The following is a 179,290-nucleotide window of genomic DNA, read 5'->3' on the forward strand; positions in this document are numbered from 1 at the left end:
GCGCCTCGAACGCCGTGTCGCCGGAGTTCGTCGCCCACCTGATGGTGCAGGTCGCCTCCGGCGCGAAGGGCCTCGGGACGCTCGCGAACGCCCTGCCGGTGTCCGGGCAGTCCGGCACGCTCGCGAGCCGGTTCACCGGCGCGAACGCGGTCGCCCGTGGCAAGGTGCACGCGAAGACGGGCTGGATCGACAGCGCGAACACCCTCGGCGGCTACATCGACGCCGCCGACGGGTCTCGGTTGACCTTCGCCTTCTACGCCATCGGTTCGCCGCGTGCGGCGGCACTCCCGGCACTCGACGCGGTGACCGCCGCGACCTACTCGTGCGGGAGCAAGCTCACCGGCTCCTGAGCCGACGGGTGTTGGATGGACCCATGGCAAGAGCACTCCTCGTCGTGGACGTCCAGAACGACTTCACCGAGGGCGGTGCGCTCGCGGTCACCGGGGGAGCGGCGCTCGCGAAGCGCATCACCGCGTTCCTCGGTCGGCACGGGGACGAGTACGACCTCATCGTGGCGTCCCGCGACTGGCACCACGGGGACGACGACAACGGCGGACACTTCGCCGGACCCGAAGGACCCGACTTCGTCGACACGTGGCCGGTGCACTGCGTCGCCGGGACGCCCGGCGCCGACTACCACCCTGATCTCGACACCGCACTGATCGACGTCGACGTCCTCAAGGGCCAGGGTACGCCGGACTACTCGGCGTTCCAGGCCGTGACCGAAGCGGGCGTCCCGCTGGCCGACCTGCTCGCCGAGCGCCGCGTGCACACGATCGACGTCGTCGGCATCGCGACCGATCACTGCGTCCGAGCCTCGGCACTCGACGCCCGTGCCGCTGGACTCGACGTCGCCGTGTACGAGGACCTGGTGGCCGGCGTCGACGCCGAGCGCAGCGCCCGGGCGCTCGACGAGATCCGGGCGGCCGGCGGACACGTCGACCGCAGCGACATGGACGAGGGCCTCGCGAACCCAGGAGGAGCACGACTGTGACCGACACCACCACGAACGAGACCACCACCGTCGCCGACGAGCACGTCCGCGTCGAGGGCGTCCCCACCGGACTCTTCATCGGGGGCACCTGGCGTGCCTCGTCGAGCGGGTCCACGTTCGCCGTGCACGACCCGTCGACCGGTGCCGTCCTGGCCGAGGTCGCCGACGCCACACCCGAGGACGGCATCGCCGCCCTCGACGCCGCGGCCGCCGCACAGGAGTCCTGGGCAGCCACGGCCCCGCGCACACGGTCGGACATCCTGCGCCGGGCGTTCGACCTGGTGCACGAGCACGCCGACGACCTCGCGGCCCTGATGTCGCTCGAGATGGGCAAACCCCTGGCCGAGGCCCGCGGCGAAGTCGTCTACGGCGGCGAGTTCCTGCGCTGGTTCTCGGAAGAAGCGGTCCGCATCACCGGTGACTACCGCACGAACCCCGAGGGCACCGGGCGCGCGATCGTGCTGAAGCGTCCGGTCGGCCCCGTCTACGCGATCACGCCGTGGAACTTCCCGCTCGCGATGGCGACCCGGAAGATCGGCCCGGCCCTGGCTGCCGGCTGCACGGTGGTCGCGAAGCCGGCCGACCTCACCCCGCTGACGACCCTGTTCCTGGTCGAGCTGTTCCGCCGTGCCGGGCTGCCGGACGGTGTGCTCAACGTGATCCCGTCGAGTGACGCCAAGGGGCTGTCCGAGCCGATCATCGCCGACCCGCGCCTGCGCAAGCTGACGTTCACCGGTTCGACCCCGGTCGGTTCGGCGCTCCTCAAGCAGGCGGCGGACAACGTGCTCAAGACGAGCATGGAGCTCGGCGGCAACGCCCCGTTGCTCGTGTTCGACGACGCCGACCTCGACGAGGCGGTGGACGCGGCGATGCTCGCGAAGTTCCGCAACACGGGCGAAGCGTGCACCGCGGCGAACCGGTTCTTCGTGCAGGACGGCATCGCCGACGCGTTCGTCGCGGCCCTCACCGCGAAGGTGGACGCCCTGCGCGTCGGCCGGGGAACCGAGGACGGCACGACGCTCGGACCGCTCATCGACGACCGCGCCGTGGACAAGGCCGCCTCGCTCGTCGACGACGCCCTCGGTCGCGGTGCCCGGCTCGTCACCGGTGGCCACCGGATCGACCGCCCGGGCACGTTCTACGAGGCGACGGTGATCGACGACGTGCAGCCCGGCTCGGAGATCATGACGACGGAGATCTTCGGACCGGTCGCCTCGGTCACGCGCTTCAGCACCGAGGACGAGGGGATCCGGCTCGCGAACGACACCGAGTACGGACTCATCGCCTACGCCTTCACAACCGACTTCCGGCGCGGCCAGCGGCTCGCCGAGCGCCTGGAGACGGGCATGCTCGGGCTGAACACGGGCGTCGTGTCCAATGCGGCGTTCCCGTTCGGCGGCGTGAAGTCCTCGGGCCTGGGCCGCGAGGGATCGCACGAGGGCATCGAGGAGTACCTCGAGACCGTCTACGTGCTGACGCCGGACCCGTTCGCCGCCTGAGCCCGAGTCGGCGGTACGGCCGCGGTGCACGCGGCCGTACCCGGTCTCACACGAGCAGCTGGTGCTTCGCCAGGTCGCGGTAGAGCGGCGTCGACTCCACGAGCTCGGAGTGCGTGCCGCTGCCGACGACGCGGCCGTGCTCGAGCACGACGATCACGTCGGAGTCGACCACCGTCGACAACCGGTGGGCGATGACGAGCAGGGTGCGGTCCTCGGCGACGGCGTCGATCGCGAGCCGCATCTTCTGCTCGTTGACCCCGTCGAGTGACGACGTCGACTCGTCGAGCAGCAGGATCGGGGGAGCGGCGAGCAGCGCGCGGGCGATGGCCAGGCGCTGCCGTTCCCCACCGGAGAGCATGACGCCGTCCTCACCGACCTGCGCGTCGAGACCGCGGGGATCGCGGTGCAGGACCTCGCCGAGGTTGACCGCTTCGAGCACCCGGACGCAGTCGTCCTCGGTGGCGTTCGGCGACCCGAGCAGCAGGTTGGCGCGGATCGTGCCGGCGAGCACGGGCGCGTCCTGCTCGACGTAGCCGATCTGGGCACGGAGCTCGTCGCGGTCCATGCCGCGCACGTCGATGCCACCCAGGCGGATGACGCCGTCGGAGGGGTCGTAGAACCGCTCGATCAGCGCCAGGGTCGTCGACTTGCCGGCGCCGGACGGGCCCACGAGTGCGACGCGTGAGCCGCGGGGCACCCGGAACGACACGTCGTGGAGCACCACGTCGTCGGCCGGGCGCTCGTCGTCGACGTGATCCGGGCCTCCTGGGCGGTCCGCGGGGTCGGACGCGACCGCGCCGTCGGCACCCGATGCGTCCGCCTGGGCGCGGTACCGGAACGACACGTGCTCGAACGCGATGGCGTCGTCGGTGGCGACGGCTGCGGCCGGCCGGGCCGACTCGTCGTCCTGGGACTCGGTCGGCAGGTGCAGGATCTCCTCGATCCGGCCGAGCGCGCCGAGCGCCTGGGCGACGGCGACGGCCGCGCCCATCGCCTGGCCGAGCGGCATGATCATCATGAAGAGCAGCAGGATGAACGTGATGAGCGTCGCGATGGTGATGGTGCCGGCTGCGACCTGTGCCCCGCCGACGCCCAGGACGGCGATGAACGCGACCTGCATGACGATGCTGGCGACGGGGACGACGAAGGCGGACATCTTCGCGATGTCGAGGCCCCGCTTGTAGGCCTCGGTCGCGTGGCCGTCGACCTCGCGCACCTCGCGCTCGGTGGCGCCGGCCGCTCGGATGGTCCGGACCGCGCCGATCCCGCGTTCGACGGCGGCAGTGAGGTCGCCGACCTTCTCCTGCGCACGCTTCGAGGCGACCCGGATGCGACGGCTCAGTCCGCCGACGACGACGATGGCGATCAGGACGATGACGATCACGATGCCGAGCAGCAGTGGATCGATGATCGCCATCGCGACGATGGCGCCGATGAACGTGAGCGCGCCGCCGATCGACTCGATCAGTCCCTGGGTCAGGACGGCCCGGAGGAGCGTGGTGTCGCTGCCGACGCGGGACACCAGGTCGCCGGTTCGGCGGGTGTCGAACTCCGAGATCGGCAGGTTGAGGATGCGGGCGATGAGCTTGCGGCGGGTGGAGAGCACGACGCCCTCGCCCGCGCGCTGCAGCAGGAAGTGCTGCACGCCGTTCAGCACTCCCGCGACGATGACGAGCCCGACCAGCAGCCACACGAGCGTGCTGAGGGTGTTGCCCTGCTGCACCGCGGTGATGACCTGATTGACCAGGAGTGGCTGCGCGAGCGATGCCCCCGCACCGAGGACGCTCAGCACGATGATCACGACCATCGCGGGCTTGTTCTCGAACAGGTAGGACAGCAGGCGGCCGAACGTGGCGCGGGGGCCGTCGGAGGTCTTCGGGCGTGCGAAGGGGAAGCTCATCGTGTTCCTAGTTTCTGCCGTACTTCTTGTGCACTGCCTGTCGGCTGACACCGAGCAGCGTCGCGATCTCCTGCCACGAGGCGCCGGCGGTGCGGGCACGTCGCGCGGCGAGCTCTTCGGTCCGGTCGAGCTCACGGCGCAGTTCCCGCACGTTGGCGAGGGCGGAGAACGGGTCGTCCCCCGATGCTCCGGCCGCGAGGCTCGTGATGGTCGGTCGGTCCATGCCTGTCAACCTACATTGACGCACCGGCCTTCGTCAACCTGCGTTGACGGCGTCTCGTGCCCGGGAGGCCGCGGTGCATCGGGTGCGCAGACGCCGGCGTCTTCGTTCGACGCCGCCACGTGCGCGAGACGCCGCCGGATTCGGCGGCGTCTCGGCGGGCATGCGGCGTCTTGCTGACACGACGGCGTGTTGCGGGGCACACACGACGGCGTGTTCCGGGGCACACACGACGGACGGACGGGAGGCCCGGTGCCAGCTGGCACCCATACCTCGCAGGCTCGGTCGGCGCACCCCGCGCAACGCTTCGCGTCGCTGCTGAGCGGGGTGCGCCCGTCCGTCAGGGGTCGCCGATCAGGCGTCGGCGATGTCCTTCGACTTCGTCTCGCGCACGAAGAGCAGCGCGACCAGCGTCACGACCGCGGCGATCGTCAGGTACAGGCCGACCAGGAAGATGTTGCCGTCCGGCTTCCAGAGCGCCAACGCGATGGTCGGGGCGAGTGACGCACCGAGGATCGACGCGACGTTGTACGCGATGGCCGAGCCGGTGTACCGGACGTTCGTCGGGAACAGCTCGGGCAGCAGCGCACCCATCGGACCGAAGGTCAGCCCCATCAGCGAGAGCCCGACGATGAGGAACGTCACCACGGTGATCGGCCCACTCGACGCCGCGAACCAGAACTGGAACGTCAGGCCGAACAGCGCGATGCCGATCGTGGTCGGGATGAGGGTCTTCCGGCGGCCGAACCTGTCGGCGAGCAGCCCCGCGATCGGGGTGAAGATGCCGAAGAAGACGACGCCGATCATGAGCAGCGTCAGGAACTCGCCACGGGTGTACCCGAGGCCGACCTTCGGGACGAGTGCGCTCGCCTCGGCGCCGGTCGTGCCGTACGACAGGGTGAACGTCGTCATGAAGTAGAAGAGCACGTACGTGGCGACCATGCCGAAGGTGCCGACGATGACGGCCCGCCACGAGGTGCGGAACACCCGGCCGAGCGGGACCTTCGCGACCGTGCCGGACTCCTGCACACCGCGGAACACCGGCGACTCGACGAGCTTGAAGCGCACGTAGAGGCCGATGATGACGAGCACGGCGGACAGCAGGAACGGGATGCGCCAGCCCCATGCCTGGAAGTCGGCGTTCGGGGTGCCGTCGGCGCCGGCGGGCATCGCCGCGTTGATCGCGATGAACAGGCCGTTGGCGAGCAGGAAGCCGATCGGGGCACCGAGCTGCGGCATCGAGCCGAACACGCCGCGCTTGCCCTTCGGCGCGTTCTCGGTCGCGAGCAGGGCCGCGCCGGACCACTCGCCGCCGAGCCCGACGCCCTGGGCGAAGCGCATCACGGCGAGCAGGATCGGGGCCCAGACCCCGATGGTGTCGAACGTCGGCAGGCAGCCGATCAGGAACGTGGCGGTGCCCATCACGAGCAGCGACGCGACGAGGGTGGTCTTGCGGCCGATCCGGTCGCCGAAGTGCCCGAAGATGATCGACCCGACCGGCCGGGCGAAGAACGCCAGGGCGAACGTGACGAAGGACGACAGCTGCGAGGCCGTCGGGTCCTCGTTCGGGAAGAACAGCGTCGGGAAGACGAGCACCGCGGCGGTCGCGTAGACGTAGAAGTCGTAGAACTCGATCGACGTGCCGACGAGGCTCGCGATGACGACGCGGGAGCGCGGGTTGCCGGCGGGCGCCGGAGCGGAGGTGGGGGTTGCGGGTGCCGGGGCGGCGGTCATGACAGGGCGGGGTCTTCCGTGCTGCGTGCTCCCGACGGGGAGCACGAGGATCCGAAACGGCGGACACCGATCGGTTCGCGCGGGGTGGCGCGGGCACCGATCGGGTGCGTTCGGCTGAGGGGGGACCGCTTGTGACGGAAGCCCGATCATACGACAGATGTCGTCTGCCTGCGAATCAGCCCAGAGTCGGCTGGCTGCAGCTCCGTCGCCTGCGCGCGCTCAGGCGCCCGCGCCGGCTCCCGCTTCGAGGTGCTCGGGCAGCTGGTGGCCCATCCGGTCGCGCTTGGTGTCGAGGTACCCGGCGTTCTGCGCCGAGACGCCGACGACCAGCGGCACGAGGGAGTCGACGGTGATGCCGTGCTCCTCGAGCTGGCGGCGCTTCTCCGGGTTGTTCGACAGCAGCCGGACGCGGGTGATGCCGAGGTCGGCGAGGATGCCCGCGGCGCCGCCGTAGGCGCGGGAGTCGGCGGGCAGGCCGAGCGCGAGGTTGGCGTCGAGGGTGTCGAGACCGTCCTCTTGCAGGCGGTAGGCCTTGAGCTTGTTGATGAGGCCGATGCCGCGGCCCTCTTGCCCGCGCAGGTAGACGACCACGCCGCCCTCGGCTGCGATCGTGTCGAGCGCGGCGTCGAGCTGGGGGCCGCACTCGCACTTCAGCGACCCGAAGGCCTCACCGGTCAGGCACTCGGAGTGCACCCGGACGAGTGCCCCGTCGGTGGGCATCGAGCCGTCCGGCAGGGTGCCGATGATCGCGACGTGCTCGGCGCTCGTCACGAGGTCGCGGTAGGCGCGCATCTGGAAGGTGCCGTGGGTGGTCGGCACGTTCGTGGACACCTCGAACTTGACCGGGCTCCCCGGCGTGGGGGAGGTCAGCGCATCGGTCATGGGGTGCTCCGGTCGTTCGTGGGCCCGTCGTTCCCGAGCCCGGGTGTCGCGTCGTGCTGCTGCTGGTGCTGGTGCTGCGGACGGTGCGGTCGGGCTCGGACCAGCAGGTCGGGGCCGAGGCTGGTGGTCGATAGTACGTCCAACCGCCGACGATCTGAGATGCTTCCCACCCCCAGGTCGTCGAGGGCGACCCGGGGTCCGCCGAGCAGCACCGGGGCGAGGTACACCAGGTACTCGTCGACGAGTCCGGCGGCGATGAGCGCCGAGGCGACCGTGGGACCACCCTCGACGAACACCGAGTGCACGCCGTGCCCGCGCAGGGCACCGAGTGAGGCGGCCAGGTCGTGTCCGGGCAGGGTGACGAGCCCGCGCGGGTGCCGACGGACCGCGGCGTCGGCCGGCACCGGGCGGTCACCGAGCACCACGGCGAGCGGCTGGTCGGCGAGCAGTTCGCCGGCGTCCCCGCGCGCGGTCAGGCTCGGGTCGTCGGCCAGGACGGTGCCGGTGCCGACGAGGATCGCGTCATGGGCGGCGCGCTGTTCGTGGACGTGCTGCCGGGCGGCGGCGCCGGTGATCCACTTGCTCGTGCCGTCGGCAGCGGCAGCGCGCCCGTCGAGGCTGGACGCCCACTTCACGGTGACCCACGGTCGGCCGAATCGGACCGAGAGCAGCCACCGTTCGAGGAACGCCTCGGCCTGGTCGGCCAGGACCCCGGAGACGACCTGGACCCCGGCGGCATGGAGTCGGTCGGCGCCGCCGTGCACGTCGGCTCCGGGGTCGTCGATCGCGTACACGACCCGGGCGATCCCGGCGTCGAGCAGTGCCACGGCGCACGGCCCGGTCCGACCGACGTGGTTGCAGGGTTCGAGGGTCACGACCGCGGTCGCGCCGCGCAGCAGTGCCGGGTCGACCTTGGCCATCGCGTCGACCTCGGCGTGCGGGGTGCCGGCGCCCTTGTGCCACCCCTCGGCGAGGACCTCGCCGGTGGGGGAGAGGATCACGGCGCCGACGCGGGCGTGGTCGCCGACGACGGGCCCGAGGGCCGCGAGTTCGAGCCCGCGGCGCATCGCCCGGACCTCGTTGGGTCGTGCCGTGTCGCTCACGGGCCGAGCCTACCGGCGGTGGTTGGGTGACACGTCACCACGGTTGTGAGCGCGCTCAGGCGCTGGGCCAGGGGAGCTCTGAGGCGGGAGTGCCGTCTGCGCGTCGCAGTGCGGTCCACGCCGTGGTCGGGCCGCCGTCCCGGTCCGGCACCCGGGCTGCGCCGAGGCCGGTGTACGAGAACCCGGCCGCACGGGCGACCGCCGCCGAGGCCGTGTTGCCCTGGTAGCACTCCCAGTAGACGTCCGGCGCGCCCTGCTCGAACGCCCGGTCGACGACGAGCCGGACGGCGTCGTGCATGAGTCCGGCACCGCGCGCGGACGGTGCGAGCCAGAACCCGAGGTCACGACCGGCGGTGCGGTAGCTGATGATGCCCGCGAGCCACGTCGAGCCGGCCGGTCGGATCGCCCACGTGTACTCGCGGTCCGAGGCCCACCCCGGTCCGACCAGGGCGTCGACGAAGGTCCGGGCATCCTGCTCGCGGTACGGCGTCGGCACCGTCGTCCACCGGACGATCTCCGGGTCCTGGCAGGCCTCGGTGATCGCCGCGGTGTCGGCACGGGTGGGCAGGTCGAGCCGGACCCGCGCCGACTCGAGCGTGACGGGCTGCACGGTCAGCCGCGTGACCGCGGGACGAACCCGATGCGGTCGTAGACGCGGGCCAGGGTCTCCTGCGCGATCGACTCGGCGCGGTCGGCGCCGACGGCGAGCAGCCGGTCGAGCTCCGCCGGGTCGTCGAGCAGTTCGAGCGTCCGGGCGCGGACCGGTTCGAGCTCGGCCACGACGGCGTCGGCGACCTCGCCCTTCAGGTCGCCGTAGCCCTTGCCGACGAACGATTCCTCGAGCGCGGCGATCGAGGTGCCGGTGAACGCCGACAGGATCGACAGCAGGTTCGTCACACCGGGCTTGGCCTGGCGGTCGGCCCGGATCTCGCGCTCGGCGTCGGTGACCGCCGACTTGATCTTCTTCGCGGTGCGCTTCGGGTCGTCGAGCAGTCGGATGAGGCCGTTGTCCGACGCTGCGGACTTGCTCATCTTGCTGGTCGGGTCCTGCAGGTCGTAGATGCGCGCGGTCTCGGTCAGGATCCGTGCCTCGGGCGTGACGAACGTGTCACCGAACCGCGAGTTGAAGCGTCCGGCCAGGTCGCGCGTCAGCTCGACGTGCTGTCGCTGGTCGTCGCCCACCGGCACGACCCTGGTGTCGTAGAGCAGGATGTCGGCGGCCATCAGGATCGGGTAGGTGAAGAGCCCGACCGACGCGGCCTCGGCGCCCTGGCGTGCCGACTTGTCCTTGAACTGGGTCATCCGGCTCGCCTCGCCGAAGCCCGTCAGCGTGTTCAGCACCCAGGCGAGCTCGGCGTGCGCGGGCACGTGCGACTGCACGAACAGCGTCGCCCTGGACGGGTCGATGCCCGACGCGATGTACTGCGCAGCGGTGGCCCGGGTGTTCGCGCGGAGCTCGGCCGGGTCCTGGGGTGAGGTGATCGCGTGCATGTCGACGACGCAGTAGATCGCGTCGTGGTCGTCGAGCAGGGTCCTCCACTGCATGAGCGCCCCGACGTAGTTGCCGAGGTGCAGCGATCCGGCGGACGGCTGGATGCCCGAGAAGATGCGGGTCTTGGTCATGGTGGTGCTCCGGTGCGTCAGGTGAAGCGAGAGAAGAGGGGTCAGAGTTCGTAGTCGACGACCACGGGGGCGTGGTCGGACCATCGCTGGTCGTACGCCGCGGCGCGGTCGACCGTGTACTCCGTGACCTTGGCGGCCAGGTCGGGCGTCGCCATCTGGTAGTCGATGCGCCAGCCGGTGTCGTTGTCGAACGCCTGACCGCGCCACGACCACCACGTGTACGGGCCGTCGACGTCGCCGGCCTGGGCGCGGCCCACGTCGACCCAACCGAGCCCGGGGCCCGTGGAGCCGTCGGCACCCTCGACCGGTTCGCCGTCGGCGCCGAAGAACCGCGAGAAGTAGGCGCGCTCGCGCGGCAGGAAGCCGGCTCGCTTGACGTTGCCCTTCCAGTTCTTGATGTCGCGCTCGTCGTGCCCGACGTTGAGGTCACCGACGACGACCGCGAGCGGGTTGTGCTCGCGGAGCTTCGGCAGCCGCTCGGTCATCGCGTCGAGGAACTTCCACTTCTCGTCCTGCTTGGGGGTGTCGACCTCGCCCGAGTGCACGTACGTGGAGACCACCGTGACGGTCGTCCCGCCGATCTCGTAGTCGGCCTCGAGCCAGCGGCCGGCGGAGTCGAAGTCGTCGGCGCCCAGGGCGACGCGGTGGATCTGAGCGGAGTGTCGAGATGCGATCGCGACGCCGGCCCGGCCCTTCGCGGTCGCCGGGTCGTGCACGATGTCCCACTCGTCGCCGAGCAGCGCCGCCAGGTCGTCGCTCGACGCGCGCACCTCCTGCATGGCCAGCACGTCGACGTCACGGGTGGCGAGCCAGTCGCCCATGCCCTTGCGGAAGGCGGCGCGGACGCCGTTCACGTTGACGGATGCGAGGCGCAGGCGTGTCATGCAGAACACCTTATCGGCGGGCGCCGACAGCCCTGGACGCCCCCACGGACGCAGGGGAGGCACGGTGCCAGCTGGCACCGTGCCTCCCGTCCGCTCTGTCGTCGCGTGCAGGACGCGACCTGCGCGATCAGGCCGCGTCGTGGTCCGTCTTCAGGAACTCGACCAGGCTGTCCGCCGTGGTCTCGGCGTCGTCGCCCGACACGGTGAGGGTGACCTCGTCGCCGTTCTCGATGCCGAGCCCGAGCAGGGCGAGGATGCTGCCGGCGTTCCCGGACTTGTCGCCCTTGGCGATCGTGACCTGGTGCCCCGACGCCGTCACGGTCTGGACGAAGAGGGATGCGGGGCGAGCGTGCAGGCCGGATGCGCTGGCGACGGTCACGGTGCGGGTGGCTTCGGACATCGATGTACTCCTGTCGATGGGTGGTTGGCTCATGCTAGCGAGCGCTGGGTGGGCGGGAACGGGGCGCGGTCAGGGTCGGCCGGGCCAGAAGACCTCGGTACCGGCGGCCTCGACCTCGCGGACCAGGTCGAGGTTGACGGCGGGGTCGGTGATGATCGTGTCGATCGCGGCGAGCGGGGCGACGCGACCGAACTCCTCGCGGCCGAACTTGGTGTGGTCGGCGAGCAGGATGCTCCGTCGTGCGGACTTGATCATCGCGCTCTTCACGGCGGCCTCGGCCATGTTGTGGGTCGTCAGGCCGCGCTCCGGTGTGATGCCGTTGATGCTGATGAAGGCGACGTCGACGCTGACCATGCCGATGAGCTGGTGCGTCCAGGTGCCGACGCCGGCCAGGGAGTCGCTGCGGATGTTGCCGCCGAGCAGGTGCAGGTCGATGCCCGGGCGGTTCGCGACGGCGGTGGCGACGGGGAGCGAGTGCGTGACCACGGTCAGCCCGCGGTCGGTCGGCAGCAGCTCGGCCAGGCAGATGGTCGAGGTGCCGGCGTCGATCATGATCGAGCCGTTCTCGGGCAGTTCCGCCAGGGCGGCCTCGGCGATGACCATCTTCTCGGTCTGGTTGATGCCGCCGCGGTCGCCGACACCGGGGTGCAGGGTGATCCGCTCGACGGGGATCGCGCCGCCGTGCGCGCGACGGACGAGGCCGCGGCGCTCGAGGCTCGTCAGGTCGCGGCGGATGGTCTCGGGCGTGACGGCGAGCAACTCGGCCAGGTCCTTGACGTCCACCCGGCCCTGCGCGCGCGCCTGCTCGACGATGCGCTGGTGGCGTTCTGGTGCGTACATCGGACCTCGTCGTCTCGGGTCGGAACGGAACGGACACGCTCGGGCACGGCATCCGCGATGTCGTCCCCTGCGTTCGATCCGCCAGACGCAAACGGGCATCTGTTTCTGCATTTTTATCCCCGGATGTGTTTGTTTGTCAACGCGATGCGGGGTAGTGTGCTGCTCAGCCGCACGGGCGTGGTCTGTTCCCGTGTCGTGTGCACCGAACGATCCACCCCACCGCAAGCGCGTGTGAGATGAAGGAGTCTCGAATGTCCGAACTGCTCGGCACCGGCGTCGGCCGTGGCGTTGCCCACGGCCCCGTGCTCCGGATGGCCGACCCGCTCGGCGAACCGTCGAAGGACGCCCTGGTGGGTTCGGCCGACGACGCGAAGCAGGCGGTGCACGACGCACTGGCCGCCGTGGCGGACGACCTCAACAAGCGCGGACAGCTCGCCGGTGGCGACGCCCAGGCCGTGCTCGAGGCCCAGGCGCTCATGGCGCAGGACCCGACGCTCCTCGACGACGTGCACACCCGCATCGACGGCGGCACCAACGCCGAGCGCGCCGTGTACGAGGCGTTCGCCCAGTTCCGCGACCTGCTCGTCGGGATGGGCGGCTACATGGGGGAGCGCGCGGCCGACCTCGACGACGTCGCGCAGCGCATCATCGCCAAGCTCCGCGGCGTGCACGCCCCCGGTGTCCCCGAGTCGGACACCCCCTTCGTCCTCGTCGCCCGTGACCTCGCCCCGGCGGACACCGCGCTGCTCGACCTCGAGAAGGTCCTGGCGCTCGTCACCCGTGACGGCGGCCCGACCTCGCACACCGCGATCCTCGCCCGTGCCAAGGGCATCACCGCCATCGTCGGTGTGACCGGTGCCGATGACCTGGCCGACGGCCAGTCCGTCGTCGTGGACGCCATCGCAGGCACGGTCGTGACCGACCCCGACGCCGCACTGGTCGCGGACGTCGAGCGCCGCATCGCCGAGCGTCTCGCCGCCGCAGCGGCGCCGCTCACCGCCGGTGCCCTCGCCGACGGCCACGTCGTGCCCCTGCTCGCGAACCTCGGCAGCCCCGCCGACGCCGCCGGCGCCGTTGCTCTCGGTGCGGAGGGCGTGGGGCTCTTCCGCACCGAGTTCCTCTTCCTCGACTCGCCGAAGGCCCCCACGGTCGACGAGCAGACCGAGTCGTACCGCCAGCTCCTCGCGGCGTTCCCCGGCAAGAAGGTGGTCGTGCGCGCGCTCGACGCCGGCGCCGACAAGCCCCTGCCGTTCCTCACCGACAAGGACGAGGAGAACCCGGCCCTCGGACGCCGCGGCCTGCGTGCCCTGCGGAACCACCCCGAGGTCCTGCGCGACCAGCTCACCGCGCTCGCGCAGGCCGACGCCGCGACCGAGGCCGACCTGTGGGTCATGGCCCCGATGGTCGCCGACGCCGAGGAGACCGAGTACTTCGTCACCCTGGCCCGCGAACTCGGCATCCGCACCGCCGGTGTCATGGCCGAGGTGCCGTCGCTCGCGCTGATGGCCGAGCAGGTGTTCCAGAACGCCGACTTCGTGTCGATCGGCACGAACGACCTGACCCAGTACACGATGGCTGCCGACCGCATGCTCGGCACCGTCGCGTCCTACCAGGACCCGTGGCACCCCGCCGTCCTGCGCCTCGTCGCGCAGCTCGGCACCGCGGGGGCGACCGCCGGCAAGGCCGTCGGGATCTGCGGTGAGGCAGCAGCCGACCCGCTGCTCGCCGTCGTCCTGGTCGGTCTCGGCGCCACCACCCTCTCCATGACCCCCGCGGCCCTGGCCGACGTGCGCGCCGAACTCGGTCGCTACACGCTCGAACAGGCCCGCGAGATGGCGACGGCGGCACTCGCCGCGAGCACGGCGGCGGCCGCGAAGTCCGCTGCCGCGGCCGCGACGCACGCCGCCTGAGCCGCCACCCCAGCACCACCCCTCCCATCACCACGCAGCAGCTCCACCACACAGAAAGTCACCGCACATGACAACGTCGTCCGTTGCAGCGCCCGACGCACCCGCGAAGTCGCGGGGCGGCGCACGCGTCGCCGTTCAGAAGTTCGGCACGTTCCTCTCCGGCATGGTCATGCCCAACATCGCGATCTTCATCGCGTGGGGCATCATCACGGCCTTCTTCATCGAGACCGGGTGGACGCCCGTCGGCGTCCTCGGCGGGTTCGGTGAGACGGCCGGTGTCGCCAACCCCGGCCTCGTCGGCCCGATCCTGACCTACCTGATCCCGCTCGCGATCGCCATCCAGGGCGGCCGGATGATCTACGACACCCGCGGTGCCGTCGTCGGGTCGATCATGACCATGGGTGTCATCATCGGGGCCTCCGGCACCACGATGATCCTCGGCGCGATGATCTGTGGCCCGCTCGGTGCCTACCTGATCAAGCAGATCGACCGGATCTGGGACGGCAAGATCAAGCCCGGCTTCGAGATGCTCGTGAACAACTACGCGGCCGGCATCCTGGGCTTCGTCCTCGCGATGATCGGGTTCTTCTGGCTCGCGCCGCTGTTCAAGCTCATCGCCGAGGGCCTCGGCTCCGCGGTGGACTTCCTCGTGCAGCACTCGCTCCTGCCGCTCGCCAGCGTCATCATCGAGCCGGCGAAGGTCTTCTTCCTGAACAACGCCATCAACCACGGTGTGCTCGACCAGCTCGGCGCGGCGCAGGTCGCCGAGTCCGGCAAGTCGATCCTGTTCCTGCTCGAGGCGAACCCCGGCCCCGGCCTCGGTCTGCTGCTGGCCTTCACCTTCTTCGGTGTCGGCATCGCCCGCTCGACCGCTCCCGGCGCGATCATCATCCAGTTCTTCGGTGGCATCCACGAGATCTACTTCCCGTACGTGCTGCAGAAGCCGATCCTGTTCATCGCCGTCATCCTCGGTGGTGCCACGGGTGTCGCCACGAACGTCGCGTTCCAGTCCGGCCTCGTCGCCCCGGCGTCGCCCGGATCGATCTTCGCGGTGCTCGGCGCCACGGAGCGCAACAGCTTCCTCGGCGTGATCCTGTCGGTCATCCTCTCCGCCGCGGTGTCGTTCGCGGTCTCGTCCTTCTTCCTCCTCGCCAGCCGCAAGCGCGACCTGGCGAACGGCGGCGGTGACATGAGCGCCGCCATGGCGAAGCTCCAGGCCAACAAGGGCCGCGACGTGAACTCGGCGACCGCCGGCCTGCTCGGCAACAACTCCCCGGCCAACGAGGAAGAGGCCGAGGCCTCCCTCGGCGGCGTCGGCTCGGCGAGCACGGCGACGGCGACGAAGGTCCAGAACCTGGTCTTCGCCTGCGACGCCGGCATGGGCTCGAGCGCCATGGGCGCCAGCGTCCTGCGCAACAAGATCAAGAAGGCGGGCATCGAAGGGGTCACGGTCTCCAACAAGGCGATCGCGAACCTGTCCGGTGACGAGGACCTGATCATCACGCAGGAGGAGCTGACGGACCGCGCGAAGCAGAAGAACCCGAACGCGCAGCACGTGTCGGTCGGCAACTTCATGAACGCGCCGCAGTACGACCAGGTCGTCGAGCAGCTGAAGAACCAGTAACGCCACAACCAGTAACGAAGTGCAGTATCGGAGGGGACGGGGCTGACCCGTCCCCTCCATCTCGTCCTCAACACAAGGAGAACCCCCGATGCCCGTCCTGCAGGAGAGCCAGATCCGCATCCACACCGAGGACACCGCGCCGACCAAGTCGGAAGCGATGAAGGAGGCGGCCGAGATCCTCGAGGCTGCGGGCGCGGTCACGGCCGACTACTACCCGGCGATGCTCGAGCGCGAGAAGAGCGTGTCCACCTACATGGGCAACTTCCTCGCCATCCCGCACGGCACCAACGACGCGAAGGACGCCATCAAGTCGTCCGCCCTGTCGTTCATCCGCTACGCCAGCCCGATCGACTGGGACGGCAACCCCGTGCGCTTCGTCGTCGGCATCGCCGGCGTGAACAACGAGCACCTCGACATCCTGTCGAAGATCGCGATCGTGTTCTCCGACGAGGACGAGGTCCAGAAGCTCACGGACGCGGCCGACACCGCGGCGATCCTGTCGATCCTCGGCGAGGTCAACGAGTGAGCGCCGGCACCGCCGTCCACTTCGGCGCCGGCAACATCGGCCGCGGCTTCGTCGGGCTCCTGCTCCACGAGGCCGGGTACGAGGTCGTCTTCGCCGACGTCGCCGCCCCGCTCATCGACGCCCTGGCCGCAGCCGACTCGTACACCGTGCACGAGGTCGGGGCCGGCGCCCAGGACCACGAGGTCACGAACTTCCGCGCACTGAACAGCGCGCAGGACGAGGACGGCGTGGTCGCCGAGATCGCGACCGCAGCGGTCGTCACGTGCGCCGTCGGCCCGAACGTCCTGAAGTTCATCGCCCCGGTCATCGCCCGCGCGCTCGTCGCCCGTGACGCGGACGCCGCACCGATCGCCGTCATGGCGTGCGAGAACGCCCTGAACGCCACGGACCGGCTGCGCGAGTTCATCGTCGCCGCCCTGCCCGAGGACGGCCGCGACGCCGCCCTGGCCAAGGCCGTCTTCGCGAACACCGCCGTCGACCGCATCGTGCCCGCGCAACCCGAGGGCGGCGGACTCGACGTGACCGTGGAGACCTACTACGAGTGGGCCATCGACCGCACGCCGTTCGGTGGCAACGAGCCGGAGATCCCCGGCGCGCACTACGTCGACGGCCTCGCGGCGTCGATCGAGCGCAAGCTCTTCACGGTGAACACCGGCCACGCCACCGTCGCCTACCACGGCTTCGTCGCCGGGGCCGACAAGATCTCGGACGCCATCGCGATCCCCGCCGTGCGCTCCGAGCTCGAGTCCGTGCTCGCCGAGACGAGCGACCTGCTCATCCGCCGGCACGAGCTCGACCCCGAGGTGCACCGCGCGTACGTGCAGGCGATCATCGGCCGGTTCGAGAACCCGCACCTGCCCGACACGGTGACCCGCGTCGGCCGCCAGCCGCTCCGCAAGCTGTCGCGCGACGAGCGGTTCGTCTCGCCAGCCGCCGCGCTGGCCGAGGACGGCACGGAGCCGACGGCGCTGCTGGACGCGATGGGTGCGGCGCTCCGCTTCGACGTCGCGGACGACGAGCAGAGCGTCGAACTGCAGGCTCTGCTGGCGTCGGACGCGTCCGACGCGGACGTGGCCACGCAGATCACCGGTCTCGCTGCGGAGCACCCGCTGCACGCCGCGTTCGCCGAGCGGATCCGGTCCGCGCGCGCCTGACGACGTCAGCACCGACGAACGGGAGGCCCGTCACCAGCTGGTGACGGGCCTCCCGTTCGTCCACCGGTCGCGGCTACCAGCCCAGGGCCGTGAGCAGACCGGACACCGTCGTGATCGTGGTGTCGCTGATCGCTCCCAGCTGGACCCGACCGGGACGGCCGAGAGCGCGGTCGGCGCGCAGCACGAGGACCGCCGAGACCCCTGTGTCGCTCAGCCGACGGGTGTCCACCGGATCGTGCGCCGCGCCGCGGTCCACGAGCACCACGACCGATCGCCCGATGAGGGTCGGGTCCGGAGCATCGGCGATGGACGCGAGCGCTGCCCGGACGTCCGCCGCGCCGTCGGCGGTGGCCCGCCCGACCACGACGAGGGAGTTCTCCGGCGTCGCCGCGAGCACGGCGGCAGGGCCGACGTGCGCCCCCATGTCGTGCACCGTCACGCGTGAGGTGGCCGGTTGCAGGGTGGGGAGTCGTGCGGCGAGCTCGCCACCGGAGTGGTCCGTCGCCTGGGCCACCACGCCGAGACGTCCACCGACCGCATCGGCGAGGAGTGCCGCGACCGTCGTCGTCCCGGTGCCGCCGGCGACCCCGGCGACGAGCACGGTCCGGGCGCGCTGCGCGGCTGCCCGCCGCGAGCCGGGCATGGGCGGCAGCGGAGCCGAGGTCGGGGGTGTGATGCTCACGCGCCGTCCTCCACGAGGAGCTGGGCGTCGATCGACGCTGCGAAGGCCCGGACGATCGCCACACCGACCTCACCCGTCGGCCCCCACGGGACCCAGGCCTCGGTCCACCAGACGGGCGCGGCGAGCGTCGCCCACGGGGCGAGTCGTGCGATCTCGGCGGCGTTCTCGACACGCTCGGGCATCTGGACGCTCAGGACGGCCCGCCCGCGGTCGTCGACGATCTCGGTGACCACGCGGTCGAGCGTTCGCACCCGCAGATCCGGCGCGATCTGCGCTCCGGCCTCGACCAGCGCGAGCGACGACGGAGCCGCAGCGGACAGGATGGTCACCTCACGGGGCATCGACGGCTCCCTTCGGGTCGAGCACGGTCGTCTGACCGGCGGGGTCGGCCTGCGCCGGGGCGACGGTCGTCGCCGTGGGGAAGTGGGCGACCTGCACGATGCGCGGGGGCGTCCCGCGTCGGACGAGACGCCCGCGGCCGGGCGGGAACTGCTCCGCGTAGACCTTCGGGAACACCTGCCCCTCCGACCGTTCGCCGCTCAGCACGAGCCCGGTCGCACCCGAGTCGCGGATCGACTGGATCACGGTGTCGTACATCGCGCGTGCGGCGCCGGCGACGGGCCGCGTGAGCACGACGTGGAGCCCGAGGTCACGCGCCGACGGCAGGTACGGCATGAGGGGCGCGAGCGGGTCGGTGCCGGCCGAAGCGACGATGTCGTAGTCGTCGACGAGCACCACGATGCGGGGCCGTGGTCCGGTGGACGTGCCGGCTGCGCGCTGCTCGAGCTCCGCGGCGATGGCCGCGGCGAGCCCCCGGGCGTCCCGGCCGTTCGCCGCGTGCCCGCCGAGGAAGTCGTCCGGCGTCCCGGCCGCAGCGCTGCCGCGGACGTCCATGAAGGCGAGGACGAGTTCGTCCGGCGTCGAACGGTCCATGAACCCGGTCGCCAGGCCCCGAAGGAGCGCGGTCTTGCCGCTGGCCGTGTCGCCGAACACCAGCAGGTGCTGGTCGACGGCGGGGTCGAAGGCCACGAAGTCCATCGTGTCCTGGCGGAGCGCGAACGGCACCGTCGTCGGGGTGTCGAGCGGGTCCGGGAGCTCGGCCGGGTCGAACGACTCCGGGAGCAGGCGGATCGGCGCGGCAGCCGGACCACCCCAGCTGTCGGCGACCCGCTGGGCGAGGGCGCCGAGCTCGTCGCCGACCACACCGTCCTCCACGTCGTCGAGCACCGGCAGGGCCACCTGGCCGAACAACTCGCCGTCGGTGAGGACACGACCGGGCTCGCCGGACTTCAGGGTCGCCGCGGCGGCGCGGGCGATCGTGGAGTCTGCCGGGTCGTTGAGGCGCAGTTCGAACCGCTGCCCGATCAGTGGCTGGCTCGCGAGCCGGAGTTCGTTCCACCGGGTGAGCCCGAGGACGACGTGGATACCGAAGCTGCCGCCGCGTTGGAGCAGGTCGGCGAAGGCGTCCTCGAGCTCCTCGAACTCGGTGCGCATCACGCCGAACCCGTCGACGAGGAGCACCACGTCCGCCGATCCCAGTTCGGGGACACGGCCGGCGGCGTGCCGGGTGCGGAGCATCGCGAGTGAGTCGATGCCGTGGTCGCGGAACACCCGTTCGCGCAGACGGATCATCGCCTGCAGCTCCTCGACCAACCGGAGCAGGCGGTTCCGGTCGGCACGCGTGGCGACACCGCCGACGTGCGGGAAGCCCTCGATGCGACCGAGGCCGCCGCCGGCGAGGTCCATCCCGTAGACGCTGACCTGCCGGGGCGTGGTGGTCAGCGCGATCGATGCGGCCAGCGTGCGGAGGAACGTGGTCCGGCCGGAGCCGGGTGCTCCGATGACAGCGACGTGTCCGCCGCCCCGCGTGAGGTCGAGCATCCACGGTCGCTGTCGCTGCCGCGCGGGGTCGTCGAGCAGGCCGATCGGCACCGTGACCCCGGTCGGGTCGGAGACGGTGTTCGGATCGAGGACGGCGCCGAGTGCCAGACGCGTCGGCAGCGGCGGCAACCACACCGGCGTGGTGTCGCGGTCGCCGCGGTCGAGGCGTTCGACGGCCTCGTCGACGACGCTCCGCCCGACGTCGGGTGCCTCGAGCGTGACCTCACCGGGTTCGTCGTCCTCGGCGGCCAGCGTGTTGTAGACGGGCAGCTCGAAAGGCTCGGGAGCGGCGTCCGCGGACGACGTGGTGACGGCCGACACGGGAGCGGCGTCCTCGACCGGGCCGGACACGTAGCCGGATCGGAACCGGGTGTACACGCTCGTGTCGACCTTGAGGTAGCCGTAGCCGGGCACCGCGGGCAGGTGGAACGCGTCGCCCGTGTCGAGCACGACCTGGCTCTCGGCTTCGGAGAACGTGCGCAGGCCGAGCCGGTAGGACAGGTACGTGTCGAGGCCGCGGAGCTTGCCGGCTTCGATGCGCTGGCTCGACAGCAGCAGGTGCACGCCGATCGATCGCCCGATGCGCCCGATCATGAGGAGCAGGTCGACGAACTCGGGTTCCGCGGTGAGCAGCTCGCCGAACTCGTCGATGACGAGCACGAGGTGCGGCATCGGCGGCAGGTCCGGTCGCTGGGTCCGGAGCTCCCGGTAGTGCGTGATGGAGGGCGCCGATCCGGCGTCGCGCAGCATCTCCTGACGCCGTCGGACCTCGCCGGCGATCGACGCGCGAGCACGCCGGGTGAGCTGCGGGTCGTCGGCGAGGTTGTCGATGAGACCCGCGACGTGCGGGAGGCGGGCGAACGGGGCGAACGCGGCACCGCCCTTGTAGTCGACGAGGATCATCGCGAGGTCCTCCGGCGGGTGCGACACCGCGAGGCCGAGCACGAGGGTGCGGAGCATCTCGCTCTTGCCGGACCCGGTCGCACCGATGCAGATGCCGTGCGGGCCCATGCCGAGCTGCGCCGACTCCTTGAGGTCGAGCAGCAGCGGGGCGCCGAAGTCGTCGACACCGATCGGCACGCGCAGGAAGTCCCGCGGGGCTCGGGGCCGCCAGGTGCGGTCCGGGTCGATCGTGGCGACGTCGTCGACCCCGAGCAGGTCCGAGACGCCGATGGCGGCCGACGACTCGGCACGCTGCTCGGTGTCGGCGGACAGGCGGAGGGGCGCGAGGGCTCGTGCGACGGCGGTGACGAGGGGCGGGGCGACGGGGTCGCAGACGGCGAGCTGGACCGGTGCGGGCTCACCCTCCTCGACGTCGCGGGCGTCGACGATCTCGAGGAGCGTCGTGCGTGCACCGGATCCGGCACCCGCGCCACGGCCGGCACCCGGGGCGTCGGACTTCGCAGTCACCCGCACCCGGACGTCCGACGGTTCGTGCAGCCGGTCGGCGACGAGGTGCACGACCGTGATCCGGAGGTCCTCCGGCCGGGTCTCGCCCTCGGGGAGCGCGAGCGGAACGGCGACGACGCCGTGCTCGTCCGCGAACACGACCAGGCGCGGCAGGTCGCTGCGCTTGGCCGAGTCACCGGACCGCCGGTACATCGCGGCGGTCCGGGCGCGTTCGCCCAACTCGCCGGCGAGCGTGCGGGCGAGCGCCGGGACGTCCTCGGCGACCCGGCGCGCACGCAACGGCCCGTCGAAGGTGCGGTCCATCCGTGCGTGCGGGAGCAGGTCGAACCAGTCCCAGTCGTCGGCGTGCGCCGCCGGGAACGCCGCGGCGAGGTGCAGGTCGTCCGGGGCGTGCAGCGCTGCGAGCTGCACGACGAGTGCCCGCGCGACCTCGAGCACGGCGTCGCGGTCACCGACGACCGAGACGTCCCCGGCGCCGTCGAGTCGGACCGCGATGGGCATGGCGTGCACGGTGCCGTAGTGTTCGGCGACCTGCTCGAGCTCGGCGAGCATGAGCGGGTCGAGCGGTTGCACCGGGTTCTGGTCCGGCGGCACGGCGAGGTCGAGCCACCCCACGTCACCTGATCCGATGCGGACCCGCAGGAAGTCGCCGTGGGTGCGCCGCCGTTCCCAGAGGCGTGCCGGGTCGCCGACGAGACGGGGGAGGGTGTCGGGCGAGGGGTCGACGTGCTCGGCCCGTTCGCGGACGGCGGTCGTGCGCGTCCGCAGGTCGCCACGGAGTTCCTCGAGGTAGTCGAGGTACCGCTCGCGCTGCGTCCGCCGGTTCCGGACGGCGTTGCCCCGCTGGGTGAACGCCATGCTGAGGCCGCCGACGAGGGCGACCACGAAGACCAGGGCGGCGACGACCATGAGCACCGGGTTGTTGCCGCGGAGCACGACCATCATCACCACCGATGAGATCGCACCGACGACCGGCAGCAGCGACTGCAGCGGGAGGCCGCCACTCGGCCCCTCCGGGAGCTGCGGTGGCGGGGCGAGCTGCTCGGCCTCGGGACGGACGAGCGGGGTGGAGACCCGGGCGGGCCGGTGCACGACGCGGTTCACCGGGTGACCTCCGGGGTCGTGCGGCTGGTGCGACGGTCGACCGCGGCGTCGACCAGGGCTGCCGTCAGGTGGATGAGCGCGATCCGGGAGGCCGTGGGGCGTTCGCCGCCCCCGGTGACGCTCGGGTCGCCCGGGATCGGGTGGACGGCGTGCCCGGGCCACCGGACGGCGGTGCGCGCGGCCCGGAGGCCAGCCCCCGTGGCGTCGACCGGGACGACCAGGACGCGCGTGTCCGGCGCGTGCCGCCGGACGGCGTCGGCGTGCGCGACGCCCTCCTCGATGGCGGGGCGGTCGGGGCCGGTGACGAGGGCGACGACGTGGGCATCGGCAGCCACGGCGCCGAGGTCGACGAACGGGCTCCGGGACCCCCAGTCCCCGACGACGACGTCGAAGAACCGCGCGATCGGTTCGACGGCGTCGGTCCACTCGGCGGGTGCGGCCTGTCGGCTCGGGAGGCGCGGGTCGCCGATCCGGAGCACGTGCAGTCCCGACGGGGTCACCGCCAGACCGTCGGTCGCATCCCAGGACGTCCGGGCGGCGGCACGGCGCTCGGACCGCGGCGTCGGGTCCGTCCGGTCGGCGCCGGCGTGGGTGGCGAACGAGCGCAGCCCGGCGGCACCGTCCACGCCGAGCACCCGACCGGAGCGACGACGGGCGAGCACGGTCGCCACGGCTGCCGCGGTCACGGAGCAGCCGGTGCCGCCGCGGAGCGAGGCGAACGCGATGCGCCGACTGGTGGGAACGGCCTGCCGGATGGCACGGTGCGCATCGTCGAGCTCGCGCGCACCGCCGGCCACGCTGCCGAAGAACGCCCGCCCGAGCGCGGGGACGACGTCGTCGAGGAGCCGCATGGTCAGAACGTCTCCAGGAGCGCGGCGAAGAGGCCGAAGGTGCCGAGCAGCAGCGGCAGTGCCACGACGACCGAGATCGTCTCGAGGACGTTGCCGAGCGACCGCAGGCGGGCTCGCTGGTGTGCGGCCGGCCGGACCCCGGCGAGCAGGGCTCCGAGCACCCCGAGGCCGGCGAGCGAGCCGAGCACCTGGAACGGCGCGGTGGTGGCGTGACCGAGGAGCCCGAGCACCGCGGCGACCACGACGGCGCTCCAGAGCAGCACGCCCTGCAGCGTCAGCGGGAAGGCGCGCGTGCGGAGTGCGGCGACGACGACCACCGCGGCGCCGAGCCCGACGGCCCAGGGGTCGCGGTCGGAGACGAGTGCGGCGCCGGCGAGGGCGATGGGGGCGGCCACCGCGGCGGTCGTCCAGTCCAGTGCCCGGTACGCGTCCTCGAGCGCCGTGACGACGCGGGCGCGGGCGACGGGCTCGCCGCCGCTCACCCGGTCGTCGAGGCCGGTCAGTCCGGCGGAGGACATCGCGACCGAGGGCAGGAGCCCGCAGACGGCGATGGCTGCGATCCCGACCACGCCCCAGCCGGCGGCCTGCGGTGCCGGAGTGAGCCAGGTGACCATGCCGAGCAGCGGGAGCACGACGCCGACGACGGCCGCGACGCCGATCGTCCGCGTGCGCTGCCCGACGCCGAGTCCGAGGCCGAGCGCGATCCACGCCCAGACGAGCACCAGGGCGGCGACCATCGCGGGTTGGTCGCCGTCCCGTCCGACGACCGGTCCGACGGCCAACCCGATCGGCAGCGCGAGCCCGGTGGCCGCGGCGGTGAGGGCGATGCCGGTCCAGCGGGCCCCTGCACGACCCGCGACGAGCGCCGCGATCGCCAGGACCACACCGCTGCCGACGAGCACGGACGGCAACAGTGCGGGGGAGACGGTCCCGCCGTCGAACGCGGCTCGGACCGAGGCGACGGTGAACGCGGCGACCACGAGGGTGCCCGCGACCGAGGCGGTGGCCCCGAGGGCTGCGGCGGCGACGGACTGGCGTGCGGCGGTGCCCCAGCCGTCGCGACGACGGCCGAGCGAGTCCGCGACGGCGTCGGTGACGTCGGAGACCTCGGGCGGGGGCGGTGCATCGGCGCGACGGACCAGGTGCAGGACCTCGCCGTCGGCGATCTCCTGCGTCGCGGCGTCCGCGGCCAGGGACACCTCTTCACCGGTGACGCGCACGAGGGCGACGGGTTGCGCGCTGTCCGCGATCGGTTCGTCGAGGATGTCGACCAGGCGCGGCAGCAGTCCGGCGAACGGCTCGTCGGAGGCGACGACGACGTCGGCACGGCGGCCGACACCGACGACGGTCACGCGGGTGAAGTCGCTCAACTGGTCTCCTGCTGGGGTTGCGTGGTCGGCACCGGTCGCGGTGTCTGCTGCGCCTGTTGCTGGGCGGCCTGCTGCGCCAGCGCGTTCGTGACGAAGGAGTACCCGAGGCACCCGACCCCCACGACCGCGGCGAGCACCACGCTGCCGATGAACCGCTTGACGTTGTCGTTCACCAACCGGCGGTCGGCGAGGCGCCCGAGCACGAACGCCTGCCGGAGTCGTCGGCGGTGCGTCGAGACGCTCTCCAGCAGGATCGAGTCACTGTTCCGCGGCACGCTGCACCTGCTCCCTCGTCCGGTCGTCCATCCCGACGGCGTCGGCGACGCGGTCGGGCCCGATGTGGTCGATGACGTCGGCCAGCTCGTCGACCGGGGTGCGGTCCTGCTGCCGCCCGAAGGGCAGCACGAGCGCCGGGATCCGAGGGCGCCCGGCGATGACGGCGCCGAAGCGGTCGCGCATCGCCTCGACGTCGAGGTCGAGCTGCCGGACCGCCGGCGCACCGAGGAGCATCGCGACCGGCAGCGGGGGCGGAGACAGGCGCGGCGCCTGCGCGAGGTCCGCGCGGCCCGGGCGCCGGAGCACCAGGGCGAAGAGCGGCAGCTGCGTCGTGGCGAGCCGCCCGAGCACCTGCGGGACGGCGGCGACCCGCATCTCGGAGACGGTGTCCCCGGGTGCACCGACCGCGAGCAGCCCGGTGGTGAGCTCCTCGACGCCGTGCTCGGTGCGCTGCGCGACGATCGTCACCGCGAGGGGCGCGTCGGGCGAACCGACGGCGAGGAACCGCGTGGGGTCGGGCATCCGCGAGCGAGCGGCCTCGGTGAGCGTGCGTCGGTCCCACGCGCGACCCGCGGGCTCGTGCGTCGCCCAGCCGGTCGGTGCCGCCCCGGCGAGCTCCGTCGCGAGCAGCTCGGTGGTGCCCCCGAGGACGGTCTCGTCCGCGGCCCGGTGCCGGACGGACACCGAGACGACGAGCTGCTCCGCCGTCGGCGTCCAGGGGCGCAGGTACCCGACGGCGACGTCCTGCACCGAGGTCGGCGGGCCGGTCCGGAGCGCGTCCGTGAAGTCGTCGAGTCGTCCGCCGTCGAGTCCGTTCCGCAGGCCGTCGTCACCGCGGACGACCCACGCCCCGCCGCAGTCGAGCAACGCCTGGCGGAAGGCCTCGGTCACGACGGACAGGCCGTCGGTCACCAGGATCGGGCGGGCGCCCTCGCCTGCCGCGGTGGCGAGCAGGTCGGCCTGGGCACGTCCGAGCCGCACGATCCCCGCGCGGGTCTCGTAGCGGATGCTGCCGTCGCCCGCCGAGTCGATGAGCGGGTGCTTCGCGACCGGGCGGTCGTCCCCGGCGGTGTCGCGTCGGAGCGGGTTCACGTCGCGGCTCCGACGCGGTCGACCACGAACGCGTGGTCCCCGATCCGGACCGTCGAGCCGGCGGGCACGGGCAGGTCCACTCCGGGGACGAGGTCCTCGAACGAGGCGTCCGGACGGACCACCGAGGTGCCGTTGGTCGAACCGAGGTCGCGGAGCACGACGACTCCGCCGGCCTGCACGAGGGCGACGTGCGTCTTCGAGAGCGTGCGCGACAGGTCCGGCACCGCGACCGTCGCGATGCCGGGCTCCGCCTCGGGGTTCCGGCCGATCACGCAGGTTCCGCCGAACCAGTGCACGGCGCCGGAGTCGAACCGCAGGACGACCGCGTCGGGCGGTACCGAGTCATCGGCCACCGGTGCGGTCGGCGCGGGCACCGCCGCGAACCCGGCCGCGGGGGTGGGACCGAACCCCGCACGACGGGTGGCGTCGAGACCAGCCTGCACCGCGCCTCCGGGCAGCGGCGTCGACCCCGGACGGACACCCGCCGACGCGGCGGCACCGAAGGCCGTGCCGAGCGCGGGCACCGCTGGGTCGAGCGGCTCTCGTCCACGGTGCAGCGACGCGGTCAGCGTGCCCGTCGCCGCGGCCCACGGGCCGGCTCCGGGCGCACGCCCGTGCCGACGGCCACCGAGCCGGGCGAGCTGTCGGACGGGCCCGGCGGGCAGCGCGTCGTCGACGTCGACGACGCGCGTACCGAGGAGCAGCCCGCCCGGCCCGCGGCCCGTCCTGGAGGCACGCATCACCACGATCGCGGTCGTCACGACGAGCCCGGCGACCGCGCCGGCGACGGCGGTGCCCACGGGGGCGGAGGAGGGGACCGCGGTGTGGGCGAGGAAGAGGAGGGCGGCGCCGGCGGCACCACCGAGCAGGCAGACGACGACGTCCACCAGCCGGGCGAGGAGGACAGCACCGGCCGGCGCCGTGGCGACGCCCTGCAGGGCGTCGTACTCGGCGGAGCCGACCGTGCGCCCGAGGAGGGCGCCGCAGTCGGTGCAGAAGCGCTGGCCCTGGCTCGTCGCGAGCCCGCAGCGACCACAGGTCAGCACGGGCACCACGGACTCGACCACGATCGACGACATGCCCCACCTCCCCTCGGCAGGAACGATCATGTCAGAACCCGGGGGTGACGCGCGCGGCGGACGTGGTCTACGCTGCGGGTATTCGCTGTCACCCGTTCGGGGTGGGGGAACGACGGAGAGGATGCGCGATGAAGTTCGCGATGGGGGCTCAGGTCCTGACCAACCTGACCAAGCAGACGTCCGGTGCTTCCGGTGACCTGGGGACGCTCGTCCGCAAGCTGGCCGACTCGGCCGAGCCGCTGCAGGGTCGGTTCAACGGTGCCGGTCGAGCGGCCTTCGACCGTTTCAAGGCCGAGACCGACACCATCGCCAACGAGCTGAACGGTGCGCTCGCGAGCGTGCTGCAGGGCATCTCGGGCATGGACCGTTCGTTCCAGGAAGGCGACCAGGACATGGCGCAGTCCACGAGCTCGCTCGAGGGCAGCTCGAACTTCGACGCGGCCCGCTTCAGCGGCCGCGCCTGACGGATCTTCGGGGAGAGGGAGAGAACACCATGAGCGGTGGCAACCAGGCAGATCGTCGCGACTACGACGTCGCGGCCTCGCAGAACGCACAGGACAACTTCAACGCCGTGGCGGCGCAGCTCGAGTCGCTCATCGCGCAGCGTGACTCGGACGTGAAGGCAGCCATGGCCGACTACCAGGCCGACGGCGTCTCGGACGAGTACCACGCCAAGGAACAGCGGTGGAACACCGTCGCCGGCGAGGTCAAGCAGATCATCGCCACGCTGCGTGCATCGCTGCAGTCGAACGACGAGTCGGCGCAGTCGGCCATCAGCAAGGCGAAGTCGGCCGTCGGCAACATCGGCTGACGTGGTCGACGGATGGCGGGTCGACCCCGCCGGGGTCGAAGCTGTGCTGACGGACGTGTCGACCAAGACCACGACGATGAACAACGCTCTGGGCGGATCCGCGGACGGATCGATCCAGGGCGTCGGAGCAGTCGTGCAGGACGCAGCGACGGCAGCACAGTCCCAGGTGATCGGTGAGGCGCTCGCCGGGTTCTTCGAACACCGGCAGGCCACACTGACGGGGATCCAGAACCGGATCCAGGCGTCGCTGTACGGCGCTGCCGGCGCGACACGTGCCATCGTCCACGGCGACGACGAGATGGGTGCTGCCACGGCACAGGCGAACGCCGTCACGGCGTCCACCAACGGCGACTTCCGCGCGTTCGACGGGATGTTCGACCGGTGACCGGCGTCGTCAAGACGGGAGCCATCCCGTACACGGACGTCCAGCTCGAGGCGATCACGAGCGGCGCCGCTTCGCTGCGAACCGTCGCGTCCGCCGTCCGCGACGGCACGGCCGACATCGTCACCGCCTGGAGCGGCATCTCCGGTTCCTACGAGGGCCCGAGCGACCAGGAACTCTTCGCGGTCATGACGCCCATCGGGCCCCAGGGCACGACGTTCGGCGACGACCTGGACACCGCTGCGAAGGCGCTCGACACGTTCGTCACCGAGGTCACGCCGATCGTCGCCGCGCTCAAGGCGTACGTCACGCGGGCCGAGCAGCTGCACCGCGACGTCGATGCGTTCACCCCGAAGACCGCGACGACCGAGTACGGCAACAACGCCACTGTCGAGTCCTGGGACCAGGACGAGACCCTGACCGACGAGAACAACGCGATCATCAACGGCGTCGCCGCCCAGGTGGTGGCCTACCAGGCTGCCGAGCGCACCTGCGCGAACACCATCCGCGGGCTGTCCGGCCTGCAACCGCTGCACGCCATGAGCGGCAGTGGCTCGGACGACGCTCTGGCATACGGGTACGACGAACTGCCCGCCGGCACGAAGCTGCCGTGGGGGACCGCGTCGGAGCGCAAGGAATCGTGCTCCGAGAAGACCGTCGATTTCCTGCCGAACATGCTCAAGGCCGTCGTCGTCGACGGCATCTGGGGCACCGTGAAGGGGCTCGGCACCCTCGTCGGTCTGGACGGCACGGGTTTCCACCTGGAGACCGCGGCGACGTCGTGGAGCGGAGTCCTCGCCCTCACCGGCGTCAACACGCAGACCATGCAGAAGGACCCCGACCTCCAGCGTGAGGCGTGGACCCAGGTGATCAAGGCCACCGTCGGTTGGGACGAATGGGGCAGGGACCCCGGTCGTGCCGCCGGGCAGGCGCTGTGGGGGATCGGCTCGATCGCAGTCCCGATCGTCGGGCAGGCGGGCAAGCTCGGCGCCGTCGGCAAGGTCGGCGAAGTCGCGGGGGCCGTCGGCAAGGCCGGCAAGTACCTCGACCTCGTCGACGCCGGCGCGTGGGTCTCGAAGGGCCTGACCAAGGTGCTGCCGAGGCTCGATGAGCTCAAGACGATCATGACCAAGGGTGTCGGTGACGACGCCGTCGGGTCGACCGGGCGCCTCGCCGACTTCAAGACCGGGCTCGGTGACTACCTGCACGGACGGCACGGCGACACCGACGTCGAGGTGCCGCCTGCTCGGACCGAGGCGGACACGGACGTGCGGGCGGGGAGCGACGCGAATGCGCGGGCCGACGGCGGCGACGCGACGGTGCACGCGCCGGAGCGGGAGCCGGCGCTCGTGGGGGCCGGTGGGCGCGGGGAGCACGGTGAGACGACGACAGGCGACGGCGGTTCAACGTCGGGGTCGCACGGCGGGGCAGGGCACGGGGGCGATTCGGCCGGGCACGGTGGGTCGGGCCACGGCACGGATGCCGATCACGGCGCCGGTGGTGGTCGGCCGGACGGCGACGGGCACGACGGGTCCGGGACTCCGCCCCCGCACCACTACGACCGTTCGACGGACCCGGTGTTCTCCGACGATCCCAGTGGTCCCGGCTGGGAGCGTGACGAGTCGGCCCGGGGCGATGCCGAGCGGCCCGGCTACGGCCAGCCGCACCTCCACTTCGACGAGCTCGGTGAGAACTACCGAGCTCCTGACGACCCGACGTACAAGGGCGCGGGGATGAGCGACGAAGTGCGCGCTCTCGTCGACGACTGGGGCAATCCGAACGGCCTGTACGGCAAGGACGCCGACGGCAACTACCTCACGCGGGACGGCTGGGAAGACCGGTACATCGACTGGAACGAGGACTGGCAGTCGTACCTGCCCGAGTACCCCGGCAACGCCGGCGCCGTCGCCGGGCACCGCATCGACTGGGTGGATCCGCACAGGTTCGTCGAGCAGTACGGCCCGCAACTCGACCGGCTCGGGAAGGAGTCCGGCAATTTCTTCTCCTTCCCGGGGACCTCATTCGAACAGCGCGCCCTTCCACCGTCCAACCTCAGCGATGCCTATCGGAAGTACGACTTCGACGCCGCTGCTTTCGAGGGGCAGGGGCTGAAGATCGAGGTGAGCGAGATCGCTCCGGCCTTCGGCCATCCTGGCGGGGGACTGCAGGTGCGTTTCTTCCGGCCCGGAGATCCTCCCCAGTTCGTTTCCGTAACTGACCTCAAGAGGTTCGGGGTCCTGTCATGATCAAGGACCCTCCGGGGGTGTTTCGTCACCTGGAACTCCTCGAGAGTGCCCTCCGGCGGGCCGGGAACGACCGCGTCGTCGTCGAGCCGCACAGGGTCCAGTACGGCGATTTCGAGACGATGCGGCGGTTCGCGGTGTCGGACACCTCGGTGGTCGAGTGGCGCGGAGACCGAGGGACGGGCGCGCTGACAGGCACAGAGTTCGAGTCGGCGGCTGATGCGGAACGGTGGATCGTCGCGGACGCCAGCGGATACCTGCGCGAGGCCCGTGGTTTGCCGATCGCACATTGGCTCCTCGACCGCGAAGAGGAGCTCCCTGAAGGGTTTGCGTTGCACCCTGACGGCGACGGTATCGTCCTCCGGTGGGTCGCTTCGGGAACGGAACACCGAGCCCGGTTCGGCGGCGCGCTCCCGAAGGGATCGGCGCTGCAATTCTCCACCGTGGCGCGCGTGCCCATCGCGCTGATCGAATCGTGCGCGCTTGCGGCTGATTCCCGCGCAGCGTTCGCCGCAGCTGCGTCTTCGGCCGCACGGTAGGCAGTCCTTGGCTCCCTGCCGGACTGCTGACCTGCAGCGCATTGTGCGGTACTCGACTCCGTGTTCCACATCGACACCGTCGCGCTCAGGGGTAACGGGTACTCGATCGAGGTCAGTCGGATCGACCCCGCATTTGCCAAGCCCAGCGGCGGTCTTCAGGTGCAGATCATCGCTCCCGACGGTGCGGCGGTCGACGCTGCGCAGTTCCTCGAAGGAGACCCGCGAGCCGGGCTGGCCCCATGATCACAATAAAGGCGTTCGTCAGGTGACTGATCCAGCTCGGGGCCACTCTGCTGTCACCGGTCTCAGCGCACGGGTGCCCGAACCGATTGTCGCTACCCAGTCTGCGCTTCGATCGGCACGGAGATACGACGAATACGGTAAGGACGCCGACGGCAATTACCTCACGCGGGACAGCTGGGAAGACCGTTACATCGACTGGAACGAGGAACGGCAGTCGTACCTGCCCGAGGACCCCGGCAACGCTGACGCCGTCGCCGGGCACCTCATCAACTGGTTAAATCCGCACGGGTTCGTCAAGCGATACGGCTCAAAACTCGACCGGCTGGGCAAGGAGTCCGGCAACTTCTTCTCGTTCGCGGGGACCTCGTTCGAACAGCGCGCCCTTCCACCGTCCAACCTCAGCGAGGCCTACCGGACGTACGACTTTGACGCCGCTGCTTTCGAGGGGCAGGGGCTGAAGATCGAGGTGAGCGAGATCGCTCCAGCATTCGGGCATCAGGAAGGGGGCCAAGTCAGGTTCATCGACCCCGGTCCTCCCGTGAGTTTCCGCTCGTCTGCGGACCTCCGCGAGCTCGGCATCCCGTCGTGAGGGACGAACGCATCGCTATCCCGCACCTCGAACTCCTCGAAGACCTCCTGCGCCGCGCTGGACACGATCTGGTCGTGACGGAGCCGGGGCTCGTCGAGTTCGGTGATCGGGAGACGCTGGAGCGCTACGTCGTTCGAGGCGGAGCAGTTCACGCGTGGAAAGGCGACAGGGGATCCGGTGACTGGACCGGGGTGGCGTTCGAAGCAGGCGAGGACGCTGCGCGGCGGATTGCCGCTTCAGCGTCTGGTGCCCTTCGCTATCGGGCCGGCCTTGAGCTGGGGCACTGGCTCCTCGACCGTCCCGAGGAACTCCCCGATGGGATGTCGCTGAGTGTGGAGAACGAGAGGAACCTTCTGGAATGGACGGTCCGCGGATCTCCTCACCGAGCGTGGTTCGGAGGCGGGCGGTTCATCGCCCCGGCGGTGCAGTTCGCAACGGTCGCGCGGGTACCCGTAGCTGACATCGAACGGGGTGCGCTCGAGGTCGACTCTCGGCGAGCATTCTCGGGGGCGGCCCTCCCCGAGTGAGAAGTGGCTTCGGAGGCAACCCGAACGCTTGCGGCTGATGGCCGCGCAGGGTTCGCCGATCCCACTGTCGGAGCAGTCGCTGCCGGTGATCTTCCGGAGCTCTGCCGGGCTGCCCGAATCACGGAAGTGTGGTCTGCGCATGCACGAGCACGGCATTCGGTTAGCCGGGTGGCGGTCTGCAGGTGCAGGCCGTGACCTCAGGTGGAAATCCGGTCGATGCGATGACGATGCTGCGGGGCAGACCTAAGGAAGGAATTCTGCGGTCGATGACCAGAAGGGCTTCCGTCATCGAGTCCGGTAGACCGGAAACCGATCCCCGAGTCGCGCTCGATCGCTTCGGCTTGGCTAAGGAGTCTGCGCTTTGACAGGCACGGAGATCCGTCGAAGAGAACCTTCGACGAGGAGGTCGCGGATGGTCACAGACTCGTCGGCGATCGTGTAGCGGATGGCACCGCCGGGCTGTCCGAACCAGGCAGGCACGATCGATGCTCGCACGAGCACGGTCGCCTCGGTCACGAACTGGTGCACTCCGGAAGGCTCCCGAAGCGCCGTCGGCGGCAGGGAGCGAGACTCGAACGAAGCGTTGAGCTGGGTCAAGAGCCAGCCGTCGAACGCGCCGATGCGGTCCACGAGGATCCCAGGCGGGAGTTGGATCAAGCTCGCACCACCACTCGCCGTGATCTGCTCGCGGAGCTGCGGATAGTACGGAGCGAGTCTGTCCTCGATCGCGGAGACCTCCGACGGGGCCATCGTCAGCACCGGCGGGATCGGCCGGTCGAGGAACCCCAGAAGTGCTCGCCCGATCGCGTCCTCGTCAGGGGCCTTGACGACGACCCGAGGCTGCCCGTAGTCGATGCACTGCACTTCGAAGGCCTGCCCGACCTGCACCACCCGGAGTGCACCCTCGGGAGGGGGCCCGGCTGGCGGATCGCCAGGGAGGATTACCAGCTCCAGGCCGAAGCCCCGGCCATCGAGGTCAGCGCGAAGCTGTTCGAACGTCATGCCACGAGCGTAACAACGGATATTGGGTACGGGCGGCGGTGGAGGAACGATTGGGAGCGGATCCCGCCTCTGAAGAACAACCCGGCGATCACAAAGAGCGTGAAGGTGGATCCGGCATTCAGCCCCGCCCGGGCGACCTGGCCTGAACGGAAGGACCGCACTTGGTCGTGGATGTCGCTCTCAGCCAAGCAGTAGTGCAACTGATCGGGAAGGGGCGCAGTGCGACACCCGGTGAGTCCTGGATCGAAGCGGAGTCGCTTCCCGACACGGTTCACCGTGATCTCGAGGAGGTCATGCGCGACTATGAGACGCTGTCACAGATCGACTGGGCCTCCGTCGACAACGACTTGATCTGCGGGATGGATCTGGTCAAGGGGAACTTCTCGCGACTTCACTCAGACCTGGATCCCTCGGCGCTCGACGCGCTCGACGCGCTCGAGTGAAAGTTCTCCTGGGATTGGCGCTGAACCGATGAGATGCCGCTGCCGCTCGGGATCCTCCAGGCGCTCGGCGTGCTCCGCGAACTCCTTCGGCACTGAGAACAGGACGAACTCATGGATGACATCGACGCCACGCGCGAACTCGCCCTTGCCGAAGCCGCAGGTGTTCCCTTCTGCTGGATGCGGCGGCCCTCCAACGACGTGGACACCTCTTGCATCTACAAGACTGCAGACGGATGGCGGGTCTCAACGACGAACGAACGAAGCACGGAGGAGTCCGTCAACGACTATTCGGACCGCTCCGCAGCCGTCGACGATTTTGTGAACCGTGTGCAAGGATTCGTCCGGCACAAGGAGCTCCGCAAGAAGTTCCTCGGGCACTAACTCAGTTCGGGTCTCTGTGGTGATTGGGCGCGTTCCGGAACCTTCCACGACCTGGGCTCCTCGAGGGCGCGAGATTGTGGAGCGATTCGCGGTGTCGGACTTTTCGGTGATCGAGGAGCGGTGGACCGTAGTGCCGGACCGCTGACGGGCACGCGGTACGGAAGACGGCGCTACCGTCGACTTCGACGGCATGACTGAACGCGGACACCCCCTACAGCAGGTGTTCTTCGATGCGAAGGCATTGGACCGAGGAATTGCGTTCGCGGACCCGTCTGGTCCGTACTGGAGCAAGCGGATTCCCAAGATGATCGAGCAGGCCGAGGACCAGATCGCCGCCTTGCCTGAAGGGGCTCGATTAGAATGGCATGTGTGGGATCCGTACGCAGCGGACGCCGTTCGACGGCTTCTTCGAGGCGTGGGGAACGACGGCGATGATCTGACGGTCATCTTGACGCCGATGAGAACGGAGTATTTGTCGGATGCCTTTTCCTTCTTGGCTCCGGACTGCGCAGGTGAACGCTCGTGCCGTGTGGGACGCACGAGAAGAGCTGCCCGGACACTTGGCTGGACGAATCGCAGACCAGCTCGCCGCGTACGACGAATTCCTTGGCCCTGGCGACGGGTGGACGCTCACCGACGATGACCGCAGTATCCTACCGGATCCTGCAACTCTCGCCTTGGTGCTCTCCGCACACGTCTACCGTGACGCCGAGGGGGTCGCATTCCCGGCACGCGGGTACATCCTGAACGTGTACCGCGAGGGCAGCGCTGGTCATCTTGCGCTGAGATTCCGGGTCGGATCCGCGAGGGCAGTGAAGCGCATGCCTTCCAACACGGTGCAGATCACTATCGCGGGTCCACTGCGCGACGGAGAGCGTCTCTCGATCGACTCCGACCTCGTCGAGGGCGTACTGCGGGGCCTCGTGTCAGCTTGGGATCCGGATTCGGCAGCGGTCTATGACGATGACGCTGCCGTGGCAGCCGAAGGACGAGGCAAGTTCGCGCCGGTAATCGGGCAGCGCACGTGGGTTTCTGATCGTCTTGGAATCGTGCAGACGTCGACCTCTCGTGTTCGTGTCCAGCCGGGCAACGGCGGCCGTTATCTCATTGCTGACGAAACGCTGGATTCCGCTTCCGCTGTGGATGAAGTGTGGGCCTCCCTGCAGGCGAACGACGTCACCGAGATTCACCGAGCTGTCTCCGTGAGATGACTGAGGACGATGAGCTATCCGAAGTGGGTCCGTGCGGATCGAGTGTTCTTTCGTGCCGAATCGGACGGTCGGCAGAAGTGCTTCGGAGGCAAGCCCGAGCACTTGTGGGATGGCCGTGCAGCGTTCGCCGATGCCACCGTCTGATCAGTCGCTGCCGGGCATCCTCCGGAGCTGACCGCAGACGAGCAGGTCCCGGATCGTCACGGTGTCCTCGGCGATGGAGAACCGGATCGCTCCGCCGGGCTGCCAAACCACGGAAGTGTGATCTGCGCATGCACGAGCACGATGCCGTCGGTGACGTGAGGGTGCACGCTCGACGGGAGCGACAAGGCGTTGGGCGGGAGTGGCCTCGACTCGAACGACGCGCCGAACGGGTTGAGGAGCCAACCATCCGGCCCACCGACGCGGTCGACCGGGATCGCGGGCGGGAGCTCAAGGTGAGTCGTATCGACGCGGCATTCGGTCAGCCGGGCGGCGGTCCGCACGTACAGGTCGTGACCTCACGCGGAACTCCGGTCGATGCGATGACGATGCTGCGGAGCAGACCTGACGAAGGAATGCTGCCGTCGATGACGAGAAGGGCTTTCACGCTTGATTGATCGGACTGGCCTTCGGCGACTTGACGCCGATCTGCTCGGAGCGTTCGTGGGCAATGAACCGCCGGACCTCTCTTCGATACCCGGCATCAAGCGCGATGAGCGGATCGTTTTCGAGTACGGCACACCGGAGACCGCTTTCCGGATTGCTTCCGACGGCTCTGGGTACAAGTTCGAGATTCGTGACAAGGGGAGCAGCTGGCCTCTCGCGTGGTTCAGCTGTTTGGCCGACGCCGAGCGCTACGTCTTGGTGCGAGAAGGTGAAGCCCGAAATGATGCGCCGTGGTTCGACGGGAAGGCGATGACGCCTGCAGGAGTCGACCTGATTGAGGACAATTCAGACAGAGAGCTTCGGTGGCACATCGACGGTGAGGAACACATCGTGCGAACGCTCTCCGACATCGAGTGGTCACTGGTCTACCGGCTTGCTTGGGTCCGGGAGCGTTCGCTCGCCGAGGTGATCGAGATCGTGAGTGGGTCTTCTCCGGGTACACAAGTGGGAAGCATCTAGTCCCGAATCACTCGATTCGTCCTTCCGCGGCCCCGGGTGTGCGCCGAGCCTGGCTGTCCGAAGACGGCGATGCCGGCGAGCGTGACTCGCACCACTGCGCCTGGCCCGGCACGGAGATTCGACCTCGGTTGGCGTCCGACGCTTGTCCGAAAGGCGGTGGTCATTCCATGAGTCAGTCGCGTGCGGAGCTGAACGGTACGGATGGCGAGTGTCCACGACCAGCGATCGCGGCACGGATGAATCGACTCGCGAGAGCGGCGACCGCGAGGCGGCCGTCGAAGACTTCGTCCGCCGTGTCGAGGGCTCCGCCTGGTACCAGGAGCTACGGAAGCGACCACGCCCTGACCGGCGCGAGCACTCGTGACCATCCGGCGTCGTGCCGGAAGGGCAGCGCGAGGCCGGTCAGTCGATCGTGGCTCGTCACGCCAGCAGGCCATCGGCGTACCGTCGCACGCATGACGAAGCACTGGGTGGCCCCACGGTTCGGCGGCAGCGAAGTCCTGGAGTACGTCGACACCGAGGTGCCGGCGCCCGCCTCCGGCGAGGTCACCATCGCCGTCCGCGCCGCCGGCATGAACCCGGCGGACACCAAGCACACCCGCCAGGGCGATCCCGCGGACCTGCCCATCGCCGTCGGGTACGAGGTCGCCGGCGTCCTGTCCGCCGTCGGCCCCGACACGCAGATCGCGTCCGGCGGGGGAGCGGTCGGCGACGAGGTCCTGGCGTTCCGCATCAGCGGCGGCTGGGCGGAGTCGGTCACGGTGCCCGCGGCCGACGTCTTCGCGAAGCCCGCGTCGCTCGGCTTCCCGGAGGCCGCCAACCTGCTCCTCGCCGGCTCGACCGCCGCCGACATGCTCCGCGTCACCCGTGCCGAGGGGCGCGACACCGTCCTGGTGCACGGCGCCTCGGGCGCGGTCGGCGTCAGCCTGCTCCAGCAGCTGCGGCTGCTCGGCACCCGCGTCATCGGCACCGCGTCGGAACGTGGTGCGGACGTCGTGCGACGCTTCGGTGGCGAGTGGGTCCAGTACGGCGATGGCCTGGAGGCCCGTGTCCGTGACCTCGCACCCTCCGGCATCGACGTGGCACTGGACTGCGTCGGCACCGACGAGGCCGTCGACGTCTCGCTCGCGTTGGTCGCGGACCGGTCACGCATCGTCACGATCGCCGCGCAGGCGCGGGCTGCATCGGACGGCATCGCCGCGGTGGGCGGCGCGCAGCCGGCCAGCAAGGCGTTCCGTGACTCGGTGCGGCAGCGCCTCATCGACCTCGCCGGTGCGGGGCAGCTCGAGGTCCCGGTGGGACGGACGTTCCCGCTGTCCGAGGCGAAGGCGGCGGCGGAACTGCTGGAGTCAGGGCACCCCGGGGGCAAGCTCGCGCTCCTGCCCTGACCGCACGGTCGGGTCACGTGCACGGTCGGGGCCAGAGTCGTTCGCACGGATGACGCTCGCCGGCTCGGGGGAGTGCCACACTCTGTGTGGACCGACAGCCCCGCCGGAAGGAACCCCACGATGAGTGACCAGTACCCGCCCCGGGACCCGTACGGCCAGTCCGCGCAGCCCGGTCCGGGGCGGCCGAGTGGCGGCAGGTCCGAGCCGCCGCTCTGGGCGCCCTGGTACGGCATCCCGTTCCCCCAGGCGTTCCTGCGCTTCTGGAAGAAGTACGTGCGGTTCGACGGCCGGGCCAGCCAGTCGGAGTACTGGTTCTGGGCGCTCTGGTACCTGATCGGTTCGGCGGCCGCGGGCATCATCGGCAACGGGTTCAACTTGCTGCCGTTCATCGACGACGGTTCGGACGGTCTCGGCAGCCTCTGGGGCCTGGCCTGCGCGCTCGGCTTCATCGCATTGACCGTGCGGCGCCTGCACGACGTGAACCTCAGCGGCCTGCTCGCGCTGTTGTTCGTGATCCCGCCGATCGGCATCCTGTTCTCCTTGATCGTCGGCCTGATGTCGTCGAACCCGCAGGGCCAGCAGTACGACCGCCCACAGCAGGGGTACCGCCCGCGTCGGTTCTGACGGCCCCTCAGGAGTTCTGGTTGACTCGACCGTGAACATCAGCCAACACTCGAGGGGGACCACGTGAGCGACCAGTACCCGCAGGATCCGAACGGCCAGCCGAACTCCCAGTTCGGCGGCGCACCGCAGTACGGTCAGCAGCCGCCGACCGGACCGAACGGCGAACCGCCGCTCTGGGCGCCGTGGTACGGGATCTCGTTCGGCAAGGCCGTCGGCCGCTTCTTCAAGAAGTACGCGACGTTCAGTGGTCGGGCCAGCCGGAGCGAGTTCTGGTGGTGGTACCTCGCGAACGCGATCGTCGGCATCGTCCTCGGCATCCTGTACGGCATCGGCTTCGCGACCTCCGAGCGCTCGACCGTGTCGATGTCGTCCTCGACGTCCACCAGCGTCCAGTCGACCGTCACCGAGCCGTCGGCGTTGTTCGTCATCTCGGGCATCCTGTTCCTGCTCTGGGGCCTCGCGATCATCGTCCCGACGCTCGCCCTCGGCTGGCGCCGCCTGCACGACGCGAACCTGACGGGCGCGCTGTGGATCATCGCGATCTTCGTCGGCATCGTCGGCATCGTCTTCGGCCTGCTGCCCTCGAACCCGCAGGGTGCGCGCTTCGACCGTCCGCAGGGCGCCCGATGACCGAGAGCACGCAGCAGTGGGCGGCCCCGCAGCAGACCGGTCAGCAGACCGACGCCGCGGGGACGCCGCCGCGATGGGCCCCGTGGTACGGGATCTCGTTCCCGAAGGCAGTCGCGCGCTTCTTCGCGAAGTACGCCACGTTCACCGGTCGTGCGAGCCGGAGTGAGTACTGGTGGTGGTTCCTGGCGAACGCGATCGTCACGGGGGCACTCGTGGTCATCGGGACGGTCATCCGCCTCACCACGCTCAACTCCCGGACCGTCGACTACTACGGCAACGAGATCACCGTGGTCGACCCGGTTCCGCCGGTCTTCTGGGTCGTGCTCGTCCTGCTGGCGCTCTGGGGCCTCGCGACCCTGGTGCCGTCGCTCGCCCTCGGCTGGCGACGTCTGCACGATGCGAACCTCTCCGGGGCGCTCTGGATCATCGCGCTGTTCATCGGCGTCGCCGGCATCGTCTTCGGCCTCCTGCCGTCGAACCCGCAGGGCGCGCGCTACGACCGGCCCGAGACGAACCGATGAGCAACGACGGGACGCCCCAGTGGGGCCAGCCGAACGGCGATCAGCCGCAGGGGCAGCCGAGCCACGGGCAGCAGCCCGGTTCCGGCGAGCAGCCTGGGTACGGGCAGCAGCCGGGCTACGGGCAGCAGCCGGGTTACGGGCAGCAGCCGGGTTACGGGCAGCAGCAGGGTTACGGGCAGCAGCCGTACGCGCAGCCGTACGTCGGTGCGTACCCGCAGTTCGCGCAGCCGATCCCGCTCGGTCCCGACGGGGTCCCGCCGCTCTGGGCACCGTGGTACGGCATCGGGTTCCTCGACGCGTTCACCCGGTTCTTCAAGAAGTACGCCCGGTTCGACGGCCGCGCCAGCCGGGGTGAGTTCTGGTACGCGGTGCTCGCCAACGCCATCGTGACCATCGTGCTGTTCGGCGGGTTCTACGCCGTCCTCTTCGCGACGGTCGGGGCGAGTGGCGCCGTCGACGAGTACGGCAACCCCACGGGGAGCAGCGCGCCGTCTCCGTTCGCCTTCGTGCTGCTCGGGCTCTACTTCCTCTGGTGGCTCGCCACGATCGTGCCGGGCATCGCCCTGGGCTGGCGTCGCGTGCACGATGCGAACCTGGCAGGCCCGTTCTGGCTCATCGCGCTCTTCGTCAGCGCCGCCGCGATCGTGTTCGGCTGCCTGCCGTCGAACCCGGCCGGCGCGCAGTACGACCGCCCCGACCTGCGGTAGCTCCACGAACGAGAACAGCCCGCCCCACGCGTCGAGCGTGGGGCGGGCTGTTCGTGTGTCGGAGGGCTCAGACCACCCGGAGACGGACGAGCGCGCCGTCGACGACCAGGTCACGCACGGTGGCTGACGGGTCGGCGATCTGGAAGCGCAGGGCCCCGCCCGGCTGCTCGAACCACGGCTGGACGAAACGGACGTTCACCAGGAACGGCCGGTCGACGACGTAGCGGTGGGTCTCCGGCGACGAGGCCACGTGCGGGGGGAGCGACCGATTGGGCAGCGGGGTGTCGAGCGGGTGCAGCAGGTAGCCGTCCGGGCCACCGATGCGGTCGACGGGGACGCCGGCCGGGATCTGGATGGTCAGCCCCTGCTCGCCGGCCTGCGCGACCTGCTGCGCGAGCTGCGGGTAGGTCGACGCCGCACGGTCACGGAGCCCCTCGAGTTCGTCCCGGGGGATGTCGCGCGGCTCCGGGAACGGACGGTTCAGGAACCGGCGCAGCATCTCCACCGCGTCGTCCTCGCCCGTGGCCTGCGCGAGACGTCGAGCCGTGCCGTAGTCGACGACCTCGAGCGCGTAGCCGGACGCGTCGGTCTGGACGATGCGGAGCGCCCCCTCGACCGGCGGTTCGTGCAGGGTCTCGCCGGGGAGCTGCACGTACCGGGTCGTGTAGCCGAGCTGGTCGAGGATGGGGCGGGTGTCCGCGAACGTCATGGTCGGGAGCCTATCGGTCGGCGTGGTGCTGGGCCTTGGACGGAGCCGGGACTACGCCCGGCCGCGCATGATCGCCTGCTTGACCTCGGAGATCGCCTTCGTCACCTGGATGCCACGGGGGCACGCGTCGGTGCAGTTGAAGGTCGTGCGGCAGCGCCAGACGCCTTCCTTGTCGTTGAGGATGTCGAGACGGACGTTCGCGGCGTCGTCGCGGGAGTCGAAGATGAACCGGTGTGCGTTCACGATCGCTGCGGGGCCGAAGTACTGCCCGTCGGTCCAGAACACCGGGCAGGACGACGTGCACGCGGCGCACAGGATGCACTTCGTGGTGTCGTCGAAGCGGGCGCGGTCGGCGACGGACTGCACGCGCTCCTTGCCGGGCGTCGGGGCCGACGAGGACTGCAGGAACGGCTGCACCTCGCGGTAGCTCTGGAAGAAGGGCTCCATGTCGACGACGAGGTCCTTCTCGAGCGGCAGGCCCTTGATCGCCTCGACGTAGATCGGCTTCGAGACGTCGAGGTCCTTGATCAGGGTCTTGCACGCCAGGCGGTTGCGACCGTTGATGCGCATGGCGTCGGACCCGCAGACGCCGTGTGCGCACGAGCGGCGGAAGGTCAGGGACCCGTCCTGCTCCCACTTGATCTTGTGCAGGGCGTCGAGGATGCGGTCGGTCGGCAGCATCATGACGTCGAAGTCCTGCCAGCGCGGCTCGTCGTCGACGTCGGGATCGAAGCGACGGACGATGACCGTGACGGAGAAGGATCCGGGAGGAGCGTCCTGCACGGTGCCGGTGCGGGGTGCGTCGGAGACCAGGGTGTCGGTCATCTCAGTACTTCCTCTCCATCGGCTGGTACCGCGTGATGACGACGGGCTTCCAGTCGAGCGTGATGTGGTCGTCGGCGAGTGACGAGTGCGGGTCGCCCGTCAGGTAGGCCATGGTGTGCTGCATGTAGTTCTCGTCGTCGCGCTTCGGGTAGTCGTCGCGCATGTGGCCTCCGCGGCTCTCCTTGCGGTTGCGCGCGGAGTAGACGACGACCTCGGCCAGGTCGAGCAGGAACCCGAGCTCGACGGCCTCGAGCAGGTCGGTGTTGAACCGCTTGCCCTTGTCCTGCACGGAGACCTGCATGAAGCGGTTGCGGAGCGTGTGCAGGGTCTCGGTGACGCGGGCGAGTGACTCGTCCGTGCGGAACACCTGCGCGTTCTTGTCCATCTCCTCCTGCAGTTCCTTGCGGAGGGCGGAGACGCGCTCGGTGCCGGTCGAGGCGCGGAGCTGGTCGAGCATGCCGCGGACGCCGGCCGCCGGGTCTTCCGGCAGGGGGAGGAACTCGGCGGTCTGGACCCACTCGGCGGCGTTGTTGCCCGAGCGCTTGCCGAAGACGTTGATGTCGAGCAGCGAGTTGGTGCCGAGGCGGTTGGAGCCGTGCACGGAGACGCAGGCGCACTCGCCGGCGGCGTACAGGCCGGGGACGACGGTGGTGTTGTCGTACAGGACCTCGGCCTTGACGTTCGTCGGGATCCCGCCCATCGCGTAGTGCGCGGTCGGCATCACGGGCACCGGTTCGACGACGGGGTCGACGCCGAGGTAGGTGCGTGCGAACTCGGTGATGTCCGGCAGCTTCGTCTCGAGGACCTCGGCGCCCAGGTGCGTGCAGTCGAGCAGCACGTAGTCCTTGTTCGGTCCGGCACCCCGACCCTCGGCGACTTCCTGCACCATGCAGCGAGCGACGATGTCACGGGGTGCGAGGTCCTTGATGGTGGGGGCGTACCGCTCCATGAAGCGCTCGCCCGAGGCGTTCCGGAGGATGGCGCCCTCGCCGCGGGCGCCCTCGGTCAGCAGGATGCCGAGCCCGGCGAGCCCGGTCGGGTGGAACTGGAAGAACTCCATGTCCTCGAGCGGCAGGCCCTTGCGCCAGATGATGCCGACGCCGTCGCCGGTCAGGGTGTGCGCGTTCGAGGTGGTCTTGTACATCTTCCCGAAGCCGCCGGTCGCGAAGATCATCGCCTTGGCGTGGAAGACGTGCAGCTCACCGGTCGCGAGCTCGAACGCGACGACGCCGGCCGGCTGCTGGCGGGTGACACCGTCGTCACCGACGACGTCGACCATGATGAGGTCGAGCGCGTAGAACTCGTTGTAGAACTCGACGCCGAGCTTCACGCAGTTCTGGAACAGCGTCTGCAGGATCATGTGCCCGGTGCGGTCTGCTGCGTAGCAGGCCCGGCGGACCGGGGACTTGCCGTGGTCGCGGGTGTGGCCACCGAAACGGCGCTGGTCGATCTTGCCCTCGGGCGTGCGGTTGAACGGCAGGCCCATGTTCTCGAGGTCGATGACGGCGTCGATGGCCTCTTTCGCGAGGATCTCGGCGGCGTCCTGGTCGACCAGGTAGTCGCCGCCCTTGATCGTGTCGAAGGTGTGCCACTCCCACGAGTCCTCTTCGACGTTCGCGAGGGCCGCGGCCATCCCGCCCTGCGCGGCGCCGGTGTGCGACCGGGTGGGGTAGAGCTTCGAGATGACGGCCGTCTTCGCCTTCGGGCCGGCTTCGATCGCGGCTCGCATACCCGCGCCTCCGGCGCCGATGATGACGATGTCGAACTGGTGGTGGTGGACGGTGGTCTCGGTCACAGGGGTCTTTCCGTAGACGGTGGGAACGCGGGCAGCAGCGGTGGTGGTGCTACTGCGCCGGGCAGAAGGACGGCAGGTCAGCGGCAGCGGCGCCGGCGGGGCACGGGTCGAAGGTCCAGCAGACGAGGAGCCCGAGGACGATCAGCACGACGCAGGCGGCCAGGATCGCGACGAGGAGGGTCTTGCGGATGCCGGGCTTCGACACGTAGTCGTTGACGATCGTGCGCATGCCGTTCGAGCCGTGGATGAGCGCGAGGACCAGCATGAGCGAGTCCCAGACCTGCCAGAAGGGGTTGGCCCACTTGCCGGCGACGAAGGCGAAGTCGATCTGCTTGACGCCTTCGCCCGCCACCATGTTGACGAAGAGGTGGCCGAAGATCAGCACGACGAGCAGCACGCCCGAGGCGCGCATGTAGATCCAGCCCCACTTCTCCCAGTTGGTGGTGCTGCGGGCGGCTGCGGCCGAGCGGGGAGGTTCGACGATCTGCGTGGTCATCTTCGTGCCCCTCAGTTGAAGTCCGCGACGAGGTTCATGAGCTGGCGGGGCAGGAAGCCCGCGATCGCCACCGCCCACAGGACCATGACGATCCAGAACATGGCCCGCTGGTACTTCGGGCCCTTCGACCAGAAGTCGATCAGGATGATCCGTAGCCCGTTGAAGGCGTGGAACACGATGGCCATCACCAGGGCGATCTCGCCGAGGTTCATGAGCGGGGTCTTGTACGTGCCGATGACCGCGTTGTAAGCCTCGGGTGAGAGCCGCACGAGCGCCGTGTCGAGGATGTGCACGAGCAGGAAGAAGTAGATCGCCACGCCGGTGATGCGGTGGAGGACCCACGACCACATCCCGATCGAACCGCGGTAGAGCGTGCCCTGTGGCGTCCGAGAAGCCCGTGGAGCATCGATACGCTCCCCATCGATACGTGCGTCGGGCACCGCGGTCGCCGTACCCCCGCCGGTGTGCTCAGCCATGAGCTCGTCCTTCCATAGGACGGGCTCGCCCGATCGGCGAGCCCTTGCCGTTCGTGTTCGTGTGGAACACGACCCATCCTATGCGCGGGCGCTGACCTTCTCGTCCCGACCGGCCCGGAGGCCCCGTCCGACGGGCGGCGCGCCGATGGTGCGGGCCGTGTCGTGGTGGTCGAGGAGCTGGTCGCCGACGGCTTCCCAGGTGGTTCCCTCGACGCGGAGTCGACCGACGGAACCCATCCGCTCCGCCAGCGCGCGGTCGTGGTGCAGCCGCAGGACCGCGTGCCGCAGGGCCTGCGGGGCATCGGCGTCGTAGAGCTCGCCGTCGAGCCCCGGGGCCACCAGGTCGAGCGGGCCGCCGGACGCCGGCGCGATCACGGGCAGGCCGGAGGCGTGGGCCTCCTGCAGGGTCTGCCCGAAGGTCTCGGCCGGACCGGTGTGCACGAACAGGTCGAGCGCCGCGTACGCGTCGGCGAGGGCGTCGCCGCGCAGGGGGCCGGTGAAGGTGACGTCGAGGTGCCGGAGCCGACGTTCGAGCATCGCGCGTGAGGGACCCCCTCCGGCCACGACGACCCGGATGCCGGGGACACCGCCGAGCTCGGCGAGCCGCTCGACCTCCTTCTCCGGGGCGAGGCGTCCGACGTAGCCGACGATGGTCTCGCCGTTCGGGGCCAGGCGGCGACGGAGTGCCCGCACGTGCCCGGTCGACCGGCGCGCGGGGTGGAACAGCTCGGTGTCGACGCCGCGACCCCAGCGGGCGACGCGGGGCACGCCCTCCTCGGCGAGCATCGCGGCCGTCGCGCTCGACGGGGCGAGCGTCAGCGAGGCGCCGGCGTGGATGCGTCCGAGGATCTTCCGCACCAACGGGACGGTCGCGGTCAGGCCGTTGCGGCGGGCGAACCCGGCCACGTCGGTCTGGAAGACGGCGACGGAGGGGATGCCGAGCCTCCCGGCTGCCGTGATCGCGCGCCCACCCAACAGGAACGGACTGGCGGCGTGGAGCACGTCGGCGCCGGAGGCGGCGAGGATCGTGTCGAGCACCGGGTGGGGGAGTGCCACCGGGAACTGGCGGTAGGCGACGGCGGGGATGCGGTGGACGTCGAAGGAGCGGTAGCGCTCGACGGCGCTGCGCGACCGGAACTGCGCGAGGCCGGGGGTGTCCGGGGCGATCACGACCGCGCGGTGACCCCGTCGTTCCAGGTGGTCGAGGACCGCCAGGACACTGGTGGTCACGCCGTTGAGGGTGGGCAGGAAGCTCTCGGTCACGACGGCGACGGTCCGGGGGGACGTGCCGCGCTCCACGCTGCGTGCGCTCATGGTGCTGCCCATGCTCCGGGCGTGACGTGACCCGGTGGGGCCGACGACGTGAACGGGACGCGCGCGCCGGGTGAACAACGCGGCGGCCGACGCTGCGGGAGCCCGCATGCGGGAATCGTGCGGAGACCACCCAGGATCCGCCCGGTGGGACCGGTACGGTGAGCGCGTGGCTGACGCTCTCGAAGACTTCTACGCGATCATCCCCGCAGGGGGCATCGGATCGCGCCTGTGGCCGTTGTCGCGCGCGGACGCACCCAAGTTCCTGCACGACCTGACGGGTTCCGGCACCTCGCTGCTGCGGCAGACCTGGGACCGCCTGGCGCCGCTCGCCGGCGACCAGCGGATCATGGTCGTCACCGGCCGTGCGCACCGGGTCGCGGTGGAGTCGCAGCTGCCCGGCGTCGAGGACCACAACGTGGTGCTCGAGAGTGAGCCGAAGGACTCCACGGCCGCCATCGGCCTGGCCGCGGCGATCCTGGTGCGCCGCGAGCCCGACGTCGTCATCGGCTCGTTCGCCGCCGACCACGTCATCGGGGACGCCCGCGGCTTCCGTCGTTCGGTGCGTGAGGCCGTCGCCGTCGCCCGCGCCGGCTACGTCACGACCATCGGCATCACCCCGACGGAACCCGCGATCGGCTTCGGGTACATCAATGCGGACACCGTCGCGCTCGACATCGAGGGTGCCCCGACCGCACACGCGGTGAAGTCGTTCGTCGAGAAGCCCGACCTGGACACCGCCCGCTCGTACGTCGAGCAGGGCAACTACCTCTGGAACGCCGGCATGTTCATCGCGCGCGCCGACGTGCTGCTCGCCGAGATCGGTCGGACGAAGCCCGAACTGCTGGCGGGCATCAACGAACTCGCCGACGCCTGGGACACCTCGGCCCGCGGCGCCGTCGTCGACGCCGTCTGGCCGATGCTCGAGAAGATCGCGATCGACTACACGGTCGCCGAACCGGCCGCCGCGGCCGGACGCATGGCGGTCGTCCCCGGTGACTTCGACTGGGACGACGTGGGGGACTTCGCCTCCCTCGCCAAGCTGCAGTCCGGTGGTCGACCGAACAACCTCGCCGTGCTCGGGGACGGTGCCCGCATCCTGGCGGACTCGTCGAGCGGCATCGTGATCTCGCACAGCCAGCGGCTCATCTCGCTCATCGGCGTCGAGGACATCGTCGTCGTGGACACCCCGGACGCCCTGCTCGTCACCACCAGTGCGAACGCGCAGCGGGTGAAGAGTGTGGTGGATGCGCTGAAGATCAGCGGCCGGGGCGACGTCCTGTAGCGCTCCACCGACAAACCCCTCGAACTGGGGGTCTGTGTGCGACGTCGCGTTACGGGCGCGTTTCGGCGGGGTCGCGATCCCGTAACCGATCCGCAGGACCCCCGCAACGGGTCCTGTACCGGCCCGACGGTCGTGTACTGTCGCCACGATCGCCCGGAACGCACGTGGTCCGGGCACGCTCCCCGGAGGAACCAACCCGTGACATCTCGTACCCGACAGGTCGTCCTCAGCGGCCTCGCGCTCGCCGGCACCGTCGCCGTCCTGGCCGGCTGCGCCTCGGCGCCGTCCACCACCGACTCGGCGAAGAAGACCGACTTCCGCCCCTGCATGGTCTCCGACGCCGGTGGGTTCGACGACAAGTCGTTCAACCAGCTCGGCTACGAGGGCATGAAGGACGCCGCCAAGGACCTCGGTGCCACCTACAAGGAGGCCGAGTCGAAGGACGCCACCGTCTACGACTCGAACATCGAGCAGCTCATCGGCCAGAACTGCAACCTCGTCGTGACCGTCGGCTTCAACCTGGCCGACGCCACGAAGAAGCAGGCCGCTGCGAACCCCGACACCGACTTCGCCATCATCGACGACAACTCGATCGACGCGAAGAACGTCAAGCCGATCACGTTCGACACCTCGCAGGCGGCGTTCCTCGCCGGCTACGCGGCGGCGTCCTACTCGAAGACCGGCGTCGTCGGCACCTTCGGCGGCATGCAGATCCCGACCGTCACCATCTTCATGGACGGCTTCGCGGACGGCGTGAAGTACTACAACGAGCAGAAGGACAAGGACGTCAAGGTCGTCGGCTGGAACGTCGACACCGGCAAGGGCTCCTTCACCGGTGGCTTCGAGGCCGGCACGCAGGCCAAGTCGGTCGCGCAGACGCTCCTCGACCAGGACGCCGACGTGATCCTGCCCGTCGGTGGCCCGATCTACCAGTCCGCTGCCGAGGCCATCAAGGACGCCGACAACGGTTCCGTCCTGATCGGTGCGGACAGCGACCTCTACGAGGCCGACCCCCGCTACAAGGACATCGCCTTCACCTCGGTCGAGAAGGGCATGCGCCCGGCCGTGAAGGACGTCGTCGAGCAGGCGGCTGACGACAAGTTCTCGAAGGACCCGTACGTGGGCACCCTCGAGAACGACGGCGTCGGCATCGCGCCGTTCCACGACTTCGAGTCCAAGGTCGACAAGGGCCTGCAGGGCGAGCTCGACGACGTGAAGGCCGGCATCATCGACGGCTCGATCAAGGTCAAGACCCAGTCCTGACCCGGTGAACGCGGGCGGGGGAGCATCCCTCGCCCGCGTTCTCGTGCGCCCGGGTGGCGCACACCACATCGTGCATCCGCGGGGTGCACGCGACACCGTGCGCCCGCGTGGCGCGCGCGAGACAGAAATAGACTCCCGAACATGAAGCTCGAACTCCGCGGCATCACCAAGCGGTTCGGCGCCCTGGTCGCCAACGACCACATCTCGCTCACCGTCGAGCCGGGTGAGGTCCACTGCCTCCTGGGTGAGAACGGCGCCGGCAAGTCCACCCTGATGAACGTCCTGTACGGCCTGTACGACGCCGACGAGGGCGAGATCCTGCTCGACGATGTGGTGCAGGACTTCGACGGCCCCGGTGACGCCATGCGCGCCGGCATCGGCATGGTGCACCAGCACTTCATGCTCGTGCCCGTGTTCACCGTCGCCGAGAACGTCATGCTGGGGCAGGAGCAGACCACCTTCGGCGGGCGGCTCGACCTGGCCGGTGCCCGCAAGCGCGTGCAGGAGATCTCCGACCGCTTCGGGTTCGACGTCGATCCCGACGCCAAGGTCGAGGACCTGCCCGTCGGCGTGCAGCAGCGCGTCGAGATCATCAAGGCGCTGTCCCGCGACGCCTCAGTGCTGGTGTTCGACGAGCCGACGGCCGTCCTCACCCCGCAGGAGACCGACGAGCTGATGGGCATCATGCGCCAGCTCCGCGAAGCCGGCACCGCGATCGTCTTCATCACCCACAAGCTCCGCGAGGTGCGCGAGGTCGCCGACCGCATCACGGTCATCCGTCTCGGCAAGGTCGTCGGCGAGGCTTCGCCGACCGCCACGAACAACGAGCTGGCCGCCCTGATGGTCGGCCGTGCCGTCTCGCTCGTGGTCGACAAGGAACCCTCGACCGGCGGCGACGACGCCCTGCTCGTCGAGCACCTCACCGTCACCGACCCGTCCGGCATCGTGCTCGTCGACGACGTCTCCTTCACGGTGCGTCGCGGCGAGGTCCTGGCGATCGCCGGGGTGCAGGGCAACGGGCAGACCGAGCTCACCGAGGCGATCATGGGCCTCGAGCCCGCCCACGCCGGCCGGATCACCCTGGACGGCAAGGAACTCACCGGCCGGAGCGTCAAGCAGGTGCTCGACGCGGGCGTCGGCTTCGTCCCCGAGGACCGCAAGGAGGACGGCCTGGTCGGCGAGTTCACCATCGCCGAGAACCTGATGCTCGACCGGGCCGACCACGCCGAGTTCGTCCGCGCCGGTACGATCCGGTCGGCGGAACGCGACGCCTTCGCCGACGAGAAGATCGCCGAGTTCGACATCCGCACGCCCGGTCGCACCACCGCGGCCGGTCGGCTGTCCGGCGGGAACCAGCAGAAGATCGTCCTGGCGCGCGAACTGAGCCGTGAACTCCGGCTGTTCGTCGCCGCGCAGCCCACCCGCGGCATCGACGTCGGCTCGATCGAGTTCGTCCACAAGCGCATCGTCGCCACCCGCGACACCGGTGTGCCGGTCATCGTCGTCTCCACCGAGCTCGACGAGGTCGTCGCCCTGGCCGACCGCATCGCCGTGATGTACCGCGGCGGCATCGTCGGCATCGTCCCCGCGACCACCCCCCGCGACGTCCTCGGCCTCATGATGGCCGGGGAGATCCCCGAAGGAACGGAGCTGGCAGCGTGACCACCCCACCGCCAGACAACACGCAGCAGCCGGTGCCGGCTGCGCACGGCACCGCGGACGCCCCGCTCACCGACGACCGTCTGCAGGAGGTCGAGTCGACCCCGCACCTGATGACGGACTCGGCAGAGGACACCGAACGCCGCAACGGAGCCGGTGGTGACCGCTGGCAGGCCGCCCTGCAGGGGATCCTGAACGGGTCCGTGCTCGTCACGGTGCTCGCCGTCGTCCTCGCGCTGGTCGCCTGCGGCATCCTCATCGCGGTGACGGACGAGAACGTCCGTGCCACCGCCGGGTACTTCTTCGCCCGCCCGACGGACATGCTCCAGGCGGTCGGCACCGCGGTCGGCGGCGCGTACGCCTCGCTGTTCCAGGGCTCGGTGTTCAACTTCGGCGCGGAGTCCTTCCAGCAGGCGATCGGGCCGCTCACGCGCTCCGTCGACTACTCGGTGCCGCTCATCGCCGCCGGGCTCGGGATCGCGCTGTCGTTCCGCGCCGGGCTGTTCAACATCGGCGGCCAGGGCCAGATCCTGATGGGCGCCGCTGCCGCCGGGTGGGTCGGGTTCTCGTTCGACGGGCCGGCCGCGATCCACATCCCGCTCACGATCATCGCCGGCATCGTCGGCGGCGCGGTCTGGGGTGGCATCGTCGGGGTGCTCAAGGCCCGGACGGGTGCGAACGAGGTGGTCGTCACGATCATGCTCAACTACGTCGCGCTCTACCTGGTGAGCTACCTGCTCCGCACCCCGGGCCTGCTGCAGGCCCCCGGCAGCAGCAACCCGATCTCGCCCGCCACGAAGGAGAGCGCGCTCCTGCCGCAGCTCTTCGGCGTGCGGTACGGCGTGGACCTCGGGTTCGTCGTCGCGATCATCGCGGTCGTCGTCGTCTGGTGGCTCGTCAACAAGTCATCGCTCGGCTTCCGGTTCCGCACGATCGGTGAGAACCCCCGTGCCGCCCGCGTGGCCGGCATGAGCGTCCCGTCGCTGACCATCTGGGTGATGCTGATCTCCGGTGCCCTGGTCGGCATCGCCGGCGCCTACCAGGTGCAGGGCGCCGTCACGTCGGGCTTCACCTCGGGCATCGACGCCGGCATCGGCTTCGACGCCATCACCGTGGCCCTGCTCGGCCGCTCCAAGCCGTGGGGCGTCTTCTGGGCGGCCATCCTGTTCGGCGTGCTGAAGAACGGTGGCTACGCCATGCAGGCCGCCAACGGCATCCCGATCGACATCGTCGGGGTCATCCAGGCCCTCATCGTCCTCTTCATCGCGGCGCCGCCGCTCGTCCGCGCGATCTTCCGGATCCCGCAGCCGGGTGCACGCAAGCGCACGAAGACGAGCAAGACCAGCAAGAAGGCGGTCGCCGCATGAGCACCATCAGCCCCACCGCGGCCCCCGCGTCGCCGCTCGCGGACCGTCCGGTCGAGTCCACCAGGAGCTGGAAGCTCCCGATCGGGTACGGCGTGTTCACGCTCATCGCGATCGTGCTGTTCGGCCTGCTGCCGCGTTCCGGCACCACCACGTTCCGCCTCGCGAACGCCGGTGACTTCTTCGCGCTGCCGAACGTCCCGCTGCCCGCGCTCGGGACGGGCATCGTCGTCATCGTCCTGCTCGCGATCCTGACCGTGTACGCGTTCATCGAGACGCGGGCGCTCCGCCGGGTCCCGCTGTGGGTCACGTCGGTGTTCGCGGTCGTCTTCGTCATCGGGTTCCTGACCTGGGCCGCTGCCGGTTCGTCCCTGCCGATCCCCGGCCTGCTGCTCGGCGCGCTGAGCCTGAGCGTCCCGCTCGTGTTCGGTGCCCTCGGCGGCGTCATCTCCGAGCGGGTCGGCGTGGTGAACATCGCGATCGAGGGGCAGTTCCTCGCCGGTGCGTTCAGCTCCGCGATGGTCGCGTCGATCACCGGGTCGCCCTGGGTCGGCCTCGTCGCCGCGCTCGTCGCCGGCATGCTCGTGTCGTTCGTCCTCGCGGCGTTCAGCATCAAGTACCTGGTCGACCAGGTCATCGTCGGTGTCGTGATCAACGCGTTCATCTCCGGCCTGACCGGCTTCCTGTACTCGCAGGTGCTCTCCCCGAACGAGGAGACCCTGAACATCGGCATCCGGTTCCCGAAGGTCGAGATCCCGCTGCTGCACCAGATCCCGGTCATCGGTCCGGTGTTCTTCGAGCAGACGGTCGTCGTCTACCTGGCCTACATCGCCGTGGCCGTCGTCACCTTCGGTCTGTTCAAGACCCGCTGGGGCCTGCGGCTCCGCGCGGTCGGCGAGCACCCGCAGGCCGCCGACACGGTGGGCATCAACGTCACGAGCACCCGGTTCTGGAACGTCTCCCTCGCCGGTGCGATCGCCGGTCTCGGTGGGGCGTACTTCACCCTCGACGCGGTCGGGCCGTTCACGAAGGACATGACCGCGGGCGCCGGCTACATCGCCCTGGCCGCCGTCATCTTCGGCCGGTGGGACCCGATCAAGGCGACGCTCGCGGCGCTGCTGTTCGGCTTCGCGTCGAACCTGCAGAACACGCTCGGAGCGATCGACTCACCCGTGCCCAGCGAGTTCCTGCTGATGCTGCCGTACGTGGTGACGATCTTCGCCGTGGCCGGCCTGGTCGGGCAGTCGCGCGGCCCCGCCGCGTCCGGCAAGCCCTACATCAAGAGCTGACGGCCTGGAGGCACGACACATGACCGACACGCAGCAACCAGGTGACCAGGCGGTCACCGCCACCGACCCGACGGACGCCGCCACGGGCCTCCCGGCCGACGACGTGGACTGGGGCGCCCTGCGGGACGCCGCCACGGCCGCGATGCGGCGCGCCTACGCGCCGTACTCGTCGTTCCCGGTGGGCGCCGCGGCGCTCACCGACGACGGCCGGATCGTCTCCGGCTGCAACATCGAGAACGCGAGCTACGGAGTGACGCTCTGCGCGGAGTGCTCCCTCGTGTCGCAGCTGCACATGACCGGTGGCGGCAAGCTCGTCGCGTTCACGTGCGTTGACGGCGACGGGGCGACCCTGATGCCGTGCGGCCGCTGCCGTCAGCTGCTGTTCGAGCACTCGACCGAGGGCATGCTCCTCGAGACGCTCTCCGGTGTCCGCACCATCGACGAGGTCCTGCCGGACGCCTTCGGGCCCCGGACCCTCGCCACCTACCAGCAGGAGCACTGACATGGCCGTCGAGCCGTTCGACACCGTCGACCTCATCCGCACGAAGCGCTCCGGCGGGGCCCTGAGCACCGCCGAGGTCGACTGGCTCGTCGACGCGTACACCCGCGGGTACGTCGAGGACCCGCAGATGGCCGCGATGGCGATGGCGATCTTCCTGAACGGGATGGAGCGGCGCGAGATCAAGGACCTCACGCTCGCGATGATCGCGTCGGGGGAGCGGATGTCGTTCTCGTCGCTCGGCAAGACGACGGTCGACAAGCACTCCACCGGCGGGGTCGGCGACAAGATCACCCTGCCGCTGGCACCCCTGGTGGCGTCGTTCGGCGTGGCGGTGCCGCAGCTGTCCGGCCGCGGACTCGGCCACACCGGCGGCACGCTCGACAAGCTCGAGTCGATCCCCGGGTGGCAGGCGTCCATCACGAACGACCGCATGATGCAGGTGCTGCAGGACGTCGGCGCGGTCATCTGCGCCGCTGGGTCCGGCCTGGCCCCCGCGGACAAGAAGCTCTACGCGCTCCGCGACATCACCGGCACGGTCGAGTGCATCCCGCTCATCGCGTCGAGCATCATGTCGAAGAAGATCGCCGAGGGCACCGGTGCGCTCGTGCTCGACGTCAAGTTCGGGTCCGGCGCGTTCATGCCGACGTACGAGGCGTCCCGTGAGCTCGCACAGACCATGGTCGACCTCGGCAACGACGCCGGGGTCGCGACCTCGGCCCTGCTGACCGACATGGAGGTCCCGCTCGGGCTGACGATCGGCAACGCCCTCGAGGTGCGGGAGTCGGTCGAGGTGCTCGCCGGCGGAGGCCCCGCCGACGTCGTCGAGCTGACCGTGGCGCTCGCGACCGAGATGCTCACGCTGGCCGGACTGCCCGACGCCGACCCCGCAGCGGCGCTCGCGGACGGCCGCGCCATGGACACCTGGCGTCGGATGATCGAGGCGCAGGGTGGGGACCCGTCCGCCGCGTTGCCCGTGGCCCGCGAACAGCACGTCGTCACCGCTCCGACGTCGGGGGTCCTCACGCAGCAGGACGCGCTGCCGTTCGGCGTCTCGGCCTGGCGGCTCGGGGCCGGTCGTGCCCGCGCGCAGGACCCGGTGCAGGCAGGTGCGGGCATCGAGCTCCACGCCAAGCCGGGGGACACCGTGACCGAGGGGCAGCCGCTCTGGACGCTGCACTCCGACGACGCGTCGCGGATCCCGCGCGCGCTGGAGTCGCTCGAGGGTGCGTGGACCATCGGCCCGGCGGACTCTGCCACTGCGGCACGTGGGCCGATCGTGCGCGAGCGCATCGGGTCCTGAACCCGGCCGCGCGACCGACCGGAGGCTCCCTGCACACCTGTGGGGAGCCTCCAGTGTCTTCCGCTGTGGGTTGTGCACAGGTGCCTGCGCGGCGGCGGTGACCACCGATAGCCTGGGGGCATGAGCGCCGACGCCCCGACCTACCGCCTGCCCGACGCCGGGGCGGTCATCAACGACCTGCCGAAGGTCTCGCTGCACGACCACCTCGACGGCGGTCTGCGTCCCGCGACCATCATCGAGCTCGCAGCCTCGGCGGGTGTGTCGCTCCCCACCACCGACCCGGCCGAGCTCGGGCAGTGGTTCGCCGACCAGTCGAACTCCGGCTCCCTGGTCGAGTACCTGAAGACGTTCGACGTCACCACGTCGGTGATGCAGACCGCACCGCAGCTCACCCGGATCGCCCGCGAGTTCGTCGAGGACCTGGTCGCCGACTGCGTCGTCTACGGCGAGGTCCGCTGGGCGCCGGAGCAGCACCTGCAGGGTGGGCTGACCCTCGACCAGACGGTGGAGGCCGTGCAGGCCGGCATCGAGGAAGCCGTCGACGCCGCCGGTGGGCGCATCCGCGTCGGCCAGCTCGTCACCGCGATGCGGCACGCCGACCGGTCGCTCGAGATCGCCGAGCTCGCCGTCCGCCACCGTGACGCCGGGGTCGTCGGCTTCGACATCGCCGGTGCCGAGGCCGGGTTCCCCGCCTCGAACCACCGCGCCGCCTTCGACTACCTGGCGTCCGAACTGTTCCCCGTCACCGTGCACGCGGGGGAGGCCGACGGGCTCGCCTCCATCAGGTCCGCCCTCGTCGACGGTCGGGCGCTCCGCCTCGGGCACGGCGTCCGCATCTTCGAGGACGTCGCCCTGTCCGACGCCGGGGACGGCTCGACGCTGGCCTCGCTGGGCGAGGTCGCCTCGTGGGTCCGTGACCGCGAGATCCCGCTCGAGGTCTCGCCGTCGTCCAACCTGCAGACCGGGGCGATCGCCGCGTGGGGCGACGACCTCGCCGACCACCCGTTCGACGTGCTCTACCAGCTCGGCTTCCGCGTCACGGTGAACACCGACAACCGCCTGATGAGCGGGACCTCGCTGTCGAAGGAACTCGCGTTGCTCGCGGGCACGTTCGGGTACGACCTCGACGACCTGGCCGCGTTCCAGATCAACGCCGCGCTCGGGTCGTTCCTGCCGCTCGAGGACCGCGAGGAGATCATCGCCACCATCACGGCCGGGTACCAGGAGGCCTGACGCATGGGACTGCCACCGCTGCCGGACACCGCCGTCCTCCTCGGTGTGGACGCGCCCGCGTGGCGTGACGCGATGCGCCTGGTCGGCGGTGCGCTCGTCGCCTCGGGCGCCACGACCGACGAGTACACCGACGCCATGATCGGCATGGTCGAGGAGCACGGGCCGTACATCGTCATCTCGCCGGGGCTCGCGTTCGCGCACGCCCGGCCGGGTGGTGCCGTCGTGCGGGACGGACTCGCGATCGTGACGCTCGCGTCGCCGGTGGCGTTCGGACACCCGCACAACGACCCCGTCCGTGTGGTGCTCGGGCTCGCGGTGGCCGAGGTCGGCACCCACCTGGAGTCGATCGGCGAGATCGCGAACCTGTTCAACGACGCCACCGTGACCGGGCGGATCGCGGCGGCGACCACGGCGGACGAGGTCCGCTCGATCATGGGGGTCTCCGCGTGAAGATCGTGACCATCTGCGGCGCCGGCATCGGGTCGAGCGGCATCCTGAAGGTGAACGCCGAGAAGGCGCTCGACGCCCTCGGGCTCTCGGCGTCCGTCGTCGCGGCGGACGTCGCCTCCGTGCGGGACGTCTCGGACGACGCCAACGTGATCCTGACGAGTCAGGAGTTCGTCGAGGCGATCGGCGACACCTACGCCGAGGTCATCGTCATCGCGAACCACTTCGACCAGGGCGAGATCACGGCGGCGGTGGACCGGGCGCTCGGCGAGCACTGAGCGCTCAGTCCGCCCTTTAGAGTTGGGGCATGAGCACCGAGAACCCGCTGAACGACCCCGCTGCCGACCCGTTCGAGGTCGCGCGGGACGCCGCAGCCGCCATCGCCGAACAGTCCGGCATCGAGCGGCACGACATCGCCCTGACCCTCGGCTCGGGCTGGGGCAAGGCCGCCGACATCATCGGTGAGACCGTGTCCGAGATACCGGCCGAGCAGGTCCCCGGGTTCAGCGCCTCGGCCGTCCCCGGACACTCCGGCACGATCCGGTCGATCCGCCTCGCCGACGGCCGCCACGCGCTCGTCATCGGTGCCCGCACCCACTACTACGAGGGCCACGGGGTCCGTCGGGTCGTGCACAGCGTCCGCACGGCGGCGGCGACCGGTGCCTCGATCATGGTGCTGACCAACGGTGCCGGCGGCATCAAGGAGCACTGGACCCCGGGCACCCCGGTGCTCATCAGCGACCACATCAACCTGACCGCGGACAGCCCGCTCGAGGGCGCGACGTTCATCGACCTCACCGACCTGTACTCGGCGCGGCTGCGCTCGGTCGCGAAGTCCGTCGACCCGTCCCTCGACGAGGGCGTCTACACGCAGTTCCGCGGCCCGCACTACGAGACCCCGGCCGAGGTCCAGATGGCGAAGACCATCGGCGGGCACATCGTCGGCATGTCCACCGCGCTCGAAGCCATCGCCGCCCGTCAGGCCGGCATGGAGGTCCTCGGGTTCTCGCTCATCACGAACCTCGCCGCGGGCATCCAGAAGACCCCGTTGTCGCACACCGAGGTGCTCGAGGCCGGCAAGCAGGCCGAGCCGGTGATCGCCGACCTGCTCGCACGCGTGGTCGCCGCACTCGGGCAGCCGGCATCGTGAAGCTCGACCTCGACCAGGTGCTCGGCACCGCGCGGGCGTGGCTGGCGCAGGACCCCGACCCGGAGACCCGCGACGAGCTGGCCGCGGCGATCGACGCGGCGGCCGACGGTGACGGTCCCGCTGTCCGGGCGCTCGCCGAGCGGTTCGACGGCCGGCTGCAGTTCGGCACCGCCGGACTCCGCGCGGAGCTCGGCTGGGGCCCGCTGCGCATGAACCGGGTCGTCGTGACCCAGGCTGCTGCGGGGCTCGCACGGTTCCTCATCGACACCGGTCGCTCGCGCAGCGTCGTGATCGGGTACGACGGGCGGGTGAACTCGGACGTCTTCGCACGCGATTCGGCCGAGGTCATGCGCGGCCTCGGGCTCGAGGTCACCCTGCTGCCCTCGGCCCTGCCGACACCGGTGCTCGCGTTCGCCGTCCGGCACCTCGACGTCGGTGCCGGCGTCATGGTCACCGCGAGCCACAACCCGCCGCGGGACAACGGGTACAAGGTCTACCTCGGTCAGGACGACGACGGCTCGCAGATCGTGCCGCCCGTCGACGGCGAGATCGCGGACGCCATCGACGCCGTCGCCGCCGGGTCGGTGACGGAGCTGCCGCGCGACACGGACTACACCGTGGCGTCGGCGGGCCTGCTCGATGCCTACGTGGCCGCCACGGCCGCGATCGTGCCCGCTCCGGCACTTGGTCTCGATGAGCAGCCGAAGGTCGTCTACACGGCGATGCACGGCGTCGGGTGGGAGACCGCTCGCGCGGTGTTCGCCGCCGCCGGGTTCGCCGAGCCGGCCGTCGTGCCGGAGCAGATCGAGCCGGACGGTGCGTTCCCGACGGTGTCGTTCCCGAACCCCGAGGAGCCGGGTGCGATGGACCTGGCGATCGCCCGCGGTCTCGCCGTGAGCGCCGACCTGGTGATCGCGAACGACCCCGACGCCGACCGGCTCGCCCTCGCGATCCCGGACGGATCCGGTTCCTTCCGTCGGCTGTCGGGCAACGAGGTCGGCTGGCTGCTCGGGTGGCGGGCCGCCGCACGGGCGTCGGAGTCCGGCGCGACCGGCACCCTCGCCGCCTCGATCGTCTCGTCGCCGGCGTTGGCTCGGGTGGCTGCACGCCACGGGCTGGGGTACCGCGACACCCTGACCGGCTTCAAGTGGGTGTCGCGGGTGCCCGAGCTGCTGTTCGGGTACGAAGAGGCCCTGGGCTACCTGGTCGACCCGTCGGTCGTCCGCGACAAGGACGGCATCTCGGCTGCGCTGGAGCTGCTGTCCCTCGCCGACGAGCTCGCCGCGTCGGGCTCGACCATCGCCGACCACCTCGAGGCCTTCGCCGCCGAGTTCGGGGCGTTCGCCTCGGGGCAGGTCGCGACCCGCGTCGACGACCTGGCGCGCATCGGCGAGATCATGGCGTCGCTCCGGTCCACGCCGCCGACGACGCTGGGTGGGCTCGACGTGCACACGGTGACGGACTACTCCGACGGGGTGGCGGGCTTCCCGCCCTCGGACATCCTGCGCTACGACCTGTCCGGCGACGCCCGGGTGATCGTCCGCCCGAGCGGGACCGAGCCCAAGGTGAAGGTCTACATCGACACCGTCGCGGACACCCCCGCCGAGGCTCAGCGCCTGGTCGACGCCCTCGCCGACTCGGTGCGCCCCCTGGTGTCGTAGGGCGTCGGTCCGCAAAACACCGGTGTTCGCGCTCTGAACACCCGCACAACGCGGTGCAGAGCGCGAACACCGGTGTTTTGCTGTTCCTCCACAGGGGGGTGGGGGAGCGAGGGCCGCCAACAAGGAGGGGACCGCCGTCGTGTGGGCCGTGCGGGAGCCGTGACGGTGGGGCCATGGCTCACATCACGGTGTTCGGCGCGGCTCCGGGCGATCCCGATCCGAGAGCGCACCGACGGCTCGCGGATGCCGCTCGCCGCGGGACCCTCATCCGCCTGACGGCCGGCCGGTACGTCGACCGAGACGCGTTCGAAGCAGCGAGTGCAGCGGAGCGCCATCGTGCACGGGTCGAAGCGGTCGCGCCGAACATCCACCCCGCCCTCGTGATCTCCCACGAGTCGGCTGTGGCGATGCTCGGACTCCCGTGGCTCGGGGAGTTCCCGGAGCACGTCGTCGCCACCGATCCGCGTCGAGCCACCGGTCAACGTCGCGCCCATCTCCAGAAGGTCGGAGGGGCGGGTCGCCCCATCGCTTGTGCGAGCGTCGGCGGACTGCCCGTCACGACTCTCGTGGTCACCGGGGTCGACGTCGCGCTCCGAGCGTCGTTCCGCACTGCGGTGGTCGTGTTGGACGCGGTGCTGGCCCGAGGAGTGGCGCAGGTAGCGCTGCTCGCCGAACTGCGCAGTCGGGAGCCTCGTCCGCGGGCGTCCACCCGCGCGCGACGCGCGATCGAGTTCGCAGACGCGGCTGCTGACTCACCGGGTGAGTCAGTGGCGCGGCTGTGTTGGGCGGAAGCGGGGTTCCCGGCGCCGGTGCTGCAGCAGGAGTTCCGCGATGCGGCCGGCCTGATCGGCCGGGTGGACTTCTGGTTCGAGGACGCCGGCGTCGTCGTGGAGTTCGACGGGCTGGTCAAGTACCGTGACCGAACGATGCGCGCTGGTCGATCCCCTGAGCGCGTCGTCATCGACGAGAAGCTCCGAGAGGACCGGCTCCGTGCGCACCGCCACGTCCGCAGGGTCGTCCGCGTGACGTGGCCGGACGTGGAGCCGGGCGGCAACGGCCCCGTGGCACTCGAGGCAGCCGGAGTGCATCGTGTTCGATGAAGCAAAACACCGGTGTTCACGAGTCGAACCGCGGTGTGCGCGTGTTCAACCGGCGAACACCGGTGTTTTGCGAGAAGGAGCGCCCGCGCTACGCGAGCTCGAGCAGCACGTGACCGGAGGAGACCGTCTGGCCGACCGGGGCGTTCAAGCCGGTGACGACGCCGTCCTTGTGGGCCTGCACGGGCTGCTCCATCTTCATGGCCTCGAGCACGACGAGCAGGTCGCCCTTCACCACGGTGTCACCCTCGGCGACCGCGAGCTTCACCACGGTGGCCTGCATCGGCGACGCCACCGACGACCCGGACTTCGCCAGGCCCCCGCGGACCGCCGACGAACGGCGCTTCGGGGGAGCGGAGGGGCCGGTGGGACGACGACCGGCGACACCGCCGACAGCACCGCCACCGACGATCGACGGCATGGTGACCTCGATGCGCTTGCCCTGCACCTCGACCACGACCGAGTCGCGCGCAGCCGGCGCCGGCAGCTCCTCGGGGGAGCCGCTCCACGCCGGGATCTCGTTGACGAAGTCGGTCTCGATCCACTGCGTGTAGACGCTGAACGGCTCGTCGTCGGCCGTCGCGAACGCCGGGTCCGACACCACGGCACGGTGGAAGGGGAGCACGGTCGGCAGGCCGGTGACCTCGAACTCGGCGAGTGCACGACGCGAACGCTCCAGCGCCTCGGCACGGGTGGCGCCGGTGACGATCAGCTTCGCGAGCATCGAGTCGAACGAGCCGGACACCACGTCACCGGAGACGACGCCCGAGTCGACACGCACGCCGGGGCCGGACGGCGCGTTGAACGCGTGCACCGGGCCGGGCGCGGGGAAGAAGTTGCGACCCGGGTCCTCGCCGTTGATGCGGAACTCGAACGAGTGTCCCCGCGGTGCGGGGTCCGAGTAGTCGAGCACGCCGCCCTCGGCGATGCGGAACTGCTCGCGCACCAGGTCGATGCCGGTGACCTCTTCGGAGACGCAGTGCTCGACCTGCAGGCGGGTGTTCACCTCGAGGAACGACACGGTGCCGTCGGCGCCGATGAGGAACTCGCAGGTGCCGGCACCGACGTAGCCGACCTCGCGCAGGATCGCCTTCGACGACTCGTACAGTGCGGTCTGCTGCTCGGGCGTCAGGTAGGGCGCCGGAGCTTCCTCGACGAGCTTCTGGTGGCGTCGCTGCAGCGAGCAGTCGCGGGTGGAGACCACGACGACGTTACCGTGCTCGTCAGCCAGGCACTGGGTCTCGACGTGGCGCGGCTTGTCCAGGTACTTCTCGACGAAGCACTCGCCGCGACCGAACGCGGCGATCGCCTCACGCGTGGCGGACTCGAAGAGCTCCTCGACCGAGGCACGGTCGCGGACGACCTTCAGACCACGACCGCCGCCACCGAACGCCGCCTTGATCGCGACGGGCAAACCGACCTGGTCGACGAAGTCGAAGACCTCGGAGACGTCCTGCACGGGCTCGATGGTGCCGGGGGCGAGCGGTGCGCCCACCTTCTCGGCGACGTGGCGCGCGGAGACCTTGTCGCCGAGGCGCTCGATCGACGCAGGCGACGGGCCGATCCAGATGAGCCCGGCATCGATGACGGCGCGGGCGAAGTCGGCGTTCTCGGCGAGGAACCCGTAGCCCGGGTGCACGGCGTCCGCGCCGGAGCGGCGGGCGACCGAGATGATCTTGTCGATGACGAGGTACGTGTCGGCGCTCGTGGTGCCGTTCAGCGCGTAGGCCTCGTCGGCGAGGCGGGCGTGCAGGGCGTCACGGTCCTGGTCGGCGTAGACCGCGACCGATGCCTTGCCCGCGTCGCGGGCCGCGCGGATGATGCGGACGGCGATCTCGCCGCGGTTCGCGATGAGGACCTTGCTGATACGGGGCATGACACATCAGCGTATTCGTGCGGCGGGAGTGCGTTTTGACTGGCACCCACAAAGAACCACCCGGAACAGGTGCGGATGTCTACAGTGCCCACAGGTCGTGCCAGGCGATGCCGAAGCCCCGGAGGAGCATCGATCGCAGCACCGGCAGCGACATCCCGATCACGGCGGACGGTGCTCCGTCGATCCGCGTGATGTACGCCGCGGCCCGACCGTCGATGGTGAAGGCGCCGGCCACCTCGAGCGGCTCGCCCGTCGCGACGTACGCGTCGATCTCGTCGACGGACACGTCGTCGGCGAAGGTCAGCACCGCGCTGTCGACCGCGATCACGCGGTCGCCAGCGGCGGCCAGCGCCGATCCGCCGGGCGCGACGTCACCCAGCAGCGGGACGCCGGCGGCGGACGTGACCAGGGACCGGACGGGAGGCACGGTGCGGGCCGGTGCCGCGCCTCCAGGCCGTCCCGTGCCCGGGTCCGGAGCCCGGCGCCGGTCGTCGCGTCGTCGATCGATCACGCAGTGTCCGCTCCACAGCGTCCCGCCGCCGGCGGCGAGCATCTGCCGCCAGCGCTCCCGGGCGACCGCGGGGTCGTGCGGCTTGCCGTACAGCTGCCCGTCGACCTCGAAGGCCGAGTCCCCGCCGAACACCACCCCGTCGACCGGCGACCCGGTGACCGCGGAGTCGGCGACTGCGGACGCCTTCGCGACGGCGAGGAGCGAGACGAGCTCCGGCCCGGTCAGGGCACGGCCGAGCGATGCCGCGGCGGCGGCGCCGACGGCGTCCTCGTCGACCCCGGGGGACACGAGCACGGGTTCGATCCCGGACTGGGCGAGGAGTGCTCGGCGGGCGGGGGATGTACTCGCGAGGTACAGACGCATGGGACCATCTCACCATGGGTGAATCCGTCGGCACGCTGCTCGAACTCGACGTCACCGGGATCGCCCACGGCGGCATCTCGGTGGCACGGCACGAAGGACGGGTGGTCTTCGTCTCGGACGCGATCCCCGGGGAGCGCGTCGTCGCCCGGGTGACCGAGGACCGCAAGAAGTCGTTCTGGCGCGCCGACACGGTCAGCGTCATCACGCCGAGCGAGCACCGCGTCGACCACGTCTGGCCCGAGGCCGCGCTCGAGCGTGACCCCGAGACGCGCCCGGGTGGTGCCGAGTTCGGTCACATCGCCCTGGCGCACCAGCGCACGCTCAAGCACGACGTCCTCGTCGACTCGTTCGCGCGGTTCGCACGGATGGACCTCGCCGAGGTGCTCGGCCACGACGTCGTCGTCGAGGCCGCGCCCGGCGACGACGCGGCGAACGGCCTCGGCTGGCGCACCCGCGTCCGGCTGCACGTCGACGAGCAGGGCACCGCCGGCCCGTTCGCGGCCCGCTCCCACTCCGTCATCCCGGTGACCGGCCTGCCGCTCGCGACCGCCGTCGTGCAGCAGAGCGCCCCGCTCGGCCGTGGGGCGCTGCCGGGCTCGTCGGTCATCGACGTCCTCGCACCGAGTGGCTCCGAGGGAGCGCGGCTCGTCATCGACGACCAGAAGCCCACCGTGGTGACCGAGGTCGTGGGGGAGCGCACGTTCCAGGTCGACGACAACGGGTTCTGGCAGGTGCACCGCGCCGCGGCGACCGTGCTCACCGAGGCCGTGCAGGACCTGGTCGACCGCGACCGCCTCGACCCCGAGGGCACCCACCTGGACCTGTACGGCGGTGTCGGCCTGCTCGCCGCCGCGCTCGGCGACCTGGTCGGCCCGAAGGCGCGCATCACGAGTGTCGAGAGCGCCGCCCGTGCCACCGAGCACGCGCAGGAGAACCTGTCCGAGTGGCTCGGCGCCCGCGCCGAGACCGGCCGCGTGGACCGCTGGCTGGCGAACACGGTGGCGAACGCCTCGCGTGCCGAGAAGGACCGCTTCCGTGCCGGGACGATCGTGCTCGACCCGCCCCGCGCCGGTGCCGGTCGTGACGTCGTCGTGCAGATCGCCGCGCTCCAGCCGGAGCAGGTCGTCTACGTGGCGTGCGACCCGGTGGCGCTGGCCCGCGACGTCGCGACGTTCGCCGACCTCGGCTACCGGCTCGAAGCACTGCGGGCCTTCGACCTGTTCCCGCACACCCACCACCTGGAAGCCGTCGCACGCCTGGTCCCCGCGCGCTGAGGTCCGGTGGTCGCGCGACCAAGGGTCCCCGCGTGTCGGGGTGTCCACCAATCGGCGGACCGGCCAGCGTGGCGCAGCCCAGAAGCCCCGCACCTGAGTCCGGGCTGGGTATCCTGGGTCGTTGATGGCACTCCGGTTTCAGGGGCCGGCGTCGCGCATCGGAACGAGAGGCCACTGTGGCAGCAGGAACGACACCCACCAGCACCGAGACGTCAGGGGCGGCCACCAGGCCGGTCCGGGTCGCGATCGTCGACGACCACGAGTCCGTCCGACTCGGGATCCAGGCAGCGTGCCAGAACGAGGGGTTCGAGGTGGTGCTCACCGCCGCCAGCGTCCCCGAGTACGTCCAGAACCTCGACGGGCGAGAGGTCGACGTCGTCGTCCTCGACCTGTCCCTCGGTGACGGCTCGACCGTGACCGAGAACGTCAAGGGCGTGCAGGGGACGGGATCGGCGGTGCTCGTGCACTCCATCGCGGACCGTGTCGCCAACGTGCGTGAGGCGCTCGCAGCAGGGGCTGCCGGCGTCATCCCGAAGTCCTCGGCCACCAAGACCGTGATGGCCGCGGTCGCCACCGTCGCACGCGGTGACGTGCTCAACAACCTCGAGTGGGCGAGCGCCATCGACGCCGACCGCGACTTCGCGAAGGCGCAGCTCGGCCGCCGCGAGCGCGAGATCCTGCACCTCTACGCCTCGGGCCTCCCGCTCAAGCTCGCCGCCCAGCAGCTCGGCATCGGCTACTCGACGGCCCGTGAGTACCTCGACCGGATCCGTGTGAAGTACGTCGAGGTCGGTCGCCCGGCCCCGACGAAGGTCGACCTGCTGCGTCGAGCCGTCGAGGACGGGATCCTCCCCGGGCTCGACTCGGGCATCGACCCCGACGGCGACGGTCGCTGACACGGATGGCGACCGCGGCTGAGTCGGCGCGGACGGTCGTCGAACCGGCGCCGTTCGGCGCCGATCCGGCGCGCAGCGTCCGCGCCTCGATCACGCAGGCGTCGGTCGAGCGTGCGTTCGCGATCCTCCTCGCGATGGCGGCGATCGGCCTCGGCATCGTCGACGCGCCCGCGGTCCTGGAGCAGCTGCCGTACCTCGACCCGTTCTGGGGTCCGACGCTGATGCTCGCCCTCGCGGCGTCGTTCGTGTTCATCGGGGTCTCGGCCTTCGTGCAGCGGGTGGCGCAGCCGGCGCAGATCGTCTGCGCGCTGCTGTTCCTCGTCGTGCTCGTGACGTGGACGGCGACCGTGCAGGAGCCCATCCCCTCGTCGCAGCAGCCGTGGCCGTGGTGGTTCTGCACGGTCGGCTGCACCGCGGCGGCGATGGGCTTCGCCACGTGGCGCGCGACGGTCTACACCGCGCTCGTGCCGGCGGTGTACGTCGTCATCCGGCTCAGCCCGCTCGGCGGCGACGTCGGGGTCCTCGCCGTCCTGCTCGACGGCGTGTACACGGCGCTCCTCAGCGGCGCGGTGCTCGTCATCGCGGTGGTGCTGCGGCGTGCGGCCACGGCGGTCGACACGGCGCAGTCCACGGCGGTGCGGCGGTACTCGCTCGCCATCCGGGAACACGCGACCGAGGTCGAGCGGGTCCAGGTGGACGCCATCGTGCACGACAGCGTGCTCACGACGCTGCTCTCCGCCGCCCGCGCCGACACGCTCGAGGCCAAGACCCTCGCCGCGCGGATGGCCCGGAACGCGATCGACCACCTCGAGGCCGCGGCCACCGACGGTCCCGGTGACGTCGCGCCGGTCGCCCTCGGGGAACTCCGGGCACGCATCCGCGAGGGGGTGGGTGCGTTGCCCGCCCCGGTCCGCCTCGTCCCGACGCCGACCGGGTCGGTCCGCCTGCCCGCGTCGGTCGCCGATGCGCTGGCCTCGGCAGCGCTGCAGGCCGCGGTGAACAGCGTGCAGCACGCCGGCGACGGCGACGTCACGCGCTGGGTCCGCATCGAGCAGCAGGGCCAGGGAGTGCTCGTCGAGGTCGGTGACGACGGCCGCGGGTTCGACGTCGCGGCCATCCCCGCCGAACGGCTCGGTGTCCGTCGCTCCATCGTGGAGCGGGTCGCGACCGTCGACGGACGCGCCGAGGTGCACACCGCACCGGGCGAGGGCACCCGCATCGTGCTGACGTGGTCGCCGGCTGACAGGACGACCGCATGAAGGTCTCCCTGCCGGCGAGCATCGCCCTCGGCCTGGCGTCGCTGTTCTCCGTCTACCACCTGGTCCTCGCCGCGGCCACGCTCCCGCGCGTCGACCAGGTCGCCCCGATCATCGCCTGCATGGTCCTGTACGCCGCGGCCACCGGCCTCGCGCTGTTCGTCCCCGGCAGGGTCCTGCCGGTCTGGACCGCCTGCTTCTCGCTCGCCACCGCGATCGTGATGCCGGTGATCGCCGCCCCCGTCCTCGTCGAGGGACGCGGTCCGGGCTCCGCCACGTGGTGGATCGCGGCCATCGGCACGCTCATGGTGGTGCTCGTCGTGCGGGGCCGCGGACCCTTCGCATGGGCTGGCGTGCTGTTCCTGACCGTGTACACCGTCGCCTGGGCCGGTCTCGGCTCGCTCGGTGGGCTCGGCGTGGTCGGCAGCGTCGCCTGGGTCGCGATCGCCACGGTCTTCGCCGCCGCGATGAGCCGCGCCACCCGGAACACCCGTGAGCTCGTCGTCGCCGAGCAGGAGACCGCCGACTGGCAGGCCGCGCAGGACGCCCACGTGTTCGAGCGGCAGTTCCGGCTGAGCCAGACCACCCGGATGGCCCTGCCGATGCTGCAGCGCATCATCGACTCCTGCGGCGACCTCGACGACGCCGACCGTGCCGAGTGCCTGCACCTCGAGCAGGCCATCCGCGACGAGATCCGCGGCCGCTCCCTGTTGTCCGACGACGTCCGCGACGAGGTGATGCGCCTGCGTCGCCGCGGCGCGACCGTCCAGCTGCACGACGACGGCGGGCTCGACGACCTGGACGCCCCGGACATCCGCCGCATCCACGCCCGCGTCGCCGAGGCGCTCCGGCAGGCCCGTGACGCCGACAACGTCATCGTCCGGACGGTCGGCGAGGGATCCGACTCCGCGGTGACCGTCGTCGGACTCCGCCTCGACGGCGCGGCCAGTGAGTCCGCGGCGCTCGGAGCGGGGCTGGACGACGACGACGGTGACGAGGACGACTCCGTCGCCCTCTGGCTGGAGATCCCGCGGCACGAGCCGGCGTAGCGCGCGGCACGCGCGCGGCACGCGGCGGCGCGCGGCGGCGCGCGCGCGCGTGTCGCGACGATGCACCACGTGATCGACAGGTGGATCGTCGCGAACGTGGTGCGGACCGCGCTGCGGACGAACGTGGTGCGCCGGGCGTGCGGGCGGCGGGGGACGCGATCGGGGGACAGCCGGGAGGCCCGTGGCGGCCCCGCCACGGGCCTCCCGGCCGTCACGTGGTCGCGCCGGGCCGGCGCGGGCACGGACACGACCATGTCGTTGTCGTCCGACGTCGACGGTGTCGTTCCGCGTCGGCCCCGGCAGCCGCTCCGACACCCGCCCACAGCCGCAACACGCCCCGGAAACGGGGAACGGGCCGGTCGGATACCGACCGGCCCGTTCACGACCCGAGGCTGAGCGACAACCCGAATGTCGCCCTGCCTCGCAGCGGGCGGTGGCTTCGTACCCTAGTCGGCCACCGTCCTGCGATGTCTTTCGTTGAAGGACACCGAACACCAACTACTATGCCCACGCACGAGCTGCATGTCAGTCGTCATTATGGGGGACAATTCCGGCAGTTCCGGTCCGTATCCGCTGATCGTGTCCCCCGAGTGAGGGGATACCGACCGGGAAGTGCGCCCTGCAACCGTTCCGGTCGCGTGCGCGCCAGGGGTACATCAGCGGAGCGATCGGCCCCAGGCGCCCGGTCCGTGGTCGAGCGGGCGGCGCAGTCCGCGGGCGGCGGCGTCCCACCCCGTGCGGGGCTCGACGACCACGGCTGCGCGTCCGGCGGCAGCGGCCTCGTCGGCCTGGCGCTGCAGGACGGCCACGACGGCGGCGAGCTCCTCGGGTGTGGGGTCGCCGGAGACCACCCGGACGTCCGCCACCGAGGCGGGCTCGTCCGAGGGCACGGCTGCTGCGTGGCGCCCCATCAGAGGGGGATGTTCCCGTGCTTCTTCGGCGGCAGCGTGGCGCGCTTGCCCCGCAGCGACCGGAGGGCCTTGATGACCGAGACCCGGGTGGCGTGCGGCTGGATGATGCCGTCGAGCTCACCGCGCTCTGCTGCCAGGTAGGGCGACGCGACGTTGTACGTGTACTCGTTCGCGAGCTTCGTGCGGACCGCGGCGACGTCCTCGCCGGACTCCTCGGCGCGCTTGATCTCGGCGCGGTACAGGATGTTGACGGCGCCCTGACCACCCATGACGGCGATCTCGGCGGTCGGCCACGCCAGGTTGATGTCGGCACCGAGCTGCTTGGAGCCCATCACGATGTACGCGCCGCCGTAGGCCTTGCGGGTGATGACGGTGACGAGCGGGACGGTGGCCTCGGCGTAGGCGTACAGCAGCTTCGCGCCGCGGCGGATGACGCCGGTCCACTCCTGGTCGGTGCCGGGCAGGTAACCGGGCACGTCCACCAGGGTCAGGATCGGGATGCCGAACGCGTCGCAGAACCGCACGAAGCGGGCGGCCTTCTCGCCGGCGTCGATGTTCAGCGTGCCGGCCATCGCCTGCGGCTGGTTCGCGATGATGCCGACCGTGCGGCCCTCGACCCGGCCGAAGCCGATCAGGATGTTCGGGGCGAAGAGCGGCTGCACCTCGAGGAACTCACCGTCGTCGACGATGTGCTCGATGATCGTGGTGACGTCGTACGGCTGGTTCGTCGAGTCCGGGATCACGAGGTCGAGCTCGTGGTCGGCGTCGGTGGTCTCGAGCTCCGGGGCGACGTCGTAGGCCGGCGGGTCGGACAGGTTGTTGTCCGGCAGGAACCCGATGAGCGAGCGCGCGTAGTCGAGCGCGTCGGTCTCGTCCTCGGCCAGGTAGTGGGCCACGCCGGAGACCGCGTTGTGCGTCTGGGCGCCGCCGAGCTCCTCGAAGCCGACGTCCTCGCCCGTGACGGTCTTGATGACGTCCGGACCGGTGACGAACATGTGGCTGGTCTTGTCGACCATGATGACGAAGTCGGTGAGGGCGGGGGAGTACACCGCGCCGCCCGCCGCCGGGCCCATCACGATGGAGAGCTGCGGGATGACGCCGGAGGCCTGGGTGTTCAGGCGGAAGATCTCGCCGTACTTGCCGAGCGCGACCACGCCTTCCTGGATGCGGGCGCCGCCGGAGTCGAGGATGCCGATGATCGGCACGCCCGTCTTCAGCCCGTGCTGCATGACCTTGATGATCTTCTCGCCGGCGACCTCGCCGAGGGACCCGCCGAAGACCGTGAAGTCCTGCGCGTAGACCGCGACGTTGCGGCCGTGGATCGTGCCGACGCCGGTGACGACCGCGTCACCGTAGGGGCGCTTGGCGTCCATGCCGAACGAGGTGGTGCGGTGGCGCACGAACTCGTCGAGCTCCACGAAGGAGTTCTCGTCGAGCAGCTGCTCGATGCGTTCGCGCGCGGTGCCCTTGCCCTTCGCGTGCTGCTTGGCGATGGCGGATTCGCCCGCGGCGGTCACGGCCTCGTGGTACCGGTCGCGGAGGTCGGCCAGCCGGCCGGCCGTCGTCGACAGATCGGGGGTGTCTCCTGAAGTCACCCGCTCACCCTACCGGCGGGTGGGACGCTGCCGGTTGGAGGACCCCCACGGTTCCTGCCCGTACATTTGCGTGCATGTCCACATCCCCGTCGCCGTCGTTCCCCGCCACCAGCGAGGCTGTCCGGTCGGCGGGTGCGACGATGACCACCCCCGCGGAGACCGGGTCCACGAACGCGGACCTGCTCGCCGGCGCCCCGGAGCAGCGGCACGGGAGCGTCGTCGCGACCCTGCACCAGACCGCGGGGCGGGGTCGGCTCGACCGCACCTGGGCCGCTCCGGCCGGTGAGACGCTCGCCGCGAGCGTGCTCGTCCGTGCGGACCTGGACGACCACGACCGCGGCTGGCTGCCGCTGGTCGCCGGCGCGGCGATGCGCGACGCGATCGCGTCGGTGCTCCCCGCCGGCGCGGACGTCGTCGTCAAGTGGCCGAACGACGTGCAGGTCGCCGGGGACAAGGTGTGCGGGATCCTCTGCCAGGTCGCCGCCGACGGCAGCGTCGTGGTCGGGGCCGGCGTGAACCTGACGATCCCGGCGGATCGGCTGCCCACCCCGACGTCCACCTCGCTCCTGCTCGCCGGCGCGGTCGACGACGCACCCGCCCTGGCCGACGCGGTCCTGTCCGCCTTCCTGCGGTCCGTCCTGGAGGCGGTGGCCGGCCTGGTCACGGGTGGTCCCGCCGCCGAGACGGTCCGGTCCCACGTCCGTGCGGCGTGCGGCACGATCGGTCGCCGCATCCGCCTCGAGCTGCCGGACGGGACGGTCGAGGAGGCCGACGCGACCGGCATCGACGACGCCGGTCGCATCACGATCCGGGACCAGGCGGGCGTCACCAGGGGCGTCGCGGTGGGAGACGTCACCCACCTGCGGTATGCATGACGGCATGACCGCCGAGCCCCCGCCCGAACGTGTCGTCGCGCGCCTGCGACCGCACGCTCGTCGGCTGGTGCGCCCGGCGGTGTTCGTCGTGCTCGTCACCGCGGCCGGGGGGTTCGGCTTCGGCGTGTTCCAGGCGCAGTTGGCGTGGCTGAACGCCGTCGTCGCGCTCGTCGTCGTGGTGCTCGTCGTGTTCGGCGGTGCCGTCCCGCTGTTCCGCTGGATGTCGGAGCGGTACGTCGTCACCACCCGTCGCCTGGTCGTGGTCAACGGACTCGGCACCCGGACCCGACGGGAGCTCCTGCACTCCCGCGGCTACGACGTCACCGTGCGGCGCCGCGGGCTGCAGGGGCTGTTCCGCTCCGGCGACGTGCTCGTGTTCCCCGGGGACGACCCGGCGGTGGTCCTCGCCGACGTGCCGCACGCCGACCTCGTCGTCGCTGTCCTGCACGACCTGGTGGAGGCGTACGAGGCCAGGCGACGGCACCGTGAGCCGGACTGGGACGAGATCGTCGGCGGTCCGGAACGTCCGCCGTGGGGTGACGTGCGGGCCTGACCCCGGCCGCCGCGAGCGTCGCCGTGGGCGTCGCAGCGGGCGCCGTGATGAGAGTTCGGCGAGAAACCGGTACCGTCTTCGACGTGCGTATCTCTGTGATCGGCTGCGGCTACCTCGGTGCCGTGCACGCCGCCTCCATGGCCAAACTCGGACACGAGGTCGTCGCCGTGGACGTCGACCCCACCAAGATCCAGCGGCTCGCCGCGGGCGAGGCCCCCTTCTTCGAGCCGGGCCTGCCCGAGATCCTGACCGAGGCCCTCGAGTCCGGTCGGATCCGCTTCACCACCGACATGGCCGAGGTCGCCGGCGCCCGCGTGCACTTCCTCGCCGTCGGCACCCCGCAGGGTCCGACCGGTGCCGCAGACCTGACCTACGTGGACGCCGCCGTCGCCGCGCTCACCCCGCACCTGTCCGCCGGCGAGTTCGTCGTCGGCAAGTCGACCGTGCCCGTCGGCACCGCCGCACGCCTGGCCGCCGAGGTCAGCGAGGCCGTCCCCGGTGCCACCCTCGTCTGGAACCCCGAGTTCCTGCGTGAGGGCTTCGCCGTGCAGGACACCATCGCGCCGGACCGCTTCGTCTACGGCGTGCCCGACGGCGAGGCCGGCGAACAGGCCGTCGCCGCCCTCGACGAGGTCTACGCCGAGGCACTGTCCACCGGCACGCCCCGACTCGTCGTCAACCTGCCCACCGCCGAGCTCGTGAAGATCAGCGCCAACGCCTTCCTCGCCACGAAGATCTCGTTCATCAACTCGATGGCCGAGATCGCCGAGGTCGCCGGTGCCGACGTCACGGCGCTCGCCGACGCGATCGGCCACGACGCCCGCATCGGCCGGAAGTTCCTGAACGCCGGCCTCGGCTTCGGTGGCGGCTGCCTGCCCAAGGACATCCGTGCGTTCCAGGCGCGGGCGAACGAACTGGGCGTCGGGGAGTCCCTGGCGTTCCTGGCCGACGTCGACGCCACGAACCTGCGCCGTCGCGCCCACGTCGTCGAGCTGGCGCAGGAGCTGCTCGGCGGGGTCGTCAGCGGCAAGCGCGTCGCGGTGCTCGGCCTGGCCTTCAAGCCGAACTCCGACGACGTCCGCGACTCGCCGGCCCTCGACATCGCGGCCCGCCTGCACGAACTCGGCGCCGTCGTCTCGGCGTACGACCCCGAGGCCGTCGTCACCGCGCGCCGCGTGCGACCCGAGCTCGACTACGTCGAGAGCGCTGCCGAGGCGCTGGGGGGAGCGGAGCTGGTGCTCGTGCTCACCGAGTGGACCGAGTTCCGCGAGCTCGACGCGACCGCCGCTGCCGCGCTCGTGGCGTCGCCCGTCGTCATCGACGGCCGCAACTGCCTCGATCGCGACGCCTGGACCGCGGCGGGCTTCACGTACCGCGGCATGGGGCGCTGAGCATCATCCCGGGGGGCGGCAGCACGGGCATCGCGGACACAGACACGGGGACGACCGTGCCGCCACGTGCTGTCGCGCACGCGGCCGGGCCACGGACGCGGGAGCGGGAGCGTCACCGTCGTCGGTTCGGCGCGTTCCACGAGGGGCGGCACCCGTCGCGTTCCTCGATCCTGGCCAACGCTGCGCTGCTGCTCGTCGCCGCGGTCCTGGTCGGCGTCGTGGCGTACCGCACGCGGCTCGAGGTGACCAACATCGACGGCATCTCGTACATGTCGATCGCCGAGCAGTACGCCGGCGGGCACTGGGCCGAGGCGGTCAACGGCTACTGGTCCCCGATGGTCTCCTGGCTGATGGCACCGTTCCTGGTCATGGGGTCCGGACCGAGCACGGCGTTCGCGATCGTGAACCTGGCGGCGAGCACCGCCGTGATGGGCATCGGCGCGTGGCTGTTGCTGCGGACGACCGGCAACGGCTGGACCGCCGCGTGGTCGATCGTGGCGACCGCCCCGCTGATGCTGGCGAACGTCGCCCTGCAGACGCCGGACACCCTCGTGCTGCTGTGGGGCCTGCTCTTCGTGTGGTCGTTGCTCGCGGCGGACCGCGCCTGGCACGGCTCGGTCCGGCGCATCGTCGTGGCCGCGGCGGTCGTCGGACTGGTGTGCGCCATCGGGTACTGCACGAAGGCGTTCCTGGTCCCCGTGTTCCTCGTGGTGGTGCCGTCGTGGGCGCTCGTCCGGTGGTTCCAGGACCGGCGGGACGCACGAGAACCGCGGTCGCTGCTGCTGCCGGTGGTCGCGCTCCTGACGGCGGTGTTGTTCTCCGCGCCCTGGGTGGGGGCGCTGTCGGCGAAGTTCGGTGGCATCGAGCTCGGATCGTCACTGACGGTCAACGTCTCGAAGAAGTTCTCCGACACGTCCGGCAAGGACTACCAGGAGGTCCGCATCCCCTCGCCGCCGAACGGGCTGGCGGTGTCGCCGAACGAGGACCGCACCCCGTCGCTGTACGAGGCCGGCGTGTACACCGCCGAGCGCGAGCTGCCGGTCCGGCTGCCTGCGGGCACACCGGTCGCGGCCGAGCCCGACGAGAGCAACACGACGACGCTCGTCGGCAAGGTCCGGTACTACGTCGAGCAGCGCCTCGAAGCGCTGCCCTTCTACTTCACCCGCATCGGCTCGTTCGCGCCCTTCACCCTGGCCATCGGGGTGGTGTTCGTCGGTGCGGCCGTCGCCGGGGTGGTGCACTACCGGCGGTTCGTCTTCGCGAGCATCGTCGGGCTGTTCTCCGGCGTGTACCTGCTCGGGTACGCGGGCATCGCGACGGTGGACACGGCGGGCGGCAACGCGCGGTACTACCTGCCGCTCTTCACGGGTTCGGTGCTCGTCGCCGGCGCCCTGCTGCCCACGTTCTGGCGCGCGGTGCGGCGCGGCCGACGCATCCGGAAGGTCGTCGCCGTCCTCGGCTGCGTGCTGGTCGTGGTCGCTTCGTACAGTCAGAACGTGAACGGAGTCCGCGCCCCGTTCTCGACGTACGACGTCCGCCCGTCGGGCATCCCGGCCGGACAGGTCCTCGGCGAGGTCATCGACCCCGACGAGCCGCTGGTCGACGCGCTCCTGGCGTCCGACGTCATCCCCGCCGGCAGCAGGATCCTCGGCACGAACACCCGCAACACGGTGCTCGTGGCGTTCCGGCTCGGTGCGCAGATGTACGGCGAGGACGGGCAGGCGTACGACTACCAGGACCCGGCCTTCGTCGGCCTGCTCAGCGAAGCGGGCGTGCAGTACTTCCTGAACTACACGAACCCGCGCGACCCGCAGGTCCGCGACTACTCCGCCATCGGAGCGGTGGTCGGCTCGTTCCCGGTGTACCAGGTCTGCTCGGACGCCAAGGGCGCCCCGCAGCAGTCCTGCTCCGTGGACGTCATCCGGGTCGCCGAGCGCTGACGCCGACGGGCCACGGCCGCCACACCCCGGCCACGCCGACCGTGATCCCGGCTGCGACGAGGACCGCGACCAGGAGCACCACGGCGAACGGCACCGGACCGGTGGCCGCGTACCGCCCGACGCTCGTCGCCGACAGGGGGCCGTCGGCGGCGTTCCAGAACCAGGCGCTGACGACGGCGAGCCCCCAGAGCCCCACCGCCGGCAGCGCGACGGCGAGCGACCGGGTGAGCACGGTCCGTCCGGCGCCCGGCCCCGTGAGCCGCCGCCACGCGAGGGCACTGAGCGCGACGAGGCACACGAGTGCGGGGAACAGGTAGCGGCCCTGGGTGCCGGCCACCTCGGTGGTGTCCAGGTACGCCCGGGCGCTGCTCGCCGTCTGCAGCAGCAGCAGGAGTCCGGGGAACACCGCGAGACACACCGCCGGCACCAGGGTGGGTCCGCGCCGGAACGCCCAGCCGACGAGCACGACGAGGGCGACGGCGGTCAGGACGGCGGTCAGGGTGTCACCGATGCTCACCTGCGCCCGCTGACCGGGGGACCCCCAGAACGTCCGCGCGAGCGTTCCCCAGCTGACGTCGAGGAAGTGCCCGGGTGACGGTTGCTCACCCGCTGGGAACGGACGGTCCGGCCGGATCGCGGCGTAGCCGTCGGGTTGCAGCGTGTGGAACACGAGGAGGTTGCGCACCCACCACCACGCGCCGATCGCCCCCGCCACGACGAGTGCGGCACCCGTCCGGAAGGAGCGTGCACCACGGGTCAGCGTGCCCGCGCCCGCGAGGAGCACCACGAGCGCCACGAAGGGGATCGCTGGCAGTCCCGTGCCCTTCGTCGCGACGAGGAGTCCGAGCGCCACGGCGAGGGCGAGCAGGGTCCGGCGGCGGAGGTCGCCCGTGAGCAGCCGGGTTGCGAGCCACACCACCGTGCCGCCGAGCAGGAGCACCGGGGCGTCGTTCGTCACCGACGCGCCGACGGACGCCAGCTGCGGCACGGCGAACAGGGCGAGCGCGCCGAACAGTGCCGCGCGCGGCGAGCGGGTCACACGGCGGACCGCTGCCCACGTCAGCAGCGCGAGCGGGGACACGAGGGCGGCGTCGAAGAGCCGGAGGGCGACGAGCGCGTGGTCCCAGCGCAACGAGCCGTGGTGCAGGACCCGGAGCACGGCGGCGTCCGCCAGGTACGCCGTCGGTGGGTGCTGGGTCATCTGGTTCACCGTCGGGGAGTCGCCGGGGTGCTCCTGCAGCAACGCGCTGACGGTCGACCAGGACGATGCATCGGCGGAGGCCTGCTCCTGCTGCGCGGCCGCGACGGCGTTCGACACGTGCAGGGTGCCCGGGTCGGGCCAGCCGGAGCCGGTCGCGACGTGCAGGGCGGCGTCGAAGTGGGCCGGTTCGTCCGGTGCTTGGAACACCGGCACGACGAGCGCCCAGAGGACGAGCCAGAGACCGAACGCGGCGGTCAGCGCCGCGGTCCGCAGGGCCTCCGCCCGGGTGACGATGGGGTGCGGTGCCTGTTGCATCGCTTCGAGACTAGTGGCCCGACGCCTCGGACCGGGCCGTCGTGGCGACGGTCGCGTCCTCGACGGTGTCGGCTCCGGTGCGCTCGTCCGGTCCGGTGCGTCCGGCGCGCTCCGGGTGGTAGACCCACACCTTGTAGAGCCAGAAGCGGAACACGGTGCCCAGCAGCAGCCCGATGACGTTGCCGGAGATGTTGTCGGCCAGCGCCGACGTGAAGCCGAGGACGTAGTGGGAGACGGCGAGGCAGCCGAGCGAGATGACCATGCCGCCGAGGGACACGACGACGAACTCGACCCCCTCGCGGGTGGCCACGGCCCGTCGCTGCTCGCGGAACGTCCAGTACCGGTTGCCCATCCAGTTCACGAAGATGGCGACCGTCGTCGAGACCACCTTCGCCCAGAACGGTCCCGAGTGCACGTCGTCCGGGTTCAGCAGGGTCGACCGCAGCACGTTGAACACCGTGGTGTCCACGACGAAGCCGACGGCACCGACGACGCCGAAGCGTGCCAGTTGGGCGATGAGACGCCGCACGAGCCCTCCAGGATCCGTAGAGTTGTGACCGGTCGGGCAGAGCGCGACCCGAACAGCGATTGTAGACAACGCGTTCACACCGCACGGTGGGAGCGCCGGAAGGATCACACAGCATGGCGTTGCGCGTCGGGGTCATCGGTGGGGGACAGCTGGCACGGATGATGGTGCCGGCCGCGGTCGAACTGGGGATCGACATCCGGGTGCTCGCCGAGGGGCCGGGCATGTCCGCAGGCATCGCCGCCACCGCCGAGGGCGACTACCACGAGGCCGCCACGGTGCTCGAGTTCGCCCGACAGGTCGACGTCGTGACCTTCGACCACGAGCACGTGCCGCAGGACGTCCTGCGCAGCCTGGTCGCCGCGGGCGTGGCGGTCCACCCCGGTCCGGACGCGCTGGCCGTCGCCCAGGACAAGATCACCATGCGCCGCCGGCTGAGCGAACTCGGGCTGCCGGTGCCCGACTGGGCCGCCGTGCACGGTCCCGACGAACTCCGTGCCTTCCTCGCCGAGCACGGTGGCCGAGCCGTCGTCAAGACCCCGCGGGGCGGCTACGACGGCAAGGGCGTCCGGGTCGTCTCCGACGCCTCCGACGTCGACGACTGGTTCATCGCCGTGGCTGAGGCCGGCGGCGACCAGGCCCTCCTGGTCGAGGAGCTCGTCCCCTTCACCCGCGAGCTCGCGCAGTCCGTGGCGCGCCGACCCTCCGGACAGGTCGTCGCCTGGCCGCTCGTCGAGACCGTGCAGCGCGATGGGGTCTGCGCCGAGGTCATCGCACCGGCCCCTGACAGCGCCGGCCGGATCGCCGACCTGACCGAGTCGATCGCCGTCCGCATCGCCGAAGAACTCGGGGTGACCGGCGTGCTGGCCGTCGAGCTGTTCCAGACCGACGACGAACGCATCCTGATCAACGAGCTCGCGATGCGTCCGCACAACACCGGGCACTGGACCATCGACGGCGCCACCACGAGCCAGTTCGAGCAGCACCTGCGAGCGGTCCTCGACCTGCCGCTCGGAGCCACCGGCTCGTTCGCCCCGGCGTCCGTCATGGTGAACGTGCTCGGCGGACCCGCGGACGGCGACCTCGCCGCCCGGTACCCCGCAGCGCTCGAGGCCTTCCCCGAGGCGAAGTACCACTTCTACGGCAAGGCGCCCCGGCCCGGCCGGAAGATCGGGCACGTCACGGTGCTCGGCGACGACGTCGACGAGGTCGTCTACCGCGCCCGTGCGGCCGCGGCGCACTTCGACGACTGAGGTCGCGTCCTCGACGTGACCGGATGACGGACGGGAGGCCCGTGGCGACGCCGCCACGGGCCTCCCGTCCGTCACGGGTGCGGGACACACTTGTCGGTCGCTCTGCGGACACCCCCTCGGGTGCCACCCGCTCGGGAGGCTGGCGGGGGTCGGGAGCGCGTGTTCCCCTGGAAGGGTCCGCGCCCACCGTCCAGGGAGTCTCCATGCGCCGCCGCCCGCGCCGTGCCGCCGTCTGCGGCGCCGCCGTCGCCCTCGTCGCAGCCGTCGCCGGACTGCTGCCGACCGCGACCGCGTCCGCAGCGACCTCGGCCGCCACCATCCGCTCGGCCACGTCCGCGTCGCTCTACGGCGCCGGGCCGTACCGGTCGCCCACGAGCGAGGCGGCGAAGGCGCAGGCCGCCCTCGCCGCCACCGACCCGGCCGGAGCCGCTGCGGCGGGGACCATCGCCGGCTACCCCGTCGCCACCTGGCTCGGTGACTGGAGCCAGGGCACGCAGCTGACGAAGACCATCAGCACCGCCCTCACCGGGGCTGAGCAGTCCGGCACCACCCCGGTGTTCGTGCTCTACGCGATCCCGGACCGCGACTGCGGCGGGTACTCCGCCGGCGGCTTCGACGAGCGCTCCTACGACGCCTGGGTCGACCAGGTCACCGCGGCGCTCGCCGGGCACCGCGCAGCCGTCATCGTCGAACCGGACTCGCTCGCGATGCTCAGCAATGCCAAGTGCAGCACCGCGCTCGACGAGCAGCGCTACCGGATCCTCTCCCGCACGGTCGCCGGGCTGACCGCCGCCGGGGTCCCCGCCTACCTGGACGCCGGCAACTCGAACTGGGTGCAGCCTGCGCTGATGGCGTCGCGGCTGAACAGCGCGGGCGTGCAGCAGGCCCGGGGGTTCTTCACGAACGTCGCGAACTACTACCCGACCGCCCAGGAGCAGGCGTACGCGCAGAAGGTGTCGGCCGCGACCGGGGGCTCGCACTACGTGATCGACACCTCGCGCAACGGGCAGGGCTGGCGCGGCACCTGGTGCAACGGGCCGGGCGCCGGGCTCGGCACCTCGCCCCGGGTGGTGTCCGACGGCACGGCGCTCGACGCCCTGCTGTGGGTGAAGACCCCCGGCGCGAGTGACGGCACCTGCAACGGTGCCCCGGCCGCCGGCAAGTGGTTCTCGGCCTACGCGCAGGCGCTGGTCGCGAACGCCCGGCTCGGGGTGCCGACCGCCGACCTGGCCCCGCGCGGCGCGCTCGAGGCCGTCGTCGGTGCCGGAGGCGGTGTCCGCGTGCGCGGCTGGGCCTTCGACGAGGACGACCCGACGCAACCGGTCCGGGTCCGGGCGACGGTGGACGGTGTCTCCGCCGGCGTGCTGAGCGCGGACCGCACCCGCCCGGACGTCGACGCGGCGTACGGCGTCGGGGAGACCCACGGGTTCGACACCGCGGTGCCGGCCGCCGAGGGCTTCCGCCGGGTCTGCGTCACCGCGGTGAACATCGGCGCGGGGTCCGACGCCGACCTCGGGTGCGCGAGGGTGCGTGCCCACCGGCACGACCCGTACGTCGGCCTCGAGTCGGTGAGCGTCGCGGTCGGTGGCGTTGCCGTGACGGGCTGGGCGTTCGACGGGGACGCTCCGGACACGGCCAGCACGGTCGCGTTCACGGTCGACGGTCGGGTCGTCGCGTCCCGGTCCGCTGGTCGGGCCCGGGCCGACGTCGACCGGACCTGGGGCGCCGGTCCTGCGCACGGGTTCGCCGAGATCGTGGCCGCGGGGGCGGGGAAGCACACCGTGTGCGCGATCGCCCGGAACATCGACATCGGCGCGGACCGGACGGCGAGCCCGTGCCGGAGCATCACGGTGCCCGTCGCAGCCCCGGTCGGCCGACGCGACGCGGCGTCGTCGGGATCCGCCGGCCGGGTCAGCGTCCGGGGGTGGGCGTTCGACCGTGACGCCGTGCAGCGTCCGGTCACGGTGCGGGTCAGCGTCGGCGGCCGGGTCGTCGGCAGTCTCGTCGCCGACCGGCAGCGCAGTGACGTCGACCGTGTCCACGGCGGCGGCGAGCACCACGGGTTCACCGGGTCGGTGCCGGTCGCGTCCGGGAAGCGGTCGGTGTGCCTCACCGCGGTCGGGATCGGGAAGGGCGGCGACACGTCGCTGGGGTGCGCGACGGTGCAGGTGCGCTGACCGCGACCGCGACCGCGACCGGAGCGGTTGCCTGGGCGACCGCGACCGTCCGGCGGGTGCGGGAGAATGGCACCCATGCCGCGTGATCTCCTCCGCCGGGCCGCCCGTCGACTCCGCCGCGCCGTCGTCGGTGCCCCGCGTCCCGATGCCGAGCACGAGCGTCAGCCCGAGCAGCAGCAGGCGCCGGCCACTCCGGCCGCGCCGCTGCCGGTCCTCGGGTACGTCGTCGCGGGCGGGGGCGGTGCACACCCCGCGTCCGCCCACGTGCGCGTCGTGCGCCGTGTGGAGCACCTGTCGTCCGCCGGTGCCGCCGAGGTCCGACAGGTCGATCCCGTGGCCTTCGTCGCGGGCACGGACACCACTGCGTACACCGCGGTCCTCGTGCAGCGCGACGTCCTGCCGCGCACCGTCGTGCAGCCCTTCCTCGAGACCGCGGCGCGGCGGGGGATCCGGGTGGTGGCCGAGGTCGACGACGACTTCTTCACGGCGTCCGGCCGGGCACGGCTTGCCCGTGCCGAGTACGACCCGGACCGCCTGGCCTCCATCGACGCCCTGGTGCGCGGCGCCGACACCGTGATCGTGAGCACGCCGGAGCTCGCCGAGGTGGTGCGTCCCGTCGCCCGGCACGTCGTGGTCGTGCCGAACGCCCTCGACCCGGGGTTGTGGACGTCCGGCGCGACCGAGGACGACGACGAACGGCCGACCGGCGAGCACCGCGTGCTGTACATGGGAACGCTCACCCACGCCGCCGACCTCGAACTGCTCAGGGACGTCTTCGCCGACCTGACCACCGCCGACGGCACCCCGATCCGGCTCGAGGTCATCGGCGTCACCGAGGACGGTGACGCCGACTGGTTCCGCCGGATCGAGGTGCCCGACGGGCACTACCCGGCGTTCTCCCGTTGGCTCGTCGCCCACCGCGCGCGCTGGCGCGCGGGGGTCGCGCCGCTGCGCGACGAGGAGTTCAACCGCGCGAAGAGCGACCTGAAGTTCCTGGAGTACACGGCACTCGGGCTGCCGGCCGTGGTCTCCGACCGGCCGTCGTACGCCGTGGCCGGGCGGTACGGAGCGGTCGGGGTCCCCGACGACGTCGACGCCTGGCGGGCAGCCGTCCGCGGCGCGGTCGAGCGTGGGGCGCCCGACGAACGGGCCGAGCGGTGGGTCCGCGATGCGCGGACGATCGGCCGTGACGGTGACACCTGGCGGCGGGTGCTGCTCGGCTAGGCTCGGCGTGTGACCGACTCCGCAGCCCCAGCACAGCCGCTCGTCTCGATCATCATGGGATCGGACTCCGACTGGCCGACCATGCGGGCTGCGGCCGACATCCTCGCCGAGCTCGGCATCCCGTTCGAGGCGGACGTGGTGTCCGCGCACCGCACCCCCGACAAGATGACCCGCTTCGCCAGGGGTGCCGCCCAGCGGGGCATCCGTGTCGTGATCGCCGGTGCCGGTGGGGCTGCCCACCTGCCCGGCATGGTGGCCTCGATGACGACGCTGCCCGTGATCGGCGTGCCCGTCCAGCTCGCACGGCTCGACGGACTCGACTCGCTCCTGTCGATCGTCCAGATGCCCGCCGGCATCCCGGTCGCGACGATGGCGATCAACGGCGCGGCGAACGCCGGACTGCTCGCCGCACGGATCATCGGGTCCTCCGAGCCCGGTGTCGCGGCGCGGCTCACCGAGTACGCCGAAGGACTCGAGCGCCTGGTCGAGGAGAAGGCCGCGCGCCTCCGCGACTCCCTCTGACGTCCGCTGCGCTCCCCGCACCATCCGGCACCCCTCGTACTGGGGACGCCCTGGCGAAGTCAACCCCCCGCGCAGGATGGACAACGCAACTACCGTGGACCGCGGACGGCCGAGGGTCGGCCGTCCGGCACCCACGGGAACGGGTGCGAATCGTCATGTCAGGGAGTGACAGCTCATGCAGAAACGCGCGATCACGAGAGCCGCACTCTCAGTCGTGCTCCTGGGAGTCGTGCTGGTCGCCGGGCCGTTCGGTCAGGGGAGCGCCGCCTCAGCAGCGAACACGTCCGCGCCGGTCGGGAACATCGGCAAGTTCAAGCAGACCTTCCGCGAGGACTTCCGCACGACCGCGGCGGCCAAGGGGAAGTTCGCCGCGTCCTACGCGAAGTCGTGGCAGCCCTACCCCGACGGGACCGGCGGGATGTACTACTCGGGGACGCAGATCAGTGCGATCAACGGGAACATGGACGTCCGTCTCGACGGCAAGCGCGGGGCCGCCGGCACGTTCGGCTCGCCTACGGGAGCGTGGGGACACAAGGGCGGGAAGTTCACGGTGCGCGCCATGGCCGCCGGTGGCAACGGGAACGGCGCCGCCTTCATGCTGTGGCCGACGTCGGACAAGTGGTCGGACGGGGAGATCGACTACCCGGAGTCCAACTTCGAGTCCGCACCGATGCTGCACCAGCACTCGATGACGCCCGGACGTGAAGCGACGGCGACCAGCCTGAGCACCGGGACGTCGTGGCGTTCGTGGCACACCTACTCGATCGAGTGGATCCCCGGGAAGTCCGTGTCCTACTCGCTCGACGGGAAGGTCATCAAGACGATCACCAAGGACGTCCCGACCACCGCGCACCGCTACATGTTCCAGGTGGGCAACTGGGGCGGGCTCGGCCACCTGTACATCGACTGGGTCACGACCTACTCGTACACGGGCTGACCGCCGGACGGGCAGCTGCACGCCGTCAGAGGTCGGCGTGCAGCTGCCAGGTCTCGGCGGCGGAATCGCTCCAGTCGTACATGCGTGCGCGATCGGGGCCGGCGACGGCCAGCTGCCCGGCGAGCAGGGGGTCGTTGACCACCTGGTAGACGGCCTGCGCGAGCCGCTCCGGGTAGGACTCCTTCGGACCACGGGCGACCGTGACGCCGGCGTCCGACGCGACCTCGGACACGGCGGGGTCGTCCGAGTGCACGACCGGGGTGCCGAAGCTCATCGCCTCGATGACGGGCAGGCCGAACCCCTCGGCCAGGCTCGGGAACACGAACACGGTGGCCCGGTCGTAGACCACGGCGAGGTCGGCGTCGTCGATCCGCCCGAGGACCTTCACCCGGTCACGCGAGAGACCGGCTCGTTCCGCCGTGCCGTACACGTCGACGTCGCCCCAACCGTCCGGGCCGGAGATGACGAGGGGGATGTCGGCGGGCGCGTCGGGGTGCGCCATCGCCTCGATCAGGGATCCGAGCGCCTTCCGTGGCTCGAGCGTGCCGACGGCCAGCACGTACCGCTCCGGCAGCCCGAGCCGCTCGGCGCGGAGAACGGCGTCGACGGGCAGCCGGAGCCGCCCGCTCGGCGCTCCGCCGATGACCCGGAGCCGGTCGTCGAACCGGTGGATCTCGTTGAGCGCACTCGCGACCGCGTGGGTCGGCACCACCACGGCGTCGGCGTGCTTCCACGCACGCTTGACCATCGCCTTGTGGAAGTGGACGCCGCGCGGCGTCAGGGTCTCGGGGTTGGTCCACGGGACCGTGTCGTGCACGGTGACGACGGTCTGCCGGCCCGGGTCCTGGAAACGGTCGTGCCGGACCAACGGGGCGAGCACGCTCGGAGCGTGCACCATGCCCTTCGCCAGGCCGCCGACGATCCCGCCCTGCCAGGCGAGGGAGAGTTCGCGGCGGGGGAGCGGCAGCCGGTCGAGGTCGGCGAGCCCGGGCAGCAGGGTCCGGATGTGGGCGAGTTCGTCGCGGCCCACCGCCGAGACGACCCCGGACACCTCGCAGCCGACGGGGGCGTGCTCGATGAGGTGGCGGGTGAGCTCTTCGGCGTACCGACCGATGCCTCCGGGGACCGGGGCGACGACCTGGTCCACGATGACGTGGAGCGTTGTCATGTGGTGCGCCTCCTCGTGGTGCTGCCGTGCGCGCGGCGCGGCCGAACGCCGACCCTATCAGTCGGCACGGGGCGCTCCCGGGGCGCCACCGCCCAGCGCGGCGGCGGCCGACTTCCGGCGGTGGCGCGCTGCGAGCAGTGCGCCGACCCCGGCCAGCACGACGTCTCCGATGGTCATGAAGACCCGGCTGATGACGGCGAGGGCGAGCGGCGCCGATCCACCGGCCACGCTGCCGAGGAGCAGGACGAGGATGCCCTCGCGCGGCCCGATGCCCGCCGGGGCGATGACGACCACGAACCCCACGAGCCAGGCGACGGCGTACGCGCCGACGGCCACCGGGAAGAGCGCGGGCGAGTCGGCCCCGAAGACCCGAAGCACGAGGGTGGCCTGGACGCCGTACGCCAGCCACATGACGAGCGACCAGACGAGCGACATGACGGTGCCCGTCCACGTGAGGGTGGTGTCCTGGGCGGGGCGACGCAGGACCCGGAACGCGACGGCGATGAGGCGACCGAGCACCGGCGGGGTCAGGCAGACCAGCCCCACCACGATGACCGGGATGAGCCACCAGAACGTCGCGAACCCGGTGGAGGAGGCCAGCAGGACCGCGACGATCCCGACGACGGCCGCGGTGACCATGCTCACGAGCATCGACGCCAGCGCCGCGACGGCGCTGCCGGTGCGCTGCAGGCCGTGTGCGCGCCCGAGTTCGGCCTGAGCGGCGATCGACCACACGCCGCCGGGGATGTACTTGCCGAGCTGGCCGACGAAGAAGATCGAGGACGCCGCGGCGAGGCGCACCCGGAACCCGCTCGCCGACATCATGGCCCGCCAGGAGAGCATGTTCGCCACGAGGGCGACGATCGTCGCGGCGACGCCGAGGACGATCGTGAGGGCGTCGAGCCGCACGAAGTCGCGAGCGATGTCGTCCCACTGCCGCGCGATGCTCCAGACCAGGAACGCGAGGGCCACGACGGCCGCCACCCACTTGACGACGGTGAGCACACGGGCCCGCCGTCCGGTCGTCGGGACGGCGCCGATCGCGGCGTCGGCGGAGGTGTCGAGCGGGTCCGGGGACCCCGCGGCCGACCCCGTAGGCTGTTGTGCGTCCATCGACCGACAACTCTAAGGGAGCGCGCTGGATGCGACCCGATCCGGAACTCCGCCCGACCCTGCTCGTCGCTGCGTCGACCTTCCCCGCCGAGGCCGGCGACGGCACGCCCGGCTTCGTGCTCGACCTGGCGACGGCACTGTCGGACGAGTACCGCGTGGTGGTGGTCGCCCCGATGACGAAGGGCGCCCGCGCCCACCAGCGGATCGGGGACGTCGAGGTCCGTCGGTTCGGCTACTTCCCGTCGCGCTGGCGTGACCTGGCGGACGGCGCGATCGTCGACAACCTGCGGGCGAAGAAGTCCCGCTGGCTGCAGGTCCCGTTCTTCTTCGTGTGCATGGCCGCCGCGCTCCGGCGCGAGCGTCGCCGCTCGCAGCCCGACGTCGCGCTGCTGCACTGGATCATCCCGCAGGGAGCCGTCGGCCGTGTCGTGCTCGGCGACCTGCCCCGCGTCGTGACCACGCTGGGCGGCGACCTGTACGCGCTGCGCCACCCGGTCCTCCAGGCCGTCAAGCGGTCCGTCATCCGCAGCGCCGCGTCGGTCACCTGCATGAGCACCGACATGGCGCGCGAACTCCGGAAGCTCGGCGCCCGTGACGACCAGGTGCACGTCGTCCCGATGGGTGTCGACCTCGACCCGATCACGCGCGCCGTCGAGCGCGAGGCCCGGGTGCCCGGCCGGGTGCTCTTCGTCGGCCGCCTCGTCGAGAAGAAGGGCGCGACCGTCCTCCTCGACGCCCTCGACCGCATGGCCGAGCAGCCGACCGAGGTGGCCGTGGTCGGGGACGGTCCGCTGCGCGCCCAGCTGGAGGCCCGTGCCGGTTCGGCCGTGACGTTCCTCGGAGCGCAGGGGAAGGAAGCGCTCGCGTCCGAGTACGCGAAGGCGGCGATCGCGCTCTACCCGTCGGTGCCGGCCGCCAACGGTGACCGCGACGGCCTGCCGGTGGCGCTCCTCGAAGCCATGTCGGCCGGCTGCGCCATCGTCGCCTCGGCGGTCCCCGGCATCGTCGATGTCGTCGAGGACGGCGTGAACGGACTGCTCGTCGAACCCGGCGACGCCGGTGCGCTCGCGGCGGCGATCGACCGCCTGCTCGCCGATCCCGCGCTGGCCGAACGGCTCGGCCGCGCAGCGGCCGACACTGCCGCGGCACACACCGTCGGCGCCGTCGGCGACCGGTACCGCACCCTGCTCACCGCCGCGCGCGCCCGGTAGTCAGGAGCGTCCCCTCGACCAGGTGACGCGACCACGGGCGGTCTGGAGGCGCGTGGCGGCGCCGTCACGCGCCTCCGGGCCCGCAGGGTCGTTCCGTCCCGTTCCCGCGACCTGACGTCCGTCAGGCTGCGCGGCGGTCGTCGTCCGGGAGCCGTGCGTCGTCGGCGCGGGCGGGCGGGCCGCCGACGCGTCCGCGTCGCGCCGTGATGGTCCGCGCGACCCGTTTGGCCAGCCGGTGCGCCGGCAGCTCGACGAGCCGGGCGAAGAGCCCGGCGACCACGACGGCGACCGGGATCGCCACGAGCATCGTGAGCCACGGCACCGAGGTGGGCAGCAGGTAGGCGACCGACACCGTGATCGGCTCGTGCACCAGGTACAGGCTGAACGAGAGCCGTCCGAGCGCCCGGGGGACCGGTCCGAGCATCACGCGTTCCGCCGGCAGCCACTTCCCGCACAGCAGGACGATGAGCCCGGCCGAGGCGACGACCACCATCGGGACGTGGATGCCGACCAGCGAGCGGGGGAGCCACCACTCGAACGTGATGCCGAGCACCGCCAGCACGGCGAGGGCCCAGCCCGGGCCACGCCGGATCTCGGGGATCCGCTCCCACCCGGCTGCCAGGGCGGACCCGAGCAGGAACATCGGCAGGTACATCAGCCAGTCCTCGCGGTACTGCCGACCGAGTGCCGAGAGCAGGAGCGCGGCGATCGCGGTGAGCCACCACACCCGGTTCGTGGCCTTCGCGATGAGCACGAAGAGCGGCAGCAGGAGGGAGAACGCGACCTCCCACGTCAACGACCAGAGCGGACTGTTGAGTCGGGTCGGCGCGACCAGGGTGAGGTCGCCCAGCAGGCCGCCGGCGGTGAGCGGTTCGACGTGCCGGAGCAGCCAGCCCGAGGCCCCGGCTTCGGGGGTCCGGGGGACGAGCAGGAACAGTGCCAGTGCCAGACCGACCGAGGCGATCACGGGGATGTAGAGCCGGAGCAGGCGGCTCGGGTAGTAGGCGATCCAGTCCTGTGCGCGACGGAGTGCGGGGAGCGTCAGCACGAAACCGCTCAGGACGAAGAAGACGAAGACCGCTTCGCCGCCGGCCCAGAACAGGTGCAGGGGCGTGTCGACCAGCCAGGCGCGGTTCGCCGGGATCGGCTGGCCGTTGTTGCCGTCGGAGAGCGTCGGCACCACGAGGAGTCCGTGGTGGATTAGGACGACGGCGGCGGCGACGCCACGGAGTCCGTCCAACGACCCGATGCGGCCCGCGGGGCGATCACGCATGCGGCGATCCTACTGCTCGGCGGGTTCGGCCCCGACCGGTGCGCGACGGGCACGGATGGCTTCGACGGTCGTCGCGACCCCCTGCGGGAACGGGACGAAGGTGCGGTCGCCGACCTGCGGCAGCACCTCGGACCGCATGCGGAGGTCGAGTCCCTGGAACGTGGCCGAGGGGTCGGCGCCCTCGCGGATGTCCAGGCGGCTGCCGATCGCCTGCTCGACCGCGTCGATGACGTCGGCGATCGTCGCCGGCTGTCCGGAGGCCAGGATCTTCGTGACCGCGGCCGCAGGGGGGGCCTGCTCGACGAGGTCGATGGTCCGGAGCACCATGTCGACGGCGTCGTCGATGTACAGGTAGTCGCGGGTGGTCGACATCGGCACGTAGATCGACGACGGCCGGCCCTCGAGGTGGGCGAGGGTGAGCTGCGAGACGAGCCCCTGCGGCTTGCCGAGGTTCGCGCCCGGTCCGTAGAGGTTCGAGATCCGTCCCACCACGAGGCGCGTGCCGGTCTCCGCGGCCCAGGACCGGAACTGGGCCTCGGCAGCGAGCTTCGCATGGCCGTAGGGAGCCAGCGGGAGCGGTTCCGTGCCCTCGTCGAAGGGCGGTTCGGCGCTGCCGGCGTAGACCGCTCCGGCCGACGACGCGAAGAAGAGCGTGCCGTCTCCGGACGGGTCGTCCCGGGTCGCGTCGAGGACCCGGGCGATCAGGCGCTGCTCCTCGTCGAAGACGTCGGCTCCGGTGGCGACGACCCCCGTGCCCGCGCACCACAGCACGCGCCAGCGGCCGGGCTGCGACCGCACCGAGCGGAAGGCGTCGACGAGTGCCTCGACGGCGGCGTCCTGGTCGTCCCACGGCACGCGGGCGGCGATGGTCGCTGCGCCCGAACCGACGAGTGACCGGTGCACGGCGCCGCCGAGGAACCCGCCGGCGCCGACCACCAGGGTGGACGGCTGGATCATGCGCGGAAGATCCCGGCCTCGGTCGCCGCGTGCAACGCCTCGCGCCAGTCGCGCATCGGGGCGAGGCCCGCGCGCGACCAGGCGTCGTGGCCGAGCACGCTGTACGCCGGGCGGGGCGCCGGACGGACGAAGGCGCCGCTGTCGGTCGGCAGGACGCGCTCCGGGTCGAGACCGTTCTCGGAGAAGATCGCCCGGGTGAAGTCGTACCACGAGCCCTGACCGCTGTTCGTGCCGTGGTAGATGCCGGCGGGTGCGTCGGCGTCGACGAGCTCGACGATGCGTGCGGCCAGGTCACCGGTCCAGGTGGGCTGTCCGACCTGGTCGGTGACCACGCTCACGGTGTCGTGGGACGCCGCGAGCCGGAGCATGGTCGCGGCGAAGTTGGGTCCGTGTGCGCCGTAGATCCACGCCGTCCGGACGACGTACGAGGAGTCCGGCGCGATCGCGCGGACGCGGGCTTCGCCGACGGCCTTGGACCGGCCGTAGGCGTTCAGGGGGTCCGTGGGGGCGTCCTCCGCGTAGGGAGCGGTGCCGTTGCCGTCGAACACGTAGTCCGTCGAGATCGTCACGAGCTTGGCCCCGTGCCGCACCGCGGCCTCGGCGAGCAACGCCGGCCCGTCCGCGTTCACCGCGGTCGCGGTGTCCTCGTGGGTCTCCGCGTCGTCCACCTTCGTGTAGGCGGCCGAGTTGATCACGACGTCGTGCCCGGCGACCGCGGCGTCGACGGCCTCGGGGTCGGTGATGTCCAGCTCGGCACGGGAACGGGCGGTGACGTCGCGGCCGGCCAGGGCGTGCTGCAGGTCGTGGCCGAGCATGCCGGCGGCGCCGGTGATGAGGTACCGGGTCATGGTGTCGCTTCCGTGTCGGGGGTGGCGGTCGAGCAGGGGTCGGCCCAGGAGCACGCCGGTGTGCTCCTGGGCCGACGGCGGCTCAGGAGAGGGCGGCGCGTTCCTTAAGCGGCTCCCACCAGCTGCGGTTGTCGCGGTACCACTGGACGACGTCGGCGAGGCCCTGCTCGAACGGCACCTGCGGCTCGTAGCCGAGCTCACTGCTGATCTTCGAGATGTCGACCGAGTAGCGCAGGTCGTGGCCGAGGCGGTCGGCGACGCGGTCGACGTACGACCAGTCCTTGCCGGTCGCGTCCAGGAGCAGCTGTGTGAGCTCCTTGTTGGTCAGCTCGGTGCCGCCGCCGATGTTGTAGATCTCGCCGGCGCGACCGCGGGTCAGGACCATCGCGATGCCGCGGGTGTGGTCGTCGACGTGCAGCCAGTCACGGATGTTGTTGCCCTCGCCGTAGAGCGGGACGTGCAGGTCGTCGATGAGGTTCGTGACGAAGAGCGGGATGACCTTCTCGGGGAAGTGGTACGGCCCGTAGTTGTTCGAGCAGCGGGTGATCGAGAGGTTCAGCCCGTGCGTGCGGTGGTAGCTGCGGGCGAGCAGGTCGCTGCCGGCCTTCGACGCCGAGTACGGCGAGTTCGGCTCGAGCGGGCGCTCTTCGTCCCACGACCCCTCGCTGATGGAGCCGTAGACCTCGTCGGTGGACACGTGGACGAAGCGCTCGGTGCCGTGGCGGAGCGCCGCGTCGAGCAGACGCTGGGTGCCGACGACGTTCGTCTCGACGAAGATGCCGGAGTCGCGGACCGACCGGTCGACGTGGGACTCGGCGGCGAAGTGCACGATCGCGTCGATGCCGGGGATCACCTCGTCGAGCTTCGCGGCGTCGCGGATGTCGCCCTGCACGAACGTGTACCGGGGGGAGTCCGAGACCGGGGCGAGGTTCTCGAGGTTGCCCGAGTAGGTCAGTGCGTCGTAGACGACGACCTCGGCGCCTTCGAGTCCGGGGTACGCGTCCTGCAGGGTGCGTCGGACGAAGTTCGAGCCGATGAAGCCGGCTCCGCCGGTGACGAGGATCTTCACGAGGTCTGGTTCCTTTTCGGAGTCGGTGTGGTTCTGGGATCGGTGTTCTCCGGTCGACGGTGGCCGTCCGGTGGTGCGTCGGTCGTCGGCGTGTCGTTCAGGACCGCCGGTCGACCGTGGATCGGTTGACGATACCAGCCGGTCACAGCCGTGCCGCGTCGTCGCCCGGCCTGCGGCGGCGCCGGACGAGCAGGGTGACGACGGTGCAGGTGAGGACGGCGAGGACGACGCTGCCGCCGGTCAGCAGGTACCCGGTCCGGGCGCCCGGCACCGTGTACCGCAGCTCCACCGTGTGCTCGCCGGCGGGGACCCACACGGCGGCGCCGGCGTCGTCGGCCGCGACGAGGTCGGTCGGTTCGCCGTCGACGGTCGCCGTCCAGCCGGCGCGCTGGAGCGAGTCGGCGACGACCACCCAGCCGCTCCCGGTGGCGTCGACCTCGGCGACCGTGCTGTTCACGTCGCTGCCCCGCAGGGTGATCTCGGCGCTCGAGTCCGGGTCGGCCGTGTGCTCGGACGGAGCGCTCAGGACGACGGTCGAGTCCGGCAGCGACTGGTCGGCGAGTGCCCGGACGCGCGCCGGTCCGGTGCGCTCCACCACCTGGTCGGACGCCCAGCGCACGCGGTCCAGGGCGTCGCCGCGCTCGTAGATCGTCGCATCGCCGGTGTGCACCACCCGGACGCCGTCACCGGAGACCGGACGGATGATGCTCATCACGGCGTCGCCGGCGTCGTCGGTGCCGATCGGCACGAGCTTGTCCTGCCCGGTCACGGTGATGCGGACGTGCCACGAGGTCGACCTCGGGATGGTGGAGCCCTGGAGCGCCACGTTCCGCGGGCCGCCGAGGCCCGGCACGCGGGTCGACGTCGACGTGATCGTCTTGCCGGAGTCGTCCGCGACGATCGCCACGTCGAGGGTCATGCCCCCGAGCGTCAGGGTGGGGGCCGGTGGACCGGTGAAGGTGATGCCGTTCACCGGGCCGGTGTTGCTGGCCGAGTCCACCGAGGGGTTGTCCGCGGTCAGGTCCGACCACTTCGTCTGCGCCGCACCCGCCTCGGCGGTGCCGGCGAGCGGCGCCGACGGATCGGCGACGAGGTACTTCGTGCTGAGCCGGTCGAGGATCCCCGACCGGGCGAGCGACGGCATGAGATTGGGTTCGAACGTCAGGTACGTGGCCGTCGGGTACGTGTCCGGGTCGACCGCCCGCATGAGGTCCTTCCACTCGCCCGTCTGGAACGCGTGTCCCGTGGTCTCGCGGATCCGGTAGTAGGAGGACGACCCCGGGAGCATGGCGCTGCCGGTGGCGGCGTAGCGGTCCTGCGCGGAGACGTGTTCCTGCAGGTAGTCGATGGCGGGGGTGGTCGGGTAGAACGTCGAGTTGGGCGCGATCGGCCACCAGGGCTTCGTGGCCGTCACGGCGGGGACGACGACGAGCGCGACGACCCCGACCGCCGCGACGGTCGCCAGCACCCGCGACCGGAACACCCAGACGAGCACGACGAGCACGACGGTGACCGCGCCGAGGATGCCGACCGTGAGGATCTCGAGCTTGGTGCGGTGCACGTACTGTTCGGCGATCGGCGGGATCGCGAGCAGGGTCTGCATCCCCACGCCGACGGCGGTGAACAACACGACGGCGACGGCGGCGATCCGACCGGTGCGCCGGAGGGGCCCGGCGGCGCGGAAGCGTGCCAGCTCGTCACGGAGGTTCTCCGGCTGCACGAGGCGGCCGAAGCCCACCCCGGCCATCGCGGCGGCGAGGAACATCACGACGACGCGGGCGCGACCGATCGGGTTCGTGTCGAACACCGGCAGCTCGCGGACGGCGGACAGGACGGGGCCGCCGAGGTAGACGATGACCACCGCGAGCGCCAGCATCGAGGCGACGATCGCGACGACGCCGCGGGTGCGACGTCGGACCAGGTCGTGCCGTGCGCGGACGGCCGGTGTGGCGTCGTCGGGCAGGGACGCGACGGTGTGCGTCGCCGGGCGGATGAGGACCGCCGCGGCGACGAGCACCACGGCCGCGATCCCCAGGTAGGAGTACTCCTCCACCGGGTTGCGGATGCCCCAGGCCGGGCCGGTGCTCTGCACGAACGAGATGTCCGGCACCCACGCGCTGACGAGCGGCGGGGTGCCGAGACCGTTCGGGCCGCTCTGCCCACGGCCGCTGAAGTCGACCAGGCTCGTGGCGTTGATGGCGAAGGGGACGAGCTGCCACGCGGAGAGCAGCAGGCCGAACAGGATGCCGCCCACCGCGATCGCCCCGCTCACGAGCACGGGGACCCACCGTCGGTGCGCGACGATCGTGCGGACGAGGAAGTACAGCCCACCGATGAAGAGGGCGTAGCCGACGATGGCCGGGAACCCGCCGAGCAGCATCGACGCGAGCGGCACGCCCACGGCGATGACGTCACGCGCGCGGAGCTCCACCGCGGCGCGGTCGATCGCCCAGAAGAGCAGGGGGATGCAGGCCGCGACCCGTGTCTGCGGCCAGTTCGACCACGCGACCATGAACCCTGACGACGAGTAGACGAGGGCGGCGATCGCCCAGCCCGCGCGGGGGACACCCCAGCGGCGCAGCAGCAGGGACATGCCGACCGTGACGACGACGATCTCGAGGAGCTTCACCCAGCCCGGGGCGGCGGCCAGGGGGAGGATCCACCAGGGCAGGGCGAGCGGGGACCACGCGCCCGAGTCGGGCACGCCGCCGAGTTCCGCGCCACCGGCGACGTAGGGGTTCCACGCGCCGAAGACGCCCTCGTGGGCGAGGCGGGTCAGGAGCGAGTTCTGCGGCGCGACGGTGTCGATCGTGTCGCTGTTCAGGATGTTGGTCGACGCCGTCGTCGACTGGAACGTCTCACCCCACGGGGTGTACCGCCCGAGCAGGCCGGTGTTCAGGAAGGTGCCGTGTCCGATCAGTGCCGGTCCGATGGTCCAGACCACGAACGCCGCGAGCGCAGCCCAGGCCGCGATCTCCACCCAGCTGCCGGGTCGACGGACCCAGAGCGCGAAGCGTGTCCGCCGGTCGAGCAAGGACGTTCCGCGCTCAGTCCCCATACCGCTGCAGCTTCTGCAGGTCGAGCTGTTCCTCGGCCAGGGTCCGGTTCAGGCGGGTCAGGTCCGCCACGACGCCGATCACGATGCTCAGCACCGCCGTGATCAACAGGACGACGCCGAGGATGATCGACTGCAGGTGGTTGCCGCCGGTGTGCATCGCGAGCAGCACCAGGTACCGGACGAGCGGCCAGGCCCCGAGCGCCCCGAGGATCGCCGCCACCCAGAGGAACAGCGCCATCGGCCGGTACATCAGGTAGACGCGGGCGATCGCCGAACCCGACTGGAACATGTGCTGCCAGATGTTCTTGAACAGCCGCGACTCGCGGGTCTTCGGGTTCGTGGTGATCGGCACCGAGGCGATGGCCAGACGCTTGTAGCCGGCCTGCACGATGGTCTCCATGCAGTAGCTGAAGCGCGTGACGATGTTCAGGCGGATGAGCGAGTACTTCGAGTACGCGCGGAACCCGCTCGCGGCGTCGGGCAGGTCGAGCCCGGCGGCGCGGCTGGCGACCCACGAGCCGAAGCGCTGCATGAGCTTCTTGAAGCCGGAGAAGTGCTCGATGGTGCGCGTCTGCCGGTCGCCGATGACGATCTCGGCCTCTTTCCGGAGGATCGGCTGCACCAGTTCGGCGATCTGCGCCTGCGGGTACTGGTTGTCACCGTCGGTGTTGACGACGATGTCCGCGCCGTGGAGCAGCGCGTAGTCGACGCCGTCCCGGAAGGAGCGGGCGAGCCCCATGTTCGTGGTGTGGTGCACGAAGTGCTTGACACCGTGCTCCTTGGCGACCTCGACGGTGCGGTCGGTGCTGCCGTCGTTGATCACCAGGATCTCGATCTCATCGATGCCGTCGATCTCCCGCGGGATGGAGTCGATGACGCTGGCGAGGGTGTTCTCCTCGTTGAGGCAGGGGATCTGGATGAAGAGCTTCACGGGTTCGCAGTGTCTCGTTTCATGGGGTCCGGCAGGTGCGCGAGGCCATGACAGCCTATGCGAACCCGCGGACCGCCGCAGGAACGGCCTGCCGACGGGTCCAGGGGCGGGCGGCTTGGTAGGGTGCAGCCGTGCAGATCCGCGAACTGAAGATCCCCGGCGCGTGGGAGTTCACGCCCGTCCAGCACGGCGACGCACGAGGAGCATTCCTCGAGGCGTACCGCGCCGACGTCCTCGAAGAGACGGTCGGTCACCCGCTGGACCTCCGACAGGTGAACATGTCGGTCTCCGCGGCCGGTGTGGCCCGAGGCATCCACTACGCCCTCGTCGCGCCGAGCCAGGCCAAGTACGTGACCGCGGTGCGCGGCGCCTTCATCGACTACATCGTCGACATCCGGGTCGGCTCGCCGACGTTCGGGCAGTGGGACTCCGTGCGCATCGACGACGTCGACCGTCGGGCCGTCTACCTGTCCGAGGGCCTCGGGCACGCCATCGTCGCGCTCGAGGACCAGTCCACGGTGAACTACCTCGTCAGCGCCCACTACGCCCCGGAGCGCGAGAAGGGGATCACCATCCTCGACCCGACGGTCGGCCTCGAGCTGCCCGACGGACTCGGCGAGCCGGTCCTGTCCGAGAAGGACACCAGCGCGCCGACGCTCGAGGAAGCCGCCGCCGCGGGTCTGCTGCCCACCTACGAGGAGTGCGTGGCGTACACCGAGTCGCTCCGCACGACCAAGTAACGAACGAAGGAAGCACACCGCGATGAAGGGCATCATCCTGGCCGGGGGTTCCGGCACCCGTCTCTGGCCGATCACCAAGGGCATCAGCAAGCAGCTCATGCCGATCTACGACAAGCCGATGGTCTACTACCCGCTGTCGACCCTCATGATGGCCGGCATCCGCGAGGTCCTCGTCATCACGACGCCGGAGTACAACGACCAGTTCCGTGCCCTGCTCGGCGACGGTTCGTCCCTCGGCATGGACATCCAGTACGCGGTCCAGCCGAGCCCGGACGGCCTCGCGCAGGCGTTCGTCATCGGCGAGGAGTTCATCGGCGACGACAGCGTCGCGCTGGTCCTCGGCGACAACATCTTCCACGGCACGGGCCTCGGCACGAACCTGCGGAAGAACACCGAGGTCGACGGCGCCACCATCTTCGCCTACCACGTGGCCGACCCGAAGGCGTACGGCGTCGTGGAGTTCGACGACGACTTCACCGCCGTCTCCATCGAGGAGAAGCCGGCCGAGCCGAAGTCGAACTACGCCGTCCCCGGCCTGTACTTCTACGACAACAAGGTCATCGAGATCGCGAAGACGATCGAGCCGAGCGCCCGCGGGGAGCTCGAGATCTCGACCGTCAACGAGCGCTACCTCGAGGCGGGCGAGCTCGGCGTCCAGGTCCTCGACCGCGGGACGGCCTGGCTCGACACCGGCACATTCGAGTCGATGATGCAGGCGTCCGAGTACGTCAAGGTCATCGAGGACCGTCAGGGCTTCAAGATCGGCTGCATCGAGGAGATCGCCTGGCGCAACGGCTGGATCGACGACGCGCAGCTCGCCGACCTGGCCGCACCGCTCGTCAAGGGCGGCTACGGCGTCTACCTGCAGCGACTGCTCGCCGTCTGACGTCGCCCCCGGCCGGTCCTCGCATGGCACTCTTCCGTCGCCGCCGACCGGATGCGGCGGTCTCCCGTTCGGAGGCCCGTCCCCCGTCGGTGACGCCGGACCACCCCGAACGGGTGGTCGGCTGGGACGGTGCCCTGCCGGCACTCGACCGGTCGGTGACGGTGCTGCTGGTGAGCCGGTCCGACCGGTACGACGCGCTGCCGTCGATGGTCACCGCGGCCCGGATGGCGTTCGGCCCCTCGGCGGACACCCGCGCGGTCGGCTACGTCGCCGATGCGTCGCCGGTCGGCAAGCAGGCGCGGGGGATCCCCTGGGTCCGCTCGGACCCGGTCGACGGCATCGGCTCGGCGATCAACGCCGGGGTCGCCGACGGGGTCGGGCGGGTGCTCCTGGTGGTCGACTCTACGGTCTGGGTGACCGACCAGGACCTGCAGGTCCTGGCGGAGGCCGGCGGCGGCGGCGTGGCCCAGGCCCGCATCCGGATGCCCGACGGTTCGCAGCGGGACGGCGTGCGGCTGGTGCGCCCGGGAGCGCTTCCCTGGTCCGACGACGGGTCGACGAGCCCGGTCCGCAGCCAGGCGGACGACCGCGAGGGCTTCCCGCTCGCTGTGGTGCCGGTCTTCGCAGCGGACCAGCCGGCCGTCTCGATGCCGGGCGCTTCCCTGGTGCCGGCACCGTGCCTCCCGGACGAGCGGATGATCCTGACCAGCTGGACCCGCGCGGTCGCGGACCGCGACGGCGGACCCGTGCGCGCGGTGTGGTCGCTGAACCGCTCGGCGGAGGCCGGACGGACGGTCGACGCGTCGACGGTGGATGCGTTCTCGGTCTGGCGCGACCGGGCCCCGGACGGCGACGGAGCGGTCGCAGCCGGACCCCCGCTGCCCCCGTGGGGTGCGCGACCCGTCACACCGGCGCCCCGATCGCGATCCGACGACGACCGGTTGTCCTGGTCCGTCAAGATCGCCGCCCCGGCCGGCCCCGAGGGCGACGGGTGGGGCGACGTGCACTTCGCCACCGAGCTCGCGAGCGCTCTCGAGGGCCTCGGCCAGCAGGTCCGCGTCGACCGGCGCGACGCGCACGTCCGGGACGACGACGCCGCAGACGACGTCACGCTCGTCATCCGCGGGCTGGACCGTGTGCCGCCGAACCCCGCGTCGGTGAACCTGCTCTGGGTGATCAGCCACCCCGACGACGTCTCGGACACCGAGCTCCGGTCGTTCGACGCGGCGTTCGCGGCGGGTCCGGTGTGGGCTGCGGAAGCCGCCGCACGTGCCGGCGTGCCGGTCCGGACACTGCTGCAGGCGACCGACCCGGCGGTGTTCCACCCGGCCGCCCGGTCGGAGTCCGGCGCGGACGCGGGGCACGTCGTCTTCGTCGGGTCGACCCGTGGCGCGGCCCGGCCGGTGGTCGCCGACGCGGTCGCACTCGGCACCGACCTGCGTGTGCACGGCCCGGGGTGGGACGGCGTCGTGCCCTCTGCGATGCTCGGGGCCGTCGCACTCTCACGGGCCGAGGTCGCGACGGCGTACGCGTCCGCCCGCGTGGTCCTCAACGACCACTGGCCGGACATGGCGGCGGGCGGTTTCGTGTCGAACCGGGTGTTCGACGTGCTGGCGTCGGGTGGGGTCGTCGTCACGGACGAGGTCGCCGGCCTCGGGGACGTGCTCGACGTCCCGACGCTCGCCGTCTCCCGTTCGCGGGACGACGTGGCCGCCCTGCTCGACCCGGCGCACGCGTGGCCGGCGGCCGCCGAACGTGCTGCGGTCGCCGATCGGATGGCGGCGGAGCACTCCTTCGACGCCCGGGCCACGGTGCTGCTCGCAGCCGCACGCGCCGCACGCAGGCGTCTGCGCCCCGGCTCCTGACGCCCGCCGCCGGCTCGCGCTACTTGCGCGTGACCCAGCGGGCTCGGAGCGACAGACCGGCGTGCAGCACCACACGGAGGGGCAACAGCCACCACGCCCGGTACTTCCGCGACAGGAACCGGTACGCGCTGCGGTGGTGCTCGATCTCCATCCGGCGACGGTTCGACGACGTCGAGTGCGCCCCGGTGTGGGTGACCACGGCGGTCGGCACGTACACGTTCGCGCGACCGGAGCGACCCACGCGCTGGCCCAGATCGACGTCCTCGAAGTACATGAAGTACGACTCGTCGAACCCGTCGAGCTGCCGGAACAGGTCGGTGCGGATGAGGAAGCACGCGCCGGAGAGCCACCCGGCCTCACGCTCGACGACCTGCGTCGTGGACCAGTACCGCTGGCTCCAGGGGTTGGCGGGCCAGAACCGCGAGAACGCCGCGTGGCCGAGTCCGGTCCGGAGCGACGGCAGTTGGCGCGCGGACGGGTACGTCTCGCCCTGCTCGTCGAGGATCCGTGGCCCGAACGACCCGCCCGTCGGCAGCCGGTCGGCGGCGCGCACGAGTTCGTCGATCGATCCCGGTGCGAGGACGACGTCGGGGTTCGTGACGAGCAGGAACTCGGGGCGGACGTCGGGCAGGACGTCGTCGAGGGCGCTCAGCGCGGCGTCGATGCCCCCGCCGTAGCCGCGGTTGCCCCCGGAGGACACCACGACGGCACCGTAGGACTCGCCGATCGCCCGCAGTGCGTCGAGGTCGGCCGACCCGTTGTCCGCGATCACGACGGCGACCGGCTCGGACGACGCAGCGGCGACGCTCGCCAGGAACGGCCGGATGGTCTCACCGGTGTTGTAGGTGACCGTCAGCACCGCGACCCGGATCACCGTGCACCCCCGGCGACGGCGGAGTACGCGTCGACGTGCACGGCCGCGGTGGCCTGCCAGGTGAACACGTCGGCACGCGCCAGCGCCGCCGCCCGGTGCGACGCCACGAGCGCGGGATCGTCGAGCAGCGCGGCCATCGCCTCGGCCAGTGCGGGAGCGGACGGCTCGGTGTACACGGCTGCGTCCCCGCCGACCTCGGGCAGCGACAACCGCCGGGTGGTCAGGACGCAGGCGCCTGAGGCCATCGCCTCGACGACCGGCAGGCCGAAGCCCTCGCCGAGCGACGGGTAGACGACGAACTCCGCGCCGCCGAGGTAGCCGGACAGGTCCTCGAGGGGCAGGTAGCCGGCCTCGATGACGCGGTCGTCCGGCTGCAGGGCGTCGAGCCGTGCGATCGCGGACTCGTCCCACCCGCGTGCCCCGGAGAGCACGAGCCACGGGGTGTCCGAACCGGCGGCCGCTCGCGACGCCCGCACGGTGGCGTAGGCGTCCAACAACGTCGTGACGTTCTTGCGGGGCTCGATGGTGCCGAGGAACGCGATCCAGGGTGCACCCTCGGGCAGCGTCGCCGCGATCCGCGCGTCCTCGACCTCGGCGATCGACGGCTCGTGGAACACGGCACGGTCGACGCCGAGCGGTGCGACCCGGACGTCCGCGCGGATCCCGCGGACGACCCGCGCGGCCTCGGTCGCGGTGGCCGCACTCGGCACGATGACGACCGGGCGGGTGCGCAGCGAGCGACGGCTCCACCAGGTGAAGAACGTGCGCTTCAGGCGGGAGTGCCACTCCGGGTTCGAGAAGAACGTGGCGTCGTGCAGGGTGACGACGGATCCGCCGCGCCACCCGAACGGGAACGTGTAGTGCGGGGAGTGCAGCACCCGCGCGCCGACCCTGCGGCCGAGTGCCGGCAGGCCGGTCTGCTCCCAGAGGAACCGCAGCGGCACGGAGTCGGTCCACGCCGGCGCGGTGTGCACGGTGGCGTGCGGCGCCACGGCGCGGAAGTGCTCGGCGTGCACGGGTCGGACGACCAGGTGGACGTCGAGCGCCGGGTCGGTCAGGTGTGACACGACGCCGTCGACGTACCGGCCCACACCGCCGAGTTCGCGCGGTACCGCGGTCCCGTCGACGAGGACGGTGAGCTGCGGCACGCGTGGGTCCTTCCGAACGGGGGCGCCACGGTCGGGTCCGTCGGCGGGGGAGTGACCAGGATATCCCTCCGCGCTCATGCGCCCGGGTCCACGCTGCGACGAGGGACGGATGCGCGCCGCGACTCGCGGAGCCGGCGCGCGAGGTGCGACGGGAGCGCCCCGACGACGTCCGCGAACGCTGCCAGGACGAGCCGGGCCTCCCGGCGGGTGGACGCGGTGAGCAGTCCGCGCAGACCGCGGAAGAGGGTCCGGGCGCTCGCCCGCAGGACGGTCGGCCACGGTGCGTGCCAGAGCGCGACGACCATCCGGTTCCGGGCGTTGCGGAAGAGGAACAGGTCGCTCTGCACCCCGGACGACGCCGAGTGGTCGTGTTCCACGACCGCGCCGGCGGCGTGCTCGACGCGCCATCCACGTCGGCGGAGCCGCCAGGCGAGCTCGGTGTCCTCGTAGTACATGAACAGGGACTCGTCGAGCAGGCCGACGTCGTCCAGCGCGCTCCGCCGCAGGGCCGACGCGCCGCCGGAGAAGCCGAAGACGTCGACGTCGGCGACGCGGTCGACGGGCGCGAACCAGTCCCGGTCCATGCCGTTGCCGTCGCGGTCGACGCGGACGCCGGTGGAGTTCAGGCGGACCTCGCCGTCCGCCGACGGCGTCCAGGGACGGCCGTCGTGGTCGCGCAGCACGCGCGCGTCGGGGGCGGGTTCCGCACCGGCCGGGAGGCCCGTCCAGCGTCCGGCGAGCACGATGCGGCCCGTCACCGCCGCGACCTCCGGCCCCGCTTGCTCCAGGTGGTCGCGGAGCGCCGCGACGAAGCCGGGCGCGGGGACCGCGTCGTTGTTCAGGAGCACGACGACGTCGGCGTCGGTGTGCCGGATCCCGGTGTTCGCGCCGGCGGCGAAACCGCCGTTGTCGTCCCGCGCGATCACGACGGCGTCCGGCAGGTCGCGGCGGAGCACGGCGACGGAGTCGTCGGATGATCCGTTGTCGACGACGATCACGTCGTCGGCGGTGCCCTCGGCGAGCACGGCGCGGACGGCTGCGGTGGTCAGGTCGGCGCGGTTCCAGTTGACGACGACGACCGCGGTGCTGGTCACGCCGTCGGGGATCGTCAGGCCAGCTCCTCGATGGAGGGCTTCGCGTACACGCTGCCGACGGCGTCGCCGAACGACGGCACCTCGAACGAGTCGCACTCGGGCAGGTCGTGCAGGTGCCGACCCGCGGAGTCCATCATCGACACGTTGATGAAGTACTTGCCGGTGCCGAAGTTCGTGTCCGCGATCCGGAGGCGGAGCTTCTTGCGGCCGTGCAGCGGGTCGAGGTGGATGCCCATGATGCCGGTGGTGGTGCCGTACACCACCTGTCCGGCCGTGTTGTTGATCTGGACCGCGGCCTCCCAGTCCTCGACGCCGTCCAGGTGCTCGAACTCCATGTCGACCAGCAGGTCGTCGCCCGGCGTGACGCCGTCGCGCTGGCCCTTGCCGTCGGCGTGCACCGAGGCCGCGATGACCGTGCCGCGGCCGACCGCCACGTCGGCGCTGAGCTCACCGGCCCGGCGCTCCTCGAGGACGTCGCGGAACAGGCTGACCGCACCGATCGGGTCCCCGTCGTGCAGGACCTTGCCCTTGTTCAGGAGCACGACCCGGTCGCACATCTCCTGCACCTGGCTGAGGGAGTGCGTGACGATGATGATCGTCTTGCCCTGCTCCTGGAACGAGCGGATGCGGTCGAGGCACTTGCGCTGGAACGCCTCGTCACCGACGGCCAGTACCTCGTCGACCAGCAGGACGTCGGGGTCGGTGTGCACGGCGACCGCGAAGGCGAGCCGCACGTACATGCCGGATGAGTAGAACTTCACCTGGGTGTCGATGAAGTCGCCGATCCCCGAGAACGCGAGGATGTCGTCGAAGCGTTCCTCGGTCTCCTTCCGGGTCAGGCCGAGCAGGCTCGCGTTGAGGAACACGTTCTCGCGGCCGGACAGGTCCGGGTGGAACCCGGCGCCCAGCTCGAGCAGCGCTGCCAGACGACCGCGGCGCGCGACCGTGCCGGACGTCGGCTGGATGATCCCGCCGATGGCCTTCAGCAGGGTCGACTTGCCGGAACCGTTCTGCCCGATGAGCCCGACGGTGGTGCCGGCCTGGATCGAGACGGTGACGTCGTCGAGCGCCCAGAAGTCCTGCCGGTGCTTCCGGCCGGCACGGCCCAGGGTGACGATCCGCTCGCGGATGGTGTTGTCCTTGCGGACGACGAACCGCTTGCGGACGTGGTCGATGACGATGACGTCCGGGCGGTCGGTGTCGGCGCCGGAGGTCGCCGGGGCGACGGGGGTGCTGATGGCCATGGTCTAGAGCTCCTGCGCGAAGTTGCCCTGCAGCCGGGAGAACACCCGCTGCGCCCCGAGCAGGCAGAAGAGCCCGATCACGAGGGCGATGCCGAGGCGCATCATGAGGTGCGGGGGGTAGTCGACCGGCGTCGGGTGCAGCCAGATCGCGTTCTGGAGTCCGAGCACCGACAGGGTGAGCGGGTTGTTCGTGTAGACCGCCAACAGCCACTGCACCTTCAGCTCGGCGACGACCATCGAGTACGAGTAGACGATCGGCGATGCCCAGAGCAGCACCATCAGGCCGACGTCGATCACGAACTGCACGTCGCGCAGGTACACGTTGAGCGCGGACAGCACGAGCCCGATGGCCGCGCCGTAGACCAGGATCACCAGGAGCGACGGGATGAGGTAGATCAACCCCTCGTGCCAGGGGAAGACCCCGAGCGCGACGGTCGCGGCGATGAGGATCGCGAACTGGATCAGGAAGTTGACCAGGGCGGCCCCCACGCTGGCGAGGGGGAAGACCTCGCGCGGCACGTAGACCTTCTTGATCAGTCCACTGTTGCCGACGATCGACCCGGTGGAGCCGGCGACGATCTCGCTGAAGAGCGTGTAGGCGGTCAGGCCGGTGAACACGTAGATCGCGAAGTTGTCGATCGCTCGTGACGAGCCGAGGATCTTGCCCATCACGAAGTAGTAGATCATCAGCTGGGTCAGCGGACGCACCAGCGTCCACACGAACCCGAGGGCCGAGTCCTTGTACCGCGCCTTCAGGTCGCGGCGGATGAGCATCCCGAGCATCTCGCGCTGACGGAAGACGTCGCGCAGTTCTCTCCAGGTGCCTTTGAAGGCGCTCGTCGGAGCGCCGATCACGACGAGGGGCTCCTTGGCGAGCGCCGTCATGCGGGCTTGGTCGACCATACGTCTCTTCGTTCGTGGGGGCAGGACCGGAACAGCATACTCATTGCACAGCGGGGGAACGCCGCGCGTCCCGTGCGCGGAACCCCTCGCGACTCCGCCCCCGTGCGGGGGCCAAAGTGCGCGAGAACAACTCTCAACCTTCACTTTGGGGTTACCGTTGACGCAACCCGGACCCTTGTCAACAACCACAGGACGGCCCGTCAGCATGCAGCTTGCTCCACGGTCGATCGCTGCGCTCGCGGTGGTCGGTGCTCTCAGTCTCTTCGCGGCGGGGTGTTCCTCCGGCGACGACCCCCGACCCGCGCCCAGCGCGTCGCGGACGCCCAGCGCGACCCCGACGACGTCGCCGAGTGCGACCCCCTCGACGCCCGTGTCGACCCAGCCGACCGCGGAGCCGTCCGACGACGACGTCCCGACGGCGTTCCCCGGCAGCGGCGAGACCCCGCAGCCCGACGTCGACCCCGGTGACTTCCCGGCGACGGCGGTCGTCACGTTCTCCGGTTGGGATGCCGGCAGCAAGACGCTCCAGGCGGGCGGCCTGGTGTCCGGCACGACCGACGCCTCGGGGACCTGCACCTTCCAGGCGAAGAAGGGCGGCGTCACCCGCAGCGCGACGAGCACGGCCCAGGCCAGCGCCTCGTCCGTGAACTGCGCGCAGGCGTCGTTCCCCGCGAGCCAGGTGTCGACCGGCACGTGGTCCATCACCCTGCAGTACTCGGTCGGGTCGAAGTCGACCACGTCCGAGCCGATGACGGCGGAGGTGCCGTGATGCGTTCCATCCTCGACCGTGGCGGTCGCCGTCGACCCCTGCGCGCGGTGCTCGGCATGACCGCTGCCCTGGCGATCGCGGTGAGCGGCCTGACCATCGGCACGATCGTGTCCGAGCAGACGACGACCGAACCGGCCTCGGCCGCGGTCGCCGCCAACTTCGACCCGGGCAACATCATCAGCGACGCCAACTTCTACGACGGCGGCGCGATGAGCGGATCGGCCGTCCAGTCGTTCCTCAACAGCGTCGCCCCGAACTGCAAGCGCGCCTCCGGCGGCCCGGCCTGCCTGAAGGACTTCACGCAGAACATGAGCGCCATCGGGGTCGTCCCGAACCGGTGCTCGGCGATCCCCGGCGGCAACAAGTCCGCCGCCACGGTCATCGCCCAGGTGGGTGCCGCGTGCGGGATCAGCCAGAAGGTGCTGCTGGTCCTGCTGCAGAAGGAGCAGGGCATCGTCGCGACGAACTCGCCGACGAGCTACATGTACCTGCACGCCACCGGCTTCGCCTGCCCGGACACCGCACCGTGCGACCCGGCGTACTACGGCTTCGGCCAGCAGGTCTACGCCGCGGCACTGCAGTTCAAGCGCTACCAGGCGTCGCCGACGTCGTGGGCGTACCAGGCGGGCCGGAACAACTCGATCCTCTACAACCCGAACGCGGCGTGCGGGCGCAAGACGGTCTACATCAAGAACCAGGCGACGGCGGGCCTGTACATCTACACCCCGTACACGCCGAACACGGCGGCGATGTCGAACCTCTACGGCACCGGCGACTCCTGCTCGGCCTACGGCAACCGCAACTTCTGGCGGATGTACACCGACTGGTTCGGATCGCCCACCGGTGGGTCCTCGCCGATCGGGCACGTCGACTCGCAGTCCGGCGGCGTGGGCGGCACCATCACCGTGCGCGGCTGGACGGCCGACCCGGACACCACCGCCGCGATCAGGGCGCAGTTCTACGTCGACGGCGTCGGCAAGGCCTCGGTGATGGCGAACGCGAACCGCACCGACCTGGCCTCGCGCCTCGGCTCGGGCAACACCGCACACGGCTTCCAGACGACGCTCACGGGCATCACGCCGGGCAAGCACACCGTGTGCGTCTTCGGCATCAACGTCGGCGCGGGCGCGAACACGCTGCTCAACTGCGGTGACGTCACCGTCCCGGCCGCGGCCCCGGTGGGCAGCCTCGAGACCGTCACCGGCGGCACCGGCACGATCGCGGTGAGCGGGTGGGCGCTCGACCGGGACTCGTCCGCCGCGACCGCCTACAAGGTGCAGGTCGACGGTGTCGGCGCGATCTCGGCGACCGCCGACGTCCAGCGGACCGACATCGCCGCGAAGTACCCGGGTGCCAGCAGCACGGTCGGTTTCTCCAGGACGATCCAGAACGTCGCGGCGGGATCGCGGACGGTGTCGCTCTGGACACAGGACAAGCCGGGTGCGACCTGGGTGCGCGTGGCGCAGAAGGCCGTCACCGTCACGGCGTCGACCGGGACCTCCGGCGCCGTGAAGGGCTCGTTCGAGTCGGCCACCGGCGGCATCGGTTCGGTCGCGCTGAAGGGCTGGGCGATCGACCCGGACACGTACGCGTCGGTGCGGTACAAGGTCCACGTCGACGGTGTCGGAGCGGCGGCCGGCAGTGCGAGCGCTGCGCGCAGCGACGTCGCGAAGTCCTACCCCAAGTGGGGATCGTCGCACGGCCTGGCGACCACGCTCACCGGCCTCACGCCCGGCAAGCACACGGTCACCCTCTGGTGGCAGGACCTGCCGAGCGGCACCTACGTCAGCGCCGGGACGAAGACCGTCACGGTCGCGGCCCCGCCGTCGACCGGCACCACCGGCAAGACCGGTGCCGTCACCGGCTCGTTCGAGCAGGCCACCGCCGGTCCGAACACCGTGGCCCTGAAGGGCTGGGCGATCGACCCGGACCGCTACGACCCGGTCAGGTACAAGATCCACCTCGACGGCGTCGGTGCCGCCGCGGGCAGCGCGAACGCGGTCCGCGCGGACATCGCCGCCGCCAAGCCCGGGTGGGGTGACGACGTCGGGCTCGCGGTCACCCTCACGGGCGTCAAGGCGGGCACCCACACGGTGACGGTCTGGTACCAGGACCTGCCCGGTGGGAACTACGTCAGCTTCGGCACGAAGTCGGTGACCGTGAAGGACGCCGTCCCCGCACCCACCGGCAAGACCGGAGCCGTGTACGGCGCCTACGACGCCGCGACCGGCGGCCGGGGGACCGTCGCCGTCAGGGGCTGGGCGATCGACCCGGACACGTTCGCCCCGGTGAAGTACAAGATCCACCTCGACGGTGTCGGCGCGGCCTCCGGCAGTGCGAACGCGGTCCGGACCGACGTGGAGCGGGCACACCCGGGATGGGGTTCCGACGTCGGTCTGGCGACGACGCTCAGCGGCGTCAAGCCGGGCAAGCACACCGTGCGCATCTGGTACCAGGAGCTGCCGGGCGGGGCCTACAAGGACTTCGGCACCAAGACGGTGACGGTCTCGTAGCGGGTCCGGGACGACGGAACGGGAGGCGCGGTGCCAGCTGGCACCGCGCCTCCCGTTCCGTCGTCGTCCCGTCCGGGGCGCACGCAGCCGCGGGAGCGGTGTCAGCCGCGGCGCCGGAGGGCTCGTGCCACGCCGCCGAGCCGGTCGAGGGCACGGAACTCGGCGGAGTGGGTGAGGGCGTCGTACCGGGTCGCGATCGCGTCACGCTCGGCCTCGGCGCGCCGTCGCGCCGCCTCGGCGTCCTGTCGGGCCCGGTCCAGGACCGCGACCGCCTCCTCGGACACGATGAGCCGGCGGTTGATGTCGTCGACCCCGGCGCGGTGCACGTCGCGCTCCTGCTCGGTCGCGCGCAGCACCTCGCGCTGCAGCGTCGCCCACCGCAGCAGCGGGTGCCGCGTGCCCGAGCGGGTCGCTGCACGCTCGAGCGCGGCGTCGAGCGACGGGGCGACCTGTTCGGCTCGTCGGGCGTACGAATGGCGTTCCACGACCACGTTCCGGAGCCGTTCGGCGCGGTCGTCGCGCTCGTGGGCCGGCATGGCGATCGCGCGCTCGAGCGAGGCGGCGTCGGTGAAGACCGGGACGTCGGCCAGGCCGAGCTCGTCGAGACCGAGCGCGCAGTTCGTCACCGGCAGCGCGCCGCACGCGAGCGACTCGTACAGGCGTGAGTTGAGGGTGCCGAACTCGGCGGCCGGCGCGATGACGTCGTCGACGACGAACGCGGCAGCCCGGTAGACCTCGGGCAGGGCGAAGTACGACACCGCCGGACGGAGCTCCACGCCCGGGGCGGCGTCGACGTGCTCCACGTTGGCGGCGAACCAGACGACGGGCTCGGCCGGTGCCACCTGCTGCAGCACGTCCTGCACGCCGCGCCTGGCACCCCAGAAGTTGACGGTGGTGACGGTGCGTCCGGTCCGCGGGCCGGGCGTCCCGTCCACGTCGGGCCGGAACAGGTCGAGGTCGACGCCGATCGGGACCACCTCGACGGGGACGTCGACCACCTCGGACAGGGCGTCGCGGGCGATCGAGGACGACGCCCACACGGCGTCGAACTCGGCGAGGGAGGGCGACGATGCCCACTGCGCCGTCCAGTTGCGCACCCACGCCACCGTGGCGGTCCGGGACGGTACGAGCCCGGGGACGAACGACTCGATCATGCTGACGAGCACGGTGGTGTCGTCCGGGACGTCCTCCGCCCAGCGGCGGATCGGCCACAGGTCCACGCCCCAGCCGTGCGCACGCAGCGCACGGGCGAGCCCGAGCGCGACGAACAGGTCGCCCTTGCCCTCGGTGGTGTCGTCCGTCGACACCGCGAAGCGGATCGTCCCCCTGCTGCCCGTCGCTTGGTCGCCACGAGCGATCGCGTCGTACTCGGCGGCGAGCGGGGACGGAGCGGGGGCCGTGGGGATCGAGTGGTGCGTCACGGTGCCCATTGTGCCCGACCCGGGCGCGACCTCCGCCGAGCGCCGTGCTGCGCCTTGTAGGGTGTTGTCGGCCGTCGGGCATCCTCGACGGCCGGATCACCGACCCGTGCCGCGCCCGCGGCTGCAGCTGGAGGAACTCGCCGTGACAGAGCGCAAGCCAGGAGTCGTGTCCGTCGTTCTCGTGAACTACAAGGGCACGGACGACACACTGACGAGCATCGCCGAGCTCCGGAAGCAGGACTGGCCGCAGGACCGGCTCGAAGTCATCGTCGTCGACAACGGCTCCGGCCCCGAGCACGTCGGACGGCTCAAGGCCTCCGACCTCGACTTCACGTTCGTCGACTCCGGTGCCAACCTCGGGTTCACGGGCGGCTGCAACCTCGGCGTCGAGCACTCCTCCGGCGAGATCGTGGCGTTCCTGAACAACGACGCCCGTCCGGACACCGGCTGGGTGCGCGAGGCGATGGCGACCTTCGCCGCCGGCGCGGACATCGGTGCCGTGGCGTCGAAGGTCCTCGACTGGGAAGGCGTCAACGTCGACTTCACCGAGGCCGCGATGACCTGGTACGGGATGGGCTACAAGCCCTTCGCCGGGTCGCCGGACACCGGCCGCTGGGAATCCGAGACCGACGTGCTGTTCGGCACGGGTGCGGCGATGTTCATCCGCGCAGAGCTGTTCGAGCAGCTCGGCGGGTTCGACGACCGCTACTTCATGTTCTACGAGGACGTCGACCTGGGATGGCGGCTCAACCTGCTCGGGTGGCGCTTCCGCTACCAGCCGAAGTCGGTCGCGTTCCACAAGCACCACGCGTCGATGAACAAGTTCGGCGACTTCCGCGAGACGTACCTGCTCGAGCGCAACGCGCTCTTCACCCTGTACAAGAACCTCGGTGACGAGCAGCTCGCGGCGGCGCTGCCGGGATCGCTCGCGCTGGCCGTCCGCCGTGCCGTCGGCCGCGGTGAACTCGACTCCACCGAGCTCGACCTCCGCAACCCGGGCGACGACAGCGTCCCGACCATCCCGGTGCCGAAGACGAGCATGGCGGGCATCTACGGCGTCGACCAGTTCGTCGAGCAGCTGCCCTCGATGACCGAGTCGCGCCGCGCGATCCAGGCGAGCCGTGTCCGCAGTGACCGCGAGCTCCTCCGCCTGTTCGGCAACCGCGACGAGCCCGCGTACCCGATCGAGAACTACCTGGCCGGCTACGACAAGATCGTGCACTCGCTCGGCGTGCTCGAGGTCGGGACCCGTCGTCGCGTCCTCATCATCACCGGCGACTCGATCGGCGAGAAGATGGCCGGACCGGCGATCCGCGCCACCCAGATGGCGAAGCAGCTCGCGAACGAGCACGACGTGCGCGTGATCAGCCTCACGCGCTCGTCGCAGATCGACCCGTCGTACGAGGTCGTCACCGTGCCGCACCGTCACCCGCGGCAGATGGTCGAGCACGAGGCGTGGGCGGACGTCATCATCGTCCAGGGCCACGCGCTCCGGCTGTTCCCGGTGCTCGAGTCGACGCGCAAGATCCTCGTCGTCGACGTCTACGACCCGCTGCACCTCGAGCAGCTCGAGCAGGGGCGCAGCGACGACGTCGACCAGTGGAACCGTCAGATCCTCGACGCCTCGGACACGCTGAACCACCAGCTCGAGCTCGGCGACTACTTCATCTGCGCCTCGGAACGGCAGCGGATGTTCTGGCTCGGCCAGCTCGCCGGGTCCGGGCGGGTGAACGCCCGGACGTACTCGCGCGACCCCGACCTGCGCTCGCTCATCGGCGTCGTGCCGTTCGGCCTCTCTTCGACGCCGCCGGTGCACGACCAGCAGCGGGTCAAGGGCGTGGTGCCGGGCATCGGGAAGACCGACAAGCTCGTCGTGTGGGGTGGCGGGATCTACGACTGGTTCGACCCGATCACGCTCGTGCGCTCGATCGGCCGGCTCGCCGAGCGGAAGCCGAACGTCAAGCTCTTCTTCATGGGCGTGCAGCACCCGAACCCGGACGTCCCCGAGATGGACATCGTCGCCAAGGTGCGTGCCGAGGCCGACGCCCTCGGACTCACGGGCACGAACGTCTTCTTCAACGACGCCTGGATCCCGTACGAGGAGCGCGGTGCCTACCTGCTCGAGGCCGACGCCGGTGTCTCGACACACTACGAGCACCTCGAGACGACGTTCTCGTTCCGCACCCGGATCCTCGACTACCTGTGGGCCCGTCTGCCGATCGTGACGACCGCCGGTGACTCCTTCGGTGACCTGGTCGCTGCCGAGAAGCTCGGGATCGCCGTGCACGAGCAGGACGTCGACGGCCTCGCCGACGCGCTGGAGACCGCGCTCTTCGACAAGAAGGCCCGCGCCGAGTTCATCGGCAACGTCGACCGCATCCGCGAGCAGTTCACGTGGGAGAACGTCCTCGCGCCGCTCGTCGAGTTCTGCCGGAACCCCGTCCGCGCGGCCGACAAGTCGGTGCGCGACACCGTCTCGGCCGTCGAACCGCACCAGATGCGCGTGCGCGTGCCCGAGCGCAAGCCGCTGTCGGGCGTCCGCTACGACGTCGGCCGTGCTGTGCACTACTTCCGCACCGAGGGTCCGCGCAGCGTCGCGGGCAAGATCAAGCGGCGCCTGACGAACCGCTGACGCCGGTACCGGCACCGGCACCGGCCTCGGCCCTCGTCGACGTCCCGACGTACGACGAGGCCGAGAACGTCCGTGCCGCCGCGGCGGCCGTGCTCCGGGCGGTGCCGACGGCGCACGTCCTGGTGGTCGACGACGGCAGCCCCGACGGCACGGCCGGGGGGGTCCGCGACACCGCGTCGACGGACCCGCGGTGGCACCTGTTCGAGCGCAGCGGCAATCGAGACCTGGGCACGTGTCGCTGACGCACCGGTGCGACGGACGGGAGGCGCGGTGCCAGCTGGCACCGCGCCTCCCGTCCGTCGCCGGCCGCGTCTCAGACGCAGCTGACGTTGAAGTCCTGGCTCCCGACGACGTACTGGGCCATCCGCACCTGGCTGCCCGCGGTGAGGCCGCCGGCCGAGCACGCCTTCTGGGCGGCCGCGACGCCGTCTGTACCGACGGCGATCCAGCTCGGCAACCCACGGAGCGTCGAGGTCGTCGGGACGGTCCCCACGATCTGCCCGAACTGGTAGGCGGTCGAGTAGATGCCGATGGTCGAGACGCCGGCGGACCGGAGCGCGGCGACCATGCCCTCGACGTCGGCACGGTTCTGCGTCTGGTGGTCCTTCGCGTCTGCGGCACCGAGCCACGACAGCCCGGTCTCGACGTCGATCCACCAGCGGTACGACGCGGGGTTCGGGACACCACGGGTGTTCGCAGCCTCGTACGCACGGGTGTAGCCGTACATGTACGAGCAGGCGCTGTTGTAGGCGCCCTTCGTGCAGGTGCCGTAGGGGTTCGTGACGGTACGGCCCGCCGGGTCGGTGTTCGACGAGGGCCACACCGAGGCGTCCCTGCCGGGGTTCGCGGCGAGTGCGTAGAGCTGCGTCTTCGGCTGTGCGGTCCCGCCGGTCGACGCCGCGGCCCACGCGAGCTGCTGCGAGAGGGAGGGGTTCGTCTGGTTCGGCAGCGAACCGTTCACACCGACGATCCCGAACGCCTGGCCGACGGGGTAGTCCGACGGCGAACCGCCCTGCGGCCACGAGACGTCGGCGCCGAAGCCGGTCCCGCTCGAGCCGTCCAGGAAGTACCCGGCGACGTCGAGGTGGAGCTGTGCCGAGCCGCGCGAGACCTTGGCCTGCACCCGGCGGTCGACGCTCGACCCGGTGACCTTGGCCATCACGAGGTTCGCGACGGGCCGTCCGGCGCCGAACAGCTGCGTCGCCACCTGGGGGTCCTGTCCGGCCGGCGTGACGCGCAGGTACCCGGCCGTCGTGGGCTTCGTGACCTCGGCGTTGGCGACGACGGCGGTCGCGGTGCCCGGGACCCCGGCCACGCCGGAGAGCCGGAGGGTGCCCGCGGTCGTCGACACGGCTCCGGCGAAGGCGCGCGTGGTGTCGATCGGCACGAACACCGAACCGGTCGACGCGTTCGAGTAGTACCCGGCGACGTCCATGAAGACGGTCCCCGAGCCCTTCGAGAGCTTCACCTGCGCCGCACCACCGACGAGCTTCACGATCGCGAGGTTCGACAGCGACTGCCCGGCCGAGTACAGCTGCGTGACGACCTGTGGGTCCTGCCCGGCGGGCGTCACCCGGACGTACCCCGCCGTCGTCGGCCCGCTGACCTCGACATTGACGGCGACGGCCGTGGCGTCGGCGGGGATCCCGCCGCGGCCGGCGAGCGGCACGGGGACCGGGGTGGTGCCGACCGGGCCGCTGAACACGCGGGCGGCGTCCAGCGGTGTGTACGTCGCGCCGGCGCCGTCGGCGTAGTAGCCGGCGACGTCGAAGTACCCGTTCGCGGTGCCCGCTGAGAGCTTCGCCTGGATCGACCCGTTCACCAGGCGGACGGTCACGAGGTTCGCGATCGTCTGACCGGCCGCGAAGTCCTGGGTGGCGACGGTGGCGTCCTTGCCGGCCGGCGTCACCCGCACGTAGCCGGCGGCGGTCGGCTTCGCGACCTCGACGTTGACGACGACGGCGGTCGCGTTCGTCGGCACCCCGGCCGAACCGGCGATCTTCACGGCCTTCGGCGTGGTGCTGAGCCCGCCGGACCACACGCGCGTCGTGTCGATCGGCGTGTAGCGGCCGGTCGCCGGAGCTGCGGCGTCGGCCGCGGTCGCAGGTGCGACGACGGCGATGCCGGTGGCGGCGAGCGCGGTGGTCAGGACGAGAGCGAGGCGGCGGTGCAGACGCATGTGGTGCTTCCTTGACGACGAGGACCGTCCCCCTGACGGTCCCGGGCAGTCTAGGGGCACCCGGTGACGGGAGCGCGTTCGACGGTGCAGTGGTGTGTCCATCGGCACACGCCCCGCCGATCAGGTGCGGGGCAGGTGCCGACGCCACGACCGACGTCGTGCCGCGATGACGAGGACGGCCACGAAGACCATCAGGCCCGCGCCGTGCAGCAGGTAGCTCTCCGCCGTGCTGGTGACCGCGAGGAGTACCAGGACGGCGGCCGGCCACACGTAGGCGACGCCGGGGAACGTCGTCGCCGTCACCCAGGCGCGTGCGAACGCGAGCACGGCCGTCAGCCCGAGGATGATCGTGCCGGCGAGACCGATCTGCAGCCACGCGTCGATGAACGCGTTCAACCCGGACGTGAACCGGTGCCCGGCGGGGTCGATGAAGGTGACGTACGGGACGACCGCCTCCCGGGGCCAGGTCCCCACCCAGCCCCAGCCCTGGATCGGGTACTGGCCGATGAAGACCCGGATCTGCGACCACAGGTCGAGCCGCGTCGCGGTGCCGCCCGCTGCGCCGATCTCGGCGAGGACCCGGTGCCGGGCGAGCACGGCGACGGCGATCATGAGCAGCACCGTCCCGCCCAGGACGCCGTTGACCACGGGCCGTGTCGTCGGGCGGGCGTGCCGCAGCGACCACAGTGCGAGGGCGGTGACCGCGAGGGCGATCATCGCCAGACCGGTGATGGGTGACTGCACCAGCATCAGCGCGATCACGGCGAGGGCGACGGACCCGATCGCCCGCCAGGTGGTCACCGAGCGGGTGAGGAACTCGACGACGAAGGTGACGAGCGCCATCGCCGCGATGAACCCCATGAAGTTGCGGGTGCCGCCGATGCCCTGGATCGGGCCGCCGTAGGCGATGGTGCCCTGGATCCCGAACGCGGGGATCGGCAGGTCGAGGACGAGCCCGGACAGGACCTCGAGGCCGAGCGCGGCGACGAGCAGGATGCGGAAGGCGTCGCCGGACGCCCGGATGAGCTGCACCAGGTCGCGGCCGAGCGCCAGGTACAGGCCGAGGCCGATGAAGCAGACGGTGCTGACGAGCCCCCGCAGGGCGACCCACGAGTACTCGCTCCAGAGCACGCTCAGGGCGCAGTAGCCGACGAGGGCCAGGAGCGACAGCGGGAGGACCCCGTGCCACTCGATGCGGTAGCGCTGGCCGAGCAGGCTGAGCCCGGCGAGGACGACGAGGGCGACGAGCACGGCCCAGACCCCGGCACGGCCGACGAGCGCCTCGACCGTCGGCTGGCCGAAGGCGAACAGGACGATGACCGTCGCGAGCGCCTGGCTGAACCGTCCACCGGCGGAGAACCCGACCCACGCGGAGAGGTAGCGGCGCGCGAGCACACGCTTCGTCAACCGTCCGTCCGTCACCCGACCATCTTGGCGCACGCACCTCGGAGCCGGGCATCGCGGAGCGTCGATATCGCTGATCCGCGATGAACCGGCTAGCGTCGTCCGACGATGCAGCGCCCCGCGAGCACGACCTCCCGCCCGTTCCACGCCCTCGGCGTGGTCGGCGCCGCACTCCTGGTCGGCGTCGCCGTGGCCGCGCTCACGTGGTGGCGACTCGGTCCGGCGACCCGGGGGACCGTGTGGGCGGAGGACGGCGGCGTGTTCCTCCGGGAACGCCTCGCCCTCGGCCCGGTCGACTCCCTCCTGCACCCGTACGCCGGGTACCTGCACCTCGTGCCGCGGGTGCTCGTCGACGTCGCCTGGTCGCTGCCCGTCGAGGAGTACGCCCGGGCGCTGTCGGTCGGCGCCTGCCTGGTCGTCGGGGCTGTGGCGGCGACCGTGTTCGTGCTGTCCCGCGGTGTCGTGCCGCAGTGGCCGCTCCGTGCGCTGCTCGCCGCGGTGCCCGCCCTGCTGCCGCTCGCCCCGTTCGAGATCGCCGGGAACGCCGCGAACCTCCACTGGTTCCTGCTGTTCGCGGTGCCGTGGCTGCTCGCGTACCGGGCACGGACCTGGTGGGGCTCCGCCGTCGTCGCCGTCCTGACCGGCCTCGTCGTCCTCTCCGAGCTGCAGGCGGTGCTGTTCCTCCCGCTCCTCGGGCTCGCGTGGTGGCCGCCGCGTGATCCGTCCGGAGCCCGGGCGTGGCCCCGCGCCGTCCCGGTCACGGTGGTCGCCCTGACAGGCGGCGTCGCACAGCTCGTGACGGCGTCCACCGACCACCGGCCGCGCACCGCGGGCACGCCGGCGATCGCCGACGTGATCGCCGGCTGGGCGCTGCAGCCGGTCGCCGGCATCTGGAACCCCGACGTCGGAGCCGCCGTCCGCTCCGTGGTGACGCACGGCTGGGGCGTCGTGGTCGTCCCCGTCCTGCTCGTGACCGCCGTGCTCGTCGCCGCCGTCGTGGTCGCGCACTGGAGAGCCCGGTGGATGATCATCGCGCTCGCCGTGGCGTCCGGCGGTCTGTGGTGGGCGGCGCTGCTCGCCAACGGCGGCGAGGCGCAGCCCTGGGCGGCGCCGACCGTGACCCTCGCGGCCGTCCCGCCGCTGCGCTACGCCGCGGCGTCCGGTCTGCTGCTGCTCGCCGGCGCAGTCGTCGCGGCGAGCGTCCTGCTGGGGGACCAGCCGAGGCGGAAGGCCCCGGGCTCGGCACCGACCCGGTTCGTCCGCCTCCTGACCGGCTGGTGCGTCGTCGCGGTGGTGGTCGTCGCCACGCTGGGCAACGTCGGGCCGGGCCCGACCCGCCGGAGCGATGGTCCGGTCTGGGCGACACAGATCCCGGCGGCGGTCGCGGCGTGCGACGGGGACCCGACGGGCGCGGTCGCCGTCCGGAAGGCGCCGTGGTCGTCGCGAGTACCGTGCGGGCGACTGCTCGGGCGCTGACGGCCCCGGTGCACTCGATCAGCGTCCGACGGCGCGGTCAGCGCCCGCTCGGCAGCCGGAACTCGCGTCGTGCGGCCGGGGTGCGTGGGCCGTCGCCCGTGGAGTGGGGTTCCTCGCCGACCAGGACGATGCGCGTCTTGATCGCGATGAGGGCGAACAGCACCCAGTTGCCCTGGTAGAGCAACCGGGACTCGGCGACGGACTGCACGAGCAGTGCGACGACGACGAGCAGCGGAAGCAGGGACACCGGGTCGAACGGCCGTGGGACCTGCGTCGCCTCGTACCCGATGCGGGTCGCCGACGACCACGAGCGGTTCAGGGTGGTCAGGACGTACACGGCGAACAGGACCAGCCCGATCAACCCCGTCTGCATCCACACGTCCAGGTACGCGTCGTGGGCCTGCAGGTACGTCACACCCTTCCGGTGCGCCAGGTCGGCCAGCGTCGGGATGCTCGGCCACCAGTACCCGATCCAGCCCCACCCGAGCACCGGGTGCTGATCGACCAGACCGAGGACGCGGTCCCAGATCAGCCCGCGGCCCGTCGCGTCGGCACCCTTGCCGAGCATCTCCGAGACGGCTCCGCTCGCCGCCGACGAGACCACGGCGACCACCGCGGCGCCGAGCAGGACGACCAGGTACCGCGGGGTCCGCCGCTCGGTCGGGACACTCCGGATCCACAGCGCGACGACGAAGACGACCACGACGACGAGCGCCGCGACGAGCACGGTGGACGACCGCGTGAGCGCGAGCACCAGGGCGGCCAGGACCAGCCAGCCGACGGCACGGTTCCGCCGGATGCGCCCCTCGGCGAACTGCACGGCGACGGCGATGGCGACGAGCAGGGCCACCATGGCGAGCAGGTTCGCGTTGCCGGGCAGACCCTGGATCCGTCCGCCGGTCAGGAGCTCGGCCCGCGAGAAGTAGAACGCGTCCGGGATGTCCCGGTCGCCGTAGTCGGTCCAGACCGGCACGATCGGATGGCGCACGACCACGGCGACGAACGCCTCGAACAGCAGCGAGACCAGCAGCACCCAGCGCAGGGCGAGGCTCAGCGCGTCCAGGATCCGGCGCCAGGTGAGGGTGGACGCGACGGCGAAGGCCACCGCGACGCAGATCACCTGCGCGGTGATGCTGGCGAGCGTCGCGAGGCGCCAGTGCGACCACGCCACCGAGACCAGGCACCAGCCCAGGAAGAACCAGAGCGCCCAGGGCGTCCGGACGATCGGCGGACGCGCCCGGACCAGGATCGAGACACCCCACGCGGCGACGAGCGCCCAGAGGACCGCCCCTCCCACCCACGTGAGCGTGTTGGGGACGGCGTCCCCGGCGAAGAGCACGAACAGCAGGGTTGCCCCGAAGGAGAACGCCTCGCGCTCGGGGACGGTCCCGCGGGACAGCGGCCAGGTGTTCGTCACGACGTCAGGGTACGTGCTCATCGACGGCCGTCGCCGCCGAACGTGTCGAGTGCGCCGGCGATCTCGTCGCCGAGGTACGGGGCCAGGGTCACCGCGAAGGTGTTCGTCAGGTGGGTCCTGTCGCGGTGCACGAGCACTCCGCCGATGACCGCCGGGCAGATCGTGTCGGTGCAGTAGTAGCGCGACAGGTCGATCAGGCGCGCCTTGTCCGGCATCCGGGCGACCGCCTGCTCGGAGCCGTCGAACAGGGTGAAGCCGACCGATCGGCTGGAGTCGCACTCGTCGGTGGTCGGTCCGGACATCTGCCCCACGCAGGCCACGACGTCCGGTCGCGCGCCCGGGTTGTCGCGCAGCGCCACGATCGGGATCCCGACGTCGGCCGCGGCCTGCCACGCCTGCACCAGACCCCCGACGACGGCGTCCTCGTCGGACTCGCCGGCCGCCGGCACGACCGGCCCGTTGCCGGTCGAGTGCGTCACGATCACACCGTCGAGGTCCTGGTGGGAGCGGAGGTACGCCATCGCGTTCTGCTTCCAGGCGTTGCAGTCGTCGACCTGCTTCTGCGAGCTGGCACCCTGCACCGCCGTGGTGAGGTAGCAGCTCTGGTGCCCGGCGACGTCGATGCGCCAGTTGCGCGCCTCGGCGATCTTCTCGTAGGTGTCCACGAAGACGTTGTTGTGCGAGTCGCCGATCGCGATGAGGTGCTTCGTGTAGCCGGACTTCGGGCCGAGCGCGCAGACGTTGAACGCGCTCGAGTCGTTCGACCAGCACGCCGGCCGGTTCGAGTCGTCCTCCAGGGCGTTCGCGGGAGCGGGGACGCGGACCTCCGCGAGCGCCGGGTTGACGCAGGGATCGGACGACGAGATCAGTGCGGCAGCGCCGAAGCACCGGACGTCACCGGTGCTCAGGCGCTCCTGGAACTCGGCCGCCTGGACCTGCTGCACGTGCAGGGCGGTGAGCGACGCGGCGCCGAGCGCCACGACGAGGGCGGTGCTGACGACGCCGTAGAGCGCGACCCGACGCGGGCGGAGCGACCGCACCCGTGCGGAGAACCGCAGGGGTTCCTCGATGCCGAGCGTCGTCACGGCGGCGATCACGACCGAGCCGACCAGGATCGCGACCCGGTCCTTCGTCGTGAGGTCGTGGCGGAGCACGATCGGCAGCAGGACGACCGCGGGCCAGTGCCAGAGGTAGACCGCGTACGAGATCCGGCCGAGGAACGCGACCGGGGCGGACCGGCCGACGCGCTGCAGGCCGGAGTGCCCGCCGAACAGCACGACGAGCGTGGCCGACACGACGGGCAGGGCCGCGGCGATGCCCGGGAACGGCGTCGACGCGGTGATGGCGAACAACGACACCACCAGCCCCGCGGCGCCGAGCCACGCGCCGACGATGCGCACCGACCGCGCCGGCGTCGTCCGTGGTGCCGTCAGGGGGAGGGTCGCGGCGAGGCCACCGAGCGCGAACTCCCACGCCCTGGTCGCCGTCGAGAAGTACGCGACACCCGGGGCCGTCTGCGTCTGGATGATGCTCCACGCCAGCGACAGCACGACCACGGCCCCCAGGAGCACCCGCGTGACGGTGACCGGGTCGGCACCCGATCGGCGCATGCGGCGAGCAGCCCACAGTGCGGCGAGCAGGAGGAGCGGGAGGGCGATGTAGAACTGCTCCTCGACCGACAGCGACCAGAAGTGCTGGAACGGCGACGGTCGGTTGCCCTGCGCCAGGTAGTCGACCGAGTCGGCCGCCAGCTGCCAGTTCTGCACGTACACCGTCGACGCGATGAGCTCGCGTCCGTACTGCCCCCAGAGCGCGCTCGGCACCCACAGCAGGACGGCGGAGCCGGTCGCGACGATGGTGATGAACGCCCCGGGCAGCAGCCGTTTCGCCCGGCGCGCCCAGAACCCGGCGAGCCCGATCCGGCCGGTGGCGGTGAGCTCGCGGAGCAGGTGTCCGGTGATGAGGAAACCCGAGATGACGAAGAACACGTCGACGCCGACGAACCCGCCGGGCAGACGTGCCGGCCAGAGGTGGTACAGCACGACCGCCAGGACCGCGAACGCACGGAGCCCCTGGATGTCCCACCGAGTCGGGTCGGTCGATCGGGGCGACGAGGTGCGGAGGGATCCTCGGGTCGGCGGCTCCACCGTGCTTGCAGACATCGCGGAGATTCTAGTGTCGCGCGCCGCGCCGGTAGGCTCTGGCCCATGTTCCTCGGCATCACGAACACCCCCCGCGACTACGCCTGGGGCTCGGTCACCGCGATCCCGGAGCTCCTCGGCCGCACCGTCACGGGTGCCCCGCAGGCGGAGCTCTGGCTCGGCGCCCACGCCGGCAGCCCCAGTGTCGTCGTCAACCCGGCCATGGTCGGTGGAGCTGACACGCTCCGCGACTGGATCGCCGACGAGCCGGAGACCGCACTCGGTCCGGACCGCACCGGCCTGCCCTTCCTGCTCAAGGTGCTCGCGGCGGCGGCACCGCTCTCGCTGCAGGCGCACCCGACCCCGGAGCAGGCGGAGGAGGGGTTCGCCCGCGAGGAGCGCGAGGGGATCCCGCTCGACGACCCGGCCCGCAACTACAAGGACCCGTTCCCGAAGCCCGAGCTCGTCGTCGCGCTGAGCGAGCGCTTCGAGGCGCTGAGCGGCTTCCGCCCCGTCGAGGAGACCCTGGCCGAGGTGCGCGTGCTCGACGCCGGCACCGGACGGCTCGGTCCGCTCGAGGTGCACCTGCTGCACGGGCTCGAGGACACCGTCCGCTGGCTCGAGACCGCCGACGAGTCCGCGCTCGCCGTGGTGCAGGCCGCGAGCGACCTGGCCGTCTCGCTCGACGACGACCTGCTCACCCCGAACACCGCGACCGTCCGCGACCTGGCGACCAGCTGGCCCGGCGACCCCGGCATCGTCGTGTCCCTGCTCATGCACCGGGTGACGCTCGCCGCGGGGCAGGCCATGTACCTGCCCGCCGGCAACGTCCACGCCTACCTCGACGGGCTCGGCATCGAGCTGATGGCACCGTCGGACAACGTGCTGCGCGGCGGGCTCACGCCGAAGCACGTCGACGTGCCGGAACTCCTGCGGGTGCTCGACTTCACCGCGTACCCGGCCCCGGTCCTCGAGCCCGAGCGCATCGCCCCGGGCGTCGACCGGTTCGCGCCGGCCGGCGTCGGGTTCGCGCTGCTGCGGGTGGACGGCGACGGCCGCCCGGCGGGACTGAGCACCGGCGGCGTCGCCCCGCTGGTCGGCCCGTCGATCGCCGTGTGCACCGAGGGTGTCGTCACGCTGGTCGGCGCGCAGTCCGCCACCCTGCTCCGCAAGGGCGAGTCGTGCTTCATCACGCCGGACGAGGGCGACGTGACGGTCGAGGCGGACTCGTCGGACGGCATCACGTCGACCGTGTTCATCGCCACCGGCGCCTAGGGGCCGGACCGGCACCGCCACCGGGGCGTCGCCGACGTCCGCTAGCGTGGCGAGCATGAGTTGGCTGGTCACCGGCGGTGCCGGGTACATCGGGTCCCACGTCGTCCGAGCACTGCGCTCGGCCGGCATCGACACGGTCGCGTTCGACGACCTCTCGAGCGGTTTCCGCGCGTTCGTCCCGGACGACGTGCCGTTCGTCGAGGGCACGATCCTCGACGGCGAGCTCGTCGCACGCACTCTGCGCGAGCACGAGGTCACCGGCGTGGTCCACGTCGCGGGGTTCAAGTACGCCGGTGTCTCGGTCGAGCGTCCGCTGCACACCTACGAGCAGAACGTCACCGGCATGGCGACCCTGCTGCGCGCGATGGCGGAGACCGGCGTCACCAAGGCGGTCTTCTCGTCGAGCGCTGCGGTCTACGGCACGCCGGACGTCGAGACCGTGGTCGAGTCCACCCCGAAGAACCCGGAGTCGCCCTACGGCGAGTCGAAGCTCATCGGCGAGTGGCTGCTGCGCGACATGGAGGTCGCCGCGGGCTTCACGACCACGTCGCTCCGGTACTTCAACGTCGTCGGTTCGGGGGAGCCCGACCTGTACGACGCCAGTCCGCACAACCTGTTCCCGCTGGTCTTCGACGCGCTGCTCGCTGGCCGCACCCCGCGCATCAACGGCGACGACTACGCCACCCCCGACGGCACCTGCGTGCGCGACTACGTGCACGTCGCCGACCTGGCGCACTCGCACGCGGTGGCCGCGCGGAAGCTCGAGGCGGGGGAGCCGCTCGAGCGCGCCTACAACCTCGGCAGCGGCGACGGCGTGAGCGTCCGCCAGATCATGGACGCCATGGCGGCGGGCACCGGGATCGCCTTCGACCCCGAGATCGCACCGCGGCGCCCCGGCGACCCGGCACGCATCGTCGCGACCGGTGAGGCCGCCGCCCGTGACCTCGAGTGGGCGATGCGGCACTCCCTGGACGAGATGGTGTCGAGCGCGTGGGAGGCCCGTCGCAGCGCCTCCTGATCGCCTGAGGACGCGTCGGTTGTCCCCCGGAAGGCCCACCCGTGCGGCGCGACACGCCCAAACGGGGGACATGACACGCTGGAGCGGTCAGTGCCTTCTATGATCCGCGACTTGACTCAGGCGAATGACACCGCTGTAATTACAGGCAACGGCCGCAAGAGTTGGGGTTCGTTGTCGAGGCGGCAGGGGTGATCAGGGTGAACGGTTCCGAGTTCCACGCCGGAGTTCCGGAGGACTGGCACGTCGATCCCGTGGCGCTCGGCGTCCCGGGTGTCCGACGTCCGGAGTCCGACGACGAGGAGAACCCGCTCGCCTGGCAGGTCGACTCGCTCTGCGCGCAGACCGACCCCGAGGCGTTCTTCCCCGAGAAGGGCGGCTCCACGCGCGAGGCGAAGAAGATCTGCACCTCGTGCGAGGTCCGGGCGCAGTGCCTCGAGTACGCGCTCGAGAACGACGAACGCTTCGGCATCTGGGGCGGCCTCTCCGAGCGCGAACGCCGCAAGCTGCGGAAGCGCGCCTGAGCGGTCACGGCGTGCCAGCGCCGTGCGAAGGTGCGCCGAGGAGCCTGCGACGAGGACGCCGGGACCAGCCGTTTTCCGCCAGTCCCGCACCGTCCCGCACCGTGCGGTGAGCGCGCCCACAGGTTCACGGCGCGCCGCCGTCCGCAGCCGACACCGCGCCTCCAGACCGTAGAGTGACGCCCGTCATGCAGCCCAGAGTCACCGCGATCCTCGTCGCCGCCAACGGGGCGGCCCACCTCGACCGGACCCTGGACGCGCTCGCCGCCCAGACCCGCCACCCCGAGAACCTGGTGGTCGTCGACGTCGGCACGACCGACGGATCGACTGCCGAACTGTCGTTCGGTGGGTCCGCGCAGCTCGTCCGGCTCCCCGCGGGCAGGGCGTTCGGCGACGCCGTCCGACAGGGCGAGCGCAGCGCGCCGCCCGCAGCGACCGACGAGCCGGTCGACGAGTGGCTGTGGATCCTCGGCCACGACAACGCGCCGGCACCGACCGCGCTCGCCGACCTGCTGTCCGCCGTCGAGATCGCGCCGTCGGTCGTCGTCGCCGGTCCGAAGCTCGTCGCCGACGACGACCCCTCGCTCATCCGTGCCTTCGGCGAGAGCATGACCCGCTTCGGCCGGTCGATCGTGCTGGTGCAGGACGAGCTCGACCAGGGCCAGCACGACCGCAACACCGACGTGCTCGCCGTCGCCGCCGGCGGCATGCTGGTGCGCCGCTCGGTCTGGAACGAACTCGGCGGCTTCGACCCGGCGCTGCCGGACGTCGACGCGGCCCTCGACTTCTCGGTGCGGGTCCGTCTCGCCGGACACCGCGTCGCCCTCGTGCCGGAGGCCAAGGTCACCAGCGCCGGGCCGATCGAGGAGTTCGGACGCAAGCGCGTGTCCGAGGGGCGGCGCGTCCGGATGCACCGGCAGGCGCAGCTGCACCGCAGGATGACCTACGCGCCGGCCGCGCTGGTCTGGCTGCACTGGCTCACGCTCGTGCCGTTCGCGATCGGCCGCGCGCTCGGACACCTCGTCGCGAAGCACCCCGCCGCCGTGGTCCCCGAGCTCTCCGCCGCGTTCGCCGTCGCGTTCGGCGGTGGCACGGGGCGCGCGCGCAAGAACCTGGCCCGCACGAAGAAGCTCGGCTGGGCGGCCGTCGAACCGCTCCGCGTGAGCTGGCGGCGGGTGCACGAACACCGCACCACCTCGCGCGACGTCGAACTCGCACGGGTCGAGGACGCCCCGATCGCACGGGCGTCGTTCCTGAGCGACGGCGGCATCTGGGTGGTCCTGGCCGCAGCGGTGCTCAGCGTCTTGACGCTCTACCCGCTGCTCGGGTCGCCGGCCCTGACCGGCGGGGGACTCCTGCCGCTCTCCGCGACCCCGGGGCAGCTCTGGCAGAACGTCGGCTACGGCTTCCACTCGCTCGGCACGGGCTTCACCGGCCCGTCCGACCCCTTCGCCGCCGTGCTCGCCGTGCTCGGGTCGATCGTGTTCTGGTCGCCGTCCACCGCGGTCGTGCTCGTCATGCTCGTCGCGTTCCCGCTGTCCGCCCTGGGTGCCTGGTTCGCGGTACGCAAGGTCACGACCCGCACGTGGGTGCCGGTCATCGGTGCGTCGCTCTACGCGATCGCCCCGTCGCTCGTCGGCGCGGTGACCACCGGGCACCTCGGCGCCGTGATCGCGCACCTGGTCCTGCCGTGGCTGTTCGTCGCCGTGCTCGAGGCACACCGCTCGTGGGCGTGGGCCTCCGGCGCCTCGCTCCTGTTCGCCGTCGTCGCCGCCTCGGCGCCGTCGCTGCTGCCGGTCCTGCTGGTCGGCTGGCTCGTGGCGCTCCTGGTCGGCTGGCGCCGGGCACACCGTCGGGTGTTCATCCCGGTGCCGACCGCGGTGCTGTTCCTGCCGCTGATCCTGGCGCAGGCGGCACGTGGCAACCTGCTCGCCGTGTTCGCCGACCCCGGTGTGCCGTCCGCGACCCGGGCACCGTCCGCGCTCCAGCTGGCCATCGGGCAGCCCCTGCCGGACTGGAGCGGCTGGCTCCCGGCCACCTCCGGGCTCGGACTGGTCGCCGCTGCCCTGCCGATCGTGATGGCCGTCCTCGCGCTCCCCGTGGCCGTCTCCGCGATCGGGGCGATGCTCGGACACCGCTGGGCGGTCGCTGGCTCGGCGCTCGTCGTCGCACTCCTCGGCTTCGCGACGGCCTTCGCCGCCACCCACGTCACCGTCACCGGTGTCGGCTCGACCACCACCATCGTCTGGCCCGGCAGCGGTCTGTCCGTGTACTGGCTCGCCCTCGTGGTCGCGGCCTGCATCGGCATCGACGTGCTGCCGAAGGCCGCCCCGGTCACCGGGCTCGTCGCGACCGTGCTCGCCGGGGTCGCCGTGGCGCCGGCCTTCGCGGCGTTCTACCTCGGCGCGGCCACGATCGAGCCGACCACCGGCAGGGTGCTCAGTGCCTACGTGAACGCCGAGGCCCAGGCGAACCCCGACGTCGGCACGCTCGTGGTCGTCCCGCAGGACGACGGTTCGCTCGCCGTCACGCTGGAGCGCGGGCAGGGTTCCACCCTCGACGACCAGTCGACCCTCGACGCCACCGCACTCCGGCTGAGCGAGTCCGGCGCACGGCTGACCACGCTCGCCGGCAACCTGGCGAGCCGCAGCGGGTACGACCCGCGGCCGGCGCTCCGCGAGCTCGGCGTGAGCTTCGTGCTCATCGACGACGCCGGCGACGACCCCGAGGCGCAGACGGTGCACGACCGGGCCGCCGGCGCCATCGGGCAGAACGCGCTCTTCACGAGCATCGGCGAGACCACCAACGGGCAGCTGTTCCACTACGAGGGCGAGGTCGACCGCACCCGCTCCGGCTCCGCCGCGACCCAGGCCACCCACGTGCTGTACCTCGTCGTGCTCGGCGTGGTCTTCGGCGCCGCAGCCCTGCTCGCGGTCCCGACGGCACCGCGCCGCCGCCGCGCCACCTCGAACGTCATCGAGGCCGAGGAACCCGCCACCACCTTCGACGAGGAGCGAGACGAATGAGCCGCACCCCCGCCTCCGTCCGCCGGTGGGTCGTCCGCGGCACCGCCACGGCGGTCGCCGTCGTCGTCGCCGCCGGCGCCGTCACCGCGGCGCACGCCTACGGCACCGACTCCGAGCCGGGTCGCCCGGCCGGGCGCACGGTCACACCGGTCCCCGCCGCCGCCGAGCGCGTGTGCGCCGGCAGCGCCCTGCGCCTGTCCGACGACGCCGGCAACGACGCGACCCAGGCGAGCACGGTCGGCACCGCGACCGTCGCCACCGCGACCACGGGCTCGACGGTCGAACGGTCCGAGCTCGATGCCTCGACCACCGGCGGCAGCGACCCCCGGCTGCTGACGGCCCCGGCGGGGGAGACCACGCCGCAGGTCGCGGGCAGCAGCTTCCAGAGCGTCTCGAACGGTGACCTCGTCGGCGCCGGTGCCGCCTCGTGCGACGACCCGAGCCAGTCCACCTGGCTCGTCGGCGGTTCGACGGAGACCGGGCGCACCAGCCTCGTCACGCTGTCGAACCCGACCGACGTGAACGCCACCGTCGACCTGGCGATCTTCGACAGCAACGGCACCGTCAGCGCGCCGGGCACCACCGGAATCGTGGTGGCGCCGAACACGCAGAAGGTCGTCCCGCTCTCGGGCTTCGTCTCCGACGCGGCCTCGACCGTCGTGCACGTCACATCATCCGGCGGCCAGATCGTGGCACACATGCAGGAGACCGTCGTCCGGACGCTCACGCCGGGCGGCTACGACATCGTCTCCGGCGGTGCCGCGCCCACGCGCTCGCAGGTGATCCCCGCGGTCGCCCTCGCGAACGCCAAGGCGGCCCAGCGCGGCAGCGACACCGCCGACGCCGCGCCGATCGTCCGGCTGTTCGTCCCCGGCGAGCGGTCCGCACGCGTCACCCTGGGCATCACGACGGCGGACGGTGGCGGCACGACCGTCAACGCCACCGCCGAACCGGGCGTCGTCACCGACGTCCCGCTCGACGACTTCCCGGACGGCCGGTACTCGTTCACCATCACCTCGACCCTCCCGATCGTCGCCGGGGCCCGCACGACGACCCCGACGGACGGCGACGGCACCGACCTCGGCTGGTTCGCGTCGGCGGAGCCGCTCGGCGACCGGGCGATCACCTCGATCGCCCCGGGGGACGGCGCACGGCTGAACCTCGTCAACCCGACCCGGTCGGACCGCACCGTGACGATCCGCTCGGGCGACGAGCAGCGTCGGGTCGAGGTGCCGTCGGGAGCGACCGAGACCCTGTCGGTGCAGACCGCGAAGCAGCTCACGATCACCGGTGCCGACGGCGTCGTCGCCGGCGTCAGCTACCTCGGGGACGACGGGATCGCCGGGTTCCCGATCCGGCCGGCCACCGCGGTGTCGACCCCGGTCCGCGTCTACCCCTGACGCCCGGCGGACGCGCGGCGACGGACGTCGTCGGCGACCCGCCGTGGCTCACCAGTGCCGGTAGCGGTCCGGTGCCAGGTCCCAGGGGTCCTTGCCGATCAGTTCGCCGACCGCGCGGAACACCGCGGTCTCGATGATGATGCGGCGGTCCGAGTCGTCCTTCTCGGGGCTCCGGTTCACCCGTTCGACGGGGATCCGGAAGACGGTCACGCGGCGGGTGTCGCGGTCGATGCGCCAGCGCGGCATCTCGTCCGGCAGGGTCGTGTCGCTCGGCATGTCCGCCACCTGGAACACCACGCCGGCCAGTTCGTCGGGCCACAGACCGAGCAGGTAGTGCGCGCTGTCACCGACGATCCGGTCGAACGCCTCGGCGCGGGTGATGATCGGGGCGAGCTCCGGCCCGGTGACGCTCGAACGGCCGCCACGGCCGTGCCGGGAGCGCCCCCGACCGCGGTCGACCGGGGTGACGAGGCGAGGCTTCCGACGCATCCCCACATCGTACGCGGGGACCGGTGCGCGCCGGACGCTCCGCTAGGCTCCCTGACGAGATGGACGTGCGGATCTGCAGCAAGGTGGCGTGTGCCAACAGCGCTTCGTCGACCCTGACGTACGACTACGGCGACTCCATGGTGGTCGTCGGTCCGCTGTCGACCCGGGTCGAACCGCACGGCTACGACCTCTGCGCCCGCCACGCGGCCGCCCTGCGCGTCCCGCGCGGCTGGCAGGTGGTGCGGCGCGAGCCGCTCCCGCGCGACACCGACTGACGGCTCGCGTCCGCGACGTGCCGCGGTGGTCGGACCGGAGGCCCGTGGGACGTGACCGGGATCGGCTGGTGATCGGCGCCTCCCGGCATGGAAGACTGGTGGGCATGCCCACCGAAACCCGCACCGCTGCTGCGTTCCGCGTCGCCGACCTGTCCCTCGCCGAGGCGGGCCGGCACCAGATCCGCCTCGCCGAGAACGAGATGCCGGGCCTGATGTCCCTGCGTGACGAGTTCGCGGCGTCGCAGCCGCTCGCCGGCGCGCGCATCGCCGGGTCCCTGCACATGACGGTGCAGACCGCGGTGCTCATCGAGACGCTCGTCGCGCTCGGCGCGCAGGTGCGGTGGGCCAGCTGCAACATCTTCTCCACCCAGGACGAGGCCGCGGCCGCCGTCGCCGTCGGACCCACCGGCACCCCGGACGCCCCCGACGGTGTCCCGGTCTTCGCGTGGAAGGGCGAGACGCTCGAGGAGTACTGGTGGTGCACCAGCCGCATCTTCGACTGGAGCGACGAGGCCACCGCGGCCGGTGCCGACTGGACCGGGCCGAACCTGATCCTGGACGACGGCGGCGACGCCACGATGCTCGTGCACACCGGCGCTGACGCCGAGGCGGCCGGTGCCGCTCCGGTCGCCGAGCCGGACGCGAGCACCGAGTGGAAGATCGTGCTCGACACCGTCGCGCGGTCGCTCGAGACGTCGTCGGACCGCTGGACCCGCATCGCCGCCGACATCCAGGGCGTCACCGAGGAGACCACCACGGGCGTGCACCGCCTGTACGAGCTGTTCCGGAACGGCGAGCTGAAGTTCCCGGCGATCAACGTCAACGACTCCGTGACGAAGTCGAAGTTCGACAACAAGTACGGCATCCGGCACTCGCTGCCCGACGGCCTGAACCGTGCCACCGACGTGCTCATCGGCGGCAAGGTCGCCTTCGTCGTCGGCTACGGCGACGTCGGCAAGGGTGCGGCCGAGGCGCTCCGCGGGCAGGGCGCCCGTGTCATCGTCAGCGAGGTCGACCCGATCTGCGCGCTGCAGGCGGCGATGGACGGTTACCAGGTCGCGCGCCTGGCGGACGTCGTCGACACCGTCGACATGGTCATCACGTGCACCGGCAACCTGGGCGTGGTCGGGGTCGACGAGATGCTCGGGCTGAAGCACCTGGCGATCGTGGCGAACGTGGGGCACTTCGACAACGAGATCGACATGGCCGGGCTCGAGGCGCTGCCCGGCGTCTCGAAGGTCGAGATCAAGCCGCAGGTGCACGAGTGGCGGCTGCCGACCGGGCGGTCGATCCTGGTGCTGTCCGAGGGGCGGCTCATGAACCTCGGCAACGCGACCGGGCACCCGTCGTTCGTGATGAGCAACTCGTTCACGAACCAGGTGCTCGCGCAGATCGAGCTGCACACCCGGCGCGAGGACTACCCGACGGGCGTGTACGTGCTGCCGAAGCACCTGGACGAGAAGGTCGCGCGCCTGCACCTCGACGCCCTCGGGGTGCAGCTGACGTCGCTGCGTCCGGAGCAGGCGGCGTACATCGGTGTCCCCGTCGAGGGTCCCTTCAAGCCGGACCACTACCGCTACTGAGCGCTGGTTCTTGCGCTCCCGCAAGACACCGGTGTTCGCACGTTGAACCCCTGCACGCGGGTGTTCGGCGCGCGAACACCGGTGTCTTGCGGGCAGCCCGGCGCCGCGGGCAGCCCGGCGCCGCGGGCAGCCCGGCGCCGCGGGCAGCCCGGCGCCGCGTCAGCGCGGGAAGCCCGGCGGTGGTGCCGCCGCCGTCGCCCCCGCGGCGGTGAGCAGTTCGGCGCGGGCACCCAGCGCCCGGACGTCCCGTCGACGCCGCAGCACGACGACCCCGGCCAGGAAGACCTCGGGCGGCACGGGCGGCACGGGGTGCGCGAACGCGGACACCTCGGCCGCCAGGGCCTGCGCCGCCGTCTCGCGCAGTTCGGGGCGCATCAGTGCAGCCCCGCGGAAGAACGCACCCAGTCGGTTCTCCAACCGCTGCGGCAGCGCCGAGACGTCCGCGACGCCTGCCCACGCCGTCAGCTCCGGAGGCAGCAGCACCTCGGGTTCCCGCTGCTTCGGCAGCCGCTCGTGCTGCACGATCGTGCCCGCGAGCAGGTCCCCGAGTCGTCGCGGCCGACTGCCGAACAGCGCGACGAGCAGGGCGACCGAGCCGAACGTCATCCAGAGCTCGAACAGGCCGACGAGCGCCCGGGTGAAGGCGTGCCGGAACCCGATCGCGCCGCCGTCGAGCCGGACGACCCGGGTGCCGGTGGCGAACCGTCCGACGCTCCGCCCCTTCGTCACGGTCTCGACCGCGGCGGGGACCAGCACGAGCACGACGACGAGCAGCACGATGCCGAGCGCTGCGCCCCAGGCTGGTTCGAGTCCCCTCGGCCAGAGCCGCGAGACGCCGAACAGCGCGAGGACGAACAGGACGAGGACGCACAGGCCGTCCAGCAGCGCGGCCGCGAGCCGCAGCACGAGTCCGGCCGGCTGGACGTCGAGCGCGACGCCCTCGCCCACCACCAGCTCGTCGGCGGTCTCGTCGAGGTCGCGCGAGAACCGGGCGTCGGCGAGGTCACGCGGCGTGCGGGGCTTCGGCATGGGATCATTCTGTCGGAGATCGCGCGACCTGAGGGGGAACACGTGGACCTGGATGCCTACACCGAGGTGCACCGTGACCGGTGGCAGGAGCTCGACCGTCTGGCGCGTGCCCGGCACCGGTCCGGAGCGGACGTCGACCGGCTCGTCGCCGGCTACCAAGAGGCGGCGACCGACCTCGCCCGCATCCGGGGCGCCGCACCGCGCACCGTGACCGGCGACCGGCTCTCGTTGACGCTGTTCCGCGCCCGCCTGCGGTTCACGGGCACCCCCGTCGACCCGCTGACCGCGGTCACCCTGTTCTTCACGCGGCAGCTGCCCGCGGCGCTCTACCGGATCCGCTGGGTGAGCATCTGGGTCGCGCTCGCGACGGTGGCGATCGCGGCGATCGTCGCCGTCTGGATCACCACCACCCCCGGTGCGACGGCGACGTTCGGCAGCGACGAGGCCCTGCGTCGGTACGCCACGCAGGACTTCGTCGACTACTACTCCGACCGTGGCCTCGGGGCCTTCACCGCGCAGGTCTGGACGAACAACGCCTACATCGCCGCGACGATGGTGGCGTTCGGCATCACCGGCGTCTTCGTGCCGTTCTCGATCATGCAGAACGCCGTCAGCCTCGGGGTCTCCGCCGCGATCATGCACTCCCAGGGACGCCTGGCCGACTTCTTCCTCTACATCTCCCCGCACGGGCAGCTCGAGCTCTACTCGGTGTTCCTCGCGGGCGGTGCGGGGCTGATGATCTTCTGGTCGTGGGTGGCACCGGGGCCCGGACGCACGCGCGCCCAGGCCCTCGCCGAGGACGGCCGCGCACTCATCACCATCGCGATCGGCCTGACCCTGACCCTGCTGCTGTCCGGCATCGTCGAGGGCGTGGTGACGCGGCAGGACTGGCCGTGGCCGATCAAGATCGGCATCGGCACCCTCGCCCTGGTCGCGGTGCTCGCCTACCAGTGGGTGCTCGGCGGCCGCGCGTACCGAGCGGGAGAGCGCGGCGACCTCGAGGAGTTCGAGCGTGGCTCCACCGCCCTGGTGGCCGGCTAGCGTCCGTCCCGGTTCAGAGCCGGCCGCTGGCCTTCGCCCGGATGTAGGCGTCGGCGACGAGCGGCGGGACGTCCGCCGGTGCGCCGCGCACGACCTCGGCACCGGAACGCCGTGCGACGTCGGCCGCACCGTCCGCGTCGAGCAGGGTGCGTTCGGCGGCGGCGCGTCGGTAGACGTCGCGCTCCGCGCCGGTCGGGAGGCCCGGCACCCGTCCACCCCGCGCGGTTCGGAGCGCCGTGGTCGGGTCCACCCCGCCGCGCGCCATCCGCTGGACGGCCGGGTCCTCGATGCTCGTCACGACGACGGCGTGCCGTCGGGACAGCCGCGGGAGCACGGCGAGCAGGTCGCCCGAGGCGCCGACGGAGTCGAGGCTCGAGGCGAGCACGACCATGGCGCGCGAGGTCGTGATCGAGTCGACGAGCGCGGGGACGGATGCCCAGTCGGTCGCGGCGAGCCCCGGTTCGGCCATCGCGAGTGCCTCGCCGAAGCGCTGCACGACGTCGGTGCGGGTGGCGCCGTGCACACGGTCGTGCGCCGTGTCGTCGAGGACCACCAGGTCGACGCGGTCACCGGCGGCTGCCGCGAGGGCACCGAGGAGCAACGCCGACTCGATGAACGTGTCGAGTCGGGGTTCGTCGGCGACACGGCCGGCACCCGCCCGGCCCGCGTCGACCACGACGACGACGCGCCGGTCGCGTTCCGGGCGCCAGGTCCGGACGACGAGGTCCTGCCGCCGCGCGGTCGCGCGCCAGTCGATGGACCGCACGTCGTCGCCGCGCACGTAGTCGCGCAGCGAGTCGAACTCGGTGCCGTGCCCGCGGAGCTGCAGCGTGGTCTCGCCGTCGAGTTCGCGGAGCCGTGCCAACCGTGACGGCAGGTGCCGCCGGGAGCGGAACGGCGGCGTCACGACGAGTTCGCCCGGTGCCGCGACGACCCGCTGCCGTGCGGCGAGGCCCAGGGGACCGAAGGACCGCAGGGCGACCCCGGTGGTGCGGCGTCGACCACGACGGAACGGTGTGAAGCGCATCCGGGCCGTCCGCCGCTCCCCGGCGGGGACCGCCATCCGGACCCGACGGGGACGGTGGCCGGCCGACGGCTCCCACATGTCGCGGACCACACCGCGGACCGTGCGGGAGCCGTCGTTGGCGAGCACGAGGGTGCCGTCCGCGGTGCTGTCGCGTCGAGCGAGCCGGGGCATCCGCCGCTCCACGCGGACCCGTCGCAGGTCGGCGGCGAGCACGACGTCGAGCGCCGCGGCGAGCAGCACCACCCCGACCCACGCCAGACCGGCCCACCCGCTGCCGAGCAGCACGGTGGGCACGAGGGCGACGGCGAGGAGCGCGACGAACCGGCCGGAGACCGCCACTAGATCGGCACCCGCACCTGCTCGAGCACCTGCTGGAGCACGCCGTCGGCGCCGACGCCCTCGAGCTCGGCGTCGGCGGCGACCCGCAGGCGGTGCCGCCAGACCGGCAGGGCCATGGCCTGCACGTGGTCCGGGGTGATCGCGTCGTAGCCGGTGAGCCAGGCCCACGCCTTGGCGGCGGCGAGCAGTGCCGTCGCACCGCGGGGGCTGACACCGACGCGGACGGACGGTGCCTGCCGGGTGGCCCGGGCGAGGTCGACGATGTACGCGAGCACGTCGTCGCGGGCGCCGACGGCGCGGACGGCACGCTGCGCACGGACCACCTCTTCGACGCCGACCACCGGGGTGATGCCGGCCGACCGGACGTCGCGCGGCACGAACCCGTCGGCGTGGCGCCGGAGCACCTGCCACTCGACGTCGCGCGGCGGGATGTCGAGGGTCAGCTTCATCAGGAACCGGTCGAGCTGCGCCTCGGGCAGCGTGTACGTGCCCTCGAACTCGATGGGGTTCATCGTCGCGGCGACGAAGAAGGGGTCGGGCAGCGCCCGGGCGTCGCCGTCGACGCTCACCTGGCGTTCCTCCATCGCCTCGAGCAGGGCCGACTGGGTCTTCGGCGGCGTGCGGTTGACCTCGTCGGCGAGCAGGACGTTCGTGAAGACGGGGCCCTCGCGGAACGGGAACGTGCCGGTCGAGGCGTCGTAGACGAGCGACCCGGTGACGTCGCCGGGCATCAGGTCCGGTGTGAACTGGATGCGCTTCGTGTCGAGCGTCATCGCGGCGGCGAGGCTGCGGACGAGCAGGGTCTTCGCGACACCGGGGACGCCCTCGAGCAGCACGTGCCCCTGCGCGAGGAGTCCGACGATCATTCCGGACACCGCACCCTCCTGGCCGACGACGGCCTTCGCGACCTCGGCGCGGACCCGGCCGAACGCGTCGCGCAGGTCGGAGCCGGCCGCGGTCGTGGGGTCGTGCTCCGGCGCGGTGTGCTCGGTGGTGGCAGGGGGCAGGTCGGTCACGGTCGTGCTCCTGGTCGGTCGGGGTCAGAGGTCGGTCGGTCGCCGGAGGTCGCCCGGCGCACGGCGCGTTCGAGGTCGTCGAGCGCCGCGGTGCCGTCGACGAGCGCACGGTCGTCGTCGGTGGTCCCGCCGACGAGCACGGCACCGACACGGGTGTGCGGAATGCCGGTGGCCTGGGCCGCGGCCCGGACGACCTCGTCGACGTGGGCCGATCGGGGCAGTCCGAGCATCCGGCCGATGCGGCGGACGGCGGCGACGCGCAGGGTGTCGAGGGCGTGGGTGCTGTCACGGGTGCGGGCGTACATCCGGGCGCGCCCCTCGGTGGTCTCGGCAGCACGGACGACGACGGGCAACCGCTCGACGACGAGCGGGCCGAGCCGTCGGCCCCGCCAGACGCCGGCCGCGACGGCGACGAGGGTGAGCAGTGCGAGGGCGCTCGGGACCCACGGCGGGGCGAGCTCTCCGAGGGTAGGAGCGGCGTCGGGGGTGCCGACGGCCGGGGTGTACCAGACGAGTCGCTCGTCGGCGCCGAGCAGCCCGAGGGCGAGCGCGGCGTTCCCGGCGGTGGTGATCGTGTCGTTCCGGAACGCCGAGGTCGTGCCGAGCAGGGTGACGTCGCCGCCCGGCGTCGCGGTGCGCACGAGACCCCAGACGCGCGAGCCGCGGTCGCCCGTCGGCGCGCACCGCGCGGCGGCCTCGTCGTGCACGGTGTACCCGGAGCCGGCGGTGGTGACCCGGGCAGCCGAGGCCGCCGCCGGGATCCCGCACGAGGCCGTCGAGACGGTGGCGTCGCCGTCGACCTGGACGGCCGGGTCGACCCGGAGTCCGAGCGCCTCGAGTCCGGCGCCGCTCGTGCCGACGACCACGACGTGCCGCGCCGTGCGGGCGATGCGTTCCGCGACGGCGGGGTCGAGCGCCCCGTCGGCGTCGTCGATGAACACCGTGCCGCCGTCGATCCCGCCGACGCCGTCGACCGTGTCGGTGACGGAGACCGCGGTGCCCCGCTGCTCGAGCACCCGGACCAGGGCGGCCGAACCACTGGCCGTCGTCGAGGTCGGGTCGAGTGCGCGCGGTGCGTCCGGGTCGGTGCCCTGCACGAGGGCGGTCAGGGCGGCGAGCAGGACGCCGACCAGGACGATGGCGACCCAGAACCCGACGCGGAACCGGCGTCCCTCGGCCGGAGCCGGAGCAGGAGTCGCTTCGGCGCTCGTCCGCGTGGCGGTGTCGGTCGTCATGCCGGCACCACCGGTCCCTCGGCCCGGGCGGGGCGGGCCCGCCGGACGGAGCGCTCGGTGTCGAGCACGCGGAGGGCCGCGGCCTCGTCGGCCTCGCCACCGAGGTACCGGACCGCGTCGAAGGCGGTCGCTGCCGCGTCGAGTGCACCGGCCGACGCGGGGAACGGCACGGCACCCCGCGCGGCGATCGTCCGCGCGGTGGCTCCGGGCACGTCGGGCACCAGGTCGCGCTCGCCGAGGCCCCTGGCGATCGCGCGGAACCCGTCGAGCACCGCTGCCGACCAGTCGGCGCGACGGACGGCGGCCTGGGCCGCTTCGAGGAGTTCCCGGGCGGAGCGCAGGTCGTCCGCGTCGAACACCCCGCCGGTGTCACCGTCTCCGGCCCGTGCGCGCCGGCGGGGGAGCCCGCGGGCGACGACGACGAGCACGACGACCGCGACGAGGACCACGATCGCGATCACCAGTGCGGTGCGGGCCGCAGCGGGGGAGTCGATGCCGTCGGCGCGGAGCGACCCGAGCCAGTCGAGGAAGGAGCGCGAGGCACGGTCCCACCACGTCGCCTGGGCGCCGTCGTAGGCGGACCGGTCGAGTTCGCGCTCGAGCAGGCGACGCGCCTCGTCCGGGTCGACCGCCGTCACGCGCTGCCGTTCGGCGGTGCCTGGCCCGGACCCTGCTGCCACGGCGGCTGCTGTTGCTGGTGACCGGGCTGCCACGGCTGCTGCTGCGCGGGCTGCCAGGGCTGCTGCTGCGCCTGCCATTGCTGCGCCTGCCACTGCTGGCCAGCCCACTGCTGCTGCGGCGGCCACGGCGGGCGTGCGACGGGCTCGGACGGCGCGAACGGGTCGGTCGGCTGCCCCGAGTCGAGGTGCGACGCGATCCGCTGGTCGAGGGCCTCGGTGCGGATCCGCCGGTCGATGGCGAGGAACGTGGTGATCGACGCGCTCAGCACGTCGGTGATGCACTGCACCGCGATCGCGAGCAGGCTCCCGACGACGATGGCGATGACCGCACCGGTACCGGCACCCGACGTGCCGCCCGTCTGCCCGAGGGGGTCGAAGGTGCCTGCGATGAGCACGGCGCCGATGGTGAGCGGGATCGACGCGATGGACGCGGCGAACCCGAACATGAGCTGCACGAGCAGCAGGATGCCGAAGGTCCGCCAGAAGGCCCCGCGGGTCAGGCGCCACGACTGGGCGGCAGCGGCGAAGACCGGCCGGCCCTCGAGCGCGATGGTCGGGACGGTGAGCACGAAGCGCGTGGCGAGCCACACGACGACGACACCGATCCCGAGCACGAACAGCACGAGCGCCAGCACGAACCACCCGGTGCCGGAGTCGGCGGCACCCATGGCCGCGAACACCCCGAAGAACACGAGTCCGGCCAGGATCGCGAGGACCACGCCGGCCCCGATCTGCACGAGCATCCACGCGACGACGGACCACCGACGGCCGGCGAGCAGCGCCCACAGCCCCCGGAACGTGGCTCGACGGCCGAGCACCCGCTGCCCGGTGTCCGCGGCGACCGGCGCCACCAGGAACCCGCGACCGAGGTAGGCGAGGAACGGCAGCACGACCGAGAGCAGTGCCGTGAGCGTCAGCGTGCCCGCGACCACCGAGTCGGCACCGCTGCCGCCGTCGAGGGCCGAGAACATCCGCGACTGCAGCGCCTGCTGCCCGAAGGTGCTGGCCAGCGTCGAGAGCAGGCCGAGTACACCGCTCAGCAGCACGCTCCAGAGGAGCAGCACGCGGGCGTTCCGGCGGAACACCGTGAACGCGCCGGCCAGGACGTCACCGAGGCCGAGCGGGCGCAGCGGGATCACCGGACGCGCGCCGCCGGACGGGCCGCCCGGTCGCCCCGGACCCGGCCCCGGGGCGGGCTGCGGCGGCACGGAGAAGCGGGGCGGGCCTCCAGGCCGGGGTCCTGGTCCCTGCGCCGGTCCGGACGACGGCGGCGTCGGCGCACCCTGCTGCCCACCGCCCGGTGTGTGCCAATCGGACATGACTCCAGCCCCCTCGTCGTGTCGGACCGAGCCAGCGATGCGCGGTCCACCCCCATCCTGGCGGAAAACCCCGCGTGGCGGGGCCTCGGCTATCGTGTGGGGACACGTGCCGACCACGGCACTCCCGCACGCCACCCGGAGTCCAGATCACATGACACCGCGCATCCTCGTCGTCGACGACGACCAGGCCCTCTCCGAGATGATCGGCATCGTGCTCCGCTCCGAGGGGTACGAACCCGAGTTCAGCGCCGACGGCAACGACGCCGTCGACGCGTTCCACGCCACCAAGCCGGACCTCGTCCTGCTCGACGTCATGCTGCCCGGCATCGACGGCATCGAGGTGTGCAAGCGCATCCGTGCCGAGAGCGGCACGCCGATCATCATGCTCACGGCGAAGAGCGACACCGCCGACGTCGTCCTCGGGCTCGAGAACGGCGCCGACGACTACGTCGTGAAGCCCTTCAACCCGAAGGAACTCGTCGCCCGCATCCGGACCCGCCTGCGGCCGAGCGCGTCCGACGCCACCGTGCTGCACGTCGGCGACGTCACGGTCGACGTCGCCGGACACGAGGTACGCCGCGGGGACACCGTGATCGCGCTCACGCCGCTCGAGTTCGACCTGCTCCGGGCGCTCGCCGAGAAGCCGAACCAGGTGTTCACCCGCGAGATGCTGCTCGAGCAGGTCTGGGGCTACCACTACAAGGCGGACACCCGCCTGGTGAACGTCCACGTGCAGCGGCTCCGCGCGAAGATCGAGCACGACCCGGACAACCCGAAGACCGTCACCACGGTCCGCGGCGTCGGGTACCGCGCCGGAGGAGCCTGAGCACCGTGCCGCCCTCGACGCGCCCGTCGGGCTCGACGCGCCCGTCGGGCTCGGCACGCGGCTCGGGCCGCGCCGGCGGGGCCGGCAGCGCCGGTGGGGCCGGTGGCGCCACCGTCTCGATCGGCGTCGTCGACCGCAGCCGTCGCCGGATGCGGCGCTGGCTCCGACGCGCCTGGCGCCCGATCGCGTACCTGTGGCGGCGGTCGCTCATGTTCCGCTCGGTCGCCATCACCGTGATGACGACGGGGCTCGCGGTGGCGATCATCGGCACCGCGGTCATGGTGAGCATCTCGACGAACGTCTACTCGCAGCGCCGCGACCAGATCGAGTCCGAGTCGGCCCGGGCCACCATCGTCGCCCAGGGGATCTTCGACGCGGCGACGGCGGCCGAGGACAACAACCAGTCCGAGCTGGAGACCCTGCAGAACGAGGCGCAGCAGGCGATCCTGTCGAACACGACGAGTCCGGGCGGTACGAGCATCGCCATCGAGCGGAGCCCGGGCCAGTCCACCCCGCAGACGCTGCAGACCATCGCCAGCCAGGACTTCCCGGACGCGGTGATCACCGATGCCCTGCGCAAGGAGGTCGGGCAGAACACCGGTCGCCTCAGCCTGCAGCCCGTCGAACTCGACGACGACGGGCGCCGGGTGCCGGGGCTCGCCGTCGGGTCCACGCTGCAGATCCCGAGCGCCGGCCAGTACGAGCTCTACCTGGTCTACGACCTCTCCGATGCGCAGCAGACCCTGGACTTCGTCTCCCAGACGCTCTCGATCGGCGGTGTGGCGCTCATGGTGCTCATCGCCCTGGTCACGTCGCTCGTCGTCCGGCTCGTCGTGGTGCCGATCCGCGGTGCCGCCGAGACGAGCCGGAAGATCGCCGCGGGGCGCCTCGACGAACGCATCCCGGTGCGCGGGCAGGACGACCTGGCGACCCTGGCGCGGAGCTTCAACGGGATGGCCGAGGCGGTCAGCCGCCAGATCACCCAGCTCGCCGAGCTCTCCCGCGTGCAGCAGCGGTTCGTGTCCGACGTGTCGCACGAGCTCCGCACCCCGCTCACCACGATCCGGCTCGCCGGCGACATGCTCTACGACTCCCGGCACGCGTTCGAACCATCGGTCGGCCGGTCCGCCGAGCTCCTGCACGCGCAGGTAGAACGCTTCGAGATGCTCCTCGCCGACCTGCTCGAGATCTCGCGGTACGACGCCCAGGCGGTGCAGCTCGACACCGCGCCCGTGGTGCCGGCGTCCCTCGCCGCGGACATCGTGGACGAATTCCGTCCCCTCGCCGAACGCGCCGGCGTCGAGCTGCAGCTCGCGACCCCCGGCGGCCACACCACGATGCGCCTCGACGCCAAGCGCGTCCGCCGCATCCTCCGCAACCTCGTCGGCAACGCCGTCGAGCACGGTGACGCGAAACCCGTGCAGGTCGTCGTCGACAGCGACGCGCGCACCGTCGCCATCGCCGTCCGCGACCAGGGCGTCGGCATGCCGCCCGAGGACACCGCCCGCGTCTTCGACCGCTTCTGGCGTGCCGACCCGAGCCGCAAGCGCACCATCGGGGGCACCGGCCTCGGACTGGCGATCAGCCTCGGCGACGCGAAGCTCCACGGCGGTCGCATCGACGTGTGGTCCCGACCGGGCGAGGGCTCGACGTTCGTGCTCACCCTGCCCCGCAACGAGCAGGGCACGACCGCCACCTCGGCCATCCCGCTGCCCGAGCTCGACGAGTCGTACGACGGCCCCCGAGCCGTGCGAGAGGAGTCCTGATGCGCCACCCGATCCGCCACGTCCTCGCCGTCGCGCTCGCCGCGGTCAGCCTGCTCGCGGTCACCGCCTGCGCCGCCATCCCGACCGACGGGGCCGTGCGTACCGGGCAGACGATCAAGGACGAGTCGCTCTCGGGCGTCGACTTCCGGCCGGACAAGCCGATCACCGGGTCCGACCAGACGGCGATCCTCCGCGGGTTCATCGCCGCCGCCACCGGAGCCCAGGACAACTACGCGATCGCCCGGCAGTTCCTGGCCGCCGACTTCGCCCAGCAGTGGAACCCGCGGCAGGGCGTCACGATCCGGGACGGCAGCGGCACCGTCGAGCGCGCTGACGACCGCGAGCTCACCTACACGATGACGGCCAGCGCCACGGTCGACGCCGAGGGGGAGTACACCCAGGCCGTCCGCCCGACCTCGTCGACGCTGACGTTCCAGTTCGTCCGCGAGGACGGCGAGTGGCGCATCGCCTACGCCCCGGACGGCATCATCCTGTCGCCGGTCAGCTTCGAGTCGGTGTTCCAGCCGCACGCGCTGTACTTCTACGACCCGACCTACCGCTTCCTCGTGCCCGACCAACGCTGGTTCCTCGCCCGGTCCTCCACGAGCACCCGCATCGCCAGCGCCCTGCTCGCCGGTCCCGCCGACTGGCTGAAGGGCGCCGTCGTCTCGTCGTTCCCCGAGGGCACGCAGCTGTCCCTCAACGCGGTGACGATCGACAGCGGCACCGCCCTCGTCGACCTGTCGAGCGACGCCCTGCGCGCGAGCACCGTCGACAAGGTCCGGATGCGCGAACAGCTCAGCAAGTCCCTCGCCTCGGTCGCCACCATCTCGTCGGTGTCGATGACCATCGAGGGCGCCACGCTGTCGGTGCCGGACTCCGGGGGAGCGGACGCCCAGCAGAACCCCGACGTCGACCCCCGACCCCTGGTCGACGAGGACGGCGTCGTCGGCTACGCCGCCTCGGGCACCGGCAAGGTCGCCGAACTCGGTAGCGGCGTCGGGGCCGCGATCGCCGGCCTCGACCCGACCTCGATCGCCCTGTCGGCGTCCGGCACCACCGCCGCCGTCGGCAACCGGGACGGCGTCGTCGTCGTGCGTGGCAAGGACCGCCTGCGCGTCGATGCCCGCGACGACCTCGTCGCCCCCGCCGTCGACGACCTCGGCTTCGTCTGGGCGGGGCAGCACTCCGACACCCGTCACATCACCGCGTACGGCCTCGGCGGCGACCCCCACCAGGTGCGCACCACCCTGCCGCGCGGCGACCTCGTGTCGTTCCAGGTGTCCCGCGACTCGACCAGGGCGCTCGCGCTCATCGAGACCTCGGACGGCCCCGGCCTGTACGTGATGGCGATCATCCGCGGTCCCGACCGGTCACCGACCTCGTTCGGCGCCCCCGTCCGGGTGCAGGCCGCCAGCGGCACCGCGGTAGACGCCGCGTGGGTGAACGACACCGACGTCGCCTCGGTCGGGCAGACGCCCACCGGTCCGAACATCGTCCGCACCACCATCGGCGGCAAGTCGAGCACCCTGCCGAAGCCCGATGGGCGCGCCACCGCGATCAGCGGGGGCAGCGGCGGCGCGCTGCTGCTCCGGATGTCGAACGGCGACGTCCTGCAGTCCACCGGGGGCGGCTGGGACACGACGGGCGTCACCGCCGACGTGCTTGGCGTCCAGCGCTGACACGACGGTCCTCCACACCCCACCTGGCCCGGAGGCCCGTTCACCGTCCGGCGCACCGGCCCACCGCCGTCGTCCGGTCACCACCACAGTCGTGGGCGTGCCCACTGATGATGCCTCCAGCCCGTGGCGCGACGCCCTGCTCGCCGTGCTCGGGCTCTTCCTGCCCGTCACCTGCCTGGGGTGCGGCCGCCCGGACCGCGCGCTCTGCCCACCGTGCCGCGCGGTGCTCGCCGCACGGCCCCGGCGGGTCCGGCTGGTCGCCGGCGTCCGGCTCGACGCGGCCTTCGAGTACGAGGGGCTGGTCCGCACCCTGGTCCTCGAACTCAAGCTCCGGGGCCGGGTCGACGTCGCCCGTCCGCTCGGCGTCCGCTTCGGTGCCCTCGTCCGCGCGGCGCTCGCCGCGGCACCGGACGGCACCGTGGTGCTCCGGGTGCCACCGTCCCGGGCGGGTGCCCGACGGCGTGGGTTCGACCCGGTGGTGCTGCTGCTCGCCCGTGGTGGTGTCCGGCACACGGGTCGGCTCGTCCGCATGCCGGCCGGACGCCGGCGATCCGGACCGGGGCAGAAGGAGCGGTCGGCGGTGGAACGCGTCGCGGCGACCGTCGGGACCCTGCGTGCGACCGGCGTCGACGGCCGCGACGTCGTGCTCGTCGACGACGTCGTCACGACGGGCGTGACGATGGCGGAGGGCGTCCGTGCGGTGCGGGCTGCGGGCGGGCGGGTGGTGCGCTGCGTCGCGGTGGCGAGCGTCGACGACTGATGCTCGGTGAACACCCGGTGTCCTCTGTGTGTCCGGTGAGTGTGCGGCGGACTCGCCGTCTCCCCGTGACGCCGACAGTGCACCGGGTCTAGCCTCGCGGCAAGGCGTTCGGGTCGCCGGACGGAGGCGACGCGCCGACACTGGATGGGAGCCGCCACATGGACGTGACGATCACGGGCCGGAACGTCGGGGTCACCGACCGTTTCCGCACCTACGTCGAACAGAAGTCCGAGAAGATCGACGTGCTCGCCGACCGCGCCCTCGCGTTCGAGGTGCGCATCAGCCGCCACCACGAGAAGTCGAGCGGCAGCCAGGGCGAGGACCGCGTGGAGCTCACGCTGATCGGACCGGGGCCGCTCGTGCGGGCCGAGTCCGCGGCGTCGGACAAGTACGCCGCCTTCGACCTCGCCTTCGCGCGGATCATGGAACGCCTCCGTCGGGCGCGTGACCGCCGCAAGGTGCACCACGGCCGGCACCGCCCCACCTCGGTAGCCGAGGCCTCCGGCAGCGGCTTCGACGGCATGGGTGTCGTCCCGGCCGACGGCAAGCTCATCGAGGACGTCGCGACCGGTGCCGTCCCGGTCGTCGACCAGGAGACCGCCGAGGACGAGAACGAGGTCTACAGCCCGGTCGTCATCCGGCACAAGGTCTTCGAGGCCGCCCCGATGACGGTCGACGACGCCCTGTACTACATGGAGCTCGTCGGGCACGACTTCTACCTGTTCCTCGACGCCGAGACCCGCCGTCCGAGTGTCGTGTACCGACGCAAGGGCTGGGACTACGGCGTGATCGGCATCGACGAGGTGCCCGCCGGCCAGGCGCCGGCCTCGGTCGACGCGGACACCGACGCGGAGCGCGCAGCCGCGATCGCCTGATCCGACGCGGGACCTCCGGTCCCGCACCGTGTGCGCGGTCCGTTCGCGGGCCGCGCACACCCGTGTCCGCGAGAGCCGCGCCGCTCACAGCGCCGTGCGTTCGCGGGTTGCTAGCATGACTGGTCGATCGGGCGCGCAGGTCGCGCGCGACGACCTCGTAAGGAGTTCACGTGGCAAACGTGCTGGAGAAGGTCCTCCGCATCGGCGAAGGACGAACCCTCCGTCGGCTGAAGGCGTACGCCTCGGCCATCAACGACCTCGAGGACGACTTCTCGAGCCTCACCGACGAGGAACTCCACGACGAGACCAAGGAGCTGCGCGAGCGGTACGCCAACGGCGAGACCCTCGACGACCTCCTGCCCGAGGCGTTCGCCGCCGTGCGTGAAGCCGCGAAGCGGACCCTGGGCATGCGGCACTTCGACGTGCAGCTCATGGGCGGCGCCGCGCTGCACCTCGGCAACATCGCCGAGATGAAGACCGGTGAGGGCAAGACCCTCGTCGCGACGACCGCCGCGTACCTCAACGCGATCCCGTCGCGCGGCGTGCACGTCATCACGGTCAACGACTACCTGGCGTCGTACCAGTCCGAGATCATGGGCCGCGTCTTCCGCGCGCTCGGCATGACCACCGGCTGCATCATCGCCAACCAGAGCCCGGCCGAGCGCCGCGAGCAGTACGCCGCCGACATCACGTACGGCACGAACAACGAGTTCGGCTTCGACTACCTGCGCGACAACATGGCGTGGCAGGCCTCGGACATGGTGCAGCGCGGCCACTTCTTCGCCGTCGTGGACGAGGTCGACTCGATCCTCATCGACGAGGCCCGCACGCCGCTCATCATCTCCGGTCCGTCCTCGGGCGAGGCCAACCGCTGGTTCACCGAGTTCGCCTCGATCGCCAAGCGCCTCACCCCGGGCGAGGACTACGAGGTCGACGAGAAGAAGCGAACCGTCGGTGTCCTCGAGCCCGGCATCGAGAAGGTCGAGGACTACCTCGGCATCGAGAACCTGTACGAGTCGGCGAACACCCCGCTCATCTCGTTCCTGAACAACTCGATCAAGGCCGTCGCCCTGTTCAAGAAGGACAAGGACTACGTCGTGATGAACGGCGAGGTGCTCATCGTCGACGAGCACACCGGCCGCATCCTGATGGGCCGCCGCTACAACGAGGGCATCCACCAGGCGATCGAGGCGAAGGAGGGCGTCGAGGTCAAGGCCGAGAACCAGACCCTCGCCACCGTCACGCTGCAGAACTACTTCCGCCTCTACCAGAAGCTCTCCGGCATGACCGGTACCGCCGAGACCGAGGCGGCCGAGTTCATGTCGACCTACAAGCTCGGCGTCGTCCCCATCCCGACGAACAAGCCGATGCAGCGCATCGACCAGACGGACCTCGTCTACAAGAACGAGAAGGCGAAGTTCGAGCAGGTCGCCGAGGACATCGCGGAGCGCCACGAGAAGGGCCAGCCCGTCCTCGTCGGCACCACGAGCGTCGAGAAGTCCGAGTACCTGTCGAAGCTCCTCGCCAAGCAGGGCGTCAAGCACGAGGTCCTCAACGCGAAGAACCACGCCCGTGAAGCCGCGATCGTCGCCCAGGCCGGTCGCTTCGGCGCCGTGACCGTCGCGACGAACATGGCCGGTCGTGGTACCGACATCATGCTCGGCGGCAACGCGGAGTTCCTCGCCGTGCAGGAGATGCACGCCAAGGGCCTGTCACCGACCGAGACCCCCGACGAGTACGAGGCCGCGTGGGACGACGTGTTCGCCCGCGTCAAGGCCGAGGTCGAGGAAGAGGGCGACAAGGTCCGCGCCGTCGGCGGCCTCTACGTGCTCGGCACCGAGCGCCACGAGTCGCGCCGCATCGACAACCAGCTGCGTGGTCGTTCCGGCCGCCAGGGTGACCCGGGCGAGAGCCGCTTCTACCTGTCGCTGACCGACGACCTGATGCGCCTGTTCAACTCCGGTGCCGCCGAGAGCCTGATGGGCCGCTCGAACGTGCCGGACGACCTGGCGATCGAGAACAAGCTCGTCGGCCGTGCGATCCGGTCCGCCCAGGCGCAGGTCGAGGGCCGCAACGCCGAGATCCGCAAGAACGTCCTGAAGTACGACGACGTCCTGAACCGCCAGCGCGAGGCGATCTACAGCGACCGTCGCCACATCCTCGAGGGCGACGACCTGCACGACCGCGCGCAGTCGTTCCTCAAGGCCGTCATCGACGACGTGATCGACAGCCACACCGGCGAAGGCTCCCCGGACGACTGGGACCTCGACGCCATGTGGACCGAGCTCGGCACGCTCTACCCGATCTCGATCTCCATCGACGAGGTCATCACCGAGGCCGGCTCGAAGGGCAAGGCGTCGCGTGACTTCCTGGCCCGCGAGATCCTCTCGGACGCCAAGCTGGCCTACCAGCAGCGTGAGGAGCTCCTCGGCGACGAGGCGATGCGTGAGCTCGAGCGTCGCGTGGTGCTCTCGGTGATCGACCGCCGCTGGCGCGACCACCTGTACGAGATGGACTACCTGAAGGACGGCATCGGCCTCCGCGCCATGGCGCAGCGCGACCCGCTGGTCGAGTACCAGCGCGAGGGCTACGCCCTGTTCCAGACGATGATGGGACAGATCCGCGAAGAGTCGGTCGGCTACCTGTTCAACCTCGAGGTCCAGGTGCAGTCCGACGGTGAGAACGCGGTGATCGAGGCCAAGGGTCTCGGCGAGGACGAGGTCTCCGGCCTCGAGTACTCGGCACCGTCGATCGACGGCGAGGTCGAGGTCCGCGACGAGAAGGGTCGCCTCGAGCAGGCCGCGACCGCTCGTGCGCAGCGCGCCCAGGCCGAGGCCGAAGCGGCCGCCGAGCCGGAGCAGGGCTCCGCGTTCGGCAACGCGGCCACGGCCTCCGGTCAGGCCGCGGCGAGCAACCGCGCCGAGCGTCGCCAGGCCGCCAAGAAGAACTAGCGTCCACACAGGACAGGAGGCACGGTGCCAGCTGGCACCGTGCCTCCCGTCTGTCCGCCAGCCGACTACAGGACCCCGATCGCGGTCGCCTGCCACCGTCCGTGTCGCTCTTCGAGCCGCATGGCGACCGCTCGCGCGTGGCTGCGCGTGTGCACGACCACCGTCGCCTCGGCGACCCCCGCCGCCGGGCGGCAGACGAGGACGCTGCCGACCCGGAGTACCGGACGCCCGCGTGCCCGCCGACCGGAGCCCCGGGCGTGCGCTGCCACCGCGGCCCGCTGCTGCAGGTGCCGCTGCACGTCGTCGCTGATCCACCGGGCGATGCTGTCGACCTCCCGCGCGCCGGTGAGTACCTCGGCGACGCAGAGCCCGAGCGCTCGTGCGGTCGTCGCCGGGTCCGGGGGGCCGGTCGCCGTGGCGGGCTCCGGCGGCGGTTCGACGACCCGCAACGGCGGTGGATGCGCCGTCGTCGTCTCGTGATCGATGCGGCGTGCCTGCTCTGCCACCCCTGCCCCTTCCGTCGTTGGAGCGAGCGTATGGGGCGTGCAACATACAAAATACACACGGGTCTACCCTGTGGAGAGGGCGACGTTCTCCACAAGGCGTCGGACCTAGACTGGCTGGGTGTCGACCCTCAGTGACCTCGTCCTCGCGCAAGGCCGTTCCTCGGAAGCAGACGTGGAGTGGCTCCACCTGCTCGTGGGGGACTGGCAGCTCCTCGCCGACCTGTCCTTCGCCGACATGGTGCTCTGGGTCCCGACCGCCGAGGACGGCTCGTTCGTGGCCGTCGCACACGCCAGGCCGAGTTCCGCGGCGACGCTGTTCTACCGGGACATCGTCGGGCAGGAGATCCGCGAGGAGTGGCGCGGCCAGGTGACCGAGAGCTTCGCCGGATCACGGGTCGTCGACTCCGCCGAGCCGGACTGGTACGAGGACACCCCGACCCGCGTCCGCGCGATCCCGGTGCTCCGCCGCCTGAGCGCGAAGAGCGCCGAGACCACCGAGCGGCCGATCGCCGTCGTCACCCGGCACTCCAACCAGGACGAGATGCGGACCCCGAGCCGCCAGGAGCTCAACTTCACCGCGAGCGCGAACGACCTGTTCGGCATGATCGCCACCGGTGACTTCCCCGACCTCGGTGCACCGGCAGGCCCCCGTCGTGGTGCGCCCCGTGCCAGTGACGGCCTGCTGCGGCTCGACACCGCCGGCATCGTCACGTTCGCGAGCCCGAACGGCCTGAGCGCGTTCAACCGGATGGGCTTCGAGGGGGAACTCGAGCGGAAGTCCCTCGCCGAGGTCACCACCGAGCTCATCGGCGCCCAGCTCGACGTCGACGAGTCCCTGCCGCTCGTCGTCACCGGTCGTGCACCGTGGCGGGCGGACATCGAGTCGAAGGGCGTCACGGTGTCGCTCCGCTCGATCCCGCTCCGCGACCACGGTGAGCGCATCGGTGCCATCGTGCTCTGCCGGGACGTGTCCGAGCTGCGGCACCAGGAGCGCGAGCTCATCACCAAGGACGCCACGATCCGCGAGATCCACCACCGCGTGAAGAACAACCTGCAGACGGTGGCGTCACTGCTGCGGATCCAGGCGCGTCGAACGCACTCGGAAGAAGCGCGGACCTCGCTGCAGAACGCCATGCGCCGCGTCGCCGCCATCGCCGTCGTGCACGACACCCTGTCGAGCGGCCTCAGCCAGACGGTGGACTTCGACGAGGTGTTCGACTCGGTGCTCAAGCTCGTCACCGAGGTCGCCGCGTCGCACAACACGACCGTGCACCCGAAGAAGACCGGCGAGTTCGGGGTGCTGCCGTCCGAGGCCGCGACGCCGCTCGCCCTCGGCCTCACCGAGCTCGTGACGAACGCCGTCGAGCACGGGCTGGACGGCCGTGACGGCGAGGTCGAGATCGTCGCCCGCCGCTTCGACGACCACCTGGAGATCGAGGTCCGCGACAACGGCGTGGGCCTGCCCGAGGGCAAGGTCGGCTCGGGCCTCGGCACGCAGATCGTCCGCACGCTCATCCAGGGCGAGCTCGGCGGCACCATCGACTGGCACACCCTGACGGGCAGCGGCACCGAGGTGACGATCACGATCCCGTTCCGCTGGCTGACCGCCCCCGCCTGACGCCCGCTCCGAGATCGCAAGACACCGGTGTTCGCCGGTCGAACACCCGCGTTCCGGTGTTCGACGCGTGAACACCGGTGTCTTGCAGAATCGGCCCCGCGCGCACGACGACGCCCGCCGCCCCCGGGGGGACGACGGGCGTCGTGGTGTCAGACGACCGGGGTCAGGACGCGCGGCGAGCGCGGGCGGCGCGACGCTTCAGCGCACGACGCTCGTCCTCGCTGAGACCACCCCACACACCCGAGTCCTGGTTGTTCTCGAGGGCGTACTGCAGGCACATCTCGGTGACCGTGCAACGCGCACAGACCGACTTGGCCTTCTCGATCTGGTCGACGGCGGGCCCGGTGTTCCCGACGGGGAAGAAGAGCTCGGGGTCTGCGGTGAGGCAGGCAGCCTTGTCACGCCAGTCCATGTGTGGTGCTCCTTGATGTCGATGCTCGAACGGCAGGCCGGGGCCGTGGTTCGGGGGATCGGACCGCTGACCATGCATGCGGCATGGAGGGGACAACTGTGGGGAGGAGTCCGCAGGAAGCGTGTCTGACGCCCGCGAGACGCTCGGGGGAGGAGCGATGAACCACGGGAGACGCACACCACATCGTGCCGTCCAAACGACCTCCAATATCGTTCCATACTGGTAGGGCCAAATCAAGGGTTCCGATGCTGGAGGATCACTGTGCACGACGACACCCCGAACGACGCCGATCCCTCCGCACCCGTCGCGCGCCGGTCGCCGGCGATGCTGGGGCTGCTCGCCGTGGTCGGCCTCGAGTTCCTCGCGCTGGTGGTCGTGACGGTCGTCCTGGTCGTCGAACTGCTCGTCGCCCCGGCCACGAGCATCGCCTCCGGCATCGCCCTCACCGTCCTCGTCGCCATCGCTGCGCTCTGGCTCGGTGCGCTGCTGAACGGCCTGTGGCAGGGCCGTGCGTGGGTGCGCTCCGGCATCATCGTCTGGCAGGTGCTGCAGGGCGCCATCGCGATCGGGGCGTTCCAGGGCGTCTTCCGGGTCGCCGCAGTCGGCTGGTTGCTGCTCGTCCCGGCCCTGCTCGGGATCACACTGGTGCTGTCGCGGTCGGTGACGGCCGCACTCGCGCGCCCGGCCGAGTAGACGGTCTGGTCCGGACGCACTGGAGGCCCGGTGCCGGTTCCGAGAACCGGCACCGGGCCTTGCGGTGCGTGGCCGGTCCTCAGACCAGGCCGAGCTTCTTCCGCAGGCTCGCCACGTGACCGGTCGCCTTGACGTTGTAGAGCGGCAGCTGCACGGCGCCGTCCTCGTCGACCACGATCGTGGACCGGATCGTGCCGGTGACGATCTTGCCGTAGTTGTTCTTCTCGCCCCAGGCCGCGTAGGCCTTGTGCACGGTGAGGTCGGGGTCGCTCAGCAGCGGGAACGTCAGCGCCTGCTCGTGCTGGAACGTCTTGAGCTTCGCCTGCTCGTCCTTCGAGACACCGAGGACCTCGTAGCCGGCGGCCTGCAGCGAGGACATGTTGTCGCGGAAGTCGCAGGCCTCGGTGGTGCAGCCCGGGGTGGACGCTGCCGGGTAGAAGTACACGATGACCTTCTTGCCGCGCAGGGCAGCCAGGGAGTGCCGGACGCCGTCCTGGTCGGGCAGCGTGAAGTCGGGGGCGGTGTCGCCGGGGACGAGACGGTCGGTCATGGTGCTCCTGTTCGCGTCGTGCGCCCACGAGTGGTCGTGGGCGCGCGAAACCCATGCTATTGTTGATTCCCGTTGCGGCACGGAAGCCGGAACATGCACCTCTAGCTCAATTGGCAGAGCAACTGACTCTTAATCAGTGGGTTCTCGGTTCAAGTCCGAGGGGGTGCACCGTAGGACGAACGCCCCGGCTCATCGAGTCGGGGCGTTCGTGCGTTCCGGGGGTGTGGACGCGTCGACGTCGAGACACGCCCGGGGTGCGTCGAACCGGGGAATCCGGTCCACGGAGACGTCGGTCCGCGCGGACGTCAGTCCACGCGGAATTCAGTCCACGGGGACGTCGACGATCCGCTCCTCGCCGACGACGGGTTCGAGCGAACCGGCCGACGCGGCGGCGAGGTCGGCGGTCAGGGCTCCGAGCGCCTCGTGGGGGACCCACACCTCGAAGGTCGCCGACTGCCCGTACTCGGTCGGACCGAGCGTCGCGTGGTGGTGCCGGACCCAGTCGCGCAGCACGTTGTCGAGCCGTCCGGCGTCGGCGTGGTCGACGTCGAAGCGCACCTGCGTCAGGGCCTCGCGGCGGACGAGGACCGCCGTGTCGAGCGCCTCGGACACCGAGGTCGAGTAGGCCCGGACCAGTCCGCCCGCACCGAGCTTCACCCCGCCGAAGTACCGCGTGACGACCGCGACGACGTCGGTCAGGTCGCGGCGTCGCAGGACCTCGAGCATGGGGACGCCCGCGGTGCCGGAGGGCTCGCCGTCGTCCGAGGATCGGGCCTGGTCGCCGAGCACGCCGGTGACCATCGCCGTGCAGTTGTGCCGGGCATCCCAGTACCGCCGCCGGACCTCGGTGATCACGCGGTCGGCGTCCTCGACGCCGGAGACCGGTGCCACGGTGGTGATGAACCGCGACTTCGTGATGACGATCTCGTGCTCGACCGGTGCCGCGACGGTGGCGGGGAAGCGGCGGGGCATGCCCACGAGGGTAGCGGCGCGGGTGTCGGGCGCCCGCGCTAGCATGGCGTCCACGCGCCGGACCCACACCTCGCGCGGACACGGCTGGGGAGGAGTCCGACATGGACACGGGTGATCTGAAGGGCGGGGCGCTCGACGCCGCCGAGCTCGCGCGCCGCCTCAACCTGCTCCTCGACTTCGAGGAGTCGCAGCGTGGCGCCCCGGTGCCGTTCTCCTCGATCGAGGAGTACGTCGCGGCACACGGCGGGTCGCTGTCGCGGGCGAAGTGGACCTACATGCTCTCGGGCGACGGCCGCCGCAACCGCGACACCGAGCTCCTGCGCCTGCTGGCCGGGTACTTCGAGGTCGACGAACGCTTCCTGCTCGAGGACAGCGAGGTACCGGAACGGATCGGGGCCCAGCTCGCCCTCGTCCGCTCCCTGCGCTCCGCCCGCGTGAGCGGCTTCGCGGCCCGGACCTTCCCCGGTGAACTCTCACCCGACGCGCTGCGGCGCATCGCCGAGGTGCTCGAGGAGGAATCGCAGCGGGGGAGCGTCGCATGACCGACGCCCTCGTCGAGGCGTTCTGGGCTCGTGGCGCCGCCGAGGGGTGGTCGGACGTCGACCAGGCCGTCGCCGCCGCCGCCGACGTCGTCGGCAAGCCGATCGTGGTGCGCGAGGAGTCGTTCCTGGCCGCCGAGCCCGTCTGCGGCTTCGTGGCCACGCTCGAGCACGCGCACCTCGTGATGATCTCACCGACAGCCTCGCCGACGTTCCGGTCGTTCGTCATCGGCCACGAGCTCGGGCACGTGCTGCACCGGCACCAGGAGCACGCCCCGCAGAGCGCGTACATCCGCGATGTCATCCCCGACCTGCCCGAGTACAAGGTCGAGCGTGCGCTGGCCCGCGGCATGTTCTCGAACACGTACGAGCACGAGGCCGAGGTCTTCGCCGACCGCCTGGCCACCGTGATCCGCCAGCACCGCGGCCGCCCGAGCGCCTTCCGAGGGGTCTTCGGGTGATCATCGCCGTCGTCCAGGCGGTGCTGCTCATCGTCGGGACGATCGTGCTGTTGGTCCTGCAACGCGGGCAGGACCGCACGCTGGCGTTCACGTTCCTGCTCTTCGCCGCCACCATCGTGACGAACGTCGACCCGCTGTACCGGTGGCTCGACCCGCTGCTCGGCGGGTACAACGTCGTGACCGTCATCAGCGACTGCCTCATGGTGGCCGGCACGAGCACGCTGCTGTGGGGCGTGGCGAAGGCGGTCGGCGCGGCGCGGCCCTGGCTCCGGAACGCGGTCGTGGTGTCCTTCGCCGTGGTCGTCGTGGTGGTCGTCGTCGCGTTCACCGTGCTCGACAAGCCCGCGACCACGACGACCTTCATGCTCGACGCCGGCTCGCACCCGGCGGCCACCGTCTACTCGATCGCGCAGACCGTCTACCTCGGGGTGGCCCTCGGCGCGACGGGGTTCATCTGCGTGCTCCGGCTGCGCGAAGCCCGGACGACCACCGACCTGGTGGGGCTGTGGGTCCTGGTCCTCGGTGGGGTCCTCGGGGTCGTCCGCATGGTCGTGGTCGTCGTGATGGACGTCGCGCACGTCGCCGGTGACCTGGACGTCACGCACGCGCTCTCGCTGCCCTACGACGTCACCACGCCGGGAGCCGTGCTGTGCGTGGCGTCCGGCATGCTCCTGCTCGTCGTCGGGCACCGGATCTCCCGCCGACGCCGGGCCCGCCTCGTGGACGATGCGCTGCGCCGCCTGGCGCCGCTGCACGACCGGATCGGTGTGGACAACGCCTACCCGCCGACCGACGACCCCGCGACCCGGCTCAGTCGCCGCATCGTCGAGATCAACGACGGCGTGCGGGGTGCACGGGCGTCGCTGACCGACGCCGAGCGTGTCGCCCTCGCCGACGCCGAGGCCGCCCTCGAGACCGCGTAGTCCCTCGACGCTGCCGAACAGGCCGTGTACAGTCTGTAGCAGGTGCTACAGATCCTGTGGCCTGCCGGGTCGGGACTCGGCCGCGTTGGGGGCGGCCGAGCACCACCCGCCCGGCAACCCCGTACCAGCATCGTCGCCCCCGGCGTTCACTAGGATCGTCCCGTGCTCGTCTTCGCCGCAGTCGTCCTGTTCATCGGCGCCGTCTTCAACGTCGTCACCTGGCCGCGCTTCTTCCAGCGCGTCGCGAAGGACTCGCGTGCCCGCGACGCCGCAGGCAAGCCGACGACGTTCTACACGGTGCACCTCGTGCTCCTGCTCGTCGCGCTCGCGATCGCCGTCGCGTCCGTGATCGCAGGGATCCTGCTGCTGGTCTGAGCCGGCCGAGGCGGCGCGGCTCTGGTCCGGACCGCCACCGGACGGGAGGCCCGTGGCGCCGCCGCCACGGGCCTCCCGTCCGCCCCCGGTCACCGTCGCGAGCCGCGCTCGCGGGCCGCTTCAGCCCTGCTTCAGCGGGGCACGGCAGGATCGACCCCATGCGGGTGCTGGTGGTCGACGACGAGGTCCGGCTCGCCGACGGCGTGCGCCGCGGCCTCGAGGCCGAGGGATGGGCGGTCGACGTCGCGCACGACGGCGTGGACGGTCTGTGGCACGCGCGTGAGTTCCGCTACGACGCGATCGTGCTCGACCTGATGATGCCCGGCCTGAGCGGCTGGGCCGTGTGCGCGCAGCTCCGCTCCGACGGCGACTGGACCCCCGTGCTCATGCTGACCGCCAAGGACGGCGAGTGGGACCAGGTCGAGGCGCTCGACGCGGGGGCCGACGACTACGTCACCAAGCCGTTCTCGCACCCGGTGCTCGTGGCACGGCTGCGGGCGCTCGTCCGACGGGGTGCCCGCGAGCGCCCCACCGTGCTGACCCTCGGCGACCTGGTGGTCGACCCCGCGGCGCGCACCGTGGCGCGCGGCGAGACCCCCGTCGAGCTGACCAGCCGCGAGTTCGCCGTGCTCGAGTACCTCGCACGGCACCCGGGACAGGTCCGGTCGAAGCGCGACGTCATCGAGAACGTCTGGGACGTCGACTTCGAGGGCGACCCGAACATCGTCGAGGTGTACGTCGGACACCTCCGCCGGAAGCTCGACCGGCCGTTCGGGCGTGCCGCGATAGAGACGGTCCGCGGCGCCGGGTACCGCTTGGCGGCGGACGGTGGCTGAGCGGCCGAACCCCCGTGCGAGCGGGGCCGCACGAGGAAGGCCACGGCGCCCTCGGTCGGTCCGGGCCCGCACCACCCTCGGCGCCGGGGTCGTCGTCCTCGCGACCCTGGTCATCGGTGCCGTCGCGTTCGTCGTCGTGCTGCGGCTCGTGCTGCTCGACGGCGTGCGCACCTCGGCCGAGGCCGGTCTCGAGCAGGTGTCCTCCCGGGTCGAGGCGGACGGTGCGGCCGCGGTGACCGGCTACGAGGACGTCCTGGTGCAGGTGATCGGCGACGGCGGGGCGGTCCTGGCGCAAGGCGAGGACGCCGACGGCGCTGCCCTGCCCACCGCCGACGAGTCCCGGTGGACCCACGACGGCGAACGCTGGCTGCTCGTGGCGGACGACGTGGACCTGCCCGGCGGCGGCGAGGCGACGCTCGTCTACGGTGCCACGCTCGACCAGGCCGACACCGCGGTCCGCACCGCCGTCGTGCTCCTCGCCGTCGGGGTGCCCGTACTGGTGCTCCTGCTGGTCGCGGTCACCTGGGCCGTCACCGGACGCTCGCTGCGGCCCGTGGAGCGGATGCGCACCGAGGTCGAGACGATCCGGACGGCCCGTCCGGACGCCCGGGTCGAGGTGCCGGACACCGGCGACGAGGTCGCCCGGCTCGCGAGCACCATGAACGCCATGCTCGACCGCCTCGAACGGTCCGCCGAGAGCCAGCGGCGGTTCGTGTCCGACGCCTCCCACGAACTCCGGTCGCCGATCGCGTCGATCCGGCAGCACGCCGAGGTCGCCGTCGCGCACCCGGAGCGGACCGAGGTGGCCGACCTCGCCGACGTCATCCGGTCCGAGGCGGTGCGCCTGCAGGACCTGGTCACCGGGCTGCTCGAGCTCTCCCGCCTCGACGAGGGCGGGATCCGCACGCGGCGCCCCGTCGACCTCGACGACCTGGCGTTGGACGCGGTGGCGCGGGCACGGTCGACGACCGGTGTCGCGCCCGCGCGGGACGGCGACGCCCCGGCGGTCCGGGTGGACGGTTCGGCGATCTCCGCAGCGCGGGTCCTCGGCGACGAGCGCGTGCTGGCGGGGGTGGTCCGGAACCTCGTCGACAACGCCGTCCGGCACGCGAGCACACGCGTCACGGTGTCGCTCACCGAACACGACGGGTCCGCGGTGCTCACGGTCGACGACGACGGCACCGGCGTCCCCGAGGACGAGCGCGAGCGCGTCTTCGAGCGGTTCGTCCGTCTCGACGAGGCCCGCAGCCGGGACGCCGGCGGCGCGGGGCTCGGCCTCGCCATCGTCCGCGACGCCGTGCGGGCTCACGGCGGCGACACGACCGTGGTCACGTCCCCGCTCGGCGGCGCGCGCTTCGTCGTCCGCATCGCACTCGGCGGCTGAACAGGCGGCTTCAGGGCTGCTTCAGCACCCCGACGCGATGCTCGTCCACATGAACCTCCGTACCCAGCACCAGAAGCCCTCCGCCCGCCGCATCGCCGCGTTCGCCGCCCTGCCGATCGTCGCGGCGCTCGCACTCACCGGTTGCGCCAGCGACGACTCGGACGACGACACCGGCTCGGCCGGCTCGTCGGCGACGGACTCGTCGGGCTCCGCTTCGTCTTCGGCCGGTGCGTCCGGCGCGGCGTCCGCCGGCTCGAACAAGGCCCTGCTCGCAGCGGTCGCCACCGCGCGCGGCGAGGTCGGCTCGGGCACCGTCATCTCGGTCGAGCAGGAACAGGGCGCCTCCGCCTACGAGGTCCTGGTCGTGACGAAGGACGGCACCGAGCACGAGGTGCACACGAACGCCGACGGCACCTCGGTCGCCGGCACCCCGCAGACCGAGGCCGCCGACGCGGACGACAAGGCCGAGCACGAGCGCTTCGTCGCAGCCGCCGACCTGAGCGTCAAGCAGGCCGTCGACGCATTCCAGGACCTGCACGCGGGGACCGTGACCGAACTCGGACTCGACGACCACGTCGGCACGGTCGTCTGGGAGGGCGACGTGCTCGACTCGTCCGGCACCAAGCACAGCGTGCGCATCGATGCCGGCTCCGGTGACGTCGTCACCGACCGCGTCGACACCGACGACTGACCCGGGTCCCCGTGGGCCCGGCACCGGCGTCCTCAGGACTCCAGCGGCGGGCCGAGCACCTTCCGGATCGCCAGCGCAGCGAGCTGCTCGTCCGGGGTGTCGAGCAGCACCCGGTAGGTGTCCGGCCCGGCGAGGAACTCGACGCAGACGGCGTCCTCGTCGCACGGTCCGAGGCGCCACCCCTGCACCGCGTCCATCGGCACCGCCGTGCGCGTCTCGCGCTGGTAGTCGGTCTCGGCCTCGAGACGATCCGCGAACACCCGGAGGCGTCCGTAGGCACCTCGCCAGCTGAGCTGCAGGTCGAGGGTGGGAGAAGCAGAACGGTCCGGCACCCGCTGATGGTAGCGACGGTGCCGGACCGCTCGTGTTCGGCGCTGAGGGCCTTGCGTTCCGGGGACAAGCGGAGCGTCAGCTCCCGTCGCCGTCGCGTCGCACCGAGGCGGCGGGGTCGCGGACACCGATCGGGTAGGGCCCCGTGACGCCCTCGCGCAGGGCGGCGATGCGCAGGATGCGGTCACGCTGCAGGAACCACCCGACGATGAGCAGCGGGATCACGATGACGAGCGACGCGATCGTGTACGTGCCGACGGGGTAGTCGATCGCCATCAGCACGATGACCGAGGCGAGGAACGCCAGGGTGAGCCAGGCGGTGACCGGCGCCCCGGGGAGCTTGAACGAGGGTTCCTTCGCGAGCCCCTGCTTGGCCCACTGACGCAGCCGCATCTGGCACAGGATGATCGTGCCCCACGCCGTGATGATGCCGAGGCTGGCGATGTTCAGGGCGATCTCGAACGCCTGGCTCGGCACGAAGTAGTTCAGCACGACGCCCGCGACGGTGAACGCCGCGGTGAGCAGGATGCCGGCGTAGGGCACGCCGCCCTTCGACATCTTCGTGGTCCACTTGGGCGCCGAACCGTTCATGCCCATCGAGTGGAGGGCTCGTCCGGTGGAGTACAGGCCGGCGTTCAGGGACGACAGGGCCGCGGTGAGCACGACGAAGTTCATGATGCCGCCGACGATCGACCCGACCTGCGGGTTGCCGAGCGACGAGAAGAACGTCACGAACGGGCTCTCGCCCTCCTTGTAGGCCGTGTACGGCAGCAGCAGGGAGAGCAGGATGATCGAGCCGACGTAGAAGACCGCGATGCGGAAGACGACGGAGTTGATCGCGCGGGGGATGACCTTCTCGGTGTTCTGCGTCTCGCCCGAGGCGGTGCCGACGAGCTCGATGGCCGCGTACGCGAACACGACACCCTGGATCACGATGACCGCGGGGAGCAGCCCGTTCGGGAACAGCCCGCCGTTGTCGCCCCAGATCGTGAACCCGGTGCGCACGGCCTCGCCGCCGGCCTCGACCGGGAACGCGAAGACGAGCCAGATGATCGCGACGACGAGGAACGCCACGAGCGCGGCGACCTTGATCAGGGCGAACCAGAACTCGAGCTCACCGAACACCTTCACGGCGACCATGTTCGCTGCGAGGACGACGACCAGGGCGATCAGCGCCAGCAGCCACTGCGGTGCGGCGGTGAAGGCCGACCAGTACTGCAGGTAGATCGCGACGGCGGTGGTGTCGACGATCGAGGTCATCGCCCAGTTCAGGAAGTACATCCAGCCCGCGGCGTACGCGAACTTCTCGCCGTAGAACTCGCGGGCGTACGAGATGAACGACCCCGAGGACGGGCGGTGCAGCACCAGTTCGCCCAGGGCCCGCAGGATGAAGAAGGCGAAGATCCCGGCGACCAGGTAGGTCAGCGCGAGCGCGGGGCCCGCGGTGTGCAGGCGTCCACCGGCACCGAGGAAGAGGCCGGTACCGATCGCGCCGCCGATCGCGATCATCTGCAGTTGCCGGGGCTTCAGACCGTGCTGGTAGCCCTCCTGCTCGTGCGAGAAGTCGTTCGCCGGCGCTCGGCTGCCACCCGTGTCGTTCTGCGCTGTCATGCGCGACAACCTACATGCGCACCGGACCGGGCCGTCACGCAAACCCCGGTTCGATCGAACCGCAGCTGCTGAACGTCCGCACAGCCGACGGCGGCCCGATCCTGAACGACGACCGTCGTCCGTTGCTTGCATGGAGGGATGGACATCCTCCTCCGACTCCTCGTCGCGATCGGGTTCGCCCTGCTCGTCACCGCCGTCGTCGCCCTCGTCCTGCACCTGGTCCTCCGGGCGATCGCACGCCGGGAACGCTGGGCCGGCGTGCTCTCGCGCCGGACGAGGCACCCCTTCCGCACCGTGCTGCTGGTGGTCCTGCTCTGGATCGCCTTCACGTCGAGCATCCCGGGGAACGCCGACGCCTACCCGTGGCGCGACGAGGTGGTGCACGCCTTCCTCATCGTCACGATCGCGACCGGATGCTGGCTCGCGTGCCAGGTCGCGATCTTCCTCGAGGACCTCGGGCTGCACCGCTTCCGCATCGACGTGCCCGACAACCGGCAGGCGCGTCGCATCCGCACCCAGGTGCTCATCATCCGGCGGCTCACCGTCGCCCTGCTCGTCATCATCGCGGTCGGCGCGATCCTGCTGACCTTCGACGGGGTCGAGGCGGCGGGCGCGAGCGTCCTCGCCAGCGCCGGCCTCATCTCCGTGGTCGCGGGCCTCGCCGCGCAGTCCACGCTCGGCAACGTGTTCGCCGGCATGCAGCTGGCCTTCTCCGGGTCGATCCGGGTGGACGACGTCGTCGTTGTCGAGCAGCAGTGGGGCCGGATCGAGGAGATCACCCTGACCTACGTCGTCGTGCACCTGTGGGACGACCGTCGGTTCGTGCTGCCGTCCACGTACTTCACGAGCACGCCGTTCGAGAACTGGACGCGGACCGGCAGCGAACTGCTCGGCGCCGTCGAGTTCGACCTCGACTGGCGGGTGAGCCCGGCCGACATGCGGGCGGAGCTCGACCGGATCCTCGACACCTCGACGATCTGGGACCGCCGGGTCAAGGTGCTCCAGGTCACGGACGCCGTCGGGGGACTGGTCCGGGTCCGCATCCTCGTGACGGCACCCGACGCCGGCGGGCTGTTCGACCTCCGCTGCTACGTCCGCGAGGAGATGGTCGAGTGGCTCCAGCGCACCCACCCGGACGCCCTGCCGGTCCAGCGGGTGCAGCTCACCGAGCAGAGCGCGACGGCACCGCGCCGACGCGGACGCCCGTCAGAGGGGGACTCGCAGCTGTTCGGCGACGACGAGCGCGGTGCGCTCTTCACCGGACCGATCCAGACCTCCGGCATCCCGGAGTCCGAGCGCTGACCCGGTGACGGGAGCGGCGTGCCCTGCCCGGCCAGGACGACGAACGGGAGGCACGGTGCCAGCTGGCACCGTGCCTCCCGTTCGTCAGGCCGGTCGCGTCGACGACCGCCTGCGTCTCGACCTACTGGCGCGCCTTGACCGCGCGGTCGTCCTCGACGACCGTGCCGATCGCCACGATCGTCGTGGCGAGCCACGCGACCCAGGTCAGCGCGAGCCGCCAGTCACGCGGTCCCTGGCGGGTGGTCTGCAGCACGCTGTAGCCGCTGATGAGCGAACTCCACACCGCACCGTTGAACATGAACTTGCGCACAGAGGCCTCCTGTCGTCGTGCTGACAACGCTACCGGCCCGTACATTGGAGCGCCGCCGGTCACCCTGGCGCGGTGTCTGCCGGAGGAGTGTTCGTGCGTCAAGCGGTCATCGGAGCGGCCCTGCTCGTGGTCGGCGCGGTCTGCGTCGTGTTCGGGCTGCTGCCCCTCGACGACCTCGCCGTGCTCGCCGACCGGGTCCTGCCGGTCCTCGGGTTCGTGCTCGGGCTGACCATCGTCGCCGAGCTGGCCGCGGACGCCGGGGTGTTCGACCGCCTCGCCGACGTCGCCGCCCGGGTCGGTGGCGGGCGCACCATCGGTCTCTGGGGTGCGGTCGTCGTGCTCGCCGTGCTCTGCACCGTCTTCCTGTCGATCGACACGACCGCGGTGCTCCTCACCCCCATCGTCATCTCGCTCGCACGGCGTGTGGGACTGCCCCCGATGCCGTTCGCCCTGACCACGGTCTGGCTCGCGAACACGGCCTCGCTGCTGCTGCCGGTGTCGAACCTGACGAACCTGCTCGCCGTCGACCGGATGGGGCTCGGCGGCCCGCTGCCGTTCGCCGGGCTGATGGCCTGGCCCGCGGTCGCCGGGGTGGTCGTGCCGTGCGTCGTCCTGCTCGTGGTGTTCCGGAGCAAGCTGTTCGGTCGCTACTCGCCGGTGTCCGTCCGTACGCCGAGCGACCCCGTGTTCTTCTGGGCGGCCTCCGGAGTGCTCGTCGCGCTGGTCGTCGCCCTGACGGCCGGGGTGACCGTGTGGATCGCTGCGGTCCTGGCCGCCGTGGTGCTCGTCGTGGTCGCGGCGTTCCGGTCCCCGTCCGAACTCCGGGTGTCCCGCGTGCCGTGGTCCACGCTGCTGTTCGCCGCCGGGCTCTTCGTGGTGGTCGAGGCGCTGCACACGACGGGCATCACCGACCCGATCGTGCACGCGCTGCAGAGCGGCACCGGGACCGGCCCGCTGCTGCTGCTCGGCGGTGCGGGCGCGGTCGCGGCGAACGGCATCGACAACCTGCCGGCGTACCTGGTGCTCGAACCGGCCGCCGGGCACGAGGCCGTGCGGTACGCGGCGCTGCTCATCGGCGTGAACGCCGGCTGTCTCATCACGCCGTGGGCCTCGCTCGCGACGCTCCTGTGGCACGCACGGCTGTCGGCGGAGGGCGTGCACCTGTCGTGGGGCCGGTACATGGCGCTCGGGTGCGTCGTCGCGCCGCTCACCGTCGTCGCCGGGGTCCTGGCGCTCGCGCTCTGACGTCGGCGGGGCCTCGGACCGTTCGGGTGCCGGAGCCGTGCGCGCGGTCAGAGCCAGTCGCGGGTCTTGAAGACGCGGTAGAGCACGAGCGACGACGCGGTGATGATCGCGAGCGATGCCCAGAGCCCGCTCCAGGCACCCTCGCCCGGGAACTCGACGTTCTGCCCGAAGAAGCTCGTCACCCCCGTCGGGATCGCGATGATCGCCGCCCAGCTCGTGACCTTCTTCATGACGGTGTTCTGGCGGTTCGACGCCAGGTTCAGGGTCGTGTCGAGCACGCTCGACACGGCGTCGCGGAGCTGTTCGACGGAGTCGGCGATCGAGACCAGGTGGTCCTCGACGTCGCGGAAGTACGGCCGGATGCCGTTCGAGATCGTCTCCGCGTCACCGTGCAGCAACGAGGCGACGCTGTCCCGCGTCGGGACGACCAGTCGCCGGAGCACCCCGAGCGTCTTGCGGAGCCGGAAGGACCGCCGCTGGATCTGCTGCTCACGGGGGTCGCCCGGCTCGAACAGGTCGTCCTCGAGCGCGTCGATCTGCCGCTCCAGGTCCTCGACGGTGTCGGTGGCCCGATCGACGACGGCGTCGAGCAGCGCCCAGACGAGCCACGGCACGCCGTGTTCGGCGATGTCGGAGTTCGCCGTGAGTCGGTGTTCCATCGGGGTGGTGTCGACGTCGGACCCGTGGATCGTGACGAGGGCCCGTTCGGTGACGAAGGCCTTGACCTCGTGCGTGATCAGGTCACCCTCGTCGTCCGTGCCGCCCACGTCGTAGACGACCAGGAACAGACTGTCCCGGTACCGGTCGAGCTTCGGGCGCTGTCCGTGCTCGACGGCGTCCTCGACCGCGAGCGCGTGGATGCCGAGCTCCTCCTCGATCTGCTCGAGGTCGGCCGGCGTCGGGTCGGTGTAGTCGATCCAGACGAAGGTGTCCGGGTCGGCGACGAGGTCGGAGATCCGGTCGACGGGGAAGTCCCGCTCGACCGTGTCGCCCTTGCACCACGCCCGTGTCCTGACCATGCTCGTCAGCCTACTGAGACGGCCGACCCGGAAGATCCCGGGACGGCCGTCGTGGTGCTGCGGAACCGCTCAGTCGGCTCCTGCTCAGTAGGCGGAGACGAGCTTGCCGTCCTCCACCTTCAGGTACTGGTTCACATCGAACGAGTCCTCGCCGCGCTTCTCGTCACCGAGGTACGACGTGTACGCGTACGAGACGCTCCCGTCCTTCGTGCTCGTCACCATCACGGTGCCGGCGCGGGACGCCTCGACCTCCAGCTCGGGCATCGACGTGACGTCGTACTGCACGCCGCCGTCGGCGTCGTAGGGGCCGTACCAGGGGCAACCGCTCAGGGCCCGGAGCTCGGTCTTCTCGGCGCAGTCGTCGATCAGGTCGGTCACGTACTGCTCGGCGTCCTGCTCGAGTGCCTTGGTCGCCTTCGGTGTGAAGTCGACGTAGCCGGACGTGGCCGCGCCCACGGAGACCTTCTCGGTGCCGCCGGTGAAGTACTTCGTCCCGCCGACCGAGACCTGGTAGGTGCCGGGGTAGGCGAGGGACGTGAACGTGCCCTCGCTGATCTTCCCGATCTCCTTGCCGCCGACGGTCACGGGTGCACCCTCGAGCACGTCGGAGGCCGTCAGGGTGACCTGCTGGGCGAGCGGCTGCGTGACGCGCCACTCGTCCTTCACCAGGAACGAGGTGCCCGTGCGCCGCAACGACACCTGGCCGGAGCGGTTCTTGCCGTCCTGCGTGTAGCTCAGGGTGGCGATCGCGGTGTCACCGGTCCGGGCGACCCGGCCGACGCGGATGTCCGACGGGCGGTCCTTCGCGCTCCCGAGCACCGTCGAGTCGAGCATCGCGGCGTCGTCGGGGACCTCGCTCAGGTCGGCGGCGGTGTCGGCGTCACCGCTGGCGATGGCCTGCACGTAGGACTCGACGGTCGGGGCCGGACCCCACACGCCGGCGCGGAGGACGCTCGTCGTGACCGCGCCGGCGATGACGACGACGATCACGGCGCCGCCGGCGATGAGCGAACGGACCAGGATCTTCCTGGACCGCGGGGACATCGGGGCCGGAGCGGGGGCGCCACCGCCGATGAACGGCTGCGACCCGGAGGCGGGTTGTGCGCCGTACGGGGGCTGTGTGCCGGAGGGCGGCTGCACGCCGGAGATCGACTGCACGCCGTCCGCGGGCTCCCGGCCAGAGCCGGTCGGCGGGTACGGCGCCTGCTGGCCGGCGGCCGGGGGAGTGTTCCACGCAGCGGCGGCCGGAGCGTCGGCGGCGACAGGCGCGCCGGGCGCAGCGGGAGCACCGGGAGCGGCCGGGCCGACGGGGGCGGTGGGCGCCACGGGGGTGCCCGAACCGGCGACGGGCCCGGCCGGGAACGCCGGCGGCACGACGGGGCGGGGGTCCGCCCCGACCAGACGCGACGTCCGGAGCACCGCGGCACCACCGAGGCGGGGCAGGAGCACCGGAGCGAGGTACCGGGCGACGACCTCGATCACGCCGCCCCACAGGGCGAAGACGATCGGCGTCCACGGCGCGACGCCGATCGATCCCGACGCGTCCACGGAGCTCGTGCTGCTCACCTGGTACGAGGCGACGCCGGTGCCGAGGACGAAGAACAGCAGACCGAGTGCGAACCACACCAGCGGCGTGACGACCCAGTCCAGCGTGGTGCGGATCCGGTCGTTGCGACGGACGGCGAGTGCGAGTCCGGCCACGACCGAGGTGACGACGACGAACAGCACGACGAGCCAGGTCCAGCCGCCGGCCCCGCCGAACACCGAGGCGGTGTCGCTGGCGGACCCGAAGCCGGAGGTCCCAACACCACCGAAGAACCCGAGCGCGGTCAGCCCGACCGCGACGTTGCCGAGCAGCAGCGGCAACGCGGAGCCGGAGGACGGCTGGGCGATGAGGGCGACGACGAGGACGACGAGGGCGACCAGCACGACGAGGACCGTGAGCTGCGACGCGGCGACACGCAGTGTGCCGAGCAGCCGGGCGGCGAAGACGTTGCCACCAGCGAGGACGGAGGGCCGGGCGAGGAGCGCCGCCAGGGCACCGATGACGAACGCGCCGAGGATGCTGCCGACACCGACGGCGTGCACCGGCTCGATGACCGCGCCGGACACCGACGGGAACCGGATCGCGAACAGGGCGGCCGCGACGTTCGTGAGCACGGTGGTGACGAGGCCGGAGACCACCGCGGTGACGAGCACCTGCGTGCGACCGAGGCCACGCGTGCGGATCCGGCGGGTGAGCACGACGGCCAGGACGACCTGCGCGGCGAGCACCAGCACGGGCACCACGGCGAGCGAGCCCGAACCGGAACCGAGGAACCCGATGGACCCGGACAGGTGCAGTCGGCCGAGGTCGGCGAGGGCCACGAGCTGCGCCGGCGCACCGAGCAGGACGCTCACGCCGGAGAGCAGGGACTCCACGTCGGGGGCCGAGCCCGCGCCGAGGTCGGTGCCGGACCCGCTGGACGGAGCGGCCGCCCCGCTGCCGCCGGACGCGAGCAGCCCGACGGTGATGAGCAGTGAGAGCCCGGCGACGACGTACGCCGCGACCCAGCCGCCGACGGCGGCGAGCACGGCCGCCAGCCAGTCGCGACCGGACACGGAGCGCAGGAAGCGACCGAACGCATCGGACGGCTGCGCGGCGGGGGCGGGCTGACCCGACCACTGCTGCTGGCCTCCGGGATGCTGCTGCCAGGCGGGCTGGCCGTTCCAGGCGGGCTGGCCGGAACCGGGCTGGCCGGAACCGGGCTGACCCGGACCGGGCTGCGACGGCGGGACGGGCTGGTCGGGCGGGTTGTCGCTCACGGCTGGGGGTCCTCTCCGACCGGGAGGCCGGCGCCGCACTCCAGCACCCGTGTCCCCCCGACACGTGCCTGCAGCGTAGCGGAACCGCCGATCCGCCGTGAATGCGCTGTCCCCACGCTGGTAGTTTCGGCAGCGCGCCCGGCGCACCACGCCGGCCGTCGCACCCGTCGCACCCGACGCACCGACGCACCCGGCCCCGGCCGGGCGGAACGGAGATCTCACCACCCCATGCCTGCAGACCGCACCGAACAGATCCGCTACTCGTTCGTCGTCGCCTCCAACCGACTCCCGGTCGACCGCGTCGTCGACCAGGACGGCAACGAGGGCTGGCGGCACTCGCCGGGCGGCCTCGTCACCGCCCTCGAACCCGTGATGCGCGCGAACGACGGAGCCTGGGTCGGCTGGGTGGGGCAGGCCGAGGTCGAGGTGGCACCGTTCGACAACGAGGGCATCCACATCGTCCCCGTCCCGCTCTCCGACGACGACGTCGAGGAGTACTACGAGGGTTTCAGCAACGACACGCTCTGGCCGCTGTACCACGACGTCATCGAGCACCCGAGCTACCACCGCGACTGGTGGAACGCGTACAAGCGGGTGAACGAGCGCTTCGCCGCCCAGATCGCCGAGATCGTCGAGCAGGACGGCATCGTCTGGGTACAGGACTACCAGCTGCAGCTCGTGCCGGCCCTGCTCCGTGCGAAGCGTCCCGACCTGACGATCGGCTTCTTCAACCACATCCCGTTCCCGCCGGTCGGCATCTACGCGCAGCTGCCGTGGCGTGCGCAGATCCTCGACGGGCTGCTCGGCGCCGACGTCATCGGCTTCCAGCGCCACGACGACGCCAGCGACTTCCTGCGCGCGGTCCGGCACATCAAGGGCTACACGACCAAGGGCACCACGATCGACGTCCCGGTGGACGACCCGGCAGCCCCCCGCAGCCGCAAGGGCATCACGGTCCGCCACGTCGAGGCCAGGCACTTCCCGATCTCCATCGACGCCGAGAGCTTCGAGGCGATCGCGCGGAAGCCCGAGGTGCAGGAGCGTGCGCGCGAGATCCGCGAGAGCCTCGGCAACCCGAAGACGGTGCTGCTCGGCGTCGACCGGCTCGACTACACCAAGGGCATCCGGCACCGCATCAAGGCCTTCGGTGAGCTCGTGGAGGACGGCCGCATCGCGGTCGAGGACGCCACCCTCATCCAGGTCGCGAGCCCGAGTCGCGAACGTGTCGACTCGTACGCTGCGCTCCGCGACGAGATCGAGCTGAGCGTCGGCCGCATCAACGGCGACCTCGGCGTCATCGGCCACCAGCCGATCTCGTACCTGCACCACGGCTACCCGCGCGAGGAGATGGTGGCGCTGTACCTGGCCGCCGACATCATGCTCGTCACTGCACTGCGCGACGGCATGAACCTCGTCGCGAAGGAGTACGTCGCCGCCCGCTTCGACAACGACGGGGTGCTCATCCTGTCCGAGTTCGCCGGTGCCGCCGACGAGCTCAAGCAGGCCGTGATCGTGAACCCGCACGACATCGGGGCGCTCAAGGACTCGATCGAGCGCGCCATCCAGATGCCGCGTCGCGAGCGGTCGACTCGCATGCGCGCGCTCCGCAAGCGCGTCCGCGACAACGACGTGGCGCGCTGGTCGCGCTCGTTCCTCGAGGCGCTCGACCGCCACGCGCCGCGGAATGCCCAGATCGACCCGTCCGCCGCCGACCCGCGCGAGCAGCACCGTGAGGCGCAGACCGACAACATGTCGATCTTCGACCAGGACGCCCAGTCCGCCAGGGCTGCCGAGGACACCCGGGAGGCACGTGATGACTGAGACCACCACCGACCAGACCGCCATCGACGCGGCCCTCGAGACGCTCGCGGCTGCGCCGCGACTGATCGTCGCCCTCGACTTCGACGGTACGCTGGCGCCCTTCGCCGACGACCCCTCGCAGGTCGGCGCGTTGCCCGGCTCGTGGGCCGCGGTCCTGACCCTGCACCGTGCGAAGGACACCGAGGTGGTGCTCGTGTCCGGGCGTCCCCTCGGCAGCCTCGCCGCGGTGACCCACGCACCCGAGGACATGGCGCTCGTCGGCTCGCACGGTGTCGAGTGGCGCGTGGACGGCCACGCCGAGGCCGCGCTGTCCGATGACGAGGTCGGTCGTGTGGCACGGATCGGCGCTGCGCTCGACGAGGTCGGCGAACGGTTCCCGGGCGTCGTCATCGAGCACAAGCCCGCCGGGCACGGGGTGCACACGCGCCGCGTCTCCGCCGAGGTCGCTGCCGAGGCGAACGCGGCGGCGAGCCGTGCGGCGCACGACGCCGACCCCGAGGTGCTCGAGCGCGGCGGCAAGGACATCGTCGAGTTCGCGGTGCGCCACGTCACGAAGGGCGACGCGATCGCCCGGCTCCGCGAGTTGCACGGCGCCGACGCGGTGTTCTTCGCCGGCGACGACGTCACCGACGAGGACGCCTTCCGCGCGCTCGGCCACGGCGACGTCGGGGTGAAGGTCGGACCGGGCCAGACCCGGGCCGGGTACCGCATCGCCGACCCCGCGGCCCTGACCGGGGTCCTGAAGCAGCTGGCGAGGCTCCGCGCCACGCGCTGACCAGGGTGCCCCGGGCCTCCCGACCGCCCTTCATCATGCGTACGCATGTTGTTGCGCAACTGGTATCCCAAATCGTCCTAGACTCCACCCATGCCTGATATCGACGTCAAGCCGCGCAGCCGGGTCGTCACCGACGGGATCGAAGCAACCACCTCGCGTGGCATGCTGCGGGCCGTCGGTATGGGAGACGAGGACTGGAGCAAGCCGCAGATCGGCATCGCGTCCTCGTGGAACGAGATCACGCCGTGCAACCTGTCGCTCGACCGCCTCGCGCAGGGTGCGAAGGAGGGCGTGCACTCCGGTGGCGGCTACCCGCTGCAGTTCGGCACCATCTCCGTCTCGGACGGCATCTCGATGGGTCACGAGGGCATGCACTTCTCCCTCGTCTCGCGTGAGGTCATCGCGGACAGCGTCGAGACCGTGGTCAACGCCGAGCGCCTCGACGGCACCGTCCTGCTCGCCGGCTGCGACAAGTCGCTCCCCGGCATGCTGATGGCCGCCGCGCGCCTCGACCTGGCGAGCGTGTTCCTCTACGCGGGCTCGGTCATGCCGGGCTACGTGAAGCAGGCCGACGGCTCGAAGAAGCAGGTCACGATCATCGACTCCTTCGAGGGGGTCGGCGCGTGCAAGGCCGGCACGATGAGCGAGGCCGAGCTCAAGGAGATCGAGTGCAACATCGTCCCGGGCGAGGGCGCCTGCGGCGGGATGTACACGGCGAACACGATGGCGAGCATCGCCGAGGCGCTCGGCATGTCGTTGCCGGGTTCCGCCGCGCCGCCGAGCGCCGACCGGCGTCGCGACTACTACGCGCACCGGTCGGGCGAGGCCGTCGTGAACATGCTCCGCCTCGGCCTCACCGCCCGTCAGATCCTGACCCGCGAGGCGTTCGAGAACGCGATCACCGTCCTGATGGCACTCGGCGGCTCGACGAACGCCGTCCTGCACCTCCTCGCCATCGCCTACGAGGCCGAGGTCGAACTCAGCCTCGACGACTTCAACCGCATCGGCGCGAAGGTCCCGCACCTGGCCGACATGAAGCCGTTCGGCAAGTACGTCATGCTCGACGTCGACCAGAACGGCGGCATCCCCGTGATCATGAAGGCGCTGCTCGAAGCGGGCCTGATGCACGGCGACTGCATGACCGTGACCGGCAAGACCGTCGCCGAGAACCTCGCCGAGATCGACCCGCCGGCGCTCGACGGCGAGGTCTTCCGCACGCTCGACAACCCGATCCACGAGACCGGTGGCCTCACCGTCCTCCAGGGCTCCTTCGCCCCCGAGGGTGCCGTGGTGAAGACCGCCGGCTTCGACGCCGAGGTCTTCGAGGGCCCTGCCCGGGTGTTCGACCGTGAGCGCGCGGCGATGGATGCCCTGACCGAGGGCAAGATCGAGAAGGGCGACGTCGTCGTCATCCGCTACGAGGGACCCAAGGGCGGTCCCGGCATGCGCGAGATGCTCGCCATCACCGCGGCCATCAAGGGCGCGGGCCTCGGCAAGGATGTACTACTCTTGACCGACGGTCGATTCTCAGGCGGCACAACCGGCCTGTGCATCGGCCACATCGCACCGGAAGCAGTGGACGCAGGTCCAGTCGCTTTCGTTCGTGATGGCGACCGCATCCGTGTCGACATCGCGGCTCGCTCGCTCGACCTACTGGTCGACCCGGCCGAGCTGGAGGCCCGCCGTGACGGCTGGGCCCCGCTGCCCCCGCGCTACACCCGCGGAGTCCTCGCGAAGTACGCCAAGCTCGTCAAGTCCGCCGCCCAGGGCGCGGTCACGGGCTAGCGTCCGACACCCGCACCACCGCCACCACTCAGGCAAGGACCACTCATGCCCACGGAAGCAACTCCGTTGTCCGCGGCCGCCGGTGCACGCCGGTCGCCGGAGATCCTGACCGGCTCGGGAGCCGTCCTGCGGACGCTCGAGCACCTCGGGATCACCGACGTCTTCGGCCTGCCGGGCGGCGCGATCATCCCGTTCTACGACGAGCTGATGGCGTCGACCACGATCCGCCACATCCTCGTCCGTCACGAGCAGGGCGCCGGCCACGCCGCCGAGGGCTACGCCTCGTCGTCCGGCAAGGTCGGGGTCGCGATCGCGACGTCCGGCCCCGGCGCGACGAACCTCGTCACGGCCATCGCGGACGCCTACATGGACTCGGTGCCGTTCATCGCGATCACCGGCCAGGTGTTCTCGACGCTGATGGGCACCGATGCGTTCCAGGAAGCCGACATCGTCGGCATCACGATGCCGATCACGAAGCACTCGTTCCTGGTGACCGACCCGGCCGACGTGCCGGCGACCCTCGCCGCGGCGCACCTCATCGCGACGACCGGTCGGCCCGGTCCCGTGCTGGTCGACATCACGAAGGACGCCCAGCAGAAGTCGGCGCCGTACGTGTGGCCGCCCAAGATCGACCTGCCCGGCTACCGCCCGGTGACCAAGGCCCACGGCAAGCAGATCACCGCGGCCGCGCAGCTGCTGTCCGAGTCGAAGCGCCCGGTGCTCTACGTCGGCGGCGGTGTCATCCGCTCCCGTGCGACCGCCGAGCTGCTCCGCTTCGCCGAGGCGACCGGTGCGCCGGTCGTCACGACCCTGATGGCGCGCGGCGCGTTCCCGGACTCGCACCCGCAGCACCTCGGCATGCCCGGTATGCACGGCACGGTGCCCGCCGTGCTCGGCCTGCAGGACAGCGACCTCATCGTCGCCCTCGGTGCCCGCTTCGACGACCGCGTGACCGGCAAGGCCGACGAGTTCGCGCCGGACGCCAAGGTCGTGCACGTCGACATCGACCCGGCCGAGATCTCGAAGATCCGCTTCGCCGACGTCCCGATCGTCGGTGATGCCCGCGAGGTCCTGGTCGACCTGCTCGACGCCTGGGGCGGCATCGCTGTGGAGGACCGTGCGTCGACCGACGAGTGGTGGGCGAAGCTCCACCAGCTCAAGACCGACTTCCCGCTCGGGTACGCCGAGCCGACCGACGGACTCCTCGCGCCGCAGGGCATCATCAAGCGCATCGGTGAGCTCTCCGGACCCGAGGCCGTGTACGCCTCCGGTGTCGGCCAGCACCAGATGTGGTCCGCGCAGTTCATCAAGTACGAGCGGCCCAACGCCTGGCTCAACTCCGGTGGTGCCGGCACGATGGGCTACTCGGTCCCCGCGGCGATGGGTGCGAAGGTCGCCCAGCCGGACCGCGTGGTCTGGGCGATCGACGGCGACGGCTGCTTCCAGATGACGAACCAGGAGCTCGCGACCTGCGTCATCAACGACATCCCGATCAAGGTCGCGATCATCAACAACTCGTCGCTCGGCATGGTCCGGCAGTGGCAGACGCTGTTCTACGACGGCCGGCACTCCTTCACCGACCTCGAGACGGGGCACGCCTCGCGCCGTGTGCCGGACTTCGTGAAGCTGGCCGACGCGTACGGTGCCCTCGGCATCCGCGTCGAGAAGGCCGACGAGGTCGACGCCGCGATCGAGCTCGCCCTCGCGACCAACGACCGTCCGGTGGTGATCGACTTCGTCGTGAGCCGTGACTCCATGGTCTGGCCGATGGTCCCGCAGGGTGTCAGCAACTCGTCCATCGAGTACGCCCAGGCACTCGCGCCCACCTGGGACGACGAGGACGCCGACATGACGGGAGAAACCGCATGAGCCACGTCCTCTCCCTCCTCGTGGAGGACAAGCCCGGTCTGCTGACCCGTGTCGCCGGACTCTTCGCCCGCCGCGGGTTCAACATCGAGTCGCTCGCCGTCGGCAACACCGAGGTGGACGGTCTCAGCCGGATCACCGTCGTCGTCGACGTCGAGGACCTCCCGCTGGAACAGGTGACGAAGCAGCTCAACAAGCTGGTGAACGTCATCAAGATCGTCGAACTGGACTTCTCGCAGTCGGTCCAGCGCGAGCACATGCTCGTGAAGGTGCGCGTCGACAACCAGACGCGCTCGGCGGTGCTCGAAGCAGTGAACCTGTTCCGTGCCCAGGTCGTCGACGTGGCGACCGACTCCCTGATCGTCGAGGTGACCGGCGACCCCGGCAAGATCCAGGCGATCCTCCGCGTGCTCGAGCCCTACGGCGTCAAGGAGCTCGCCCGCGCGGGCCTCCTCGGCATGGGCCGCGGACCGAAGAGCATCACCGACCGGGTGCGCTGAGCGCCCGTCACACCCTTCCCGGGCGCCGATGGTGCCCGGCACCGACCACAGAACCAAGGAGACACACCCTCGTGACTGACATCGTGTACGACGCCGACGCCGACCTGACGCTCATCCAGGGCAAGAAGGTCGCCGTCATCGGCTACGGCTCGCAGGGCCACGCCCACGCCCTCAACCTCCGTGACTCGGGTGTCGAGGTGAAGATCGGCCTGCAAGAGGGATCGAAGAGCCGGCAGAAGGCCGAAGAGGCGGGCTTCGAGGTCCACACCCCGGGCGACGCCACCGCCTGGGCCGACGTCGTCGTCATCCTCGCGCCGGACCAGGTCCAGCGCATCGTCTACGCCGAGGACATCCGCCCGAACCTCAAGCCGGGCGCGACGCTCGTCTTCGGCCACGGCTTCAACATCCGCTTCGGCTACATCGAGGCGCCCGAGGGCGTCGACGTGTCGCTCGTCGCGCCGAAGGGCCCGGGGCACACCGTCCGCCGCGAGTACGAGGCCGGCCGTGGCGTCCCCGTGATCGTCGCCGTCGAGGTCGACGCGTCCGGTTCCGCCTGGGACCTCGCGTGGTCGTACTCCAAGGCCATCGGCGGCCTCCGCTCCGGCGGCATCAAGACGACCTTCACCGAGGAGACCGAGACCGACCTGTTCGGCGAGCAGGCCGTCCTCTGCGGTGGTACCTCGCAGCTCATCCAGTACGGCTTCGAGACCCTGGTCGAGGCGGGCTACCAGCCGCAGATCGCCTACTTCGAGGTCCTGCACGAGCTCAAGCTCATCGTCGACCTCATCTGGGAGGGTGGCCTCACCAAGCAGCGCTGGTCGATCTCCGACACCGCTGAGTTCGGTGACTACGTCTCCGGCCCGCGCGTGATCTCGCCGGACGTCAAGGAGAACATGAAGGCGGTGCTCGCGGACATCCAGAACGGTGCCTTCGCGAAGCGCTTCATCGAGGACCAGGACGCCGGCGCACCGGAGTTCAAGGCGCTCCGTGCCAAGGGCGAGGGCCACCCGATCGAGGCCACCGGTCGTGAGCTCCGCGCGCTCTTCGCGTGGAAGCAGAACGACGGCGACTACGTGGACGGCTCGGCCGCGCGGTAGTCTTCCGAGAACCACTCGACGTCGAGGCGGCGGTGCACCTGCACCGCCGCCTCGCGATGTGACCCGAACGTTATGCAGCAGCTCTTCTCCAGCCCCGACGCCGCGGACCGGCGTCCCTCCGCCGTGCGCCCGGACGATTCCCGACACCCGTCGGCCGTGCTGCGCACCCGCGGTCAGGACCGCCCCGACCAGCATGGGATGATCGTTCGATGGCGGTGACGAAGCGAGCGGTCCACATCGGCGCCGGCAAGATCGGGCGCGGGTTCGTGGGCCAGTTCCTCGTGGCGAGCGGCTACGAGCTCACCTTCGTCGACGTCGACGAACGCGTGGTCTCGGCCCTGAACGAAGCCGGTCGGTTCGTGGTGCACGAGGTCGGCGAGATGCCGGTCGAGCACCTCGTCTACGGGTTCCGTGCGCTCAGCAGCAAGACCGAGCGCGAGCGTGTGGTGCAGGCCATCGCCGAGGCCGACGTCGTGACCACCGCCGTGGGCGCCCGCACGCTCCCGCTCGTCGCGCCGCTCATCGCCGAGGGGCTCGCGGCACGCCCGCTCGAGCGCGGTGACGTCACGATCGTCGCCTGCGAGAACGCGTTCAACGCGACCGACTCCCTGCACGCCAGCATCCGCCGCGCCCCCATCCTCGAAGACCGCGACATCGCCGCCGTCTTCGCGAACTGCGCGATCGACCGCATCGTCCCGGACCAGTCCGGTGTGCTCGGTCAGTCCGGCGGCCTCGACGTCGTGCTCGAACCGTTCTACGAGTGGGTCATCGAGCGCACCCCGTTCCTCGGCTCCGACGCCGAACCGCCGACGATCGAGGGCGTCACCTGGGTCGACGACCTGCAGCCGTTCGTCGAGCGCAAGCTCTACACGGTCAACACGGCGCACGCCACCGCCGCCTACCACGGCTACGTGCGGGGCATCCGGCTCATCCGTGAAGCACTCGAGGACGACGCCGTCCGCGCCGAGGTCGACGGGGTGCTCGCGGAGACCACCGCACTGCTGATCGCGAAGCACGGGTTCGCCCCCGAGGACCACGCGCGCTACGTCGCCGCGAACCTCTCCCGCATCGCGAACCCGCACCTGCCGGACTCCACGGCGCGCGTCGGCCGCAACCCGCTCCGCAAGCTCGGCCGCCGTGAACGCTTCGTGGGCCCGGCGTCGCAGCTCGCCGAGCGTGGCCTGCCCGTCGAGCACCTGCTCGGTGCCGTCCGCGCGGCGCTCGCGTTCGACGACGAGAACGACCCGGAGTCGATCGAGCTGCACGCACTCCTGCGTTCCGGGGCGACCGCACACGCGCTCACCGAGATCCTCACGGGCCTGATGGAGAGCCACCCGCTCTTCCCGGCCGTCCGCGAGGTCGTCGCCGAGGTCCTCGCGACGCAGCCGGCCGACGCCTGACGTCGTCCTCCCGGCCGTCGCTGGTCCTCCCGGTGTCGTGTCCCTCGTAGAATCGGGGCATGACCACGGCAGCATCCCCACCAGACGGGTCGATCGACCCGGACGTGCCGAACGCCGTCGACACCGACGACGCCGCCCTCAGCTGGGGCGACGCCGACGACGCCACCCACGTCGACGCGGCGCACAACCCGGTGGCGGTGCGTGACCGCGGAGCGCGCGACCCCGAGGCACCCGAGACCTCCGGCGCCCTCGTCGGGTTCGGCGTCTTCGGGGGCCTCTACCTGCTCTACACGGTGGCCTGGCTCCTCACCGCGTCGACCGCGTACGTCTCCGGCGTCGACACGGTCCTCACGCTCTTCGTCGAGGTGCTCCGCTTCCTCGCGATCCTCGCGCCGGCACTCTGGTTCACGGTGGTGCTCTGGGCAGCGCGCGGCAGCCGCACGCGCACCCGCCTGCTCTGGATGCTCCTCGGCGCCGTCGTGCTCTTCCCCTGGCCGTTCCTCCTGACGCGGAGCTTCGGGTGACCGGGGCAGAGCCGGCGACCACCCGCCGGAACAGCGCTCCCGTGGTCGCGAAGATCGTCGTCTGGGTCGTGTTCGCGGCGCTGTTCGCGTACATGACGGTGCAGGCCGTCGGCAACCTGACGCAGATCAACCAACGGGTGGACGCCTTCAACGCGTTCCTCGAGACGACCTCGGGTGGCGACTCGCTGCAGACCAGCACCCCGTGGCTGTGGCTCGTGCTCGACATCCTCATCGCGCCGGTCGCGTTCGTCGCGGCGATCGTCATCACCCGGCGTTCGAGCCTGCCCGCCACGATCGCGGTGTTCGTGGTCGCGTTCGCGGGTGCCGGCGCCCTCTGGCTCGACCTCCAGTTGTTCGTCCCGACGCTGCTGGACTTCTGAGCCGACCCCACGACGGCCAGGAGGCGCGGTGCGGCCCCGCCCCGTCCCTCCCGGCCGTCGTGTGGTTCTCCACAGGACCGCTCCCGCGGTCGTAACCACCGGCCCGCGTCGATAGCATGGTGGGATACCAACCGTCTCGAGTGAGGAAACAGCTGCTGTGTCGAAGCCGGTCGTCCTGATCGCCGAAGAACTCTCGCCCGCAACGGTCGACGCCCTCGGGCCCGACTTCGAGATCCGGAACGTGGACGGCACCGACCGTCCGGCGCTCCTGGCGGCGCTGTCCGACGCGCACGCCGTCCTCGTGCGGTCCGCCACCAAGATCGACGCCGAGGCGATCGCCGCGGCACCGAGCCTCAAGGTCGTCGCCCGTGCCGGCGTCGGCCTCGACAACGTCGACATCAAGGCGGCGACGACCGCCGGCGTGATGGTGGTGAACGCCCCGACCTCGAACATCATCTCGGCGGCGGAGCTCACGGTCGGGCACATCCTGTCGCTCGCGCGGCACATCCCGGCCGCCCACGCCTCGCTGGCCGCCGGCGCGTGGAAGCGCTCGTCGTACACCGGTGTCGAGCTCTACGAGAAGACCGTCGGCATCATCGGCCTCGGCCGCATCGGCGCGCTCATCACCCAGCGGCTGCAGGCCTTCGGCGTGACGGTCATCGCGTACGACCCCTACGTCACCACGGCACGTGCGCAGCAGCTCGGGGTCGAGCTCGTCTCCCTCGACGACCTGCTGCGCCGGGCGGACTTCACCACGATCCACATGCCGAGGACGCCGGAGACCCTCGGCATGATCTCGGACGCCCAGTTCGCCCTGATGAAGCCGACCGCGTTCGTCGTGAACGTGGCCCGCGGCGGCCTGATCGACGAGGACGCCCTGCACCGTGCACTCACGGCGAACACCATCGCCGGCGCCGGCCTCGACGTCTTCGTCGCCGAGCCCCCGAAGGACTCGCCGCTCCTGGCGCTCCCGAACGTCGTCGTGACGCCGCACCTCGGTGCCTCCACCGACGAAGCGCAGGAGAAAGCAGGCGTCTCGGTCGCCAAGTCGGTCCGTCTCGCCCTCGGTGGCGAGCTCGTGCCCGACGCCGTGAACGTCGCCGGCGGGGTCATCGACCCGTACGTGCGCCCCGGCATCCCGCTCGTCGAGAAGCTCGGCCAGGTCTTCACCGCCCTGGCGACCTCGCCGGTCACGAGCATCGACGTCGAGGTGCACGGCGAGCTCGCCGAGTACGACGTCAGCGTGCTGAAGCTCGCGGCGCTCAAGGGCGTCTTCACCGATGTCGTGAGCGACCAGGTCTCCTACGTCAACGCTCCGCTCATCGCCGAGCAGCGCGGGGTCACCGTCCGCCTCATCACCGAGACCGACAGCCCCGAGTACCGCAACGTGCTGACGATCCGCGGCGCCCAGTCGGACGGCCCGGCGATCAGCGTGTCCGGCACGCTCACCGGCCCGAAGCAGGTCGAGAAGCTCGTCGAGATCAACGGGCACGACGTCGAGGTGCCGCTCGACCGGCACCACGTCGTCATGGAGTACACCGACCGACCGGGCATCGTCGCGGTCTACGGCAAGGAGTTCGGCCAGGCCGGCATCAACATCGCCGCGATGCAGATCTCGCGCGAAGCCGCCGGTGGCCAGGCGCTGAGCGTCCTGACGGTCGACTCGCCCGTGCCGGCCGAGATCCTCGAGCACGTCCGCTCGGCGATCGACGCGTCCTCGCTCCGCGAGATCGACATCACGCTCTAGGGGAGTGGCGGACATGAGCAGCGCGCAGACGATCCGACTCGCGGTCATCCGTGGTGACGGCATCGGACCCGAGGTCGTCGACGAGGCCCTGAAGGTCCTGCACGCGGTCCTGCCGGACGACCTCGTGGTGCAGGAGACCCCGTTCTCCCTCGGCGCCGCACGGTACCTGGAGACCGGCGACGTCCTGACCGACGACGACATGGCGGCGATCGCGCAGCACGACGCGATCCTGCTCGGAGCGGTCGGCGGTGACCCGCGTGACCCGCGGCTGGCCGGCGGCATCATCGAGCGCGGGCTGCTCCTCAAGCTCCGCTTCGCGTTCGACCACTACGTGAACCTCCGGCCGACGACGGTGCACCCGGCCGTCCCGACGCCGCTCGCCGACCCCGGTGAGGTCGACTTCGTGGTCGTGCGCGAGGGCACCGAGGGGCCGTACGTCGGCAACGGCGGTGCCATCCGGACCGGTACCCCGCACGAGATCGCGACGGAGGTCTCGTTGAACACCGCCTTCGGTGTCGAGCGGGTCGTGCGGTACGCCTTCGCGCTGGCGGACCGACGCCCGCGTCGGCACCTGACCCTCGTGCACAAGAGCAACGTCCTGGTGCACGCCGGCGCCCTCTGGCAGCGCAGCGTCGCGGCCGTCGGCGCCGAGTACCCGGACGTCACGGTCGACTACCAGCACGTGGACGCGGTCACCATCCACATGGTCCGCGACCCCGAACGGTTCGACGTCATCGTCACCGACAACCTGTTCGGCGACATCATCACCGACCTGGCCGGCGCGATCAGCGGCGGCATCGGTCTGGCGGCCTCGGGCAACATCAACCCGGACGGCACCTTCCCCAGCATGTTCGAGCCGGTCCACGGTTCCGCGCCGGACATCGCAGGTCAGCAACTGGCCGACCCCACCGCAGCGATCCGTTCCGTCGCCCTGTTGCTCGACCACGTCGGTCGCGGTGACCTGGCGGCCGCGGTGACGGCTGCGGTGGAGTCCGACCTCGCCGACCGGGGCACCACGCCGCGTCGCACGGCCGAGATCGGCGACGCGATCGCCGCCGCGGCCACGGCACGCACCACCACCGCCTGACAAGGAGTCCTCCCCATGAGCACCGACACCGCCTTCGGACTCGAGTTCGCCAGTACCCCGTCCGCCGACCGCCGCGCGGCCGCCGAGCGGGAGCAGATCCTCGCCGACCCGGGCTTCGGCAAGCACTTCACCGACCACATGGCGACGGTCGAGTGGACGCTCGACGACGGCTGGCACAGCGCGTCGATCCACCCGTACGGGCCGCTGTCCCTCGACCCGAGCGCGAGCGTGCTGCACTACGCCCAGGAGATCTTCGAGGGGCTCAAGGCCTACCGGCACGCGGACGGCTCGGTGTGGTCGTTCCGACCGGACGCCAACGCCCGGCGCTTCCAGCGGTCCGCCCGACGGCTCGCGCTCCCGGAGCTCCCGGTCGAGGCGTTCGTCGAGTCGATCCGGCAGCTCGTGCAGACCGACGTCGACTGGGTGCCCTCGGCGCCCGAGACCAGCCTGTACCTGCGGCCGTTCATGATCGCGACGGAGTCGTTCCTCGGGGTCCGCGCGGCACAGGCCGTCGCGTACCACTGCATCGCGAGCCCGGCCGGTGCGTACTTCACCTCCGGCCCGAAGCCGGTGTCGATCTGGCTGTCGACGCAGTACGCCCGTGCCGGCAAGGGCGGGACCGGTGCGGCGAAGACCGGCGGCAACTACGCTTCGTCGCTGCTTCCCCAGCAAGAGGCCTACGAGCACGGCTGCCAGCAGGTGATGTTCCTCGACTCGGTGGAGGGCAAGTACCTCGAAGAGCTCGGCGGCATGAACGTCGTCCTGGTCAAGTCCGACGGTACCCTCGTCACGCCCGACTCCGACTCGATCCTCGAAGGGATCACACGTGACTCGATCCTGCAGCTGGCCGAGGACCGCGGCCTGACCGTCGAGAAGCGCCGGGTGACCCTCGACGAGTGGCGTGACGGCGTCGACGACGGCTCGATCACCGAGGCCTTCGCGTGCGGCACCGCCGCCGTGGTGACCCCGATCGCCGAACTCCGCGGCGACGGCTTCACGATCGGTTCGCCGACCGTCGGGGCGGGGGAGCTCACGATGTCCCTGCGCGACGAGCTCACCGACATCCAGTACGGCCGTCGTCCCGACCCGCACGGGTGGATGACCAAGCTGACCGACGCGTCCTGATCGACCGGCGGGCGTGGGTAGGGTCGAACGGTGAAGATCGCACGGTTCAGCAGCAAGGGTGAAGACCCCCGGTACGGCATCCTCGACGAGCGCGCTCTGGTGGTGCTCGCGGGAGACCCGATGTACCAGGGGTTCGAGACCACCGGGGAGCGCGTCGCACTCGCCGACGCCAAGCTCCTCGCCCCCGTCATCCCGCGGTCGAAGGTCATCGGCGTCGGGCTCAACTACTCGGAGCACGCGTCGGAGATGGACGAGCGCGCCGGCGACGACCCGGTGGTGTTCCTCAAGCCGAACACCTCGGTGATCGGTCCGGACGAGCCCATCCGCCTCCCCGCCGACATCGGTCGCGTCGACCACGAGGGCGAGCTCGCCATCGTGATCGGCTCGCTCGCGAAGAATGTCCGGCGTGAGGACTTCGCGAGCGTCATCCTCGGCTACACGATCGCCAACGACGTGACCGCCCGTGACCTCCAGGCGCGCGACGGTCAGTGGACCCGGGCGAAGGGGTTCGACACGTTCTGCCCGCTCGGCCCCGTGATCGAGACCGAAATCGACCCATCGGACATCCGCATCGAGACGCGCGTCGACGGTGACCTCCGGCAGGCGGCTTCGACGAACGAGATGGTGCACGACATCCCGTCGCTCGTCGAGTTCGTGTCCTCGATCTGGACCCTGCTCCCTGGTGACGTCATCCTGACCGGGACCCCGGCCGGTGTCGGACAGATCCGCGACGGCGAGATCGTCGAGGTCACCATCTCCGGCATCGGTTCGCTCAAGAACCCCGTCATCGCCCGGCACTGAAACTGCCGCCGAACGGCCCGTTCCCCCAGGTGGGGAGCGGGCCGTTCGGCGTTGTCGGGGGAGTACCCAGCCCCGGGGCAGAGGGCGACACGCCCGGGATCTGGCCCGGCTTGGCGCTGCCGTTCACCTCTGCGTAAAGTAATCACTCGTTGCCGCTGAGGCGGAGAACGGAACGGCCGAGACGATCACCGGGTTGAACACCTGGAGATGCAGTCCGGACGGGGTCCCGCTCAGGCAACCAACTCCTCGGAACCACCACCTCTGGTTGTGCGCCCGGGATGTTGTACAAGACGAATGCCTCTCTGGCGGAACCTGTGATGGGTCGAGCGGGGAGTGCGTCTGGTCCTTGAGAACTCAACAGCGTGCACATTGTCAATGCCAATTTATTGATTGACCTCGTGCCTGGTCGGTTTGCCGATCGGGTCATGAAGCAATTCCTTTTG

At 71.4% G+C, this 179,290-nt stretch carries 161 protein-coding genes, 1 tRNA gene and 2 pseudogenes (1 of these 164 running past the window's edge); 98 read left to right on the forward strand and 66 right to left on the reverse strand.

The features are described 5' to 3' along the window. The 3 genes in view from dacB to DEJ27_RS03675 are tightly spaced (at most 23 nt apart) and all read left to right on the forward strand, a layout consistent with a single transcriptional unit that may run on beyond the window. Positions 1-350 carry the 3' end of a D-alanyl-D-alanine carboxypeptidase/D-alanyl-D-alanine-endopeptidase gene (dacB, locus tag DEJ27_RS03665; RefSeq protein ID WP_111090344.1) on the forward strand. Its footprint begins 1,162 nt before the window's first position, so 350 of the gene's 1,512 nt are visible here — the last part of the coding sequence; the start codon falls outside the window, past its left edge; the stop codon is at positions 348-350. 23 nt (positions 351-373) lie between these two features. Further along, positions 374-994: an isochorismatase family protein gene (locus tag DEJ27_RS03670; RefSeq protein WP_181430082.1), complete on the forward strand. Its 621-nt coding sequence runs from the start codon at positions 374-376 to the stop codon at positions 992-994. Then, positions 991-2,493 (forward strand): NAD-dependent succinate-semialdehyde dehydrogenase, encoded by a 1,503-nt coding sequence (locus DEJ27_RS03675; RefSeq protein ID WP_110861401.1) that lies wholly within the window; start codon positions 991-993, stop codon positions 2,491-2,493. Before DEJ27_RS03670 ends, DEJ27_RS03675 begins: the two co-directional genes overlap by 4 nt. 46 nt (positions 2,494-2,539) lie before the next feature. On the opposite strand, the gene DEJ27_RS03680 is transcribed toward DEJ27_RS03675, so the two are convergent. From DEJ27_RS03680 to DEJ27_RS03725, 10 genes and pseudogenes are all read right to left on the reverse strand, one after another. Further along, positions 2,540-4,393, reverse strand: coding sequence for an ABC transporter ATP-binding protein (locus tag DEJ27_RS03680; protein ID WP_110861399.1), 1,854 nt, complete (start codon positions 4,391-4,393; stop codon positions 2,540-2,542). Positions 4,394-4,400: 7 nt separating this feature from the next. Continuing rightward, on the reverse strand, positions 4,401-4,616 hold the full coding sequence (locus DEJ27_RS03685; protein WP_027466417.1) for a hypothetical protein: 216 nt from the start codon (positions 4,614-4,616) through the stop codon (positions 4,401-4,403). A gap of 351 nt (positions 4,617-4,967) precedes the next feature. Continuing rightward, positions 4,968-6,347 carry an MFS transporter gene (locus tag DEJ27_RS03690; RefSeq protein WP_111090346.1) on the reverse strand — a complete coding sequence of 460 codons (1,380 nt, stop codon included), beginning with the start codon at positions 6,345-6,347 and terminating at the stop codon, positions 4,968-4,970. Positions 6,348-6,566: 219 nt separating this feature from the next. Next, a pseudogene (gene ribA, locus DEJ27_RS03695) lies at positions 6,567-7,196 on the reverse strand (GTP cyclohydrolase II); the annotation flags it as partial. 29 nt (positions 7,197-7,225) lie between these two features. Continuing rightward, entirely contained in the window at positions 7,226-8,332 is a 1,107-nt protein-coding gene (ribD, locus tag DEJ27_RS03700) for a bifunctional diaminohydroxyphosphoribosylaminopyrimidine deaminase/5-amino-6-(5-phosphoribosylamino)uracil reductase RibD (RefSeq protein ID WP_111090347.1), read from the reverse strand. Between the two features lie 55 nt (positions 8,333-8,387). Beyond that, the gene (locus DEJ27_RS03705) at positions 8,388-8,942 is read right to left on the reverse strand and encodes a GNAT family N-acetyltransferase (RefSeq protein ID WP_181430083.1); all 555 of its coding nucleotides are present in this window, start codon (positions 8,940-8,942) and stop codon (positions 8,388-8,390) included. 2 nt (positions 8,943-8,944) lie between these two features. Further along, positions 8,945-9,955 carry a tryptophan--tRNA ligase gene (gene trpS / locus DEJ27_RS03710; protein ID WP_111090349.1) on the reverse strand — a complete coding sequence of 337 codons (1,011 nt, stop codon included), beginning with the start codon at positions 9,953-9,955 and terminating at the stop codon, positions 8,945-8,947. Between the two features lie 41 nt (positions 9,956-9,996). Continuing rightward, the gene (locus tag DEJ27_RS03715) at positions 9,997-10,839 is read right to left on the reverse strand and encodes an exodeoxyribonuclease III (protein WP_111090350.1); all 843 of its coding nucleotides are present in this window, start codon (positions 10,837-10,839) and stop codon (positions 9,997-9,999) included. A 127-nt stretch (positions 10,840-10,966) separates the two neighbouring features. Further along, entirely contained in the window at positions 10,967-11,239 is a 273-nt protein-coding gene (locus DEJ27_RS03720; protein ID WP_022905912.1) for an HPr family phosphocarrier protein, read from the reverse strand. 69 nt (positions 11,240-11,308) lie between these two features. Then, entirely contained in the window at positions 11,309-12,079 is a 771-nt protein-coding gene (locus DEJ27_RS03725; RefSeq protein WP_027466423.1) for a DeoR/GlpR family DNA-binding transcription regulator, read from the reverse strand. Between the two features lie 251 nt (positions 12,080-12,330). On the opposite strand from DEJ27_RS03725, the gene ptsP reads away from it, so the two are divergent. From ptsP to DEJ27_RS03745, 4 genes are all read left to right on the forward strand, one after another. After that, positions 12,331-13,989, forward strand: a complete 1,659-nt coding sequence (gene ptsP, locus DEJ27_RS03730; RefSeq protein WP_110861364.1) for a phosphoenolpyruvate--protein phosphotransferase — start codon at positions 12,331-12,333, stop codon at positions 13,987-13,989. Positions 13,990-14,056: 67 nt separating this feature from the next. Further along, the gene (locus DEJ27_RS03735) at positions 14,057-15,613 is read left to right on the forward strand and encodes a PTS mannitol transporter subunit IICB (RefSeq protein WP_071406396.1); all 1,557 of its coding nucleotides are present in this window, start codon (positions 14,057-14,059) and stop codon (positions 15,611-15,613) included. 88 nt (positions 15,614-15,701) lie between these two features. Next, the gene (locus DEJ27_RS03740; protein WP_071244331.1) at positions 15,702-16,139 is read left to right on the forward strand and encodes a PTS sugar transporter subunit IIA; all 438 of its coding nucleotides are present in this window, start codon (positions 15,702-15,704) and stop codon (positions 16,137-16,139) included. Then, positions 16,136-17,293, forward strand: coding sequence for a mannitol-1-phosphate 5-dehydrogenase (locus tag DEJ27_RS03745; RefSeq protein ID WP_111090351.1), 1,158 nt, complete (start codon positions 16,136-16,138; stop codon positions 17,291-17,293). The genes DEJ27_RS03740 and DEJ27_RS03745 overlap by 4 nt, the downstream gene beginning before the upstream one ends. A gap of 73 nt (positions 17,294-17,366) precedes the next feature. On the opposite strand, the gene DEJ27_RS03750 is transcribed toward DEJ27_RS03745, so the two are convergent. The 8 genes from DEJ27_RS03750 to DEJ27_RS03785 are packed head-to-tail and all read right to left on the reverse strand — an operon-like array spanning position 17,367 to position 27,068. Further along, entirely contained in the window at positions 17,367-17,975 is a 609-nt protein-coding gene (locus DEJ27_RS03750) for a hypothetical protein (RefSeq protein WP_111090352.1), read from the reverse strand. After that, positions 17,972-18,316 carry a hypothetical protein gene (locus DEJ27_RS03755; RefSeq protein ID WP_111090353.1) on the reverse strand — a complete coding sequence of 115 codons (345 nt, stop codon included), beginning with the start codon at positions 18,314-18,316 and terminating at the stop codon, positions 17,972-17,974. The genes DEJ27_RS03750 and DEJ27_RS03755 overlap by 4 nt, the downstream gene beginning before the upstream one ends. Continuing rightward, positions 18,306-22,370, reverse strand: a complete 4,065-nt coding sequence (gene eccCa / locus DEJ27_RS03760) for a type VII secretion protein EccCa (RefSeq protein WP_111090354.1) — start codon at positions 22,368-22,370, stop codon at positions 18,306-18,308. Before eccCa ends, DEJ27_RS03755 begins: the two co-directional genes overlap by 11 nt. Further along, entirely contained in the window at positions 22,367-23,221 is an 855-nt protein-coding gene (locus tag DEJ27_RS03765; RefSeq protein WP_111090355.1) for a hypothetical protein, read from the reverse strand. The genes eccCa and DEJ27_RS03765 overlap by 4 nt, the downstream gene beginning before the upstream one ends. Before the next feature lie 2 nt (positions 23,222-23,223). Continuing rightward, positions 23,224-24,591 carry an EsaB/YukD family protein gene (locus tag DEJ27_RS03770; RefSeq protein ID WP_181430084.1) on the reverse strand — a complete coding sequence of 456 codons (1,368 nt, stop codon included), beginning with the start codon at positions 24,589-24,591 and terminating at the stop codon, positions 23,224-23,226. Continuing rightward, complete coding sequence (locus tag DEJ27_RS03775; protein WP_110861350.1) at positions 24,588-24,866, reverse strand: hypothetical protein; 279 nt, start codon at positions 24,864-24,866, stop codon at positions 24,588-24,590. The genes DEJ27_RS03770 and DEJ27_RS03775 overlap by 4 nt, the downstream gene beginning before the upstream one ends. Further along, positions 24,850-25,959 (reverse strand): DUF6177 family protein, encoded by a 1,110-nt coding sequence (locus tag DEJ27_RS03780; RefSeq protein ID WP_111090357.1) that lies wholly within the window; start codon positions 25,957-25,959, stop codon positions 24,850-24,852. The genes DEJ27_RS03775 and DEJ27_RS03780 overlap by 17 nt, the downstream gene beginning before the upstream one ends. Continuing rightward, positions 25,956-27,068, reverse strand: a complete 1,113-nt coding sequence (locus DEJ27_RS03785) for an FHA domain-containing protein (RefSeq protein WP_111090358.1) — start codon at positions 27,066-27,068, stop codon at positions 25,956-25,958. The genes DEJ27_RS03780 and DEJ27_RS03785 overlap by 4 nt, the downstream gene beginning before the upstream one ends. A gap of 98 nt (positions 27,069-27,166) precedes the next feature. Here DEJ27_RS03785 and DEJ27_RS03790 point away from each other — a divergent pair, with 98 nt between their 5' ends. Genes DEJ27_RS03790 through DEJ27_RS03815 form a run of 8 tightly spaced genes read left to right on the forward strand, consistent with a single transcriptional unit; the run spans position 27,167 to position 32,372 of the window. Further along, entirely contained in the window at positions 27,167-27,502 is a 336-nt protein-coding gene (locus DEJ27_RS03790; RefSeq protein ID WP_110861342.1) for a WXG100 family type VII secretion target, read from the forward strand. Between the two features lie 29 nt (positions 27,503-27,531). Then, complete coding sequence (locus DEJ27_RS03795; protein WP_027466434.1) at positions 27,532-27,849, forward strand: pore-forming ESAT-6 family protein; 318 nt, start codon at positions 27,532-27,534, stop codon at positions 27,847-27,849. 1 nt (position 27,850) lies between these two features. Next, positions 27,851-28,234 carry a DUF6507 family protein gene (locus tag DEJ27_RS03800; RefSeq protein ID WP_110861340.1) on the forward strand — a complete coding sequence of 128 codons (384 nt, stop codon included), beginning with the start codon at positions 27,851-27,853 and terminating at the stop codon, positions 28,232-28,234. Beyond that, complete coding sequence (locus DEJ27_RS03805) at positions 28,231-30,477, forward strand: TNT domain-containing protein (RefSeq protein WP_111090359.1); 2,247 nt, start codon at positions 28,231-28,233, stop codon at positions 30,475-30,477. Before DEJ27_RS03800 ends, DEJ27_RS03805 begins: the two co-directional genes overlap by 4 nt. Next, the gene (locus DEJ27_RS17435) at positions 30,474-31,013 is read left to right on the forward strand and encodes a hypothetical protein (RefSeq protein ID WP_110861336.1); all 540 of its coding nucleotides are present in this window, start codon (positions 30,474-30,476) and stop codon (positions 31,011-31,013) included. Before DEJ27_RS03805 ends, DEJ27_RS17435 begins: the two co-directional genes overlap by 4 nt. A gap of 60 nt (positions 31,014-31,073) precedes the next feature. After that, complete coding sequence (locus tag DEJ27_RS17685) at positions 31,074-31,256, forward strand: hypothetical protein (protein ID WP_181420101.1); 183 nt, start codon at positions 31,074-31,076, stop codon at positions 31,254-31,256. 22 nt (positions 31,257-31,278) lie between these two features. Continuing rightward, entirely contained in the window at positions 31,279-31,845 is a 567-nt protein-coding gene (locus DEJ27_RS17690) for a TNT domain-containing protein (RefSeq protein WP_181420100.1), read from the forward strand. Beyond that, entirely contained in the window at positions 31,842-32,372 is a 531-nt protein-coding gene (locus DEJ27_RS03815; RefSeq protein ID WP_110861332.1) for a hypothetical protein, read from the forward strand. The genes DEJ27_RS17690 and DEJ27_RS03815 overlap by 4 nt, the downstream gene beginning before the upstream one ends. 345 nt (positions 32,373-32,717) lie before the next feature. Here the strand turns inward: DEJ27_RS03815 and DEJ27_RS03820 are convergent, their stop codons facing one another. Next, complete coding sequence (locus DEJ27_RS03820) at positions 32,718-33,374, reverse strand: TNT domain-containing protein (protein ID WP_110861330.1); 657 nt, start codon at positions 33,372-33,374, stop codon at positions 32,718-32,720. Between the two features lie 167 nt (positions 33,375-33,541). Between DEJ27_RS03820 and DEJ27_RS03825 the strand changes: the two genes are divergently transcribed. From DEJ27_RS03825 to DEJ27_RS17440, 3 genes are all read left to right on the forward strand, one after another. After that, positions 33,542-33,817, forward strand: coding sequence for a hypothetical protein (locus DEJ27_RS03825; RefSeq protein ID WP_110861328.1), 276 nt, complete (start codon positions 33,542-33,544; stop codon positions 33,815-33,817). Positions 33,818-33,928: 111 nt separating this feature from the next. After that, the gene (locus DEJ27_RS03830) at positions 33,929-34,198 is read left to right on the forward strand and encodes a hypothetical protein (RefSeq protein ID WP_110861326.1); all 270 of its coding nucleotides are present in this window, start codon (positions 33,929-33,931) and stop codon (positions 34,196-34,198) included. 527 nt (positions 34,199-34,725) lie between these two features. Beyond that, positions 34,726-35,409 carry a hypothetical protein gene (locus DEJ27_RS17440; protein ID WP_146238566.1) on the forward strand — a complete coding sequence of 228 codons (684 nt, stop codon included), beginning with the start codon at positions 34,726-34,728 and terminating at the stop codon, positions 35,407-35,409. Between the two features lie 299 nt (positions 35,410-35,708). Here DEJ27_RS17440 and DEJ27_RS18135 read toward each other — a convergent pair. Next, positions 35,709-35,894, reverse strand: a pseudogene (locus DEJ27_RS18135) (hypothetical protein); the annotation flags it as partial. 160 nt (positions 35,895-36,054) lie between these two features. On the opposite strand from DEJ27_RS18135, the gene DEJ27_RS03840 reads away from it, so the two are divergent. The 6 genes from DEJ27_RS03840 (at position 36,055) to DEJ27_RS03870 (ending at position 40,386) form a co-directional block, all read left to right on the forward strand. Next, positions 36,055-36,516, forward strand: a complete 462-nt coding sequence (locus DEJ27_RS03840; protein WP_111192685.1) for a hypothetical protein — start codon at positions 36,055-36,057, stop codon at positions 36,514-36,516. A gap of 455 nt (positions 36,517-36,971) precedes the next feature. Further along, a complete protein-coding gene (locus DEJ27_RS03845) occupies positions 36,972-37,904 on the forward strand; it encodes an NADP-dependent oxidoreductase (protein ID WP_111090362.1) in 933 nt (310 codons plus the stop codon). 120 nt (positions 37,905-38,024) lie between these two features. Continuing rightward, positions 38,025-38,528 carry a DUF805 domain-containing protein gene (locus DEJ27_RS03850; RefSeq protein WP_111090363.1) on the forward strand — a complete coding sequence of 168 codons (504 nt, stop codon included), beginning with the start codon at positions 38,025-38,027 and terminating at the stop codon, positions 38,526-38,528. A gap of 63 nt (positions 38,529-38,591) precedes the next feature. Next, on the forward strand, positions 38,592-39,158 hold the full coding sequence (locus DEJ27_RS03855; RefSeq protein WP_111090364.1) for a DUF805 domain-containing protein: 567 nt from the start codon (positions 38,592-38,594) through the stop codon (positions 39,156-39,158). Further along, positions 39,155-39,679, forward strand: coding sequence for a DUF805 domain-containing protein (locus tag DEJ27_RS03860; RefSeq protein ID WP_111090365.1), 525 nt, complete (start codon positions 39,155-39,157; stop codon positions 39,677-39,679). Before DEJ27_RS03855 ends, DEJ27_RS03860 begins: the two co-directional genes overlap by 4 nt. Beyond that, positions 39,676-40,386, forward strand: coding sequence for a DUF805 domain-containing protein (locus DEJ27_RS03870; protein ID WP_181430085.1), 711 nt, complete (start codon positions 39,676-39,678; stop codon positions 40,384-40,386). Before DEJ27_RS03860 ends, DEJ27_RS03870 begins: the two co-directional genes overlap by 4 nt. 67 nt (positions 40,387-40,453) lie before the next feature. On the opposite strand, the gene DEJ27_RS03875 is transcribed toward DEJ27_RS03870, so the two are convergent. The 6 genes from DEJ27_RS03875 to DEJ27_RS03900 form a co-directional block, all read right to left on the reverse strand. Then, a complete protein-coding gene (locus tag DEJ27_RS03875) occupies positions 40,454-41,095 on the reverse strand; it encodes a TNT domain-containing protein (protein ID WP_111090366.1) in 642 nt (213 codons plus the stop codon). Positions 41,096-41,146: 51 nt separating this feature from the next. Next, positions 41,147-41,920: a succinate dehydrogenase iron-sulfur subunit gene (locus tag DEJ27_RS03880; RefSeq protein WP_110861308.1), complete on the reverse strand. Its 774-nt coding sequence runs from the start codon at positions 41,918-41,920 to the stop codon at positions 41,147-41,149. 1 nt (position 41,921) lies between these two features. Beyond that, the gene (sdhA, locus tag DEJ27_RS03885) at positions 41,922-43,715 is read right to left on the reverse strand and encodes a succinate dehydrogenase flavoprotein subunit (protein ID WP_110861306.1); all 1,794 of its coding nucleotides are present in this window, start codon (positions 43,713-43,715) and stop codon (positions 41,922-41,924) included. Positions 43,716-43,764: 49 nt separating this feature from the next. Further along, positions 43,765-44,211 carry a succinate dehydrogenase, hydrophobic membrane anchor protein gene (gene sdhD, locus DEJ27_RS03890; protein ID WP_027466446.1) on the reverse strand — a complete coding sequence of 149 codons (447 nt, stop codon included), beginning with the start codon at positions 44,209-44,211 and terminating at the stop codon, positions 43,765-43,767. Positions 44,212-44,222: 11 nt separating this feature from the next. Beyond that, on the reverse strand, positions 44,223-44,687 hold the full coding sequence (gene sdhC, locus DEJ27_RS03895; RefSeq protein ID WP_110861304.1) for a succinate dehydrogenase, cytochrome b556 subunit: 465 nt from the start codon (positions 44,685-44,687) through the stop codon (positions 44,223-44,225). Between the two features lie 78 nt (positions 44,688-44,765). Continuing rightward, positions 44,766-46,001, reverse strand: a complete 1,236-nt coding sequence (locus DEJ27_RS03900; protein ID WP_258370289.1) for a glycosyltransferase family 1 protein — start codon at positions 45,999-46,001, stop codon at positions 44,766-44,768. Positions 46,002-46,167: 166 nt separating this feature from the next. Between DEJ27_RS03900 and DEJ27_RS03905 the strand changes: the two genes are divergently transcribed. From DEJ27_RS03905 to DEJ27_RS03965, 13 genes are all read left to right on the forward strand, one after another. Beyond that, positions 46,168-47,283 carry a mannose-1-phosphate guanylyltransferase gene (locus tag DEJ27_RS03905; protein WP_110861300.1) on the forward strand — a complete coding sequence of 372 codons (1,116 nt, stop codon included), beginning with the start codon at positions 46,168-46,170 and terminating at the stop codon, positions 47,281-47,283. A gap of 198 nt (positions 47,284-47,481) precedes the next feature. Continuing rightward, positions 47,482-48,546 (forward strand): BMP family protein, encoded by a 1,065-nt coding sequence (locus tag DEJ27_RS03910; protein WP_027466452.1) that lies wholly within the window; start codon positions 47,482-47,484, stop codon positions 48,544-48,546. Positions 48,547-48,687: 141 nt separating this feature from the next. Beyond that, entirely contained in the window at positions 48,688-50,208 is a 1,521-nt protein-coding gene (locus DEJ27_RS03915) for an ABC transporter ATP-binding protein (protein ID WP_110861298.1), read from the forward strand. Beyond that, the gene (locus DEJ27_RS03920) at positions 50,205-51,572 is read left to right on the forward strand and encodes an ABC transporter permease (RefSeq protein WP_181430086.1); all 1,368 of its coding nucleotides are present in this window, start codon (positions 50,205-50,207) and stop codon (positions 51,570-51,572) included. Before DEJ27_RS03915 ends, DEJ27_RS03920 begins: the two co-directional genes overlap by 4 nt. Then, positions 51,569-52,858 (forward strand): ABC transporter permease, encoded by a 1,290-nt coding sequence (locus tag DEJ27_RS03925; RefSeq protein WP_110861296.1) that lies wholly within the window; start codon positions 51,569-51,571, stop codon positions 52,856-52,858. Before DEJ27_RS03920 ends, DEJ27_RS03925 begins: the two co-directional genes overlap by 4 nt. 19 nt (positions 52,859-52,877) lie before the next feature. Next, positions 52,878-53,360, forward strand: a complete 483-nt coding sequence (locus DEJ27_RS03930) for a cytidine deaminase (protein WP_110861294.1) — start codon at positions 52,878-52,880, stop codon at positions 53,358-53,360. 1 nt (position 53,361) lies between these two features. Next, positions 53,362-54,660 (forward strand): thymidine phosphorylase, encoded by a 1,299-nt coding sequence (locus tag DEJ27_RS03935; protein ID WP_110861291.1) that lies wholly within the window; start codon positions 53,362-53,364, stop codon positions 54,658-54,660. Between the two features lie 120 nt (positions 54,661-54,780). Then, a complete protein-coding gene (locus DEJ27_RS03940; RefSeq protein ID WP_111090368.1) occupies positions 54,781-55,893 on the forward strand; it encodes an adenosine deaminase in 1,113 nt (370 codons plus the stop codon). 3 nt (positions 55,894-55,896) lie between these two features. Further along, on the forward strand, positions 55,897-56,343 hold the full coding sequence (locus DEJ27_RS03945; RefSeq protein ID WP_110861286.1) for a PTS sugar transporter subunit IIA: 447 nt from the start codon (positions 55,897-55,899) through the stop codon (positions 56,341-56,343). Then, a complete protein-coding gene (locus DEJ27_RS03950) occupies positions 56,340-56,618 on the forward strand; it encodes a PTS sugar transporter subunit IIB (RefSeq protein ID WP_027466460.1) in 279 nt (92 codons plus the stop codon). The genes DEJ27_RS03945 and DEJ27_RS03950 overlap by 4 nt, the downstream gene beginning before the upstream one ends. A gap of 29 nt (positions 56,619-56,647) precedes the next feature. Continuing rightward, positions 56,648-57,490 (forward strand): purine-nucleoside phosphorylase, encoded by an 843-nt coding sequence (locus DEJ27_RS03955; protein WP_111090369.1) that lies wholly within the window; start codon positions 56,648-56,650, stop codon positions 57,488-57,490. After that, a complete protein-coding gene (locus DEJ27_RS03960; RefSeq protein WP_111090370.1) occupies positions 57,487-59,151 on the forward strand; it encodes a phospho-sugar mutase in 1,665 nt (554 codons plus the stop codon). The genes DEJ27_RS03955 and DEJ27_RS03960 overlap by 4 nt, the downstream gene beginning before the upstream one ends. 53 nt (positions 59,152-59,204) lie before the next feature. Beyond that, positions 59,205-60,251, forward strand: coding sequence for a hypothetical protein (locus DEJ27_RS03965; RefSeq protein WP_146244646.1), 1,047 nt, complete (start codon positions 59,205-59,207; stop codon positions 60,249-60,251). Between the two features lie 88 nt (positions 60,252-60,339). On the opposite strand, the gene DEJ27_RS03970 is transcribed toward DEJ27_RS03965, so the two are convergent. Together DEJ27_RS03970 and DEJ27_RS03975 are read right to left on the reverse strand one after the other, a co-directional pair. Further along, positions 60,340-62,124, reverse strand: a complete 1,785-nt coding sequence (locus DEJ27_RS03970) for a biotin carboxylase N-terminal domain-containing protein (RefSeq protein ID WP_111090372.1) — start codon at positions 62,122-62,124, stop codon at positions 60,340-60,342. A gap of 79 nt (positions 62,125-62,203) precedes the next feature. Further along, entirely contained in the window at positions 62,204-62,998 is a 795-nt protein-coding gene (locus DEJ27_RS03975; protein WP_111090373.1) for a nucleoside triphosphate pyrophosphatase, read from the reverse strand. Positions 62,999-63,012: 14 nt separating this feature from the next. Between DEJ27_RS03975 and DEJ27_RS03980 the strand changes: the two genes are divergently transcribed. From DEJ27_RS03980 to DEJ27_RS03995, 4 genes are all read left to right on the forward strand, one after another. Further along, entirely contained in the window at positions 63,013-64,272 is a 1,260-nt protein-coding gene (locus DEJ27_RS03980; RefSeq protein ID WP_111090374.1) for a class I SAM-dependent RNA methyltransferase, read from the forward strand. Between the two features lie 176 nt (positions 64,273-64,448). Beyond that, positions 64,449-65,168: a response regulator transcription factor gene (locus DEJ27_RS03985; protein ID WP_110861271.1), complete on the forward strand. Its 720-nt coding sequence runs from the start codon at positions 64,449-64,451 to the stop codon at positions 65,166-65,168. 5 nt (positions 65,169-65,173) lie between these two features. Further along, positions 65,174-66,427, forward strand: coding sequence for a sensor histidine kinase (locus tag DEJ27_RS03990; RefSeq protein ID WP_110861269.1), 1,254 nt, complete (start codon positions 65,174-65,176; stop codon positions 66,425-66,427). Beyond that, positions 66,424-67,473, forward strand: a complete 1,050-nt coding sequence (locus tag DEJ27_RS03995; protein WP_110861267.1) for a hypothetical protein — start codon at positions 66,424-66,426, stop codon at positions 67,471-67,473. The genes DEJ27_RS03990 and DEJ27_RS03995 overlap by 4 nt, the downstream gene beginning before the upstream one ends. Positions 67,474-68,129: 656 nt before the next feature. Here DEJ27_RS03995 and DEJ27_RS04000 read toward each other — a convergent pair. Together DEJ27_RS04000 and DEJ27_RS04005 are read right to left on the reverse strand one after the other, a co-directional pair. Then, positions 68,130-68,384: an acyl-CoA carboxylase subunit epsilon gene (locus DEJ27_RS04000; protein ID WP_051596908.1), complete on the reverse strand. Its 255-nt coding sequence runs from the start codon at positions 68,382-68,384 to the stop codon at positions 68,130-68,132. Then, positions 68,384-69,979: an acyl-CoA carboxylase subunit beta gene (locus DEJ27_RS04005; protein ID WP_111090375.1), complete on the reverse strand. Its 1,596-nt coding sequence runs from the start codon at positions 69,977-69,979 to the stop codon at positions 68,384-68,386. The genes DEJ27_RS04000 and DEJ27_RS04005 overlap by 1 nt, the downstream gene beginning before the upstream one ends. 74 nt (positions 69,980-70,053) lie before the next feature. Between DEJ27_RS04005 and DEJ27_RS04010 the strand changes: the two genes are divergently transcribed. The 4 genes from DEJ27_RS04010 to DEJ27_RS04025 all read left to right on the forward strand — a co-directional run bounded on the left by DEJ27_RS04010 (position 70,054) and on the right by DEJ27_RS04025 (position 74,738). Further along, the gene (locus DEJ27_RS04010; protein WP_220035368.1) at positions 70,054-70,854 is read left to right on the forward strand and encodes a biotin--[acetyl-CoA-carboxylase] ligase; all 801 of its coding nucleotides are present in this window, start codon (positions 70,054-70,056) and stop codon (positions 70,852-70,854) included. Positions 70,855-70,858: 4 nt separating this feature from the next. Next, a complete protein-coding gene (locus DEJ27_RS04015; protein WP_181420097.1) occupies positions 70,859-71,407 on the forward strand; it encodes a PH domain-containing protein in 549 nt (182 codons plus the stop codon). An 83-nt stretch (positions 71,408-71,490) separates the two neighbouring features. Next, the gene (locus DEJ27_RS04020) at positions 71,491-72,798 is read left to right on the forward strand and encodes a UDP-glucose/GDP-mannose dehydrogenase family protein (RefSeq protein ID WP_110861261.1); all 1,308 of its coding nucleotides are present in this window, start codon (positions 71,491-71,493) and stop codon (positions 72,796-72,798) included. A 56-nt stretch (positions 72,799-72,854) separates the two neighbouring features. Then, a complete protein-coding gene (locus tag DEJ27_RS04025) occupies positions 72,855-74,738 on the forward strand; it encodes a hypothetical protein (protein ID WP_111090376.1) in 1,884 nt (627 codons plus the stop codon). Here DEJ27_RS04025 and DEJ27_RS04030 read toward each other — a convergent pair. Then, a complete protein-coding gene (locus DEJ27_RS04030; protein ID WP_110861257.1) occupies positions 74,716-76,254 on the reverse strand; it encodes a DUF2142 domain-containing protein in 1,539 nt (512 codons plus the stop codon). The two genes, DEJ27_RS04025 and DEJ27_RS04030, sit on opposite strands and share 23 nt — an antisense overlap. 10 nt (positions 76,255-76,264) lie before the next feature. Next, complete coding sequence (locus DEJ27_RS04035) at positions 76,265-76,783, reverse strand: GtrA family protein (RefSeq protein ID WP_110861255.1); 519 nt, start codon at positions 76,781-76,783, stop codon at positions 76,265-76,267. Between the two features lie 113 nt (positions 76,784-76,896). Between DEJ27_RS04035 and DEJ27_RS04040 the strand changes: the two genes are divergently transcribed. The 5 genes from DEJ27_RS04040 (at position 76,897) to DEJ27_RS04060 (ending at position 82,893) form a co-directional block, all read left to right on the forward strand. Continuing rightward, positions 76,897-78,033 (forward strand): 5-(carboxyamino)imidazole ribonucleotide synthase, encoded by a 1,137-nt coding sequence (locus DEJ27_RS04040; protein WP_110861253.1) that lies wholly within the window; start codon positions 76,897-76,899, stop codon positions 78,031-78,033. A 203-nt stretch (positions 78,034-78,236) separates the two neighbouring features. Next, on the forward strand, positions 78,237-80,210 hold the full coding sequence (locus DEJ27_RS04045) for a glycoside hydrolase family 6 protein (protein WP_110861251.1): 1,974 nt from the start codon (positions 78,237-78,239) through the stop codon (positions 80,208-80,210). 75 nt (positions 80,211-80,285) lie between these two features. Beyond that, the gene (locus tag DEJ27_RS04050; protein ID WP_146238564.1) at positions 80,286-81,434 is read left to right on the forward strand and encodes a glycosyltransferase; all 1,149 of its coding nucleotides are present in this window, start codon (positions 80,286-80,288) and stop codon (positions 81,432-81,434) included. Positions 81,435-81,488: 54 nt separating this feature from the next. Next, positions 81,489-81,956 (forward strand): 5-(carboxyamino)imidazole ribonucleotide mutase, encoded by a 468-nt coding sequence (purE, locus tag DEJ27_RS04055; protein ID WP_071244222.1) that lies wholly within the window; start codon positions 81,489-81,491, stop codon positions 81,954-81,956. Between the two features lie 214 nt (positions 81,957-82,170). Beyond that, entirely contained in the window at positions 82,171-82,893 is a 723-nt protein-coding gene (locus tag DEJ27_RS04060; RefSeq protein ID WP_258370290.1) for a glycoside hydrolase family 16 protein, read from the forward strand. A gap of 25 nt (positions 82,894-82,918) precedes the next feature. On the opposite strand, the gene DEJ27_RS04065 is transcribed toward DEJ27_RS04060, so the two are convergent. After that, positions 82,919-84,061, reverse strand: coding sequence for a glycosyltransferase family 1 protein (locus tag DEJ27_RS04065; protein ID WP_110861243.1), 1,143 nt, complete (start codon positions 84,059-84,061; stop codon positions 82,919-82,921). Positions 84,062-84,118: 57 nt separating this feature from the next. Further along, entirely contained in the window at positions 84,119-85,174 is a 1,056-nt protein-coding gene (locus DEJ27_RS04070) for a YbhN family protein (RefSeq protein ID WP_110861241.1), read from the reverse strand. A 29-nt stretch (positions 85,175-85,203) separates the two neighbouring features. Between DEJ27_RS04070 and DEJ27_RS04075 the strand changes: the two genes are divergently transcribed. Further along, positions 85,204-86,385 carry a glycosyltransferase family 4 protein gene (locus DEJ27_RS04075; RefSeq protein ID WP_110861239.1) on the forward strand — a complete coding sequence of 394 codons (1,182 nt, stop codon included), beginning with the start codon at positions 85,204-85,206 and terminating at the stop codon, positions 86,383-86,385. Positions 86,386-86,506: 121 nt separating this feature from the next. Here DEJ27_RS04075 and DEJ27_RS04080 read toward each other — a convergent pair whose 3' ends face one another. From DEJ27_RS04080 to DEJ27_RS04105, 6 genes are all read right to left on the reverse strand, one after another. Continuing rightward, entirely contained in the window at positions 86,507-87,658 is a 1,152-nt protein-coding gene (locus DEJ27_RS04080; RefSeq protein WP_110861237.1) for an acyltransferase, read from the reverse strand. A 9-nt stretch (positions 87,659-87,667) separates the two neighbouring features. Continuing rightward, positions 87,668-88,615: an NAD(P)-dependent oxidoreductase gene (locus DEJ27_RS04085; protein ID WP_110861235.1), complete on the reverse strand. Its 948-nt coding sequence runs from the start codon at positions 88,613-88,615 to the stop codon at positions 87,668-87,670. Further along, positions 88,612-89,463, reverse strand: a complete 852-nt coding sequence (gene rfbD / locus DEJ27_RS04090; protein WP_110861392.1) for a dTDP-4-dehydrorhamnose reductase — start codon at positions 89,461-89,463, stop codon at positions 88,612-88,614. The genes DEJ27_RS04085 and rfbD overlap by 4 nt, the downstream gene beginning before the upstream one ends. Before the next feature lie 82 nt (positions 89,464-89,545). Beyond that, entirely contained in the window at positions 89,546-90,532 is a 987-nt protein-coding gene (gene rfbB, locus DEJ27_RS04095; RefSeq protein WP_027466479.1) for a dTDP-glucose 4,6-dehydratase, read from the reverse strand. 142 nt (positions 90,533-90,674) lie between these two features. Then, positions 90,675-93,590, reverse strand: a complete 2,916-nt coding sequence (locus tag DEJ27_RS04100; protein WP_146238563.1) for a hypothetical protein — start codon at positions 93,588-93,590, stop codon at positions 90,675-90,677. Then, positions 93,580-94,521, reverse strand: a complete 942-nt coding sequence (locus DEJ27_RS04105; protein WP_110861231.1) for a glycosyltransferase family 2 protein — start codon at positions 94,519-94,521, stop codon at positions 93,580-93,582. The genes DEJ27_RS04100 and DEJ27_RS04105 overlap by 11 nt, the downstream gene beginning before the upstream one ends. 131 nt (positions 94,522-94,652) lie before the next feature. On the opposite strand from DEJ27_RS04105, the gene DEJ27_RS04110 reads away from it, so the two are divergent. From DEJ27_RS04110 to DEJ27_RS04120, 3 genes are read left to right on the forward strand one after another with little or no spacing between them, the layout of a single operon-like run. After that, positions 94,653-95,261: a dTDP-4-dehydrorhamnose 3,5-epimerase family protein gene (locus DEJ27_RS04110; protein WP_110861229.1), complete on the forward strand. Its 609-nt coding sequence runs from the start codon at positions 94,653-94,655 to the stop codon at positions 95,259-95,261. A 22-nt stretch (positions 95,262-95,283) separates the two neighbouring features. Continuing rightward, positions 95,284-96,147 carry a glucose-1-phosphate thymidylyltransferase RfbA gene (gene rfbA, locus DEJ27_RS04115; protein WP_110861227.1) on the forward strand — a complete coding sequence of 288 codons (864 nt, stop codon included), beginning with the start codon at positions 95,284-95,286 and terminating at the stop codon, positions 96,145-96,147. A gap of 23 nt (positions 96,148-96,170) precedes the next feature. Beyond that, positions 96,171-98,012, forward strand: coding sequence for a glycosyltransferase (locus DEJ27_RS04120; RefSeq protein WP_111090377.1), 1,842 nt, complete (start codon positions 96,171-96,173; stop codon positions 98,010-98,012). A 19-nt stretch (positions 98,013-98,031) separates the two neighbouring features. Here the strand turns inward: DEJ27_RS04120 and DEJ27_RS04125 are convergent, their stop codons facing one another. The 5 genes from DEJ27_RS04125 to DEJ27_RS04145 all read right to left on the reverse strand — a co-directional run bounded on the left by DEJ27_RS04125 (position 98,032) and on the right by DEJ27_RS04145 (position 103,275). Further along, on the reverse strand, positions 98,032-98,886 hold the full coding sequence (locus DEJ27_RS04125; protein ID WP_110861223.1) for a glycosyltransferase family 2 protein: 855 nt from the start codon (positions 98,884-98,886) through the stop codon (positions 98,032-98,034). Continuing rightward, a complete protein-coding gene (locus DEJ27_RS04130; RefSeq protein ID WP_220035369.1) occupies positions 98,883-100,034 on the reverse strand; it encodes a glycosyltransferase family 1 protein in 1,152 nt (383 codons plus the stop codon). The genes DEJ27_RS04125 and DEJ27_RS04130 overlap by 4 nt, the downstream gene beginning before the upstream one ends. A 74-nt stretch (positions 100,035-100,108) precedes the next feature. Continuing rightward, complete coding sequence (locus DEJ27_RS04135; protein ID WP_181420096.1) at positions 100,109-101,128, reverse strand: glycosyltransferase family 2 protein; 1,020 nt, start codon at positions 101,126-101,128, stop codon at positions 100,109-100,111. Between the two features lie 14 nt (positions 101,129-101,142). Then, the gene (locus tag DEJ27_RS04140) at positions 101,143-102,372 is read right to left on the reverse strand and encodes an ABC transporter ATP-binding protein (protein ID WP_110861217.1); all 1,230 of its coding nucleotides are present in this window, start codon (positions 102,370-102,372) and stop codon (positions 101,143-101,145) included. A 3-nt stretch (positions 102,373-102,375) separates the two neighbouring features. Beyond that, positions 102,376-103,275: an ABC transporter permease gene (locus DEJ27_RS04145; RefSeq protein ID WP_111090379.1), complete on the reverse strand. Its 900-nt coding sequence runs from the start codon at positions 103,273-103,275 to the stop codon at positions 102,376-102,378. A 370-nt stretch (positions 103,276-103,645) separates the two neighbouring features. Between DEJ27_RS04145 and DEJ27_RS04150 the strand changes: the two genes are divergently transcribed. After that, positions 103,646-104,044: a hypothetical protein gene (locus DEJ27_RS04150; RefSeq protein WP_110861213.1), complete on the forward strand. Its 399-nt coding sequence runs from the start codon at positions 103,646-103,648 to the stop codon at positions 104,042-104,044. Continuing rightward, positions 104,044-106,557, forward strand: a complete 2,514-nt coding sequence (locus tag DEJ27_RS04155) for a hypothetical protein (RefSeq protein WP_111090380.1) — start codon at positions 104,044-104,046, stop codon at positions 106,555-106,557. The genes DEJ27_RS04150 and DEJ27_RS04155 overlap by 1 nt, the downstream gene beginning before the upstream one ends. Positions 106,558-106,658: 101 nt before the next feature. On the opposite strand, the gene DEJ27_RS04160 is transcribed toward DEJ27_RS04155, so the two are convergent. Next, positions 106,659-107,978, reverse strand: coding sequence for a glycosyltransferase (locus DEJ27_RS04160; protein ID WP_146244647.1), 1,320 nt, complete (start codon positions 107,976-107,978; stop codon positions 106,659-106,661). A gap of 106 nt (positions 107,979-108,084) precedes the next feature. On the opposite strand from DEJ27_RS04160, the gene DEJ27_RS04165 reads away from it, so the two are divergent. Both DEJ27_RS04165 and DEJ27_RS04170 read left to right on the forward strand, forming a co-directional pair. Next, positions 108,085-110,610, forward strand: coding sequence for a glycosyltransferase (locus DEJ27_RS04165; RefSeq protein WP_375231889.1), 2,526 nt, complete (start codon positions 108,085-108,087; stop codon positions 110,608-110,610). Further along, positions 110,607-110,852 carry a glycosyltransferase gene (locus DEJ27_RS04170; protein ID WP_111090407.1) on the forward strand — a complete coding sequence of 82 codons (246 nt, stop codon included), beginning with the start codon at positions 110,607-110,609 and terminating at the stop codon, positions 110,850-110,852. Before DEJ27_RS04165 ends, DEJ27_RS04170 begins: the two co-directional genes overlap by 4 nt. Before the next feature lie 71 nt (positions 110,853-110,923). On the opposite strand, the gene DEJ27_RS04175 is transcribed toward DEJ27_RS04170, so the two are convergent. Both DEJ27_RS04175 and DEJ27_RS04180 read right to left on the reverse strand, forming a co-directional pair. Then, complete coding sequence (locus DEJ27_RS04175) at positions 110,924-112,789, reverse strand: hypothetical protein (RefSeq protein ID WP_111090382.1); 1,866 nt, start codon at positions 112,787-112,789, stop codon at positions 110,924-110,926. Positions 112,790-112,909: 120 nt separating this feature from the next. Then, the gene (locus DEJ27_RS04180; RefSeq protein WP_111090383.1) at positions 112,910-114,211 is read right to left on the reverse strand and encodes an O-antigen ligase; all 1,302 of its coding nucleotides are present in this window, start codon (positions 114,209-114,211) and stop codon (positions 112,910-112,912) included. A 90-nt stretch (positions 114,212-114,301) separates the two neighbouring features. Between DEJ27_RS04180 and DEJ27_RS04185 the strand changes: the two genes are divergently transcribed. After that, positions 114,302-115,669, forward strand: a complete 1,368-nt coding sequence (locus DEJ27_RS04185; protein ID WP_110861203.1) for a hypothetical protein — start codon at positions 114,302-114,304, stop codon at positions 115,667-115,669. 37 nt (positions 115,670-115,706) lie between these two features. Here the strand turns inward: DEJ27_RS04185 and DEJ27_RS04190 are convergent, their stop codons facing one another. Together DEJ27_RS04190 and DEJ27_RS04195 are read right to left on the reverse strand one after the other, a co-directional pair. Next, entirely contained in the window at positions 115,707-117,086 is a 1,380-nt protein-coding gene (locus DEJ27_RS04190) for an O-antigen ligase (RefSeq protein WP_146238561.1), read from the reverse strand. Between the two features lie 17 nt (positions 117,087-117,103). Beyond that, positions 117,104-119,248 (reverse strand): acyltransferase family protein, encoded by a 2,145-nt coding sequence (locus tag DEJ27_RS04195; protein ID WP_111090384.1) that lies wholly within the window; start codon positions 119,246-119,248, stop codon positions 117,104-117,106. A gap of 45 nt (positions 119,249-119,293) precedes the next feature. Between DEJ27_RS04195 and manA the strand changes: the two genes are divergently transcribed. The 5 genes from manA to DEJ27_RS04220 all read left to right on the forward strand — a co-directional run bounded on the left by manA (position 119,294) and on the right by DEJ27_RS04220 (position 126,464). Next, positions 119,294-120,502: a mannose-6-phosphate isomerase, class I gene (manA, locus tag DEJ27_RS04200; protein WP_110861196.1), complete on the forward strand. Its 1,209-nt coding sequence runs from the start codon at positions 119,294-119,296 to the stop codon at positions 120,500-120,502. Between the two features lie 55 nt (positions 120,503-120,557). Continuing rightward, positions 120,558-121,520 (forward strand): UDP-glucose 4-epimerase GalE, encoded by a 963-nt coding sequence (gene galE, locus DEJ27_RS04205; protein ID WP_110861386.1) that lies wholly within the window; start codon positions 120,558-120,560, stop codon positions 121,518-121,520. Positions 121,521-121,708: 188 nt separating this feature from the next. After that, complete coding sequence (locus DEJ27_RS04210) at positions 121,709-122,041, forward strand: WhiB family transcriptional regulator (RefSeq protein ID WP_375231876.1); 333 nt, start codon at positions 121,709-121,711, stop codon at positions 122,039-122,041. A gap of 185 nt (positions 122,042-122,226) precedes the next feature. Then, positions 122,227-125,064: a glycosyltransferase family 2 protein gene (locus DEJ27_RS04215; RefSeq protein WP_111090385.1), complete on the forward strand. Its 2,838-nt coding sequence runs from the start codon at positions 122,227-122,229 to the stop codon at positions 125,062-125,064. Then, positions 125,061-126,464 carry a DUF5719 family protein gene (locus DEJ27_RS04220; protein WP_111090386.1) on the forward strand — a complete coding sequence of 468 codons (1,404 nt, stop codon included), beginning with the start codon at positions 125,061-125,063 and terminating at the stop codon, positions 126,462-126,464. Before DEJ27_RS04215 ends, DEJ27_RS04220 begins: the two co-directional genes overlap by 4 nt. A 48-nt stretch (positions 126,465-126,512) precedes the next feature. Here DEJ27_RS04220 and DEJ27_RS04225 read toward each other — a convergent pair whose 3' ends face one another. Beyond that, the gene (locus DEJ27_RS04225) at positions 126,513-126,953 is read right to left on the reverse strand and encodes a metallopeptidase family protein (RefSeq protein WP_110861188.1); all 441 of its coding nucleotides are present in this window, start codon (positions 126,951-126,953) and stop codon (positions 126,513-126,515) included. Positions 126,954-127,012: 59 nt separating this feature from the next. Here DEJ27_RS04225 and DEJ27_RS04230 point away from each other — a divergent pair, with 59 nt between their 5' ends. Together DEJ27_RS04230 and ahcY are read left to right on the forward strand one after the other, a co-directional pair. Further along, positions 127,013-127,228 (forward strand): DUF3499 family protein, encoded by a 216-nt coding sequence (locus DEJ27_RS04230; RefSeq protein WP_110861186.1) that lies wholly within the window; start codon positions 127,013-127,015, stop codon positions 127,226-127,228. Between the two features lie 104 nt (positions 127,229-127,332). Continuing rightward, positions 127,333-128,811 (forward strand): adenosylhomocysteinase, encoded by a 1,479-nt coding sequence (ahcY, locus tag DEJ27_RS04235; RefSeq protein WP_110861384.1) that lies wholly within the window; start codon positions 127,333-127,335, stop codon positions 128,809-128,811. A 159-nt stretch (positions 128,812-128,970) separates the two neighbouring features. Here the strand turns inward: ahcY and DEJ27_RS04240 are convergent, their stop codons facing one another. Next, on the reverse strand, positions 128,971-129,840 hold the full coding sequence (locus DEJ27_RS04240) for an RDD family protein (RefSeq protein WP_110861184.1): 870 nt from the start codon (positions 129,838-129,840) through the stop codon (positions 128,971-128,973). 42 nt (positions 129,841-129,882) lie between these two features. Between DEJ27_RS04240 and DEJ27_RS04245 the strand changes: the two genes are divergently transcribed. Next, the gene (locus tag DEJ27_RS04245; RefSeq protein ID WP_110861182.1) at positions 129,883-130,881 is read left to right on the forward strand and encodes a stage II sporulation protein M; all 999 of its coding nucleotides are present in this window, start codon (positions 129,883-129,885) and stop codon (positions 130,879-130,881) included. Between the two features lie 13 nt (positions 130,882-130,894). Here the strand turns inward: DEJ27_RS04245 and DEJ27_RS04250 are convergent, their stop codons facing one another. From DEJ27_RS04250 to DEJ27_RS04270, 5 genes are read right to left on the reverse strand one after another with little or no spacing between them, the layout of a single operon-like run. Continuing rightward, positions 130,895-132,247, reverse strand: coding sequence for a DUF58 domain-containing protein (locus DEJ27_RS04250; protein WP_111090387.1), 1,353 nt, complete (start codon positions 132,245-132,247; stop codon positions 130,895-130,897). Next, positions 132,247-133,254 carry an AAA family ATPase gene (locus tag DEJ27_RS04255; protein ID WP_375231890.1) on the reverse strand — a complete coding sequence of 336 codons (1,008 nt, stop codon included), beginning with the start codon at positions 133,252-133,254 and terminating at the stop codon, positions 132,247-132,249. The genes DEJ27_RS04250 and DEJ27_RS04255 overlap by 1 nt, the downstream gene beginning before the upstream one ends. Before the next feature lie 5 nt (positions 133,255-133,259). After that, positions 133,260-134,498, reverse strand: a complete 1,239-nt coding sequence (locus tag DEJ27_RS04260) for a DUF4350 domain-containing protein (RefSeq protein WP_111090388.1) — start codon at positions 134,496-134,498, stop codon at positions 133,260-133,262. After that, positions 134,495-135,178 (reverse strand): DUF4129 domain-containing protein, encoded by a 684-nt coding sequence (locus DEJ27_RS04265; RefSeq protein WP_146238559.1) that lies wholly within the window; start codon positions 135,176-135,178, stop codon positions 134,495-134,497. The genes DEJ27_RS04260 and DEJ27_RS04265 overlap by 4 nt, the downstream gene beginning before the upstream one ends. Further along, entirely contained in the window at positions 135,133-136,497 is a 1,365-nt protein-coding gene (locus tag DEJ27_RS04270; protein ID WP_146244648.1) for a glycerophosphoryl diester phosphodiesterase membrane domain-containing protein, read from the reverse strand. Before DEJ27_RS04270 ends, DEJ27_RS04265 begins: the two co-directional genes overlap by 46 nt. 151 nt (positions 136,498-136,648) lie before the next feature. Between DEJ27_RS04270 and mtrA the strand changes: the two genes are divergently transcribed. The 6 genes from mtrA (at position 136,649) to secA (ending at position 145,357) form a co-directional block, all read left to right on the forward strand. Continuing rightward, positions 136,649-137,323 carry an MtrAB system response regulator MtrA gene (gene mtrA / locus DEJ27_RS04275; protein WP_017888813.1) on the forward strand — a complete coding sequence of 225 codons (675 nt, stop codon included), beginning with the start codon at positions 136,649-136,651 and terminating at the stop codon, positions 137,321-137,323. 5 nt (positions 137,324-137,328) lie between these two features. Next, a complete protein-coding gene (gene mtrB, locus DEJ27_RS04280; RefSeq protein WP_258369897.1) occupies positions 137,329-139,089 on the forward strand; it encodes an MtrAB system histidine kinase MtrB in 1,761 nt (586 codons plus the stop codon). Beyond that, entirely contained in the window at positions 139,089-140,771 is a 1,683-nt protein-coding gene (locus DEJ27_RS04285; protein WP_110861172.1) for a GerMN domain-containing protein, read from the forward strand. Before mtrB ends, DEJ27_RS04285 begins: the two co-directional genes overlap by 1 nt. 97 nt (positions 140,772-140,868) lie before the next feature. Continuing rightward, complete coding sequence (locus DEJ27_RS04290; RefSeq protein ID WP_181430087.1) at positions 140,869-141,531, forward strand: ComF family protein; 663 nt, start codon at positions 140,869-140,871, stop codon at positions 141,529-141,531. 158 nt (positions 141,532-141,689) lie between these two features. Beyond that, positions 141,690-142,406, forward strand: a complete 717-nt coding sequence (gene hpf / locus DEJ27_RS04295) for a ribosome hibernation-promoting factor, HPF/YfiA family (protein ID WP_110861168.1) — start codon at positions 141,690-141,692, stop codon at positions 142,404-142,406. 170 nt (positions 142,407-142,576) lie between these two features. After that, a complete protein-coding gene (secA, locus tag DEJ27_RS04300) occupies positions 142,577-145,357 on the forward strand; it encodes a preprotein translocase subunit SecA (protein ID WP_110861166.1) in 2,781 nt (926 codons plus the stop codon). 65 nt (positions 145,358-145,422) lie between these two features. Here the strand turns inward: secA and DEJ27_RS04305 are convergent, their stop codons facing one another. Continuing rightward, positions 145,423-145,863 (reverse strand): Rv3235 family protein, encoded by a 441-nt coding sequence (locus tag DEJ27_RS04305; RefSeq protein ID WP_110861164.1) that lies wholly within the window; start codon positions 145,861-145,863, stop codon positions 145,423-145,425. A gap of 118 nt (positions 145,864-145,981) precedes the next feature. Here DEJ27_RS04305 and DEJ27_RS04310 point away from each other — a divergent pair, with 118 nt between their 5' ends. After that, positions 145,982-147,481, forward strand: a complete 1,500-nt coding sequence (locus DEJ27_RS04310) for a sensor histidine kinase (protein WP_110861162.1) — start codon at positions 145,982-145,984, stop codon at positions 147,479-147,481. A gap of 163 nt (positions 147,482-147,644) precedes the next feature. Here the strand turns inward: DEJ27_RS04310 and DEJ27_RS04315 are convergent, their stop codons facing one another. Then, positions 147,645-147,893 (reverse strand): WhiB family transcriptional regulator, encoded by a 249-nt coding sequence (locus DEJ27_RS04315; protein ID WP_017888820.1) that lies wholly within the window; start codon positions 147,891-147,893, stop codon positions 147,645-147,647. Positions 147,894-148,154: 261 nt separating this feature from the next. On the opposite strand from DEJ27_RS04315, the gene DEJ27_RS04320 reads away from it, so the two are divergent. Continuing rightward, entirely contained in the window at positions 148,155-148,586 is a 432-nt protein-coding gene (locus DEJ27_RS04320) for a hypothetical protein (RefSeq protein ID WP_110861160.1), read from the forward strand. Between the two features lie 79 nt (positions 148,587-148,665). Here the strand turns inward: DEJ27_RS04320 and bcp are convergent, their stop codons facing one another. Next, positions 148,666-149,136 carry a thioredoxin-dependent thiol peroxidase gene (bcp, locus tag DEJ27_RS04325; protein WP_110861158.1) on the reverse strand — a complete coding sequence of 157 codons (471 nt, stop codon included), beginning with the start codon at positions 149,134-149,136 and terminating at the stop codon, positions 148,666-148,668. Between the two features lie 95 nt (positions 149,137-149,231). Between bcp and DEJ27_RS04330 the strand changes: the two genes are divergently transcribed. Next, positions 149,232-149,304, forward strand: a tRNA-Lys gene (locus tag DEJ27_RS04330). 153 nt (positions 149,305-149,457) lie between these two features. Here the strand turns inward: DEJ27_RS04330 and DEJ27_RS04335 are convergent. After that, on the reverse strand, positions 149,458-150,108 hold the full coding sequence (locus tag DEJ27_RS04335) for a YigZ family protein (RefSeq protein ID WP_375231875.1): 651 nt from the start codon (positions 150,106-150,108) through the stop codon (positions 149,458-149,460). 101 nt (positions 150,109-150,209) lie between these two features. Between DEJ27_RS04335 and DEJ27_RS04340 the strand changes: the two genes are divergently transcribed. The 7 genes from DEJ27_RS04340 to DEJ27_RS04370 all read left to right on the forward strand — a co-directional run bounded on the left by DEJ27_RS04340 (position 150,210) and on the right by DEJ27_RS04370 (position 155,317). Continuing rightward, positions 150,210-150,650 carry a hypothetical protein gene (locus tag DEJ27_RS04340; protein WP_051596928.1) on the forward strand — a complete coding sequence of 147 codons (441 nt, stop codon included), beginning with the start codon at positions 150,210-150,212 and terminating at the stop codon, positions 150,648-150,650. Further along, on the forward strand, positions 150,647-151,108 hold the full coding sequence (locus DEJ27_RS04345; RefSeq protein ID WP_027466515.1) for an ImmA/IrrE family metallo-endopeptidase: 462 nt from the start codon (positions 150,647-150,649) through the stop codon (positions 151,106-151,108). The genes DEJ27_RS04340 and DEJ27_RS04345 overlap by 4 nt, the downstream gene beginning before the upstream one ends. Beyond that, positions 151,105-152,031: a hypothetical protein gene (locus DEJ27_RS04350; protein ID WP_110861154.1), complete on the forward strand. Its 927-nt coding sequence runs from the start codon at positions 151,105-151,107 to the stop codon at positions 152,029-152,031. The genes DEJ27_RS04345 and DEJ27_RS04350 overlap by 4 nt, the downstream gene beginning before the upstream one ends. 162 nt (positions 152,032-152,193) lie before the next feature. Next, a complete protein-coding gene (locus tag DEJ27_RS04355) occupies positions 152,194-152,406 on the forward strand; it encodes an SCO4848 family membrane protein (protein WP_110861152.1) in 213 nt (70 codons plus the stop codon). 158 nt (positions 152,407-152,564) lie between these two features. Next, positions 152,565-153,242 (forward strand): response regulator transcription factor, encoded by a 678-nt coding sequence (locus DEJ27_RS04360; RefSeq protein WP_110861150.1) that lies wholly within the window; start codon positions 152,565-152,567, stop codon positions 153,240-153,242. Then, positions 153,235-154,626, forward strand: coding sequence for a cell wall metabolism sensor histidine kinase WalK (locus tag DEJ27_RS04365; RefSeq protein WP_111090391.1), 1,392 nt, complete (start codon positions 153,235-153,237; stop codon positions 154,624-154,626). Before DEJ27_RS04360 ends, DEJ27_RS04365 begins: the two co-directional genes overlap by 8 nt. 49 nt (positions 154,627-154,675) lie before the next feature. Further along, a complete protein-coding gene (locus DEJ27_RS04370) occupies positions 154,676-155,317 on the forward strand; it encodes a PepSY domain-containing protein (protein WP_146248999.1) in 642 nt (213 codons plus the stop codon). Between the two features lie 32 nt (positions 155,318-155,349). Here the strand turns inward: DEJ27_RS04370 and DEJ27_RS04375 are convergent, their stop codons facing one another. Together DEJ27_RS04375 and DEJ27_RS04380 are read right to left on the reverse strand one after the other, a co-directional pair. After that, the gene (locus tag DEJ27_RS04375; RefSeq protein WP_146238557.1) at positions 155,350-155,649 is read right to left on the reverse strand and encodes a hypothetical protein; all 300 of its coding nucleotides are present in this window, start codon (positions 155,647-155,649) and stop codon (positions 155,350-155,352) included. A 76-nt stretch (positions 155,650-155,725) separates the two neighbouring features. After that, positions 155,726-157,258, reverse strand: coding sequence for an amino acid permease (locus tag DEJ27_RS04380; protein ID WP_110861142.1), 1,533 nt, complete (start codon positions 157,256-157,258; stop codon positions 155,726-155,728). 138 nt (positions 157,259-157,396) lie between these two features. Between DEJ27_RS04380 and DEJ27_RS04385 the strand changes: the two genes are divergently transcribed. After that, positions 157,397-158,560, forward strand: coding sequence for a mechanosensitive ion channel family protein (locus tag DEJ27_RS04385; RefSeq protein WP_111090392.1), 1,164 nt, complete (start codon positions 157,397-157,399; stop codon positions 158,558-158,560). 121 nt (positions 158,561-158,681) lie between these two features. Here DEJ27_RS04385 and DEJ27_RS04390 read toward each other — a convergent pair whose 3' ends face one another. Continuing rightward, the gene (locus DEJ27_RS04390) at positions 158,682-158,870 is read right to left on the reverse strand and encodes a hypothetical protein (protein WP_027466522.1); all 189 of its coding nucleotides are present in this window, start codon (positions 158,868-158,870) and stop codon (positions 158,682-158,684) included. A 93-nt stretch (positions 158,871-158,963) separates the two neighbouring features. Here DEJ27_RS04390 and DEJ27_RS04395 point away from each other — a divergent pair, with 93 nt between their 5' ends. Beyond that, positions 158,964-160,115, forward strand: a complete 1,152-nt coding sequence (locus tag DEJ27_RS04395) for an SLC13 family permease (protein WP_111090409.1) — start codon at positions 158,964-158,966, stop codon at positions 160,113-160,115. Positions 160,116-160,162: 47 nt separating this feature from the next. Here the strand turns inward: DEJ27_RS04395 and DEJ27_RS04400 are convergent, their stop codons facing one another. Then, positions 160,163-161,134: a magnesium transporter CorA family protein gene (locus tag DEJ27_RS04400; protein ID WP_110861137.1), complete on the reverse strand. Its 972-nt coding sequence runs from the start codon at positions 161,132-161,134 to the stop codon at positions 160,163-160,165. A gap of 84 nt (positions 161,135-161,218) precedes the next feature. Then, the gene (locus DEJ27_RS04405; protein WP_111090393.1) at positions 161,219-163,939 is read right to left on the reverse strand and encodes a proline-rich domain-containing protein; all 2,721 of its coding nucleotides are present in this window, start codon (positions 163,937-163,939) and stop codon (positions 161,219-161,221) included. A 228-nt stretch (positions 163,940-164,167) separates the two neighbouring features. Between DEJ27_RS04405 and otsA the strand changes: the two genes are divergently transcribed. The 13 genes from otsA (at position 164,168) to DEJ27_RS04475 (ending at position 178,847) form a co-directional block, all read left to right on the forward strand. Next, a complete protein-coding gene (gene otsA, locus DEJ27_RS04410; RefSeq protein ID WP_111090394.1) occupies positions 164,168-165,760 on the forward strand; it encodes an alpha,alpha-trehalose-phosphate synthase (UDP-forming) in 1,593 nt (530 codons plus the stop codon). Then, positions 165,753-166,535, forward strand: coding sequence for a trehalose-phosphatase (gene otsB / locus DEJ27_RS04415; protein WP_111090395.1), 783 nt, complete (start codon positions 165,753-165,755; stop codon positions 166,533-166,535). The genes otsA and otsB overlap by 8 nt, the downstream gene beginning before the upstream one ends. A 90-nt stretch (positions 166,536-166,625) precedes the next feature. Beyond that, positions 166,626-168,320 carry a dihydroxy-acid dehydratase gene (gene ilvD / locus DEJ27_RS04420; RefSeq protein WP_111090396.1) on the forward strand — a complete coding sequence of 565 codons (1,695 nt, stop codon included), beginning with the start codon at positions 166,626-166,628 and terminating at the stop codon, positions 168,318-168,320. A gap of 45 nt (positions 168,321-168,365) precedes the next feature. After that, entirely contained in the window at positions 168,366-170,189 is a 1,824-nt protein-coding gene (locus DEJ27_RS04425) for an acetolactate synthase large subunit (RefSeq protein WP_027466529.1), read from the forward strand. Beyond that, on the forward strand, positions 170,186-170,686 hold the full coding sequence (ilvN, locus tag DEJ27_RS04430; protein ID WP_017888842.1) for an acetolactate synthase small subunit: 501 nt from the start codon (positions 170,186-170,188) through the stop codon (positions 170,684-170,686). Before DEJ27_RS04425 ends, ilvN begins: the two co-directional genes overlap by 4 nt. A 71-nt stretch (positions 170,687-170,757) precedes the next feature. Further along, a complete protein-coding gene (ilvC, locus tag DEJ27_RS04435) occupies positions 170,758-171,783 on the forward strand; it encodes a ketol-acid reductoisomerase (RefSeq protein ID WP_027466530.1) in 1,026 nt (341 codons plus the stop codon). 209 nt (positions 171,784-171,992) lie between these two features. Continuing rightward, entirely contained in the window at positions 171,993-173,183 is a 1,191-nt protein-coding gene (locus DEJ27_RS04445) for a mannitol-1-phosphate 5-dehydrogenase (RefSeq protein WP_111090397.1), read from the forward strand. Between the two features lie 59 nt (positions 173,184-173,242). Then, positions 173,243-173,707, forward strand: a complete 465-nt coding sequence (locus DEJ27_RS04450; RefSeq protein ID WP_146238641.1) for a hypothetical protein — start codon at positions 173,243-173,245, stop codon at positions 173,705-173,707. After that, a complete protein-coding gene (locus DEJ27_RS04455; RefSeq protein WP_146238642.1) occupies positions 173,704-174,087 on the forward strand; it encodes a hypothetical protein in 384 nt (127 codons plus the stop codon). The genes DEJ27_RS04450 and DEJ27_RS04455 overlap by 4 nt, the downstream gene beginning before the upstream one ends. Positions 174,088-174,244: 157 nt before the next feature. Next, on the forward strand, positions 174,245-175,834 hold the full coding sequence (gene serA, locus DEJ27_RS04460) for a phosphoglycerate dehydrogenase (protein WP_027466535.1): 1,590 nt from the start codon (positions 174,245-174,247) through the stop codon (positions 175,832-175,834). A gap of 13 nt (positions 175,835-175,847) precedes the next feature. Further along, positions 175,848-176,921 (forward strand): 3-isopropylmalate dehydrogenase, encoded by a 1,074-nt coding sequence (locus tag DEJ27_RS04465; protein WP_111090398.1) that lies wholly within the window; start codon positions 175,848-175,850, stop codon positions 176,919-176,921. Positions 176,922-176,936: 15 nt separating this feature from the next. Then, positions 176,937-178,046 (forward strand): branched-chain amino acid aminotransferase, encoded by a 1,110-nt coding sequence (locus tag DEJ27_RS04470; RefSeq protein WP_111090399.1) that lies wholly within the window; start codon positions 176,937-176,939, stop codon positions 178,044-178,046. A gap of 30 nt (positions 178,047-178,076) precedes the next feature. Further along, entirely contained in the window at positions 178,077-178,847 is a 771-nt protein-coding gene (locus DEJ27_RS04475) for a fumarylacetoacetate hydrolase family protein (RefSeq protein WP_027466538.1), read from the forward strand. Positions 178,848-179,290: the final 443 nt, after the last annotated feature.

This window comes from Curtobacterium sp. MCPF17_018, assembly GCF_003234135.1.
Taxonomy (GTDB): domain Bacteria; phylum Actinomycetota; class Actinomycetes; order Actinomycetales; family Microbacteriaceae; genus Curtobacterium; species Curtobacterium flaccumfaciens.

Bases quoted from the DNA above. Each gene is read 5' to 3' on its own strand.
- DEJ27_RS03670 (WP_181430082.1), top strand. From the start codon at position 374: ATGGCAAGAGCACTCCTCGTCGTGGACGTCCAGAACGACTTCACCGAG.
- DEJ27_RS03680 (WP_110861399.1), bottom strand. From the start codon at position 4,393: ATGAGCTTCCCCTTCGCACGCCCGAAGACCTCCGACGGCCCCCGCGCC.
- DEJ27_RS03685 (WP_027466417.1), bottom strand. From the start codon at position 4,616: ATGGACCGACCGACCATCACGAGCCTCGCGGCCGGAGCATCGGGGGAC.
- DEJ27_RS03690 (WP_111090346.1), bottom strand. From the start codon at position 6,347: ATGACCGCCGCCCCGGCACCCGCAACCCCCACCTCCGCTCCGGCGCCC.
- trpS (WP_111090349.1), bottom strand. From the start codon at position 9,955: ATGACCAAGACCCGCATCTTCTCGGGCATCCAGCCGTCCGCCGGATCG.
- DEJ27_RS03715 (WP_111090350.1), bottom strand. From the start codon at position 10,839: ATGACACGCCTGCGCCTCGCATCCGTCAACGTGAACGGCGTCCGCGCC.
- DEJ27_RS03720 (WP_022905912.1), bottom strand. From the start codon at position 11,239: ATGTCCGAAGCCACCCGCACCGTGACCGTCGCCAGCGCATCCGGCCTG.
- DEJ27_RS03725 (WP_027466423.1), bottom strand. From the start codon at position 12,079: ATGTACGCACCAGAACGCCACCAGCGCATCGTCGAGCAGGCGCGCGCG.
- ptsP (WP_110861364.1), top strand. From the start codon at position 12,331: ATGTCCGAACTGCTCGGCACCGGCGTCGGCCGTGGCGTTGCCCACGGC.
- DEJ27_RS03735 (WP_071406396.1), top strand. From the start codon at position 14,057: ATGACAACGTCGTCCGTTGCAGCGCCCGACGCACCCGCGAAGTCGCGG.
- DEJ27_RS03740 (WP_071244331.1), top strand. From the start codon at position 15,702: ATGCCCGTCCTGCAGGAGAGCCAGATCCGCATCCACACCGAGGACACC.
- DEJ27_RS03755 (WP_111090353.1), bottom strand. From the start codon at position 18,316: ATGCCCCGTGAGGTGACCATCCTGTCCGCTGCGGCTCCGTCGTCGCTC.
- DEJ27_RS03765 (WP_111090355.1), bottom strand. From the start codon at position 23,221: ATGCGGCTCCTCGACGACGTCGTCCCCGCGCTCGGGCGGGCGTTCTTC.
- DEJ27_RS03785 (WP_111090358.1), bottom strand. From the start codon at position 27,068: ATGATCGTTCCTGCCGAGGGGAGGTGGGGCATGTCGTCGATCGTGGTC.
- DEJ27_RS03790 (WP_110861342.1), top strand. From the start codon at position 27,167: ATGAAGTTCGCGATGGGGGCTCAGGTCCTGACCAACCTGACCAAGCAG.
- DEJ27_RS03795 (WP_027466434.1), top strand. From the start codon at position 27,532: ATGAGCGGTGGCAACCAGGCAGATCGTCGCGACTACGACGTCGCGGCC.
- DEJ27_RS17435 (WP_110861336.1), top strand. From the start codon at position 30,474: ATGATCAAGGACCCTCCGGGGGTGTTTCGTCACCTGGAACTCCTCGAG.
- DEJ27_RS03820 (WP_110861330.1), bottom strand. From the start codon at position 33,374: ATGACGTTCGAACAGCTTCGCGCTGACCTCGATGGCCGGGGCTTCGGC.
- DEJ27_RS03830 (WP_110861326.1), top strand. From the start codon at position 33,929: ATGGATGACATCGACGCCACGCGCGAACTCGCCCTTGCCGAAGCCGCA.
- DEJ27_RS03845 (WP_111090362.1), top strand. From the start codon at position 36,972: ATGACGAAGCACTGGGTGGCCCCACGGTTCGGCGGCAGCGAAGTCCTG.
- DEJ27_RS03850 (WP_111090363.1), top strand. From the start codon at position 38,025: ATGAGTGACCAGTACCCGCCCCGGGACCCGTACGGCCAGTCCGCGCAG.
- DEJ27_RS03860 (WP_111090365.1), top strand. From the start codon at position 39,155: ATGACCGAGAGCACGCAGCAGTGGGCGGCCCCGCAGCAGACCGGTCAG.
- DEJ27_RS03870 (WP_181430085.1), top strand. From the start codon at position 39,676: ATGAGCAACGACGGGACGCCCCAGTGGGGCCAGCCGAACGGCGATCAG.
- DEJ27_RS03875 (WP_111090366.1), bottom strand. From the start codon at position 41,095: ATGACGTTCGCGGACACCCGCCCCATCCTCGACCAGCTCGGCTACACG.
- DEJ27_RS03880 (WP_110861308.1), bottom strand. From the start codon at position 41,920: ATGACCGACACCCTGGTCTCCGACGCACCCCGCACCGGCACCGTGCAG.
- sdhD (WP_027466446.1), bottom strand. From the start codon at position 44,211: ATGACCACGCAGATCGTCGAACCTCCCCGCTCGGCCGCAGCCGCCCGC.
- sdhC (WP_110861304.1), bottom strand. From the start codon at position 44,687: ATGGCTGAGCACACCGGCGGGGGTACGGCGACCGCGGTGCCCGACGCA.
- DEJ27_RS03900 (WP_258370289.1), bottom strand. From the start codon at position 46,001: ATGAGCGCACGCAGCGTGGAGCGCGGCACGTCCCCCCGGACCGTCGCC.
- DEJ27_RS03915 (WP_110861298.1), top strand. From the start codon at position 48,688: ATGAAGCTCGAACTCCGCGGCATCACCAAGCGGTTCGGCGCCCTGGTC.
- DEJ27_RS03925 (WP_110861296.1), top strand. From the start codon at position 51,569: ATGAGCACCATCAGCCCCACCGCGGCCCCCGCGTCGCCGCTCGCGGAC.
- DEJ27_RS03930 (WP_110861294.1), top strand. From the start codon at position 52,878: ATGACCGACACGCAGCAACCAGGTGACCAGGCGGTCACCGCCACCGAC.
- DEJ27_RS03935 (WP_110861291.1), top strand. From the start codon at position 53,362: ATGGCCGTCGAGCCGTTCGACACCGTCGACCTCATCCGCACGAAGCGC.
- DEJ27_RS03940 (WP_111090368.1), top strand. From the start codon at position 54,781: ATGAGCGCCGACGCCCCGACCTACCGCCTGCCCGACGCCGGGGCGGTC.
- DEJ27_RS03945 (WP_110861286.1), top strand. From the start codon at position 55,897: ATGGGACTGCCACCGCTGCCGGACACCGCCGTCCTCCTCGGTGTGGAC.
- DEJ27_RS03955 (WP_111090369.1), top strand. From the start codon at position 56,648: ATGAGCACCGAGAACCCGCTGAACGACCCCGCTGCCGACCCGTTCGAG.
- DEJ27_RS03970 (WP_111090372.1), bottom strand. From the start codon at position 62,124: ATGCCCCGTATCAGCAAGGTCCTCATCGCGAACCGCGGCGAGATCGCC.
- DEJ27_RS03975 (WP_111090373.1), bottom strand. From the start codon at position 62,998: ATGCGTCTGTACCTCGCGAGTACATCCCCCGCCCGCCGAGCACTCCTC.
- DEJ27_RS03980 (WP_111090374.1), top strand. From the start codon at position 63,013: ATGGGTGAATCCGTCGGCACGCTGCTCGAACTCGACGTCACCGGGATC.
- DEJ27_RS03990 (WP_110861269.1), top strand. From the start codon at position 65,174: ATGGCGACCGCGGCTGAGTCGGCGCGGACGGTCGTCGAACCGGCGCCG.
- DEJ27_RS03995 (WP_110861267.1), top strand. From the start codon at position 66,424: ATGAAGGTCTCCCTGCCGGCGAGCATCGCCCTCGGCCTGGCGTCGCTG.
- DEJ27_RS04000 (WP_051596908.1), bottom strand. From the start codon at position 68,384: ATGGGGCGCCACGCAGCAGCCGTGCCCTCGGACGAGCCCGCCTCGGTG.
- DEJ27_RS04010 (WP_220035368.1), top strand. From the start codon at position 70,054: ATGTCCACATCCCCGTCGCCGTCGTTCCCCGCCACCAGCGAGGCTGTC.
- DEJ27_RS04015 (WP_181420097.1), top strand. From the start codon at position 70,859: ATGACCGCCGAGCCCCCGCCCGAACGTGTCGTCGCGCGCCTGCGACCG.
- DEJ27_RS04030 (WP_110861257.1), bottom strand. From the start codon at position 76,254: ATGCAACAGGCACCGCACCCCATCGTCACCCGGGCGGAGGCCCTGCGG.
- DEJ27_RS04040 (WP_110861253.1), top strand. From the start codon at position 76,897: ATGGCGTTGCGCGTCGGGGTCATCGGTGGGGGACAGCTGGCACGGATG.
- DEJ27_RS04045 (WP_110861251.1), top strand. From the start codon at position 78,237: ATGCGCCGCCGCCCGCGCCGTGCCGCCGTCTGCGGCGCCGCCGTCGCC.
- DEJ27_RS04050 (WP_146238564.1), top strand. From the start codon at position 80,286: ATGCCGCGTGATCTCCTCCGCCGGGCCGCCCGTCGACTCCGCCGCGCC.
- purE (WP_071244222.1), top strand. From the start codon at position 81,489: ATGGGATCGGACTCCGACTGGCCGACCATGCGGGCTGCGGCCGACATC.
- DEJ27_RS04065 (WP_110861243.1), bottom strand. From the start codon at position 84,061: ATGACAACGCTCCACGTCATCGTGGACCAGGTCGTCGCCCCGGTCCCC.
- DEJ27_RS04070 (WP_110861241.1), bottom strand. From the start codon at position 85,174: ATGGACGCACAACAGCCTACGGGGTCGGCCGCGGGGTCCCCGGACCCG.
- DEJ27_RS04075 (WP_110861239.1), top strand. From the start codon at position 85,204: ATGCGACCCGATCCGGAACTCCGCCCGACCCTGCTCGTCGCTGCGTCG.
- DEJ27_RS04080 (WP_110861237.1), bottom strand. From the start codon at position 87,658: ATGCGTGATCGCCCCGCGGGCCGCATCGGGTCGTTGGACGGACTCCGT.
- DEJ27_RS04085 (WP_110861235.1), bottom strand. From the start codon at position 88,615: ATGATCCAGCCGTCCACCCTGGTGGTCGGCGCCGGCGGGTTCCTCGGC.
- rfbD (WP_110861392.1), bottom strand. From the start codon at position 89,463: ATGACCCGGTACCTCATCACCGGCGCCGCCGGCATGCTCGGCCACGAC.
- DEJ27_RS04100 (WP_146238563.1), bottom strand. From the start codon at position 93,590: ATGGGGACTGAGCGCGGAACGTCCTTGCTCGACCGGCGGACACGCTTC.
- rfbA (WP_110861227.1), top strand. From the start codon at position 95,284: ATGAAGGGCATCATCCTGGCCGGGGGTTCCGGCACCCGTCTCTGGCCG.
- DEJ27_RS04120 (WP_111090377.1), top strand. From the start codon at position 96,171: ATGGCACTCTTCCGTCGCCGCCGACCGGATGCGGCGGTCTCCCGTTCG.
- DEJ27_RS04140 (WP_110861217.1), bottom strand. From the start codon at position 102,372: ATGGCCATCAGCACCCCCGTCGCCCCGGCGACCTCCGGCGCCGACACC.
- DEJ27_RS04145 (WP_111090379.1), bottom strand. From the start codon at position 103,275: ATGGTCGACCAAGCCCGCATGACGGCGCTCGCCAAGGAGCCCCTCGTC.
- DEJ27_RS04155 (WP_111090380.1), top strand. From the start codon at position 104,044: ATGCGTTCCATCCTCGACCGTGGCGGTCGCCGTCGACCCCTGCGCGCG.
- DEJ27_RS04175 (WP_111090382.1), bottom strand. From the start codon at position 112,789: ATGCGTCTGCACCGCCGCCTCGCTCTCGTCCTGACCACCGCGCTCGCC.
- DEJ27_RS04185 (WP_110861203.1), top strand. From the start codon at position 114,302: ATGCAGCGCCCCGCGAGCACGACCTCCCGCCCGTTCCACGCCCTCGGC.
- DEJ27_RS04195 (WP_111090384.1), bottom strand. From the start codon at position 119,248: ATGTCTGCAAGCACGGTGGAGCCGCCGACCCGAGGATCCCTCCGCACC.
- manA (WP_110861196.1), top strand. From the start codon at position 119,294: ATGTTCCTCGGCATCACGAACACCCCCCGCGACTACGCCTGGGGCTCG.
- galE (WP_110861386.1), top strand. From the start codon at position 120,558: ATGAGTTGGCTGGTCACCGGCGGTGCCGGGTACATCGGGTCCCACGTC.
- DEJ27_RS04215 (WP_111090385.1), top strand. From the start codon at position 122,227: ATGCAGCCCAGAGTCACCGCGATCCTCGTCGCCGCCAACGGGGCGGCC.
- DEJ27_RS04220 (WP_111090386.1), top strand. From the start codon at position 125,061: ATGAGCCGCACCCCCGCCTCCGTCCGCCGGTGGGTCGTCCGCGGCACC.
- DEJ27_RS04225 (WP_110861188.1), bottom strand. From the start codon at position 126,953: ATGCGTCGGAAGCCTCGCCTCGTCACCCCGGTCGACCGCGGTCGGGGG.
- DEJ27_RS04230 (WP_110861186.1), top strand. From the start codon at position 127,013: ATGGACGTGCGGATCTGCAGCAAGGTGGCGTGTGCCAACAGCGCTTCG.
- ahcY (WP_110861384.1), top strand. From the start codon at position 127,333: ATGCCCACCGAAACCCGCACCGCTGCTGCGTTCCGCGTCGCCGACCTG.
- DEJ27_RS04240 (WP_110861184.1), bottom strand. From the start codon at position 129,840: ATGCCGAAGCCCCGCACGCCGCGTGACCTCGCCGACGCCCGGTTCTCG.
- DEJ27_RS04260 (WP_111090388.1), bottom strand. From the start codon at position 134,498: ATGACGACCGACACCGCCACGCGGACGAGCGCCGAAGCGACTCCTGCT.
- DEJ27_RS04270 (WP_146244648.1), bottom strand. From the start codon at position 136,497: ATGTCCGATTGGCACACACCGGGCGGTGGGCAGCAGGGTGCGCCGACG.
- mtrA (WP_017888813.1), top strand. From the start codon at position 136,649: ATGACACCGCGCATCCTCGTCGTCGACGACGACCAGGCCCTCTCCGAG.
- DEJ27_RS04285 (WP_110861172.1), top strand. From the start codon at position 139,089: ATGCGCCACCCGATCCGCCACGTCCTCGCCGTCGCGCTCGCCGCGGTC.
- hpf (WP_110861168.1), top strand. From the start codon at position 141,690: ATGGACGTGACGATCACGGGCCGGAACGTCGGGGTCACCGACCGTTTC.
- DEJ27_RS04315 (WP_017888820.1), bottom strand. From the start codon at position 147,893: ATGGACTGGCGTGACAAGGCTGCCTGCCTCACCGCAGACCCCGAGCTC.
- bcp (WP_110861158.1), bottom strand. From the start codon at position 149,136: ATGACCGACCGTCTCGTCCCCGGCGACACCGCCCCCGACTTCACGCTG.
- DEJ27_RS04335 (WP_375231875.1), bottom strand. From the start codon at position 150,108: ATGCCCCGCCGCTTCCCCGCCACCGTCGCGGCACCGGTCGAGCACGAG.
- DEJ27_RS04340 (WP_051596928.1), top strand. From the start codon at position 150,210: ATGGACACGGGTGATCTGAAGGGCGGGGCGCTCGACGCCGCCGAGCTC.
- DEJ27_RS04345 (WP_027466515.1), top strand. From the start codon at position 150,647: ATGACCGACGCCCTCGTCGAGGCGTTCTGGGCTCGTGGCGCCGCCGAG.
- DEJ27_RS04360 (WP_110861150.1), top strand. From the start codon at position 152,565: ATGCGGGTGCTGGTGGTCGACGACGAGGTCCGGCTCGCCGACGGCGTG.
- DEJ27_RS04370 (WP_146248999.1), top strand. From the start codon at position 154,676: ATGAACCTCCGTACCCAGCACCAGAAGCCCTCCGCCCGCCGCATCGCC.
- DEJ27_RS04380 (WP_110861142.1), bottom strand. From the start codon at position 157,258: ATGACAGCGCAGAACGACACGGGTGGCAGCCGAGCGCCGGCGAACGAC.
- DEJ27_RS04385 (WP_111090392.1), top strand. From the start codon at position 157,397: ATGGACATCCTCCTCCGACTCCTCGTCGCGATCGGGTTCGCCCTGCTC.
- DEJ27_RS04400 (WP_110861137.1), bottom strand. From the start codon at position 161,134: ATGGTCAGGACACGGGCGTGGTGCAAGGGCGACACGGTCGAGCGGGAC.
- otsA (WP_111090394.1), top strand. From the start codon at position 164,168: ATGCCTGCAGACCGCACCGAACAGATCCGCTACTCGTTCGTCGTCGCC.
- otsB (WP_111090395.1), top strand. From the start codon at position 165,753: ATGACTGAGACCACCACCGACCAGACCGCCATCGACGCGGCCCTCGAG.
- ilvD (WP_111090396.1), top strand. From the start codon at position 166,626: ATGCCTGATATCGACGTCAAGCCGCGCAGCCGGGTCGTCACCGACGGG.
- DEJ27_RS04425 (WP_027466529.1), top strand. From the start codon at position 168,366: ATGCCCACGGAAGCAACTCCGTTGTCCGCGGCCGCCGGTGCACGCCGG.
- ilvN (WP_017888842.1), top strand. From the start codon at position 170,186: ATGAGCCACGTCCTCTCCCTCCTCGTGGAGGACAAGCCCGGTCTGCTG.
- DEJ27_RS04445 (WP_111090397.1), top strand. From the start codon at position 171,993: ATGGCGGTGACGAAGCGAGCGGTCCACATCGGCGCCGGCAAGATCGGG.
- DEJ27_RS04450 (WP_146238641.1), top strand. From the start codon at position 173,243: ATGACCACGGCAGCATCCCCACCAGACGGGTCGATCGACCCGGACGTG.
- DEJ27_RS04465 (WP_111090398.1), top strand. From the start codon at position 175,848: ATGAGCAGCGCGCAGACGATCCGACTCGCGGTCATCCGTGGTGACGGC.
- DEJ27_RS04470 (WP_111090399.1), top strand. From the start codon at position 176,937: ATGAGCACCGACACCGCCTTCGGACTCGAGTTCGCCAGTACCCCGTCC.